Source organism: Curtobacterium sp. L3-7, from assembly GCF_048756585.1.
In the GTDB taxonomy this organism is placed as follows: Bacteria; Actinomycetota; Actinomycetes; order Actinomycetales; family Microbacteriaceae; genus Curtobacterium.
This window is the reverse complement of sequence record NZ_CP151474.1, coordinates 2,312,172-2,538,105: the sequence shown is the minus strand read 5'-3', so window position 1 is coordinate 2,538,105 and position 225,934 is coordinate 2,312,172. Positions and strand designations below refer to the sequence as shown.

Annotated in this window: 216 protein-coding genes, 5 tRNA genes and 1 other RNA gene (2 of these 222 only partly in view); 88 read left to right on the top strand and 134 right to left on the bottom strand. The window is 71.3% G+C overall.

Going from position 1 to position 225,934, the window contains the following annotated elements:
• Window positions 1-165, bottom strand: the start of a protein-coding gene (locus tag AAEP80_RS12375) for an NUDIX domain-containing protein (protein ID WP_420364638.1). The gene continues 300 nt to the left of window position 1, outside the view; only the first 165 of its 465 coding nucleotides appear in the window; the start codon lies at window positions 163-165; the stop codon falls past the left edge of the window.
• 22 nt (window positions 166-187) lie between these two features.
• On the opposite strand from AAEP80_RS12375, the gene AAEP80_RS12370 reads away from it, so the two are divergent.
• Entirely contained in the window at window positions 188-1,054 is an 867-nt protein-coding gene (locus tag AAEP80_RS12370) for an alpha/beta fold hydrolase (protein ID WP_420364637.1), read from the top strand.
• 61 nt (window positions 1,055-1,115) lie between these two features.
• Window positions 1,116-1,976, top strand: coding sequence for a universal stress protein (locus AAEP80_RS12365; protein ID WP_420364636.1), 861 nt, complete (start codon window positions 1,116-1,118; stop codon window positions 1,974-1,976).
• Window positions 1,977-1,980: 4 nt separating this feature from the next.
• Here AAEP80_RS12365 and AAEP80_RS12360 read toward each other — a convergent pair whose 3' ends face one another.
• The 3 genes from AAEP80_RS12360 to AAEP80_RS12350 form a co-directional block, all read right to left on the bottom strand.
• Window positions 1,981-2,982 (bottom strand): SGNH/GDSL hydrolase family protein, encoded by a 1,002-nt coding sequence (locus tag AAEP80_RS12360; RefSeq protein WP_413601942.1) that lies wholly within the window; start codon window positions 2,980-2,982, stop codon window positions 1,981-1,983.
• A gap of 110 nt (window positions 2,983-3,092) precedes the next feature.
• On the bottom strand, window positions 3,093-3,449 hold the full coding sequence (locus AAEP80_RS12355; RefSeq protein ID WP_413601943.1) for a PRC-barrel domain-containing protein: 357 nt from the start codon (window positions 3,447-3,449) through the stop codon (window positions 3,093-3,095).
• 47 nt (window positions 3,450-3,496) lie between these two features.
• On the bottom strand, window positions 3,497-4,477 hold the full coding sequence (locus AAEP80_RS12350; protein WP_420364635.1) for a glycosyltransferase family 9 protein: 981 nt from the start codon (window positions 4,475-4,477) through the stop codon (window positions 3,497-3,499).
• Between the two features lie 99 nt (window positions 4,478-4,576).
• Here AAEP80_RS12350 and AAEP80_RS12345 point away from each other — a divergent pair, with 99 nt between their 5' ends.
• The 7 genes from AAEP80_RS12345 (at window position 4,577) to AAEP80_RS12315 (ending at window position 11,380) form a co-directional block, all read left to right on the top strand.
• Window positions 4,577-5,125: a D-glycero-alpha-D-manno-heptose-1,7-bisphosphate 7-phosphatase gene (locus AAEP80_RS12345; protein WP_420364634.1), complete on the top strand. Its 549-nt coding sequence runs from the start codon at window positions 4,577-4,579 to the stop codon at window positions 5,123-5,125.
• A 23-nt stretch (window positions 5,126-5,148) separates the two neighbouring features.
• A complete protein-coding gene (locus AAEP80_RS12340) occupies window positions 5,149-6,192 on the top strand; it encodes a glycosyltransferase family 9 protein (protein ID WP_420364633.1) in 1,044 nt (347 codons plus the stop codon).
• Between the two features lie 146 nt (window positions 6,193-6,338).
• Window positions 6,339-7,343 (top strand): glycosyltransferase, encoded by a 1,005-nt coding sequence (locus AAEP80_RS12335; RefSeq protein ID WP_420364632.1) that lies wholly within the window; start codon window positions 6,339-6,341, stop codon window positions 7,341-7,343.
• Window positions 7,340-8,632 carry a glycosyltransferase gene (locus tag AAEP80_RS12330; RefSeq protein ID WP_420364631.1) on the top strand — a complete coding sequence of 431 codons (1,293 nt, stop codon included), beginning with the start codon at window positions 7,340-7,342 and terminating at the stop codon, window positions 8,630-8,632. The genes AAEP80_RS12335 and AAEP80_RS12330 overlap by 4 nt, the downstream gene beginning before the upstream one ends.
• Window positions 8,629-9,252: a D-sedoheptulose-7-phosphate isomerase gene (locus AAEP80_RS12325; protein WP_402728709.1), complete on the top strand. Its 624-nt coding sequence runs from the start codon at window positions 8,629-8,631 to the stop codon at window positions 9,250-9,252. Before AAEP80_RS12330 ends, AAEP80_RS12325 begins: the two co-directional genes overlap by 4 nt.
• The gene (locus AAEP80_RS12320) at window positions 9,249-10,655 is read left to right on the top strand and encodes a PfkB family carbohydrate kinase (protein WP_420364630.1); all 1,407 of its coding nucleotides are present in this window, start codon (window positions 9,249-9,251) and stop codon (window positions 10,653-10,655) included. The genes AAEP80_RS12325 and AAEP80_RS12320 overlap by 4 nt, the downstream gene beginning before the upstream one ends.
• Before the next feature lie 20 nt (window positions 10,656-10,675).
• A complete protein-coding gene (locus AAEP80_RS12315) occupies window positions 10,676-11,380 on the top strand; it encodes an SDR family oxidoreductase (RefSeq protein WP_281264528.1) in 705 nt (234 codons plus the stop codon).
• Window positions 11,381-11,398: 18 nt separating this feature from the next.
• Here the strand turns inward: AAEP80_RS12315 and AAEP80_RS12310 are convergent, their stop codons facing one another.
• Window positions 11,399-12,484 (bottom strand): glycosyltransferase family 9 protein, encoded by a 1,086-nt coding sequence (locus tag AAEP80_RS12310; protein WP_420364629.1) that lies wholly within the window; start codon window positions 12,482-12,484, stop codon window positions 11,399-11,401.
• Between the two features lie 150 nt (window positions 12,485-12,634).
• Here AAEP80_RS12310 and AAEP80_RS12305 point away from each other — a divergent pair, with 150 nt between their 5' ends.
• Genes AAEP80_RS12305 through AAEP80_RS12285 form a run of 5 tightly spaced genes read left to right on the top strand, consistent with a single transcriptional unit; the run spans window position 12,635 to window position 18,260 of the window.
• Window positions 12,635-14,110, top strand: a complete 1,476-nt coding sequence (locus AAEP80_RS12305; protein WP_420364628.1) for an aldehyde dehydrogenase family protein — start codon at window positions 12,635-12,637, stop codon at window positions 14,108-14,110.
• Window positions 14,107-15,588 carry a D-glycero-beta-D-manno-heptose 1-phosphate adenylyltransferase gene (gene rfaE2 / locus AAEP80_RS12300; RefSeq protein ID WP_420364627.1) on the top strand — a complete coding sequence of 494 codons (1,482 nt, stop codon included), beginning with the start codon at window positions 14,107-14,109 and terminating at the stop codon, window positions 15,586-15,588. Before AAEP80_RS12305 ends, rfaE2 begins: the two co-directional genes overlap by 4 nt.
• A 34-nt stretch (window positions 15,589-15,622) precedes the next feature.
• Window positions 15,623-16,354 carry a DedA family protein gene (locus AAEP80_RS12295; protein ID WP_420364626.1) on the top strand — a complete coding sequence of 244 codons (732 nt, stop codon included), beginning with the start codon at window positions 15,623-15,625 and terminating at the stop codon, window positions 16,352-16,354.
• Window positions 16,351-17,604, top strand: a complete 1,254-nt coding sequence (locus AAEP80_RS12290; protein ID WP_420364625.1) for a sensor histidine kinase — start codon at window positions 16,351-16,353, stop codon at window positions 17,602-17,604. The genes AAEP80_RS12295 and AAEP80_RS12290 overlap by 4 nt, the downstream gene beginning before the upstream one ends.
• On the top strand, window positions 17,601-18,260 hold the full coding sequence (locus AAEP80_RS12285; protein ID WP_420364624.1) for a response regulator: 660 nt from the start codon (window positions 17,601-17,603) through the stop codon (window positions 18,258-18,260). The genes AAEP80_RS12290 and AAEP80_RS12285 overlap by 4 nt, the downstream gene beginning before the upstream one ends.
• Before the next feature lie 38 nt (window positions 18,261-18,298).
• Here the strand turns inward: AAEP80_RS12285 and phoA are convergent, their stop codons facing one another.
• From phoA to AAEP80_RS12240, 9 genes are all read right to left on the bottom strand, one after another.
• A complete protein-coding gene (gene phoA, locus AAEP80_RS12280; RefSeq protein ID WP_420364623.1) occupies window positions 18,299-19,990 on the bottom strand; it encodes an alkaline phosphatase in 1,692 nt (563 codons plus the stop codon).
• 171 nt (window positions 19,991-20,161) lie between these two features.
• Complete coding sequence (locus AAEP80_RS12275) at window positions 20,162-20,659, bottom strand: Dps family protein (protein WP_281264520.1); 498 nt, start codon at window positions 20,657-20,659, stop codon at window positions 20,162-20,164.
• A 110-nt stretch (window positions 20,660-20,769) separates the two neighbouring features.
• Window positions 20,770-21,192 (bottom strand): SIP domain-containing protein, encoded by a 423-nt coding sequence (locus tag AAEP80_RS12270; RefSeq protein ID WP_420364622.1) that lies wholly within the window; start codon window positions 21,190-21,192, stop codon window positions 20,770-20,772.
• Window positions 21,193-21,214: 22 nt separating this feature from the next.
• Window positions 21,215-21,871: a TetR/AcrR family transcriptional regulator gene (locus tag AAEP80_RS12265; protein ID WP_420364621.1), complete on the bottom strand. Its 657-nt coding sequence runs from the start codon at window positions 21,869-21,871 to the stop codon at window positions 21,215-21,217.
• Window positions 21,868-23,916 (bottom strand): CocE/NonD family hydrolase, encoded by a 2,049-nt coding sequence (locus tag AAEP80_RS12260; RefSeq protein ID WP_420364620.1) that lies wholly within the window; start codon window positions 23,914-23,916, stop codon window positions 21,868-21,870. Before AAEP80_RS12260 ends, AAEP80_RS12265 begins: the two co-directional genes overlap by 4 nt.
• Window positions 23,913-25,694 (bottom strand): dipeptide ABC transporter ATP-binding protein, encoded by a 1,782-nt coding sequence (locus AAEP80_RS12255; RefSeq protein WP_420364619.1) that lies wholly within the window; start codon window positions 25,692-25,694, stop codon window positions 23,913-23,915. Before AAEP80_RS12255 ends, AAEP80_RS12260 begins: the two co-directional genes overlap by 4 nt.
• Window positions 25,691-26,572: an ABC transporter permease gene (locus tag AAEP80_RS12250; RefSeq protein ID WP_413601960.1), complete on the bottom strand. Its 882-nt coding sequence runs from the start codon at window positions 26,570-26,572 to the stop codon at window positions 25,691-25,693. The genes AAEP80_RS12255 and AAEP80_RS12250 overlap by 4 nt, the downstream gene beginning before the upstream one ends.
• Window positions 26,569-27,600 (bottom strand): ABC transporter permease, encoded by a 1,032-nt coding sequence (locus AAEP80_RS12245; RefSeq protein WP_420364618.1) that lies wholly within the window; start codon window positions 27,598-27,600, stop codon window positions 26,569-26,571. Before AAEP80_RS12245 ends, AAEP80_RS12250 begins: the two co-directional genes overlap by 4 nt.
• A complete protein-coding gene (locus AAEP80_RS12240) occupies window positions 27,597-29,210 on the bottom strand; it encodes an ABC transporter substrate-binding protein (protein WP_420364617.1) in 1,614 nt (537 codons plus the stop codon). The genes AAEP80_RS12245 and AAEP80_RS12240 overlap by 4 nt, the downstream gene beginning before the upstream one ends.
• 215 nt (window positions 29,211-29,425) lie before the next feature.
• Between AAEP80_RS12240 and AAEP80_RS12235 the strand changes: the two genes are divergently transcribed.
• The 3 genes from AAEP80_RS12235 to AAEP80_RS12225 are packed head-to-tail and all read left to right on the top strand — an operon-like array spanning window position 29,426 to window position 31,052.
• Window positions 29,426-30,016, top strand: coding sequence for a molybdopterin-dependent oxidoreductase (locus AAEP80_RS12235; RefSeq protein ID WP_281264512.1), 591 nt, complete (start codon window positions 29,426-29,428; stop codon window positions 30,014-30,016).
• Window positions 30,013-30,807, top strand: a complete 795-nt coding sequence (locus tag AAEP80_RS12230; protein WP_420364616.1) for a ferredoxin reductase — start codon at window positions 30,013-30,015, stop codon at window positions 30,805-30,807. Before AAEP80_RS12235 ends, AAEP80_RS12230 begins: the two co-directional genes overlap by 4 nt.
• Window positions 30,804-31,052 (top strand): DUF6510 family protein, encoded by a 249-nt coding sequence (locus tag AAEP80_RS12225; RefSeq protein WP_420364615.1) that lies wholly within the window; start codon window positions 30,804-30,806, stop codon window positions 31,050-31,052. The genes AAEP80_RS12230 and AAEP80_RS12225 overlap by 4 nt, the downstream gene beginning before the upstream one ends.
• 84 nt (window positions 31,053-31,136) lie before the next feature.
• Here the strand turns inward: AAEP80_RS12225 and AAEP80_RS12220 are convergent.
• A tRNA-Gly gene (locus AAEP80_RS12220) sits at window positions 31,137-31,208 on the bottom strand.
• Between the two features lie 100 nt (window positions 31,209-31,308).
• Between AAEP80_RS12220 and AAEP80_RS12215 the strand changes: the two genes are divergently transcribed.
• Window positions 31,309-31,524 (top strand): hypothetical protein, encoded by a 216-nt coding sequence (locus AAEP80_RS12215; RefSeq protein WP_420364614.1) that lies wholly within the window; start codon window positions 31,309-31,311, stop codon window positions 31,522-31,524.
• A gap of 140 nt (window positions 31,525-31,664) precedes the next feature.
• A complete protein-coding gene (locus tag AAEP80_RS12210; protein WP_420364613.1) occupies window positions 31,665-34,217 on the top strand; it encodes a LuxR C-terminal-related transcriptional regulator in 2,553 nt (850 codons plus the stop codon).
• Between the two features lie 53 nt (window positions 34,218-34,270).
• On the opposite strand, the gene AAEP80_RS12205 is transcribed toward AAEP80_RS12210, so the two are convergent.
• The 6 genes from AAEP80_RS12205 to AAEP80_RS12180 all read right to left on the bottom strand — a co-directional run bounded on the left by AAEP80_RS12205 (window position 34,271) and on the right by AAEP80_RS12180 (window position 39,687).
• Window positions 34,271-35,923 carry a SulP family inorganic anion transporter gene (locus AAEP80_RS12205; RefSeq protein ID WP_420364612.1) on the bottom strand — a complete coding sequence of 551 codons (1,653 nt, stop codon included), beginning with the start codon at window positions 35,921-35,923 and terminating at the stop codon, window positions 34,271-34,273.
• Window positions 35,920-37,038 (bottom strand): AI-2E family transporter, encoded by a 1,119-nt coding sequence (locus AAEP80_RS12200; protein ID WP_420364611.1) that lies wholly within the window; start codon window positions 37,036-37,038, stop codon window positions 35,920-35,922. The genes AAEP80_RS12205 and AAEP80_RS12200 overlap by 4 nt, the downstream gene beginning before the upstream one ends.
• A 113-nt stretch (window positions 37,039-37,151) precedes the next feature.
• Complete coding sequence (locus tag AAEP80_RS12195; protein WP_420364610.1) at window positions 37,152-38,528, bottom strand: hypothetical protein; 1,377 nt, start codon at window positions 38,526-38,528, stop codon at window positions 37,152-37,154.
• Entirely contained in the window at window positions 38,525-38,827 is a 303-nt protein-coding gene (locus AAEP80_RS12190) for an SHOCT domain-containing protein (protein WP_420364609.1), read from the bottom strand. Before AAEP80_RS12190 ends, AAEP80_RS12195 begins: the two co-directional genes overlap by 4 nt.
• Before the next feature lie 9 nt (window positions 38,828-38,836).
• A complete protein-coding gene (locus AAEP80_RS12185; protein WP_420364608.1) occupies window positions 38,837-39,262 on the bottom strand; it encodes a DUF6325 family protein in 426 nt (141 codons plus the stop codon).
• Window positions 39,263-39,270: 8 nt separating this feature from the next.
• Window positions 39,271-39,687, bottom strand: coding sequence for an SHOCT domain-containing protein (locus AAEP80_RS12180; RefSeq protein ID WP_420364607.1), 417 nt, complete (start codon window positions 39,685-39,687; stop codon window positions 39,271-39,273).
• Window positions 39,688-39,841: 154 nt separating this feature from the next.
• On the opposite strand from AAEP80_RS12180, the gene AAEP80_RS12175 reads away from it, so the two are divergent.
• The 3 genes from AAEP80_RS12175 (at window position 39,842) to AAEP80_RS12165 (ending at window position 42,557) form a co-directional block, all read left to right on the top strand.
• Window positions 39,842-40,099: a DUF6458 family protein gene (locus AAEP80_RS12175; RefSeq protein ID WP_420364606.1), complete on the top strand. Its 258-nt coding sequence runs from the start codon at window positions 39,842-39,844 to the stop codon at window positions 40,097-40,099.
• 46 nt (window positions 40,100-40,145) lie between these two features.
• Window positions 40,146-40,811: a GAP family protein gene (locus AAEP80_RS12170; RefSeq protein ID WP_420364605.1), complete on the top strand. Its 666-nt coding sequence runs from the start codon at window positions 40,146-40,148 to the stop codon at window positions 40,809-40,811.
• Window positions 40,812-40,919: 108 nt separating this feature from the next.
• Window positions 40,920-42,557, top strand: a complete 1,638-nt coding sequence (locus tag AAEP80_RS12165; RefSeq protein WP_420364604.1) for a SulP family inorganic anion transporter — start codon at window positions 40,920-40,922, stop codon at window positions 42,555-42,557.
• Window positions 42,558-42,789: 232 nt separating this feature from the next.
• Here AAEP80_RS12165 and AAEP80_RS12160 read toward each other — a convergent pair whose 3' ends face one another.
• The 4 genes from AAEP80_RS12160 to AAEP80_RS12145 are packed head-to-tail and all read right to left on the bottom strand — an operon-like array spanning window position 42,790 to window position 46,531.
• A complete protein-coding gene (locus tag AAEP80_RS12160) occupies window positions 42,790-43,587 on the bottom strand; it encodes a LysM peptidoglycan-binding domain-containing protein (protein WP_420364603.1) in 798 nt (265 codons plus the stop codon).
• Window positions 43,584-44,270 carry a hypothetical protein gene (locus tag AAEP80_RS12155; protein ID WP_420364602.1) on the bottom strand — a complete coding sequence of 229 codons (687 nt, stop codon included), beginning with the start codon at window positions 44,268-44,270 and terminating at the stop codon, window positions 43,584-43,586. The genes AAEP80_RS12160 and AAEP80_RS12155 overlap by 4 nt, the downstream gene beginning before the upstream one ends.
• A gap of 51 nt (window positions 44,271-44,321) precedes the next feature.
• Window positions 44,322-45,857, bottom strand: a complete 1,536-nt coding sequence (locus AAEP80_RS12150) for a sensor histidine kinase (RefSeq protein WP_420364601.1) — start codon at window positions 45,855-45,857, stop codon at window positions 44,322-44,324.
• Window positions 45,854-46,531 carry a response regulator gene (locus AAEP80_RS12145; protein ID WP_420364600.1) on the bottom strand — a complete coding sequence of 226 codons (678 nt, stop codon included), beginning with the start codon at window positions 46,529-46,531 and terminating at the stop codon, window positions 45,854-45,856. Before AAEP80_RS12145 ends, AAEP80_RS12150 begins: the two co-directional genes overlap by 4 nt.
• A gap of 152 nt (window positions 46,532-46,683) precedes the next feature.
• Here AAEP80_RS12145 and AAEP80_RS12140 point away from each other — a divergent pair, with 152 nt between their 5' ends.
• Window positions 46,684-47,292, top strand: coding sequence for a hypothetical protein (locus AAEP80_RS12140; protein ID WP_420364599.1), 609 nt, complete (start codon window positions 46,684-46,686; stop codon window positions 47,290-47,292).
• Between the two features lie 61 nt (window positions 47,293-47,353).
• On the opposite strand, the gene AAEP80_RS12135 is transcribed toward AAEP80_RS12140, so the two are convergent.
• The 7 genes from AAEP80_RS12135 to AAEP80_RS12105 form a co-directional block, all read right to left on the bottom strand.
• On the bottom strand, window positions 47,354-48,100 hold the full coding sequence (locus tag AAEP80_RS12135; protein ID WP_420364598.1) for an FAD:protein FMN transferase: 747 nt from the start codon (window positions 48,098-48,100) through the stop codon (window positions 47,354-47,356).
• On the bottom strand, window positions 48,097-48,567 hold the full coding sequence (locus tag AAEP80_RS12130; RefSeq protein ID WP_281264492.1) for an FMN-binding protein: 471 nt from the start codon (window positions 48,565-48,567) through the stop codon (window positions 48,097-48,099). Before AAEP80_RS12130 ends, AAEP80_RS12135 begins: the two co-directional genes overlap by 4 nt.
• Window positions 48,564-50,000 carry a ferric reductase-like transmembrane domain-containing protein gene (locus AAEP80_RS12125; RefSeq protein ID WP_420364597.1) on the bottom strand — a complete coding sequence of 479 codons (1,437 nt, stop codon included), beginning with the start codon at window positions 49,998-50,000 and terminating at the stop codon, window positions 48,564-48,566. The genes AAEP80_RS12130 and AAEP80_RS12125 overlap by 4 nt, the downstream gene beginning before the upstream one ends.
• Window positions 50,001-50,105: 105 nt before the next feature.
• Complete coding sequence (locus AAEP80_RS12120; protein ID WP_420364596.1) at window positions 50,106-51,503, bottom strand: HAMP domain-containing sensor histidine kinase; 1,398 nt, start codon at window positions 51,501-51,503, stop codon at window positions 50,106-50,108.
• Window positions 51,503-52,183, bottom strand: coding sequence for a response regulator transcription factor (locus AAEP80_RS12115; RefSeq protein ID WP_281264489.1), 681 nt, complete (start codon window positions 52,181-52,183; stop codon window positions 51,503-51,505). The genes AAEP80_RS12120 and AAEP80_RS12115 overlap by 1 nt, the downstream gene beginning before the upstream one ends.
• A 164-nt stretch (window positions 52,184-52,347) precedes the next feature.
• Window positions 52,348-53,601 (bottom strand): MFS transporter, encoded by a 1,254-nt coding sequence (locus tag AAEP80_RS12110; protein ID WP_420364595.1) that lies wholly within the window; start codon window positions 53,599-53,601, stop codon window positions 52,348-52,350.
• The gene (locus AAEP80_RS12105; RefSeq protein ID WP_420364594.1) at window positions 53,598-54,167 is read right to left on the bottom strand and encodes a winged helix-turn-helix domain-containing protein; all 570 of its coding nucleotides are present in this window, start codon (window positions 54,165-54,167) and stop codon (window positions 53,598-53,600) included. Before AAEP80_RS12105 ends, AAEP80_RS12110 begins: the two co-directional genes overlap by 4 nt.
• A gap of 160 nt (window positions 54,168-54,327) precedes the next feature.
• On the opposite strand from AAEP80_RS12105, the gene AAEP80_RS12100 reads away from it, so the two are divergent.
• Both AAEP80_RS12100 and AAEP80_RS12095 read left to right on the top strand, forming a co-directional pair.
• Entirely contained in the window at window positions 54,328-54,786 is a 459-nt protein-coding gene (locus AAEP80_RS12100; RefSeq protein ID WP_420364593.1) for an anthrone oxygenase family protein, read from the top strand.
• A gap of 113 nt (window positions 54,787-54,899) precedes the next feature.
• Entirely contained in the window at window positions 54,900-55,313 is a 414-nt protein-coding gene (locus AAEP80_RS12095) for a hypothetical protein (RefSeq protein ID WP_420364592.1), read from the top strand.
• Between the two features lie 41 nt (window positions 55,314-55,354).
• Here the strand turns inward: AAEP80_RS12095 and AAEP80_RS12090 are convergent.
• The 3 genes from AAEP80_RS12090 to AAEP80_RS12080 form a co-directional block, all read right to left on the bottom strand.
• Window positions 55,355-55,429, bottom strand: a tRNA-Val gene (locus AAEP80_RS12090).
• 16 nt (window positions 55,430-55,445) lie between these two features.
• A tRNA-Cys gene (locus AAEP80_RS12085) sits at window positions 55,446-55,519 on the bottom strand.
• An 82-nt stretch (window positions 55,520-55,601) separates the two neighbouring features.
• Window positions 55,602-55,673 (bottom strand) — tRNA-Gly (locus AAEP80_RS12080).
• Between the two features lie 212 nt (window positions 55,674-55,885).
• On the opposite strand from AAEP80_RS12080, the gene AAEP80_RS12075 reads away from it, so the two are divergent.
• From AAEP80_RS12075 to AAEP80_RS12055, 5 genes are all read left to right on the top strand, one after another.
• Window positions 55,886-55,958: transfer RNA gene (locus AAEP80_RS12075), tRNA-Val, on the top strand.
• Between the two features lie 82 nt (window positions 55,959-56,040).
• Window positions 56,041-57,555 carry a DUF3375 family protein gene (locus tag AAEP80_RS12070; RefSeq protein WP_420364591.1) on the top strand — a complete coding sequence of 505 codons (1,515 nt, stop codon included), beginning with the start codon at window positions 56,041-56,043 and terminating at the stop codon, window positions 57,553-57,555.
• A complete protein-coding gene (locus tag AAEP80_RS12065; protein ID WP_420364590.1) occupies window positions 57,552-58,307 on the top strand; it encodes a DUF4194 domain-containing protein in 756 nt (251 codons plus the stop codon). The genes AAEP80_RS12070 and AAEP80_RS12065 overlap by 4 nt, the downstream gene beginning before the upstream one ends.
• Window positions 58,304-61,681 carry an ATP-binding protein gene (locus AAEP80_RS12060; RefSeq protein ID WP_420364589.1) on the top strand — a complete coding sequence of 1,126 codons (3,378 nt, stop codon included), beginning with the start codon at window positions 58,304-58,306 and terminating at the stop codon, window positions 61,679-61,681. Before AAEP80_RS12065 ends, AAEP80_RS12060 begins: the two co-directional genes overlap by 4 nt.
• A gap of 203 nt (window positions 61,682-61,884) precedes the next feature.
• Entirely contained in the window at window positions 61,885-62,202 is a 318-nt protein-coding gene (locus tag AAEP80_RS12055; protein ID WP_420364588.1) for a hypothetical protein, read from the top strand.
• Between the two features lie 162 nt (window positions 62,203-62,364).
• Here AAEP80_RS12055 and AAEP80_RS12050 read toward each other — a convergent pair whose 3' ends face one another.
• A complete protein-coding gene (locus AAEP80_RS12050) occupies window positions 62,365-63,834 on the bottom strand; it encodes a peptide MFS transporter (protein ID WP_420364587.1) in 1,470 nt (489 codons plus the stop codon).
• A 222-nt stretch (window positions 63,835-64,056) separates the two neighbouring features.
• Here AAEP80_RS12050 and AAEP80_RS12045 point away from each other — a divergent pair, with 222 nt between their 5' ends.
• From AAEP80_RS12045 to AAEP80_RS12035, 3 genes are all read left to right on the top strand, one after another.
• Window positions 64,057-66,165 (top strand): acyl-CoA dehydrogenase, encoded by a 2,109-nt coding sequence (locus AAEP80_RS12045; RefSeq protein ID WP_420364586.1) that lies wholly within the window; start codon window positions 64,057-64,059, stop codon window positions 66,163-66,165.
• 61 nt (window positions 66,166-66,226) lie between these two features.
• Window positions 66,227-66,826 carry a DNA-binding protein gene (locus AAEP80_RS12040; protein WP_413601985.1) on the top strand — a complete coding sequence of 200 codons (600 nt, stop codon included), beginning with the start codon at window positions 66,227-66,229 and terminating at the stop codon, window positions 66,824-66,826.
• Entirely contained in the window at window positions 66,823-67,416 is a 594-nt protein-coding gene (locus AAEP80_RS12035) for a hypothetical protein (RefSeq protein WP_420364585.1), read from the top strand. The genes AAEP80_RS12040 and AAEP80_RS12035 overlap by 4 nt, the downstream gene beginning before the upstream one ends.
• A 54-nt stretch (window positions 67,417-67,470) precedes the next feature.
• Here the strand turns inward: AAEP80_RS12035 and csrA are convergent, their stop codons facing one another.
• The 13 genes from csrA to AAEP80_RS11970 form a co-directional block, all read right to left on the bottom strand.
• Window positions 67,471-67,731 carry a carbon storage regulator CsrA gene (gene csrA / locus AAEP80_RS12030; protein ID WP_402728673.1) on the bottom strand — a complete coding sequence of 87 codons (261 nt, stop codon included), beginning with the start codon at window positions 67,729-67,731 and terminating at the stop codon, window positions 67,471-67,473.
• 33 nt (window positions 67,732-67,764) lie between these two features.
• On the bottom strand, window positions 67,765-68,670 hold the full coding sequence (locus AAEP80_RS12025; RefSeq protein ID WP_420364584.1) for a hypothetical protein: 906 nt from the start codon (window positions 68,668-68,670) through the stop codon (window positions 67,765-67,767).
• On the bottom strand, window positions 68,645-70,699 hold the full coding sequence (locus AAEP80_RS12020; RefSeq protein WP_420364583.1) for a flagellar biosynthesis protein FlhA: 2,055 nt from the start codon (window positions 70,697-70,699) through the stop codon (window positions 68,645-68,647). The genes AAEP80_RS12025 and AAEP80_RS12020 overlap by 26 nt, the downstream gene beginning before the upstream one ends.
• Window positions 70,696-71,886, bottom strand: coding sequence for an EscU/YscU/HrcU family type III secretion system export apparatus switch protein (locus tag AAEP80_RS12015; RefSeq protein WP_420364582.1), 1,191 nt, complete (start codon window positions 71,884-71,886; stop codon window positions 70,696-70,698). Before AAEP80_RS12015 ends, AAEP80_RS12020 begins: the two co-directional genes overlap by 4 nt.
• A 2-nt stretch (window positions 71,887-71,888) precedes the next feature.
• Window positions 71,889-72,650, bottom strand: coding sequence for a flagellar biosynthetic protein FliR (locus AAEP80_RS12010; RefSeq protein ID WP_420364581.1), 762 nt, complete (start codon window positions 72,648-72,650; stop codon window positions 71,889-71,891).
• Window positions 72,650-72,925 carry a flagellar biosynthesis protein FliQ gene (fliQ, locus tag AAEP80_RS12005; RefSeq protein WP_402728668.1) on the bottom strand — a complete coding sequence of 92 codons (276 nt, stop codon included), beginning with the start codon at window positions 72,923-72,925 and terminating at the stop codon, window positions 72,650-72,652. The genes AAEP80_RS12010 and fliQ overlap by 1 nt, the downstream gene beginning before the upstream one ends.
• A complete protein-coding gene (gene fliP, locus AAEP80_RS12000) occupies window positions 72,925-73,701 on the bottom strand; it encodes a flagellar type III secretion system pore protein FliP (RefSeq protein ID WP_281267578.1) in 777 nt (258 codons plus the stop codon). Before fliP ends, fliQ begins: the two co-directional genes overlap by 1 nt.
• A 110-nt stretch (window positions 73,702-73,811) precedes the next feature.
• Window positions 73,812-74,348: a FliO/MopB family protein gene (locus AAEP80_RS11995; protein WP_420364580.1), complete on the bottom strand. Its 537-nt coding sequence runs from the start codon at window positions 74,346-74,348 to the stop codon at window positions 73,812-73,814.
• 6 nt (window positions 74,349-74,354) lie between these two features.
• Entirely contained in the window at window positions 74,355-75,065 is a 711-nt protein-coding gene (fliN, locus tag AAEP80_RS11990) for a flagellar motor switch protein FliN (RefSeq protein ID WP_402728666.1), read from the bottom strand.
• Window positions 75,062-75,940 (bottom strand): flagellar motor switch protein FliM, encoded by an 879-nt coding sequence (locus tag AAEP80_RS11985; protein WP_420364579.1) that lies wholly within the window; start codon window positions 75,938-75,940, stop codon window positions 75,062-75,064. Before AAEP80_RS11985 ends, fliN begins: the two co-directional genes overlap by 4 nt.
• 68 nt (window positions 75,941-76,008) lie before the next feature.
• A complete protein-coding gene (locus tag AAEP80_RS11980) occupies window positions 76,009-76,950 on the bottom strand; it encodes an OmpA/MotB family protein (RefSeq protein ID WP_420364578.1) in 942 nt (313 codons plus the stop codon).
• Between the two features lie 2 nt (window positions 76,951-76,952).
• Window positions 76,953-77,780, bottom strand: coding sequence for a motility protein A (locus AAEP80_RS11975; protein WP_420364577.1), 828 nt, complete (start codon window positions 77,778-77,780; stop codon window positions 76,953-76,955).
• 1 nt (window position 77,781) lies between these two features.
• Entirely contained in the window at window positions 77,782-78,063 is a 282-nt protein-coding gene (locus tag AAEP80_RS11970; protein WP_420364576.1) for a flagellar FlbD family protein, read from the bottom strand.
• 235 nt (window positions 78,064-78,298) lie between these two features.
• Here AAEP80_RS11970 and AAEP80_RS11965 point away from each other — a divergent pair, with 235 nt between their 5' ends.
• Window positions 78,299-79,414 carry a DUF475 domain-containing protein gene (locus AAEP80_RS11965; protein WP_420364575.1) on the top strand — a complete coding sequence of 372 codons (1,116 nt, stop codon included), beginning with the start codon at window positions 78,299-78,301 and terminating at the stop codon, window positions 79,412-79,414.
• Window positions 79,411-80,610, top strand: coding sequence for an MFS transporter (locus AAEP80_RS11960; RefSeq protein ID WP_420364574.1), 1,200 nt, complete (start codon window positions 79,411-79,413; stop codon window positions 80,608-80,610). The genes AAEP80_RS11965 and AAEP80_RS11960 overlap by 4 nt, the downstream gene beginning before the upstream one ends.
• A gap of 7 nt (window positions 80,611-80,617) precedes the next feature.
• Here the strand turns inward: AAEP80_RS11960 and AAEP80_RS11955 are convergent, their stop codons facing one another.
• Complete coding sequence (locus AAEP80_RS11955; protein ID WP_420364573.1) at window positions 80,618-82,207, bottom strand: Na+/H+ antiporter; 1,590 nt, start codon at window positions 82,205-82,207, stop codon at window positions 80,618-80,620.
• An 81-nt stretch (window positions 82,208-82,288) separates the two neighbouring features.
• Window positions 82,289-83,038 (bottom strand): ABC transporter permease, encoded by a 750-nt coding sequence (locus AAEP80_RS11950; protein ID WP_420364572.1) that lies wholly within the window; start codon window positions 83,036-83,038, stop codon window positions 82,289-82,291.
• 84 nt (window positions 83,039-83,122) lie between these two features.
• On the opposite strand from AAEP80_RS11950, the gene AAEP80_RS11945 reads away from it, so the two are divergent.
• From AAEP80_RS11945 to AAEP80_RS11935, 3 genes are all read left to right on the top strand, one after another.
• Entirely contained in the window at window positions 83,123-83,785 is a 663-nt protein-coding gene (locus tag AAEP80_RS11945) for a response regulator transcription factor (protein WP_420364571.1), read from the top strand.
• The gene (locus AAEP80_RS11940) at window positions 83,782-84,843 is read left to right on the top strand and encodes a sensor histidine kinase (RefSeq protein ID WP_420364570.1); all 1,062 of its coding nucleotides are present in this window, start codon (window positions 83,782-83,784) and stop codon (window positions 84,841-84,843) included. Before AAEP80_RS11945 ends, AAEP80_RS11940 begins: the two co-directional genes overlap by 4 nt.
• A gap of 111 nt (window positions 84,844-84,954) precedes the next feature.
• Window positions 84,955-85,650: a phosphatase PAP2 family protein gene (locus tag AAEP80_RS11935; RefSeq protein ID WP_420364569.1), complete on the top strand. Its 696-nt coding sequence runs from the start codon at window positions 84,955-84,957 to the stop codon at window positions 85,648-85,650.
• A 103-nt stretch (window positions 85,651-85,753) separates the two neighbouring features.
• On the opposite strand, the gene AAEP80_RS11930 is transcribed toward AAEP80_RS11935, so the two are convergent.
• Window positions 85,754-86,419, bottom strand: a complete 666-nt coding sequence (locus AAEP80_RS11930; protein ID WP_420366861.1) for a DedA family protein — start codon at window positions 86,417-86,419, stop codon at window positions 85,754-85,756.
• Between the two features lie 115 nt (window positions 86,420-86,534).
• On the opposite strand from AAEP80_RS11930, the gene AAEP80_RS11925 reads away from it, so the two are divergent.
• The 3 genes from AAEP80_RS11925 (at window position 86,535) to AAEP80_RS11915 (ending at window position 90,058) form a co-directional block, all read left to right on the top strand.
• Window positions 86,535-87,359 carry a mechanosensitive ion channel family protein gene (locus tag AAEP80_RS11925; RefSeq protein ID WP_420364568.1) on the top strand — a complete coding sequence of 275 codons (825 nt, stop codon included), beginning with the start codon at window positions 86,535-86,537 and terminating at the stop codon, window positions 87,357-87,359.
• Window positions 87,360-87,453: 94 nt separating this feature from the next.
• The gene (locus AAEP80_RS11920) at window positions 87,454-89,796 is read left to right on the top strand and encodes an arylsulfatase (RefSeq protein ID WP_420364567.1); all 2,343 of its coding nucleotides are present in this window, start codon (window positions 87,454-87,456) and stop codon (window positions 89,794-89,796) included.
• A 61-nt stretch (window positions 89,797-89,857) separates the two neighbouring features.
• Window positions 89,858-90,058 (top strand): hypothetical protein, encoded by a 201-nt coding sequence (locus tag AAEP80_RS11915; protein ID WP_420364566.1) that lies wholly within the window; start codon window positions 89,858-89,860, stop codon window positions 90,056-90,058.
• 56 nt (window positions 90,059-90,114) lie between these two features.
• Here the strand turns inward: AAEP80_RS11915 and AAEP80_RS11910 are convergent, their stop codons facing one another.
• The 6 genes from AAEP80_RS11910 to AAEP80_RS11885 are packed head-to-tail and all read right to left on the bottom strand — an operon-like array spanning window position 90,115 to window position 94,198.
• Window positions 90,115-90,792 carry a GAP family protein gene (locus AAEP80_RS11910; RefSeq protein WP_420364565.1) on the bottom strand — a complete coding sequence of 226 codons (678 nt, stop codon included), beginning with the start codon at window positions 90,790-90,792 and terminating at the stop codon, window positions 90,115-90,117.
• 11 nt (window positions 90,793-90,803) lie between these two features.
• Window positions 90,804-91,523, bottom strand: coding sequence for a GAP family protein (locus AAEP80_RS11905; RefSeq protein WP_420364564.1), 720 nt, complete (start codon window positions 91,521-91,523; stop codon window positions 90,804-90,806).
• A 29-nt stretch (window positions 91,524-91,552) separates the two neighbouring features.
• On the bottom strand, window positions 91,553-92,047 hold the full coding sequence (locus AAEP80_RS11900) for a DUF1269 domain-containing protein (RefSeq protein WP_281264455.1): 495 nt from the start codon (window positions 92,045-92,047) through the stop codon (window positions 91,553-91,555).
• 56 nt (window positions 92,048-92,103) lie between these two features.
• Window positions 92,104-92,694 (bottom strand): hypothetical protein, encoded by a 591-nt coding sequence (locus AAEP80_RS11895; protein WP_420364563.1) that lies wholly within the window; start codon window positions 92,692-92,694, stop codon window positions 92,104-92,106.
• Between the two features lie 34 nt (window positions 92,695-92,728).
• On the bottom strand, window positions 92,729-93,391 hold the full coding sequence (locus AAEP80_RS11890) for a dihydrofolate reductase family protein (protein ID WP_420364562.1): 663 nt from the start codon (window positions 93,389-93,391) through the stop codon (window positions 92,729-92,731).
• A 15-nt stretch (window positions 93,392-93,406) separates the two neighbouring features.
• Window positions 93,407-94,198, bottom strand: a complete 792-nt coding sequence (locus AAEP80_RS11885; protein ID WP_420364561.1) for an SDR family NAD(P)-dependent oxidoreductase — start codon at window positions 94,196-94,198, stop codon at window positions 93,407-93,409.
• 75 nt (window positions 94,199-94,273) lie between these two features.
• On the opposite strand from AAEP80_RS11885, the gene AAEP80_RS11880 reads away from it, so the two are divergent.
• On the top strand, window positions 94,274-94,750 hold the full coding sequence (locus tag AAEP80_RS11880) for a MarR family winged helix-turn-helix transcriptional regulator (protein ID WP_420364560.1): 477 nt from the start codon (window positions 94,274-94,276) through the stop codon (window positions 94,748-94,750).
• A gap of 79 nt (window positions 94,751-94,829) precedes the next feature.
• Here the strand turns inward: AAEP80_RS11880 and AAEP80_RS11875 are convergent, their stop codons facing one another.
• Window positions 94,830-95,339 (bottom strand): tetratricopeptide repeat protein, encoded by a 510-nt coding sequence (locus tag AAEP80_RS11875; protein ID WP_420364559.1) that lies wholly within the window; start codon window positions 95,337-95,339, stop codon window positions 94,830-94,832.
• Between the two features lie 9 nt (window positions 95,340-95,348).
• A complete protein-coding gene (locus AAEP80_RS11870) occupies window positions 95,349-96,044 on the bottom strand; it encodes an alpha/beta fold hydrolase (protein ID WP_420364558.1) in 696 nt (231 codons plus the stop codon).
• 45 nt (window positions 96,045-96,089) lie between these two features.
• On the opposite strand from AAEP80_RS11870, the gene AAEP80_RS11865 reads away from it, so the two are divergent.
• Window positions 96,090-96,383: a hypothetical protein gene (locus tag AAEP80_RS11865; RefSeq protein WP_420364557.1), complete on the top strand. Its 294-nt coding sequence runs from the start codon at window positions 96,090-96,092 to the stop codon at window positions 96,381-96,383.
• A gap of 112 nt (window positions 96,384-96,495) precedes the next feature.
• Here the strand turns inward: AAEP80_RS11865 and AAEP80_RS11860 are convergent, their stop codons facing one another.
• The 4 genes from AAEP80_RS11860 to AAEP80_RS11845 all read right to left on the bottom strand — a co-directional run bounded on the left by AAEP80_RS11860 (window position 96,496) and on the right by AAEP80_RS11845 (window position 100,952).
• On the bottom strand, window positions 96,496-97,851 hold the full coding sequence (locus AAEP80_RS11860) for an MFS transporter (protein ID WP_420364556.1): 1,356 nt from the start codon (window positions 97,849-97,851) through the stop codon (window positions 96,496-96,498).
• Window positions 97,852-97,927: 76 nt separating this feature from the next.
• Window positions 97,928-99,724 carry a sulfatase gene (locus AAEP80_RS11855; protein WP_420364555.1) on the bottom strand — a complete coding sequence of 599 codons (1,797 nt, stop codon included), beginning with the start codon at window positions 99,722-99,724 and terminating at the stop codon, window positions 97,928-97,930.
• A gap of 33 nt (window positions 99,725-99,757) precedes the next feature.
• Entirely contained in the window at window positions 99,758-100,369 is a 612-nt protein-coding gene (locus AAEP80_RS11850; RefSeq protein ID WP_420364554.1) for a TetR/AcrR family transcriptional regulator, read from the bottom strand.
• Between the two features lie 55 nt (window positions 100,370-100,424).
• On the bottom strand, window positions 100,425-100,952 hold the full coding sequence (locus AAEP80_RS11845; protein WP_420364553.1) for a hypothetical protein: 528 nt from the start codon (window positions 100,950-100,952) through the stop codon (window positions 100,425-100,427).
• 44 nt (window positions 100,953-100,996) lie between these two features.
• On the opposite strand from AAEP80_RS11845, the gene AAEP80_RS11840 reads away from it, so the two are divergent.
• Window positions 100,997-101,668 carry a DUF402 domain-containing protein gene (locus AAEP80_RS11840; protein ID WP_420364552.1) on the top strand — a complete coding sequence of 224 codons (672 nt, stop codon included), beginning with the start codon at window positions 100,997-100,999 and terminating at the stop codon, window positions 101,666-101,668.
• Complete coding sequence (locus AAEP80_RS11835) at window positions 101,665-102,231, top strand: GrpB family protein (RefSeq protein ID WP_420364551.1); 567 nt, start codon at window positions 101,665-101,667, stop codon at window positions 102,229-102,231. The genes AAEP80_RS11840 and AAEP80_RS11835 overlap by 4 nt, the downstream gene beginning before the upstream one ends.
• Here AAEP80_RS11835 and AAEP80_RS11830 read toward each other — a convergent pair whose 3' ends face one another.
• The 3 genes from AAEP80_RS11830 to AAEP80_RS11820 all read right to left on the bottom strand — a co-directional run bounded on the left by AAEP80_RS11830 (window position 102,232) and on the right by AAEP80_RS11820 (window position 104,842).
• Window positions 102,232-102,873 (bottom strand): hypothetical protein, encoded by a 642-nt coding sequence (locus AAEP80_RS11830; RefSeq protein WP_420364550.1) that lies wholly within the window; start codon window positions 102,871-102,873, stop codon window positions 102,232-102,234.
• A gap of 116 nt (window positions 102,874-102,989) precedes the next feature.
• The gene (locus AAEP80_RS11825) at window positions 102,990-103,928 is read right to left on the bottom strand and encodes a family 16 glycosylhydrolase (RefSeq protein ID WP_420364549.1); all 939 of its coding nucleotides are present in this window, start codon (window positions 103,926-103,928) and stop codon (window positions 102,990-102,992) included.
• 275 nt (window positions 103,929-104,203) lie between these two features.
• Window positions 104,204-104,842 (bottom strand): hypothetical protein, encoded by a 639-nt coding sequence (locus tag AAEP80_RS11820; protein WP_420364548.1) that lies wholly within the window; start codon window positions 104,840-104,842, stop codon window positions 104,204-104,206.
• Between the two features lie 123 nt (window positions 104,843-104,965).
• Between AAEP80_RS11820 and AAEP80_RS11815 the strand changes: the two genes are divergently transcribed.
• Window positions 104,966-105,421, top strand: coding sequence for a hypothetical protein (locus AAEP80_RS11815; protein WP_420364547.1), 456 nt, complete (start codon window positions 104,966-104,968; stop codon window positions 105,419-105,421).
• 95 nt (window positions 105,422-105,516) lie between these two features.
• Window positions 105,517-106,599, top strand: coding sequence for a hypothetical protein (locus tag AAEP80_RS11810; RefSeq protein WP_420364546.1), 1,083 nt, complete (start codon window positions 105,517-105,519; stop codon window positions 106,597-106,599).
• A 147-nt stretch (window positions 106,600-106,746) separates the two neighbouring features.
• On the opposite strand, the gene AAEP80_RS11805 is transcribed toward AAEP80_RS11810, so the two are convergent.
• The 17 genes from AAEP80_RS11805 to AAEP80_RS11725 all read right to left on the bottom strand — a co-directional run bounded on the left by AAEP80_RS11805 (window position 106,747) and on the right by AAEP80_RS11725 (window position 120,872).
• The gene (locus AAEP80_RS11805) at window positions 106,747-107,922 is read right to left on the bottom strand and encodes a flagellar hook protein FlgE (protein ID WP_413602016.1); all 1,176 of its coding nucleotides are present in this window, start codon (window positions 107,920-107,922) and stop codon (window positions 106,747-106,749) included.
• A 48-nt stretch (window positions 107,923-107,970) separates the two neighbouring features.
• The gene (locus AAEP80_RS11800) at window positions 107,971-108,402 is read right to left on the bottom strand and encodes a flagellar hook assembly protein FlgD (RefSeq protein ID WP_402728636.1); all 432 of its coding nucleotides are present in this window, start codon (window positions 108,400-108,402) and stop codon (window positions 107,971-107,973) included.
• A gap of 24 nt (window positions 108,403-108,426) precedes the next feature.
• A complete protein-coding gene (locus tag AAEP80_RS11795) occupies window positions 108,427-109,854 on the bottom strand; it encodes a flagellar hook-length control protein FliK (RefSeq protein WP_420364545.1) in 1,428 nt (475 codons plus the stop codon).
• Window positions 109,851-110,558 carry a C40 family peptidase gene (locus AAEP80_RS11790; protein WP_420364544.1) on the bottom strand — a complete coding sequence of 236 codons (708 nt, stop codon included), beginning with the start codon at window positions 110,556-110,558 and terminating at the stop codon, window positions 109,851-109,853. The genes AAEP80_RS11795 and AAEP80_RS11790 overlap by 4 nt, the downstream gene beginning before the upstream one ends.
• Window positions 110,555-110,995, bottom strand: a complete 441-nt coding sequence (locus AAEP80_RS11785) for a flagellar export protein FliJ (RefSeq protein ID WP_402728633.1) — start codon at window positions 110,993-110,995, stop codon at window positions 110,555-110,557. Before AAEP80_RS11785 ends, AAEP80_RS11790 begins: the two co-directional genes overlap by 4 nt.
• Window positions 110,995-112,323: a FliI/YscN family ATPase gene (locus AAEP80_RS11780; protein WP_420364543.1), complete on the bottom strand. Its 1,329-nt coding sequence runs from the start codon at window positions 112,321-112,323 to the stop codon at window positions 110,995-110,997. Before AAEP80_RS11780 ends, AAEP80_RS11785 begins: the two co-directional genes overlap by 1 nt.
• On the bottom strand, window positions 112,320-112,937 hold the full coding sequence (locus tag AAEP80_RS11775) for a hypothetical protein (protein ID WP_420364542.1): 618 nt from the start codon (window positions 112,935-112,937) through the stop codon (window positions 112,320-112,322). Before AAEP80_RS11775 ends, AAEP80_RS11780 begins: the two co-directional genes overlap by 4 nt.
• A complete protein-coding gene (fliG, locus tag AAEP80_RS11770) occupies window positions 112,930-113,964 on the bottom strand; it encodes a flagellar motor switch protein FliG (protein ID WP_402728630.1) in 1,035 nt (344 codons plus the stop codon). The genes AAEP80_RS11775 and fliG overlap by 8 nt, the downstream gene beginning before the upstream one ends.
• A complete protein-coding gene (fliF, locus tag AAEP80_RS11765; protein ID WP_413602020.1) occupies window positions 113,961-115,631 on the bottom strand; it encodes a flagellar basal-body MS-ring/collar protein FliF in 1,671 nt (556 codons plus the stop codon). The genes fliG and fliF overlap by 4 nt, the downstream gene beginning before the upstream one ends.
• Window positions 115,631-115,960 carry a flagellar hook-basal body complex protein FliE gene (gene fliE, locus AAEP80_RS11760; RefSeq protein ID WP_281264427.1) on the bottom strand — a complete coding sequence of 110 codons (330 nt, stop codon included), beginning with the start codon at window positions 115,958-115,960 and terminating at the stop codon, window positions 115,631-115,633. The genes fliF and fliE overlap by 1 nt, the downstream gene beginning before the upstream one ends.
• The gene (locus tag AAEP80_RS11755; protein WP_194625857.1) at window positions 115,960-116,355 is read right to left on the bottom strand and encodes a flagellar basal body rod protein FlgC; all 396 of its coding nucleotides are present in this window, start codon (window positions 116,353-116,355) and stop codon (window positions 115,960-115,962) included. Before AAEP80_RS11755 ends, fliE begins: the two co-directional genes overlap by 1 nt.
• Window positions 116,352-116,696 carry a flagellar basal body protein gene (locus AAEP80_RS11750; protein ID WP_402728628.1) on the bottom strand — a complete coding sequence of 115 codons (345 nt, stop codon included), beginning with the start codon at window positions 116,694-116,696 and terminating at the stop codon, window positions 116,352-116,354. Before AAEP80_RS11750 ends, AAEP80_RS11755 begins: the two co-directional genes overlap by 4 nt.
• 151 nt (window positions 116,697-116,847) lie before the next feature.
• Window positions 116,848-117,162 (bottom strand): hypothetical protein, encoded by a 315-nt coding sequence (locus AAEP80_RS11745; protein WP_413602022.1) that lies wholly within the window; start codon window positions 117,160-117,162, stop codon window positions 116,848-116,850.
• Window positions 117,152-117,586 (bottom strand): flagellar export chaperone FliS, encoded by a 435-nt coding sequence (fliS, locus tag AAEP80_RS11740; protein ID WP_420364541.1) that lies wholly within the window; start codon window positions 117,584-117,586, stop codon window positions 117,152-117,154. Before fliS ends, AAEP80_RS11745 begins: the two co-directional genes overlap by 11 nt.
• 13 nt (window positions 117,587-117,599) lie before the next feature.
• Window positions 117,600-118,997 (bottom strand): flagellar filament capping protein FliD, encoded by a 1,398-nt coding sequence (gene fliD / locus AAEP80_RS11735; RefSeq protein WP_420364540.1) that lies wholly within the window; start codon window positions 118,995-118,997, stop codon window positions 117,600-117,602.
• 91 nt (window positions 118,998-119,088) lie between these two features.
• Complete coding sequence (locus AAEP80_RS11730) at window positions 119,089-119,928, bottom strand: flagellin (RefSeq protein WP_420364539.1); 840 nt, start codon at window positions 119,926-119,928, stop codon at window positions 119,089-119,091.
• 125 nt (window positions 119,929-120,053) lie between these two features.
• Window positions 120,054-120,872, bottom strand: coding sequence for a sigma-70 family RNA polymerase sigma factor (locus AAEP80_RS11725; protein WP_420364538.1), 819 nt, complete (start codon window positions 120,870-120,872; stop codon window positions 120,054-120,056).
• A gap of 407 nt (window positions 120,873-121,279) precedes the next feature.
• Between AAEP80_RS11725 and AAEP80_RS11720 the strand changes: the two genes are divergently transcribed.
• From AAEP80_RS11720 to AAEP80_RS11700, 5 genes are all read left to right on the top strand, one after another.
• On the top strand, window positions 121,280-121,804 hold the full coding sequence (locus AAEP80_RS11720) for a flagellar protein FlgN (protein ID WP_413602027.1): 525 nt from the start codon (window positions 121,280-121,282) through the stop codon (window positions 121,802-121,804).
• Window positions 121,805-121,807: 3 nt separating this feature from the next.
• Entirely contained in the window at window positions 121,808-123,229 is a 1,422-nt protein-coding gene (gene flgK / locus AAEP80_RS11715; RefSeq protein WP_420364537.1) for a flagellar hook-associated protein FlgK, read from the top strand.
• A gap of 2 nt (window positions 123,230-123,231) precedes the next feature.
• Window positions 123,232-124,113 (top strand): flagellar hook-associated protein FlgL, encoded by an 882-nt coding sequence (flgL, locus tag AAEP80_RS11710; protein WP_413602029.1) that lies wholly within the window; start codon window positions 123,232-123,234, stop codon window positions 124,111-124,113.
• Window positions 124,110-124,502, top strand: a complete 393-nt coding sequence (gene fliW / locus AAEP80_RS11705) for a flagellar assembly protein FliW (protein WP_402728620.1) — start codon at window positions 124,110-124,112, stop codon at window positions 124,500-124,502. Before flgL ends, fliW begins: the two co-directional genes overlap by 4 nt.
• Before the next feature lie 289 nt (window positions 124,503-124,791).
• A complete protein-coding gene (locus AAEP80_RS11700) occupies window positions 124,792-125,721 on the top strand; it encodes a hypothetical protein (protein WP_420364536.1) in 930 nt (309 codons plus the stop codon).
• On the opposite strand, the gene ppsA is transcribed toward AAEP80_RS11700, so the two are convergent.
• Window positions 125,693-128,116 carry a phosphoenolpyruvate synthase gene (gene ppsA / locus AAEP80_RS11695; RefSeq protein WP_420364535.1) on the bottom strand — a complete coding sequence of 808 codons (2,424 nt, stop codon included), beginning with the start codon at window positions 128,114-128,116 and terminating at the stop codon, window positions 125,693-125,695. The two genes, AAEP80_RS11700 and ppsA, sit on opposite strands and share 29 nt — an antisense overlap.
• 156 nt (window positions 128,117-128,272) lie before the next feature.
• Here ppsA and AAEP80_RS11690 point away from each other — a divergent pair, with 156 nt between their 5' ends.
• Together AAEP80_RS11690 and AAEP80_RS11685 are read left to right on the top strand one after the other, a co-directional pair.
• Entirely contained in the window at window positions 128,273-129,715 is a 1,443-nt protein-coding gene (locus AAEP80_RS11690) for a helix-turn-helix domain-containing protein (protein WP_420364534.1), read from the top strand.
• Window positions 129,716-130,133: 418 nt separating this feature from the next.
• Window positions 130,134-131,351, top strand: coding sequence for a hypothetical protein (locus tag AAEP80_RS11685; RefSeq protein ID WP_420364533.1), 1,218 nt, complete (start codon window positions 130,134-130,136; stop codon window positions 131,349-131,351).
• Between the two features lie 76 nt (window positions 131,352-131,427).
• On the opposite strand, the gene AAEP80_RS11680 is transcribed toward AAEP80_RS11685, so the two are convergent.
• The gene (locus AAEP80_RS11680) at window positions 131,428-132,399 is read right to left on the bottom strand and encodes a beta-ketoacyl-ACP synthase III (RefSeq protein ID WP_420364532.1); all 972 of its coding nucleotides are present in this window, start codon (window positions 132,397-132,399) and stop codon (window positions 131,428-131,430) included.
• A 133-nt stretch (window positions 132,400-132,532) separates the two neighbouring features.
• On the opposite strand from AAEP80_RS11680, the gene AAEP80_RS11675 reads away from it, so the two are divergent.
• Window positions 132,533-133,504, top strand: a complete 972-nt coding sequence (locus tag AAEP80_RS11675) for an aldo/keto reductase (protein ID WP_420364531.1) — start codon at window positions 132,533-132,535, stop codon at window positions 133,502-133,504.
• A gap of 67 nt (window positions 133,505-133,571) precedes the next feature.
• On the opposite strand, the gene AAEP80_RS11670 is transcribed toward AAEP80_RS11675, so the two are convergent.
• The 3 genes from AAEP80_RS11670 to zapE all read right to left on the bottom strand — a co-directional run bounded on the left by AAEP80_RS11670 (window position 133,572) and on the right by zapE (window position 137,110).
• Complete coding sequence (locus AAEP80_RS11670; RefSeq protein ID WP_420364530.1) at window positions 133,572-134,222, bottom strand: tyrosine-protein phosphatase; 651 nt, start codon at window positions 134,220-134,222, stop codon at window positions 133,572-133,574.
• Between the two features lie 299 nt (window positions 134,223-134,521).
• Entirely contained in the window at window positions 134,522-135,796 is a 1,275-nt protein-coding gene (locus AAEP80_RS11665; RefSeq protein ID WP_402728611.1) for an ammonium transporter, read from the bottom strand.
• Window positions 135,797-136,102: 306 nt separating this feature from the next.
• Window positions 136,103-137,110 (bottom strand): cell division protein ZapE, encoded by a 1,008-nt coding sequence (gene zapE, locus AAEP80_RS11660; RefSeq protein WP_420364529.1) that lies wholly within the window; start codon window positions 137,108-137,110, stop codon window positions 136,103-136,105.
• Between the two features lie 130 nt (window positions 137,111-137,240).
• On the opposite strand from zapE, the gene AAEP80_RS11655 reads away from it, so the two are divergent.
• Together AAEP80_RS11655 and AAEP80_RS11650 are read left to right on the top strand one after the other, a co-directional pair.
• The gene (locus AAEP80_RS11655; protein ID WP_281264406.1) at window positions 137,241-138,146 is read left to right on the top strand and encodes a sulfurtransferase; all 906 of its coding nucleotides are present in this window, start codon (window positions 137,241-137,243) and stop codon (window positions 138,144-138,146) included.
• Window positions 138,143-138,610, top strand: coding sequence for a SufE family protein (locus tag AAEP80_RS11650; protein ID WP_420364528.1), 468 nt, complete (start codon window positions 138,143-138,145; stop codon window positions 138,608-138,610). Before AAEP80_RS11655 ends, AAEP80_RS11650 begins: the two co-directional genes overlap by 4 nt.
• Before the next feature lie 68 nt (window positions 138,611-138,678).
• Here AAEP80_RS11650 and AAEP80_RS11645 read toward each other — a convergent pair whose 3' ends face one another.
• Window positions 138,679-139,902, bottom strand: coding sequence for an alpha/beta hydrolase family protein (locus AAEP80_RS11645; protein WP_420364527.1), 1,224 nt, complete (start codon window positions 139,900-139,902; stop codon window positions 138,679-138,681).
• A 23-nt stretch (window positions 139,903-139,925) separates the two neighbouring features.
• On the opposite strand from AAEP80_RS11645, the gene AAEP80_RS11640 reads away from it, so the two are divergent.
• The 4 genes from AAEP80_RS11640 (at window position 139,926) to AAEP80_RS11625 (ending at window position 145,251) form a co-directional block, all read left to right on the top strand.
• Entirely contained in the window at window positions 139,926-140,522 is a 597-nt protein-coding gene (locus tag AAEP80_RS11640; protein ID WP_402728606.1) for a DUF3000 domain-containing protein, read from the top strand.
• Window positions 140,519-141,766, top strand: a complete 1,248-nt coding sequence (locus AAEP80_RS11635) for an HRDC domain-containing protein (protein WP_420364526.1) — start codon at window positions 140,519-140,521, stop codon at window positions 141,764-141,766. Before AAEP80_RS11640 ends, AAEP80_RS11635 begins: the two co-directional genes overlap by 4 nt.
• A gap of 108 nt (window positions 141,767-141,874) precedes the next feature.
• The gene (locus AAEP80_RS11630) at window positions 141,875-143,110 is read left to right on the top strand and encodes a thiolase family protein (protein ID WP_402728604.1); all 1,236 of its coding nucleotides are present in this window, start codon (window positions 141,875-141,877) and stop codon (window positions 143,108-143,110) included.
• A complete protein-coding gene (locus AAEP80_RS11625) occupies window positions 143,107-145,251 on the top strand; it encodes a 3-hydroxyacyl-CoA dehydrogenase NAD-binding domain-containing protein (protein ID WP_420364525.1) in 2,145 nt (714 codons plus the stop codon). The genes AAEP80_RS11630 and AAEP80_RS11625 overlap by 4 nt, the downstream gene beginning before the upstream one ends.
• A 140-nt stretch (window positions 145,252-145,391) precedes the next feature.
• On the opposite strand, the gene dxs is transcribed toward AAEP80_RS11625, so the two are convergent.
• From dxs to dut, 5 genes are all read right to left on the bottom strand, one after another.
• The gene (gene dxs, locus AAEP80_RS11620; RefSeq protein ID WP_420364524.1) at window positions 145,392-147,320 is read right to left on the bottom strand and encodes a 1-deoxy-D-xylulose-5-phosphate synthase; all 1,929 of its coding nucleotides are present in this window, start codon (window positions 147,318-147,320) and stop codon (window positions 145,392-145,394) included.
• A 133-nt stretch (window positions 147,321-147,453) separates the two neighbouring features.
• Entirely contained in the window at window positions 147,454-150,270 is a 2,817-nt protein-coding gene (gene acnA, locus AAEP80_RS11615; RefSeq protein WP_420364523.1) for an aconitate hydratase AcnA, read from the bottom strand.
• Between the two features lie 128 nt (window positions 150,271-150,398).
• Entirely contained in the window at window positions 150,399-151,160 is a 762-nt protein-coding gene (locus AAEP80_RS11610) for a DUF3159 domain-containing protein (RefSeq protein WP_413602046.1), read from the bottom strand.
• A 12-nt stretch (window positions 151,161-151,172) separates the two neighbouring features.
• Window positions 151,173-151,895, bottom strand: coding sequence for a DUF3710 domain-containing protein (locus AAEP80_RS11605; protein ID WP_413602047.1), 723 nt, complete (start codon window positions 151,893-151,895; stop codon window positions 151,173-151,175).
• Entirely contained in the window at window positions 151,892-152,356 is a 465-nt protein-coding gene (gene dut, locus AAEP80_RS11600; RefSeq protein WP_420364522.1) for a dUTP diphosphatase, read from the bottom strand. Before dut ends, AAEP80_RS11605 begins: the two co-directional genes overlap by 4 nt.
• Before the next feature lie 65 nt (window positions 152,357-152,421).
• Between dut and AAEP80_RS11595 the strand changes: the two genes are divergently transcribed.
• A complete protein-coding gene (locus tag AAEP80_RS11595) occupies window positions 152,422-152,853 on the top strand; it encodes a DUF3093 domain-containing protein (protein ID WP_420364521.1) in 432 nt (143 codons plus the stop codon).
• A gap of 91 nt (window positions 152,854-152,944) precedes the next feature.
• On the opposite strand, the gene AAEP80_RS11590 is transcribed toward AAEP80_RS11595, so the two are convergent.
• Complete coding sequence (locus AAEP80_RS11590) at window positions 152,945-153,244, bottom strand: DUF4193 domain-containing protein (RefSeq protein WP_031263038.1); 300 nt, start codon at window positions 153,242-153,244, stop codon at window positions 152,945-152,947.
• A gap of 275 nt (window positions 153,245-153,519) precedes the next feature.
• Between AAEP80_RS11590 and sepH the strand changes: the two genes are divergently transcribed.
• Window positions 153,520-154,539 (top strand): septation protein SepH, encoded by a 1,020-nt coding sequence (sepH, locus tag AAEP80_RS11585; RefSeq protein ID WP_420364520.1) that lies wholly within the window; start codon window positions 153,520-153,522, stop codon window positions 154,537-154,539.
• A gap of 18 nt (window positions 154,540-154,557) precedes the next feature.
• Here the strand turns inward: sepH and AAEP80_RS11580 are convergent, their stop codons facing one another.
• Window positions 154,558-155,709 carry an alkaline phosphatase family protein gene (locus AAEP80_RS11580; RefSeq protein ID WP_420364519.1) on the bottom strand — a complete coding sequence of 384 codons (1,152 nt, stop codon included), beginning with the start codon at window positions 155,707-155,709 and terminating at the stop codon, window positions 154,558-154,560.
• 25 nt (window positions 155,710-155,734) lie between these two features.
• Between AAEP80_RS11580 and AAEP80_RS11575 the strand changes: the two genes are divergently transcribed.
• A complete protein-coding gene (locus AAEP80_RS11575; protein ID WP_420364518.1) occupies window positions 155,735-158,221 on the top strand; it encodes a DNA gyrase/topoisomerase IV subunit A in 2,487 nt (828 codons plus the stop codon).
• Between the two features lie 119 nt (window positions 158,222-158,340).
• Here AAEP80_RS11575 and AAEP80_RS11570 read toward each other — a convergent pair whose 3' ends face one another.
• On the bottom strand, window positions 158,341-160,467 hold the full coding sequence (locus tag AAEP80_RS11570) for a DNA gyrase/topoisomerase IV subunit B (RefSeq protein ID WP_413602053.1): 2,127 nt from the start codon (window positions 160,465-160,467) through the stop codon (window positions 158,341-158,343).
• Window positions 160,468-160,636: 169 nt separating this feature from the next.
• On the opposite strand from AAEP80_RS11570, the gene AAEP80_RS11565 reads away from it, so the two are divergent.
• Entirely contained in the window at window positions 160,637-160,861 is a 225-nt protein-coding gene (locus tag AAEP80_RS11565) for a DUF7455 domain-containing protein (protein WP_281264389.1), read from the top strand.
• An 81-nt stretch (window positions 160,862-160,942) separates the two neighbouring features.
• Here the strand turns inward: AAEP80_RS11565 and AAEP80_RS11560 are convergent, their stop codons facing one another.
• The 6 genes from AAEP80_RS11560 to AAEP80_RS11535 form a co-directional block, all read right to left on the bottom strand.
• Window positions 160,943-161,188, bottom strand: a complete 246-nt coding sequence (locus tag AAEP80_RS11560; protein ID WP_420364517.1) for a hypothetical protein — start codon at window positions 161,186-161,188, stop codon at window positions 160,943-160,945.
• Between the two features lie 343 nt (window positions 161,189-161,531).
• A complete protein-coding gene (locus AAEP80_RS11555; RefSeq protein ID WP_420364516.1) occupies window positions 161,532-162,305 on the bottom strand; it encodes a type 1 glutamine amidotransferase in 774 nt (257 codons plus the stop codon).
• Window positions 162,302-163,561 (bottom strand): MurT ligase domain-containing protein, encoded by a 1,260-nt coding sequence (locus AAEP80_RS11550; protein WP_420364515.1) that lies wholly within the window; start codon window positions 163,559-163,561, stop codon window positions 162,302-162,304. The genes AAEP80_RS11555 and AAEP80_RS11550 overlap by 4 nt, the downstream gene beginning before the upstream one ends.
• An 8-nt stretch (window positions 163,562-163,569) precedes the next feature.
• Entirely contained in the window at window positions 163,570-164,844 is a 1,275-nt protein-coding gene (locus AAEP80_RS11545; protein WP_402728590.1) for an RNA polymerase sigma factor, read from the bottom strand.
• 210 nt (window positions 164,845-165,054) lie between these two features.
• Complete coding sequence (locus tag AAEP80_RS11540) at window positions 165,055-166,374, bottom strand: MFS transporter (RefSeq protein ID WP_281264384.1); 1,320 nt, start codon at window positions 166,372-166,374, stop codon at window positions 165,055-165,057.
• Between the two features lie 146 nt (window positions 166,375-166,520).
• The gene (locus AAEP80_RS11535; RefSeq protein WP_281264383.1) at window positions 166,521-167,453 is read right to left on the bottom strand and encodes a proteasome assembly chaperone family protein; all 933 of its coding nucleotides are present in this window, start codon (window positions 167,451-167,453) and stop codon (window positions 166,521-166,523) included.
• Between the two features lie 75 nt (window positions 167,454-167,528).
• Between AAEP80_RS11535 and AAEP80_RS11530 the strand changes: the two genes are divergently transcribed.
• The 3 genes from AAEP80_RS11530 to sucB all read left to right on the top strand — a co-directional run bounded on the left by AAEP80_RS11530 (window position 167,529) and on the right by sucB (window position 172,121).
• Window positions 167,529-169,007, top strand: coding sequence for a leucyl aminopeptidase (locus AAEP80_RS11530; protein ID WP_420364514.1), 1,479 nt, complete (start codon window positions 167,529-167,531; stop codon window positions 169,005-169,007).
• Between the two features lie 173 nt (window positions 169,008-169,180).
• Window positions 169,181-170,554 (top strand): dihydrolipoyl dehydrogenase, encoded by a 1,374-nt coding sequence (gene lpdA, locus AAEP80_RS11525; protein WP_420364513.1) that lies wholly within the window; start codon window positions 169,181-169,183, stop codon window positions 170,552-170,554.
• Between the two features lie 64 nt (window positions 170,555-170,618).
• On the top strand, window positions 170,619-172,121 hold the full coding sequence (sucB, locus tag AAEP80_RS11520; RefSeq protein ID WP_420364512.1) for a 2-oxoglutarate dehydrogenase, E2 component, dihydrolipoamide succinyltransferase: 1,503 nt from the start codon (window positions 170,619-170,621) through the stop codon (window positions 172,119-172,121).
• 92 nt (window positions 172,122-172,213) lie between these two features.
• On the opposite strand, the gene AAEP80_RS11515 is transcribed toward sucB, so the two are convergent.
• Complete coding sequence (locus AAEP80_RS11515; RefSeq protein ID WP_420364511.1) at window positions 172,214-172,996, bottom strand: hypothetical protein; 783 nt, start codon at window positions 172,994-172,996, stop codon at window positions 172,214-172,216.
• Window positions 172,997-173,123: 127 nt separating this feature from the next.
• Between AAEP80_RS11515 and AAEP80_RS11510 the strand changes: the two genes are divergently transcribed.
• Window positions 173,124-173,837 carry a DUF4191 domain-containing protein gene (locus AAEP80_RS11510; RefSeq protein WP_281264379.1) on the top strand — a complete coding sequence of 238 codons (714 nt, stop codon included), beginning with the start codon at window positions 173,124-173,126 and terminating at the stop codon, window positions 173,835-173,837.
• Between the two features lie 411 nt (window positions 173,838-174,248).
• Here the strand turns inward: AAEP80_RS11510 and AAEP80_RS11505 are convergent, their stop codons facing one another.
• Window positions 174,249-174,686 (bottom strand): RDD family protein, encoded by a 438-nt coding sequence (locus AAEP80_RS11505; RefSeq protein WP_420364510.1) that lies wholly within the window; start codon window positions 174,684-174,686, stop codon window positions 174,249-174,251.
• Window positions 174,687-174,826: 140 nt separating this feature from the next.
• Here AAEP80_RS11505 and glnA (AAEP80_RS11500) point away from each other — a divergent pair, with 140 nt between their 5' ends.
• Window positions 174,827-176,251, top strand: a complete 1,425-nt coding sequence (gene glnA, locus AAEP80_RS11500; protein ID WP_413602062.1) for a type I glutamate--ammonia ligase — start codon at window positions 174,827-174,829, stop codon at window positions 176,249-176,251.
• Window positions 176,252-176,660: 409 nt separating this feature from the next.
• Here glnA (AAEP80_RS11500) and AAEP80_RS11495 read toward each other — a convergent pair whose 3' ends face one another.
• The 5 genes from AAEP80_RS11495 to glnA (AAEP80_RS11475) form a co-directional block, all read right to left on the bottom strand.
• Complete coding sequence (locus AAEP80_RS11495) at window positions 176,661-178,079, bottom strand: UDP-glucose dehydrogenase family protein (RefSeq protein ID WP_420364509.1); 1,419 nt, start codon at window positions 178,077-178,079, stop codon at window positions 176,661-176,663.
• Window positions 178,076-179,596 (bottom strand): glycosyl hydrolase, encoded by a 1,521-nt coding sequence (locus AAEP80_RS11490; RefSeq protein ID WP_402728583.1) that lies wholly within the window; start codon window positions 179,594-179,596, stop codon window positions 178,076-178,078. The genes AAEP80_RS11495 and AAEP80_RS11490 overlap by 4 nt, the downstream gene beginning before the upstream one ends.
• Complete coding sequence (locus AAEP80_RS11485; protein WP_420364508.1) at window positions 179,589-181,211, bottom strand: glycosyltransferase family 2 protein; 1,623 nt, start codon at window positions 181,209-181,211, stop codon at window positions 179,589-179,591. The genes AAEP80_RS11490 and AAEP80_RS11485 overlap by 8 nt, the downstream gene beginning before the upstream one ends.
• 506 nt (window positions 181,212-181,717) lie before the next feature.
• A complete protein-coding gene (locus tag AAEP80_RS11480; RefSeq protein ID WP_420364507.1) occupies window positions 181,718-184,669 on the bottom strand; it encodes a bifunctional [glutamine synthetase] adenylyltransferase/[glutamine synthetase]-adenylyl-L-tyrosine phosphorylase in 2,952 nt (983 codons plus the stop codon).
• A 6-nt stretch (window positions 184,670-184,675) separates the two neighbouring features.
• The gene (gene glnA / locus AAEP80_RS11475; RefSeq protein WP_420364506.1) at window positions 184,676-186,013 is read right to left on the bottom strand and encodes a type I glutamate--ammonia ligase; all 1,338 of its coding nucleotides are present in this window, start codon (window positions 186,011-186,013) and stop codon (window positions 184,676-184,678) included.
• Window positions 186,014-186,074: 61 nt separating this feature from the next.
• On the opposite strand from glnA (AAEP80_RS11475), the gene AAEP80_RS11470 reads away from it, so the two are divergent.
• On the top strand, window positions 186,075-187,817 hold the full coding sequence (locus AAEP80_RS11470) for an NAD+ synthase (RefSeq protein ID WP_420364505.1): 1,743 nt from the start codon (window positions 186,075-186,077) through the stop codon (window positions 187,815-187,817).
• Window positions 187,818-187,826: 9 nt separating this feature from the next.
• On the opposite strand, the gene AAEP80_RS11465 is transcribed toward AAEP80_RS11470, so the two are convergent.
• Window positions 187,827-188,006: an SPOR domain-containing protein gene (locus tag AAEP80_RS11465; protein ID WP_281264370.1), complete on the bottom strand. Its 180-nt coding sequence runs from the start codon at window positions 188,004-188,006 to the stop codon at window positions 187,827-187,829.
• A gap of 74 nt (window positions 188,007-188,080) precedes the next feature.
• On the opposite strand from AAEP80_RS11465, the gene map reads away from it, so the two are divergent.
• From map to rnpB, 3 genes are all read left to right on the top strand, one after another.
• Window positions 188,081-188,944 carry a type I methionyl aminopeptidase gene (gene map / locus AAEP80_RS11460; RefSeq protein ID WP_281264369.1) on the top strand — a complete coding sequence of 288 codons (864 nt, stop codon included), beginning with the start codon at window positions 188,081-188,083 and terminating at the stop codon, window positions 188,942-188,944.
• Between the two features lie 16 nt (window positions 188,945-188,960).
• A complete protein-coding gene (gene ppgK / locus AAEP80_RS11455) occupies window positions 188,961-189,710 on the top strand; it encodes a polyphosphate--glucose phosphotransferase (RefSeq protein WP_281264368.1) in 750 nt (249 codons plus the stop codon).
• Window positions 189,711-189,874: 164 nt separating this feature from the next.
• An RNA gene (gene rnpB, locus AAEP80_RS11450) (RNase P RNA component class A) lies at window positions 189,875-190,231 on the top strand.
• A 67-nt stretch (window positions 190,232-190,298) separates the two neighbouring features.
• On the opposite strand, the gene AAEP80_RS11445 is transcribed toward rnpB, so the two are convergent.
• From AAEP80_RS11445 to AAEP80_RS11405, 9 genes are all read right to left on the bottom strand, one after another.
• Complete coding sequence (locus AAEP80_RS11445) at window positions 190,299-191,033, bottom strand: zinc ribbon domain-containing protein (protein ID WP_420364504.1); 735 nt, start codon at window positions 191,031-191,033, stop codon at window positions 190,299-190,301.
• A 2-nt stretch (window positions 191,034-191,035) separates the two neighbouring features.
• Window positions 191,036-191,890, bottom strand: coding sequence for a Nif3-like dinuclear metal center hexameric protein (locus AAEP80_RS11440; RefSeq protein ID WP_420364503.1), 855 nt, complete (start codon window positions 191,888-191,890; stop codon window positions 191,036-191,038).
• 36 nt (window positions 191,891-191,926) lie between these two features.
• On the bottom strand, window positions 191,927-192,949 hold the full coding sequence (locus AAEP80_RS11435; RefSeq protein ID WP_420364502.1) for a hypothetical protein: 1,023 nt from the start codon (window positions 192,947-192,949) through the stop codon (window positions 191,927-191,929).
• Between the two features lie 129 nt (window positions 192,950-193,078).
• Window positions 193,079-193,624 carry an RBBP9/YdeN family alpha/beta hydrolase gene (locus AAEP80_RS11430; RefSeq protein WP_420364501.1) on the bottom strand — a complete coding sequence of 182 codons (546 nt, stop codon included), beginning with the start codon at window positions 193,622-193,624 and terminating at the stop codon, window positions 193,079-193,081.
• Between the two features lie 35 nt (window positions 193,625-193,659).
• Window positions 193,660-194,619 (bottom strand): AraC family transcriptional regulator, encoded by a 960-nt coding sequence (locus tag AAEP80_RS11425; protein ID WP_420364500.1) that lies wholly within the window; start codon window positions 194,617-194,619, stop codon window positions 193,660-193,662.
• 90 nt (window positions 194,620-194,709) lie between these two features.
• A complete protein-coding gene (locus tag AAEP80_RS11420; protein ID WP_420364499.1) occupies window positions 194,710-195,138 on the bottom strand; it encodes an ATP-binding protein in 429 nt (142 codons plus the stop codon).
• Window positions 195,135-195,473 carry an STAS domain-containing protein gene (locus AAEP80_RS11415; RefSeq protein WP_420364498.1) on the bottom strand — a complete coding sequence of 113 codons (339 nt, stop codon included), beginning with the start codon at window positions 195,471-195,473 and terminating at the stop codon, window positions 195,135-195,137. Before AAEP80_RS11415 ends, AAEP80_RS11420 begins: the two co-directional genes overlap by 4 nt.
• A 75-nt stretch (window positions 195,474-195,548) precedes the next feature.
• Window positions 195,549-196,745: a multidrug effflux MFS transporter gene (locus AAEP80_RS11410; RefSeq protein WP_420364497.1), complete on the bottom strand. Its 1,197-nt coding sequence runs from the start codon at window positions 196,743-196,745 to the stop codon at window positions 195,549-195,551.
• A gap of 262 nt (window positions 196,746-197,007) precedes the next feature.
• A complete protein-coding gene (locus tag AAEP80_RS11405; RefSeq protein ID WP_420364496.1) occupies window positions 197,008-199,665 on the bottom strand; it encodes a phosphoenolpyruvate carboxylase in 2,658 nt (885 codons plus the stop codon).
• A 152-nt stretch (window positions 199,666-199,817) separates the two neighbouring features.
• Here AAEP80_RS11405 and AAEP80_RS11400 point away from each other — a divergent pair, with 152 nt between their 5' ends.
• Complete coding sequence (locus AAEP80_RS11400; protein ID WP_420364495.1) at window positions 199,818-201,554, top strand: BCCT family transporter; 1,737 nt, start codon at window positions 199,818-199,820, stop codon at window positions 201,552-201,554.
• Window positions 201,555-201,683: 129 nt separating this feature from the next.
• Here AAEP80_RS11400 and AAEP80_RS11395 read toward each other — a convergent pair whose 3' ends face one another.
• Entirely contained in the window at window positions 201,684-201,989 is a 306-nt protein-coding gene (locus AAEP80_RS11395; protein ID WP_413602077.1) for a DUF2470 domain-containing protein, read from the bottom strand.
• Window positions 201,986-202,651: a heme oxygenase (biliverdin-producing) gene (locus tag AAEP80_RS11390; protein ID WP_420364494.1), complete on the bottom strand. Its 666-nt coding sequence runs from the start codon at window positions 202,649-202,651 to the stop codon at window positions 201,986-201,988. Before AAEP80_RS11390 ends, AAEP80_RS11395 begins: the two co-directional genes overlap by 4 nt.
• An 89-nt stretch (window positions 202,652-202,740) precedes the next feature.
• Between AAEP80_RS11390 and AAEP80_RS11385 the strand changes: the two genes are divergently transcribed.
• Genes AAEP80_RS11385 through AAEP80_RS11375 form a run of 3 tightly spaced genes read left to right on the top strand, consistent with a single transcriptional unit; the run spans window position 202,741 to window position 205,661 of the window.
• Window positions 202,741-203,580: a siderophore-interacting protein gene (locus tag AAEP80_RS11385; protein WP_420364493.1), complete on the top strand. Its 840-nt coding sequence runs from the start codon at window positions 202,741-202,743 to the stop codon at window positions 203,578-203,580.
• Window positions 203,581-203,633: 53 nt separating this feature from the next.
• Window positions 203,634-205,040 carry an MFS transporter gene (locus AAEP80_RS11380; RefSeq protein ID WP_420364492.1) on the top strand — a complete coding sequence of 469 codons (1,407 nt, stop codon included), beginning with the start codon at window positions 203,634-203,636 and terminating at the stop codon, window positions 205,038-205,040.
• A 60-nt stretch (window positions 205,041-205,100) separates the two neighbouring features.
• Entirely contained in the window at window positions 205,101-205,661 is a 561-nt protein-coding gene (locus tag AAEP80_RS11375) for a GIY-YIG nuclease family protein (protein ID WP_420364491.1), read from the top strand.
• Window positions 205,662-205,755: 94 nt separating this feature from the next.
• Here the strand turns inward: AAEP80_RS11375 and AAEP80_RS11370 are convergent, their stop codons facing one another.
• Window positions 205,756-206,745, bottom strand: coding sequence for a hypothetical protein (locus AAEP80_RS11370; protein ID WP_420364490.1), 990 nt, complete (start codon window positions 206,743-206,745; stop codon window positions 205,756-205,758).
• Between the two features lie 114 nt (window positions 206,746-206,859).
• Here AAEP80_RS11370 and AAEP80_RS11365 point away from each other — a divergent pair, with 114 nt between their 5' ends.
• A complete protein-coding gene (locus AAEP80_RS11365) occupies window positions 206,860-207,150 on the top strand; it encodes a metal-sensitive transcriptional regulator (protein WP_281264352.1) in 291 nt (96 codons plus the stop codon).
• Between the two features lie 34 nt (window positions 207,151-207,184).
• Window positions 207,185-208,153, top strand: coding sequence for an acetylxylan esterase (locus tag AAEP80_RS11360; protein WP_420364489.1), 969 nt, complete (start codon window positions 207,185-207,187; stop codon window positions 208,151-208,153).
• Here the strand turns inward: AAEP80_RS11360 and AAEP80_RS11355 are convergent.
• Window positions 208,146-208,394 (bottom strand): DUF4287 domain-containing protein, encoded by a 249-nt coding sequence (locus AAEP80_RS11355; protein WP_281264351.1) that lies wholly within the window; start codon window positions 208,392-208,394, stop codon window positions 208,146-208,148. The two genes, AAEP80_RS11360 and AAEP80_RS11355, sit on opposite strands and share 8 nt — an antisense overlap.
• A 134-nt stretch (window positions 208,395-208,528) precedes the next feature.
• Here AAEP80_RS11355 and AAEP80_RS11350 point away from each other — a divergent pair, with 134 nt between their 5' ends.
• From AAEP80_RS11350 to AAEP80_RS11340, 3 genes are read left to right on the top strand one after another with little or no spacing between them, the layout of a single operon-like run.
• Window positions 208,529-210,040 carry a GNAT family N-acetyltransferase gene (locus tag AAEP80_RS11350; RefSeq protein WP_420364488.1) on the top strand — a complete coding sequence of 504 codons (1,512 nt, stop codon included), beginning with the start codon at window positions 208,529-208,531 and terminating at the stop codon, window positions 210,038-210,040.
• Window positions 210,037-210,801 carry an amino acid ABC transporter ATP-binding protein gene (locus tag AAEP80_RS11345; RefSeq protein ID WP_420364487.1) on the top strand — a complete coding sequence of 255 codons (765 nt, stop codon included), beginning with the start codon at window positions 210,037-210,039 and terminating at the stop codon, window positions 210,799-210,801. Before AAEP80_RS11350 ends, AAEP80_RS11345 begins: the two co-directional genes overlap by 4 nt.
• Before the next feature lie 42 nt (window positions 210,802-210,843).
• Window positions 210,844-211,863 carry an ABC transporter substrate-binding protein gene (locus tag AAEP80_RS11340; protein WP_420364486.1) on the top strand — a complete coding sequence of 340 codons (1,020 nt, stop codon included), beginning with the start codon at window positions 210,844-210,846 and terminating at the stop codon, window positions 211,861-211,863.
• A 970-nt stretch (window positions 211,864-212,833) separates the two neighbouring features.
• Here AAEP80_RS11340 and AAEP80_RS11335 read toward each other — a convergent pair.
• From AAEP80_RS11335 to AAEP80_RS11305, 7 genes are all read right to left on the bottom strand, one after another.
• On the bottom strand, window positions 212,834-213,976 hold the full coding sequence (locus AAEP80_RS11335) for an LLM class flavin-dependent oxidoreductase (protein ID WP_420364485.1): 1,143 nt from the start codon (window positions 213,974-213,976) through the stop codon (window positions 212,834-212,836).
• Entirely contained in the window at window positions 213,973-215,334 is a 1,362-nt protein-coding gene (locus AAEP80_RS11330) for an NtaA/DmoA family FMN-dependent monooxygenase (protein WP_420364484.1), read from the bottom strand. The genes AAEP80_RS11335 and AAEP80_RS11330 overlap by 4 nt, the downstream gene beginning before the upstream one ends.
• Entirely contained in the window at window positions 215,331-216,542 is a 1,212-nt protein-coding gene (locus tag AAEP80_RS11325) for an LLM class flavin-dependent oxidoreductase (protein WP_420364483.1), read from the bottom strand. Before AAEP80_RS11325 ends, AAEP80_RS11330 begins: the two co-directional genes overlap by 4 nt.
• Before the next feature lie 13 nt (window positions 216,543-216,555).
• Entirely contained in the window at window positions 216,556-216,909 is a 354-nt protein-coding gene (locus tag AAEP80_RS11320; RefSeq protein ID WP_420364482.1) for a carboxymuconolactone decarboxylase family protein, read from the bottom strand.
• A 329-nt stretch (window positions 216,910-217,238) separates the two neighbouring features.
• Window positions 217,239-218,513: an NtaA/DmoA family FMN-dependent monooxygenase gene (locus AAEP80_RS11315; protein WP_420364481.1), complete on the bottom strand. Its 1,275-nt coding sequence runs from the start codon at window positions 218,511-218,513 to the stop codon at window positions 217,239-217,241.
• Window positions 218,510-219,220 (bottom strand): LLM class flavin-dependent oxidoreductase, encoded by a 711-nt coding sequence (locus AAEP80_RS11310; protein WP_420364480.1) that lies wholly within the window; start codon window positions 219,218-219,220, stop codon window positions 218,510-218,512. The genes AAEP80_RS11315 and AAEP80_RS11310 overlap by 4 nt, the downstream gene beginning before the upstream one ends.
• Window positions 219,221-219,388: 168 nt before the next feature.
• Window positions 219,389-220,660, bottom strand: a complete 1,272-nt coding sequence (locus AAEP80_RS11305) for an acyl-CoA dehydrogenase family protein (protein ID WP_420364479.1) — start codon at window positions 220,658-220,660, stop codon at window positions 219,389-219,391.
• A 184-nt stretch (window positions 220,661-220,844) separates the two neighbouring features.
• On the opposite strand from AAEP80_RS11305, the gene AAEP80_RS11300 reads away from it, so the two are divergent.
• The 4 genes from AAEP80_RS11300 to AAEP80_RS11285 are packed head-to-tail and all read left to right on the top strand — an operon-like array spanning window position 220,845 to window position 223,743.
• Entirely contained in the window at window positions 220,845-221,072 is a 228-nt protein-coding gene (locus tag AAEP80_RS11300) for a helix-turn-helix domain-containing protein (protein ID WP_420364478.1), read from the top strand.
• A complete protein-coding gene (locus AAEP80_RS11295; RefSeq protein ID WP_420364477.1) occupies window positions 221,065-222,435 on the top strand; it encodes a type II toxin-antitoxin system HipA family toxin in 1,371 nt (456 codons plus the stop codon). Before AAEP80_RS11300 ends, AAEP80_RS11295 begins: the two co-directional genes overlap by 8 nt.
• 10 nt (window positions 222,436-222,445) lie before the next feature.
• Window positions 222,446-223,162: an MgtC/SapB family protein gene (locus tag AAEP80_RS11290; RefSeq protein ID WP_420364476.1), complete on the top strand. Its 717-nt coding sequence runs from the start codon at window positions 222,446-222,448 to the stop codon at window positions 223,160-223,162.
• 20 nt (window positions 223,163-223,182) lie between these two features.
• Window positions 223,183-223,743 carry a histidine phosphatase family protein gene (locus AAEP80_RS11285; protein ID WP_420364475.1) on the top strand — a complete coding sequence of 187 codons (561 nt, stop codon included), beginning with the start codon at window positions 223,183-223,185 and terminating at the stop codon, window positions 223,741-223,743.
• Window positions 223,744-223,917: 174 nt separating this feature from the next.
• Here AAEP80_RS11285 and AAEP80_RS11280 read toward each other — a convergent pair whose 3' ends face one another.
• Both AAEP80_RS11280 and AAEP80_RS11275 read right to left on the bottom strand, forming a co-directional pair.
• Window positions 223,918-224,721 (bottom strand): DUF1684 domain-containing protein, encoded by an 804-nt coding sequence (locus AAEP80_RS11280; RefSeq protein WP_420364474.1) that lies wholly within the window; start codon window positions 224,719-224,721, stop codon window positions 223,918-223,920.
• 54 nt (window positions 224,722-224,775) lie between these two features.
• Window positions 224,776-225,738: an SDR family NAD(P)-dependent oxidoreductase gene (locus tag AAEP80_RS11275; protein WP_420364473.1), complete on the bottom strand. Its 963-nt coding sequence runs from the start codon at window positions 225,736-225,738 to the stop codon at window positions 224,776-224,778.
• 87 nt (window positions 225,739-225,825) lie between these two features.
• Here AAEP80_RS11275 and AAEP80_RS11270 point away from each other — a divergent pair, with 87 nt between their 5' ends.
• Window positions 225,826-225,934, top strand: partial view of an HD domain-containing protein gene (locus tag AAEP80_RS11270; protein WP_420364472.1) — the start only. It continues 908 nt past the right edge of the window; only the first 109 of its 1,017 coding nucleotides appear in the window; it begins with the start codon at window positions 225,826-225,828; its stop codon lies off the right edge, out of view.

The window sequence follows — 225,934 nt, the reverse complement described above, 5'->3', positions numbered from 1 at the left end:
CAGCGCGGCATCGCGCGGCGACTCGTCGTCGCCGTACCCGCCCTTCGGGATCGACCACGCACGCTCGCGACGACGCCAGAACGGGCCGCCCATGTGCGCGATGAACACCTCGAGCGCCCCGGACGCATCCGTCCGGTACAGCAGCAGTCCCGCACTCCGCACCACGGTGTGAGGCTACGCTCGCGCCATGCAGCGAAGCACCCGTCCAGGAGACGACCTGCGTCCCGTGCGACTCGACGACGACCGGACCGTCCTGGTCGACGACACCGCGGACGGCACCGATGCACGCTCGGACGCACCGACGGTCGTCTGGCACCACGAGACGCCGCACACCGGCGCGCACCTCGAACCTGTCCGCCGCGCGGCATCGGACCGCGGCATCCGGCTGGTCGCCGTCACCCGCCCCGGCTTCGGCGGCGCCGACCCGCTGCCGGGCCGGACGGTCGCCGACGGCGCCCGGGATCTCGCGCAGGTGCTCGACGCGCTCGGCATCGACAGCGTCGCGGTCGTCGGCGGTTCCGGCGGCGGCCCGCACGCCCTCGCCGCAGCCGCGCTGCTCACGGACCGCGTCACCGCCGTCGCGACGTTCGCCGCACCAGCCCCCTTCGTCGACGACGCGGCCTGGTGGGACGGCATGGCGGACGACGGCGGTCTGCGCAGCGCGCGGGCCGGACGGGAGGCTCGGCTCGCCTGGGCGGAGACGGCCGGGTTCGACCCCGCGCAGTTCACCGACGCGGACTGGGCGGCCCTGGACGGAGAGTGGGCCGCGCTGGGTCAGGACGCACAGGCGGCGGGTCCCACGAGCCTCCAGGGCGGTGCCGACGACGACGTGGCGTTCGTGACGGACTGGGGCTTCGCCCTCGCCGACGTGCGGGTGCCGGCGCTCGTGGAACAGGGCGTCGACGACCGGGTCATCCCGCTCGCGCACGGACGGATGCTCGCGGCCGGCCTGCCGGACGCGACCCTGCACGAACGGTCGGGCCTCGGGCACGTGTCCGTCCTCACGGCACTCCCGCAGGCGATGGACTGGTTGCTCCGCGCCGGCCGGGAGTAGTTTCAGCGCCAGGAGCGCCGACCGACGCCCCGCGCTGGCCCCGATGAGGAGGTCGATCGGGATGGACGAGCAGTGGACGAGCGTCACCCTCGCGGCGGATGCGGCACATCCGCACGACGAGGCCGTCAGGTGGATCGCGGCGCGAGCAGGGACCGGGATCCGGCACGTCCGGGTCGTCGGTGTCGATCCGGCACTCGAGGGCCGCGTCGGTCCGGACGGCAAGCGGGTCGCGGAGCACGTCGCGGACGAGACCAGGAGCGCGTTGCCCGGCGTCGACGTCGAGGTCGTCCGGCACGCCGGACCGGCTGCCGCTGCGCTCCTCACCGAGTCGGACACGACGGACTTGCTCTTGATCGGCACGTTCCGGAGCCGGCGCGGGTCCACGGTCGGGGGCGAGGCCGCTCGCGTCGCCGGACGCGCGGCGGTGCCGACCGTCGTCGTGCCGGACGGGCCGCACCCGATCGACGGGGACGTCGTCCTCGCGGTGGAGGATCCGCTCGACGAACGCGCGGTCGCGATCGCCGTCGACGAGGCCCGCCGCACGAACCGTCGGCTGACCCTGCTCCGGGCGTGGGAGATGCCCGTGCTCACCAGGACCGGCCTGACCGACTTCGCCGAGGACCCCGACCGCTGGCGGCTGCAGAACAAGGCGTTGCTCGCGCGGGCGTCGACGGAGATCGCGGGGCGGTACCCGGACGTCCGGCTGCGGTCGCTCCTGGTCGAGGGTCGGCCGGGTCGGGCGATCGCCGCGCACACCAGGCACGCGTCACTGGTCGTGCTCGGGCGGGGGCACGTCCGGGTGCTGTCGGGGTCGGTGCTGCGCGACGTGCTGCACGGGACGGTGTCGCCGGTGTGCGTCGTCCCGCCGTCGGCGCACGAGGCCGCAGCGGTGACCGCCGCGGCGGCCGAGGCGATCGGCTGACCGCTCAGCCGAGCAGGTCGCGGATCGCAGCCTCCGCTCGACGCGCCAGGTACGCGACGCCCGCCGTGTTCGGGTGCAGTGCGCCCGGCTCCAGGTCGATCCGCCGGAGCCCGTTGGTCGAGTCGAGCGTGACGCCGGAGACGTACGGCCGCTTCGTGGCGCAGGCCGAGCGCGCCTGCGTCGACGCGAACACGTCGACGAAGCGGACGCCCGCCGCGGCAGCAGCCGACCTGGCGACGTCGTTCAGTTCCTCTTGGACGCCGTGCAGGTAGCGGACGTCGGTGTTCGTGAACGGGTACGAGTTCGTCGGGAAGGACCCGGTGAGCGTCCCGATGTCGAGCGCCGACCGGAAGCACCCCTTCGCCGGGGTGTGATCGGCGTCGGGGAAGATCGCCGGGTACCCGAGGAACACGATCTCCGCGTTCGGCGCCGCGTTCCTGATCGCCGCGAGGGTGTTCGCGATGCCCAGGGACACCCGGGCCTGGATCTTCGTGCCGAGCTGGTCCACGCCGTCGCGGACCAGGGTGCTCCGGCAGGACGGGGCGTCACGGCCGGAGAAGACCGGGCCCTTCGCCGAGAGCGCCAGGCACGACGCCGCGGTGCCGAAGAGATCGGCGTCGTTCCCGCCGATGGTCAGGGTCACGAGCCGCGTGTCCGACGACAGCGCCTCGATCTGCGGCGGCACACCCCGGAACTGGTGCCCGCCGAGGATGTCCGCGCTGGTGGCGCCGCCGCACGTGACGTCGTGCAGCGCGAGGCCGAACCGGGCGGCGATCCGGTGCGGGTAGTCCTGGGCGGACTGCCCGCACGCGGTCGTCGGCAGCCCGGTCGGGTCACCGAGCCCGTAGCCCGCCGAGTACGAGTCGCCCAGCGCGACGTACTCGCTGCCGACCGGCAGGTTCGCGAGGCGCTCCGGCGGCTCGGCCGACGAACGGTACGGCTGCGGCACGGGCCAGAGCGGCGCCGCCGACGCGGAGGGCGCGGCGATCGATCCGGCTGCGAGCACGACGAACACCGCCAGTGCGGCGACCAGCGTCGAACGGACGGAACGGAGCAGGGCGGGTCCCTCGGGTGTGCGCGGGGTCGGACAGAGGGAACCAGGCTAGCCGGGCGTCCTCAGCGTCGGCCGAGCCGCCGTTCGCCGTTGCTGCCCGTGCGGTGCTCGAGTCCGTAGTGCGAGTACAGCTCCGGCTCGGTCGCCGCGTCGAGCTCGCCGTCGGTGGGGATCGACGGCGCGTCCTTGATGAGCTTCTTCGCGAACGTCACGTGCAGGTGCTTCGGGGTGACGGTCGCACCGGTGAGCGGGACGAAGACGAGCTTCTGGAAGCCGACGATACCGGTCTGCACGGCACCGAACGCGGGTTCCGAGGTCGCGGTGTCGTAGTAGATGCTCTCGAGCGTCCCGACGCGGTCGTCGCCCTCGTCGACGACCGGCAGGCCGATCCAGTCCCGGATGTTGGCCGCTTCGAACACGGTGCTCCCTCCGCGGTCGCCGGTCGCTCCGGCACCGCTCCTCGACGCTACCGGTCGGCAGCTGCGTCCGTCCGGCCCTGGACGCCGAGCCCGTCGACCGCTGCGAGCACGTCGGCCGCGTGCACGGCGAGGATCGCCGGATCGGGTTCCTCGGAGAACACCTCGCCGCGACGGACCGACGCGTCCGTCAGCACGACGTGCGGTCCGGATGCCGGCGGCCCCCAGCTCTCGGGCGGTGCCGGTCCGAAGAGCACGACCGAGGGGATGCCGTACGCCGATGCGAGGTGGGCCGCCCCGGTGTCCACCGTGACGACGACGCGTGCCGCGGCGACCACCGCGGCGAACGCACGGAGGTCGAGGACGCCGGCCAGCACCGCCCCCGGTGGCAGGCCGGCCCCCTCCGCGACCGCGGTGGCGCGCTCGACGTCAGCCGGGCCTCCCGTCAGGACGACGTCGTGTCCGCGCTCGCGCAGTCCGCGCACCACCTCGGCGAAGCGGTCGACCGGCCAGTGCCGGGCGCCGTGAAACGCACCGACGTGCACCACGGCCGCCCCGTCGACGACGGGGGGATCGTCCGGGCGGTCGATCGCGACGTCGTCGGCGTCCGCGTCGACGTCGTACGCGCGGAGGAGTGCGGTCCACCGCTCGCGTTCGTTGACGGTGCCGGTGTCCCACGTCGGTCCGCCGGCGCCGTGGTGGATGACCCGGCGCGCACCGAGCGCGGCGACGAGGTCCTCGGACTCCGGACCGGCGCCGTGGAGGTTGACGGCCACGTCGGTCACGCCGGAGGGCACCCCGATCGGGTGGTCGAACCCCTGCTGCGCGAGGTGCACGTCGACGGACGGGATCAGCTCGACGAGCGGCGCGAGCCACGCCGTCGTCGCGAGGCTGATGCGGTGGTCGGGGAACGCGCGGCGCAGAGCGTGGAGGGCCGGGACGGCGACGAGGAGGTCGCCGAGCTTGATCGCGCGGAGCACGACGAGTTCCGGTCGGCCGTCGGACGGGGGCAGGCGATCGAGAGCGGTCACGATCGGGACGGTAGCCGGACGTGGCCGACGGGCTCCCCAGGACGCGCTCTGCGGCCTTCCTGCCCGCGCACCCGGCACCCGGTGCGTAGAACTCAGGGCATGGCCCTCTCCGCGGACCGCCCCGTCGGCGGGATCCTGTTCGACCGGGACGACACCCTCGTCGTCGACGTGCCCTACAACGCCGACCCGCACCGTGTCGTCCCCGTCCCGGGTGCGCGACTCGCCGTGCAGCGCGCCCGAGCGGCAGGTCTCCCCGTCGGCGTCGTGACGAACCAGTCCGTGATCGCCAGGGGCGGGGCCACGCGCGCCGAGGTCGACGCCACGAACGCCCGCGTCGACGAGCTCGTCGGGCCCTTCGCGGTGTGGTGCGTCTGCCCGCACGGCCCCGACGACGACTGCGCGTGTCGGAAGCCCCGCCCGGGGCTGGTCCTGCAGGCGTCCGAGGTCCTCGGGGTCCCCGCCGAGGAGCTGGTCGTCGTCGGTGACATCGGCGCGGACCTCGGCGCCGCTGCCGCCGCCGGTGCGCAGTCGATCCTCGTCCCGACGCGCTCGACCCGCGCGGAGGAGATCGCCGCGGCACCGACCGTGGCCGTCGACCTCGCGGAGGCGGTGGCGCTCGTGCTCGCGCGGGCGGTGGAGCGCCCGTGACGCGCGCGGGTGGTGGGGCGCCCGTGACCCGCGTGCTCGTGGCGCGGCTCGACTCGTTCGGTGACGTGCTCGTCGCAGGACCCGCCGTCCGTGCCGTCGCCGCCGGGGCGTCGCACGTCACGATGCTCTGCGGGCCCCAGGGTGCACCGGCCGCCGAGCTGCTGCCGGAGATCGACGCCGTCAGGGTCTGGGCGGCACCGTGGGTCACCGAGACCCCCGGTGCCCTCGACGACGACGCACTCTCGTCCTTCCGCCGGCTCGTCGACGAGGCCGACGTCGACGAAGCCGTGGTGCTCACCTCGTTCCACCAGTCGCCGCTCCCCCTCGCCGTCCTGCTCCGACTGGCCGGCGTCGCCAGGATCACCGGCGCGTCGGTCGACCACCCCGGCACCCTGCTCGACGTGCGGCTGCGGCCGGGAGAGGACCTGCCAGAGGACCTCCCCGAGCCGGAGCGCGCCCTGCGGATCGCGGCGGCTGCCGGGTTCCGGCTGCCACCGGAGGACGACGGGAGGCTCGCGGTGCGTCACGACGCCGTCGCACCTCCGGACGTGCTCGGCCTGGGCCGGTACGTCGTCGTCCACCCGGGAGCGAGCGTCCCGGCGCGTTCGTGGCCGGTCGGACACCACCGCGCACTCGTCGCCGCCCTCGCGGCACGCGGGACCCCCGTGGTCGTCACCGGATCGCCGGGCGAGCGCGCACTCACCGCGGAGGTCGCCGCCGGTGGGGCCGGGTACGACTCCCCCGTCCTGGACCTCGGCGGACGGACGAGCCCGGGCGAGCTCGCCGCGGTGCTGGCCGGGGCGGAGGTCGTGGTCGTGGGCAACACCGGGCCGGCGCACCTGGCCGCTGCGGTGGGGGTACCGATCGTCAGCCTGTTCTCGCCGGTGGTGCCAGCGGTGAAGTGGGCGCCGGTCGGGCCGCACGTCGAGGTGCTCGGGGACCAGACGGCGGCGTGCCGGCTGAGCCGTGCCCGGGAGTGTCCGGTGCCGGGGCACCCGTGCCTGACCTCGGTGACGGTCTCGGACGTGCTGGCTGCGCACGACCGGCTGCTCGCTGCGCTGGGCTGACGGGCTGCGCTGCACCGCGCTGACGGGCTGCTCGCTGCGCTCTGTGGATGATCCGGGGGCAGTCTGCGAAGCAGACCATGACCCGCTGCGTAGCGTCCTGCTCCTGCTCCACTCATCGCCCCCCCCGACCGCATCGAAGGGATCGCATGCGCATCCTCCTCTGGCACGTGCACGGCGGCTGGATGGACGCCTTCGTCCGTGGCCGACACGAGTACCTCGTGCCGACGACCGACGCCCGCGACGCCTGGGGGCTCGGGACCGGCGGCCGCGACTGGCCGAACGTGACCGAGATCGACCCCGCTGCGCTCCGCGAGACCGACGTCGACGTCGTGGTCCTGCAGCGGACCGAGGAGGCGGCCGCCGTCGCCGAGCTCCTGCCCGGGCGCGACCTGCCGACGGTCTTCGTCGAACACAACGCCCCGAGGGTGGACGTGCCGAACTCGCTGCACCCGTTCCGGGACCGCGACGACCTGACCATCGCCCACGTCACGCACTGGAACGCACTGATGTGGGACTGCGGCAGCACCAGGACGACCGTCGTCGAGCACGGCGTCGTCGACCCGGGTCCGCTGTGGACCGGCCGACTGGAGCGGTTCGGCGCCGTCATCAACGAGCCCGTCCGACGCGGCCGCGTCGTCGGGACCGACCTGCTCGCGACGTTCGGGGCGGTCGCCCCCGTCGACGTCTGGGGCATGGGCACCGGACAGCTCGCGGACCCGGGTGTCGTCGTCTCCGGGCTCGGTGACGTCCCACCGGAGCCGATGCACGCCGCACTGGCGGAACGACGGGCGTACCTGCACCCGAACCGGTGGACGTCGCTCGGGCTCTCGCTGATCGAGGCGATGCACATGGCCATGCCCGTGCTGGTGCTCGCGACGACCGACGCCGCGCGCACGGTCCCGCCGGAGGCCGGTGCGATCTCGACCGACGTGACGGAGCTGACACGCGTCGCCCGGCTGCTCGTCGACGACCCGGACGAGGCGCGGCGGAGGGGGCTCGTCGCCCGCGAGGCCGCGCTCGCACGCCACTCGCTCACCCGGTACCTGCGGGACTGGGACGAGCTGCTCGACGACACCGTCACCCGCCACCGCCGTACTCGTCCCACACCGGCCGGTCTCGCCGGTCACCCCGTCGGAGGGAACGCTCGATGAGGATCGCCATGGTCTCCGAACACGCCAGCCCGCTCGCGGTGCTCGGCGGTGTCGATGCCGGCGGGCAGAACGTGCACGTCGCCGCCCTGTCAGGTGCGCTCGCCGATCGCGGCCACGAGGTCACGGTCTACACCAGGCGGGACGCCCCGACACTGCCCGTGCGGGTCGTGCTGCGCCCGGGGGTCGAGGTCGTGCACGTCGACGCCGGTCCGCCCGAGCACGTCCCGAAGGACGACCTGTTCCCCTGCATGGCGGCGTTCGCCCAGGTGCTCGCCGCCGAGTGGTTCGTCGACCGGCCGGACGTCGTGCACGGGCACTTCTGGATGTCCGGACACGCCGCGCTCGAGGCCGTCACGCAGGTACAGGCCCGCACGGGCGGCGTCCGGATCCCGATCGTGCAGACGTTCCACGCCCTCGGGGTCGTCAAGCGTCGGCACCAGGGCGCCGCGGACACCAGCCCGGCGGAACGGGACTGGATCGAGCCCTCCGTCGGACGCGGCGTCGACCAGGTCGTCGCGACCTGTTCCGACGAGGCGTTCGAGCTCAAGGCGCTCGGCGTCCCCCTCCGCGCGATCTCGGTCGTGCCGTGCGGGGTCGACGTCGACCGGTTCCGACCGACGGGTGTGGTCGAGGAACGGGGACGGACATCCAGGATCCTGACCGCGTCCCGGCTCGTCCGACGGAAGGGCGTCGGGACGACGATCGCCGCGCTGGCCCGGCTCGTCGCAGACGGGCGGGACGTCGAACTCGTCGTCGTCGGCGGAGCCGGCACGGCCGGTGCCGACCTGCCGGACGACCCCGAGTACCAGCGGCTCGACACGCTCGCACGGCAGCTCGGCGTCCGTGACCACGTGCACTTCCGGGGCCAGCTCGGGCAGGACGAGATGCCGTCCGTGTACCGGAGCGCCGACGTCGTCGTGTGCGCGCCGTGGTACGAGCCGTTCGGCATCGTGCCGCTCGAGGCGATGGCGTGCGGCCGACCGGTCGTCGCGTCGCGCGTCGGGGGTCTCATCGACACGGTCGTCGAGGAGTCCACGGGCATGCACGTCCCGCCCCGGGACGAGGACGCCGTCGCCGCAGCGGTCGCCGAGCTGCTCGACGATCCCGGGAAGGCCGACGCGTACGGCGCAGCCGGCCGTGCACGCGTCGAGAACCGGTACTCGTGGACGCGCGTCGCGGCGGACACCGAGCGCGTCTACGAACGGCTGATCGGTCGCACGATCAGCACTCCCGACCACACCACGCGTTCGGCCAGAGCCGCGCGCGACACCGAGAGGACGGCACGATGACCATCGACCGGCACGGCATCGAGACGACCGAGCGGACGAGCGGCAGTGCCCGTGCGGTGCTCGACCACGTCGCCGCCTCCGTTCCCGTCATCGCATCGCTCGTCGAGCACGGCGACCACATCGCGGCCTGGGCGGACGACGTCGCCGCGCGGCTCGTGTCCGGCCGTCGGCTCCTCGCAGCGGGCAACGGCGGATCGGCAGCGGAGGCGCAGCACCTGACGTCGGAGCTCACGGGCCGGTTCGACGGCGACCGCCCCGCGTACTCGGCGATCTCCCTGCACGCGGAGACCTCGGCGGTCACGGCCATCGGGAACGACTACGGGTTCGACGAGGTCTTCGCCCGTCAGGTCCGTGCACATGCCAGGGCGGGCGACGTCGTCGTGCTGCTGAGCACGAGCGGGAGGAGCCCGAACCTCCTGACCGCCGCAGCAGCCGCCAGGGCCGTCGGTGCCCGGTCGCTCGCCCTGACCGGTCCGCGGCCGAACCCGCTCGCGGACGCCGTCGACGACGCGATCTGCATCGACGGTCCGTCCGCCAACGTCCAGGAGGCGCAGCTGGTGCTCGTGCACGCGCTCTGCACCGCGATGGAACCGGCGCTCCGCCGTGGGGGCCGAGCATGACGGGCAGCGTCCGGGGCGCAGCACCGCTCCGGATCGTGGTCGTCGGGGACACCCTGCTCGACGTCGACGTGTCCGGCACGAGCGACCGCCTGAGCCCCGACGCACCGGTCCCCGTCGTCGACGTCCACACCGACGACCGACGCGCGGGCGGTGCCGGCCTCGTCGCGACGATGCTCGCGCGGGACGGGCACGACGTCACGCTCGTCACCGTCCTCGGCGACGACGCCCATGCCGCGGAGATCACCGCGCTGCTGCCCGACGTCCGCGTCGTCGCCGGTCCGTCCGGCGCCCCGACGCCCGTGAAGACCCGCGTGCGGGTCGGTGACCACGCCCTCGTGCGCATCGACGAGGGGTGCGAGACCCCGTCCGTGCCCGAGGCGACCCGGGCGATGACCGATGCACTGCTGGACGCCGACGCCGTCGTCGTCGCCGACTACGGTCGCGGTGTCCCGGCCTCCCCCGCCGTCCGGGACGCGATCGCGGCCGCCGCGCGGTCGACGCCGGTCGTCTGGGACCCGCACCCCAAGGGAGCGACGCCGGTCGCCGGCATCACCGTGGCCACGCCGAACGCGGCCGAGGCCCGACGGTTCACCGGACTGGGTGGCACCGGCATGCCCTTCGCCACCGACGCTGCCGAGGCGTTGCTCGGTGCGTGGGACGTGCAGGCCGTCGCCGTGACGCTCGGCGACCGCGGCGCACTCGTCGGTCGCCTGAGCGGCGACCGGCTCGACAGCCGGTTCGTCCCGGCGCCGTCCGTCACCGCCGGGGACCCGTGCGGTGCCGGTGACCGGCTCGCCGCAGGGGTGGCCGTCGCGCTGGCGTCCGGTGCGGACGTCGCAGACGCCGTCGCCGCCGGGGTCGCGGACGCGTCCGCCTACCTCGCCGCCGGCGGGGTGACGTCGCTCCTCACCGACGTCGGCCGCCCACCGGTGGACGTCCCGGGAACCGACCGCGACGCCGTGCGGGTCGTGCACCGCACCAGGAGCGCCGGCGGCGTCGTCGTCGCGACCGGCGGCTGCTTCGACCTGCTGCACGCCGGACACGCCAGGACCCTCTCCGCAGCGCGCGCCCTCGGCGACTGCCTCGTGGTCTGCCTGAACTCCGACGACTCGGTCCGACAGCTCAAGGGGCCGGAGCGGCCGATCATGAACCAGGACGACCGCGTCGAGCTCCTGCTCGCACTCGACTGCGTCGACGCCGTTGTCGTGTTCGACGAGACCACCCCGGACGAGGCGCTCCGACGCTTCCGTCCCGACGTCTGGGCCAAGGGCGGGGACTACACCGCCGACGCCCTCCCCGAGTCCGACACGCTCGCCGAGTGGGGCGGACGGGTCGTCACCGTCCCGTTCCACCCCGGACGCTCCACCACCCGTCTCGCCGCGGCGCTCGCGCACGTCGGCTGAGGCCCACCGAAAGGAACCACATGCCCGTCCCCACCACCCCCATCGGCCGCGTCCTCGTCACCGGCGGTGCCTCCGGACTCGGAGCGGCCGTCGTCGATGCCGTCCTCGAAGCAGGCGGCACCCCGATCGTCCTCGACCTCCGCGTCGACGGCGTCGCCGACGGGATCGACGCCGTGGCGGTCGACGTCACCGACACGGCGGCGACCGAGCAGGCTGTGCGGGACGCCGCCGAACGGCACGGGGGGCTCGACGCCGTGGTCACCGCCGCCGGCATCGACAAGCCGGCGCCGATCGGCGGGCTCTCCGCAGCGGACTGGGAACGGATCGTCGGCGTGAACCTGCTGGGGACCGCCGCCGTGGTCCGTGCGGCACTCCCCTCGCTCGAGCAGAGTCACGGCCGGGTCGTCACCGTGTCCTCGTCGCTCGCACTGCGCGGCGTCGGCGACGGCACCGCCTACTCCGCGTCGAAGTTCGGCGTCCGCGGGTTCTCGCAGGCGCTCGCCGCAGAAGCAGCAGGCAGCGTCGGCGTGACGAACGTGATCCCGGCCGGCATGCGGACCAACTTCTTCGCGGACCGCACCGAGCAGTACAAGCCGGGGCCGGACGCGCAGCTGATCGAACCGTCGTACGTCGCCAATGCGATCCTGTTCGCACTCGCCCAGCCCGCCGGGTGCGAGATCCGGGAACTCTCGATCATGCCGGCCACGGAGCCGAGCTGGCCCTGACACCCGGCCCGCAGGCCGTCAGCGTGTCCAGAGCAGGTCCTCCACTTCGGTGAGGACCTGCTCGGGCGTGACCTCGTCGACGTAGGACGGGTCGTGCTCGCATCGATCGGCGGTCCAGCCCACCTGGGTCACGTCGACCCCGCAGACCGGGCACCGGGTGACGAACGCCATGAGCACCCGGTGTCGGCCGCGGTCCAACGGCCCGGCGTTGATGACGTTGCCGAACCAGAACACGCCAACCGTCCGCGTGCCGACCGCCACGGCGAGGTGCCGGGGACCGGAGTCGTCGCCCACCATGACGTCGGCAGCAGCCAGCACCGCAGGCAGTTCCCGGAGCGGCAGCGTGCCGACGAGGTCGTGCAGCCGGGATGCACGGTCCGTGCCCACCGCCGCCACGATCGCATCGGCCGCTGCACGGTCGGAGTGGTCCCCGACGAGGACCACGTCGTCGCCGGCGTCGATCCGCGCCGAGGCGACGGCGGCGAACCGGTCGGGGCTCCAGCGGCGCCGCGGGTCCGTCGCGCCTGGGTGCATCGCCACGAGCGTCCCGGCCACCCCCAGCCGCGACCTGACCGCCTGCCGCTCGTCCTCCGACACCGTCAGGCGCGGATCGAGTGTGACCGGTTCGGCCCCGGCGAGTGCGACCACCTCGAGTCCCCTGAGCACCTCGTGCTGGTAGTAGACGTACCGGACCCAGCGCTCGAGGATCTCAGCGTCCTCGGTCGCGGTGCCGACGGTGTGCCGCGCCCCGAGCCGGAGCAGGAACGGGTTCGAGTTGCGGCCGCCACCGTGCAGCTGCACGGCGAGGTCGAACCGGCCGCGGAGCCGGTGGTCGAAGTCCTCGAGGGACGGGGCGTCCACGCCGCGGTCGCGCACGCCCGGGGAGACGGGGAGTTCCTCGAACGCGTGCACCGATGCGGTCCGGCCGACGAGCAGCTCCGCAGCGGCCGGCGTGCCGAGGAGCGTCACACGCGCATCGGGGTAGGCGGCGGCCAGCGCATCGATCGCGGGCATCGCGAACATCAGGTCACCGAGTCCCCCGCCACGGAGCACCGCGATCTCGCGGACCCCACCGAACCGTCGTCCGCCGTCACCGATGCGCACCGAGTGCCTCCCGTTCGTCGATGCCCCTGTCTACCGACGGCACTCCGAGAACACGTCCGGTCAGCCACGGAACGCGTTGCCGTGACCGCGCCCAGGAACCGGGGCGGAGCGTCGGAGACCCGCACCGTCCGCGTCCCTGGAAGGACCCGCATGACGCTCGAAGCCCCCACCACGACCGACCGGATCGTCGTCCTCGACCCCGTGACCGGATCGGTCGCGTCGACGACCACCGCGGCGACCCCCGACGAGGTCCGGGACGCGGTCGCCAGGGCACGCGCGGCGTTCCCGGCCTGGTCGAGGACCGCCCCTGCCGACCGTGGTGCGCTGCTCCGCGATGCCGCCGAGCACCTCCGCGGACACGCCGTCGAGCTCGCCGAACTGAACACCCGCGAGACGGGCAAGGTCCCCGGCGATGCGCTCGGCGGCGTGCAGGCCGGCATCGGCACCCTGCTCCAGTACGCGGAGCTCGGTCCGTTGCACCGCGGCGAGTCCCTGCGGGGACAGCACGGCGCGGCGGACTGGACCGTGCCGCATCCCCGCGGCGTCGTCCTCGCCCTCACCCCGTGGAACGACCCCGTCGCCGTCGCGCTCGGCATCGTCGGCGCCGCGGTCGTCACCGGCAACACGGTCGTGCACAAGGGCAGCGAGCGGTGCCCGGCCACGATCCAGCGTCTGAACGCGCTCCTCGCCGAGGTCCTGCCCGACGGTGTCCTCGTCGGGGTCGACGGCGATGCGACGACCGGCGAGGCGCTGCTCGCCGAGGACGGCATCGCGGTCTACGCGCACGTCGGGTCCACCGCGACCGGGGACCGGCTCACCGCGGTCGCCGCCACCACGCGCGCCCACGTGATCCGCGAGAACGGCGGCAACGACGCGCTCGTGGTCGACGCCGGCGTCGATCCGACGTGGGCCGCCGCGCAGGCAGCGCTCGGGGCGTTCGCGAACACCGGCCAGATCTGCACCAGCGTCGAGCGCATCTACGTCCACCTGGACGTCGCCGAGGCGTTCGTCGCCGCGCTCGTCTCCGAGGCGGACGCCCGCACGGCCGCCCCCGCGTCCGAGTTCGGTCCCCTGGTCGACGAACGACTCCGCGTGCTCGTCCAGCAGCACGTCGACGACGCGGTTCGTCGTGGTGCGACCGTCAGGACCGGCGGCGTGGTGCCGGACGGTGCCGGCTCCTCCTACCCGGCCACCGTGCTGACCGACGTGCCCGACGACGCGCTCGCCATGACCGAGGAGACGTTCGGACCGATCGCGCCGGTGCGCGTCGTCGACAGCTTCGCCGAGGGTCTCCGCCTCGCCGCCGCCGACCGGTACGGCCTCGCGGCGACCGTGCTCACGCCCGACACCGGCAACGCCCTGCTCGCCGCCGCGACCCTCCCCGTCGGGACCGTGAAGATCAACGCGGTCTTCGGCGGAGCACCCGGTGGCAGTGCCGAGCCGCGCGGGGCGTCCGGATCCGGGTTCGGCTACGGTCCGCACCTGCTGGACGAGATGACCACGACGACGGTGGTCCACCTCGAACCTGCCCCGCGCGTCACCCGCGCCGACGAGCGCCCCGCCGATGAACACCTCGCCGACGAGCGGCCCGCCGACACCGCCGCAGCCGAGGGGTACGACCGGTGACCGCCGACGTCCGGCTCATCCGCGACGTCGTCGCCCGGATCGACGACCGCGATCCCCTCGTCGTCGTGATCGGCGACCCGATCCTCGACCGCTGGACGATCGGCGAGGCGGAGCGCGTCTCGCGCGAGGCGCCGGCACCGGTCGTCCGCGTCACCGAGACGATCGCGGTCCCCGGCGGTGCCGCCAACACCGCCGTGAACGCCCGGGCGCTCGGTGCCCGCGTGGTCTTCGTCGGGATCATCGGCGACGACGAGGCCGGCTCGGTCCTCCGCGGGCGCCTCGACGTCGCCGGGGTGGACACGACGCACCTCCTCTCCGTCCCCGGCGCGACCACGACCACGAAGACGCGCGTCGTCGGGGGCGACCGCGTCGTCGTCCGGGTCGACGAACTCGCCGCGGCGCCGACCACCGCCCACCGCGAGCAGCTCGCCACCGCGACCGCACGCGCGTTGCACGGTGCCGACGCCGCGATCGTCTGCGACTACGGTCTCGGGGTCTCTCCCGAGACCGTCCTGCCCGTGCTGGACCGCGATCGCCCCGCTGTCGTCGTCGTGGACGCGCACGACCTCCGGGGCTGGCACGACCTGCACCCGGACCTCGTCACGCCGAACGCGGCGGAGACCGCGGCGCTCCTGGGATCCGACCTCGGCCAGGGGGCCGATCGCGCCGGCTCCGTGACCGCCGCCCGCGCGGACGTGCTCCGGGTGACCGGAGCGCGCGCCGCCGCCGTCACCCTCGACCGCGACGGATCGGTCCTCCTCGCGGCGGGTGACACCACTGGGCACCGCACCCGCGCCACGCCGGCGTCCGAGCAGCAGGCGTCCGGGGCCGGGGACACGTTCTGCGCCGCGGCGAGCGTCGCCCTCGCCGCCGGTTGCGACGCCCGGGCGGCGGTGACGTTCGCGCAGGCCGCTGCGGACGTCGTCGTCCGCGAGGCCGGGACCTCCACCTGTGACACCGCCGCCCTCCTCACTTCTGTCGAGGCGCCAGCGGAGACCGTCGTCGACCACGACGAACTCGCCGCCGCGGTCGGACTCGCCCGCGAGCAGGGAAAGCGGGTCGTGTTCACGAACGGCTGTTTCGACGTCGTCCACCGTGGCCACACGACCTACCTGCGACAGGCGAAGGAACTCGGTGACCTGCTCGTCGTGGCGCTCAACGACGACGACTCGGTGCGGCGGCTGAAGGGCCCGGAGCGGCCGATCAACACCGCTGAGGACCGCGCAGGCGTCCTCGCCGCCCTCGCCTGCGTCGACCTCGTGACCGTCTTCGCGACGGACACCCCGATCCCGCTCCTCGACCGGGTCCGTCCGGACGTCTACGTCAAGGGCGGCGACTACTCGCCGGAGATGCTGCGCGAGACCGAGGTCGTCCGCGGCTACGGCGGCGAGGTCGTGATGGTCGACTACGTCCCGGAGCACTCCACGAGTGCGGTCGTCCGACGGATCCGGGAGACCGCCACGGGCGAGACCGACTGAACCGACCGCGGAAGTCATACCAGGGTAGGGGGCGGTGGGCCCCGCAGTGGGATGGCAGGGCACCGACGGCTCCGTAGCGTCGACACCGTCGGCGAGCGTCGCCGACGGACAGGAGCCCGCCGTGTTCGACCAGCTCACCCCGCTCGTGGTGGACCTCGCCGCCAGCCCGCTCGTGTTCGTCGTGCTGTTCGCCCTGTGCCTGGTGGACGGGTTCTTCCCCCCGGTCCCCAGCGAGGCCGCCCTCGTCGCGATCGCCGCCGTCGCGGCCACGACCGGCAGCCCGCTGCTCGCCGGGGTCCTCGTCGCCGCGGCGCTGGGCGCCGTCGCGGGCGACTCGATCGCCTACTGGATCGGCAGGCGCGTCGGTCTCGCGCGGCTCGCGGACGCACGTCGGCCGAAGGTCGCCTCGGCGTTCGCCTTCGCACAGCGCCAGATGCAGCGGCGCTCCGCCAGCCTGATCCTGGTCGGACGCTACATCCCGGTCGGCCGGGTGGCCGTCAACACGACCGCCGGGGCGACACGCTTGCCCTACCGGCGGTTCCTCGCGATCAGCACGATCGCCGGCTTCGCCTGGTCGGCGACCTCCATCGGCATCGCCCTCGCGACGTCGAGCGTGCTGCACGAACCGCTCGTCGCAGCCGGCGTGTCGATGGCGATCGCCGTGCTGCTCGGTGTCGTCGTCGACCGCGTGATCGGTAGGCTCGGCCGCAGACGCGCGACCCGCGCGACCGCCCACGGCACCACCGGAGAGACCGTCCGCCCGTGACCCCAGCACCCCGATCCACCTGGCAGGTGCTCGCGATGCGCATCGGCCTGGTGGTCGTCGCCGGCTCCCTGTTCGCCGTCGCCGCGCCCGTCACCTCCGTCGTCTACGGCGTCCCCGTCCCGCTGTCGTTGCTCGTGTCCGCGGTCCTCAGCATCACGATCGGCATCGCACCGTGGGCGCCGCGCACTGCCGCCGTCGCGCACCTGGCCGCACTCGGAGCGCTCGGGTTGCTCACCGCCGGGTCGTCAGCCGGCCCGTGGCCCGTTCCCGTCACGGGCATCATCGGCCTGAGCGTGCTGCTCGTCGTCCTGGGCGTGCGCACCAGCTGGCGCCTCACCGCGGTCGTCTGGGCCGCGGCGACCGTCGTCCCGCTCGTCCTCGTCGCCGTCTCCCCCGGCCGATGGGACCAGGCCGACGTCTGGACCGCGAGCTTCGTCGTGTCCGCCGGCGACACGCTCATCCTCTCCGCGGCCGCGGTCGTGATCGGGCAACGGCGGTCGATCCGTGCCGAGCTCGAGGCAGCACGCCGCGACGCCGACACCGAACAGGCCCGCCGTCGCGCGGTCGAGGAGCGCGCACGCATCGCCCGTGAGCTGCACGACGTCGTCGCGCACAGCATGTCCGTCGTGCACATGCAGGCCGAGTCCGCCCCGTACCGGGTCACCGACCTGCCGGACGGCGCACGAGCCGAGTTCGCGGCCATCGCGGAGACGTCGCGCACGGCACTCCGCGAGATGCGTCAGCTGCTCGGCACGCTCCGCGGCGACGAGGATGCAGAACGCGCGCCGCAGCCGCGGCTCGTCGACCTGCCGACGCTCGTCACCGCGACGCGTGCGGCCGGCATCCCGGTGACGCTCGACGTCGGCGACGACAGCGGGGTCGGCCGGCTCACCGAGCTGACCGCGTACCGGGTCGTGCAGGAGGCGCTCGGCAACGTCGCCCGGCACGCGTCCGGCGCGTCCACCGTCGTGACGGTCGGGAGGCACGGCTCGCGTCTCCGGGTCACGGTCACCAACGCCGCTCCCGACGTCCAGGGCGTCCCGCCGGCTCCGCCGGACGATGGCGGCTTCGGCCTCGCCGGCATGCGTGAGCGAGTCACCGCCGTCGGCGGCACGATCGACCACGGTCCCACGACCGACGGCGGGTTCCGGGTCGTCGCGGACCTCCCACTGCACACCGACGACCAGATGCACACCGACGACCAGATGCACAGCGACGACCAGATGCACACCGACGGGGGGACCCGATGATCCGCGTGATGGTGGTCGACGACCAGCAGATGTTCCGGATGGGACTCCGCGCCATCCTGCAGGCCCAGGACGACGTCGAGGTGGTCGCCGAGGCAGGCGACGGCGCAGAAGCGGTCTCGCTCGGCATCCGGTTGCAGCCGGACGTGGTGCTGATGGACGTCCGCATGCCCGAACTCGACGGCATCGAGGCGACCCGCCGCCTGCTGTCGGCCGCGACCGACGCCCCGGTCCGGGTCCTGATGCTCACGACGTTCGACATCGACGACTACGTCTTCGACGCGCTTCGGGCCGGCGCGAGCGGCTTCCTCCTGAAGGACGCCAGCGCCGACGAGCTCGTCGGGGCGGTCCGCACCGTTGCCGCCGGCGACGCACTGCTCGCACCGCGGGTCACCCGGCACCTCGTCGAGGCCTTCGTCGCCGCTCCCCCGCCGTCGACACCTCGTGAGCACGTGCTCGACGTGCTCACGGACCGCGAGCGCGACGTCTTCATGCTCGTCGCCCGCGGCCGGTCGAACACCGAGATCGCCGGCGACCTGTACATCGCCGAGCAGACGGTGAAGACCCACGTGGGCCGGATCCTCGCGAAGCTGCAGCTCCGCGACCGGGTGCACGCGGTGGTCCTGGCGTACGAGTCCGGCCTGGTCGGTCCCGCCTGAGCGGACACCGGCCAGGCCGGACCATGCGCATCGCAGGATCAGCGCACGCGGACCTGCTTCGACGCCTGCTTCCCGGACTGCGCGCCCGTGAACGTCACGGTCGAGGACCCCTTCGTCGCCTTCCAGGCGACCGTTGCGGTCCCGTCGATGACGTCCACCGTGCCCAGGTCGGTCGACCCGACGGTGACCCGCACCTGGCGGTCACCGGCGAACCGGCTGCCCGTCAGCACGACCCGCTGGTTCGGTCGTGGCGCACCGACGGAGAGGTCGATCCGCGCACCGCGGCTCAGCGCCGCCAGGTCGCCGTTCAACCGGAGCCCGTCGGAGATCGTGAAGAACGTGTCCGTCTGGTCGGTGAGTCCGACGACGTTCGCTGCACCGGGACCGAAGGCCGCGATCCGGACCTGCGTGCCGGTGTGCTGCTGCGACGCACCGGCGCCCGCCGTGCCGTAGGAGACCTTCATCGTCGTGCCGTCGGCCGTGACGAGCGCGGTGGACAGCGAGGCCGGCGGGGTGTTGTCGACGATCTGGCTCGAGTGCGCGTGGTCCGCCGTCGCGATGACGAGGGTGTTGCCGTCCTTCTGGGCGAACGCGAGCGCGGCCTGCACCGCCTCGTCGAAGTCGATCGTCTCGCCGATCTGGCCGCACGCGTCGGCGGCGTGGTCCTGCTTGTCGATGCTCGCGCCCTCGACCTGCAGGAAGAAGCCCTCGCCGTTCGACGCGCCGCGGTTCAGCAGCCCGATCGACTTGTTCGTCAGCGACTGCAGCGAGAGGCCGGTGTCGAGGCGAGCCGGGTTCGGCGTGCAGCGCACCGCTGCCCGGTCGGCTCCGCCCACCGTGGCCGTGGTCGGCGCGTACCGGGTCGGGAAGTTGCCCGGCGTGAAGAGGCCGAGCACCGGCTGCTTCTGGTCGGCCTTGCGCACAGCGGCGAGCCCCGCGGCGTCGTCGACGACCTGGTAGCCGCGCGCACCTGCCTGGTCGAAGAGCGTCTTCCCCGCGTACTGCCCGGCCTTGGCGGTCTGGGTGAAGCTCGCCGAGCCACCGCCGAGCGTGACGTCGGGGCGGGCGTTCAGCAGCTGCTCGCTGATCGATCCGAGCCCGCCGTTCTGCAGCGCGTCCGACCCGCACGACGCGGTGTCCGGTCCGTAGCAGCTCCGCGCGCCGACGTGGGCGACCTGCACGGCAGGGGTGGCGTCCTGGATCTCCGCCGTCGACACGTTGCCGGTCCGCAGGCCGTTCGCCTTCGCCAGCTCCAGGAGGGTCTGCTGCGGTGCACCGTCGATGTCGACCGAGATCGCGCCGTCGTAGGTCTTGGTGCCGGTCGCCCACGCGCTCCCGGATGCCGCCGAGTCGGTCACGTAGTCGGGCTTGCCCTTGTCCGCGCCGTCCTTCACGAGCGAGTACGTCGTGTACGAACCGGTCAGCGGGAGCGCGTCGAGCCCGGGCAGACGACCGGCGGCGCCGTACTCGTAGTTGCGCGCGACCGTGATCTCGGAGTCACCCATCCCGTCGCCGATGAGCAGGATGACGTTCTTCGCGTTCGCGTTCTTGATCGCCTGCCGGACGGCCTGCGTCTGGTCGCCTGCTGCCCGTTGCGCGCCGCCGTGCTGGTTGAGTGCCAGTTGGTTGACGGCCTCGGCGGTGCCGGGAAGCGCGATCGCGCCGGCGACGACGACGGCGCCGATCGCGAGTGCCGCGCGCCGACGGCGCTTCGGTGTGTGCTGTTCCATGTCGGTTCCCCTCGTCATGTGCCCCGAACGGGTGCCATCCGAGGATGGCTGTACGGGGGTACAGGCGGGTGAACCGGCGGGGTCCGGTGCGTGAACGGGACGGGGCCACACGCATGACAGGAGGCCCGGTGCCAGCTGGCACCGAGCCTCCTGTCCAGGAGATCGCTGGTCTCAGGCGGCGAGGTGCGCCTGCAGGAACCAGCGGTCCTTGGTCAGTCCGCGCTCGATCTCGATGACGACGTCCTGGCTGTTCAGGTCGACCTCGTCGAGTCCCTCGACCGCGCGACGGACCTGCGCGAGCGCCGCGTCGATGTCGGCGATCACCTCGGTGATGGTGACGTCGGAGTTCTGGAAGCCCTCGGACAGCGCCGGGATCGTGGTGTTCGCGGCGACGGTCGCGATGCGCGAGTCGACCGGCAGGCCGAGGGCGACGATGCGCTCCGCGGCGAGGTCGGCGTACTCCTGCGCGTGGGCGACGATGTCGTCGAGGAGCTCGTGGACACCGACGAAGTTCCGGCCGCGCACGTGCCAGTGCGCCTGCTTGCCGTTGACGACGAGGGCCTCGAGGTCGATGACGACCGGCGCGAGGAACTGTGCGACACCGGCTGCGAGCTCCGGCGTCGTCGAGAACGGGGACGTGGTGTTCGGGGTGGTCGTGCTCGTGGTCATGTGCTGCTTCCTCCTACCTCGTGAGCGCGAACGGAGCTCGCGCTCCGGTCGTGCCGATGGAACAACCCTGCTCCGCTTTCTTGAACGGCGCAAGGAAGCACAGGCTGACCTTACCCGCCGTACTCCACCTGGACCTGCTGGCCAGCGTCGGTCAGTTCGAGCTGCACCGCCGCGCGGGCCTGCTCGACCCACGGACTGTCCGCGCAGCCGATCCAGACCGTCGTCCGCGGCTCGCAGTCGGCGACGCACCACTCGGCCGCCCAGCCGATGACGGCCGCTGCCAGGGCCTCCCCGTGGTCGGCGAAGACGAGCGGGGCGACAGCGGACGCACGGGCGCTCCGGACCAGCCAGGTGACGGTCACGCGCGGGGGCGCCGGGAGGATGCGGACCTGCTCGTCGAGGGCGACCTCGACGAAGACCTGGCCGTACGCGTTCTCGGGGAGGTCGAGCAACAGGCGGTGGATCTCGACGAGGTCGTCGGAGCTCCCCGCGATGAGGATGCGCTCGCTGGGCTGTCGACGGGTCCTGGCCATGGACACAACGGTAAGGGAAGCCTTACCTCAGTACAACCCCGAGGTGCTGTGCGAGGAACTCCCACATCCAGGTCAGTGCCACCGCGTTGGTCAGCCCTGGGGCGTTCTGGGCGATCTGCGTCGCCACGCCGTCGCTGTAGGCGGCGAGCTTGAGCGCGACGACCGAGGGGTCGATGCCGTCCGAGGCCACGTCGAACGTCCCCGTGTCGACCCCGCGGCGGATCACGCGGACCAGGCAGGCCTCCCAGACACGGATGCGCTCCGCGTACTCCTCGGCCACCTCTGGACGACGTGCGACCGCGGTCCAGTAGTCGGACCAGATCCGCCAGTGCTGCCGGACCTCCTCGCTGTCGTCGAACAACGGCTCGACGAGCATCCGCAGCGCCGTCGCCGGATCGGGTTCCGCGTCGACGGCGGCGACGATCGCCCCGTAGAAGCGCTCGGTCTCGAGCACGACGACCTCGTTCAGGATCTCCGCGACGCTCCCGAAGTGGTAGGTCACGGTCCCGACGGAGACACCTGCCTCCGCCGCGATGTCACGGAGCCCGGTCGCGCCGAGACCGTTGCGGACGATGACGCTGCGCGCGGCGAGGACGATCATCGCGCGACGGACCTCGGGTCGCTGGCGCGCCCGTGGCTTCGGCTGCGCCGGGTCCGGTGCCTGCTGCTCGGCGCTCACGCGGACGTCCTCGGCACCTCGTCACGGAACGTGTGCTCGGCGACGAGCTGCTCCTCGGTCCCGGCCGCTCCGTCCCGTGCCCACGCGCGGACGGTGTTGACGAGGTGGAACGACTCGGCGTCCGCGGTCACGTGCGACGTCGTCTCGAGGCGCGCGGCCCAGTCGGTGTGCGTCAGACCGATCACCCAGCGGGAGTCCGCGGTGGCCGACGTCGGGTCGTCCGAACGGATCCGGTAGGTCTCGCGCGCGTCCTCGCTGAACACCAGCCCGTCCGGGTATACCCGGCCGCCGCCGTACCCGGGGTCGACGTCGAGCGTCCACGTCCGGGTCTCCACGTCGTGGGTGACGGTGCGCTGCGGGAGCGGGTCGCTCGGTTCCACCCGGGTGATCGCGAGCGGGGTCGACCGCTCGGGCGCCTCGAAGCGGATGTCGTCGTCGTCCGACCGGGTCCACACCGGGAGGGTCACCGAGCTCTCCGACGGATCGAGCACGAGGGTCGCTGCGGTCCCGTGCGGCCACACCCACGGCCAGTACGACGTCGACACGGCGATCCGGAGTCGGTGTCCGGTGACGAAGCGGTGCCCGGTGGACACCAGTCGGACGGGCAGCACGGTGGGTACCCCCGGCGCGAGCGGGTCGGTCCGGTCCATGCCGTGCCGGCGGGCGGCGTTCAGCACACCACGGGTGACGAGCGTCGAGCTGCCGTCAGGGGCCACATCGCACAGCCGCACGGTGACCGTGGCCCTGGGCTCGTCGCTCGTGACGGCGAGGTCGACGAGGACGTTGCCGAGCAGGTCGAACGACTCGTCGACGAGCAGGTCGAAGCACGCCGAGCGGCCGTCCTCGGCTCGCTGGTCCGGCGGCAGGTCGGTCGCGTTGCCGAACGGGAAGAACCGTCCGGCGTCCGTGCCGGTCTCTTGCGGGGAGGAGACCACGACGTCGCCGTCACGTCCGCCGCGCAGGGTGTCGAGCGTGTGCGACACGGCCTCGGTCGCGGTCGATGGCCACGACGTCGCCCCGACCCACCGCCCGGTGCGCGACGCGTGGTACGTCGCGGGCGGTTCCGGGTCGTTGATCCACGCACGCAGCGCCGGATCGGCCTCGACCCCGGTGTCGACGCCCTTGAGCCACCGGTCCCACCATCGCAGGGTCTCCTGCAGGAACCCGATCGACGGTCCCGGCGCGAGCCCGCGGTCCGGGTACTGGTGCGACCACGGCCCGACGAGCCCCTTGACCGGGGCGTCGACGTGCTCGACCAGGCGCAGGACGGCGTCCCGGTACGGGTCTGCCCAGCCGCCGACGGCGAGGACCGCTGCGCCGATCTTCCCGTAGTCCTCCGCCGCGCTGCCGTGCCGCCAGTAGTCGTCACGGGACTGGTGCGACAGCCACACCGGCGTCATCGGCCGGTTCGCGTCGAGCCGCTCCTTCCAGCGCGCGACCCACGACGACCCGACGACCTCGGGCCGCGGCGGACGGGAGTTGAACGCGAACATCGTCGCGCCCCACGCGGCCATGTCGATCCCGAGCACCGCGCCGCCGACGTAGTGCACGTCGTTGTCGTAGCGGTCGTCCGTCGAGCACACCGTGACGACGGCCTTGAGCGCCGCCGGCGCCCTGGCCGCGAGCTGCAGGGCGTTGAACCCGCCCCACGAGATGCCGAACATCCCGACCGCACCGGTCGACCACTCCTGCGCGGCGAGCCACGCGATCACGGCTTCGCCGTCGCGCAGCTCCTGCTCGCTGTACTCGTCGTCGAAGAACCCGTCCGACGACCCGGTCCCGCGGATGTCGACGCGCACCGAGGCGTACCCGTGCGCCGCGTACCAGGGGTGCCGCTCGGAGTCCCGCGGCGCCGTCCAGTCGTCGAGCCGGTAGGGCAGGTACTCCAGCAGCACCGGCACACGGGCATCGGCGGACGCGCCCGCGGGTGCCCAGATCCTGGTGTGCAGCCGCACGCCGTCCGGCATCGGGATCCACTCGTCGCGGACGGTGACCCCCTCCGGTAGTCCGGTCGGCACCCCGATCGCCGTCAGCCCGTCCGTCATGCGTCCTCCCAGTTCCTGATCCGGTGTCCGTCCCCGTGGTCGGTCCAGCCGTCGACGTGCCGCCAGCGCTGCACACCGTCGTCGACCTCGGGCAGCGTCGTCACGCCCGGCTCGAGCGTGGCCGCGAGCAGCGTGCTCGTGTACGGGTGGTTCGGGCCGGTGAACACCCGTTCGGTCGGGCCGATCTCGACGATGCGGCCGCCGGTCATCACCGCGACGCGGTCGGCGACACCCCGCACGACGGCGAGGTCGTGGCTGATGAACAGGCAGCTCAGGCCGTTCTCGCGCTGCAGGTCGGCCAGCAGCGACAGGATGCCGGCCTGGACCTGCACGTCGAGCGCGGTGGTGATCTCGTCGGCGATCACGAGTCGCGGCCCGGCGGCGAGGGCCCGTGCGATGCCCACGCGCTGCCGCTGGCCGCCGGACAGCTGTGCCGGCAGGCGGTTCGCGAACTCCGGTCCGAGGCCGACCTGCGTGAGGAGCTCGGCGACGCGCTGGCGTGAGGACGAGCCGGTGAAGAGCCGGAGCGGTCTGGCGATCGCGGCACCGACGGTCCGACGCGGGTTGAGCGAGGTGTCGGCGTTCTGGAACACCAGCTGCACGGCGCGGCGGAGCGCGGCGGACCGGGCGGCGACGGGCTCGCGGAGGTCACCCGTCACCGTGTCGTCGGTGTAGTCGAAGCTGCCGGACTCGGCGGGCACCAGCCCGGCCAGTGCGGTTGCGAGCGTCGACTTGCCGCTCCCGGACTCGCCGACGACGGCGAGGGTCTCGTGCGCCGCGATCTCGAAGGAGACGCCGTCGACCGCGGCCGGCAGGCCGCGCCCGTACCTGACCACCAGGTCCTGTGCGGTCACGACGGGACGGACGGGAGGCACGGTGGGCGTGGCAGTGGAGCCGACCGTCCCCGGGACGGTCGCCTCCAGACCGTCTGGACCCGCGCCTCCAGGCAGTGTCCCGGCCGTGCTGCTCCCGGCCGTGATGGTCCCGTTCGGCACCGCGGCCAACAGGGCCCGCGTGTACTCGTGCTGCGGGTCGGCGAAGAGGTCGGCGGTCGCGCGGTGCTCGACGATCTCGCCGTGCCGCATCACGGCGATCTCGTCGGCCATGGCCGACACCACCCCGAGGTCGTGGCTGACGAGGAGGACGGCCATCCCGAGCTCCCGGCCGAGGTCGGCGACGAGGTCGAGGACCGCCGCCTGCGTGACCACGTCGAGCGCGGTGGTCGGCTCGTCGAGGACGAGCACGCGCGGCCTGGCCGCGACGGCCATGGCGATGGCGACGCGCTGCTGCTGGCCGCCCGAGAGCTGGTGCGGGTACCGACGGACGATGGTGTCCGGGTCGGGCAGCCGCACGAGCCGGACCAGTTCGGCGACCCGCTCCGGGCCGTCCGGCTCGCCGTGGGCACGGAGGGCCTCGCGGATCTGCTCCCCGATCCGCATCGACGGGGTCAGCGCCTGGCCCGCGTTCTGCGCGACGACGGACGCGGTGCCGCCGCGGAGCGCCCTGGTCTCGGCGGGCGACAGGGCGAAGACGTCCTGCTCGGCGACCGTGACCGTCCCGCCGACGATGGTCGATCCGGTGCGGAGGTGGGCGAGGAGCGTCCTGGCGACGGTGGACTTGCCGCTGCCGGACTCCCCCACGAGACCGAGCGTCCGGCCGGCGTCGATCGTGAACGAGACGCCCCGGACGACCGGGACCCAGGTACGACCGGCGGCGTAGGAGATGGCGAGGTCGTCGACGCGGACGGCCTGCGTGGTGGTCGTGTCGATGACGGTCATGCGCTCGTCGCTCCCTGCGTTGCGCGGTCGACCCCGAGCGACTTGCTCAGTCCGTCCGCAGCGAGGTTGAGGCCGATCACGAGCGTCGCCAGTGCCACGATCGGCGCCAGCGTGCCGAGCGGCACGACGGTCAGTGCGGTGCGGTTCTCCTGCACCATGAGCCCCCAGTCGGGCGTCGGTGGGTTCGCTCCGAACCCGAGGAAGGACAGCGACGCCACGAGGAGCACGATCCACGACGCCCGCATCGCGTACTCGACGAGCACGACGTCGAGGACGTTCGGCAGGATCTCGCGGAACACGATCGACAGGGGCTTCTCGCCGCGGGCGCGGGCCGCGGTGACGTAGTCCTGCGTGATCACGGTGCGTGCGGCCCCGCGGACCACGCGGGTGACGGCTGGGGCGTAGACGATCGTCACGGCGAGCACGATCACCCAGAGACCGGCGTCGAAGACCGTGACCACGACGAGGAGCGCCAGGATCGACGGCACGCTGAGCAGCGCATCCACGACCCGCATGACGACCTCGTCGAACCAGTTGTCCGCGTACGCGGTGACGGCGCCGAGGAACGTGCCGACGGCGACCGCGATCGTCGTCGCGAGGAACGTGACCAGCAGGGCGTACCTGCCACCGTTCAGCGTGCGGGACAGGATGTCGCGGCCGTACTGGTCGGTGCCGAGCCAGTGCGTCCACTCCGGTCCGGCGAGCACGTTCGTCGAGTCGGTCGCGACGGGGTCGTGCACGCCGATGACGGGTGCCAGCACCGCGAGCACGAGGTGCAGCGCGATCAGCCCGAGGCCGATGGCGAGTGCCGTGGAGCTGCGGAGCGGCGCGACGGCGGCACCGATCACGCTGCGCGAGCGCGGGGCGATGGCGGTCATGCGGTGGCCTTCCGTTCGGTGCGCTCGGTGCCGGTGGACGAGCGGCGCCCGGTCGTCGGCCGGATCCGCGTCCGCCGCTGCCGCGTGCGGAGCTTCGGGTCGAGCGCGAGCGCGACCAGGTCGGCTGCGAGGTTGCAGACGACGTAGATGAGGGCACTGAGGAGCGCGATCGCCTCGATCGTGGGCAGGTCCCGGTTGAACACCGACTCGAGCATGAGCTTGCCCATGCCCGGGTAGTTGAAGACGTTCTCCACGACGACCACCCCGCCGAGGAGCCACGCCACGTTCAGCGCGACGACGTTGAGCGTCGGCAGCAGCGCGCTCGGGACCGCGTGCTTCCACACCACCCGGCGCATCGTCAGGCCCTTGAGCTCGGCGGTCGTGACGAACTCGGACGCCATCACGTCGATCGTCGAGGACCGCGCGGTGCGGACGATGTACGCGGCCATCGCGAGGGTGAGCACGATGATCGGGAGCCAGATCGTCGGCAGCAGCTCGGCCACGGTGGCGTCGCTGCCGCGCAGGACGACGGCCGGGAAGAGCGGGATACCGATCGCGAAGAGCAGCACGAGCACGGTCGCGACCATGAACTCCGGGACGCTCATCACCACGAGGCTGACGATCGAGATGACCCGGTCGGTCGGGCGGCCGCGGCGAACGCCGGCGACGACCCCGAGCGTCAGGGACAGCGTGACCCCGACGAGCATCGCCGGGACCGCGATGAGCATGCTGTTCCGGAACGCCGTCAACAGGGTCGGCGCGACGGGCTCCCCGCTGACGAGCGAGGTGCCGAAGTCGCCGTGCGCGGCGCCGACGAGCCACTGCCCGTAGCGGAGCCACACGTTCTGGTCGAGACCGAGCGACTCGCGGAGCTGCTTGACCGCGTCGGGCGTGGCGTTCTGCCCGAGCAGCTGCTGCGCGACGTCACCCGGGAGCGCCTGCACGGCGAGGAACACGAACAGCGAGGCGAGGACCACCGTGAGGACGGCGATGCCGACCCGGCGGAGGACGGGGAGGAGGACGTTCATCGGCGCAGTCCGATCCGGAGGTAGTCGAACTCGAAGCCGAACTCCGAGTAGTTCACGACGTCGCGGGACAACCCCACCAGGCGGTCGCCGAACATCGGGGTCATGTCGGCACCGTCGGCCACGACGAGTCGCTGGGCGTCCTGGTACAGGGTCTTCCGCTTGGCGTCGTCCATCTCGGCACGCGCCTCGTCGAGGAGCTTGTCGAACGACCCGTTCGACCACGCGCTCTCGTTGTAGGACGAGCCCGATCGGAAGATCTGGTTGAGCAGCTGGTCGATCGGCCGGCCGGTGAACCAGTAGCTCACCATCAGCGGCTTCTGCATCCAGATCTGTGTGTAGTAAGAGTCCGACGAGGCGTTCCGGACCGTCAGGTCGATGCCGGCGTCCTTGACCTGGTCCCGGTACGCGACCGCGAGGGGCGTGAAGACCGACTCGTAGCTGGACGTGTAGATCGACGCGCGCAGTCCCTCCCGGTCGGCCCGCTGCAGCAGGCTCCTGGCCTTCTCGGGGTCGTACTCGCGCGGTTCGTCGAGGAAGGCGGCGAGCTGTGGCGGGACCGGGTTGTCCCAGCCGGGCGAACCGGTGCCCTGCAGCGCCGTCTCGACGATCCGCTTCGGGTCGTAGGCGAGCTTCATCGCCTGGCGCACCGTTGGGTCACGGAACTCGTCGCTCGTCGCGAGCATCGGGATCGTGTACCACTGCGCGTTCACGGAGCGCGCGACCGTCGCCCGGTCCGATGCCGCGACCACCCGGGCGGTGGCGAAGTCGAGGTTCGTCTGCGAGATGAGGTCGATCTGTCCGGCGAGCAGTGCGTTCACCCGGGCCGTGGTGTCCTGGATCGAGAAGAAGTCGATCCCGTCGAGTGCCGGACGACCCGCGAAGTGGTCGTCGAACGCCTCGACACTGCCGGCTCCGGCCGGCGTGAACGAGGACAGCTTGAAGGGCCCGGTCCCGATCCCGGTGCTGCCGATCGTCCCAACGGCCGAGGCCGGGACGATGTAGCACTGGTAGGCGGTCAGGAGCGACGGGAACTCGGCGTTCGGCTTCGTCAGCTCGAAGCGCAGCGTGTACCGGTCGACCGCGCGCATCGAGTTCGCGTCCATCACCTCGCCGAGCACGCCGGCCTGCGGGGACCCGGTCTTCTCGTCGAGGATGTGTCGGATGCTGGCGATCGCGTCGTCCGCGCCGAACCGGGACCCGTCGTGGAACCGGACACCCTGGCGGAGGTGGAACGTCCACACGGTGCCGTCGGCGTTCGCGGACCATTCCCGCGCGAGGTCGGGCACGGTCTCCCCCGACTCGTCGAGCTTCACGAGCCGGTTGTAGAGCGCGCCGAGGTACTCGTACGCGGAGAGGGAGCTCGCGGAGTCGAGGGTCTCGGCGGCGGATGCGGCGGGGCGGGCGATGCGGAGACGGCCGCCGCGCCGGGCGGTGCCGGTCGCGGCCTGCTCGGGGATGCTGCCCGTTCCGGCGCTCGCACCGGAGCTGCATCCGGTCAGGGTGAGCAGACCGAGGCCGGCGAGACCGGCGGCGCCGGTGAGGAGCGCGCGGCGGCTCGGGCGACGGTCCGCCGGGGTGCGGCCGTCTTCGGGTTGGACGATGGGTGGCATTCGGGGTGACCCCTCCTGGTAATCGTTCCGGTGAACGATAGAGGGAATCCGCGGCCCCGCCAACCGCGTGGTGCCGCCGACCGCCGCCTCTGCGACCAGGGTTTCCGCGCAGCGCCGCGGATGCAGCCGGGTCAGGGGAGCAGCCGAACGTTTACGAACCCGTTACACAGCGCCGCCGGATCAGGGCCAGGATCGTCTCGAGACGAGGAGCACCGATGGCGACCTTCACACGCGGGTTCGGCGGACGACGACGTGACGAAGACGATCGGTTGCCACCCGGTCAGACCCTGGTGCGCGACTGGCCCGTCCTGTCCGCCGGGGACACACCAGACGTCTCCCCCACGGACTGGACCTTCTCGATCCGGACCGAGACCGCGCTGCACGAATGGACGTGGGACGAGGTGCACGCGCTCGGGGTCGAGGACGTCACCGTCGACATCCACTGCGTCACGCACTGGTCCAAGCTCGCGATGCCGTGGCGCGGCGTCCCGCTCGACCGGTTGTTCGAGCAGGTCGAGACGTCCCTGGACTTCTGCATGGTGCACAGCGTCGGCGGCTACACGACCAACGTGCCGCTCGACGAGCTCCTCGACGGACAGGCCTGGATCGCCTTCGAGGCGGACGGCGCGCCACTCGAGGCCGAGCACGGCGGGCCGGCGCGGCTGCTCGTCCCGCACCTGTACTTCTGGAAGAGCGCGAAGTGGGTGCGCGGGATCGTCATGCAGGCCGACGACGAGCCCGGGTTCTGGGAGAACGCGGGCTACCACCTGCACGGCGACCCGTGGAAGGAAGAGCGGTACTGGTGAGCGGACTGGAGGCACGGGTCGGCACGGTCGCGCCGCCAGCGAACCGCAGACGGCCGGCCTGGCACGACGCGACGGTCGCGGCCGTCCGAGCGGAGACGCCGACGGCCCGCCGGATCATCCTCGACGTCCCGACCTGGCCGGGCAACGACGCCGGACAGCACCTCGACCTCCGGCTCACCGCCGAGGACGGGTACCAGGCCACCCGCTCGTACTCCATCGCGTCCAGTGGATCAGGCACCCGCGTGACGCTGGCGGTGGATCGTGTCGACGACGGCGAGGTGTCTCCGTTCCTCGTCGACGCCGTCGAGGTCGGTGACGCGCTCGAGGTGCACGGCCCGCTCGGCGGGTGGTTCGTCTGGCGCCCGGGCGCGTCGCCGTCCTCGGCGTCGCGTCCGGTCCAGCTCATCGCGGGCGGATCCGGGATCGTCCCACTCGTCGCGATGGTGTCCGCGCACGCGGAGGCCGCCGATCCCGCCCCGTTCCGGCTGCTCTACGCCGTACGGACCCCCGAGGACGTCTTCTTCCGATCTGAGCTGGCGGATGCGGCGAACGGGCCCGCTCCCCTCGAGGTGACGATCGTGTACAGCCGCCGTGCGCCCGACGGATCCCCGGTGCCGGTCGGTCGTCTCACGCGGGACGCACTCGGCGCAGCGGTCCTCCCACCGGATGGGGGTGCGCTCGTGTACGTCTGCGGATCGACACCCTTCGTGGAACAGGTCCTGCGGTGGCTCGGCGAGCTGGGGCACGACACCGGGGACGTCCGGGCAGAGCGCTTCGGAGGGAACGGATGACGATCCTCGACGGCAACGCCCTCGCCGGTGATCTGGCGGACGTCCTCGGACCGGACCCGACGACCGCAAGGCTCCGGTGTGCAGGGTGCGGTTCCTCCGACGCACTCGGTGTGGCGAGAGCGCACCGGAGTGCGATGGGCTCCGTCGCGCGGTGCAGCGGATGCGGCACGGTGCTGGTGACGGTCGTCCTCGTCGGTTCCCGACGACTGATCGGGCTTCCGGGGGTCCGAGCGGTGACGCTCTGACGGGCGGTGTCGCTCGTCCCGGAACCAGAAAACCCCGACCGAGGTCGGGGTTTCCGGGGGGCCGGGTGGAGCCGGCGATTCCCGAGCGGATGACGAGATTCGAACTCGCGACCCTCACCTTGGCAAGGTGATGCGCTACCACTGCGCCACATCCGCATCGCGCGTCCTGTCGGTCGCGCAGGGTCCACCATACCCGTCTCTGCGTGTTCGGCCCGACTCCCTGCCAGAACCGGGCGTGTCCGTGTTGGCTGGGTGCATGAGCGACTTCGTGAAGGACACCACCGACGGCACGCCTGCCGAACCCGAATCCCACGGCGTCGACCTGGTCGACGGGGACGCCCCCGCGATCCGGATCCTGGTGCGCGGGGACCTGCCGCCGACCCTCGAACACGACGGTCGGACCTGGGCGGCCACCCGCGAGACGCACGACGCCGGCGACGCCCCGGCGATCGCCGTCTACCGTCCGGCTTGAGCGGGCGGGGCTGCGGTCACCTCACCCACATGCGGACACCTCACCCACATGGGGTGACAGCCGCCGTCGATCTGGCCTTCCCCCTGCGCCCGGCTTATGGTTTCCCTAGTTCTGGCCTTTATCAGGGAAAAGGCGGGTCCATGTCATTCACCACGCAAACGAACCCGGTCCGGGGACTCCTGGATCGACGACCATCATCGACGCTCGACCGACGTCGTCTCATCGACCACATCGAGGACTTCCGCGCGTCGGGCGGCCGCCTCATGACCGTCTGGGCACCGGCGGGTGCAGGAAAGACCGCCCTCCTCACCCAGTGGGAGTCGATCCTCGCCGCGCGCGACGTCCCGCACCACGTGGTGGAACCGTGCCGCGACGAGCTCGAGACGCTCATCGACGAGCTGACCGTCCGGCACAGGTCCGCGGCCGCGGGTGAGCGCCGCACGCTGCCGGCCGAACGGTGGGTCCTCGTCGACGACCTGCAGCAGTCGGACCCCACCGGCACCGCGTTCGTGCGACTGCTCGGCGTCGTGCCGGACGGGACCCGGGTCCTCATCGTCGGCCGGTACGAGCCGAGCGAGTTCGGCGCGGTCGTCGAGGCCGCCGGAGGTCGCACCACGCTCCGGACCGCGGAGCTGCGGTTCACGGCCGGCGAGACCCACGAGCTGGCCGCCGCGTTCGGGATCCCACTGACCGTCGCCGATGCGGAGCGGCTCACCGAACGGACCGCCGGGTGGGCTGCGGGGATCGCGCTCGCCATGCCGTACCTGTCGAGCGAGCCGGACCCCGCGGCCGCCATCGTGCAGTTCGACGGCGACCAGCACTCCGTCGCCGACTACCTCGTCGTCCGCGTGCTCGACGAGCTCGACGACCACGACCGGTCCGTGCTCATGCGCGCGGCGGTGACCGAGCACGTGCCGCTCGACCTCGCCGTCACGCTCACCAGGCAGCGCGACGCCGGGGCGGTCCTCGAACGCCTCAGCATCCGGAACACCCTGGTCGACCGCGATCGGGCGTTCGACGGGTTCCGGTTCCACCCGCTCCTCGTCAGCTACATGTGCGCAGAGTCCCGGCGACGTGACGAGATCGGCGCGATCGAGGCCCACGCGACCGCGGCGGCCTGGTACGAGGCCGCCGGTGACCACGAGTCCGCGATGGCGCAGGCACTCCGCTCCCGTGATCGCGGCGTGGTGCGGACGCAGCTGGAGCACTCCGGGCTGGTCCTGCTCATGCAAGGGCGCAGCGCGAGCGTCGCCGTCGCACTCCGCTTCGTGGCACCGGTCACCTCGTCGCTGCCGATCGCCGTGGTCCGGCTCGCGATGGACCTGCCGGACTTCCGTGACCGGATCGGCGCAGCCGAACGACTCGCTGAGGTGCATCGCCTGATGGCTGTTTCGAGCGAGGCGGACATCGCGCTCTGGACGCCCTACGTGCACGCGATCTCCGGGTTCATGGTGCTCGAGAAAGCCGAGGCGGAACGGACGCTCGCGACACTGAGCGCGTACCTGCGTGTCTCGTCTTTGGGGTCGTTGGACATCGCGCTCGGCATCCGGTCCGCGATCGCATGGTGCCTGGTCGTCGCCGGCCGGTACGGCGAAGCCGAGCCGCTCCTGCGGTCGGTCCAGGCCGCTGCCCTCCGTGCCGGGTACGCCTGGGTCTACCTGATGGCCACCGACGGCATCGCGACACTCGCCGCCCGACGCGGGGACTGGCGGGCGGCGACGGTGCAGGAGGGGCGGATGGCGGCGCTGCCGTTCGACGCGACTCCCCCGTACAACCGGGCGACGGCCAGAGCGGTGCTCGTCAACGCGGCGTACGCCTACGAGCGGTGCGAGCCGGTGTCGTTCACGCCGGCCAGGCTCGTCGAGGCGGCGGACCCGACCGGGGACGAACTGGGACAGCTGTTCCAGGCCAAGACGCTCCTGCTGATCGCGGCACTCGACAACGAGCACGCTCCGCGCGAGTCGCTCTCGCGACTGCTGCAACTCGCTCGGACCGAGGGCGACGACCACCCGCGGGCGGTCGCCGCCGCGGCGCCACGCATCCACTTCTGGTCGAACCTGCTGAACGGGGCGTCGGCCGCTGCGGAGGCACGCCGTGTCATCGTGTCGATCCTCGGCGTGCAGTCGCTCGAGGCGCAGACGCTCCGGGTGCTCGCGACGAACCGAGCGGACTACGGGGCGGTCCGGGCACTCGCGGACGCGGTGGACGGTGACCACCTGGCGTGGACCGGCTCCAGCCTCGTCGCCGCACACCTCGCGCTCGCCGCGCACGCCCACGACGGCGGCAGTGCTGCAGAGGCTGCCGACCGGGTCCGCCGTGCGCTCGACCTCAGCGAGGAGTTCGGGTACGCGCGGGAGTTCCTGGCCTGCCGAGGCCTCGGGGCGCGACTCGTCCTCGCGACGCGCGGGTCCTTCGGCGCGCTCGAGCCGTACGCCGCGCACGTGCTCGACCGATGCGCCGCCGAGCGGGTCGACCTCGGAGCCGACTCGGACGAACCGGCCGCGCCGCTCACGCCGAAGGAGCGGGCCCTGCTCGAGGAGTTGCCGGCACACCAGACGCTCGGCGAGATCGCTGCGAAGCACCACCTCAGCGTCAACACCGTGAAGACCCACCTGCGGAGCATCTACGCGAAGCTCGGGGTGACCGGGCGGACCGAGGCGGTGCACGCCGGGCGCAAGCACGGCCTCCTGTGAGTGCCGGACCCGACCACCGGGTCGACGTGACCTGACGGACGGCGACGGCCCGGTCACGTGACCGGGTGGTCCGTCCGCACCGCGTCCACCGCAGCCGCGTTGCTCGGGAACACTTGCGCGTCCCCGACCAAGCCGAAGTGGTCGAGCTCCGCACGGAGCGCCGTGCGGACCCGGCTGAAGGCGACCTCGACGTCCTGCTCCCGGCACCAGTCGAGCGCCTCGGCCGCGACGTCCGCCGCCGTCGTGTCGACCCCGGTGATCGCCTCGCAGTCGAGTACGAGTGTCCGCACGTCGTGATCGGCAGCCGCTGTGACGGCAGCCCGCACGCCGTCGCCGAACCGCTGGGCGTTCCCGAAGAACAGCGGCCCGGCGAACCGGAGCACGACGACCCCGGGGGCCGTCGTCACGCTGTCGTCCCGCACGGCCCGGAAGGCACTCATCGGCTCACCGGACGGCGCGATGACGTCCACCGGTGGTGCGGCCGCCCGACGGACGACGTCGACGAGGGACAGGACGAACGCGATCACGACGCCGATCACCGGTCCGAGGAACAGTGCGCCGAGGAAGCAGACCGCGGCGACCGCGAACTCGAACCGGCGGAGCCGCCAGAGCCTGGCGAAGTCCCGGAAGCCGAGCAGCGGGACCACGGCGACCGCGACGATGGCGCCGATCGCGGGTGAGGGGATGTCCTCGAGCAGCCCGGTACCGAAGCAGACGACCAGCAGCGTCAGCACCGCGGCGACGAGCGCCGGCAGCTGCGTCCGCGAGCCCGCCTGGTCCATCGCGGCGGTCCGGGACGCGGACGAGCCGACCGCGAAGCCACCGGTGATCCCGGCACCGAGGTTCGCCGCCGAGAACGCGAGCAGGTCCCGGTTCGGGTCCTCCGTGTAGCCGTGCCGCTCCGCGTACCGGCGGGCGACGAGGAGCCCCTCTGCGATCGTCACGAGCGTCAGCGCGAACGCGCTCGGCACGACCTGCAACCACTGGTGCCAGCTGATCTGCGGCCAGGTGAACACCGGCGGCCCGGCCGGCACGCTCCCGAGCACGTCGACGCCGGCCTTGTCCAGGTGGAACACGATGAGCACGAGCGTCGACGCGACCAGCACGACGAGTGCCCACGGCACCGCGCGCAACCGGCGGCCGAGGACGAGAACGACGATCGCGCCGACCGCGATCACGACCGACCAGCCGTTCGTGGTGCCGAGCCCGCTGACGAGCTGCCCGACCTTCTCGACGAACTCCCCGCCGCTGTCGATGTGCACCCCGAGCATCTTCGCGATCTGGCTGACGAGGATGTCGAGCGCCAGGCCGCCCACGAACCCGACCAGGATCGGCGCGGACAGGAAGTTCGCCAGGAACCCGAGCTTCAGGACTCCGCACACCGCGAACAACACTCCGCCGATGAGCGCCTGCGCGAGCGCGAGTTGCACGTAGGCACCGCTGTCCGCCGCGACCAGACCCGTGAGCGACGACCCCACGAGCGCCGCAGCCGCAGCGTCCGGGGACGCGACGAGTTGCCGTGTCGACGCCAGCAGCGCGTACAGCGCTGCCGGCACGATGAGCGCGTAGAGCCCGGCAGTCGGTGGCAGCCCGGCGATCTGCGCGTACCCGATGTTCAGGGGGATCGCGATCGCCGCGAGCGTGACGCCGGCGAGGAGCTCGGTTCGGAGGTTGCCGCGGCCGAGCCCGGCGAGTGGGCGGTTCATGCGTGCATCCCCTTCCGCTGCTGCTTCTGCTGCTTCGGCTGCTTCTCCTGCTTCTGCTGCTTCGGTGGCGCCAGCCCCTCGACGTCGCCGAGCGCCGGCCGGATCCACCGCGACTCCGGGTTCGCGTCCACGAGCAGCGCCCGCACCAGGAGCGTCAGCGGCAGCGCGAGGATCGCGCCGAGCGGCCCGAGGACCGCTGACCAGACGACGACCGACAGGAACGCGATGGTCTGGTTGAGGGACACCGCCGATCCGACGACGTGCGGCTGCAGGCCCGACTGGATGACCCCGTTGACGACGGCGTAGATCACGATGACCGCGACGGCGTTCTGCCACCCGTTCGCGAGCAGCGCCAAGAACACCGGCGGGATGATCCCGATCCAGTACCCGATGTTCGGGATGAACCCGGTGATGAACGCGAGCAGGCCCCAGAGGACCGCACCAGGGATCCCGAGCAACCACAGCGCGAGCGTGTCGAGCGCTGCCACCGCCGCACCGAGCAACGCAGTGACGACCATGTACCGCCGGACGCTGACGGTGTACGCGAACAGCGCGTCGACGAGCAGCGGACGGAACGGGTGGAGCCGCGCGGCGATGAGCCGGCCCCACCCGGCGTCGAGGGTCATGAACACGATCAACGACAGCACCAGGAACGTCGAGAACCCGAAGCCGAAGACACTCCCGACCAGTCCGGAGGCGAACGCGACGATCTTGGTCGGATCGAACTCGGCGAACACCGCGCTGACCTGCTGCTGCCCGATCCCGACAGCGCTCAGTGCGTCGCCGACGGAGTGCTCGAGCTCGGTGAACTGCGCCGAGTACTGCGGGAGGAGCGTCGCGAACTGCGCCACGGAGATCACCAGCGCGAACGAGAACCCGATCGCGAACAACAGCACGAGGACGATGACGACCGCTGATGCGAACCCACGGCCCAGTCCGATCCGCTCCAGGAGCACCCGCGCCGGCTGGACGCAGATGGTCACCACGAGCGCGAGCGCCGTCGGTCCGATGATCGACGAGAACCGCGCGCACCCGATCGCGATCACGACGGCGGCCGCGAGCCCCAGGACGAGCCGCAGTCCGCGAGCACCCGCCGCATCCGTGCGGTCCGCCACCTCAGGATCGGGCGCGGACTGGAGGCTCGGTGCGGCACCGCGCGCACGTCGCCTCCGGAACCATCCGAGTCGCATGCCATGCCTCCTGGGTTCGTCGGGGTCGCGGTGCGACGCTATCCGCGGTTCGTGGCGAGCTGGTCGTCCCGTTCGGGTGAGACGCCGTCGGCCGCCGGATCGGTGTGGCCGTCGCCCCGTGCGGGCCGCGCGAGCAGGTCGATGATCCCGACCGCGACGAGCGACGACACGAGCGTCCACACGATCAGCCCGGGTGAGAGTGGTCGGTGCAGCGCGATCACCGCGGCAGCCACCACGGCGACGAGCACCAGGAGCGGTACCCGGAACCGGTCTAGTTCCACGCCCACACGGCCCGTCGTCACGCCCCGCGCCTCGGCAGCACGCCGCGCACCGGCGGTCAGGCGCCCCCACCCGGCGCGCAGTCGCACCGCTGGCCGCGACGACCCGGCGAACCACGCGGTGACGGCGACCGCGAGTGCGAGCACCGTGATCGCGACGGAGGCGCTCAGCACGAACGCGACGACGGTGTCGTAGATCACCCGAGCGGCGTTCCGCGGCATGAGATCGGGGGCGAGCGCACGGACCGTCACGACCCGGCCGAACGCGAGGCCGAGCATGGTGACGGCCATCGCGATCGCCACGCCGATCCCTGCAAGCGAGAGTGCCCGAGCGCGGCGACGCGCCATCACGACGCCGATGCCGATGCAGGCGACGGCGAGCCACGGCAACCACGCGGCGGTCACCTGGACCAGGGCGTATGCGGTCTGCGCTCGGACGGCCGCGTCGGACGTCGCGATGACGACCGTGCGGTCGACCGCGGGGATCCGCGATGCGAAGCCGAGCCCCTGGTCGATCAGTCGCTGCTTCACCTCGGCCACGATCGGGCCGAGCTGGATGCCGATCGACCCGTCGGCGGCGATCGCCACGGCGGCCCGCTGCTCACCGGTGAGTGACCGCACGAGCTGTGCGTGTCCGGTGCGGAGCGCACCGTCCCACAGCGTGGTGAACGCGTCGGACGCCACGAACCGCTGCACGGTCTGGTGGACGAGGTTCTCCACACCGGTGCTCGCCGGCGCTTCGAGCGCCGACAGTGCGCTCGCTGCGCGCGGCGGCAGGTCCAGCTGCCGGAGGCCGTCGAAGACCGTGCCCGTCAGCTGGCGGACGTCGAGGTGCTCGTCGATGACGTCGTTGGTCTCCGCCGTGATGAAGCTCTGCACCGCAGGATCTCGTGCGAGCGGGGAGAACGTCTCGACGAACGCCGCCGTCGACGACGTTTCGCGGCTGGCCCACGTGGTCACGACGACGACGGGTGCAAGGATCGCCCCGACGACGATGAGCGCGGCCGACGGGATCACCCAGCCGAAGCCGCGCCGCCCCTGGTGGTGGCGCCCGGCCACGGTTTCGTCGAGCGCCGCACGCAGGCGCTCGTTCTCCGCCCGCAGCGCCGCGAGTTCGTCGTCGACCGGAACGTTCACGGCGCGAGCAGCCGTTGCTTCGCGGCCGCGAACTCCTGGTTCGTCAGGAGCCCCTGCTGCCGCAGTGCGCCGAGCCGTTCCAGCTCCTCCATCAGGTCACCGGTGCCCGGTGCCGGTACAGGAGGCGCCGCCGGCACCGTCTGCTCCAGCTCGTACGCGTCCGCGTCCGCGCGCTCCTGGGCGGCACGCTGCTGGTGCCCCATGACCGCACCGCTCACGGCCGTTGCCGTCCCGGCCACCACCGCGGTCCTCGCTGCCATGCCGAGCAACCCCGGCCGGCCGAATCGTCTGAACAGCATGATCCGTCCTCACTCGATGTTCGCCGCGACCGCGATCGCGTTGAGTTCCGGCGCGGGGATCCGCACCGTCTCGAGGAGTTGTGCGCCGCTCTCCGCGAACCGTTCCGCGAGGGACTTCGCCCAGAGCTGTTCGATCACCGCGATCGCAGCCGAGGCGCCCGGTGCCAGGTCGTCCGCGATGCGCTCGACGTCCTCGTTCCCGGTGATGCCCCTGGCCTCGAGCTCGAACGCGTCGAACGGGCTGCCGGCCGGGAGGTCGTCGATCTCGATCACCTCGACCGCGCCGCCACCGTCCCGGCTGACGACCAGGATGTCGAGCAGCCGGACGGTGTCGGCGGCGATCAGGTCCGCCAGCGCACCGAGCACGCGCGCATCGGGGAGACGCCCGCGGTATCGGATCACGAAGACCTCGGCCGGACCGAAGTCGAAGGTCACCACGGGGCTCACACCGCCGCATGGGCGGCGGTCGGCGCGGTGCCGAGCACCTTCGCCTTGAGCGCGTCGTACTCCGCCTGGGTGATCGTCCCGGCGTCGAGCAGCGCCCTGGCCTTCGCGATCTCGTCGGACGGCGAGCTGCCGGCGACGTCCCGGATGTACCCCTCCGCCGCCTGCTTCTGCTGCGCTGCCGCCGCTGCGCTCCGATCCGCCATCCCCCGTCCGCGAGCGATCAGGTACACGAACACCGTCAGGAACGGGACGAACACCAGGAAGAACGCCCAGATGGCCTTGTACCAGCCGCTGAGCTCGTGGTCGCGGAAGAGGTCCGCGATGACGGCGAAGAGCGCCATGAGCGCCGCGACGAACGCGAAGCCCAGCAGGCTGTACCAGACGATCGCCCAGAACGTGTACCAGAAGTCCATGATCGTGTTCCCTTCCGAGATGCGGTTGAGACGGGTCTACCGGCGTCAGCGTCCACGCGGCACCACCCGCATCGGGCGATGTGCGCCGGTGCGGCCATCCGCTTCGATCGATCCGTCGGCCGGATCTGGTCGACCCGACGGACCAGGAGCGGACATGAGCATCGGTGGCGGCATCTTCCTCCTCGTGGTGGGCGCGATCATGGCGTTCGCGCTCGACTTCCAGTTGGTGGGTGTGGACATCCAGCTGATCGGCTACATCCTGCTCGGTGCCGGCGTTCTGGTGATCCTCCTCGGGATCATCAGCAGACTCCGGCGCCACCGGGTCGAGTCCATCTACACGGTCGCCGTGGACCCGGCCACCGGGGAGCGCATCGTGCGCCGCCGGACGGAAGAGGGCGGCCCGGAGAACTGAATCGTCGCCGGCGATCCCGACGGGCACCGGGTACCGAGGGGACAGCATGCTGATCGTGATCGGGCAGGTGCTGCCCCTGGCGCTCGCCCTCGCGCTCAGCTCCGTGCCCATCGCGTCGGCCCTGACGCTGCTGCTGCGGAACCCGCGCCGATCGGCTGCCGTGTCCTTCGCCGTCGGGTACACCACTGGGATGGCAGGCCTGGTCGGACTGCTCGCGTCGTTCCTGCCGGTTCCGCTCGGTGGCGACGTGTCCCTGGGGGTGCACGGCCTGCTCGAGATCGCGCTCGGCGTCGCGGTCGTCGTGCTCGGGATCGTCACCGTGCACCGTCCGGCCGGGGGCGGCCGCCTCGGTGCAGGACTGCACCGCCTCACCGGCGCGCTCGGCGGCCTGGGCCCCGTCCTGGCGCTGCTGCTCGGGATCGCGCTCGACCTGCGGCCCAAGTCGGTGCTCGTGGCCGGCACCATCGGCGTCGTCATCGCCGGCGCGACACCGACGGGCGGCGATGTACTGGTCGCGACGACGATCGCCACGGCCCTCGGCGCGAGCACCGTGATCGTGCCGGTCGTCGTCGGCGCCGTCCGCCGCGGGCGTGCGCGAGCCTGGCTCGAGGCCTTCGACCACTGGATCACGAGGAACGGCCGGACCGTCACGGTCGTGGTGCTGTTCGTCATCGGCGCGGTCGTCATCGGGAACGGTCTCGGCTCGCTCTGACCGCCTTTCACCCGGTGCAGGTGATGGCTCGCCGTCCGCCCCGGCGCAGGGTGGTGATCCAGGGCCGTCCTGCTCGCGACGTTCCCGATCGACCTCTGAGGACCGACGATGCCGGCGACACCGCACCGACCGACGTGGCTCGCCCCGACACTCCGCCACTACGACCGCTCCTGGCTCGGCCGCGACGTCCTCGCCGGGCTCGCCGCAGGAGCGGTCGTCATCCCGCAGGCGATGGCGTACGCGACCATCGCCGAGCTCCCGGTGCAGGTCGGTCTCTACACGTGCATGGCGCCGATGCTCGTGTACGCGATGCTCGGCGGGTCGAGGGCGATGAGCGTGTCGACCACGTCGACGATCGCGACCCTGACCGCGACGACGTTCGTCTCCGCCGGCGTCGCCGCCAGCTCCGACGCACCTGAGCGCGCACTCGCCACCCTCGCGCTCCTGGTCGGGATCGTCCTGCTGCTCGCCCGGCTCCTCCGGCTGGGAACCATCGTCGAGAACATCAACCTCGCGACGACGATCGGCGTGCAGATCGGCGTCGGTGCGACGGTGGCCGTCGGGCAGCTCCCGAAGCTCCTCGGCATCGACGACTCCCCGTCGGGCAAGGGCTTCATCCGCTCCCTCATCGCGGTCGCGGAGGCGATCCCGAAGGCGCACCTCACCACCATCGTGCTGTCGGTCGTGTCGGTACTCGCACTCGTGGTGCTGCGTCGGTTCCTCCCCCGGGTCCCTGCGCCGCTCGTCGTCGTCGGGGGCGGGATCATCGCCTCGGCGGTGTTCGGGCTCGCCGCACGAGGCGTCGAGACCATCCAGCCGATCCCGTTCGGGCTGCCGGTCCCGGCCGTCCCCGACGTCACACTGGTGCCGGGGCTCCTGCCCGGCGCGATCGGCATCGCGATGATGGCCTTCCTCGAGTCGGCGGCCGTCTCCCGCGGCATCCGCAAGGTCGACGAGCCCCAGATCGACAGTGACCGCGAGCTCCTCGCGACCGCGGCGGCGAACCTCGCGGCCGGGTTCACGCAGTCGCTGCCCGCTGCCGGCGGGTTCTCGCAGAGCGCCGTCAACCAGCGCGCAGGTGCCCGGACGCAGCTCGCGGGGATCGTCACCGCAGCGCTCGCCGTGCTCGTCGCGCTCGTCCTGGGCCCGGTGCTCGCGCTGATGCCCGCTGCGACCCTCGCTGCCCTCGTGATGGTCGCCGTCATCGGGCTCATCGACATCCGTGCGCTCGCCCGGCTCGCCCGGATCAGTCGGCGGGAGTTCTGGCTCGCCGTGGTGACCGCAGCGGTCGGGCTCACCGCCGGCCTCCTGCCGGCGGTGCTCGTCGGCGTCCTCGGGACCTTCTTCCTGGTGCTGCGCGAACTCCAGCGTGTCCGGATCGTCCCCGGTGTCGCCACGGGGACCTCGCTCGGCGCGCGCATCGAGGGTGCGGTCTACACCGCGAACGTCCTCGAGTACGAACGGACGCTCCTCGAGACCGTCGACGCGGCGACCGACGTGCGCACCTTCGTCCTCGAACTCCCCCGCATGCACGACACGTCCGTGACGGTGCTCGACGGACTCGCGGACCTCGACCGCGAACTGCAGCAGCGCGGCGTGACGCTCGTGCTCGCCGACATGCCGGCGTCCGCGGTGGACATGGCCCGCCGCACGCGCTGGTTCCAGGGGCTCGAGGACGCCGGCCGCGTCCGCGGACGCGCGACACCCGCCACGGCACCGTCCGACCGGCGGCCGACGGATCGTTGACGCCGGACGGGAGCCCGGATCACCGCCGCCCCACCCCCACCGTCCGTCAGGCAGGCGGGAAGACGTGGCCGTTCCGCCACGACGCCGGGGCAGACGTGCGCACTCCTCAGCGGTCGTCGGTGCCGCCGATCGTCGGTCGGCATCCCGAGCCTGACCGTGGACCGACCGCAGCGGATCGCCTCGGTCGGGTGACTCAGTCCGGCGTGATCCGTCCGGTCGGCGCTCCGTCCGGTCAGCGCTCCGTCCGGTCGAGGTTCAGTGTCTCGCCGGCCCGCAGGTCGTACGCCAGACCGAGCGCCTGCCGTGCGCTGAGGTACCGGAGGTCGGCGACGGTCACGCCGAAGCGGCGCCCGATCGCGTGGAGGGTGTCGCCGTCGGCGACGTGGTACCACCTCGGCACGCCGTCGATGCTCTCGACGGAGCCCGTCGCGCCGGCCAGCTGACCGGAGTCGTGCACCGTGAGGCCCGGGTGCCGATCCGGCGTGTGCCAATCCAACCGCGAGACGCCGAGGACCGTCCACGGAGCGGTCTCGGGCCGGTCGACCAACACGACGGTCCGGAGGAAGCTCGGATCGTCCCCCGCTTCCTGCAGGGCGAACTGCCGGTCGGGGACCTGCGCCGTCTCCCCCGGCGCTCCCCAGGCGTCGTAGCCGAAGCTGACCCCGTCGGAGATGGTGTCGCCGACCCGCTCGTCGAACTGGCGGAAGAAGATCGCGAGCGGCTGCCCGAGGGTCGACCGGTACGCCGAGGTCTGCACGACGTAGGCGTCGTTGCCGGTGGCGACCACCTGCAGGTGGATCGACGCGCGACCGTCCGCGGTGGCCAGGTCGGTGTCGAGGACGACGGTCCCTGCTGCCGGTGCCGGGCCGGCCGGGTCCGCAACAGCCGTCGGGGTCGCGGACGCGGTCGGACTCGCCGTGGCCGGTCGTTCGTTCGTCGCGGCGTGGTGCGCCGAGCCCGCGGTCGCGCAGCCCGTCACCGTGAGCACGGCGGCGAGACCGAGTGCCGCGACACCCGTCCGGCGGATCACCGCGTCGTCCCGGGCAACGGCGTCTCCTGGCGCACCCCGGCGGCGACCGCGACCGAGCGCAACTGGGCTTCGAGCGCCTCGCCGTGCAGGTGCTTCGCGAAGCCGATCACGGTGCGGTAGAGCGGCAGGTCGATGGTCGTCCACTGCCCGTTGTCCACGATGACCCGGAGGGCGTCGACGGTGCCGAAGGTGTACCGGCCTGCGGCCTTCGTCTCACCGCTCGAGACCGCGCGCACCTGGTTGCGCGGGATCCCGACGACGAGCCGCGGCGTCGTGCCGCCCACGTAGATGCCGATGCCGTTGTGGTGGGCGACGACCGTCGCGTGTCCACGACGCGGGACGTCCGGACCGGGCTCGGCGCCGAGCATCGCGGCGGTGCGGCGGACGTCGGTCGCGAGGTCCTTCGTGAAGAGCGCCGGAGCGAGGTGCGCACCGGGATGGGCGAGGGCGAGTGCAGCCTCCCGCCGTCGGGTCGACGCGTTCTGCGCCGCCAGGACGATCTCGATGATCGCGAAGATCGCAGCGGCGTAGAGGAACAGCGTCCCGATGACGGTTCCCGTCGACATGCCGGCCTCGTGCTCGCGCCACGCCAGGACGCCGAACCGCAGCACGAGGTACGCCGCCACCACGATGATGCCGATCAGCCCGCCACGACGCCGGCCCGTTCCGTTGCTGTTCCCCACCCGGACACCGTAGCGAGTCCCCACCGTTCGACGGGCAGTCTGGACGATTGCTCAGGTCACGATCCCGCATCCTCCGGTCGGCAAGCTGATCGGCTGCAGACCACTCTGCCCGGTCGGTGTGTGCTGGTCGGTCGTTGCCGGGATCGTGAGCACGAACACGGTGCCGACTCCCGGTGCGCAGACGAGGTCGCCGCCGTGCGCCCGAGCGATGCCCCGTGCGATCGGTAGGCCGAGCCCTGCTCCCCCGCCGCTCGCCGCCCGAGCAGCGTCGAGCCGGACGAGCCGGTCGAACACACGCGCACGGTCGACCGCCGGGATCCCGGGCCCGTCGTCGGCGACGCGCACACGGCCCACGTCGCCCAGCCGGTCGATCTCGACCACGACGTGCCCGGCGCCGTCGGTCGCCCTGGCGGCGTTCTCCAGGAGGTTGGCGAGGACCTGGCCGATCCGGTCGCCGTCCGCGGACACGACGACTGCGCCATCCGTCTCGGAGACCTGGACGGTGAGGCCCGGCGAGCGGAGCCGTGCACGGTCGGCCTCACTCCTCGCGATGGCGCCGAGGTCCACGGACGCTGGCTCGAGCGCGAGGCCGCCGTCCACCCGCGCCATCAGCAACAGGTCGTCCACGAGCCGCGCCGCCCGACCGGCCTGCCGGACCACGTGCACGGCGAGCTCTTCACGCTCCACCACGTCGGGGCGTGCACGCACCAGGGTGTCGGCGGCAGCGGTGATCCCGGCCACCGGCGTCCGCAGCTCGTGTGCGGCGTCCGACAAGAAGGACCGCATCCGGGCCTCCGCCGAGACGGCCTGTCGTTCCGCACCCTCGACGGCGTCGAGCATCTCGTCGAAGGCCACCGCGACTCGACCGATCTCGGTTCCCTGGCGGGCCGGACGGAGGCGCCGCCCGCGGTCACCGTGCGCGATCGAGCGTGCGGCGTTCGTCATCACGTCGAGCGGGCGCATCGTCCGCCGCACCACGATGACCAGGCCGACCGCCGCCACGAGCATGAACCCGACGGACGCGGCGAGCATCACCCATCGGAGTTCGCCGAGGACCTCGTCGACGGGGCCGGTTCCGGCGGTGAGCCGGATCCGCGAGCCGTCGCTCAGGGTCGACACGAGCGTGACGATCCGGTCGCCCTCGGTGAGCCGCGAAGACCTGATCGTCACGTGCGATGCCGCGCCGGTCCCGGTCGTGGAGGGATCCGCCGTGGAGTCGCGCGCGGGAGCGGCCGCCGGCGCGGGGAGGGTCCCGGGGTCCGGTGGACCGTGCCGCAGCTGGTCCGGGCTGGGACCGGCCTCCACGGAACCGCCGTCGGCGGCCGTGATCGTCACCGAGAGGCCCTGCATCGACAGCCGGTCGGCGAGGTCAGCCGCGTCGACCGTCCCGACGAGGGCGGCCGCCGCCGAAGCACGGTCGCGCAACCGGTCCTCGACCTGGGCGCGGAGCCGGTCGCCGAGGGTTGCCTGCACGACGACACCGAGCGCGCCGAGGAGGACCGCCAGCAGGACCAGGACCGCGACGACGGTCCGCATCCGGAGCGAACCGGTGCGGAGGACCGACGCGCTGGGCGCCTCGCCGTTCACGCCGCCACCGCACTCAATCGGTACCCGAGACCGCGCACCGTGTGGACGAGTCGTGGGCCGTGCACTTCCATCTTCCGCCGGAGCGCGCTGAGGTGGACCTCGACGAGGTTCGGGTCGACGCTGTCGTACCCCCACACCTGCGTCAGGATCTGCCCCTTCGACAGGGTCCGGCCGCGGCTCTCCGCGAGGAAGGCGAGCAGTCGGAACTCGGTCGCGGTGAGCTCGAGCACGACACCGGCGCGACGCGCGACCGCGGCGTCGGGGTCGAGGACCAGGTCGCCGACCTGGATCACAGCCGGCACCCGACCACGGCGGCGGAGGACCGCGGTGACCCTGGCGACGAGTTCCGCGATCGCGAACGGCTTCACGACGTAGTCGTCAGCGCCCTCGGCGAACCCCCTGAGCCGGTCCTCGACGTCGTCCCGGGCGGTCAGCATCACGATGGCAGCGTCCGACGAGGTCCGCACGCTGCCGGCGAGCTGGATCCCGCTCGCACCGGGGAGCATCCAGTCCAGGACCACGAGGTCCGGGACGAACGCCGCGAGGTCGCGGTGGAGCCCGGAGCCGTCTGGCGCGTCGAGCACGACGAGGCCCTCGTCGCGGAGGGAGCGTGCGACGGAGACACGGATGGTCTCGTCGTCGTCGATGAGCAGGACGCGGGCTGGACTGGGCACGGCGGACACCGTACGTCCGTGATTCGATCACGAAGCCTGGAACGACCTGGGGAGCACCTGTGCTTCAGTCATGCTTCAGATTCGACTTCGACCGTGGTCCACGTCGGCAGCACAGCCGACCCGGCACCGCCGGACGACGAAGTGGAGACACCATGGAGAACCAGAACCAGAACCAGAACCAGAACCAGAACCAGAACCAGCACGACGAACCGACACGGGAGTACCCGCGAGGCGGCCTCGGCCAGGGCGCGCAGCCGACCGAGCAGTTCGCCGCCGCCGAGGCCCCGGCTCCGGCGTCCGCCACCGACCGACCCCGTCGTCTCGGGCGGCGGATCGGGATCGGCGCGGCGATCGTCGCCGTGCTGATCGGCGGCGTCGGTGTGACCGCGGCGGTGGCCGCCGGTGCCGACGGCGGGAGCACGCCGGTGGCAGCCCCGTCCGGCGCACCCTCGGGCAAGCCGTCGGGCGCTCCATCCGGAGCACCGTCGGGCGCGCCGACGGGCGCACCGACGGGCGCACCGACGCCGGGTGCAGCAGTACCCGGCGCGGCGGGACCCGGTGCTGCGGGTGGACCGGCCGGTACCTGCGCTCCGGGTGCCGGCGGAGGACCGACAGCTGCAGCACCCACCCCGCCGAAGGACGGGCCCGCACCGGACGGGGCCGCTGCCGCTCCGAACCCGACCGATGCCCCGAAGCCGCCGAAGGACGCTCCGGGGCAGTCCACGGATGCGCCGAGCGCATCGCCGACCAGCGGTTCCTGACCGGTCGGCAGCCCCTGCCGGACGACGGTCCGTCGGGGCTGCCGTCGGCTCCGGGGGCCGATCAGGGCACCTGTGCCGCACCGGTGGTGACCCAGGAGGATGCACCGGGCGTGGCCCAGACCCTCCCGTCCGCCCCGAAGGCCAGGACGTCGACGTCGACGTCGCTCGTGAACCCACCGAGGTCCTCCTCGTCGCCGGCGACGATCGCGGTGGCGAGCACGTCGGCGGTGACGACGTCGTCGGCGACCACGGTCGCCTGCACGAACGTCGGAGCCGTGCGTCGCCAGATGTGCTCGCCGCGTTCGGCGGTCCCGGAGGTCGCGACCGCACGACGGGGCGCGTCGAGACGGACGACGCCGACGACCCTGTCTCGGTGCGCCGGGTCGACCACCCCGACGCTCCACGGCTCGACACCGCGGTGCATCCCACGGACGAGCACGTCGCCGCCGGCGCTGATCATCCAGTCGGCACCCGCCTCGTCCAGCACCGCTCCCGCGTCGCGGATGGCGAGTGCCTTCACGACGCCGGAGAGGTCGACCACGCCGTCGGGGCGGTGCGGGGTGAACGCGCCGCCGGTCCGCTCCCGCCAGTCCAGAGCAAGTGCGTACACGTCGCGGACCTGCTCCGGGGTGTCGGCGAGCCGGATCGTGCCGTCGGCCACCCGACTGAGGACCGATGACGGGTCGTAGAGGCTGTACCGGTGGTCGTAGCCCGCGAACACGGCGCGGACCTCGGACGCAGCCGCCGCGGTCGCCCCGCGGAGACTGACGACGGTCCCCATCGTCTCGAAGGTCAGGACGTCGTTCACAGTCCCGCCTTGTCGATCGCGGACTGGAGCGAAGTCGTGTACCCCTCGCTCGTGAAGGTCGCGCCGCTCACGGCCTGGATCGAGGCGGACTGTGCGGCGAGGGCCTCCTGCCGGAGGATCGGTGCCGCTTGCTGGCTGATCTGCACGGATCGACCGTCGTGGTCGGTGAGCTGCAGGGCGGTGACGTCGGTGATCTTGCCACCCGCGACGGTGATCCGGACCTGCACGGGGCCGTACCGGGTCTGGGTGGCATCACCGGTGAACGTGCCTGAGACGGACGCCCCGCCGGTGCCCGACGCCGTGCTGCCGGAGGACCCGCTCCCCGACGATCCGCTCCCCGACGCGGAGCTGCCGGACGTCGTACTCTGCGACGGCGCGGTGACGGCAGGCTGGCCGCCGAGCTGCCAGCCGATGACGAGGACCGCGATCGACGACACGATCCCCCCGACGACGGCGCGCGCCCTCATGACTCGAACCGTTCCTGGTGGATCTGGTGTTCGGGGACCCCTGCGAGCCGGGCCTCGCGGACGACGAGGTCCGACCAGGCGCGGGGCCCGCAGACGTACAGGTCCGACTCGAGCAGCCGCGGGAAGACCGACAGCAGGGTGACGCCGCGACGGAGGTCCTCCTCGGGCATCCAGGTCGCTCGGGACCGAGCACGGTGTCCGACCATCGCGAAGAGCCGGGTGCCCGTCGTCGCCGCCAGGTCGGCGGTCTCCCGCCAGAGGTACTGCTGCTGCGCATCGCTCCCACGCAGGAGCACCGTCGCCTCGCCCGGTCGGAGGTCGGTGTCCTCCAGCAACGCTCGGACGGGCGTGATCCCGATCCCCGAGGCCACGAGCGCCAGGTACGGCGCCGTCCGGGCGCGGCTCGTGAAGAGGCCGTACGGACCCTCGAGCGAGACGAACGCCCCCGGCCGGATCCGACCCAGTCGCGACGACCCCGCGCCGAGGTCCCGGACGGTGATGCGGGCCCGGTCACGTCCGGGCACCGCCGAGAACGACACCGGGTGGGCGTGCCACCAGGTCGTCGCCGTCCAGAACCGCCAGACGCCGTACTGTCCGCCGCGCGCGCCGAGTCGGTTGAGGTCGCGCCCGGCGAGGTGGATCGACACGACACCGGGGGCGATGGGCTCCACGCCGACGACGCGGATCCGGTGCCGGACGGTCACGACGAACGGCACCGCGAACCGGTACACGGCGATGAGGCCGAGCGCGAGGACGTACATCGCGATCCAGTACGCCCGCTGCCACGTCCCTGCCGCGAGCACGCTGCCCGCGCTCAGCATGTGCGGCAGCGCGACGAGCACCGCCGCGTAGCTGAGCAGGTGGATGACGTGCCAGGCCTCGTACGGCAGGCGCCGACGCACGGCGACGAGCGAGGACACCACGACGGCGACGAACAGGCCGAGCCCGAGGTACGCCAGCGGCATGTCCGGCGTCGAGAAGAGCGCGATCGTCTCGGCGATCGGCCCGGTGCCCGCCGACGCGCCGTAACCGAGTGTCAGGAGCGCTCCGTGCGCCAGCAGCAGGTACAGCACCGGCTTGCCGAGCGATCGGTGGACCGCGATCGCCGTGTCCTGCCCGAAGGTGCGGTCGATGAGCGGCACCCGGGCGGCGAGCACCAACATCACGAGGACGAGGTCGGTCGCGATCAGCCCGGCGACGATGCCGGCGTCGGTGAGCCACCCACCGATGCCGACGACCGAGTGCGATCCGGGTGACGCGAGCCAGAGCGCCACGGCGACCGCGGCGGAGATCCAGGCGAGGATCCCGAGCAGGTCGGTGGTCGCACTGCGACGACGTCGGGACCGGTCGCGGCGACGCGCGGCGACGGCGAGGGGTTCGGTGGCCGGGGCCGCTGCGAACGGGTGGGCCGTGGGCCGAGCGGTGTCGATCATCGGCTCGTTCCTCTCCAGCATGTGATCGGGTGACGCTCAGCATCGACACCGGCCCTTGGGAGGAACCCGGAACGGGACGTGGACTTCGTTCGAGACTTCGAGTGATCAGGCTCGCCGTGGATCGGCTTCGGTGCGGGGCAGCACGACCGTCGCGACCGCGCCGCGCTCCTCGCCGTTCCGGAGCGACGCGGTCCCGCCGGCCCGTTCGGCGATCCCACGGACGAGCGCGAGCCCGAGACCGCTCCCGGTACCGTTCCCGCTCGGCGCCGTCCGACGTGAACTGTCGGCTCGGGCGAACCGCTCGAAGGCCTTCGGCAGGAAGCCCTCCGGGATCCCGTGGCCGTCGTCCACCACGCGCAGCACGAGCCGGCGCGTCGCATCCTGTTCGAGCTGCACCCGGACCACGCCGCGGGCGTCCCCCGCGGCGACGGCGTTGGCGACGAGGTTGTCGACGACCCGCGCGAACGCTGCCGGTTCGACCCCGTACCGCTCGTCCGGAGCGTCGACGGCGACCGAGAAGTCGATGTCGCGGTCTCCCGCGCCGTGTGCCGCCCGCGCCCGGTCGATCGAGCCCATGAGCTCGGTGACGAGGTCGGCGGCGGCGGTCGGCGGCGCCGGCTCCGCCTCGTCGAGCCGGCTCAGCTCGAGCATCGTGTTCGCGAGGGCCACCAGCCGCGCGGCGTCGTCCTCAGCGGCCTGCAGCTCCCGGGCGAGCGCGTCCGCGTCGCCTGCCGACCGGTGCGCCAACTCCAGCCGTGCGGTGAGCGCGGCCAGCGGGGTCCGGAGTTCGTGGCTCGCGTCCGAGACCATCCGACGCTCCCGCTCGGCGTTCTCCCGCTGCCGGTCGATGAAGGCGTTCAGCGTCCGCGCGAGCGCCGCGAGTTCGTCGTCGGACGTCCCGACCGGCAGGTGCCCGCTCGTCCTGCCGGCGCTGAGGTCCTCGGCGGTGCGGCGCATCCGCCCGACGGGTCGGAGTGCGAGGGTCGACAGGAGCCACGCGGCCGCGCCGAACGCGAGCAGCGCGAGGACCGTACCGACCGCGAGCGACCGGTCGACGCGCGCGACCGTCTCCTCGCCGGCGCGACCGTCGTGCGCCGCCCAGACCACGAAGGCCCCGTCGTCGTTCACCACCGGGGTGCCCACCACGGTCATCACCCGGTGCCCGGCTTCCGTGCGGAGCGTCACTCCGCCTTCGGGGACGTCCGTGGGCAGCACGGACCGCACCTCAGCGGGGAGCGAGTCGACCACCCACCGTCCCGATGCGGAACGGATGCCGACGAGGACACCCTCGGCGGGCCGGTCCGGTGGCTCGTCCGGGTTGTGGAGGAGGTCCGAGACGAACGGGGCGGCGTCGCCGGACGCGAGCGACGCGTCCGACGCCAGCGACGCGCGCTCGATCTGCACGTGCAGCACCACGGCGACGCCGCACAGTACGACGGCCCCGACGACGAGGCTCCCGAGCGTGATACGGGCGCGGATGGACAGTCGACGGAAGACGTTCATCAGGACGCGACGACCTCGAGCGCGTACCCGACGCCGCGGACCGTGCGGATCGCGACGTCGGCCCCTGCTGCGTGCAGCTTCTTGCGCACGTAGCTGACGTACTGGTCGACGATCGTGGGGTCGAAGTGCTCGGCGCTCCCCCACACCTCCCGCAGCACGTCCGCTCGCGTCCGCGGCGACGGCGACCCCTGGACGAGGAACCGGAGCAGCGAGAACTCCTTGACGCTCAGGGGCATGTCGCGGCCGCGGACCGACGCCCGGACCGCGACGGTGTCCAGCCGGACCGTCCCCGCCTCCACGATCGTCGCGGTCCCGGCAGCGCGCCGCCGGAGGTGGGCGCGGATACGGGCGTTGAGTTCGGCGATCGCGAAGGGCTTCGTCAGGTAGTCGTCGGCACCGGAGTCGAGCCCGAAGACCCGGTCGTCCACGGCGTCACGTGCGGTGACGAGCACCACCGGGAAGTCCTCCCCGAGCTCTCGGAGTCGTCGGCAGACCTCGAACCCGGTCATCTCGGGCAGCATCACGTCGATCGCTGCCGCGTCGAACGACTGTGCGCGCGCGGCGACGAGCGCGGCGATCCCGTCGCCCACGACGGTGACCGTGTGCCCCTCGCCGGTCAGCCCTCGCTCGACGAGCGAACGCATCTCCGGGTCGTCCTCGACCACCAGGATGTTCGCCACGTCACACCCGAGCGTCCCGCTCGACGCCCGTCCCTCCGGTGATCGCCACACGCATACCAGCGATCGTAGGCCCGCATCCGCCCGACGGGAGGCACGGTGCGGGCCGGCACCGAGCCTCCCGTCCGGCGGATGGCCGCGCCGGTCGGCCACCGCGATGCCGGTCGTCAGCCGGGAGGGCTGCGGAACCGCCGTGGGAGCAGGACGAACGCCAGCACCGCGGTGATCGCGTAGGCGGCGGCTTGGACCTCCAGCAGCGGCAGGATGCCGAGCGGTTCCTGGAGGAGACCGGCGACGGTGATCCCGATCGCCTGACCGACCGCTTGCCCGAGCCCGAGCGCAGCGAACGCCGTCCCACGGACTGCGCCGTCGACTGCCTGCTGCAGCAGACTCGTGAGTCCGGCGCCCATGAACACCGCCGGCACACCGATCGTCGCGAAGAGCACGGCGTAGACCGGCACGGCGTGGGTGACGAACGACGCGTTCCACACGAGGACGGTGATCACCGTGAACGTGCTCGCACCGATGAGGGCGAGCCGAAGCGCGTCGATCCTCGCGCCGAGGACCCCCAGTGCGAGGCCGGCGCCGATCGCCCCGATCGCCTGTACTCCGCGCAGCAGGCCGACGTCTGCCGCGTCGCCACGGATGACGTCGGTCACGAAGAAGACGAACAGGACGAGGAAGAGCCCCTGCGCGATCGACGCGACCGTGCTCACCAGGACCAGGTGCCGCGTTGCACGGTCGCCGAGGGCACGGAGGACGCCGCCGGTGTCCGGTCCGATCGGAATGGGGGAAGCAGGCGGAGCCGGATCGACGCGTCGCCCGTGCGGCACGCTGAGGACGAGGGCAGCGGCGACGACGTACGAGGCCACGTCGACGAGCGCCACCGTGCCGATGGACCCGACCGCGAGCAGCACGCCGCCGAGCGGGCCACCGATGATCCGGCCGAGGTCGTTGTTCAGCCCGACGAGAGCATTCGCCGAGTTCGCCCGATCGAGCCCGACGAGCGTCGGGAGGAGCGCGTTCTTGGCCGGCAGGAAGAACGCGCCGAACGACGCCTGCGCGACGATGACGGCGTAGACGAGCGGCAGCTCCGACCGGTCGTGCACGAGGAGCAGCGGCAGGAGGGTGAGGGCCTGACCGAGCATCGCGACGACCATCACGCGCCGGTGTGGCAGCCGGTCGGTGACCCGCGCGACGACCGGGGCGAGCAGCACGGGCGGGGCGAGTTCGAGGAGGAACGCGAACGACGTCCCGACGGCCGATCCGGTGAGCCGGAGGACGACGAGCGGCAACGCGATGAACATCAGCCAGTCGCCGGTGTCCGACACGAGCCCCGCGAGCCAGAGCCGTCGGAACGCCGGTACCGCCATCGCCGAGCCTGCGAAGCCACGGCGCGTGGCGGGCGGCGTGCTCGTCATCGGTCGGGGCCGAACCCGAGCCGCGGGAACGCGCTGAGTGAGAGGTGGACGTGTTCGGCGTCACCGGGGGTGTTCGCCCGCGTCGCCTGGATGTACGGCCGGACGACGGCATCGAGCCGCGCGACGACCTCGGCGAGTTCGGTCGGTGTCAGCGCGAGCCCGTAGCTGGCGTGGACATCCGCTGCCTGCCAAACCCCCGGGACCGCGTCCCGACCGCGGAGGTACTCGCGCAGGAGGTGGTGGTCGAGCTCGATCGACGCCGCCAACATCCGGTCCAGTCCCGCCACGTCCGCCGGATCGACATCGTCGGTGGTGAAGCCGGTGATGCTCGTCCGCCACGGCCTGGACCGGCCGTCGCCCGACGGGTCCGGTTCGACCAGTCCGTGGGACGCGAGCACCCTGAGGTGGTAACTGCAGTTCGACGGCGTGTCGCCCACCGCCCGGGCGCATTGCGACGCCGTCGCAGGGCCCGATGCCGCCAGGTACCCCAGGACGTCGAGCCGTACCGGGTGCGACAGTGCGTCGAGGACGCCGGGATCGGCGAGATTGGGACGGTTCTCCTGCACGGCGACTCCTCGACCTGAAGTGGATTTTCAGATCGTACGTCCGACCGTCGCGATCTGCAAATGTCTTTCAGGTCCAGCGTGGACGATGATCGTTCCTGGACGAAGGGAACATCGTGGACACCATCCCCACCGTCGGCGCCGACCATGCCGAGGACCGCACGTGAACGCCCTGCTCGTGGCCCAGCTGGTCCTCGTCGGGTTGCTCGCCGGCGAGGAGCTGATCGTCCGGTGGGGTGTCCAGCCGGCGATGGCCGCCCTGCCCGACGACGCGCACGTCCGCACGCGCATCGCACTGGTCAAGTCCCTCAAGGTCGTCGTGCCGATCCTGATGGTCCCGGCGGTACTGGCGTCCGTCGCCGTCCTCGTCGTCGGCGGGACAGGCGACGGGCTCGCGTGGCGGATCGCCGCGGTGGCTGCCCTGACGGTGTTCGTCCTGGCGTCGTTCCTCGGGACCGTCCCGATCAACATCGGTGTGAACGACTGGGACCCTGCCGATCCCCCGGCGGACTGGAAACGGATCGTGACGCGCTGGGAACGCATCGACGTCCTGCGTTCGAGCGCGGCGGTGATCGCGTTCGTGCTCTCCGCGATCGCCGTCGTCCAGGCCTCGAGCACGTGACGCCCGCGAACCGCCGTCGTCCCCGCCGCGCGGACGATGGGCGGCGGCCGGTCGCGAGCGGGGTGCCCTGGTGGCGGACCCCGTGGTGGCATCCCCGCCGGTGGGAGGCTCGCATGTGGGTGGTGCTCACCGCCGCTGCGGCTGGTGGAGTCGCCCGTGAGGTCGTGCACCCGTTCTACGAGGACGCTGCCGACGCGCTCGTGCACTGGCTCGGGCTGCTGCCGTTCGCCGTGCTGCTGACGTACGTGCTGGTCGGCCGGTGGAAGAAGGGCATGACGGTGCTGTGGCGGCCGACGTGGCCCGAGGCGCGCCGCGTGCTCGTCGTCGCGCCGCTCGCATTGTTCGCGGTGCGGCTGCTCATCGAGGACGACGCTTCGTGGAGATGGCTCTTCGCCGGCATCGCCACGGTCGTGGTCGCCCTCGCCGTGGCGCGTGGCATCTGCGTGGTGCGCGACCGACGCCGGCGAACCGACGTGTACGGGAACGTGGCCGCGGATCCGTACGCGGCGACGTCGCCGACCCGGTAGCAGGAACGGCGAAACCCCCGGCCGCGGCCGGGGGTTTCAGGTGGTGGGCGATACTGGGATCGAACCAGTGACCTCTTCCGTGTCAGGGAAGCGCGCTACCGCTGCGCCAATCGCCCAGAGAGAGTTGAATTCTGGAGGTGGGGACGGGATTCGAACCCGCGTGGACGGCTTTGCAGGCCGCTGCCTAGCCTCTCGGCCACCCCACCATCGAGGTTCACGTCTCCGTGAGTACCCGAACGGTGGGATACCCTCTGGTGAGAAACCGGATCCCGAGGGAACCAGTACTCGAGCGGATGACGAGATTCGAACTCGCGACCCTCACCTTGGCAAGGTGATGCGCTACCACTGCGCCACATCCGCATGTCTGACCCGCTCTCGCGGCGACTCGTAAACTGTATCCGACTCCGACGCGTTTCTCCAAAATCCTGGGTGTTCACCGGGCGTGTCCCCCGAGTTCATGCGGATCGAGGGGCATCGGGTGCGACACGAAGCACCGCGACGCGCGCGGAGGCACCGTCGTGTTCGGCACATGCCGCGACATCCGCTACTATCGATCCGCACGCAAGTGCAGGGGGCGATTGGCGCAGTTGGTAGCGCGCTTCGTTCACACCGAAGAGGTCATCAGTTCGAGTCTGGTATCGCCCACAACCCCAAGAGCCCGACGCAACCGCGTCGGGCTCTTTTCGTCCCCCAACCGGACACGACCGATCACCAGAGCAAGGGCAGTATGACCGACGTCGACCTCGAGTACGCACGCGTGCGCGCGGTGCTCGACCGCCCGACGCTGCGCCTCATGTCCCGCCCGACGAGTGCCGTCGTGCTCGCGGTGTTCCGCACGGTGTTCGACCGCGACGTGCAGTACGTCCCCGCCGACCGGATGCACCTCCAGGTCGAGGAGCACGTCGCACGGCTGCAGGCGACCGGCGCCAGGGTCCCGGCGAGCGAGAACCCGCAGGACGACGACAAGCGCCCGAACGGCCGAGCGCTCTGCCGTGAATGGGTCGCGGCGCAGTGGCTCGTGCGGTCGAACTCCCCCGACGGTGACGAGCAGTACTCGCTCACGAGCCACGCCCTCGAAGCGCTGAGCCTCGTCGACGCCCTGTCCGCCGACCGGGCCCTGATCAGCGAGAGCCGCCTGGCGATGATCGTCGACGCGGTGCACCGGTGGGCCGCCAGGGCGGAGCCGGACCCGGACGTGCAGATCCGCCGCATCGACGCACAGATCGCCGAACTCCAGGCAGAGCGCGACCGGCTGGCGACGGGTGACGCCCCGACCACCGTCGACGACGACCGGATGCGCGACGGCTACACGAACATCACCGACCTCATCCGCCAGCTCCCGAGCGACTTCAAGCGCGTCGAGGAAGCCGTCGCGTCGATGCACCGCGAGATCGTCGAGGACTTCCGGAACGAGGTCCGTCCGATCGGCGAGATCCTCGACGACTACCTCGCACGCACTGACACGCTCATGGAGGCCACGCCGGAGGGCCGGGCGTTCGAGGGCGCCTTCGAGCTCCTCCGCGACGACGCACTGCTCCTGCGCCTCCGCGACGACATCGCGACGATCCTCGAGCACCCGTTCGCCGAGTCCCTCAACGCCGCGGAGCGCCGGGCCTTCCGCAACACCGTGAGCATCCTCCGGCAGGGCATCGAGGACGTCCTCGCCCAGCGTCGCCTGCTCACCGGGACGCTCCGCGACCAGATCGTCGCGCACGACGTCGTCCGTGACCGCGAGCTCGACGCGGTGCTGCGGAGCGTGAACCGCCGGCTCGCGACGCTGATGGGCGACGGCAGCACCCGCGGCACGCTCCCCCTCGAGCTCCTGCCGCCGGTCGCCGAGATCGGCACCCTGCGCGAGCGCTTCTACGACCCGGACACCGAGGCTGTCCCGCCGCCCATCGAGGAGCCGGACGACGACGTCTTCGACGAGATCGACGTCGACTCCCTCCGACGACACGGCGGGCCACTCCTGACCGAACTCCGCGCGGCACTGCGGTTCAGCATCGCGGCCACCAGCGACGGCGCGTTCCACGAGCTCCCCCCTGAGCAGCGGCGTCCCGTCGAGCTGTTCGGTCTGGCGCACCTGCTGACCGGTCGGGACGACTTCGAGGCCGCGGCCGCAGCCGTCGCGCACGAGACCGTGCGCCCGGACGGCACGGCGGTCGCCTTCACCATGCCGACGGCCGCGTTGACCCCGCGGGATCCGTCCGCAGACGACGACACCACCCTGGAGGCTCGGTGACCGACACGACGTCAGCTCCCGTCGACGAGACGGACGAGTACGACGACCCCACTCCCGTGGAGCAGGACGACGAGCGTGACGAGTCCAGCTTCGCCCTCTTCGAGGGCGACGAGGGCCGGCTCGACGAGCTCCAGCGTCGCGCCTTCGTCGCGCTGCTCCGGCACTCGTACATCAGCGCGCGCACGCACGCGGACGAGTGGCGCGCGGTCCTCGACGCCGAGTACCAGCTCCGGTCCCGGCTGAACGACCTGTTCCTCGAACTGCACGTCGACCGGGACCGCGAGGTCGCGTGGAAGCGTCAGGCCCGTTCGGAGAGCCAGCGCCGCGGGTTCCCGACGCTCCTCCGGGACGTCCCGTACACGCGCGAGGAGACGATCGTCCTCGTCTACCTCCGCATGCGACTCCGCGCCGACGCCCGACCGGGGCCGGACCAGGTCGTCGTCGACCGGTCGGAGATCCTCGGGCACGTCGCCGGGTTCCGGCCCGCCACCGCGACCGACAAGACGCGCGACGAGGGCCGGGTCGCGAAGGCCATCGACCGACTCGTGACCGCGCGGGTGCTCCTCAAGACGAGCGACCCCGACCGCTTCCGCATCGCGAGCGTCGTCGAGGTCCTGCTCCCACTGGAGCGGCTCCTGGAACTCGATCAGTGGCTGGCCAACGTGACCACCGGCGGGGGCTCCGAGCCTGACGAAGCCGAGCCGAGCCTCCAGACCGACACCGACGAAACGGAAGACGAGGACGAGTCGTGACCGACTTCCGGATGGACACCGCCGGCATGCCGGCGCTCTTCGACACCGTCGCGCAGTGGCGCGCCGAGTCCATGCAGGTCGTCAACTGGGGCGGCTTCCACGGCCACCGCCGGGTCGAGCTGTCCGGTGCGGCGACGCTCATCTCCGGCGCATCCGGAACCGGCAAGTCGACCCTCATGGACGCGTACCTCGCCGTGATGATGCCGTCCGACGTGCCGTTCAACGGCGCCTCGAACGACGCGACCACCGGACGGGCGCGGAGTGCGGACCAGCGCAACCTGCTGACGTACCTGCGTGGCAAGGTCGACTCCCGGCGCGACCCGGAGTCCGGGGCGCTCCGCGACGTGAACCTCCGCGGTGACGAGACGGCGACGTGGGGTGCGGTCGCCGTCACGTTCCGGAACGACGACGAGCGGCAGTTCACGGTGCTGCGCGCGTACATCGTGCCGAAGCGCGCCCGTGGTGTCGGCGACATCCAGATGACCATGGCGACCGTGGACGACGACTTCGACCTGCGCCGGCTCGAGGACTTCGTGCCGTCCCGGTTCAGCCACCTCGAGCTCACCGGACGCGTGCCGGGGCTCGTCATCCGCGACACCTACCAGGAGCTCGCGTACACGCTGCAGACGCGGCTCGGGATCGGCGACTCCGGCGGCGGGAACCGGGCGATGCGCCTGCTCGCCCGCATCCAGGCCGGGCAGCACATGCCGACGGTCGACTCGCTGTACAAGTCGCTCGTGCTCGAGACCCCCGGCACGTACGAGGCCGCCGACCGGGCGCTCGCCCACTTCGCCGCGCTCGACGAGGCGTACGAGGCGATGGACACCGAGGAGCGCAAGGTCGCGATCCTCTCCCCCATCACCGAGCTGCACCTGGAGATCGAACGGTCCCGCGCCGCCGCCGAGGCCCTCGACGGCATCGCCACCGGGTCCGAGGTGTCACCGTTCGCGCACTGGACGGCCACCAGGAAGCGTGCGCTGCTCGACGACGAGGTCTCGCGCAACTCGCGCGCCCGGACCGTCGCACGAGCCGAGGTCGAGGCAGCTTCCGCTCGCCACGCCGCGGTCGAGATCGAGCTGCGGGAGGCCGAGGCTCGACTCCGGGACTCCGGGGGCAACGCGCTCGCCCAGCTCGAGGACCGCATCGACCGCGGCACGCGTGATCGCGAGGTCGTGCTCCGTGCACGCGAGGCCTTCGAGTCACGGACGGCACTGCTCGGGGAGGTGCCGACGACCGAGACCGCCTTCGGCACGGCCCAGCGGGACTCGCACGAGTTCCTCGGCACGTTCGGTGCCACCCGCGCCGCGCTCGACGAGCGTCGGGACGCCCTGACGCGAGAGGAGTACCCGCTCCTCGACCGTGAGCGGTCGCTGCGTCAGGAGCGCCAGTCGCTCGAGCACCGGCAGGGCGCGATGCCGCTGCCCATGCACGAGGCACGGGTGGCGATGGCGAACGCCGCCGGCATCGACCCGTCGTCGCTGCCGTTCGTCGCCGAGCTGCTCGACGTCCTCCCGGGTGAGGAACGATGGCGCACGGCGATCGAGTCGGTGCTCGCGCCCGTCGCCCGCACGCTGCTCGTCGACCAGGACCAGCTCGACTCCTTCAGTGCCGCGATCGACTCGCTGCGCATCGGGGTGCGGGTGCAGTTCGAGGGCGTCCCGTCCGGTCCGCACCTGGACCTCGACGGCGACCGGTCCATGGTGTCCGGCAAGCTCGCGATCAAGGACTCCCCCTTCAGCACGTGGGTCCGCTCGCGCATCGAGTCCGACCGGATCGACGCCCGCTGCGTGTCCTCCGCCGCCGAGCTGGGTGATGGCGGCCGCCGTGTGACCGAATCAGGGCAGCTCCGCGACGGCCGACGTGGCGCGCACGGCGACCGCCGCCAGGCGAACGTCATCGGCTTCACGAACGAGGCCCGCGTCGTCGCCGTCGAGACCGAACTCGCCTCCATCGCCGAGGACCTCACCACGCTCGAGGCCCGCCGGACCGACGTCGCGCAGGACATCGCGGCACTCGAGGCCCTCCGCGCCGCCCACCAGCACCGGGTCGACACGACGTGGGAGAGCATCGACGTCGCCGGCGTCGACGCGTCGCTGACGCGCCTGGGCGAGGAACGGGAGGCCGTGCTCGCCGCCGACGACGGGCTGCGGACGCTCCGGGCGTCGGTCGCGAAGCTGCGTGCGGCCCTCGACGAGGCCTCCGACCGTCGATCGGCCGCGCGGCTCACGGTCACACGGCTCGAGGAGCGCCACGCGGTGCTCGTCGACGGGCAGGACGCCGCCGCCGAGATCCTCGAGCGGTTCGAGTCCACGCCGACCGCGGTGCCGGACGAGGAACAGGCACACCTCCTCGAGGAGACGTTCGAGGAGGTCGGCGCACCGGACACCGTCGACGGGTTCGACGACGCGACGAAGCGACTGCGCCGACGACTCGAGGAACGACTCTCGCAGGCCCTCGACGGGGCGGCGTCGGCGTCCAACGCCATGACGCTGACCTTCCAGCGCTACCAGGACGCGTGGCACGACCCGAACCTCGGCACCGGCGTCGCGTCGTACCCCGACTACCGCGCGATCCTCGACCAGATCGTGGCGACAGGGCTGCACGCACGGCGCAGCGAATGGCGTCGCCGCCTGTCGCAGTGGAGTGGCGAGGACCTGGTCCCGCTCGCCGGGGCGTTCGACCGTGCGGTCGTCGAGATCGAGGAGCGGCTGGAGCCGGTCAACGAGATCCTCCGCGACCTGCCGTTCGGTGCGAACCGGGACCGCCTGAAGATCGTCATCCGCCGGGTCACGCGCGAGGACGTCTCGCAGTTCCGTCGCGAGCTCCGTGCGCTGTCGGCCTCGGTCGACGCGGAGCTCACCGACGACGTGCTCGAGACCCGGTTCCGGCGGCTCCGGCGCTTCATGGCGGTCATCCGGGTCGACGCGGATGCGCCGCGAGGACGCACGACCCAGCGCGATGCCGTGCTCGACGTCCGTCGGCACATGGAGATCACGGCCGTGCGGTACGACACCGACGGCAACGACCTCGGCGTGTACTCCTCGCTGGGCGACAAGTCCGGTGGCGAGACGCAGGAGCTCGTCGCGTTCATCGTGGGGGCTGCGCTCCGGTACCAGCTCGGCGACGAGACCCGTCCTCGACCCCGGTTCGCGCCGGTGTTCCTCGACGAGGCGTTCATCAAGGCGGACTCGGAGTTCGCCGGGCGTGCCGTGACGGCGTGGCTCCGGCTCGGGTTCCAGCTCGTGGTCAGTGCCCCGCTCGACAAGGTCACGGCGCTCGAGCCCTCGATGGAGCGGCTGCTGTCGATGCGCAAGCACCCGGAGACCGGCCACTCGTCCATCACGGAGATCGTGCGCGTCCCGTCGGCGTCCTGAGCGCCTTGCGGCCAGGTGCGTCGACCGGTCACGACACCCCGCTCACCGCTGCCGAGCGGTCGCATCCCGTCGGAACGAAGCGTCGCGGGCACCACTTCGTGACCACTCGGCGTACAGCGCGCGGGGTGTTGTGGCCACTCCGGCGGGCGGAGGCAGCGCACTCCTGCAGGTGCCCTCCGGGGGTGGCGCGGTACGGTGACCGCGTGATGTGGAACCGGAAGCGGCGACCGAGCGGCGGCGACTCCGACGGCGCCCGCGGGGCCGGGCTCGGGATCGGGGCACTCGTCCGCGTGGTGGACACGACCGAGGGCGGCGAGCAGTGGGTCGAGGCGGACGGGAGCCCGGAACCGATCGGGCTCATCGTCGCGCCGGGCGGCAACCAGATCGTCGGGTACCCCGGTGTCGGCGAGCCCCTGTCGTGGACCGTCGCGTTCGACGAGCCCGTGTACACGAAGGACGGCCGCGGCCCCTTCGAGCGCGCGACCGTCCTGAGTCGTCAGCTGGTGCCGGTGGAGGCCTAGTACTCCTCGGAACCGCTCTTCATCATGGCGCTGATGGCCATGCACGTGAACACACCACCGACGACGCCGATGCCGATGACGACTGCTCCGACGAGCTCCAGCATGTGATCTCTCCTCGTTCAGGGGGCCGTTGTCCAGCGCGTCGCTGTGGCCACGTCCAGGCTATCGGATCCCGCGCATCAGGCGGAGCACCGGGCGGGCGGACACGAGGAGCAGCACACCGACCACGACGGCGACGAGGCCGAGGATCGCGAAGTACGGCGCCTCGTGCTTCGGGCTGTAGTACTTCGACAGCACACCGGTGACGGCCGTGCCGAGGGACACGGACAGGAAGAACAGCGCGACCATCTGCGTCTGGAACTTCGGGGGTGCGAGCTTCGTCGCGACGGACTGCCCGATCGGCGACAGCAGGAGCTCGGCGATCGTGAAGACGAGCAGGATGCCGACGAGCACGAGCACGGGCGTGCCGTTCCGCCCGGTACCGACGAAGGGCAGGAAGAGGAGGAACGCGATGCCCATGATCCCGGTGCCGAGCGCGAACTTCGTCGGGGTGGACGGCTGGCGGTCGCCGAGCTTGGTCCACATCGCCGCGAAGACGCCGGACAGGACGATGATCATGATCGGGTTGATCGACTGCACCCACGACACCGGCATCTCCCACCCGAAGATGCTCCGGTCGAGGCGCTGGTCGGAGTAGATCGTCACGACGGTGAACTGCTGCTGGTAGAGCGACCAGAACACGGCGCTGCCGATGAACAGCGGGATGAAGGCGAACACGCGGGAGCGCTCGTCCTTCGTCAGCCCGCTCGACAGGATCACGACGAAGTAGACGATCGTGGCGGCGATGACGATCCCGACCACGACGAGCGGCAGGTTGTCGACGTTGAGCAGCCCCGTCAGGACGGCCACGACGACGATCACGAGGCCGACGAGCACGAGCACCCCGACCATCGGGTAGCGGCGCTTCTCGAGTGGGTTCGTGACGTGCCGGACACTGTCGGGCAGCTTGCCGCGGCGGATGCCGTACTGGATCAGGCCGGCTGCCATGCCGACGGCCGCCAGACCGAATCCGAAGTGGAACCCGAGCGACGACTGCAGCAGGCCGGTGAGGATCGGACCGAAGAACGCGCCGATGTTGACGCCGAGGTAGTACAGCGAGAACCCGGCATCGCGACGCGGGTCCTCCTTCGAGTACAGCCCGCCGACGATGGTGGTCGCCGTGGCCTTGAGTCCGCCGGACCCGAGCGCGATGAGCACCAGGCCGACGCCGACGCCGGTGACGCCTGGCAGCACGGCCAGGGCGATGTGTCCGCACATCACGACGATGGCGCTCGCGAACAGCGTCCGGTCCGCTCCGATCAAGCGGTCGGCGATCCACGCCCCGATGATGGTGAAGAGGTACACGGCGCCGCCGTAGGCCCCCATGATCCCGGTCGCGACGTGCTCGTCGATGCCCAGGGCGCCCCGCGAGACGGTGTAGTACATGTAGATGAGGACGATGCCCTGCATCCCGTAGAACGAGAACCGCTCCCAGAGTTCGACCGCGAACGGTGTGGACAGTTCGAAGGGCTGACCGAAGAACGTCCGTTCGCGCTGCTGCGTGTCGTGCCCGGGGGCGGAGGTGCCTGACATGGCGGCCAGTCTGCCCCGCATCCGGGGGACGCGCCCAATCGTCGAGTGGTCCTCAGAGCACGCGGTTGCGACGCGATTGGAGGGTTCCCACCACCCCTCCGCTCCGTCACGCGCGCCGCGTTGTCGGCCGCGCACGGCTCTCGTGCGGCACTCGGCGTGGGTGCCTAGGTTGGAACGGCAACACCGGCAGCACGAGGACAGAGCAGTTCAGGAGAGCGCACGATGGTCGACACCGCACCCGTCACGAACACCGGCAGCACCGGCAGCGCAGGGACCCCGAAGGCCGACGCCGCCGGAGACCCGGCAGCCGGTACCCCGAAGGCCGGGACCGACACGGACGTGCGCATCGACGTCGACCTGCTCTCGGAGCACCTGCTCGGGCGCTGGGCCGAGGACCGCCGCATCTCCCGCCGTCTGGTCCGCGACCCCGCCCTGCACAAGGTCGAGGGGCTCACGATCGCCGAACACCGTGCCCGCGCCTTCGACCAGCTCCGCATCCTGCAGGAGAACGGCGCCATCCAGCGCCCCTACCCGCCGGAGCTCGGCGGCCAGGACAACCACGGCGGCAACCTCGCGGCCTTCGAGGAGCTGACGACCGCGGACCCGTCGCTCCAGATCAAGGCCGGCGTGCAGTGGGGGCTGTTCGGCTCCGCGGTCCACCACCTCGGCACCGAGCGGAACCACCGCGAGTTCCTCCCCGGCATCATCGGGTTCGACGTGCCCGGGTGCTTCGCCATGACGGAGACCGGCCACGGCTCCGACGTGCAGAACATCGCGACGACGGCGACGTACGACGCGGACGCGCAGGAGTTCGTCGTCCACACGCCGTTCCGCGGTGCGTGGAAGGACTACATCGGCAACGCCGCGCTGCACGGCAAGGCAGCCGTCGTGTTCGCGAAGCTCGTCACGCAGGGCGTCGACCACGGCGTGCACGCCTTCTACGTGCCGCTCCGCGACGACGACGGCGCGTTCCTGCCGGGTGTCGGCGGCGAGGACGACGGCGTCAAGGGCGGTCTGAACGGCATCGACAACGGCCGACTGCACTTCGACCACGTCCGGATCCCCCGCACGAACCTGCTGAACCGCTACGGCGACGTCGCCGAGGACGGCACGTACTCGTCGCCGATCGAGTCTCCCGGTCGTCGGTTCTTCACGATGCTCGGCACCCTCGTGCAGGGCCGTGTCTCGCTCGACGGCGCAGCGGTGGTGGCGCAGAAGATCGGCCTGCAGATCGCCCTGACCTACGCGATGCAGCGCCGGCAGTTCCCCACCGGCGGCGGTGAGGAGGGCGTCCTGCTCGACTACGGACGCCACCAGCGCCGGCTCATCCCGCGACTCGCGACGGTGTTCGCGCAGTCGTTCGCGCACGAGAAGCTCCTGCGGACGTTCGACGACGTCTTCAGCGGCCGACTGGACACCCCGGAGCGCCGCGAGGACCTGGAGACCGAGGCGGCCGCGTTCAAGTCGATGTCGACCTGGTACGCGCTCGACACCCTGCAGGAATGCCGCGAGGCGTGCGGCGGTGCCGGATTCCTCGCCGAGAACCGGCTCACGAGCCTCCGCGCCGACCTCGACGTCTACGTGACGTTCGAGGGCGACAACACCGTGCTCCTCCAGCTCGTCGGCAAGCGGCTCCTCACCGAGTTCCGCAAGCAGGCACCCCGCGACGCCGCCTCGACCGCGAAGTTCGTCGCCGCCCAGGTCGGTACGAAGCTCGCCGACGCGAGCGGCATCCGTCGCCTCGGGCAGACCGCGAAGGACCGCGGGTCGCTCGCCGCCAGTGTGGCCGATCTCCATGACCCCGCGACGCAGCGCGACCTGCTCAGCGGTCGCGTGGACACGATGGTCGCCGAGATCGGCATGCGCCTGAACACCGCGGGCAAGGACCGCGCACGGCAGGCCCTGCTCCTCAACCGGTCGCAGCACGAGCTCATCGAGGCGTCCAAGGCGCACGCGGAACTCATGCAGTGGGAGGCGTTCACCGACGCCATCGAGGAGGTGCCGGTCGGCGACACCCGCCGCGCGCTGGTCTGGCTCCGCGACCTGTTCGCGCTCGGGCTGCTCGAACAGCACCTCGAGTGGTACCTGCTGCACGGACGGCTGTCCGCACAGCGTGCCCGTGCGGTGTCGGCGTCCATCGACCGGCTCATCGCCCGGATCCGTCCGCTGGTCCCCCAGCTCATCGAGTCGTTCGGCTACGAGCCGGAGCACGTCCGCGCGCCGATCGCCCTCGGCGCGGAGCAGCGGCGCCAGGACGAGGCCCGTGCGTGGTTCGCCGCAGAGCGCGCCGCGGGACGGCTGCCGGAGCAGGAGAAGAAGCCCCGTCCGTGATCAACCTCAGCGGGTTGATTTCGGCATTATCAACCTTGTATGGTTGATCGCGGAGGTGGCCATGTACGCACTCACCGTCGATCAGGTCGACAGTCGGAACGGCGACGACCGCGTCGAGGGGACCATGCGCGAACTCCTCGGCGCGCTCGACGACGTCGTGCTCGCGCCCGAACGCACCGCAGGTGACGAGTTCCAGCTGCTGACGAGCTCGCCGGAGACCACCCTCGACGCGCTGCTGCGCCTGACCCGGACCGGCGGGTGGAGCATCGGCATCGGCATCGGCGACGTGGACGAGCCACTGCCCGCCTCCACCCGGGCCGCCTCCGGTTCCGCGTTCATCCGCGCCCGCGACGCCGTGGAGCGGGCGAAGCGCAACCCCGAGCACCTCGCGGTCGAGATCGACCCTGATCGGCGGTTGCGGGGGAACGACGTGGAGCCGATCCTCCGACAGACCGTGCGGCTCCGTGCCCGACGATCGCCGGAGGGCTGGCAGCTGGCCGACCTGCTCGCGAAGGGGGTCTCGCGTCCCGATGCCGCCGAGGAGCTCGGCATCACCCCCCAGGCGGTCGCGAAGCGGTTCGCCGCCGCAGACCTGCGCGACGAGGACGTCCTGCACGCGGCCCTGGTCCGGCTGCTCGCGGACGCGGACGAGCGGGCATGATCGGCGTGGAAGCAGCCTGGGTCGGCTTCGTGGTCGTCACCCTCGCGGCCGCCGTGTTCTCCGTGCTCCCCCGGCTCGGCCCCGTGGTCCGCGCGGTACCCGCCGCGGTCATCGTGCTCGGCGCACTCGTCCTCACGGCGTTCGACGTCCGGCCGGAGCCGCCGTCGACCGTGCTCGGCACCCTCGCGGCACTGAGCGTCGCGCTCCTCGGCATCGTCGCGGGCAGCGCCGTCACGAACGCCGCGCTCCGGCTCTCGACGCGGACCACGATCCCCGCTGGGACGCACGGCGGCATCCTCGTGGTCGCGTCGAGCGGTCCCGCCGCGCGCGGTCCCACCGCGACGGGAGCGACGCCCACGACGAAGGAGGTCCTCCGCGGTGGTGCCGCCATCGGGGACCTCGAGCGCTTCGCCGTGATCGGCGCGGCCGCGATCGGTCACCTGGAGCTCATCGCGGCGGTGATCGCGATCAAGGGGCTCGGCAGGTTCTCCGAGCTCGACAGTGCCGAGGCGCGTGAGCGCTTCATCGTCGGCACCCTGACGAGCATGCTCTGGGCCGGCGCGGCAGCGGCAGCGGTCCTGCTCCGCTGACCTTCAGCCCGAGGTGGCCCTCAGCCCGAGGTGGCCCTCAGTCCGAGGTGCCCTTCAGTCCGAGGACGGAGACGACGGACCGGCTCCGCCGCCGAGTGCCTCACGCAGTCGCGCCTCGGCATCGTCGGACGCGGTCCGCGTCGCCTCGACGTTGGCCTCGGCCACGGCACGGACGACCTCTTCACGCTGGATCTTGACACCGCGGGGCGCATCGATCCCGATGCGCACGCCGTCGCCGCGGGAGTCGAGCACCGTGATGACGATGTCGTCCCCGATGAGGATCCGCTCGCCGACCTTCCGCGTGAGTACCAGCACCCGGACAGCCTAGCGACCGCCGGAAGCAATCCGTCAGAGCACGCGGACCGGCAGGCCGAGTTCGTGCACGGAGTCCGGCGTCGCGGTCTCGGACGCCCCGATGGACAGCACACCGGCCACGGTCACCACGGATGCCACCGCCGACACCATGGCGCGGCTGTCCTCGGTCTTCCGCCCGGCATCCACGACGACCCACACCTGGTCGGGCACGAGACCGTCGAGCGTCCGGCGGTCGTCCCACGTCGCGACACCGAGCAGCGCGTACCCCTCGCGGACGCCGTCGGCCCTGGCGAGGATCCCGCCCCGGCGATCGCTGGCATCGGTGGCACGCAGGTCGTGCCGCGCCGCGAACAGCCCGGCGGCGGCGTCGACGTCCCCGGCGCGGCCGACGAGCACGACGAGGTCACCGTCGGCCGACAGCACGGCCGGCACCGACGGCCGCCCCGCGGCCAGGACCCGTCGCGACGCGGCCGCGTCGACGTCGGTGACGGTGGACGGGCCTCCCGGCATCACCGCAGCACCGGACGGGAGGCTCGGATCGCCACCCTCGGGACGACCTGCGCCCGCCGCGGGGCCGGGTGCGATCCCGTCGGCGACGAAGCCGTCGAGTACCGACGCGAACGCGTCGGCACGCGTCGACGACGTCCCGTCGGCGGCGGCGATGCGGGCCTCGGCCTCGTCGGCGTCAGCCAGCAGGGCGGCGATCCCGACGCGCACCGCAGGACCGTCGGCGATCGCGACCCGCGCCGTCGGCACGTCGGTGGTGTCGAGCACCTCGACGGTCGCCTCGACGTGCGCACGGCGGAACAGCCCGCCGATCCCGCCGCTCGTGACCTTCTCGGCCGAGACGATCCTGGCTGCGGGGCCGAACTCGGCGCGGACGGCGTCGCGGACGTCGTCGAGCGTCGCGGCGCTACGCTGCAATCGGGTCGGCGGCACGGACCACTCCAACGGTCTCGATGGTGGATCCCGCTGCCGTGGCCTCCTGGTAGGAGAGCACGGGCAGGCCGTTCGACTGCGCGGACACCATCCGGTGCACGGCCGGACGGAGCTGCGGTGCGCAGACGAGCACGGCGGAGAGGCCCTGCTCCTCGACGTTCCGGACGGCATCGCGCACGGAGCCCAGGACCTGCTCGATGCGGTGCGCGTCGAGGACGATCTGGGTCCCCTGCTCGGACGGCCGGAGCCCCTCGAGCATCGACTGCTCGAGCAGGGGGTCGATCATGATGACGCGGAGCACGCCCTCCTCGAGGTGGCGCGCGGGCAGCGCCGGGCCGAGCGCGGCGCGTGCGGCCTCGACGAGCCCCTCCGGGTCGGTCGAGACCTTCGCGCGGAGGGTCAGCGCCTCGCAGATCCGGCCGAGGTCGTTGATCGGGACACGCTCGACGAGCAGCCCCTGCAGGACGCGCTGGAGCTCGGCCATCGAGAGCATGCCCGGCACGAGTTCCTCGACCGCGGCGGGGTTGACCTGCTTGACGCCCTCCGTGAGGACCTTGACGTCCTCGCGGGTGAGCAGGCGCGCGGCGTTGTCGCCGATGACCGCCTGCAGGTGGGTGACGAGGACGGAGACACGGTCGATCACGGTGGCGCCGGTCATCTCCGCGGCGTGCCGGAGCTCGGCGGGGACCCACTTGCCGGCGAGCCCGAACACCGGCTCGACGGTGGCGTCTCCCGGGAGCCCGTCGAGCTGGTCGCCGAGCGCCAGGACGCTGCGTGCCGGAGCCGTGCCACGACCGGCCTCGACGCCGGCGATCCGGATCGCGTAGGTCGACGGCGGCAGGTCGATGCTGTCCCGGGTGCGGACCGGCGGCACCACGACGCCCATGTCCATCGCGATCTTCCGGCGGAGTGCCCGGACCCGGCCGAGCAGGTCGTCCGACGCGCCGGACACCATGTCGACGAGGTCGGGCGCCAGCAGGATCTCGAGGGCGTGCACGCGCATCTGCTCGACGAGGTCCTCCGGGGAGTCGCCGGTGGGTGCAGCGGCTTCGAGTGCCTGCTGCTGCTCCGCCTGCTGTTCGGCGCGGGCGGCGTTCCGCCCGATGCGCCAGCCCGTGAAGAGGAGCGTCGCGCCGACGAGCAGGAACGGCAGGATCGGCATGCCGGGGATGAACCCCATCGCGATCGCTGCCACACCGGCGATCATGAGCGCGTTCCTGGACTGTCCGAGCTGCGTCGCAGCCGATGAGCCCATCTCGGACTCGGCACCGGATCGGGTCACGATCATGCCGGTCGAGACGGCCATCAGGAGCGCGGGGATCTGTGTGACGAGCCCGTCGCCGATCGTGAGGATGCCGTACTTCGACAGCGCGTCCGTGATCGAGAGGCCGTTCTGCAGCATCCCGATCGCGATGCCGCCGATCAGGTTGATGACGATGATGAGGATGCCTGCGATCGCGTCGCCCTTGACGAACTTCGACGCACCGTCCATCGCGCCGTAGAAGTCGGCCTCGGCGGAGACCGCGGCGCGACGCTCCTTCGCCTGCACGTCGGTGATGAGGCCGGCGTTGAGGTCGGCGTCGATCGCCATCTGCTTGCCGGGCATCGCGTCGAGGGTGAAGCGTGCCCCGACCTCGGCGACGCGCTCTGCACCCTTCGTGACGACGACGAACTGGATGACGACGAGGATCAGGAAGATCACCGCGCCGATGATGATCGAGCCGGAGACCGCCACGTGACCGAACGCCTGGATCACGTCGCCGGCGAACCCCTCGCCGAGCACGAGCCTGGTCGACGCGACGTTGAGCCCGAGCCGGAACAGCGTGGCGACGAGGAGCAGCGACGGGAACACCGAGAAGTCGAGCGGCTTCTTCACGAACAGCGTCGTGAGCAGGATCACCAGCGCCAGCAGGATGTTGCAGATGATCAGGAAGTCCAGCAGGAAGGACGGCACCGGCAGGATCAGCAGCAGGATGATGCCGACGATGAAGACCGGGACGGCGAGCTTCGGCAGGTCCTTGCGGTTCATGCTGGCACCTCTTCGGGAGTCGGGTTCGTGCGTGGCGTGCGGAGCTTGCGGGGGCGGAGGTCCCCGGTCAGGGTCGCCGGGTCGAGGACGGTGGCGACCTCGTCCGGCGTGGTCGGCCGCGGTGGTGCGTGCGTCCCGGCCGCGGCGCCCTTGGCCTTGAGCGCCATCACGAAGGAGAGCACCCGGGCGACCGGCGTGTAGAGGTCGACGGGGACCTCCTGCCCGAGCTCGCACGCCGCGTGCAGGGCACGGGTCAGCGGGACGTCGCGGACGATCGGCACCCGCGCCTCCAGCGCTCGGTCGCGGATGAGCGACGCGACGGGACCCGCGCCCTTCGCGACGACGCGCGGCGCGGACTTGCCAGGCTCGTACCTGAGCGCGACGGCGTAGTGCGTCGGGTTCGTCATCACCACGTCCGCGGTGCCGATGGACTGGATCATCCGGTTCCGGCTCATCGCGAGCTGCCGGGAGCGCCGCTGGCCCTTGACGAGCGGGTCGCCCTCTGCGGTCTTGTTCTCGTCCTTGACCTCGCGCTTGGTCATCATGGTGCGCTTGCGGTTCCGGCGGATCACGACGAACACGTCGAGCGCCGCGAGCACCAGCCCGGCGGCGATGGCGGCGCGCAAGAGGGTCCCCGCACCCTCGCCGGCGGCGGAGAGCACGGCGGACAGGGGCAGCGAGCCGCTCGTCATGAGCACGGGAACGAGCCCCTGGACGGCGAACCAGAGCACGAGGCCGACGACCGCGGTCTTCACGAGGGCCTTCACACCGTTCCAGAGCGCCTGGGTCCCGAACACCCGCTTGATGCCCTGCACGGGGTCGAAGTGCTCCGGCGTCGGGGCCAGGGAACGGAAGTGCACGCCGCCCTGTGCGACGGCCGCCGCTGTGACGCCGACGAGCACCACCAGGAGCATCGGGCCGAGCGTCGCCCCGAGCGAGCCCATCGCCTCGTCGAACACCCCGCGCATCGTGCCGATCGTCGGGTCGGCGATGACGACGCGCACGGCGTCCAGCTGCGCCTGCCCCGCTGCGGCCGCCTTGCCGATGGTCGCCGGCACCATGAGCGCGGCGACGGCGATGCCGATCCACGCGCCGAGGTCCTGGGAACGGCCGAGCTGGCCCTTCTTGTGGACCTCCTTCATCCGCTTGGCGGTGGCCTTCTCGGACTTCTCACCGGAGTCGGACATGCTCACCCCCTCCCTGTGATCGCCTGCACGGCGTCACCGGTCAGCGACGAGACGATCGACGGCAGCGCCATGAAGAGCGCACCGGCGAAGATCACCGTCAGGCCGATCTTGATCGGGAATCCCATCTGGAAGGCGTTGAGCGCCGGTGCCACACGGGTCAGGAGCCCGAGGCCGACGTCGGCGAGGAACAGGACGACCACGAGCGGCCCGGCGATCTGCAGCGTCGCGAGGAACATCTGCGACAGCGCGGTGACGAGCACGGACGCCACCCCGCCGAGCGCGAAGGATCCGTCCACGAGCGGCACCGCGTCGAACGACCGGACGAGTCCGGCGACGATGAGCTGGTACCCGCCCGATGCGAAGAGCAGCGCGAGCGCGGCCATCTGGAACAGCCGGGTGAACTGCGCGCCGTTCACCTGCGACTGCGGGTCGTACGCCTGCGCGAGCGTGAACCCGCCGAACAGGTCGATGAGTGCGCCGGCGGACTGCACGGCCGCGAACACGAGGTACACCAGGAAGCCGAGCACCAGGCCGACGACGAGCTGCGTCACGAGGGCGATGACGAACGCCCCGGTGTCGAGCGACTCGTACCCGGCGGTGACCCGTGGCGCGACGCCGACGGCGAGGCCGAGCGCGAGGATCACCTTGACCGTCGCGGGGAACGCCTTGTACGAGAACGGCGGCGCGATCACGAAGAACGCGATCATCCGCACGCCCGCGAGCATGGTGCCCTCGAGCGAGTCGAAGTCGATGGCCAGTTCCATCAGCCCACCCCGAGGAGCTTCGGGATCTGGTCGAACGCGAAGTGCGTGAACGCGACCATCTCCGAGATCATCCAGTTGCCGCAGACGACGAGCGCGACGGCGACGGCCAGGGCCTTCGGCACGAACGAGAGCGTGACCTCCTGGATCTGGGTGACCGACTGGAACAGCGAGATCGCGAAGCCCACGACGAGCGACGTCACGAGGACGGGTGCGGCGAGCTTGCCCGCGACCATGAGGGCCTGCAGGACGAGATCGATGACGGCTTGCTGGTCCACTAGTGCACCACCTGGTAGCTCTCGATGAGCGACTTGATGATGAGCCCCCACCCGTCGACCAGCACGAAGAGCAGGATCTTGAACGGCAGCGAGATCATCACCGGCGGGAGCATCATCATGCCCATCGACATCAGCGCCGCGGAGACGACGAGGTCGATGACGAGGAACGGGATGAAGATGACGAACCCGATGATGAACGCGCTGCGGAGCTCGGAGATGATGAACGCCGGGATCACCGTGGTCATCGGCACGTCGGCCATCGTCTTCGGGTTGTCCTGACCGGCAGCGCGCGTGATGAGCGCGACGTCCTCCTCGCGCGTCTGGTGCAGCATGAACGTCCGGAGCGGCTTCGTGCCGATGTCGACGGCCTGCTGGAAGTCGATGTGCCCCGCCAGGTAGGGCTGGAGCGCGTCGTCGTTGATGTGCCCGATCACCGGCGCCATCACGAACAGCGACAGGAACAGCGCCAGGCCCGCGAGCACCTGGTTCGGCGGGATCGACTGCAGCGCGAGCGCGTTCCTGGTCATCGCGAGGACGACGAAGATCTTCGTGAACGACGTCATCATCAGCATCAGCGCCGGGGCGACGCTCAGCAGCGTGATCCCGATGAGCGTCACGACGGCAGAGGACGGCTGCCCGTCCGGCCCGTTCACGCTGACGGAGAACCCGCCGGTGGACGGCGACGCCGGCGCGGACGGCGTGGCCGGGGCGGTCGGCTGGACGACCCCGGTCGCGTGCGCGCCGGTCGCGGTGAGCATGAGGAACCCGGCGACCATCGCCAACCCGAGCAGGACCAGCAGGACGAGTCGTCCCACTCGGCTCGGCCGGTCCGCCGCTGGCGCGTCGGCCCGGAACCGGCGAGCGGGGCCCACGGTGCGCGCGGCGGTCACCCGGCCCGCCGGGAACGGAGGGCGGCGGCGGCCTGCCGCCAGGTGTCGGCGGACAGGATCGAACCCTGGAGCTGCGCGGACGTCGGGACGACCGTGCGCTGGGCACGACGGTTGCGTGGGCGCATGGGCAGCGGCTCCGCCGCGTCGGACGGGAGGCTCGTGGTGGCGTCGGTCTGCACAGCCAGTTCCTGACGGAACTGCTCCGCCGACGGGGTCGGACGCACGGGCAGCGCGACCGGACCGGTCACGATCGTCAGTTCCGGTGCGGGTGCCGCACCGCTCGTGAGCAGGCTGACGCCGTGCTCGGTCACGCCGAGCACGAGGCGCTCCCCCTCGACGTCCACGACGACGACGCTCGCCTTGCCGCCGATGCCCTGTCGAGCGACGACCTCCACCGCGGCGGAACGACGTCCCCGCGGCTTCTTCCCCGCGCCGAACTGGCCCTTCGACACGCGGCGGTGCAGCACCCACATCAGGGCGAGCACGACGCCGAGCGAGAGCGCGACGCGGAGGGTGATGACGAGCGTGTCCACGTCGGGTCAGAGGCTTTCGGCGACGTCGAGGATCTTCGTGATGCGCACGGCGTAGTCCTGGTCGACGACGACGACCTCGCCGTGCGCGATGAGCCGACCGTTGAGCAACACGTCGGCCGGGGCACCGGCGGAACGGTCGAGCTCGACGACGGCGCCCGGCTCCATGCCGAGCACGTCGCGGACGGACATCCGGGTGCGACCGATCTCGACGGTCAGCGTCATCTCGACGTTGTTGATCCGGCCGAGGTTCCCGGCGGGGATCGACACGTGCTGCACCGGCGCGGCGCCGACGGTGCCGTTCTCGCGGATGCGGATGCCGAACCAGCCGCCGGGGAGCCCGCCGGCGGTGAGCTCGAACACCACCGTGTCCGGGTCGGCGAACAGCGACGCGGCGGACTCACGACGGGCCTCGCCGAGGACACCGACACCGAGCGCCGACACCGCGGCCTCGAGCGACGGACGGAGCACGTCGGTGACCGCCACGAGGCCGTGGTCGGTTCCGCCGGCGGCGGCGATCTGGTCCAGGTCGGTCAGGACCACCGCGAGGTCAGCGGACAGCCCGCCGACGAAGGACGCGACCACACCGTCGACCGCAGCCTCCAGGACGGAGGCGGTCGAGCCTCCAGGCAGTGCCAGCGCGCGGAGGGGCGCCGCCGTCGGGAGCTGCGCGACGAGTGCCTCGGCGGCACCGGTGTGGAGGGTGGTGGTGGCGGTCATGCGGGGAGCTCCGATGTGGTGGTGACGACGATGCCGGCGAGGCGCGAGCCGTTCGCGCCGACGGCGGCGGTGCCGACGGGCTCGCCGTCGACCGCGATGGTGAGGGGACGGTGCTGCGGGTGCGGCAACGGCAGCAGGTCGCCGACGGCGAGGCGCAGGACCTGCGACGGCAGGACGGCGGCCGGGGCGAAGCGCAGCGAGACGCCGACCGGGACGCTCGCGAGCTGGGCGTCGAGGAGGACGCGGGCGTCGGCGGACGACACCGTCTCCGCGGCCTCGCCGAGCTGCGGGAGCACGGCCTCGGCCGGCAGGGCGAGGGTGCCGGGGGCGATGCGGTCGCCGACGCGGATCTCGAAGGACGCCACGATCATCAGGTCGCCCTTCTGCGCGGCCTGGGCGAACTGGGAGTTGTACTGGAAGCCGCCGACGGCGACGTCGTGCGTGAGGAGTCCGCCGAACGAGTAGCGGAGGTCGTCGAGGGCGTCCTCGATGATCTTGCGGACCAGGGCCTGCTCGATCGGTGTGAAGGTGCGGTCCGGCGCGGGCAACGGCTTCGAGGCGCCGAGCGCGTGCGACACCCACGTCAGGGCGGCGTCGAGCGGGACCTGCAGCACGCCCTTCGGGGTCGTGTCGGCGATCGGCAGCAGCGCCATGCCCGTCAGCGCCGGCAGGGACGCGGCGTACTCGTCGTACGTCATCATCTGGACCTGCTCGCACGTGACCTGGCTGACCACGCGGACCTTGGCGGTCAACTGGGTGCCCCACTGCCTGGCGAAGGTCTCGAAGGCGAGCTCGAGGACCCGTGCGTGCTCGCGGGCGAGCGTCGACGGGCGCGCAAAGTCGTACACCTCGGGCGCTGGCAGGGTCTCGGTCACGGGTGGGTCTATCGGGTGGACCCGTCCCACCCGTCAGTGCTGTGCCCACTTCTGGGGGCCGGAGGGTGTCAGCCGGATCGCGCCCCGTCCTGCGCCTTCGCCAGCGCCGGCATGAGTGCGCTGACGTCCTGGTCGGCGTTCGACAGCACCACGATGTCGACGCGTCGGTTCAGCGCGAGGTCCTGGTCGGTGCTCCCCTTCGCGAGCGGCCGGCTCGACCCGAAGCCGACGCTCTGGATGCGGTCGGCCGGCATCCCACCGCGTTCGACCAGGTCGCGGAGGACCCCGGTGGCGCGGGCGGCGCTGAGCTCCCAGTTCGTCGCGTACGGGGCGGTCGAGTTCCGCTGGTCGGCGTGGCCCTCGACGCTCACGTCGTGGTCCGCCGTCTTCAGGACCGGGGCGATCGCGTCCATGATCGCCTTCGCCTGGTCGGACAGGTCGGCGCTGTTCGTGCCGAAGTACGTCTCACTACCGACCAGCCGCACGGTGAGCCCGCGGGCGTCGACGGTGAACTGCACGTTGGTGGTCTGCCCGGCCTTGTCGAGGTTGGCCTTGATCGCCGCCTCGATCGCCTGCAGGTCGTCGAGCTCCTGCTTCGCGGCGGCGACGTCCTGCTTGGTCGCGCTCGCCGGGACGGCCGGGACGGCACTCGACGCCGGGTCCGTGTTGGTGTCCTTGCTGCCGGACGCCGCGGTGGAGTGGTCGGCCTTCGCGTTGTCGACCGAGTAGCCCTTGCCGTCGGTGACCTCGTTCTTCTTCACGACGGTGCCGCTCGCGGTGTCGATCTTGTCCGTCTTGACCTCGCCGAACCCGGTGGCGAGCGAGGTCTTCAGCGCGATGTACTTCTGCTGGTCCACCGTCGACATCGCGAACAGCACGAGGAACATGCACATCAGGACGGTGATCATGTCCATGTACGACGCCATCCAGCGCTCGTCGGGGTGCTCGGCCTCGTCGTGCCCGCCCTTCTTCGACCGTCCACGACCGCGTCCACGGGGGTTCGCACTCATCGTCAGGCCGCCAGCTGCTGGTCGTCGACGGACTCGCCCTTGCCGGACTTGCCCTTGCCCTTCGCCGCGGCACCGTCGCCCCTGGCAGCCGGCGGAACCATCGCCTTGAGGCGTTCACCGAGCAGCCGCGGCTGGCTGCCGGCCTGCACCGCGAGCAGTCCCTCCATCAGGAGCGTCTGACGGTCGGACTCGAGCTGCGCGAGCTTGCGGAGCTTCCCGCCGATCGGCAGCCAGAGGAAGTTCGCGGTGAGGAGGCCCCAGAGCGTCGCGACGAAGGCGCTCGCGATGAGCGGGCCGAGCTCGTCCGGCTTGCCGAGGTTCGCGAGCACGTGGGTCAGCGACACCACGGTGCCGATGATGCCGACGGTCGGGGCGAAGCCGCCGAGGCCCATGAAGAACGAGCTGGCGCTGCGGACCGGCGCCGCGTTCGACTCGATCTCGTCCTCGAGCAGGATCCGGAGCTCGTCGCCGTCGGTGCCGTCCGCGATGTTCTGCAGGGCCTTCTTCATGAACGGGTCCGAGTGCTTGTCGGCCTCCTGCTCGAGCGCGAGCAGGCCGTTCGAGCGGGCGACCTCGGCGAGGCTCACGACGTCGTCGATGACCGACGCCGGCGGGGTGACCTTGCCGGTGAACGCCTTCGGCACCGACTTGAACGACGCGATGGCGTCCTTCAGCGTGGTGCTCGCGATGCCGCAGCCGATGGTGGCGCCGAAGACGAGCAGCATCGGCGCGGGGAGGAACAGGCCGGCGAGCTCGACGTGCTCCATCTCGACCATGCCGAACAGGGCGCCGAAGGCGAGCAGGATCCCGACGATCGTTGCGATGTCCACGTCAGCGCTCCCCGTGCAGCGGTGCGACCGGCGCGAGGACCGGCTGCGGGCCCGTGGCACCGCGCGGTTCGGAGGCACCGCGCGGCTCGGTGCCGTACGCCATCGTGACGATCCGGGCGCGGTACGCGGCGATCCGGTCGATCACCTCTGCCATGGACTCGCGGACGATGTACTTCGCGCCGTCGACCATGATGAGCGTCGTGTCCGGCGTCTCCTGGATGCGCTCCACGAGATCGGGGTTGACAGCGAACCCGCTGCCGTTGAGTCGTGTGACGACGATCATGGCCCGTCCTTGGTGTGTCTCGTCCCCGCCGCCGTCCGTGGGGCAGGGTGTGCGACCGCCCTTCCGTGGGTGGTCAGCGGTCCCTATCGGCCGCACGGCGGCGCGCGTTAGGCGCGCGGGCGTCCACGCAAGTGGGGACCGGCCGTCACCCGATCTCGGGAACGCACGCCGAGCCTCCAGGCCCTGCCCAGGCCGAGTGCACGACCAGCGCAGGTTCGGAGCGCTCCATGGGGTGATGGCCAGATCCCTGCTGACCGTCCCCCTGCTCACCACGACCGCCGTCGCCGCACTCGCCTGGTTCACACTCGGCCCGGCCGCGGCACTCGCGTTCATCGCGCTCGCCCTCCTCGAGATCGCGATGGCGGCCGACTCGTCGGTCCCGATGGCCGGCATCGCCGGTCGGCTGCACTCCCCGGCGCGACGCCTGTTCCTGTCGCTCGGCATCGTCGCCGGCGTCCTCGCGATGCGACTGCTGCTGCCGCCGGCGGCCGTCGCCGTCGGCGACGCCTCGGACCCGGCGTCGGCCGTGTCCGAGGCGGTGTTCGCACCGGGGACCTTCGCCGCACACCTGCAGGACGTGCGTCCCGCACTCGCCGCCTTCGGAGCGTCGTTCATCTGGCTCGTCTTCGCCGAGTACCTGTTCAACACGGACCGCGCGTCCCGCAGGTCCTGGCTCGGCGGACTGGAGGCCCGGCTCGCCGCCGTCGCACGGCCGCGCGTCTGGTCGCTGGTCACCGCTGGGACCGGTGTGGTGCTGACGTCCGTGCTCGTCGGGTCCGCCTCCTCGTGGGAGCCCGTCGCGGTGGTGCCGGTGGTCCTCGGTGGCATCGCGGGCACCGTCGGGTACCTCGGGTCGAAGGCCGTGGCGAAGTGGGCGCTCCGCTCCCCCGCCGGGACCACGGACACGTCCTCGATCGGGACCGGGCGGGACGCCTGGCGGATCCACGCCTACGCGTCGACCGTCGTGTTCGAGCGCGGGCTCGTCGTGTTCATGCTGTTCGAGATCCTGGACGGGGCGTACTCGCTGTCCGGGTCGGGCCCGCTCGGGTCCGACGGCATCGGTGCGCTCGAACAGGCGGCCGTCGCGGGGGCTGCGATCGCGGTCGGGGCGGTGTTCCTCGCTCGCCTGACCTCGCACCTGGACCGGGCGGCCGGGCTGCAGCGGCTCCGGTACCTCAAGGCCGGGGCCGCGTACGTGCTCGGCGTGCTGTCGGTGCTGCTGTGGACGAGCCTGCTCGTGCCGATCCCCGGTACCGTCGTCGGCTGGTTCGGCTCGGTGGTCATCGGACTGGCGCTCGCGACGTCACTGCCGTGGCGGGCGTGGGTCCGCCGTGCGAGAGTTGGCGCGTGAGCACAGCGACGGCGCCGACACCCACCCGACTCCACCGGCTGGCGCTCTTCGCGGTGTCCACCATGACGGGGTTCGGCATCGCGTCGTGGGTCACGCGCACCCCGGCCGTCCGGTCGGACCTCGGCGCGTCGATCGAGGCGATGGGCATCGTCCTGTTCGGCCTGTCGATCGGGTCGATGATCGGCATCATCGGCGCTGGAGCGCTCGTCCGCAGGCTCGGGACCCGCCCGCTCGTGCTCGTCGGCGCAGCGCTGCCGGTGCTCGGCATGCTGCTCGTCGGGGTCCTGGCACCAGCGCAGTTCGCCGTCGGGGTCTGGGGCGGACTGTTCCTCATCGGCTTCGGCGCGGGCGTCGCCGAGATCGGCCTGAACGTCGAGGCCGCTGCGCAGGAGCGTGCGACCGGCCGCCCGGTCGTCCCGATGCTGCACGCGTGCTTCAGTCTCGGCACCGTCGCGGGCGGAGTCGTCGGGATCGCGATGACCGCCGCGCAGACCCCCGTCGTCGTGCACCTGACCATCGCCACGGCCGTGATGGCCGCGCTCGCGGTCTTCGCCGCGACGAACCTCCGGCCGCTGCCCCGGGCCGAGGTCCCCGCCGCTGACGACACGCGACCCGTTCGTCGCCGAGGCGTCGTCACCGTGCAGCTGCTCCTCATCGCGGTGATCACGCTCGCCATGGCGTTCGCCGAGGGATCGGCGAGCGACTGGCTGCCGCTCCTCATGACGAACGAGCACGACGCTCCGGAGGTCCTCGGCTCCCTCGTGTTCACCGGCTTCGCGCTCGCGATGTTCGTCGGCCGGTCCGCCGGCACATCCCTCGTCACCCGCTTCGGGCGCGGCACCGTCATCCGCGCGTGCGCGACCGTCGGTGCGATCGGGGTGCTCGGTGTCGTCCTGGCGCCGACCCCGCTCCTCACCGCCATCGCGGCGGTGGTCTGGGGCCTCGGCATCGCGCTCGGGTTCCCGCTGGCCGTCTCCGCGGCGGGTGACCACCCCACCGACGGCGACCGCCGCGTGTCCGTCGTCGCCGCAGCTGGCTACATCGCGTTCCTCGTCGGGCCGCCGGCGCTCGGCTTCCTCGGGGAGCACCTCGGGCTGCAGCTCACCATGCTCGTGCCGGCGGCACTCCTCGTCATCGCGGTCGTCATCGCGCCGGCCGCCGGGGTGCAGCGGACCGCGGCGCGCTCGGCCGGGTAGCCGCGGGTCAGTCGCGCTCGCCCTGGCGGAGCAGCCGGGTCTCCTCGGCGTCGTACTCGGCCCGGACCTGCCGCAGCACCAGGTCGTCGATGTCGCCGTCGTCGCGCATCCGGAGCACGGTCGCCGACTTGTGCCGGACGAGCTCGAGTTCGAGCTCCACCGCATCGCCGCGCTTCGCGAGCAACGGGTGGTCGGACTCGTCGCTCTGCTCCGCCCGGACGAGCGCCAGGTGCCCCTCGTAGTCGCCGCGAATGCGCTCGACCACCTCGTCGTCGGCCCCGAGCCGCTTGGCCAGGCGCGGCAGCGCGTCGAGCGCCTCCTCGATCGCGGTCCGTTCGGCGTCCCGACGCTCGTCGGCCACCTCGTCGCGACCGCCGAAGTCCGCCCACCTGACGACCGCGGGGAGGACGAGCGACTGCCCGACGATCGTGACCACGACGACGCCCGCCGTGACGAACACGATGAGGTCGCGGTCCGGGAACGCCGCACCGCTCTCGACCATGCGCGGCACCGCGACGGCCATCGCCAGCGACACCGCCCCACGGAACCCGGTGAATCCGCTGACCACCCGGTCGCGATGTCCCTCTCGTGGCGTGCCCCCGGTGCGGAGCGTGACGAGCTTGACGGCGCCCCACGACGCGTTGAGGAAGGCGAAGCGGAGCACCACGACCGTCACCGAGACCAGTCCGATCAGGCCGAGGCCGAGCCACAGTTCCCGGACGCCGAGCGCGCGGACCGCGATGGTCGCCTCGATGCCGACGAGCACGAACAGCGCGCCGTTGAGCAGGAACGTCGCGAACGACCAGAACGACCGCACCTGCTGGCGGGTCTCGGCACGGTCGAGCTTCGGTGCGACCTGACTGACGACGAGCCCGGCCACGACGACGGCGAGGACGCCGGACGCACCGATCGCTTCAGCGGCCAGGAACGCCACGAACGGGACGAGCAACGTGAGCAGGTTCTCCAGCACGACGGCGTGCACCCGCCGGAGGACCTGCATGCCGAGCCAGGACACCACGAGCCCGGCGGCGATGCCGCCGACGTAGGACAGCAGCAGCATCCAGCTGACGTTCCACGCCGTCAGGGTCTGTGCGCCCGCCGTCACCGCCACCGCGATCCCGTAGACGACGAGCGTCGTCCCGTCGTTCACCAGGCTCTCCGCGCGGAGCACCGTCGTGTTCCGGCGCGGAAGGGACCGGGTCAGCGCGCCGACGGCCGTCGCGTCCGTCGGAGCCACCGCGGCACCGAGCACCCATGCGGGACCCCACGGCATGCCGAGCAGGTGCAGGAGCGTCGCCACCCCGCCCGCGGTGACCACGACGAGGAGCGTGCCCATCAGGACGATGCCCCGCAGGTTCGCGCGGATCTCCCGCAGCGAGATGGTCAGGCTCTCCCAGTACAGGAGCGCGGGCAGGAACAGGAGCAGCACCGCGTCCGCCGGGAGCTCCAGGCCGCCGAACGCCGGGATGAACGCGATCCCGGCGCCGAAGACGAGAAGCAGCACGGGCGGTGCGATCCGGATGCGCCCGGAGACGGCGGTGGCGACCGCGATCGCCGTGGCGAGCACGACGACGAGTTCGGGTGCGATGAGTTCCATGGGCCTCAGAGCATGGCAGGCCGTGCCTGTGCGCGGCTCGCAGCAAGGCTGCCGCAGCTTAACCGTCCATGCCGTCGGCGGTCAGTCGAGTGGCGCCGGCCGGGTCCTGACGGGTGCGAGGAAGGCCGTGAGCACCGTCGCGACGATCGCCCCGGCAGCGATGATCGCCGCGAGCACGACGATCTGGAAGCGGCCGGCATCGAGCGGTGACACCCCACCGAAGATCGCACCGACGAACGCACCGGGCAGCGTGACGAGGCCCGTCGTCCTGGTCTGGTCGGTCGTCGGGACCATCGCGGCGTGGACCGCGCGGCGCACGAGGTCCGCCGTCGACCGCCGTGGGGTCGCCCCGAGCGCGAGCCACCCCTCGACCTCGTCCCACCGGTCGTCGGCGAGTTCGACGAACCGCCGACCGGAGAGCGTCGCGATGGTCATCGCGTTGCCGATCACGATCCCGCCGACCGCGAGCACGTAGCGCGGTGTGAACGCGACCGCGCCGGTGGCGAACACGACACCGAGCGACACGACGACGCCAGCCACCATCGCGAGCGCGACCTGCCCGATGCGCTGCCGGAACGCGCCGAGCCGACGGGCCGACGTCGTCGCCGCGACACTGAACATCACCACCAGGGCGATCGCGATCCAGACCGGGTCGCGGATGACACCGGCGAGGACCAGGCTGATCGCGGCGAGTTGCGCGGTCCCACGGAGCACCGCCAGCGCAGGCGCCCACGGCGAGGGCGCACGGGTGGCGAGCAGGACCGTCGTCGCGACGGCGACGAGGACGAGCACGCCGACCAGCGTCCACACGACGGCGCTCCACTCGATCATGAGTCGACCTTGCCACGTGCCGACAGCACATCGTGATCGGCGCGTGTGGCAACCTGTGGAAGACATCGACCCTCCGGAGGCCACGTGACGACCGCGTCTCGACTGCTGCTCGTCGAGGACGACCCGCGACTCGGACCCATCGTCGCCGACGTCCTCGGTGAGGACTGGGACGTGACGCTCGTCACCACCGGAGAAGACGCGCTCCGTCTGGCGGCGGAGCGGATGTTCGCCGTGATGGTGCTCGACCGTCGCCTGCCGGGGATCGACGGCGCCGAGGTCGTCGCCAGGCTCCGAGCCCGTCGCAATGCGACCCCGGTGCTCATGCTCACCGCGCTCGGCACCCTCGACGACCGGGTGTCGGGTCTCGACGCCGGCGCGAACGACTACCTCGTCAAGCCGTTCGAGTTCGACGAGCTCTCCGCACGGCTCCGGGCACTCACGCGTGACTTCTCGTCCGAGGGTGACCCCGTGCCGATCGGCGAGTGGACGTTCTACCCGGCGACGGCGACCGTGTACTCGCCGTACTCCGGCCGGATCCAGCTGACCGACCGCGAGAACGCCCTGCTCGAGCTGCTCGCCAAGGCACCGACGACGGCGTTCTCCAGGTCACAGATCCTGTCCAGCGTGTTCGGCGCGAGCGAGGTCGAGGGCACGGTCGACACCTACGTGCACTACATCCGCCGGAAGACCGACCGTGAGCTCATCACGACGATCCGCGGCGTCGGCTACCGGATCGGGTCGCCGTGAGCGGGCCGTGGCCACGCCGGACCGGTCCGGACCACGACCCCGACCGCACCGCCGTCCGACGGTCGGCGATCCGGATCGGCTGGCAGGTGGCCGCGGTCTCCGCCGGGCTCGTCGTGCTCATCATCGGGCTGGTGCTGGCCTTCGTCCTCTGGCAGTCGACCCCTCGTGAAGAACTGGAACAGCACGCCGAGAACGCCACGCGGATCGTCGTCGACAGCGACGAACTCGTCGTCGCCCTCGCGGTGATCGGGGCCGGTGCCGTGCTCCTGGCCGGGGTCGCGACGTGGGTCATCGCGCGCCGGGCCGTCGTCCCGATCGGCGAGGCGCTCCGTCTGCAGCGCACGTTCGTCGCGGACGCCAGCCACGAGCTCCGGACCCCGCTCACCGTCATGGACGCCCGAGTCCAGCAACTCAGCCGGAAGACGCCGGCGGACGACCCGAACCGCGACGTCGTCGACGCGCTGCGTGACGACACCCGAGCGCTCGTCGACATCGTGAACGACCTGCTGCAGGCGGCGACCTCCACGGACGACTGGGAGACCAGCTCAACACGCGTCGGTGTCGAACTCGACGCGGCGATCAGCGACCTGCAGGTCCTGGCCGGGGACCACGGCATCCGCATCGAGCACGCACCGACCGACGCGAGCGTGACGGTCCCCGCTGTGCCGCTCCGCCGGTGCATCGTCGCGCTCGTCGACAACGCGGTCGGTCATGCACCGGCGGACAGCGTCGTCCAGGTCGGCGTCCGGGAACGCGGCCGGTGGGTGGACATCAGCGTCACCGACCACGGTGGCGGGATCAGAGGCGTCGACCCGTCGCGCGTGTTCGACCGCTTTGCCCACGGGACGCCGAACGTCGGCGCCGCACCCAAGCCGGCCGCCCGGTCGGCCGGCGCACCGACCAGCACGCCGGGCGGTGCGCCGGTCCGACGGACCGGCTACGGCATCGGCCTGGCGCTCGTGCGGGAGATCGCCGTCCGGCACGGCGGTACCGTCCGGGTGCAGGAGACCGGGCCGGCCGGGACGACGTTCCTGCTCACGCTGCCGTCGGCGCGCTGACGACGACGTCCGTCGCCCGCACACCGGACATCGACACCATGACGGCGGAGAGCGACGAATGCGATCCGGGTTCTTGGAGCCGTCTGGGAAACGCGAGACGACGATCATCGAGTGACCCAGCAACCGACCCGCCCGCGCCGCTCCGAGCGGACGCGTACCGGCATCCTCCGTCCTGCCTCCGTCGCCCGCACCGGCATCGTCGCGGCAGCAGCCGTCATCGCCGTGCTCGTCGCCGGGATGGCGCTCCACGACAACAGTGCCGACCTGCCGGTGGTGATCTGGTTCAACGCGCTGCACACCGGGTTCGTCGGCGTGGTGACGAACACCGTCTACGAACTGTTCAGCCCTGTGCCAGCGATCCTGCTGACCGTCGTCGCGACCGCTGTGATCTGGACCGCCCGTCGCGACGTGCGGCCCGCAGCCGCGTTCGCCGTCGTGATCGCCGGCACCTGGTTGCCGTCAGCGGTCGTGAAGCTCGTCGTCCACCGCGCCCGCCCCGACGCGCTGCACCTTCCCCACCCGTTCTCCCCCGCGCAGGTCGATGCGTCCTACCCGAGCGGACACTCCGTGTTCGTCGTGGCCGCGGCCGTCGCGGTCGTGCTGCTGCTCGCCGACACCCGGGCCGCCGGGGCCGTCCGCGTCGCCGCACCGCTCGTCGTCCTCGTCGTCCTCTGCTCGCTGCTCGTCGACGGGGTCCACTTCCCGACGGACGTCCTGGCGTCGGTCGTCTGGGCCCTCGGCGTCGCGCCGTTCGTCCGGGCGGTGTGGATCCGCGGCATCGCGCCGCGGATCCTGTTCCTGGCCTGAGCGCGGCGGGTCGCGTCCGGAACGCGGCCACGTGCGGACGGGAGGCAGGGCGCCAGCCGGCACCGAGCCTCCCGTCCGCAACAGGGTGACGCAATCGGTCTTGTCACCCGATCACCCGCTGCTCGTCCCGCGACGCGCGCTCCCGCCGCGCCGCAGCGCGACGCTTCTGCCGTGTGCGGAGCGCCCCGATCAGCACGGGGAGGACCGAGACCACGACGATCACGATCGCGAGGACGTCGATGTGGTCGGCGACGAACGAGATGCCGCCGAGGAGCAAGCCGACCATCGTCATGACGACCACCCAGGTCGCCGCACCGACGACGTTCCAGAGCGTGAACCGGCGCCAGTGCAGGTCGGCGGTGCCCGCGGCGAGCGGGACGTACGTGCGCACGACGGGTACGAAACGACCGAGCACCAGGGACAGTGCCCCGTACTTCGTGAAGAAGGCCTCGGCCTCGCGGAGGTGCGACGTCTTGAGCAGCCGCGCGTCGTCCCGGAACAACCGCCGGCCGAACTCCCGACCGAGCCAGTACCCGACCTGGTCCCCGGCGACCGCGGCGAGGATCCCGACCGCGATGATCTGCCACGGCGCGATGCCGAGCGGCGTCGCCAGGATCGCGGCGGTCACGAGCAACGAGTCGCCCGGCAGGAACGGGAACAGCACCCCGGACTCGACGAAGACGACAATGCCGATGCCGAGCAGCACCCACGGCCCGAAGGAGTGGAGCAGCGAGGAGGCGTCGAACAGCGGGATCGCGAGCGGGAGCATCATGCCGGCGACTGTTCCCGACCACTCCCAAGGAACCTCGAAGAATGCGGCACGGCATCGCAGATCACCCCGTCGGGGCGAGCGGGGCCGGTCGACCCTGGCCTACTTTCCGGTCATGCAGGATCTCGTGAACGGTCTGCTGCAGCGCTCGTCGTTCGGTGCGTGGGACGTCGTGCTGGCCGTCATCGTGCTGGTGTGCGGCTGGTTCGTCTCCGTCTGGGCGCGGCGCGGGGTGACCGCGGCGCTGTCGAAGTGGAGCGGGCTCGGCCCGAGCGGCACGAACCTGGTCGCCCGACTGGTGCGGTACGCGATCCTGCTGCTGACGATCGGCATCGTCCTGACGGTCCTCGGCGCGCCCCTCCAGCCGGTGCTCGCCGCCGTCATCATCATCGCCGCGGTCGCGTTCCTGGCACTCCGCGGGATCGCCGCCAACTTCGGCGCCGGGCTGGTCATCCAGGCACGGCGGCCGGTCCGCATCGGCGATGCGATCGAGGTCGGAGATGCCAGCGGGCGAATCGTCGAGCTCACCGGACGCTCGGTCCTGCTGCGGTCGTCGGACGGCCGGATGATCCGGGTCCCCAACACGATGCTCCTCGAGGGCTGCCTCGTGAACGCGACGGAGTCCGGGTCGGTCCGGAGCGAGGTCAGGGCGCGGGTCCACGCCGTCGCCGACCTCGACCGCCTCTGTCCGGCGATCGTGCGGGCCGTCGACGGCACGACCGGGTTGCACGGTGCGTCCCCCGAGGTCTTCCTGCGGACGGTCACGCCGGCGTGGACCGATCTGACCATCCGGTTCTGGTCGACCTACGACGACCGCGAGAACGCCCGCTCGGACGTGGTCCGCGCCGTCGCCGAGGAGATCGGTCACGCCGGACTCACGTGCTCGGTGTCGTCCGACCCGCCGCGGTTCCTCACGGCGCTGACCGACGAGATCGGCTGACCCGACCGGCACCGGCGATCTCACCCGATGTGGGCGTGTGCGGGTCGGCGGCGCGAACGGATCCTGGTGCCGAACGACCGAACAGGAGCAGATCATGACAGAGCGGTTCTCCGGGAAGATCGAACTCGACGTCAGGGACTCGGTCTCGGACTGGGATGCCTTCATCCCGCCCAAGGCGCCGCAGGGCGCACCGAACGTCCTCGTCGTCCTCTACGACGACACCGGGCAGGCGGCGTGGTCGCCGTACGGCGGCCGGATCCAGATGCCGACGATGGAGCGACTCGCGGCGAACGGACTCACGTACTCGCAGTGGCACACGACGGCGCTGTGCTCCCCCACCCGCTCCACGCTGCTCACCGGACGGAACCACCACTCGAACGGCTTCGCGACCATCTCGGAGTCGTCGACCGGCTTCCCCGGGTACAACTCGCACATCCCCCCGGAGAACGCGACGATGGCGAACGTCCTCCGCGACGCCGGGTGGTCGACGTTCTGGGTCGGTAAGAACCACAACGTGCCGATCGACGAGTGGACCGCTGGTGCGTCGAAGAAGAACTGGCCGCTCGCGCAGGGCTACGACCGGTTCTACGGCTTCATCGGGGGCGAGACCAACAACTGGTACCCGTCGCTCGCCGAGGACAACCACTACATCGACCAGCCGTACCTGCCCGAGGACGGCTACCACCTGTCCAAGGACCTGGCGGACCAGGCGCTGAAGATGATCCGCGACACCAAGCAGACGGAGCCGGACAAGCCCTGGTACCTCTGGTTCTGCCCGGGCGCGAACCACGCCCCGCACCACGCGCCGCAGGAGTACATCGACAAGTACAAGGGCGCCTTCGACGACGGGTACGAGGCCTACCGCGAGTGGGTGCTCCCCCGGATGATCGAGCGAGGACTGCTGCCGGAGGGCACGCAGCTCACCGATGAGAACCCGATGCCTCCCGGGACCTTCTCGGAGGCGGACGAGGTCCGGCCTTGGGACACGCTCTCCGACGAGGAGCGGGCGATGTTCTGCCGCATGGCCGAGGTGTTCGCCGGGTTCTCGGAGTACACCGACGCACAGGTCGGCCGCATCGTGGACTACCTCGAGGAATCCGGGCAACTCGACAACACCATCGTGATCTACTGCGCCGACAACGGTGCATCAGGCGAGGGCAGCCCGAACGGCTCGGTCAACGAGGGGAAGGTCTTCGGCGGGTACCCGGACGACCTCGCGCAGAACCTGACGATGGTCGACCAGCTCGGCAGCCCTGACACCTACAATCACTACCCGACCGGCTGGGCGATGGCGTTCTCGACGCCCTACCGGATGTTCAAGCGGTACGTGTACCAGGGCGGGATCTGCGACCCGCTGGTGATCTCGTGGCCGGCGGGCATCGCGTCCCGTGGTGAGGTCAGGAACCAGTACCACCACTCGACCGACATCGTGCCGACGATCCTCGACGCGTGCGGCGTGACGTTCCCGGACACCTACGCGGGCGTGCAGCAGAACCCGCTCGACGGCGTCTCCATGCGGTACAGCTTCGACTCGGCGGATGCCCCGACCGAGAAGCACACGCAGTACTACGAGATGCTCGGCAACCGCGGGATCTGGCACGACGGTTGGAAGGCCGTCACGGAGCACGGTCCGATGGCGGGGACGAGCGGGTTCGAGAACGACCGCTGGCAGCTCTTCCACACCGACGTCGATCGTGCCGAGGTCCACGACCTCGCCGACGAGCACCCGGAGAAGGTCGAGGAGCTCGTCGCGCTGTGGTTCGAGGAGGCGAAGGCGGGCAAGGTCCTGCCCCTCAACGACCTGCAGATCATCGGGAACCCGAAGGACTTCGAGACGTTCGTCAACATGGAGTTCAAGGTCCCGGTGCCGCCGACGGGCCAGTACACGTACTACCCCGGCACGACCGAGGTGCCGGAGCGTTCGGCAGCCAACGTGCACGGCGTCTCGTACAAGATCGTCGCGGACATCGACTTCACCCCGGACACCGAGGGAGTCGTGTTCGCGAACGGATCACGCTTCGGCGGGCATGCCCTGTACGTCAAGGACGGCCAGCTCAGCTACGTCTACAACTTCCTCGGCATCCCACCGGAGGACCTCGTGCAGGCGCCGGCGCCGACGTCCGGCAGACACCTGGTCGGCGTCTCGTTCACGAAGGAGTCGATGGGGCAGTACCGCGAGGGCGTCGGACCGCTGGCGCTCTTCATCGACGACGAGCAGGTCGGTGAGATCCCGATCCGCACCGTCCTCGGGCACTTCTCGCTCTGCGGCGAGGGCCTGTGCATCGGGTACGACAGCGGTGACGCCGTGACCTCGGCCTACGCGGGCGACCGATTCGCGTTCCACGACGGGACGATCCACAAGGTGGTGTTCGACATCGCGGACGACGTGTACGTCGACCTCGAGGCACACCTCGCCGCCGCGATGGCCCGCGACTGAGCAGCGCGGAGACACCGGGATGCGACCGCGACCACGTGAAGGACGAGGAGGAGGGCAGACGATGAGCCGCTACGAGATCCGTCTGCCGTACGCCTGGTCCGACACGTTGGCCGCGGCCTTCCCCGAGTTCGACCTGGTGCAGATCGGCCCGGCGGAGACCCTGCTCTTCGGGGAGCTCCACGACCAGACCGAACTGCACACGCTCCTCGCGCGGATCGCGGACCTCGGCCTGGAGATCGCCGAACTCCGACACGACCGCTGACCGCACGACGACGGCGCGGTCCCTCCCGGAGGAGGGACCGCGCCGTCGTCGTGCGGTCAGAACGCCGCGATGCCCTTGCCGATCGTCGTCACGCCGATCACCAGGAGCAGCACCGTCATGATCGTGGCGTTGTTCGCCGTCAGCCAGTCCCGGAGTGTCCCCAACGCACCGGACACCCGGTCGCCGGCGACCAGGAACCCGAGGACCGGGATCGCGATGCTGAGCGACGCCAAGACCACGAACAGGACGATCGCCCAGGTGCTCGCAGCCGCGCTGGCCCCAGCGGTCCCGACGGTCGTACCGGCCGCCACCGCCATCATGAGGTTCTTCGGGTTGACCGCGGCCAGCAGGAACGCGAGACCGGCCGCCTGCACGGGGCGGAGCCAGTCGATGGCGCCCATCCACTTCGGCGGCGCCGCGGTCGTCCCCGGAGCGGGACGCTTCCGCCACTGACCGACGCCGAGTAGGCCGAGGAGGACACCCAGGACGATCTTCACGACGCCGGCGACCGGCTTCGCCGCGTCCGGGTCCGCCGCCGGGATCGACGAGGCCACCAGCGTGAACACCGTCACCGCGACGGCGATGCCGAGCACCCAACCGACCAGGAACGCACTCGCGACCGAACGCGCTCGTGGTGAGAGCAGGAGGAGGATCGCGGCGATGATCGGGAGCGGACTGATGGCGATCGTCACTGCCTGTGGCAGGAGTTCGCCGACGAGCGGTGCGAAGCCCATGGGGGTTCCCTTCAGTTGATGAGTGCTGACACGGCCTTCTGCAACTGCGGGGCCCCGATCACGAGGACGAGTGCGGCGTTCAGGACGTTGGCGTGCCCGCCGATCCACGCCCGCAGGCGGTTCAGCAGGGGCGCGGCGGCGTCACCCCGGGCGAGCACGAAGCACACCGGCACCGCGATCGGTGCGATCCCCAGGGCGACGAACCCGACGGCGACCACCGCACCGGCGCCGAACGACACCGGAGCGCCCGCGATGTCGAGGCCTGCGATGATCGCGCAGGACGCGTCCACCGGGTTGATCGCGAAGATGCCGAACCCGAGGGCCAGTGACCGCGCCGGGGTGAACTCGCTCACCTTCTGCAGCCAGCCGGGCAGCTGCGGTGCGGCGTCGGCGACCTCCCGCGGCGTCTCCGCCGTCGACATCCTCTCGAGGTCACGGCCCCCGCGCCGGAACACCCACACCGCTGCGAGGATCAGGCCGACGGCGATGACGAGCCGCACGATCGCGGCCCAGGTCGGCGCATCGGTGCGCGGGGAGAAGTCGATCGCGGTGAAGACCGCGACGGACACGCCGGTGATGACGATCAGGGCGAGCGCCCACCCGATCAGGTAGGCGATGCCGTTCGCCCGGAACCGCCGGGAGAGCAGTTCGGCGACGAGCGCCATGATCGCGAGGGGGCTGAGCAGGATGCCGAGCACGGGCGCGATGAGTCCCAGGATCAACGCGCCCATGCTCTCGGCCCTTCCGTGGGTGGTGCCGGTCAGTCCTTGCCGGCCATGTCGTGCGCGAGCTCGTGCTCATCGGCCTCGGACAGCGAGGTCTGCACGACCGTGCCGCCGAAGCGGGACAACGCCTCACCGAACTTGTCCTCGGTGATCTTCGTCGCGTACACGACCACGGCGGACCGCCCGTCGGCGACCGCGCTCTTCACGCGCTCGCGGAACTCCGCGTTGATCCCCGTCTTGTCGAGGCCGGCGAAGAGCGCGCCGAGCGCACCACCGATCACGAGACCGAAGAACGGCACGAAGAAGAGCAGGCCGAGGAGGGTACCGAACAGCGCACCTCCAGCGGCTCCCGCACCGACCTTGCCGGCCGGCCCGGGAGTCTCGACGTGGGTCTTGCCCTTCTCGTCGCGGTGGACGAGGGCGAGTCCGGCGAGTTCGACCACGAGGTCGCTCTGCAGTTGTTGGACTTCCTCGTACGCGGCGACCGCGTCGGCGTCGTCGGTGAACGAGATCACGATGAGATCGGCCATGGTGCGTTCCTTCCGTTGGCGGTCGGGGATTCGGTCACCGACCGTTCGACCAAGGTCTATCCCGGGTCACCGCCCGCGACACCACCCCGATCGGGCGAGTCAGCCGGTGTGCCTGCGATCAGCATCGCGGCAGCGGTGACCAGGCTCAGCTCGACGAAGACGGCTGCGATCACGACGAGCGCCGACTGGTCGACCACGACCGGGCCGGCCCCGAGCACGAGCCCGAACGCCGCCAGCGCGACGGCGAGGACGCCCCAGCTCCAGCGGCTCCCCCGGTCGGCCACGGTCGCGGCGACGACCGCGTACCCGACGGCGGCCGCAGCGAACGCGAGACCGGTGCGGGTCACGAGCGCGTCCGGCGTCGGTGCCGGGGCGACGATCGACCAGATCCCCACGCCGAGCACCACGAACCCGCTCGTCGCCAGGAGCACCCGCCGTGCGAGGGACGCGCCCGAGCGCCGACCCGCGTTGCCGAGGACGACACTCCACGCGCTCATCAGGATCAGGGCGATGCCCACCACCACCGACGGAGCCGTCGCCGACGACCCCGGTGTCGCGAGCGCGCCGAAGCCGACCCCGATCCCCACACCGACCTGCATCCAGGCGCCGATGCGAGCGACCACTCCCGGTCCACGACACGTCTCCATGCGCCGAGGATCCGCCGGCGCACGACGACACGGTTCACCCGGCGGGGGTGATCTCCCGGCGCTCGAAGGTCAGGTGGACGACACCGGACGGCGACGGGGTCGCCTCGATCGTGAACCGGTCCTCGAGTCCCTCGAGACCGTCCCAGAGCCGCTCGCCCCGTCCGAGCACGATCGGGACGATGACGACGTGCATGCGGTCGATGAGGTCCGCTGCGAGGAACGCTCGGACCGTCTCGACGCCGCCCCCGATCCGCACGTCCAGCCCGGGCGCCGCAGCGCGTGCCTGTGCGAGTGCCTCGCCCGGGCTCGCGTCGATGAAGTGGAACGTCGTCCCGCCCGCCATCGACAGCGGTTCCCGGGGGTGGTGCGTCAGCACGAAGACCGGGGTGTGGAACGGCGGGTCCTCGCCCCACCAGCCCGTCCACGACTCGTCCGGCCAGGGCCCACGGACAGGTCCGAACTTGTTCCGGCCCATGATCTCGACCCCGATGCCGTCGCCCCACGTGCGCGCGAACCGGTCGTCGAGGTCGGTGCTCCCGCCCGACGCCCCCTGCATCGCGCGGAACGTCTGCGTCCCGAAGAACCACTGCATGAGCCGTCCGTCGGCATGGCCGAACGGCTGCTCGAGCGACTGGCCGGCACCCGCGCCGTAGCCGTCCAGCGAGATGGCGAAGTTGTGCACCCTGACGATCGACACGCAGCAACCATACGACTAGAGGGTCGTCGTGAGCACCCCACCGTCGACCCGGAGTGCTGCACCGTTCGTCGCCGACGACCGCGGGCTCGCCAGGTAGGTGACCATGTCGGCGATCTCGGACGGCTCGATGAACCGCTCGAGCAGCGTGGTGCGGTTCTGCGCGATGACGGCGGCCTTCACCTCGTCGACCGCGGCCCCTTGCGACGAAGCGATCCCCTCGACCGCGCTCGCGACGCCGTCCGAGTAGGTCGGGCCGCCGAGCACGGTGTTCACGGTCACCCCGGTCCCCCGCGTGGTCTTCGCCAAGCCGTTCGCGAGCGCGATCATCGCTGCCTTCGTGGTGCCGTAGTGGACCATGTCGGCCGGCACGGCGACACCGGACTCGCTGCTGATGAACACGATGCGACCCCGGCCCCGCGCGAGCATGCCGGGGAGCAGGTGCCGGGACAGCCGCACGCCGCTCATCACGTTCACGTCGAAGTACCGCTGCCACTCGTCGTCGTCGATGTCCGGGAACGCCGTGAGCCCGAACAGGCCGACGTTGTTGACGAGGACTTCGACCTCGCCGAGTTCCGCGAGCAGTCGCTGCACCGACGCCGGGTCCCCGAAGTCCGCGACGATCCCGCGAGGCGACGAGTCCGCCCACGCGGCACGCAGGCGGTCGACCGCCGCGTCGACGCGCGTCGCAGACCGTCCGTTCACGATGACCCGGACGCCCTCGGCGCTCAACGCGGACGCCACGGCGAACCCGATCCCGCCCGTCGACCCGCTCACGAAGGCCGTCCTGCCGCGCAGCTGCATGTCCATGTCACTCCCGTCGTTGACTTGCTCAGGCAAGTCAACGTAGCGAGGTTCACTTGCCTGAGCAAGTACTATCGAGTCATGGACCATGACCAGGCCGTGTGGGCCGCGTTCGCCACCGTCCTCGAACGCCTCCCCACCGCGCTCGACGCGCAGCTGCAACGGGACAGCGGGCTCACGCACTTCGAGTACGGCGTGCTGTACGCCCTCGACACCGCCCCCGACCGGACCCTCCGGATGAGCATCCTCGCCGGGTACGCCAGCTGCACGCTGTCACGGCTGTCCCGCGCCGTCACCCGGCTCGAGGGCAAGGGCTGGGTGCACCGGCGACCCGACCCGGGCGACGGCCGGTTCACCCTGGCCGTGCTCGCGGACGACGGGCACGCCGCCGTCGCGCAGGCCACCCCCGGCCACCGCGCGCTCGTCGACGAGGTCGTCTTCGGCGCCCTCACCAGCGCGCAGGTCCGGCAGCTCGGTATGATCAGCCGCCGCATCGCGGCGGCCGTCGGCCCGGAGCCCGTCTGGACCCCACCAGACCAGGGTGACCAACGGCCCTGAACCGGTCGCGATGAAAAGGACTGGAGGCTCCCCACCGGCCCGCACCGAGCCTCCCGTCCGTCGACTAGTGGTCCGTCGACTAGTGGTCCGTCAGGGCCGCCGCGTACGCGCGGACGGACCGGTTGTAGCGCGGGAGCGTCGGCTCGATCGCCTCGATCACGACGCGGAGGGCCTCGTCGTGGCGGCCGGCGCTGTGCAGCGCGAGCGCCAGGAACACCCGCGGTGCCGTGCCGGTCGACTCGTGCTCGGGAGCGTCCCGCAGCATCGCGATGGCGTCGTCGAGCCGGCCGAGGTTGCGGAGGGTCGACGCGTACTGCACGACCATCCGGGCTGCGCGATCCGGGTCGACCTCCGCCAGGCCGGCGTCGGCCGCGGCGGCGTACTGCTCGGCTGCCTCGGCCTCGTGCCCGGAGGAGTCGTAGGCGCCGCCGAGCTCGAACGCGCCGAGCGCGGGGTGCGGTGCGGAGCCGGCGAGCTCGCGCATCAGGGCGACGCGGGACTCGGCATCGACGGCTTCGTCGGCCCAGAGCGCGTCGACCAGGCGCTCCCACTCGACGTCGGCGGGCACGGCATCGGGGATGATCGGCATCGCGCCAGGCTACCGAGGCGAAACCGCTCGCACGAAGTCGAGCACGACCCGCGGGGCGTGCTGGTGATCCTGCGGGCGGTGTCCGTGGCCGGCGAGGACCACGTGCACCGCCCCGTCGACGTGCGCGGCGATCGTCTCGTACTCGTCGTTCCACCCACCGGTGACGACGAGCGTCGGGACACCCGTGTGCTCTGGGGTGTCGAGCGTCCACGGGCCGGGGAGCATGCGCTGCCGTTCGGCCGCGAGCAGACCCACGGACGTGGTCGGCGCAGACGCGTCGGACCGGCCCGACACCGCGTTCCCGAAGGCCACCGCGAAGCTGGCGGCATCGAGCGACCTGGCACGGTCGAGCACGGGCTGCACCCGTCGGATGTGGTCCTCCACCGCGGGGGTCCCACGCGCGAGTGCGTACGCCGCCGGCTCGAACAGCACGAGCGCCCGCACCAGATCGGGACGGCGGGCTGCCGCGCGCATCGCGACCGGCCCACCGAACGAGTGCGCGACGACGACGGCGCCGTCTGGGCAAGCCCGGAGGAGCCGTGACTCCCATGCGTCCTGGTCGAACGGTACGGCCGCGGCCGACTCGGAGTCGTAGCCGGGCATCCGCGCGAACCGCTCGTCCGGCAGCCCGGACGCGACCGGCCACGCCCGGTCGACCGTGCGGTTCGACAAGTGCAGGAACACGAACGCGCCGGTCTCCGCCATGGCACGACCCTAGCGAGACCGCGGATGCGCTGACAGGGTGGGACGATGTCGTCCATCCGGAACATCGCCGTCGGACTCCCGGTTCGTGACGGCCACGTGCTGCTGTCCGAGAACCACGACCGCGTCCGAGACCTCCGGTTCCACCCGGTCCAGTTCCGGCGCGAGTACCCGAGCCGCTGCCGGAACCGCTCCGCCAGCGGGACCACTCGGGGATCGTCGCCGGCCTCGGTCGACCAGTACGCGATCTCCGACCCGACCGGCAACCACCCGACGAGTCGATCGGCGGTCTCCTCGACCCGTCGGCGTGGGAACGCGGCCTGCAGCCGACCGTCCGGGTAGCGGTACCGGAGGAGCGTGACGTCGTCGTCCATGGGACCGCAGCCTACGGACCCGGCGCAGCCAGGAGCCGGACGGGAGGCTCGGTGTCGGCTGGCACCGAGCCTCCGGTCCGCTAGTGGGTCGCCACCGAACCGGTGCGCGCCTGCAGGAGCGCATCGAGCCGGTCCACGTCCCGTGGGTAGGTCCGGTAGAGCAGCGTCACGAACGCCGCGTTCACCAGCATCAAGACCCCGGGGATCCAGAACATGACCGCCTTCAGGCCGATCGCCTCGGCCAGGAACCCCGCCGAGAGGTTGAAGAGCGCGTAGGCGAGCCCCTCGAACACGGAGAGCATGAGCGCGAACGCGGCACCGCGGAGCTCCGGCGGCACGACGGACGCGACGATCGGCCGGTTCACACCGGGGTTCAGGCCCTGCATGAACCCCATCACCGACCACAGGCCGGCGAACACCCAGATCGTGCCCCAGTCGAACTGCGTCGCGATCAGCGAGGCGACCGCGAACCCGAGCTGCGCGAACTGCAGCACGGCGATCCGGCCCGCACGCGGGAACCGCCGTTGGAGGGCGTCCGTCACGATGCCGCCGCCGAACGTCCCGACGAGGTAGCCGAGACCGAACGGCAGGGTGACGACCGCTGCGACGGCCGTGCTGAAGCCGTACGTCTGCACGAGGAAGAGGATGCCGAACGACCCGATCAGCAGATGCCCGGAGATGAGGCGCTGGACGAGCATGAGCGTGAACGTCGGGATCCCGAACATCCGTCGCACCTTCGCCCACGTGATGCGCTCGTTCTCGGCGCGCTGCTCGACGGTCATCATCGCCGTCGTCGGCTCGCTCGCGCCGAGGCCGGGGTCCGTGAAGCAGAACAGGAGCACGAGCGAAGCGACGATGGTCAGGCCGCCCCAGCTGAAGAAGCCGTAGCGCCACCCGTCGTGCACGTTCGCGAGCTGCCCGATGAGCGGACCCGCGATCGAGCCGAGCAACGAGATCGCTCCCCAGGTGTACCCGGAGGCACGGCCGCGGCTCTTCTCGTCGAAGAGGTCGGTCGTGATCTCACTCACGATCGGCAGCGCTGCCGCGATGAACACCGCGGACAGGCCGTAGAACAGGATGATGTGCGCGTAGTTCTGCGCCAGGCCGGTCAGCGCCGTGAGCACACCGGTGATGGCGGTCGTGATGACGAACGTCGCCTTCCGGTTCGTCTTCCGGGCCACGAACGCCCAGAACGGGCCGAAGACGATGCTGATGAACTTCGCGATCGATGTCAGGACGCCGACAGCGGCGAGCGGCAGGGAGATCGCCGCGATGATGACCGGCGCGAGGGTGCTGAGGATGCTGCCCTCGTTGTTGTCGGCCCAGAGCGGGGCGACGACGGCAGCGAGTCGGCGCCACCGTTTCGGGACGATGACGGACGGCGGTGTCGCTGGTGCGTCGGTCGGGGTGGCGGCGTGTGGTGCCTGCTGTGCCATCGGAACTCCTCGTCGAGATACCTGGTGCTGGGGTCGGGTGGTGTCGGGCCGGGGCCCTGGGTGGTTCGGCTGCCGGTCAGGAGATCGCCGCGAGGCGCGCGTCGATGCGCCGGATCGCGGCGGCGCGGAGCGCCGGGGTGAACGGGGCGAGGTCGAGCAGGGTCGACGAGCCGGTCTGGGCGGCGAGCTGGCCGACGACCGGGCCGAGCGCGTCCTCCAGGACGGCACGCGCCTGCGGGACGGACAGGAGGCTCGTGATCGGGGTGCGCACACTCGGCCGGTCCGTCGGGAACTCGCCAGCCGCCGGGATCGGCTCGAGTGCGGCACGGTACCGCTCGAGCTGGGCGCGGGCGAGCAGGTGCGAACCGTCGGCAGGGCCCGCCTGCGGCAGGCCGAGGCGTTCGTACTGCGACGGCGGGGCGTCGTTTGCGCGCATGGCGTCGAGCAGCAACCCGACCATGCGGAGCTCGAGCGCGTCGTCGATGACGGGGTGCTCCTGCTCCGGGTCGGTCGCGAGGTCGAACAGGACGGTCCCGAAGGACGACGGGTCGCCGAACGCCGAGCCGGGGACACGGAGGACCGGCACACCCCGGGTGAAGTCGAACGGCGGGACGAGTTCGGCGTCGCGCAGCTCGGCCGGGGTGAAGCGCGAGTTCATGTGGGTCGGCATGAGGGTGTGTTCGTGGAGCGGAGCGTTCTCGGCGGCGGCGGCACGCATGTAGACGTACCGGCCGTCGGTGATGTTCACGTGGCCGCCGAACGAGCCGAACATCGCGGTGATGCGGACCGAGTCGTCTCGGTCGGCATCCGCGCGGTCTGCGCTCGCGCGGACGATCGGCAGGATGGAGCGGCCCTGCATGCGCTCGGTCCGGTCGACGCCGAAGAGGTCGAGCAGCGTCGGGCCGAGGTCGATCGTCTGGACGAGGGCATCGGTGGCGGTCCCGGCGGCGCGGGACACCGGGTCCCAGAGGAACAACGGCGTGTGGATGTTCTCGTCGTACCAGGGCTGGATGTTCTTGCCCCACCAGCCGTGCTCACCGAGCAGGAAGCCGTGGTCGGTGCACACCATGAGCAAGGTGTCCTCCCAGAGACCTTCCTCGTCGAAGCGGTCGAGCACCCGGCCGAGGGACGCGTCGCACATCGACAACAGCGCCGCATACTCCTCCCGGGTCCGCTCGATCACCTCGGGTGTCTCGTCCGCGCGCTTGTAGTCGGGCCAGTCGACCGTCGCGGAGCCGGGTTCGTCGAGCGAGCCGTAGTGACGGCGGTACTCGCGGTACGAGAAGTACGGCTCGTGCGGGTCGAAGCACTCGATCTGCACCATCCACGAGTCCTCGTCACGGTTCGTCGCCATGAACTCCAGGCCGGCGTCGACGGTGCGTGTCTGGGGATGGTCGGCCTCGTCCTGCAGGTACTGCCGGTTCACCAGGTCCTGCCGCCAGAGCGCGTGACGGACGCGCCGGGTGCTCGCCGGGACCTCGGGCTCGGCGACGTGCCCCTTCCACGCGTCCCCCTCCTGCCCGCGGAAGAACTCGAACGTGTCGAAGCGGTTGTGGTACGTCGCTCCCCCGTCCTCCCAGTAGTGCGGGTGGTCCGTGACGAGGTGCGTGTACACACCGGCGTCGGAGAGCATCGCGGGTACGGAGTCGTCGAACGGCTCCAGCGGCCCCCAGGACCGGTGCAGGAAGTTCGGGCGGCCGGTATGCAACTCGCGCCGGGCGGGCATGCACGGCATGCTGCCCGCGTAGCAGTTGTCGAACCGCACCGTCTGGCGTGCCAGACGCTCGAAGTTGGGTGCGTGCACCCAGTCGGCCCCGTAGGGCGGGAGGAACTTGCGGTTCAGGCTGTCGAACAGCACCATCACGGCTCGCATGCCGTGACTCTAACCTACTAAGTACTTAGTAAGTCAAGCGAGGTCATCCCGTCGGTACTGCTCGAGCATGCCGACGAAGGCGCGCACCGACTCGATCCGGTCGACCGAGCCGGGGTTGAGGAGTTGCTGCAGCCGGAGTCCGTCCGCCAGTCCGACCAGCCACTGACTGACGGTCGTCGCGGTCACACCCTGCGGCAGCTTCGCTGGATCGAGGAGCCGGTCCATCTCGTGCGATGACGTCTCGGCCAGCGCGCGGTAGCGCTCGACGAACCAGTCGTGACCCGGGTGGTCGCGCGTGATGCTCTCCGCGGACAGCAGCGCGAACAGCTGCACGAGCGCCGGGTGGTCCTCGTTCTGTTCGAGCCGGCCGACGAACGTCTCGAGCCAGTCCTTGCCCTCGGCCCGCAGGGACTCGTCCACCTGTCCGTTGCGGGTCTCGCGTTCCTGCAGCACCGCGATGAGCAGGGCGTTCTTCGTCCCGAAGTGGTGTAGGAGCCCGGCCGTCGTGATGCCGACCTCTCCCGCGACGTCGGCGACGCTCACGTCGGTGAAGCCCCGCTCGGCGAACAACCGCAGCGCGACGTCGAGGATCTGACGGCGGCGTTCGTCGCCTCGTGGTCGAGTCGGTCGGCCCTGAGCGTTCACCCGACCACCCTAGCCAGTCGGTACCGGCCCGCTCTCGTGGGCCGGGGCTCCCGGATCAGCGGACTGCGGCCGCGGCGCAGCGAACGACAGCGGCGGACACCCACTCGACCGTCGCGTCCGCCGTCTCGTCGATGCCGTGGAGCGACGTGTCGAAGGTCGCGAACCGGTGCGGCGCCCGTGCCGCGGCGTCGCGGAGCTCGCGATCGACGGCGACGTGCTTCTCGGGGTGCTGCCACGCGCCGCCGTACCCGCGCTCGGCGACACGGTGGCGGATCGTGTCCGGGTCGCACACGAGCGCGAGCATGTCCACGCGGAGCCCGGCGGCGTCGGCGGCGGGGAACACCTGCCCCGGCATCCCGATCCCGCAGATGACGGGGACGAGCCCGTTCCGGAGCACATCAGCGCAGACGCGCATCGTGAAGGCCCAGTACTCGTCGTAGTCCCACGCGCGCCGAGCCGACGAGAGCGTGTCGCCGTCGATGGCGCACGCACCGGGGACCCGTCCGGCGATGGCCACGCACGCTGTGGACTTTCCGGCGCCGGCCGCTCCCGACAGCACCAGGACCTCGGACGTCGTCGTCATCGCGTCAGCGTACCGAGCCCGTCGACATGGCATGCTCGAACGCGATGGACACCGCACGAGCACCCCGCGACGACGCGGGTCGATTCGAACCAGGGACACCGGTCGCCCTCAGGAGCATCAACGAGTACGGGCACCACGGCCGCGCCGTCGGGTTCACCGTCGCCGGAACCGTCGTCGTGGACTCGGACGAGTTCTCAGTCGTCGCCACGACACCCGACTCCGAGGTCCGCAACCGCGCAGGGGTCGGCAGCGGCCCGAACGGACGACTCGTGCTGCCCGACGACTGGGACGGTTCGTACCGGGAAGCGACGTGGTTCGGATCCACCGTGGTCCGGGTGCACCAGCGAGCCATGCCGTGGTCCGTGTGGCGCTGGCACGACGGCGTGCAGTGGGAGCCGGACTGGTACGTGAACCTCGAGACGCCGTGGGTCCGATCGGACGTCGGGTTCGACACGCAGGACTGGACGCTGGACGTCGTCGCGCGGCAGGCGGCCGACGGCTGGCAGGTCTCGTTCAAGGACGTCGACGAACTCGCGTTCCTGGAGTCGTCGGGGTTCTGGTCCGCGGAGCGCGCCACGAGCATCCGGGCGGCGGGCGAGGCTGCCCGCGATGCAGCGTCCACACGGTCGTGGCCGTTCGACGCCGAGTGGGAGGCCTGGTTGCCGAGGGACAGCACCCCGGTCGCCCTCCCGACGGGTTGGGAGCGGGTGGCGTGACCGCCCGACGAGCTCGACGCCGACCGGACGTGACGACCGTCGAGATCGTCGGCGGGCCGGAGGCGATCGAGGTCTCCCTCCACGACGCAGACCCCGCTTGGGCCGACCGCTACCGCGAGCACGAGCGGCGCATCCGACAGGTCCTGCCCGGGCCGGAGAGGGGGATCGAACACATCGGTTCCACTGCGGTGCCAGGCCTCGCGGCGAAGCCCATCATCGACGTGCTGGTCACGGTCGAGGACATCACCGCCGAGGAGGACTACCTCGACCAGCTCCTGGCCGCCGGCTACGAGCTCCGCGTCCGTGAACCCGGGCATCGGCTCGTGCGCACGCCGGCTCGGGATGCCCATGTGCACGTCTACGAGCATGGTGCGCCCGCGGTCGACGAGTACCGGCTCCTGCGCGACCACCTGCGCGACGACGCTGCGGACCGGGCGCTCTACGCCGGGACGAAGCGCGCGCTGCTCGACCGGCAGTGGGACGACATGAACGACTACGCCGATGCCAAGACCGAGGTGATCACCGCGATCAAGGCGCGAGCCCGGGCAGCCCGCGGCCGGTGATCACGCGAACGAGCTGAGCGCTGCCGCGTAGCCGTCAGGATCGCTCCTGGTCTCGGCGGTCACGAGGAGACCGTGTGGTCCCACCCGTCGGGTGAACGTCCCCCGGCACGGGATCTCGACGATCGTCGTCAACCCCGCTCGCCACGCTGGGACGAGCTGCTCGAGACGCTCGCGTTCCGGTGACCGTCGCAAGACCTCCGGCGAAGTGATCTCGTTGAACCGTGCCGATGTCCACTCGTCGTACCGCCCGGTGAACGCGGCATCACCGAACTCGTCCCGCCACGACGGCCCGGACACCAGTTCCAGCAGCGCACCACGCTCGGACTGCGGGATCGACGGATCGTGCAACCGTTCGATCGCTCGCGGATCAGGCTGCGAACCGGCATGGGCGAGGCATGCGCGCCACAGCGCGGGCCACGCCACCGACCACCTCGCGCGATCGGCTCCGGATCCGCCAGTCTCCCGATCCGGCGTGTCGACGAGCACCGGCGGGAGATCCTCACCGACCGGGTCGAGCGCCCACGCCTCTCGGACCCAGAGCAGATCGAGCAGCGTCTGCGCGCCGTTCTCGATCGTGAGGAGCATGTCGCGCGGCCACGGGTTCCCCGGGTCCGGCGTCGTCGAGATCACTGAGTCCCCCATCTGTCCGGTCCAGCGAACCACGGAGCCCCCACCACCGCAACGGCGATCAGACGACGGACGGGAGGCTCGGTGCCAGCTGGCACCGAGCCTCCCGTCCGGCCCGTGTCCGGGCTGCGTCACTCGGTGGTGGAGACCCAGTCGATGAGGAGGTTGCCGTTATCGCCCCAGTTGCCGGTCTGGAACATGAAGCGGTGCGCGGTCGTCGGCACGTCCTCGGTCAGGGTCTGGAGGACCTGGCCGTCGACGCTGTACGTGACCGACTCGCCGGGGACCCAGTCGATCGTGTACGTGTGCCAGTCACGCCACGAGACGCCGCTGCCGATCTGGACGCGCTCGTTCTCCTGCCCGGGGGTCATCGAGTGCTGGAACGCGGACGGGCTCGACTCGAAGTTGCCCTCGGGGAAGTCGATCTCGCCGTCGGACCAGACGTTCGAGCTCGGCCAGAGCATGAACGCCGCACCGTTGCCGTCGCCGCCCGTGGCCTTGGCCCGGACGGAGAACGAGCCGCCGACGTGGTCCCATGCGCCGTCCTCGGACCCGAAGGTGCCGGCAGCGCCCGCACCGCCGAGCTGGACGTCCATCACGCCGTCGTGGACGGAGACCGTCTTGCTCGGCTCGTAGATGCCGGACGTGCCGTCGGGGTAGGGCTGCCACGACTGCGGGTACAGGGACTGGACGAGGCCGGTGACCGCGGACGTGCTGAAGTCCTCGACGAACGACGAGTCGGGTGCGACGGCTGCGTCGTCCGCGACGGGCTCCGGCGCGGCCTGCTCGGGGGTCGCGGAGGGGGCGGGCGTCGGAGCGTCGGTCGACTCAGCCGTCGGGGTCTCCGTCGGGATGTCCGTCGGATCGCCGGACGGCTCGTCGCTCGGTGTGCTCGTCAGCTCGTCGCTCGGTGTGCTCGTCGGCTCGTCCGACGGGGCGGGCGACACGACGGGCGGTGCGTGGTGCCACCGGCCGCCCCAGCCCCACGCGTGTGCGGAGGCAGCGGTCGGGATCCCGACCAACAGGACGGAGGCGGTGGCCGCCGCGAGGACGATGCGCCCGCGCTTCACCGCTGGTGCCGAGCGATGGTGGGCGTACTGGACGTGGGGGTCGTGCCGCGCATGGGCGTGCACGTGCTTCGGGTGTGGATGTCGTGCTCCTCGAGGGCTTCGGGTTGGGGAGTCGTCAGGGGCGGACGCACGTCCCGAGGGGAATCGGTGACGTGTCCGCGAACATCCTGCATCATCCTGTGCCCCGTTTGGGGGTCACCGCGAGATCGTCCCCCGAATTCCCCGCTCGGAGCGCGGAGCGGCCACTCGTGTACCCCGAGGTGCTCGGTCGACGGTCAGCGCCCCATCGCCCCGGTGAGCACGTCGACGAGGGCCATCAGCCCGAGGACGACCACGACCACCGACAGCAGCCAGACGAACCCGAGCGCGTACTCGCCAACGGCACGGAGGAACGTCCCGTCAGCACGACGGCCGGTCAGACGGTCGAGACGTCCACGACCTCCTGACCACAGCGCGGGAACGAGCGCGACGACATGTAGACGCCGATCGATCACCAGCCCACCGTGGACGACGCCCGTCTGATCGAGCAGGCGGAACGGGAGCACGAGGGCGCCGGGCACCAGGATCCGCCGGTCACTGAACACCGTCGGCGCGACGAGTGTGTCCCCGTCCCGCCAGCATGCGTCCGGAGAAGCGGCCAGTCCGCAGACCCACTGCCAGGCGATCCCGACGACGAGCACGAGCAGGAGCGTCGTGTTCGGCACCCAGCTCACCGGGAACCCGTCGGCGTCGTAGCCCTGTGCGGTCCACTCCGCACGCGTCGCCCGGGTGAGGACGACCGCCAGGACGGTGACGACGAGCAGCAGCCGTCCGGCCCAACGCGCCACCGTGAGCCACGGCGTCGGGCGGTGCGCCCCTCTGGCAGGCGGCACCGATTCGTCCCGGTGACGCGGAGGAGTCGTCGTGGTGTCCATGGCAGTCGTCATCATCCCGCAGCCGAGTGCGGATCGCGCGCCCCAGTGGAGGGCACGGTGGCCGTCGCGCGTCCCCCGGTCGTGGACCTTGCGTCGTCCACGCCGTACGGCCACTCTGGCGAGATGCGCATCCGGACCGTCGTCGCGCTCTCGATCCTGGGTGCCTGTGCGCTCACAGGAGGGGGTTTCGCGATCCAGCACGTCCACGACCGCATCGTCGCGCAGCAGGAGGCCCCGGCCGCTGATGCCTCCGTCGAGACGGTGACCCGGGCGTACCTGCGGGCGGCGGAACGGCACGACTGCGCGCTCACCAGCCTGCTGACGACCTCGAACACGTTCTCGTGGTGCGGCGCGGCGCCGGACGCACTCTCGGACGGCTGGCCCGATCTCCGGTCCTTCCGCGACCTCCGCGCGCCGGAACACGTCTCCGCCGAGGTCGGTGGCCGCAGCCAGGAGTGCGTGGCATCGACGATCGACCAGCGTTGGATGACCGGCGCCGAGCCCGGCGAACTGCAGTGGAACTGGTGCTGGGTGCACACCTCGAGCGGCTGGCGGCTCTGGGACCAGGGCCAGGGCTGACCGCACCACGCGGCCTGCTCACGCCGGGGCGGTGCCCTGCAGCAGACGCTCGACGTGTTCGACACGACGGACCCGGGTACGGGCACACTGGTGGAATGCCCGGAACACGATCGTTCGAGGTCCACCCTGTCGACCTCCCGAAGACCGTGAAGGATCCGGAGGCCCGCGACTTCCTCGACTACCTGGCGATCGCGAGCCGGTCGATGTCCGAGCGCACGGGATCGACCGCGCTCTCCGACGACGCGCGGGCGGTCCTCCAGGGACTCCGCGATCGCACGCACCTGCGGTGGACGGTCTTCGTCGCCCACGAGAGCGGAGAGCCCGTCGCCGCCGCACAGCTCGCGGTCCCGGTGGACGCGGCAGACCATGCCGACGTCAGTGTGTTCGTCCCGGCGGCTCCGGGGGCGGCCGACCGTGAACGGCACGTCCTCTCGGCGGTCGAGCGGGAAGCCGTCGCCCAAGGGTGCTCCACGATCCGGGTGGCGAGTCTGCACCGCCGCGACGACGCTCGGGCTTCAGTTGCCTCCGGAAACGGCGTCGGCGCTGTGCCGGCGGATTCTCTGGCGCTGGCGATCGCCGCGGCTGGCTACGCGCTCGGGCAGGTGGTCCGGTACAGCCAGCTGCTCCGCGACAGGACGCTGGACCGACGCATCGCAGAGTTGCGGTCGGAGGCGTCGGCTCACGCCGGATCCGACTACCGCTCGATCTGGTGGTGCGGGCCGACCCCGCCGCAGTGGGTCGATGGTCTCTCCGCAGTGCTCGACCGCATGTCGAGCGACGCACCGCGGGGCGAGCTGGACGCGCGCGACGATCCGTGGGACGCGGAGCGTGTCAACTCCCGGGACGCACACATGGCGCGCATCGGCGGGCTCATCGGCGTCGCCGGGATCGTGCACGAACCCACTGGTCGACTCGTTGCGATCAGCGAGCTCTCGATCGGCGCCGATCGGTCGGCCACGACGCTGACGAAGAACACCCTGGTACTGCCGGAGCACCGTGGCCACAGGCTCGGACTCCTGGCGAAGTGCACTGCCCTCGCTGCATGGGCACGAGCGGTGCCGGACTCACCGGCGGTCCTCACGGCCAACGCCGAGGAGAACACCCACATGCTCGCGGTGAACACGTCGATCGGGTTCGAGCCGGCCTGGTGGTCCGGCGCGTGGCAGAAACACGTCTGACCGATCTCGCGGCATGGAGTCGCGTCCCACCGCACAACCGGAAGCAGTCCGCACCACGGTGAATCGTGGTGCGGACTGCTCCCGGTTGGTCGAACGTCGGCGCCCGACGGCCCGGCGCCGCCGAACGGCCCGGCGCCGCCGAACAGCTCAGCGCTTCAGGTTCGTCAGCTCCTGCAGGACCTCGTCCGAGGTGGTGATGATGCGCGCGTTCGCCTGGAACCCGCGCTGCGCAACGATGAGGTTCGTGAACTCCTGCGACAGGTCGACGTTGGACATCTCGAGCGTGCCGGACGCCAGCGACCCCACACCGGCGGAGCCGGGCGCGCCGACCGTGGCCTGGCCCGAGTTCGCCGTCGCGCGGTAGCCGGACGCACCGGTCTTCTCGAGGCCAGCCGGGTTCGCGAACGTCGCGAGCGCGATGCGGCCGATGGCGAGCGAGGACCCGTTCGAGAACGTGCCGACGACGGTGCCGTCCTTCGAGATCGAGTAGCCCTGCAGCGACCCGGCCTCGTGCCCGTTCTGCGACGAGATCGACGCGGTGTTCAGCGCCGCGAACCCGGAGAGCTGGGTCATGTCGACGGTGATGCCGCCGACCGCGAGCGTGCCACCGGACGCGACGGAACCGTCCGCGGCGAAGGTGATCGCGCCGGTCGCCGATGTTCCCTGCCCGTTCGACGCCGCGACGCTCCACCCGGTCGTGGTCCGTGTGTACGCCAGGGAGAGCGTGTGCTTGCTGCCGTTCTGGTCGAACACGGTGGCGTCGCGGTTGAGTGTCTCACCGACGGCGGTGTCGGACGGCAGGTTGCCGGTGACGGTGGCCGAGGAGGTCGCGGTCGCCGGTGCGGCGGCGTCGAGCGGCAGGACGATGTCGGTGAGCTGCCCGCCGTCGTTGACCACGCCGTTCGTCGCGGAGTACCCCTGGACGATCTTGCCGTCCGCGCTGACGAGTCGGCCGTTCGCGTCGAAGTCGAACGCGCCCGCACGGCTGTAGATCGTGTCGTTGCCGAGCCGCGTGACGAAGAAGCCGTCGCCCGAGATCATCAGGTCTGTTGCCTTGCCGGTGGCCTGCGCCGACCCCTGGGCGAAGTTGGTGGAGACGCCGGCGACCTGCACGCCGAGGCCGATCTGCGCCGGGTTGGTGCCGCCGATGCCGGTCTGCGGCCCGCCGGCGCCCTGGGTCATCTGCGACAGGGTGTCCTGGAAGACCGTCGACGAGGCCTTGAACCCGACGGTGTTGACGTTGGCGATGTTGTTGCCCGTGACGTCGAGCATCTCCTGGTGGGAGCGGAGTCCGGAGATACCGGAGTAGAGCGAGCGGAGCATGGTGTGTTCCTTTCAGAACGAGACGGAGGGAGAAGTGGAGGGAGCGGGTCAGGCGGTCTTGATACCGGAGATCACGTCGAGATCGACCTCCTTCCCGTTCACGGTCACGGTCGGCACGCTGTTCGCGTACGACACGGCGCTCGCGGTCCCGCTGACGGATGCACCGGAGGACGCGTCCGTGTAGGTGACCTGCTTGCCGACGAGGTTCGCCGCGGCGATGCGCATCTGCAACGAGAAGTTCTCGTTCCCCGTCGTGGTCTGGTTGGTGATCTGCTCCATCATCGCGAGCTGCGTCTGCTGGCTGATCATCTGGTTCGTGTCCATCGGCGAGGACGGGTCCTGGTTCTGCAGCTGCGTGACGAGCAGCTTCATGAACACCTCGGAGTCCATCGTCTGTGACTTCTTCGAGGCGGCGTTCGCGGCGAGGGCTGCGGCCTGCGTGGCTTGGTCCACACTGCCGGTGATCGAGTCGATCGGCATGGTTCTTCCTTGTCGTGGAGCGGCTCAGGCGAGGACGTCGAGTCCCGCGGTGCGGACGGTGGAGGGGACGGACCGGAGGGTCCTGGCGGAGGCGGGTCGGGCCTCCAGGTCGTCGCCGACCGGCGGACCGGCGGCCGGCCGCCCGTCGCGACCGGCGGACTCGCCCGCCTGGCGGTCCGGGTGGTTCTGCGACGACAGGTCGAGCGTCGTCGCCACGCCGGTGGCGGCCGCGTCGCGCCGGAGGTCCGGCAGCACCTGCCGCACCGCGTCGCGCCCGGCATCGGATGCGGCGAACAGCTCGACGTGCATCCCCTGCGCTGTGACGTGCGCGCGGACGGTGACCGGGCCGAGCGTGTCCGGCACGACCTGCACCGTCACCACGTGGTCACCGTGGCCGGCCTGCGCGAGCGTGAAGACGGGCCGCGCGAGCTGCTGTGCGAGGGGTGCCGGCTGGACAGCGGGCGCGGTGGTCGGTGCGGTGGTCGTCGGTCCGGTGGCCGTCGGTGCCGTGGCCGTCGGGGCCGGGAGCGCGAAGGTCGCCTCCGGCGTCCGTGCGGTGGGTCCGGCCTGGAGGCTCGACTCGCCCTGGGTGCGGACGATCGCGTCCGCCCCGTGCTGCGGCGCGGTCGTCGGCGCGGCCGCGGGAGTCGGTGCGGCGGGTGCGGTCGGCGGGGTGACCGTGGGCGAGACTCGGGCTCCGCGACCGTTCTCGGTCTGCGCAGCGCGAGGAGTGTCGCTCAGCACGAGACTCGGCGCGCCGGTGGCCGGAGTGGCCGGGAGGCCGCCAGCGACAACCGGAGCCGGGCCGCTCGGCGCCGGGCCGGCCGCACCCGCGCCGACGGCCACACCCGCGCCGCTGGGCGAGACTCGGGCTGCGCGAGCAATCTCGCCGTGCACGGCCCGAGGAGTGTCGCCCTCCACGAGACTCGGCTGCGCGGCGCGCCCGGACACCGGCAGCGCCGCACCCGCCAGCGCCGCGGCCGAGTCTCGGGCCACGCGACCGTTCTCGCGCTCCGGAGCCCGAGAGCCGTCGCCCACCGCGAGACTCGGGGCGGCGGCCGCGAGACTCGGGGCGGCGGCCGACGGCGCCGCGGCGGGCGCGGCGACCGGGAGACCGAGGAGCGCGGCGAGGGCGCCGGCATCCGCGGGTGCGGGTGCGGGTTGCACGGGCTGCGTCGGCACGGTCTGCGACGGTACGGGCTGTCCCGCCGTCGGCTCCGACGTGGTGGCGTCGGCGACAGCACCGGACTCGGCGGTGGTCGTGCTCGCCGTCGGACCTCCGTCCTTGCCCCTCGCCGGACCACGCCCGGCGGCAGGTGCTGCAGCGTCCGCGGCGGTCAGCGCGGCGGCGAACCCGGTGCCCGCTGCGGGGTCGTCCTTCGCGGACGAGCCGGCACGGGCGGGAGCCGCAGCCGCGGGGGCGCCCTGTGCGGTGGGCATCGTCATGGTCATGCGGCGGCGCTCCCGGACTGCAGCAGGGACATCAGGGCAGCGGTCTGCAGGTCGGTCCCGGACGAACCGGCCCCGGCGGCGGAGGCGGCCTTCGTCGCGGCGGCGTCCTGGGCCGACGGCACGATGCGCCGGATGGTCGAGATGTCCGAGTCCTTGTACCAGTTGTCGACGATGCGGACGTCCTTGCCGGGGCGGGGCGCGTGCAGCACCTTGCCGTCGCCGACGTAGATGACGACGTGGCCCTCGCCCTTCGGGATGATCAGGTCGCCCGGCTGTGCCTGCGCGAGCGACGGCACCGCGACGCCCATCTTCGCCTGGTCGGGCACGACGCGCGGCATCGTGACGCCGAGGTCCTTGAAGACGGTCTGCACGAGTCCGGAGCAGTCCATGCCCGAGGTCGTCGTCCCACCGAACACGTACGGCACGCCGAGGTACTTCTTCGCGTCGGCGACCACGTCGTCCCCGGTCGCACCGCTGCCGGTGGCGACGGTCCCCTTGCCCGCGTCGACCGACGTGGCCGGGGCGGTCGTCGGTGCGGCGGTGCCCGAGGCCTCGGCGAGTGCCGATGCGAAGGCGGTCGACGACGCTGTCGAGTCGGCCGAGGACGTCGACGTCGCGGCCGTCGACGTGGCGGTCCCGCTCTGCAGCGTGTCGATCTGGGAGCGGATCTCGGAGATCCGGCTCAGCACGGTGTCGAGGCTCATCGGCCGTCTCCGTTCCCGAGGTCGCGCGGGCTCCGTGCCGCGATCTCGTCGAGGGTGGTCTGTTCGGTGCGCAGGTCCTCCGCCGCGACACGGGAGTCGTGCTGCGTCTCGAGCTTCTCGAGCCCGAGCGCCGCGCGACGGGCGGCGTTGTACGACCCCTGCGCGGCATCGGCGTCGGCACGACGGTGCTGCACCACGGCGTCGAGCTCCTCGAGCATCCCGCGGGTCGCGGCACGGGCTGCGGCGACCGCGCTGAGGGTCGCGGCGTCCTCGATCGGCATCGCGGCCTCCTGGTCGCTCAGGTTCCGGCGCGCGGCGATCCGGGCGTCGGCGGCGTCACGGACGCGTTCGTTCGCGGCGGCGAGGACCGCTGCGGCCTGGTCCTGTTCGGCGTGCCGGAGTCGGAGCAGCCCGGCGAGCGGGAAGCGGCGCGCCATCAGACACCCCCGAGCTGCTGGACGAGTGCGCCGAGGCGATCCCACGACGAGTCCGCGGTCGCACGCTCCTCCATGCCCTGGCGGAGGAACGCGTCGATCGCGTCCTGGTGGTCGACGGCCGCGTCCACGAGCGGGTTCGTCCCACGCTGGTACGCCCCGACGTCGAGCAGGTCCTGCGCGGCCTTCCGTGCGGCCATCACCTTCCGCAGGCCGGTCGCAGCGGCGCGCTGGTGGTCGGTGGTGACCTTCGACGCCACGCGGGAGATCGACCCGAGGGCGTCCACGGACGGGAAGTGCCCCGTCACGGCGAGCTTCCGGTCGAGGACGACGTGCCCGTCGAGGATGCTCCGCGCGGAGTCGGCGATCGGCTCGTTGTGGTCGTCACCATCGACGAGCACCGTGTAGAGCCCGGTGATGCTCCCGATGCGGTCGGTGCCGGCGCGTTCGAGCAGGCCGGCGAGGACCGAGAACGTCGACGGCGGGTAGCCCCTGGTGGCTGGCGGCTCCCCCACCGAGAGCCCGATCTCGCGCTGCGCCATCGCGACACGGGTGAGCGAGTCCATCATCAGCACGACGTCCTGCCCGGCATCGCGAAACGACTCCGCGATACGGGTGGCGACGAACGCGGCGCGCAGACGCATGAGTGCTGGTTCGTCGGACGTGGACACGACGACGATCGAGCGTGCGAGGCCCTCGGCACCGAGGTCGTCCTCCAGGAACTCCCGGACCTCGCGGCCGCGCTCCCCGACCAGTGCGATGACGTTGACGGCCGCGTCACTCCCCCTGGCGATCATCGACAGCAGCGACGACTTGCCCACGCCGGACCCCGCGAACAGGCCCATGCGCTGCCCGCGCCCGACGGTCGTCAGGGTGTCGAGCACCCGGACGCCGAGCTGCATCGGCGTGTCGATGCGCGTGCGCGCCATGGCGTTCGGCGTCGGGTGGTCGAGTTCCACCCAGTCGGCGGCGTCGAGCGGGCCACGGTCGTCGATCGGGCGGCCGAGGCCGTCGAGCACGCGTCCGAACAGGCCGTGTCCGGTCGGCACGAGCACCGGTCGCCCAGTGGGCCGAGCCGGCGTCCCCGCGGTGATCCCGGTGAGTCGTCCGAGCGGCATGCAGCGGACGCCCGTCGCGTCCGTCGCGACGACCTCGACGGCGGTCTGCGGTCCGTCGTCGTGCCCGACGAGGACGATCTCGCCGATGCGCGCGTCGAGTCCGGCGATCGTCAGCCCGAGGCCGACGGCGCTCGTGACGACGCCGACGCGCTGCGGTGCGGCGAGGGCGACGGCGGCGTCGAGGCCGCGCGGACGGAGGAGCGTCGCGGTCATGCGGTCACCCCCAGCGCGTCCTTGGCGCGGGCGAGCGCGACTCGGATGCGGGCATCGAGGATGCCGTCCGGCAGGTCGACGACCGCGTCGCCGTCGGCGAGGGTCGCGTCCGCGCGCACCGGGACCGGCAGGTCCAGTCCGGCGACCGCCGCGGCGTCGGCCGGGCTGAGCCGCACGTCGATCGCGACCGTGTGGTCGACGGACGCGAGCGCACGGCGGACGGTCGCCTCTGCACCGGAGTCGACCCCGGCCTCCAGGACCGGACGGGAGGACCGGATCGCGTACCCGACGGCGGCGTCGGCCAGTTCGACGGCGGCTTCCACGACGGATCGCTCCGCCGACTCCAGCACCGGCACCGTGCGCGCGACGAGCGCGTCGGTCATCGCGCCGAGCACGGCGAGCCGCCTGGCCGTCTCGGCCTCGAGCTGCGCGGCGCGGTGGTCGTGCGCTGCCGCGAGCTCGGCGCGCAGTGCGTCCGTCTCCGCCTGCGCGGCCCTGAGCCCTGCTGCGTACCCGGCGGCGTGCCCGCGGACCTCGGCGCTGGCGACGCGGTCGTGGAGCCCGGCATCGGCGACGACGGGGAACGCGACCCGTTCGAAGGTGGTGTCACTCAACGAGCTCGTCCTCCTCCGCGCGGTGGACGGTGATGACGCCCTGCGCCTCGAGCTCACGGACGGAGCGGACCACCTCGGCACGCGCCTCCTCGACCTGCGAGACGCGGACGGGGCCCATCGCCTGCAGTTCGTCGTCGAGCAGTTCGCGGTTGCGCTCGGAGACGTTGGCGCGGATGGTCTCGACGACCGGTCCGGCAGCGCCCTTCATCGCGGTGGCGAGGATCTTCGAGTCGATGCCGCGAAGCACCTGCTGGATGTCCCGCGCCTCGAGCTTGACGATGTCCTCGAAGGTGAGCATCCGGGAACGGATGTCCTCGGCGAGCTCGGGGTCGCGCGCCTCGAGCCCGTCGAGCACGGCCTTCTCGGTCGCGACGTCCGATCGGTTGATGATGTCCACGAGCGGCTGGATGCCCCCGACGACCTCGATGCTCTCGCGCGGCGACACGACGGCGCCGGCGCGCTGCCGGAGGACGCCCGCGACGATGCCGACCGCCTCGGGGGTCGCCGAGCCCATCGTGGCGAACGCCTGCGCGACGTCCGTGCGGGCACGTTCGTCGACCCCGGCGAGCACGGCGCTCGCCTGGGCGGGCTTGAGGTGTGCCAGCACGAGGGCGATGGTCTGCGGGAGCTCGCCCTCGAGGAGGGTGATGATCTGCCCTGGTTCGGCGTCGTCGAGGAAGTCGAAGGACTGCCCGGCGAGGTTCGAGGCCAGGCGGTCCATGACGCCCGCGGCGCGCTCGGCACCGAAGGACGCCTCGAGGAGCCCGAGCGCGGTCTCCTTGCCGCCTCGACGCTGCGTGCGCCCGGTCAGCGTCATCCGGTGGAACTCGGTCAGCGTCTTGTCGACGACGGTGTCCTCGACCCGGCGCATCCGGACGATCTCGGCGGAGATCTCCTCGGCCTCGAGCTCGGAGAACTGCTTCATCACCTCGGCGGCACGCTCGGTCTCCATCTGCATGAGGATGAGCGCGACCTTCTGCGCACCGGTCAACGCGCGGTCGCCGGACGCTGGGGCGGCGGCGTTCACACCGTGGTCCGGTCGTCGAGGAGCCCGCGGAGGAGCTCGGCCGTGCGCTTCGGGTCGCGCTCGGCGAGGGCGGAGATGTCCTGACGGCGGCGCTCGGCGGTGATCTCGTCGGTCGTGAGGACCTCGGTCGGGGCGTCGTCGTGCGGCAGCGTCGGCAGCGCGACGGTCGGGGCGTCGCCGGCGGACGAGAGCCCGGCGCGCTGCTCGGCTGCGTCGACCGCCAGCGGCAGTTCGAACGCGCTCCCGAAGGCGTCGAGCTCGCCGACGTCGACGCTCTCGCGCTCCTGCCGCCGACCGCGCTTGACCAGCACGATGATCAGCGCGATGAGGGCCAGAGCGATGCCGATGACGATGCCGGCGGTGCGGATCGCCGACCACATCGCCTCCTGCTGGTCGGCCTCCTGCTGTGCCTTGAGCGCCTTCGCGGCCTCGTCGGCGGTGCTCGTGTCGAAGTCCATCATCGCGACCTTCACCTGGTCCCCGCGGGCGGTGTCGGCTCCAGCAGCGGCGGACACGAGGTCGTTGATGCTCTGCAGGTTCGCGTTCTGCACGGACGTCGCCTTGCTGTTCAGCGCGACCGACACGGTCTGGCGCTGCACGCCACCCGACGGGATCTGCGTCGTCTCGGTGGTGTGGTCGACGGCGTTGTTCTTCGTCGCCGACTCGTTCGTGTACCCGCCGTCACCGGTGCCGCTCGTCGCGGTGCCGTTCGGGACGGCGATGTTGTCCGGGCCGAGGACGCCCGTCGCGCCGCTGGACGCTCCGGCGCCGGATCCGTACTGCTCCTTCGTGGACGACTCGTTGAGCGCGACCGGTCCTGACGTCGGCGTCGTGTAGGACTCCGACGTGCGCGTCCCGGTGTTCTGGTTCATCGTCGCGGACACGACGACGCTGGCGTTGCCGGCTCCGAGGGTCGTGTCGAGCAGGTCCTGGATCTTCTTCGACGTCGACGCGTCGTAGTCGGCCGCCTGGTCGGCGCCCGATCCGGTCGCGCCGGTGCCGACGGCGGACAGGGTCTGGCCCTTCGCGTCGACGACGGACACGTCGGTGGGCTGCATGCCCTCGACCGCGGCGCTCGTCAGGTGCACGATCGACTGCACCTGGTCGGTGGTGAGCTGGACACCGTTCTTCGTGGCGATGAACACCGACGCCGTCGGGTCCTTCTCCTCGGACACGAACACGGACTTCTCCGGGATCGCGAGCTGCACGGTGGCGGTCTGCACGCCGTCCATCGCCGAGATCGTCTTCGCGAGCTCGCCCTCGATCGCGCGCTTGTAGGTGACGTCCTGCTGGAACTCGGAGCTCGTCACGCCCATCTTGTCGAGCAGCGAGTAGCCGCCCTCGTTCGACGACGGCAGGCCGTTCGACGCCGCCTTGAGCCGCTCGGTGTACACCGCGGACTGCGGCACGAGGATGGTCGCCCCGCCGTCGGTGAGCTGGAACGGCACGCCGTCGGTGGTGAGCTGGTCCGTGACCGAGCTCGCGTCAGCAGCGGCCAGCCCGGTGAAGAGCGGCGCGTACGACGGCTTGCCGAGCCAGGACGCGAGCGCGATGCCGCCGAGGACGAGCGCCGCGACGCCGAGGATCGCGATGGTGCGCTGGGCGGCGGAGAAGCCCTTGACGTAGGCGCCGAGGCGGCCGAAGACGTTCTGCAGTGCGGCGGGCATCAGGCCTGCATCCTCATGATCTCGTTGAAGGCGTCGACGCCCTTGTTGCGGACGGCCGCGACGAGCTCGAGCGTGACCTGCGCACGGGTGGACGCGATGGTGGCGTCGTGGATGTCGTCGAGGTTGCCGGTGACGGCCTTGAGCGCGAGGGTCTTCGACGTGCTCTGCAGCTCCTGGAGTCCGTCGACGGCGTTGCCGAGACTCGCGGCGAAGGACCCGTCGGTGCCCGTGGTGGGCTCGGCGGTGGTCGCGGGCGTGGTGGCCTGGTTCGTGCCGAACACCCCGGAGAGGGCGTTCGTGGTCACACCGTTCACGGCGTCGATGGGCATCAGTTCTTCCCGATCTGCAGTGCCGCCTCGTAGGCGGTCTTCGCGCGGTCGACCACTGCGGCGTTCGCCTGGTAGCCGCGCTGGGCCATGATGAGGTCCGCCATCTGCGTGCCGAGGTCGATGTCCGGCATGCGGACGTACCCCTCGGCGTTCGCGAGCGGGTTGTCCGGGTCGTAGGTCACCCGGCCTGCGGCGCTGCCGAACGCGGCGCCCTTGACGTAGGCGCCGGAGACGCCGTTGCCCTCCTGCACCTCGACGTACCGGGCCTGGAACGCGGTGTCGTCCATCGACTTGACCGTGTTGACGTTGGCGATGTTGTCGGAGATGGCGTCGAGCCACTTCCGGTGCACGGTGAGGCCGGTGCTCGCGATCCCGATCGCGTCGAAGGTCGTCACGAGTTCGTCCGCATCGCCGCACGGACGCTGGTGAGCTCGGAGTTCATCGCCTGCGTGGCGAACTGGTACCGGAGCACCGTGTCGATGTTGGAGAGCGTCTCCTCGTCGAGGTTGACGTTGTTGCCGTTCGTGTTCGTGGGCTCGAGGCTCCGCGCGATGGTCGGCGTCGTGCTGCCGTTGCCCTCGACGACGGACTTGGCGAGGGCGTCCTCGAACTGCACCTTCTCGGCGTGGTAGTTCGTGGTGTTGATGTTCGCGATGTTGTTCGCGATCACGCGCTGGCGCATCGAGAGCCCGTCGAGCGCGCTCTGCAGCGCCGCCGACGTCACGGAATCGAACACGGAGGGTCCCCTCGTCAAGGTGCCGTCGTCCTGTGCGATGACACCGTGCGGTGGTGGCCGATCCGTGGCCGGGTGGTCGAGCGATCCGTGCTCGTCGGGCGCTATCGGAGCGCGGGTCCCGGGGTGTTAGCGGTTGCCCCGAACGGGGGGCTCAGGCGGAGGCGTCGAGGTACACCGAGCGCTGCGGCTCGCGCGTCGCGTCGACGGCGCGGAGCGCCCCGAGGTGCTCGAGCGTGCTGCGCCGGTCCTGCTCCAGCACCTGCATGCGGTCCCGCTGCGCGGCGAGCAGCCGGGAGGCCCGCCCCACCAGGTCCCGCGGGATCCGGCCCAGCCCGGTCGGCTCGTGCCACGGGGCCGGGTCGTCGGCGGCCGCCGCCTGTTCCAGGGACGTGAGCACGGCCTCCCAAGCGGCCCGCTGCTCGTCTGACCCGGTCTGCTCGTCTGGCGGGGTCTGCTCAGGCGACACCGAGCGCTCCGCCGATCGTGTGCTGCGCCGATGCCGGCGTCGCCGGCAGGGCGGCCGCGGCGTCGTGCCAGGACTGTCGCAGGGGCTCGAGGATCCGGATGCAGTCGCGCGTCGCCTGGACGTCCCGGTGAACGTTCGCCGTGATCAGCGAGGTCGACGCGTAGTTGTAGATCGCCAGGAGACCCTCGCCGCCGTCCCACGCGTCGATGCGGAGCGTCGCGGACAGCTCGCCGACGATCGCCTGGGCGTGCAGGAGCTGCTCGCGCGCGGCGTCCCAGTCGTTCGTGGTCTGCGCGGCCTCCGCACGGTGCAGGTCGAGGAGCAGCCGGTCGTAGAGCATCGTGACGAGCTGTGCCGGCGTCGCGGAGAGGACGGCCTCGCTGGTGTACTGCGCGCGACGGCGGAGCGTGTTCTTGTCGTACATGGTGTCTTCCCGTTCAGCTCGTCGTCGAGGACAGCTGGCTGGAGAGCCAGCTCGACTGCGACTGGAGCTTGCTGAGGTTGGTCTCGAGTGCCGCGTACAGCGTCTGGAGCGCGGCGCGGCGGGAGGTGAGGCGGTCCGTCCAGCTGTCGATCTGGGTGTTCAGGTCCTTCGCGACCGACTGCTGGCCGGTGATCGACGTGGTGATCGAGCCGTCGTACTTGTCGGACGCCGCGGTCGCGGCGGCACCGACGGTGGTCGCGACCCCGGCGAGGATCGCCTGCGTGCCCTGCGGGTCGGTCGCGAGGGCCTTCTGGAACACGTCGGCATCGAAGGTGAAGTCGCCGTCCTTCGTGATCGAGATGCCGATCGACGACGGCGACTTGCCGTTGACGGGCGCCGACATCGTGCTCGTCAGGCGCTGCACGACGTCGCGGGTGGTCGCGTCCCCCATCAGGACGCCGGCGGTCGTCGAGGTGGTGCCCGTCGTCGGGCTGGTCGTGCTCGTGACGGCGGTGTTCGACGAGTAGTAGGCGGTGATCGCGTTCAACGCGTCGACGAGCCCGGACGCGACCGCCTGGGCCTTCGTGGTGTCCTGCGCGACGGTGACCGTCACCGGGGACGTGCTCGGCGCCGACACCGACACGGTGAGTCCTGGGACGAGGTCGGTGAACGTGTTCGTGGAGCTCGTGACCGTCTGCTGGGCAGCGGTGCCGGCCCACAGCGTGACGCTTGCGTCGGCTGCCTGGGCGACGACCGCGGCACCCGTCTGGGTGAGGACGTCGGTGGCCGTGCCCGCGGCGACGTCCGCTGCGGTGCCGCGGTGGACGGAGAACGCCCCTGCAGCACCCGTGGCGGTCGAGGTCAGCTGGAGGCGGTAGAGCTTCGTCCCGTCGGCGTCGGTCCCTGCGGCGACCTTGGTGGCCGTGACGCCGGCGCCGGACTTCGTGATCGCCGACGCGACGTCGTCGAGCGACCCGGACGCCGGGGTGACCGTGGTGGTCGTGCCGTCCGCCTTCGTGATGGTGACCGGCTCGGCGGCCGAGGACCACGTCGCCATCGCCGCAGTGACCCCGATCTGCGCGGAGGCGACGGCGCCGACCGAGAAGGACAGGGAACCGGCCGTGGCGTTCGCTCCGGTGGAGACCGTGACCGCGGGGTTCGAGCTGGTGGCCGCGAACACGTCGAGCGAGTTCGCCTTCGCGGCGTCCTTCGCCTTCGCGGCGAGGCCCTGCACGAGCCCGTTGATCGTCTGCAGTGACGAGATGAACGAGTTCGTGCTGGTGAGCTTGTTCTTCAGCAGGGTCTGCGGGACCGCCTCGACGGACATCAACGAGTTGATCAGGTCCGTCGTCTTGAGGCCGCTGACGAGACCGTCGATCGCGAGGCTCGAGGCCGAGGACACGGAGGACATCGTCGCTGCTCCCTGACGTCGTGGTGGTGGGTGGGGAGGGTGACGCCGTCACCCGGGCACCCGAACGGCCCGGGTGACGGCGTCGAGGGTGCTAGCGGAGCAGCGAGAGGACGCCCTGCGTGCTCTGGTTCGCCTGCGCGAGCATCGACGTGCCGGCCTGGCTGAGGATGTTGTCGCGCGTGTACTTGACCATCTCCTCCGCCATGTCGACGTCGGTGATGCGCGAGGACGCAGCGGTGAGGTTCTCCTTGGCCACGTTCGTCACGTTGATGGCGTGGTCGAAGCGGTTCTGGATGGCACCGATGTTCGAACGAGCCGACGACACGTACTTGATCTGCGTGTCGATGGCGGTGATCGCGGCCTGCGCGTTGTCGGCGCTGTCGAACGTCAGCGTGCCGACGGCCGTGGCCACGTCGCTCACGTTCGCCTTCGAAAGGTCCACGTCGATCTGGCTCGCCGCGTCGCCGTTGGCGCCGACCTGGAACTTCAGGACACCAGCGGTGCCGGCGGAGCCGTCGAGCAGGTTGATGCCGTTGAAGTTGGTCGACTGCGAGATGCGGGTGAGCTCCTTCTGGAGCTCGCCGACCTCGGTGGTGATCGCCGTGCGCGAGTCCGCGTTGTTCGAGTCGTTGCCGGCCTGCACTGCCAGGTCGCGCATGCGCTGGAGGATCGAGTGGGTCTCGGTGAGGCCACCTTCAGCGGTCTGCACGACGGAGATGCCGTCCTGCGCGTTGCGGGCGGCGACCGTGAGGCCACCGACCTGGGACTTCAGCCCCTCGGAGATCGACAGACCGGCCGCGTCGTCGGCAGCACGGTTGATGCGGAGGCCGCTCGAGAGCTTCTCGAGGGACTTCGACAGGTCGTTCTGCGTCGAGTTGAGGTTCCGGTACGTGTTGAGTGCCGAGAGGTTGGTGTTGATGGACATACCCATGGTGGTTTCCTCCGTGAAATCTGGGTCTTCGTCAGCCCGTCCGTGGGCTGACATGGTGTCCTCTCGGCCGGGCGGCCGGAGGCGTTAGGAGAACCGTCGGGATTTCTCCGAGCGGTTCCCACGGCTCAGCTGGCGACCACGTGGTGGCCGGTGGCGGCGTCCTGCACCGCACGGGCGACACCGACCGCGGCGTTCGCGGCGACCTTCGCCAGGTACGCGCTCCTGCGTGCTGCGGTGGTGCGGGACACAGGCTCCGGCGTCTCGTCGCCGTCGCCGTAGTGCGTGGCCAGACCGTCGCGGAGCAGCCGCATCGCCTCGGAGCGCTGCTGCGACACGGCGGAGTGGGTGATGCCGAGCTCGGCGGCGACGTCGGTGACCGAGCGGTCTCCGAAGTAGACGGCCTCGACGACGAAGCGCATCCGCTCGGGCAGCGCCTCGACGGCGGCACGGAGGTAGCGGCGCCGCTCGGCCTCGACGAGGTCCTCGCCGGGGAGCGGCAGGTCGGCGGCGACGGTGTCGTGCACGGTCTCGTCGATCGGCGTCACGACCCGGCCGGCATCGCTCATCGCGTCGGCGGCGGTCTGGCGGTCGACACCCATCGCGTCGGCGATCTCCTGCACGGACACGGTGCGACCGAGTCGGGAGGACAGCGCCTCCTGCGTCGCGAGGGCCTCGCGGATGCGCTTCCTGGTGCCGCGGCTCGCCCAGTCCGCCGAGCGCATGTCGTCGGCGATCGCGCCGGTGATGCGGGTGCGGGCGTACGCGCCGAACGGCACGCCGAGGGTGGGGTCGAAGGCGTCGGCGGCCGCGACGAGCGCGAGCGAACCGACGGCGGCGAGGTCGTCGCGGTCGAGGTGGGTGGCACGTGCGCGGACGTCGGACACGATGTAGCCGACGAGCGGGAGGTGCTCGACGATCATCGCGTTGCGTTCGGTGCGGTCCATGCTGATCCCCTGGTCGTCTCGACTGGTGTGACCCGTCCGTGGGCGCGGCGATCACCGGCCGCGTGGAGGCCGGTCGGTACGCCGAAGACCCGCCCGGGTCCCTCCGAGCGGTGCACCCGCGTCCCTGCGACGCGTTCCGGTTTGTCCCCCGGGGTGCGTTCTGAATGTATCGGCTGGCAAACCCCTGAACACCCCCTCACACGTCCCCAAAGCGGGGGGACACGGGGCGTTTCCCGGTCGGCATTTGGGGGGACCCGAGTGCGGGAACGGTCGTTCCTGTCCCCCGGAGTGGAGGCACCGGGAGGAAACCGTGCCGACTCGTGCCCCGCCACCGCCGGGGTCGCGCTTACGGGGCACCCCGGGCTGCCGATAGTCCCCGCTGTCCGCAGGATGACCGACACCGCAGGATGACCGACACACAGTCGGACCGACACCGGGAGGAGATGATGAGCGTGAACGACCTGTCCGCCGTGCTCTGGCGCGAACGAGAACTGCTCGAACTGCTCACCTTCAAGCTCGAGGAAGAGCAGCTGCTGCTCGCCGCCGGGCGCTCCCGCTGGGTGTCGCACGCCAGCCGCGAGGTCGAGCAGGTGCTCGAACGCCTCCGCGCCACCGGACTCGAACGGAGCGCGGAGAGCGCCGCCGTCGCCGAGGAGTGGGGCGTGGACCCCGACGCTCCCCTGCGCGAGGTCGTCGCCGCGGCGCCCGGTGGCCCGTGGGGCGAGATCCTCGCGTCGCACCTCCACGCGATGGTCGAGCTGACCACGCAGATCGGGGCCCTGCGGGACGAGAACGACCGCTTCCTCCGGACCGCTGCACAGGCCACCGAGGAGACCCTCGCCGGCACGGTCGGCGACACCGCGACGTACGACGCCACCGGGACCTCGGGCCACGCGACGGGCGAGGCCCGACTGTTCGACGGGACCCTGTAGACGATGGTCAGCACATTCGGCTCGCTCGCCACCGCCTACTCCGGCCTCGCCGCAGCGCGTGCCGGCATCGACGTCACCGGGCAGAACATCGCGAACGCGGGCACCGCCGGGTACACCCGCCAGCGCGTCACGCAGACGTCGATCCCCGCGGCGCAGACCGGCTTCATGCGCGGGACGGCGGCCCTCGCCGGACAGGGCGTCTCCGTCGACGGCATCGCACGACTCGGCTCCCTCACGCTCGACGCCGGCGTCCGCGCCGCTGCCGGGTCCTCCGCGTACGCCACGGCCAGGGCAGCCGGACTCGACCAGCTCGAGACCGGGCTGAACGAACCGGGCGACGACGGGCTCTCCGCGAAGCTCGACGACTTCTGGTCCGCGTGGGGCGACGTGTCCACGCACACCGACGACCCGGGTGCCGCCACCGCGCTGCTCGGTGCCGCGAAGACCGTCGCGTCCACCCTGGCCGCCGGGTCGAAGGCCGTCGACGCACAGTGGACCAGCGTCCGCAGCACCGTCGCCGGACAGGTGTCGCAGCTCAACGACGCGGCGAAACAGGTCGCCGACCTCAACGGCCGCATCCGCACCGCACTCGCCGGCGGCGGCAACGCGAACGAGCTCGTCGACCAGCGTGACCAGCTCACCGAGCAGATCGCCTCCCTCGCCGGGGGCACGACCCGCGCGAACGCCGACGGGACCGTCGACGTGCTCATCGGCGGCAACCCGCTGGTGCAGGGCTCGGATGCCCGCTCGGTCGCGCTCGGCGGCGGGACCCGACTCGCGGACGGCGCGCCGGTCACCCTCGCCTGGACCTCGGGTTCCGGTTCGGCCGTCGCCCTCGACGGCGGATCGATCGCCGGCAACGTGTCCCTGCTGGCACCGGCGAACGCGAACGGCACCGGCGGTGCGCTCGCGCAGGCGTCCGCCGCGTACGACACGATCGCGACGACGATCGCCGCACAGGTGAACGCCGTGCACGCCACCGGTACGACGGCGAACGGGACCACCGGTGCCGCCTTCTTCGCGCTCACCGCCGGCGTCCCGGCAGCGCAGGGCCTCACCGTCGTCCCCACCGACGCCGGCGGCATCGCGACGCGGAACGCGGCCGGCGAGTACGACGGCTCCGTGGCCGATGCCCTCGGCGAGCTGGGGAAGGCCGCGGACGCACCCGACAAGGCGTGGGCGACGTTCGTTGCGGGCGTGGGCACGGCCTCCCGTTCGGCGACGTCGGAGGCGACGCTCACCGGCCTCGCCCTCACCAACGCGCGCACCCAGCAGCAGTCGGGCGCCGGCGTCGACCTCGACGAGGAGAACGTCAACCTGCTCAGCTACCAGCACGCCTACCAGGGCGCGGCACGCGTCCTGACGGCCGTCGACGAGATGCTCGACACCCTCATCAACCGCGTCGGCCTCGTCGGGAGGGGATGACCGTGATCACCCGTGTGACCACCCAGATGTCCATGGCAGCGGCCACGGGCCGGCTGCAGGCCGGTGCCGCCAAGCTCGCACAGCTCACCGAGCAGGCCACGACCCTGAAGAACATCGGGAAGCCGTCGGACGACCCGGTCGGTACCGCATCGTCGATGCAGGTCCGCAAGGAGCAGGCCGCGAACGCGCAGTACACCAGGAACGCGAACGACGCGGTCGGGTGGCTGGCGAACACCGACAGCGCGCTCGGCGACGTCTACTCGGTCCTCTCGAAGGTGCGGGACCTCGCCGTGCAGGCGGCGAACTCCGGCACCATGAGTGACACCGACCGTGACGCGTTCGTCACCCAGTTCCAGGCGCTCAAGGGCGACCTCGCTGCGAGCGCGAACGCCACGTACGGTGCCCGGTCCGTCTTCGCCGGGTCCTCGACCTCGTCGACGGCGTACGACCCCGCCACCGGGTGGGCGCCGTCCACCGCGACCGTCGACCGGCGCATCGGCGACGGGACCACGGTGCGGGTCGACACCTCAGGGGCTGCCGTGTTCGGCTCCGGGTCGACCTCCGTGTTCTCGATGATCGACTCGATCGTCGGGGACCTGCAGAACGGCGTGAACGTGAACCCCCGCATCAACGACGTGGACGCGCACCTCCAGACCGTGCGCGGTGTGCAGGCGGACGTCGGTGTCCGGCACGCGGCCGCCATCGCCGCGCAGGACTCCCTGAAGTCGTCGTCGACGACGCTCGAGGGACGCCGCTCGTCGATCGAGGACAAGGACCTCGCGAAGGCCGTCCTCGATCTGCAGGTGCAGCAGACCAACTACCAGGCAGCCCTCGCCGTCACCGCGAAGGTCCTGCAGCCGACCCTGATGGACTACCTCCGATGAACATCGACCTCACCTTCGCCGTCGCACCGTTCGGTCTCGAGCCCCTCGTCGCGTTCACGCTGACGCCGGTCTCGGGTGCCGACGGGCTCTTCACGCTCGTCGGGGCGGGGACCACGGCGTCCGGGGTGTCCGCGCCGAAGATGTTCCTGCTCGACGCTGCGGTGCACCTGCCCGACTACGCGCCGGCGCTGTCCGACGAGCAGGCGGCGACGATCGGGCTGACCGCGCCGTCGGACGCGATGCTCCTCGTCGTGGCGACCCCGGGTGACGCCGGCACGACGGTGAACCTGCTCGCGCCGGTCGTGGTGAACGCGCGGACGTCGGTCGGCGCACAGTTCATCCTCGAGGACCAGGACCTGCCGTTGCGCGCGGAGCTCGCCCGGCGGTAGGGGGCGGGCTGGTCCCGGCTCCCGGCGCCCGGCTCCCCTACCAGGGTTCCGACTCGGAACGACAGGATCGCTGTCGTACGACATCGATCCTGTCGTTGGGCGGCGTGCGCAACCGTTGCACACGCGTGGTTGCGACAGAGTCGATGTCGTACGACATCGACGTTGTCGCAGGTTGCGCACGCACGAACCCTCCACAGCCAGGAGGCTCGGCTCGTCGTCCACAGATCGACTCGACTCCGCCCCGTGGGCAGGTCACGAGCGGGATCGTTTCCGCATGCACGATCACGTCATGCAGACACCACTGATCCGCACCGCAGACCACGACAGCGCCGAGCGACGCGCGCTCCAGCGTCGTGCTCGCCGTGGCGAACTCGTCGCGGTGCGCCCGGGGGTCCTCGTCGAACCCGACGCCCTCGACGCCCTCAGACCGGAAGCGCGGCACCTGCTGCTCCTCCGCGCCACCGCCTCGATGATCCGCCCACCGCGGGCGATCTCGCACGCGTCCGCGGCGGCGGTCCACGATCTGCCCTTCGTCTCCCCACCTCCGGCAAAGGTGCAGGTCACGGATCCGCGACGGACCCACGCCGACGCGACACGGTTGACCAGCGTGCACGTCGAAGCCGATCGGACCGGCCCGGTTCCCCGGTACGCCGGCAGCCCATCGACGATGCCGACGGAGTTCTGCGGCGCGCACGTGACGGCGCTCGTCCGGACGCTCGTCGACGTCGCTGCGACCGAACCTGCATTCGTGTCGGTCCCCATGCTCGACGCGGCACTGGCTGGTCGTCACGTGTTCCCGGAGATGCTCCTCGACGAACTCGCGGCGGCGCCGCCGAACGCCGTGCACCGTGCCCGCGTGGCCATCGAGATGGCGTCGTCATTGTCGGACTCCCCCGCGGAATCCATCGCACGGGTCCGGTTCCGGCAGCTCGGGACACCGGAACCGGTCCAGCAGCACGTCTTCGCACGACCAGGTGTTCGGCGCGCCGTCGTCGACTTCTGGTTCCCGGCGCAGGGCGTCGTCGTCGAGGTGGACGGGCGTGCCAAGTACGGGGACGGAGCTGCCGCCGCCGAAGCGCACTGGGACGAGAAGCGTCGAGAAGACTTCGTGCGCTCCTTCCCAGAAGTTCGAACGGTCATCCGGTTCAGCTGGGCCGATCTCATGGACCCGGAGGTGATCCGTGCCGCGCTCATCCGTGCTGGCGTTCCACTCCGGTAGCCAGACGCTGCCACGTCTCGACGACGCTGTCGGGGTTGAGCGACATCGAGCTGATGCCGCGCGCCATGAGGTGCTCGGCGAGGTCAGGGTGGTCGCTCGGCCCCTGCCCGCAGATGCCGACGTAGGCGCCGCGAGCACGGCAGGCATCGATCGCCATGTCGATCAGGCGCAGCACGGCCGGGTTCCGCTCGTCGAACGACTCCGCGACGATGCCGGAGTCCCGGTCGACGCCGAGGGTCAGCTGTGTCAGGTCGTTCGACCCGATCGAGAAGCCGTCGACGTGGTCCAGGAACCGGTCTGCGTCGAGTGCGTTCGAGGGGATCTCGCACATCATCACGACCTGCAGCCCGTTGCGTCCACGGACCAGTCCGTTCGACGCCATGCGCTCGACGACGCCGGACGCTTCCTCGACCGTCCGGACGAACGGGATCATCACCCGCACGTTCGTGAACCCCATCACGTCCCGAACCGTCCGGATCGCCTCGCACTCCAGCGCGAACGCCTCGGCGAAGTCGTCCGACAGGTACCGGGCGGCGCCGCGGAACCCGATCATCGGGTTCTCCTCGTCCGGCTCGTACGCCGCGCCACCGAGCAGGTGCGCGTACTCGTTCGACTTGAAGTCCGACAGCCGCACGATCACCGGCTTCGGGTCGAACGCCGCCGCGAGCGTGCTGATGCCCTCGGCGAGTCGGCGGACGAAGTAGTCCCGCGGCGCCCCGTACGCCGCGATGCGGTCCTCGATCTGCTCGCGCAACTCGGTCGGCTGATCGGCCAGGTGCAGCAACGCCTTCGGGTGCACACCGATCTGCCGGTTGACGACGAACTCCATCCGCGCGAGCCCGACGCCGGCGTTCGGCAGCGCCTGGAACCCGAACGCCTGCTCCGGCGACCCGACGTTGAGCATCAGGTCGACGCCGAGGTCCGGCAGGGCATCGACCTCGACCCGCTCGGTGACGACGTCGAGCATCCCGGGGAACACCCGCCCGGTCTCGCCCTCCGCGCAGGACACCGTGACGGCGCCCCCGTCGGTGAGCACGGACGTCGCGGAGCCGGTCCCGACGACGGCGGGGATGCCGAGCTCACGGGCGATGATGGCGGCGTGGCAGGTCCGCCCACCGCGGTTCGTCACGATCGCGGACGCTCGCTTCATCACCGGCTCCCAATCCGGATCGGTCATGTCGGCGACCAGTACCTCGCCCTCCTCGAAGTCGTGCATCTCGTGCGGGGATGCGAGCACTCGCACCGGGCCGGCACCGATCCGCGCGCCGATCGCCCGGCCCTCCAGCAACGGTGCCTCCGTCGGCGCCGCGGCGAGGCGGTGCCGCTCGACGACACCGGCGAGGGATCGGGACGCCACCGTCTCCGGCCGGGCCTGCAGCACGTAGAGCTGTCCGTCGAGTCCGTCCTTGCCCCACTCGATGTCCATCGGGCGGCCGTAGTGTCGCTCGATCGCCACGGCCGTCCGCGCGAGTTCGGTGACCTCGGCGTCGGTGAGCGAGAACCGTCGACGGTCGAGCGGGTCGGTGTCGACGAACGCGGTGGTCCGTCCGACGGCGGTGTCCTCGGTGAACACCATCCGTGTCGCCTTCGCGCCGACGAGCCGGGAGAGCACGGCCGGCCGGCCCGCCGCGAGCGCCGTCTTCGACACCGTGAACTCGTCCGGGTTCACCGCGCCCTGGACCACGCCCTCACCGAGTCCGAACGCGCTCGTGACGAAGACGGCCCGGTCGAAGCCGGTCTCGGTGTCGAGCGTGAACATCACCCCGGATGCGGCCAGGTCGGACCGCACCATGCGCTGCACACCGACGGAGATCGCGACCTCGTCGTGCACGAACCCGCGGTGCACGCGGTAGGCGATGGCCCGATCGGTGTACAGCGACGCGAACACCTGCCGGATCGCTTCGAGCACCGACTCGACACCGCGGACGTTGAGGAACGTCTCCTGCTGCCCGGCGAACGACGAGTCGGGCAGGTCCTCGGCGGTCGCGCTCGACCTCACCGCGAAGCTGACGCCGTCCGGCATTCCTCGAGTCAGGCGTTCGAAGGCCGCGCGGACGGACAGCTCGAACGCGATGCCGAGATCGGTCGTTGCGATCCGTTCCCGGACGGCCCGACCGACACGCGCGAGCGCTCGGGTGTCCTCGACGTCCAGGCCCTCCAGCTGCCGTGCGATCCAGTGCTCGAGCCCGGACGTCGCCAGGTGGCGGCGGAACGCAGCGGCTGTCGTCGCGAAGCCGTCGGGGACGCGGATGCCGGCGGAGGAGAGCGAGCGGATGAGCTCGCCGAGCGACGCGTTCTTGCCGCCGACCGCCGCCAGGTCCTCGAGACCGACTGCGTCGAACGACACGACGTCCACGGTCGTGGTGTTGGTTCGGGGTGCTTCGGTGATGGTCATCGGTGGCGCCTTTCGTCAGGTCGTCGTTGCACCGCCCGGTCGTCAAGACCGCGCTGTGGAAGCAGTCTCGAGGCCGGACAGCACCCGCGAGACTCGATAACGCCGTCAAGATCGGCACTTCTTGCCGGAACGTGGAGCCACGCGTACCGTGTGCCCATGGACGACGACCTGGACCACGCCGGCCTCCTCGGCGCCCGGATCCGCCACTACCGGACGACGGCGGGTCTGACGCTCGATGCACTCGGCGCCGTGCTCGGCATGAGTGCGAGCCGCCTCTCCCTGATCGAGAACGCACGGCGCGAACCCCGTGTGTCCGAGCTCCAGGCGTTCGCGGATGCCCTCGGCGTCGGCGTGACCGACCTGCTCCGTGACGAACCGCCGAACGACCGTGCTGCCCTGGAACTGGAACTTCGTCGGGCGCAGGCCGCTCCCGTTTACGCGGCCACCGGCCTCCCGACCGTCCGACCGGGGCGGAGCCTCGGCGACGACGCCTTGCGGGCGCTGGTCGGCCTCCATCGCGAGCTCGAACGGCGCGCGTCCGAGGCCATCGCGACACCGGAGGCAGCACGGCGCGGGAACACCGAGCAGCGTGCCCGGATGCGTGAACGCGACAACCACATCGCGGAGATCGAGGCCATCGCCGAGGAGTGCGTGCGCTCCGTCGGCCACTCGTCCGGTGCCCTGACCCACCGGGAGGTGAGCCGGATGGCAGAGACCATGGGGTTCGACCTGTTCTTCGTGGACGACCTCCCCCGATCGGCCAGGAGCGTCACGGACATCGCGAACGGCCGCATCTACCTACCGCCGTCGTCGATCCCCGGCGGACACGGCCTCCGCTCGATGGCGCTGCAGGCGATGGCGCACCGGATCCTCGGGCACCGGCCGCCGCACTCCTACGCCGATTTCCTGCAACAGCGGCTCGAGATCAACTACTTCGCGGCCTGCTGTCTGATGCCCGAAGCGCAAGCGGTGGCGTTCCTCGGGCAGGCGAAGCGCGCGAAGGACCTGGCGGTGGAGGACTTCCGCGACGCGTTCGGTGTCACGCACGAAGCCGCGGCGCTGCGGATGACGAACCTCATGACGCGGCACTTCGACATGCGCGTGCACTTCCTCCGCGTCGGTGACGACGGCGCGGTCTACAAGGCGTACGAGAACGACGGACTCCCTCTGCCCGTCGACGTCACCGGTGCCGTCGAGGGCCAGGTCGTCTGTCGTCGCTGGGGTGCACGTCGCGCGGGCGACCGGGCGAACCGGACGACCGAGTTCCACCAGTACACGGACACCCCGACCGGCACGTTCTGGTGCTCGACGCAGACCGGATCGACACCGGAGGGTGGGTTCTCGATCACGTTCGGCGTGCCGTTCGACGACGCGAAGTGGTTCCGCGGGCGGGAGACGACGCATCGGGAGACCTCGCGCTGCCCGGACGAGCAGTGCTGCCGGCGGCCGTCACGAGCGCTCGAGGACCGGTGGGCCGGCTCGGCGTGGCCGAGCGCGCGGCTGCACGCGCAGATCCTCGCGCCGCTACCGTCCGGCCGCTTCCCCGGGGTCGACGACGGGGAGGTCTACGCGTTCCTCGACCGGCACGCCGCATCGTGAGACACGGCGATGTCACCAGCCGCAGCGGCGCCCGCGTCAGCAGCCGCACCCGCACCCGCGTCAGCAGCCGCGCCCGCACCCGCGTCGCCAGCCGCACCCGGGTGGTACGCCCGCTGCCGCTCCACCACCCACGGCCCCGCCCGACCGCCACGACCTCGCCGACCGCCAGCCGCGCACCGTGCACCCGGCCGGCACCCTTCACCACGGCACCCCGACGGTCCGGATCGGGCTCCGCGTGCGTCCCGCCCCCGTCGAGCACGACGTCCCGCACCGCCACCGAACCGAGCACCTGCGCGCCGTCACCGATCCGTGCCGGTCCCTCCACCTGCGCACCGCCGAGGACGCGGCCCCCGGCCCCCACCACCACGTCGGCACCCTCCGAAGCGGTGATCGTCACGGCACCCGGCCCGATCTGCGCATGCGCACCGATGCGCACCGCGCCGCCGTCCGCGACGACACCGACCGCGCCGGGTCCGAGCCGGGCTCCTGCCCCGACCTCGACACACCCAGACCCGCGGGTCTCGAGCACCACGCCGGGGTACAGCACGACGTCGTCGGCGAGCACCACGCCGCGGCCGACGAGCACCGACCCGGGATCGAGGACCGCGACGCGGGGCGCGAGCGCAGCGGTCTCCTGCACGGTGAGGAACCCTGCGGCACGACGGACCTCGTCGAGCGCGTGTTCCGGAGACGAGGCATGCACGGGGTGGTCCACCCAGCGAGCCTCCCACATGCCCGGCGTAGCGTGGCTGCCATGGCCCCGAAGCAGAACCACCAGTCGGACCAGGCGATCGTCCCGCTCCCCCAGGCCCCGGTCGACCGGACGACGAGCGCGGAGGTCTCCACGACGACGAGCGCGAAACTCCCCACCACCGCGAAGGGCTGGGAGCGCTGGCTCGACCGCCTCCTCGACGTGCAGCGCCCCGTCGTCGTCGCCCATGTCAACGGTGTCCGACGCCGCCACCCCGACGCCTCTCCCGCAGAGGTCATCCAGATCCTCGAGCGGCACTACCTCACCGCCGTGACCTCCGGTGGCGCTGCCGTCGGTGCGAGCGCGGTGATCCCGGGCATCGGCGTCGCCGCGAGCTTCGGCCTGACCGGCGTGGAGACGATGGGCTTCCTGGAGACGACGGCACTCTTCGCACAGTCGGTCACCGAGGTGCACGGCATCGCCCTCGACGACCCCGAGCGCTCACGCACCCTGGTGATGGCGATGATCCTCGGCACGCCGGGCACGCAGCTCATCAAGCAGCTCGCCGGACAGGCCGCCGGTGGCCAGGCACGCACGGCGTTCTGGGGCGAGATGGTCACCTCGTCGATGCCCAAGCAGGTCGTGAGCGGGATCGGCGGCCAGGTCCGGGACATGTTCATCAAGCGGTTCGCCGCTCGACAGGGCACGTCGATGCTCGGTCGGGCGCTGCCGTTCGGCATCGGCGCTGCCGTCGGTGGGCTCGGCAACCACGCGCTCGGCCGTCGGGTCATCCAGGCCTCGCGGACCGGCTTCGGTCTGCCGCCGGCGCACTTCCCGATCGTCCTGCAGCAGCAGGAGCCGAAGCAGCGTCAGCTGCCGTGGCGCCGCCGTGGCGGGAGCTCGGACGCGCCGCAGGAGAGCAAGCGGACCGACACCGCGCTCTGAACGCGACCGGACGGCGGACGGGAGGCTCGTGGCGACCCCGCCACGAGCCTCCCGTCCGCCGTCTGCACCGTCCCGGTCAGCGCGCGCGGACCGGCGTCATCACGACCTGCCCGGCGTGGGCGAACCCGCCGCCGAAGCCGAACAGCAGCGCCGGGACGCCCTCGGGGAGGTCCCCACGCGCCCACGCCTTCGACAGCCCGAGCGGCACGCTCGCGGCCGAGGTGTTCCCCGACTCGACGACGTCCCGGATCACGAACTTCGATTCGCCACCGAGCGCTGCGACGAGCGGCTCGATGATGCGCAGGTTCGCCTGGTGGAACGCGAACACCTGGATGTCGTCCATCGTCAGCCCGGCCTGCTCGACGACACGGCGGGCGTGCCCCTCGGCCTCGGTGATGGCCCAGCGGTAGATGGAGCGGCCTTCCTGCGAGAAGCGCTCCGGCGTCCCGGACACGAGCACGGCCTGCTCCAGGTGCGGCACGCTGCCCCAGGACACGGGCCCGATCGACGGCGTGTCGGAGACACCGACGACCGCCGCACCGGCTCCGTCGCCGACGAGCACGCAGGTCGACCGGTCGGTCCAGTCGACGATCCCGGACAGCAGCTCCGACCCGATCACGAGCACGGTGTCGGCCGAGCCGGTGCGGATCGCCTGGTCGGCGAGGGCCATGGCGTACTCGAAGCCGCTGCACGCGGTGTTGATGTCGATCGGCGCGGGTCCGTTCGACATGCCCAGCGCCGCGGCGACCCGACCGGCCGTGTACGGCGCACGGTCGCGGTGCGTGGTCGACGCGACGATGACGAGGTCGACGTCGGTGGGCTCGACCCCGGCGTCGGCGAGGGCGGCACGACCGGCCTCGGTCGCCATCGACGTGACGGTGTCGTCGGGCCCGGCGATGTGTCGCGTGCGGATCCCGGTCCGGGTCACGATCCACTCGTCGTTCGTGTCGACCATCGTCGAGAGTTCGTCGTTGGTGAGGACGCGCGAGGGCTGGTGGTGGCCGAACCCGAGGATCCGGCTGCCGCGCAGCGGTGCAGGGGTGATCATCTCCCGCACGTTACCCCTCGCCGCGACCCCCGCATTCCCCCGCAGGAATACACGTGGAGAACTCGGGACGGGGTCCGTGACCGGTACTCGCAGGGCCTCTCACGGTCCGGCCGTGGCGGCGTAGACACGATCCATGGACTACACACACCTCGGACGGACAGGGTTGTCGGTGTCGCGAGCAGTGCTCGGCACGATGAACTTCGGACCGGAGACCAGCGAGGACGACTCGCACGCCATCATGGACCGGGCGCACGAGCTCGGCGTCAACTTCTTCGACACGGCCAACGGCTACGGCGGCTCGGTGGGCAAGGGTGCCACCGAGGAGATCATCGGCCGCTGGTTCGCGAAGGGCGGCGGCCGACGCGAGAAGACCGTCCTCGCAACGAAGGTCTACGGCGACATGATCGACTGGCCGAACGGCGGGAAGCTGTCGGCGTACAACATCCGGCAGGCTCTCGACGCGTCGCTGCGACGTCTGCAGACCGACCACATCGACCTCTACCAGATGCACCACGTCGACCGTGACACCCCCTGGGACGAGATCTGGCAGGCGATGGAGATCGCGGTCGCGCAGGGCAAGGTGCTCTACGTCGGCTCGTCGAACTTCGCCGGGTGGCACATCGCCCAGGCGCAGGAGGCCGCGAAGCACCGCAACTTCCTCGGACTCGTCAGCGAGCAGTCGATCTACAACCTCGTCGTCCGCGACGTCGAGCGCGAGGTCCTGCCGGCCGCCCGTCACTACGGCCTCGGCGTGATCCCGTGGTCGCCGCTGCAGGGCGGTCTCCTCGGCGGCATCATCGAGAAGACCGAGCAGGGCTCCCGGCGGCTGAGTGGCCGGAGCGCCGAGTACGTCGAGGGGCACCGCGACCAGCTGACGGCGTACGAAGCGCTCGCGAAGGAACTCGGCCACACCCCCGGCGAGCTCGCACTCGCCTGGCTGCTGCACCAGCCGGGCATCACGGCGCCGATCACGGGACCGCGCACGATGGAGCAGTGGGAGTCGGCCGTCAACGCCGTCGACATCCGTCTCGACGAGTCGGCGCTGGCGCGCCTCGACGAGATCTTCCCGGGGCACAAGACCTCGCCGGAGGACTACGCCTGGTGAGCTGAACCACGGACGGGAGGCTCGGTGCGCGTCGGACGCGCACCGAGCCTCCCGTAGGTGGTCGCGTTCAGAGCGCGCGGATCTCGTCGTCCGTCAGCCCGATCCACCGCAGGTAGTCCTCGACGCTGCCCCAGCGCCGCTCCAGGTGCCCGATGACCGTCGTCATGACCTCCGGAACACAGCGCTGCGCCACGGCAGTCGCCTCGGGGTCGGTGCTCACCGCTCGTTCGGCGGCGAACCGCACCGCGAGGCCGTCCGCGCTCGCTGCGTAGTCCTCGCCGACGCGGTCCACGGACGCTCCCCACAGCCGGGCCAGCAGCGCGCTGATGACCCCGGTGCGGTCCTTCCCCGCTGAACAGCAGACCAGCACGTCCCCGTCGGTGTCGGCGATCGCCCGGAGTGCGTCTGCGATCCCCGTGCTGTGCCGGGTCAGCCAGTCGACGTACTGCTCCTCGAGCTGCACGGCGTCCGCCCCTGACTCGACGGTGGACGGGTCGAAGAGCGGCACGCCCCGGTATCCGGGGTCGCTCGCGAGGGGATGCGGGACCCGCGCGATCTCGTCGTCCCGTCGCAGGTCCACCACGGCGACCCCGGTCGGGTACACGCTCGTGGGGAGGTCCGGCTCGGTGTTCGCGCGGTACACCCGGCGCGTGCGGCCGTCCTGGAACCCAGCTCCCCCGACCTCGCGGAGGTTGGTCAGCATCGACGTCGTCGTCATGCTGCCACCCTCCCACAGCACGCGCTGGCGCCCGTCCGCACCGCGCGCCGACCGACTCGGAACGACAGAGTCGCTGTCGTACGACGACGCTCGTGTCGCTCCTTGCGCACGCCGACATCCGCGGGTGTGAACCGACGACAACGCCGCTGTCGTACGACAGCGACGATGTCGTTCCGAGTCGACAAACACCCGCACCCACCCCCACGCACCCCCGCACCCGCACCCCACCCCACCCGCACCCCCCACGCACGACGACGGCCCCCGCGCGGACGCGGGGGCCGTCGTTCGAGAGGGTCGAGCTAGCGCACGGAGACCGGGGTCTCGTCGCGCTCCTCGTAGAGGACGTAGCCCTCTTCGCCGTGGACGGCCGTGTCGATGCCGGCGACCTCGTCCTCGGTCTTCACGCGGAAGCCCATCGTCTTCTCGATGATCCAACCGATGATGAAGGCCAGGACGAAGGAGTACGCACCGACCGCTCCGGCGGCAGCGGCCTGCTTGCCGAGCTGCGCGAACGAGCCCGAGTAGATGAGGCCGGTGTCGTTGGCGAAGAAGCCGAGGTACAGCGTGCCGACGATGCCGCCGACCAGGTGCACACCGACGACGTCGAGCGAGTCGTCGAAGCCGAGACGGTACTTCCAGTCGATCGCGAAGCAGCAGATGATGCCGGCGATGAAGCCGAGCAGGATGCCCCAGCCGGGGGTCAGCGCTGCACATGCCGGGGTGATCGCGACGAGACCGGTGACGGCGCCCGATGCGGCACCGATCGACGTGGCCTTGCCGTCCTTGAGCTTCTCGACGAGGAGCCAACCGAGGATGGCGGCGGCCGGGGCGGCGAGGGTGTTCACCCAGGCGATCGCGGCGATGCCGTCAGCAGCACCCTCGGACCCGGCGTTGAAGCCGAACCAGCCGAACCAGAGGATCGCGGCACCGAGGAGGACGAAGGGCGGGTTGTGCGGCTTGTGCGCGCCCTTGGCGAACCCGACGCGCTTGCCGAGGACGATCGCCAGCGCGAGACCCGCCGCTCCGGCGTTGATGTGCACCGCGGTCCCACCGGCGAAGTCGATGACGCCCCACGTGGCGGCCCAACCGGAGGTGAGGTTGAAGACCCACGAGGCGACGGGGAAGTAGACGACCGTGACCCAGACGCCGGCGAAGACCATCCACGCGCCGAACTTGGCACGGTCGGCGATCGCGCCGGAGATGAGGGCGACGGTGATGATCGCGAACGTGGCCTGGAAGCCGACGAACGCCATCGAGGGGTACGCGGCGTGGATCGTCGAGGCCTTGGCCTCCTCGAACGCCTGCCCGAGGCCGATCTGGTTCCAGTCGATGCTGAAGAAGCCGACGACGCCGGAGACCGCGGTACCGTCACCGTGGTTGGCGAAGGCGATCGCGTAGCCGTAGACGACCCAGAGGACGCTCACCAGTGCGATCGCCCCGAAGGACATCATCATCATGCTGATGACGGACTTGGCCTTCACCAGTCCGCCGTAGAAGAACGCCAGGCCGGGTGTCATGAACAACACCAGCGCTGCCATCACCAACACGAAGGTCGTGTTGCCTTGATCAAGCATGTCTCACCTCTCGATTGCAGTGCGGTCACCACGTCGGCGGTGCTTGCTGTGCATCGGGGCACCGACGTGTCCGCCTCGGGTAGGACAGAGTCTGGCGAGGTGACGTTTCGCGAGGGAGCACGATGTGTTTCGCGGGTGTAACGCGACGGGTTGCTTTGTAAACGTCGTGTTACCGGGGCCTCTCGACCCCCTGGACGGGGGCCAGGAGTTCGCGCAGTCCGTCCGGACGGTGCCCGACAGGCGTCGCGCAACCCGCCCTGGAGGCCCGGCGCGGCCCCGGTAGGGCCGTTCTGGTCAGCGGGTGGCTCAGTCCACGGCGCGGGTCAGGGCCACCACGCGGCTCGCGGCACGCAGGTACTTCTTGCGGTACCCGCCGTCGAGCATCGACGAGGGGTACACGGCGTCGAGCGGCGTCCCCGACGCGACGATCCGCACCTGGGCGTCGTACAGCCGGTCGACGAGCGCGACCCACCGGAGCGCGTCGGTCTGGTCGGTGAACGCCGCGACGTCGGTGAGGCCGACCGCGTCGAGCCCGTCCACGAGCGCGACGTACTTCGACGGGTGCACGGACGCCAGGTGCGCCACGACCGAACGGAAGTCGTCGAGCGTCACCGATCCGGAGGACGGCAACGACGCCGACACGTCGGACACGACCGCGGCGGACTCGTCGACCGCGCGTCGGCGGTAGTCGAGGCCGTCGATCCGCATCGTCTCGAAGCGGTCCGACATCGCCTGGATCTCGCGGAGGAAGTCCTGTGCGGCGAAGCGCCCCTCGCCGAGGGCCCCTGGTGGCGTGTTCGACGTGGCGGCGAACCGCGTGCCGGACTCGGTCAGCTCCTTGATGAGCCGCGTCATGACCATGGTGTCACCAGGGTCGTCGAGCTCGAACTCGTCGATGCACACCAGCGAGGTCCCACGGAGCAGGTCGACCGTGCCCTGGAACCCGAGCGCACCCACCAGCGCGGTGTACTCGATGAACGTGCCGAACGTCTTCCGGCCGGGCTCCGCGTGGTAGGCGGCGGCGAGCAGGTGGGTCTTGCCGACACCGAACCCGCCGTCGAGGTACACGCCCGACTTCGGCGCGGTGTCCGTCGCCGCAGCGCGTCGGCGTCCGAACAGGCCACGCTTCGCCGGCTCCGGTCGGGTCGCGACGAAGGACTCGACGGCGTCGCGGACCGCTGCCTGCGACGGGTAGTCCGGGTCGGGGCGGTACGACGCGAACGACGCGTCCGTGAACTGGGGAGGGGGCACCAGCGCCGCGGCCATCTGCTGTGGGGAGACCGATGGGTCGCGGTCGACCAGGTGCTGGGGCATGCAGTGCCTTCCGGGAAGCGTGTCGTGCGGTGTCACGTTGCATCGGGGACGAGGTACGTCCGCGTACCGTTGCTCTCGACGCCGAGCACCGATCCTAGTCCGGCGCCACCGCACCCAGGAGGTAACCACGATGACCGCACCGGTCGACCCGTCCGCCGAGTTCCGCGCCTACGCCCACCCCGAACGACTCGTGTCGACGGCATGGCTGCAGGAACAGCTCGACGCCGGTACGCAGGACCTCGTGGTCGTCGAGTCCGACGAGGACGTGCTGCTCTACGAGACGGGGCACATCCCCGGCGCGGTGAAGATCGACTGGCACACCGACCTCAACGACCCGGTGCAGCGCGACTACATCGACGGCGAGGCGTTCGCCAGGCTCGTCGGCGGCAAGGGCATCGGCCGCGACACCACCGTCGTGGTCTACGGCGACAAGAACAACTGGTGGGCCGCGTACGCCCTCTGGGTCTTCGAGCTGTTCGGCCACGAGGACGTCCGCCTCCTCGACGGCGGCCGCGCGAAGTGGATCGCCGAGGACCGTGCACTCACGACCGACCGCACCGAGGCCGCACCGGTCGAGTACCCGGTCGTCGAGCGCGACGACACCGTGGTCCGCGCCTTCAAGGAGGACGTCCTCGACCACCTCGGCAAGCCGCTCGTCGACGTCCGCAGCGCACCGGAGTACAGCGGCGAGCGGACGACCGCACCCGACTACCCGGAGGAGGGCGCCCTGCGCGGCGGGCACATCCCGACCGCGGTGAACATCCCGTGGGCGACCGCCGCGGCTCCGGACGGCACGTTCAAGCGCCGTGACGACCTCGACGCCGTGTACCGCGACGGCGCCGGCATCGGCGCCGACGACGAGGTGATCGCCTACTGCCGCATCGGCGAGCGGTCGAGCCACACCTGGTTCGTGCTGCGGTACCTGCTCGGACACGAGAACGTCCGCAACTACGACGGCTCCTGGACGGAGTGGGGCAGCGCGGTGCGCGTGCCCATCGTCCAGGGCGCGGAGCCGGGTACCCTTCCGAACCGATGAGCACCGAACTCCCGGAACCCACACTCCCCCGCGCCCTCGCCGAGATCCGCGACGACTTCCTCGAACTGTCCCAGGCCGACCGGCTGCAGCTGCTCCTCGAGTTCTCGAACGAGCTCCCGGCGCTGCCCGAGCGACTCCGAGGACACGAGGACGAGCTCGAGCGCGTCGAGGAGTGCCAATCCCCCGTCTTCATCACGGTCACCGTGGGCGAGGACGGCGACGCACCCGACGTCGTCCGCATGCACGCGACCGCACCGCGCGAGGCCCCGACGACCCGCGGGTTCGCCTCGATCCTCGCGCAGGGCCTGTCCGGCCTGACGGCCGCGCAGGTGCTCGCGGTGCCGTCCGACTACCCGCTGACGCTGGGCCTGTCCGAAGCGGTCAGCCCGCTGCGGATCCGCGGCATGGTCGGCATGCTCGGCCGGGTGCAGCGCCAGGTGCGCGCGCTGGTGGCGGTGCGCTGAACGCGAGCGAGCGCGGTCAGGAGGCCCGGTGCCAGCTGGCACCGGGCCTCCCGTCCGTCTCGGGCCGACTACCGGGCGGTGGTCGCGTTCTGCGGCCGGACCACCTCGGTGAGCCACGCGAGGATGCGGGCGTCGAACCAGTCGGCGTCGTGGTTCCAGAGCTTGGTGTGCCGCGCGACGTGCGCGACCTCGAGTCGGACCAGGTCCGGCCGCGCCTGCGCGAGTGCGTGCGAGGCGGACGACGGGACGAAGCCGTCGTCGTCGCTGTGCAGCAGCAGGATCGGGACGGTGAGCTCGTCCGCCCGCGCGACCATGTCGAGCTCCCGGATGTCGACCGGGTGCCGCAGGCCGGCGAGCCGGTGCAGGACCGGCGTCCGGAGCACGCGCTGGGCGACCTTCCGAACGACCCGCGGCAGCCGCATCGCCTGGCTCTGCGACTTGAGGACCGCGTGCCAGTCGACCACGGCCGACTCGAGCACGACGCCGTCGACGAGCCGCGCGAACGACGACCGCAGCAGTGTCTGCAGGACGACCGCACCACCCATCGACCAGCCCATCAGCACGACGCTCGTCGCGCCCTGGCCGTCGACCCAGCGGAGCGCGGCGTCGATGTCCTCCCACTCGGTGGACCCGAGACCGTAGCGACCGTCGTCGCTCTTCGGGGCGACGCCGTCGTTCCGCCACGAGGCGAGGAGGACCGAGTAGCCGGCGGCGCGGAACACCGGGACGGCACGGATGGTCTCGGCGCGGGTGACGCCGCGACCGTGCACGAGGACCGCCCACGGCGCAGCGGGGTCGTCGGCACGGACGACCCACGCAGGCGCCGGACCGTTCGGTGTCGGGACGTCGATGTCCTCCACCGGGACGTCGAGCTCGCCGGGGGTGAGGTAGAACCAGCCGCCCCATCGGCCACGACGGGCACTCGTGGGGTCGCCGGCGTCGACGGCGATGATGCTGCGGGTGACCGTGGTCGGGGTGGTCCCGAGGACGTCGCCGACGCGCATGTGCCCGGTGCCGCCGCCGAACCAGAGGCTGTAGCGCCCCTGCAGCTCGGTGTCGGGCGTCCGCTCCAGCGTCACGGTCTTCCGGATCGGGTCGACGGCCACGATGGGCACCCGTTCGGTGCGCTTGCGGTCGGGGGTGACGACCATCCGGGCGATCGCGGCGACGAAGCCACCGACCACCGCGGTCCCGACGGCGGCGGCCGCGATGCCGGCTCCGAGGGCGAGGAGTCCGGCCGACCTGGCGGTGTCCTGGACCGGCTCATCGGCGGGTCGCGCGGAACGGGACATGGTCCGGAGCCTAGTCTGCATTCGTGTCCGAAACCCGAGAGCCCGAGGCCTTCGCGCAGCTCCGCGCGTTCGTGTCATCGGGCGGGACCCGCACCGAGACGACGGTCACCGAGATCCCGTCCCCCAGCCGCATGGCCCCGTTCTCGATCGCCCTCGCGGCGGACGTCTCCGGGGCAGCACACGGGGTCGACTCCGACCTCGGCACCGGGCGGTTCATCGCGCTGTACGACCCCGCAGAACCGGAGGGCTGGCACGGGCCGTTCCGCATCGTGACGTTCGCGCAGGCCCCGCTCGAACCGGAGATCGGCGTCGACGAGTTCGTCGCCGACGTCACCTGGAGCTGGCTCGTCGACGCACTCGAGGCGCACGGCGCGGCGTACGACCACGCTTCGGGCACCGCTACCAAGATCATCTCCCGCGGCTACGGCGAACTCGCGGCCCAGGGCGACGGCGCACAGCTGGAGCTCCGGGCATCGTGGACCCCGCACGTCACGGACGTCGACGGCACCGACCTCGTCGCGCACGTCGAGGCGTGGGAGGAGATCGTCGCCATGCTCGCAGGACTGCCCCCGTCGTCCGACGGCGTGACGCTGCTCGGCCCCAGGAGGCTCGCGAAGTGACTGACCCCGTACCGAACCCCGTCGTCCCCTCGTTCGAGGAGGGACACGACGCGGTCAAGGTCATCGAGTCGCGTGCGGACTACCTCGACGCGGTCGCCGCGATCGCGTCCGGTCACGGCCCGGTCGCCGTCGACGCCGAGCGCGCCAGCGGCTACAAGTACTCGCAGCGCGCCTACCTGATCCAGGTCTTCCGCCGGGGCGCCGGCGCGTTCCTCTTCGACCCCATCGCGATCGGCTCCTTCCCGGAACTGCAGGACGCGATCGTCGACGAGGAGTGGCTCTTCCACGCCGCGTCGCAGGACCTGCCGTGCCTCCGCGAGGTCGGACTCGACCCGTCGCGCATCTTCGACACCGAGCTCGGTGCCCGCATCGCCGGGTTCCCCCGCGTCGGCCTCGGCGCCGTCGTGGAGCAGCTCCTCGGCATCACGCTCGCGAAGGCCCACTCCGCGGCCGACTGGTCCACCCGACCGCTCCCGCAGTCCTGGCTCGTCTACGCCGCGCTCGACGTCGAACTGCTCCCCGACCTCCGCGACGCCCTCGCCGCGAAGCTCGAGGAGTCCGGCAAGACCGAGATCGCCCGGCAAGAATTCGACGCGGTCCTGTACCGGGCGCCGAAGCCCCCGCGTGCCGAGCCGTGGCGCCGCCTGTCCGGCATGCACGCCCTCCGTGGACAGCGCACCCTGGCGATCGCCCGCTCGCTGTGGGAAGCCCGTGACGCCTTCGCGCAGGAGACCGACGTCTCGCCGGGTCGCACGATCCCGGACTCCGCGATCGTCGCCGCTGCCGCGGCCGCTCCGGAGACCCGCAAGGACCTCGCCGCGCTGAAGGCGTTCACCGGCCGCGCCAGCCGCTCCGAGCTCGACCGCTGGTGGGCCGCGGTCGACGCCGGGCGAACGACCGACGACCTCCCGCGACTCCGGGGCAAGGGGGAACCGACCCTCCCGCCGCCGCGTGCGTGGGCCGATCGCAACCCGGAGGCCGACCGCCGGTACAAGGCGGCCCGCGCCGCGATGACCGCCCGCGCCGAGGAACTCGACCTGCCGCTCGAGAACCTGCTCACGCCGGACACCCTCCGCTCCATCGCGTGGGAGCCGCCCACACCGGCCACTGCCGAGGCGGTCGCGGCGGCGCTCGTCGCGCTCGACGCACGGCCCTGGCAGGTCGAGGAGTCCGCGTCGCGGATCGCCGACGCCTTTGTCGCAGCCGGACAGGAGTCGTCCACCGAGGATCCTGCCTCGTCGTAGGAACCGACCAACCGAGGTGCGTCTCCCCAGCCGTGGGGCATAGCGTCGGTTGCGTCGTCGGGGTGCGCCCCGACCAGGGCGGGACGACCCGATCGTCCGGCTCGATCGATGTTGATCTTCTGGAGGCCAGCTTTGCCAAAGGCATCAGACGTCGTCTTCGTTGACGGCGTGCGGACACCGTTCGGACGTGCCGGGGAGAAGGGGGTGTTCTGGCGGACCCGCGCCGACGACCTTGCGGTGCACGCGATGCGGGGTTTGCTCGATCGGAACGCGTCACTCGACCACGCGGCCGTCGACGACGTGGCGGTCGCTGCGACGACGCAGCAGGGCGACCAGGGCCTGACCCTCGGACGCACCGTCGGCATGCTCGCCGGCCTGCCGAAGTCCGTGCCCGGCTACGCCATCGACCGCATGTGCGCCGGCGCGATGACGAGCGTCACGACCCTCGCCGGCGCGATCGCGTTCGGCGCGGCCGACATCGCCATCGCCGGCGGTGTCGAGCACATGGGACGCCACCCGATGGGCTTCAACTCCGACCCGAACCCGCGGTTCATCGCCGAGCGCATGGTGAACGCCGACGCGCTGGTGATGGGCAAGACTGCCGAGCGGCTGCACGACCGGTTCCCGGCGATCACGAAGGACCGCACCGACGCCTACGCCGTGCAGTCCCAGCAGCGGTACGCCGCCGCGTGGGCCGCCGGCAAGCTGCAGCCCGACCTGGTGCCCGTCGAGGTGAACACCGGCGAGGGCTGGGACATCGTCTCCAGCGACGAGCCGCCCCGCCCGGGGACGACGCTCGAGGCACTCGCGGCGCTGAAGACCCCGTTCCGACCGCACGGCCGGGTCACCGCAGGGAACGCCGCGGGTCTCAACGACGGCGCGACGATGAGCCTCCTGGCCTCCGACGCCGGCGCGAAGCAGTTCGGGCTGGAGCCGAAGATGCGCATGGTGTCGTTCGCCTTCGCGGGCGTCGACCCCGAGGTGATGGGCGTGGGTCCTGTCCCCGCGACGGACAAGGCACTCGCCAAGGCCGGGCTGTCGATCGACGACATCGGCCTGTTCGAGATCAACGAGGCGTTCGCCGTGCAGGTGCTCGCCTTCCTCGACAACTACGGCATCGCGCAGGACGCCACGAACGTGAACGCCTGGGGCGGCGCGATCGCCGTCGGGCACCCGCTCGCATCGAGCGGCGTCCGCCTGATGACCCAGCTCGCGGCGCAGTTCGCCGAGCGGCCCGACGTCAAGTACGGCATCACGACGATGTGCATCGGGCTCGGCCAGGGCGGAACCGTCATCTGGGAGAACCCGCACTTCAGCAAGTCAGCGGCACGGAAGGCGGCATGACCATGACCCTCGTCGACAACGACCGACTGCTCGCCCTCTCCGAGGACGAGGTCGTCACGCACTCGTACCTGAAGCACGTCGCGCTGCCGTCCGGCGGCACGCTCGGGCTCATCACGCTCGACAACGGCAAGGACTACAAGCGTCCGTCGACGCTCGGGCCGCGCACCCTCCACGAGCTCTCGGGTGTCCTCGACACGCTCAAGACCGAGGCGGCCGCCGGCACCGTGCAGGCCGTCGCCGTCACGGGCAAGGAGTACTGCTTCGCCGCAGGGGCGGACCTCTCCCAGGCGGCGTCCGTGCCGTCGCGGGACGTCGCCCACGACCTCGCAGCGCTCGGGCACGCCACGCTCCGGAAGTTCGGCGACCTCGGCGTCCCGTCCTTCGCCCTGATCAACGGCATCGCGCTCGGCGGCGGTCTCGAGATCGGACTGCACTGCACCTACCGCGCGTTCTCCTCGGCGGCGCAGGGCATCGGCCTGCCCGAGGTGTTCCTCGGCATCATCCCCGGCTGGGGCGGCGCGACGCTGCTCCCCCGCCTGATCGGTCCGGAGAAGGCGCTCCGCGTCATCGTCGAGAACCCGTTGAAGAACAACCGGCTGATGGACGGCCCCGCCGCGGTGGAGCTCGGCATCGGCGACGCGCTCATCCCGTCGGTGACGTTCCTGCCGTCCGCCGTGGCGTGGATCGACGGCGTCGTGTCCGGCACCACGAAGGTCGTCAGGAAGAACGAGCCCGGCGTGCTCGAGAAGGCCGCGTGGGGCACGGTCGTCAAGGTCGCCCGCTCGCAGGTGGCGTCGAAGATCGGCACGGTGCCGAGGTCGCCGTTCCGTGCGCTCGACCTGGTCGCTGCGGCGAAGTCCGGCTCGCTCGACGAGCGGTTCGCCGGCGAGGACGACGCCCTCGCCGACCTCATCTCGGGCGACCAGTTCGCGGCGTCGATGTACGCGTTCGACCTCGTGCAGAAGCGAGCGAAGAAGCCCGTCGGCGCACCGACCGACGTCGAACCGAAGAAGATCACGAAGGTCGGCGTCCTCGGCGCCGGGCTCATGGCGTCGCAGTTCGCGCTGCTCTTCGCCCGCCGTCTCGGCGTCCCCGTGGTCATCACCGATGTCTCGCAGGAGCGCGTGGACGCCGGCGTCGCACGTATCCGCTCCTCCGTCGACGAGCTGCTGGCGAAGGGCCGGGTCTCGCAGGACGACGCCAACCGGATCAGCGCGCTCGTCAGCGGTTCGGTGTCGTACGACGCGTTCGCGGACGCCGACTGGGTGATCGAGGCCGTGTTCGAGGAGATGTCCGTCAAGCAGGAGGTGCTCGCCGCCATCGAGAAGGTGGTCGCCCCCGATGCGATCCTCGCCACGAACACGTCGTCGTTGTCCGTCGGGTCCATGGCGAGCGTGCTCGAGCACCCGGAGCGCCTGGTCGGGTTCCACTTCTTCAACCCGGTGGCCGTGATGCCCCTGGTCGAGGTCGTCCGCGCGTCGCAGACCTCGGACGAGGCCGTCGCCACGGCGCTGGCCGTCGCGAAGACGCTCAAGAAGACGGCGATCGTCACGGCCGACCAACCGGGCTTCGTCGTGAACCGAGTCCTCGCCCGCGTCCTCGGCGAGGCCATGCGCGGCGTCGAGGAGGGCACGCCGTTCGAGGTCGTCGCCGAGGGTGCTGCACCGCTCGGGCTGCCGATGTCCCCGTTCGAGCTGCTCGAGCTCGTCGGCCTGCCGGTCGGTGCGCACGTGCTCGACTCGCACCACGCTGCGTGGCCGGAGCGCTTCTACCCCGGCGACGGACTGAAGCGGATCGCCGAGTTCGGACACATCCTGACGCGGGACAAGAAGGGCAACGCGACGGGCTACGACCCCGCTGCCGTGAAGCTCGTCGCACCGGAAAAGAAGGACGCGAACGCCGTGGACGCAGGCACGATGCAGCAGCGCTTCGAGGACGCCCTCGCCGACGAGCTGCACCGCATGCTGTCCGACGGTGTGGTCGAGCACGTCGAGGAGATCGACCTCGGGCTGATCCTCGGCGCTGGGTACCCGTTCCAGGCCGGTGGGATCAGCCCGTACCTCGACCGCTCCGGTGCGTCCGAGCGCGTCTTCGGCGGCACGTTCCACGACCCGCTGATCGTGGGCCCGGCGTCCCGCTGACCCCGCCCGCGCCGCCCGCGCCGCCCGCGGGGCCACGCGGTTCGCACAACCAAAAGCACGTCGCACCACGCGATTCCGTGGTGCGACGTGCTTTTGGTCGTGCGGCGGCCAGGCGGCCGGCTGACGGGGGCCCGAAGCCGTCAGCGCTCGGCGGACTCCCGCGACCGCGCCGGCTTCGCCTGGGGCAGCTTCGTCCCGACGACCTGGTCGATGACGTCGCGGGCGATCGCCTGCGCCGTGAGCCCGGCGTCGTTGAGGATCTGCGTGCGGGTGGCGTGGTCGATGAACTCGTCCGGCAGCCCGAGCTCGTTCACCCCGGTGTCGACACCAGCCGCGCGGAGGTCCTGCCGCAGGCGCGTCCCGACACCGCCGACTCGGACGCCGTCCTCGATCGTGATGACGAGCCGGTGGTCGCGCGAGAGGTCGATGAGGGACGCCGGGATCGGCACGACCCACCGGGGATCGACCACGGTGACGCCGATGCCCTGCGCCTCGAGCAACGCGGCGGCTTCGAGCGCGACGGGCACCATCGACCCGACGGCCACGATCAGCACGTCGTCCGACGCAGCAGCGGCGTGCAGCACGTCGACGCCGTCCGACAGCCGTGACACCGCGGGGATGTCCGGCCCGACCTGCCCCTTCGACCAGCGGAGCACCGTCGGCGCGTCGTCGATCGCCACCGCCTCGCGGAGCTCCTCGCGCAGGGTCGCCGCGTCCCGCGGTGCCGCGATCCGGATCCCCGGGACGACCTGCAGCAGTGCGAGGTCCCACATCCCGTGGTGCGACGGCCCGTCCGGACCGGTGACTCCGGCGCGGTCGAGCACGAACGTCACTCCGGCGCGGTGCAGCGCCACGTCCATCAGGACCTGGTCGAACGCGCGGTTGAGGAAGGTGGCGTAGAGCGCGACCACGGGGTGCAGTCCGCCGTACGCGAGCCCCGCGGCACTGGTGACGGCGTGCTGCTCGGCGATCCCGACGTCGATCACCCGCGAGGGGTGCCGCTGCTGGAACAGGTGCAACCCGGTCGGCCGGAGCATGGCCGCCGTGATCGCCACGATGCGCGGGTCCTCGTCGCCGAGGTCGGCGAGCGACGACGCGAACACCGAGGTCCACGACGGACCCGATGCGGTGTCGAGCGACTCCCCCGTCTCCGGGTCGATGTGCCCGACGGCGTGGAACTGGTCCGCCTGGTCACGGAGCGCCGGCTCGAAGCCGTGGCCTTTCTCGGTGATCGCGTGCACGATGACCGGGGCGCCGTACTCCTTGGCCTGCCGGAGTGCGCTCTCCATGGCCTGCTGGTCGTGTCCGTTGACCGGGCCGATGTACTTGATGTCGAGGTTCGAGTAGAGGGCCTCGTTGTTCGTCAGCCGCGACAGGAAGCCGTGCAGACCACCGCGCATCCCGCGGTACACCGCACGCCCCGGAGCACCGAAGCGAGCCGCAGCCGCCTGGGTCTTCTCGTACAGGGCGCGGTACTCGCGACGGGTTCGCACGGAGTTCAGGTAGCGCGCCATGCCCCCGATCGTCGGGGCGTACGACCGGCCGTTGTCGTTGACCACGATCACCAGGCGGCGGTCGTTGTCGTCCGAGATGTTGTTGAGCGCCTCCCACGTCATCCCGCCGGTGAGCGCACCGTCACCGACCACGGCGACGACGGTCCGGTCGTGCTGCCCGGTCTGCCGGAAGGCCCGGGAGATCCCGTCGGCCCAGGAGAGCGACGACGACGCGTGCGAGGACTCCACGATGTCGTGCTCCGACTCGCTCCGCTGCGGGTAGCCGGCGATGCCGCCGCGCTCCCGGAGGTGCGAGAAGTCCTGCCGCCCGGTGACGATCTTGTGCACGTACGACTGGTGGCCGGTGTCGAACACGAACGGGTCGTTCGGCGAGTCGAAGACCCGGTGCATCGCGAGCGTCAGTTCGACGACGCCGAGGTTCGGCCCGAGGTGCCCACCGGTCTTCGCGACCTCGGCGACGAGGAACCGCCGGATCTCGGCGGACAGTTCCGTCATCTGTGCGTCGGAGAGACGCTTCAGGTCGCGCGGCGACGTGATGCTGGCGAGCAGACTCACGGGCGCTCCTTTCGTGCGGCGAAGGCCCCATGCTATTCGCGCAACCAGCAGACGGACTGGAGGCTCGGTGCGGGTCGCGCACCGAGCCTCCAGTCCGTCGTGTGGTCGCGTCAGCGACCTGTGGTCACCTCGCTCAGACGAGCGAGCGGAGCACGTACTGCAGGATGCCGCCGTTGCGGTAGTAGTCGGCTTCACCGGGGGTGTCGATGCGGACGACCGCGTCGAACTCCACGGTCTCCTTGCCGGCGGGCGAGTGCTCGCTCGGCGTCGCGACGACGTGGACCGTCTTCGGCGTGCGGCCCTCGTTCAGCTCCGTGAGGCCCGAGATCGAGACGACCTCGGTGCCGTCGAGCCCGAGGGACTCGATCGACTCGCCGACCGGGAACTGCAGCGGCACGACGCCCATGCCGATGAGGTTCGAGCGGTGGATGCGCTCGAAGCTCTCGGTGATGACGGCCTTGACGCCGAGGAGGTTCGTGCCTTTCGCCGCCCAGTCGCGCGACGAGCCGGAGCCGTACTCCTTGCCGCCGAACACGACGAGCGGGATGCCCTGCTCCTGGTAGTGCTGCGACGCGTCGTAGATGAACGACTGCTCGCCGTCGGGCGTGGTGAAGTCACGGGTGTAGCCGCCCTCCACGCCGTCGAGGAGCTGGTTGCGCAGACGGATGTTCGCGAACGTGCCGCGGATCATGACCTCGTGGTTGCCGCGGCGCGAGCCGTACGAGTTGAAGTCCTTGCGGTCGACACCGTGCTCGGCGAGGTACTTGCCGGCCGGGCTGTCGGCCTTGATCGAGCCGGCTGGCGAGATGTGGTCGGTCGTGACCGAGTCGCCGAGCTTCGCGAGGACGCGGGCGCCGGAGATGTCCGAGACGGCGTCCGGCGTCATCGTCATGCCCTCGAAGTACGGGGGCTTCCGGACGTAGGTCGACTCGGTGTCCCACTCGAAGGTGTCACCCGTCGGGGTCGGCAGGTTCTTCCAGCGGTCGTCGCCCTCGAACACGGAGCCGTACTCGTGGGTGAACATCTCGGTGTCGATCGACGCGTCGATGACCTGCTGGACCTCGGCCGTGTCGGGCCAGATGTCCGCCAGGTAGACGTCGTTGCCGTCCTGGTCCTGCCCGAGCGCGTCCTTGTCGAAGTCGAAGTGCATCGACCCGGCGAGGGCGTACGCGATGACCAGCGGCGGGGACGCCAGGTAGTTCATCTTGACGTCGGGGTTGATCCGGCCCTCGAAGTTGCGGTTGCCCGAGAGCACCGCGGTCACGGCGAGGTCGTTGTCCTGCACGGCCTGCGAGATCTCCTCGGGCAGCGGGCCCGAGTTGCCGATGCAGGTGGTGCAGCCGTAGCCGACCGTGTAGAAGCCGAGCTGCTCGAGGTAGGTCGTGAGACCGGCCTTCTCGTAGTAGTCGGTGACGACCTTCGACCCGGGCGCGAGGGTGGTCTTGACCCAGGGCTTCGCGGTGAGGCCCTTGTTCGCGGCGTTCCGGGCGAGGATGCCTGCCGCCATCATGACCGACGGGTTCGACGTGTTCGTGCACGAGGTGATCGCGGCGATCGCGACGGCGCCGTGGTCGATCGTGAACGGGTCGGCGCCGTCCATCGCGACCTTGGTCGGCTGCGACGCCGTGGACGGGGCGCTCGAGACGTAGACGTGCTCGTGCGTCGTCGTGTCCTCGGTCGTCGATCCGGCGGCGATCGGGTCGGACGCCGGGAAGGTCTCCTCGACCGCGTCGTCCAGGTCGGTCTGCACGGCCGGGTCGGTGTAGGTGGCGAGGTCGACCTCGAACTGGTCCTTCGCCTTCGACAGCTCGATGCGGTCCTGCGGGCGCTTCGGGCCGGAGATCGAGGGGACGACGGTCGAGAGGTCGAGTTCCATGTACTCGGAGTAGTTCGGCTCGACCGAGGCGTCGTGCCAGAGACCCTGCGCCTTCGAGTACGCCTCGACGAGGGCGATCTGCGCCTCGTCGCGGCCGGTCAGACGGAGGTAGTCGAGCGTGACGTCGTCGACCGGGAAGATCGCCGCCGTGGAGCCGAACTCCGGCGACATGTTGCCGATCGTGGCGCGGTTCGCGAGCGGCACGGCGCTGACGCCCTCGCCGTAGAACTCGACGAACTTGCCGACGACACCGTGCTTGCGGAGCTCCTGCGTGATGGTCAGCACCACGTCGGTCGCGGTCACGCCCGCGGGGATCTCACCCGAGAGCTTGAAGCCGACGACCTTCGGGATGAGCATCGACACGGGCTGGCCGAGCATCGCTGCTTCCGCCTCGATCCCGCCGACGCCCCAGCCGAGCACACCCAGGCCGTTGACCATCGTGGTGTGCGAGTCGGTACCGACGAGTGTGTCGGGGTAGGCGTAGGTCTCGCCGTCGAAGTCACGCGTGTAGGTGACCTTCGCCAGGTACTCGATGTTGACCTGGTGGACGATGCCGGTTCCCGGCGGGACGACCTTGAAGTCCTCGAACGCGGTCTGACCCCAGCGGAGGAACTGGTAGCGCTCGCCGTTCCGCTCGTACTCGAGGTCGGTGTTGCGCTGGAGTGCGTCCTCGCGGCCGAAGAGGTCGGCGATGACGGAGTGGTCGATGACCATCTCGGCCGGGGACAGCGGGTTGATCTTGTTCGGGTCGCCGCCGATCGTGGCCATCGCCTCGCGCATCGTGGCGAGGTCGACGATGCACGGCACGCCCGTGAAGTCCTGCATGACGACGCGCGCCGGCGAGAACTGGATCTCGGTGTCCGGGTCGGCCTCCGGGCGCCAGTTGCCGAGCGAGCGGATCTGGTCCGCCGTGACGTTCTTGCCGTCCTCGGTGCGGAGGAGGTTCTCGAGCAGCACCTTCAGGCTGTACGGGAGCTTCTCGTGACCGGGGACCGAGTCGATCCGGTGGATCGCGTAGTCGACACCCCCAACCGACAGTGTGTCCTTCGAGCCGAAGCTATTGACTGCAGCCACCGTGCCGCCTCCCTACTGATCGGTTTGCCCTCATCCTCGCGGGCCGTGGACCGTCCCACCAGCAAGGCAAACCTAAACCCCCGACGCTGCGGTGCCCCGGGGGAAACTATCTCGATGTCGAGATAACTCTACACCGTGGCCGCGTCGTCGTCGTGCTGGTCGTGCCGGAAGACCGTCCGGACGAGCAGCCAGGTCACCCAGAGCAGTGCGGCGTAGAGCGGGACACCGGTGATGAGCTTGATCGCCGCGAGGAGTTCCACCTGAGCGGCGAGGTAGAGCGGGATCTCGACGACCAGTCGGAGCGCGAAGAGCCCCACCCACATCCACGTGGCGACGGTGAGCACCCGGCGCTTGGCGGGGTCGGCACGCCAGTCCATCGGACCACCGTCCTCGCCCTGCGCGAGCAGCCCGACGATCAGCCCGATGAGCGGACGACGGATCGCCAGCGTCACGAGGAGCACCAGCAGGCAGACCAGGTTGATGATGATGCCGGGGATGAAGTTGCTCTCGGCCTTGCCCGTGATGAGCGCGAGGCCGGCGGAGACGGCGACGCCGAGGATGCCGGCGAACGACATCGCGAGGGACTGCCGCTGCAGCAGTCGGAGGACGACGAACACGAGCCCGACGACCACCGGGATCACGACGCTCGGGACGAGTTCCTTCGTGATCGCGTACACGACGAGGAACGCGAACCCGGGCAGCACCGATTCCGCGAGCCCCCTGGCACCGCCGACGGCGCCGATCAGTGCCCTGCCGGACGGTGCCTCACCGGGAGCCACCTTCGCGATGCCGGCGTTCCGAACGGCGTCGCGGAGCTGGGCGTTCAGCGACAGGGGTTGCTCGCGCTCGTCAGCGAAGCGGTCGTCACGGTCGTCGTGCTGCTCGGGCAACGGTGCTCCGGATCAGATGGCCGACTGCGTCGACTTCGGCATGTGCAGCGGGATCAGGTCGCGCGGCGGCATCGGCGTGGTGCCACGGACCACCACGACGCTGCGGAACAGGTCCTCGATCTCCTCGGCGTCGTCCGGCTGCTCGGCGGCCTTGCCCGCGATCACGCCGCGGAGGAACCAGCGGGGGCCGTCGACGCCGATGAACCGCGCAGGACGAGCGCCGGCGGCACCGCCGTCACCGTCCACCACGACGGGCACCGATGCGCGCAGCTCGGGGCCGAACGGCCCGTCGACCTCGGTCACGGAGCCGCCCTGGCGCTCGATCTGCTCGGCGATCTGCGCGCGGATCTCGTGCCAGAGACCGGTCGACCGCGGCGCGGCGAACGGCTGGACCTGGAGCGTGGACTCGTCGTAGTCGAGCCCGACGGCGACGACGCGCTGCGAGCCCTCCTCGACCTCGAGCCGGAGGTGCAGGCCCTCGCGCGGCAGGATCTTCACGCCGCCGAGGTCCACGTACGGCCGGACCGGGTTCGCCTCGGTCTCGTCGAGCGGACCCGCTTCCTCGCGGTCGTCGGGAGCGGACTTGCCCGTCGGGGCGAACTCCACGACCTCGTCGAGTCCAGAGTCCGCCTCGTCGGCGAGCTCGACCTCGGGTGTCGTCTCAGCGACCTCGACGTCGGCGGCGACCTCTGCGGCCACCTCGACCTCGTCGCGCTTGCGTCGGCCGATCCTCATGCTCGCGTTCCTTCCTGCTGGTTCGTGACACCGTAGCCCGACGAGCCGAAGCCGCCCTGGCCACGGACGCTGTCCGGGAGCTCGTCCACCCGCGAGAACGTCACGCGCGGCACGGGCATCACGATCATCTGGGCGATGCGGTCGCCGACGTGCACCTCGTAGGGCTCGGCGACGTCGGTGTTGAGCAGTGAGACCTTGATCTCGCCGCGGTAGCCCGAGTCGACGGTCCCCGGTGAGTTCACGATCGTGATGCCGTGCTTCGCCGCGAGACCACTGCGCGGGACGACGAACGCCGCGTACCCCTCGGGCAGTGCGATCGAGAGCCCCGTCGGCACGAGGCGTCGCTCGCCCGGCGCGAGCACGAACGCCTCGGTCGAGACGAGGTCGGCACCGGCATCACCGGGGTGGGCGTAGCCGGGAGTGTTCTCCCCGGTCCAGAGCACGTCGACTGGTTCGGTCACGTGTCGAGGGTAGTGCAGACCGTGACCGTTCCGTGACCTGCCCCGAGTCGTGATCGAATGGGGTCGTGACCCTGTACCGCGAGCGCCTCTGGGCGCCACCGACCCTGTACCTGGCGACGGCGCTCGTCATCCCGGCGAGCCTGCTCGTCTTCCTGCCGATCAACATCGCGACGGGCATCATCGTCGCCGCGTGCATGGAGATCGCCGTCCTGGTGCTCCTGTGGGTCCTCGCACCCGTGATCGAGGTGACGGAGACCGAGTTCCGTGCAGGACGCGCCCACCTGCCCCGCACGCTCGTCGGCGAGGTCGCCGGCTACACCGGTGCCGAGGCGACGACGCAGCGCGGCCCGAAGCTCGACGCGCGCGCCTGGACGCTCTTCCGCGGCTACGTGAAGGGCGTCGTCAAGGTCGAGGTCATGGACGACGCCGACCCCACGCCGTACTGGCTCGTCAGCGTGCGGAACCCGCAGAAGGTCGCCGCCGCACTGCGGTCTTGAGACGCGCCCGCCCACCACAGACGTCGAACGGCGCAGACGTCGGACGGCCCGCATCCCCGAGGGGATGCGGGCCGTCCTCATCTGCGTGTGCCTAGAGCGCCGCGCACTCCGCACAGACCGGGCCGAGCTTCGACTCGTGGTCGAGCTGCGAGCGGTGCTTCACGAGGAAGCACTCCACGCACGTGAACTCGTCGACCTGCGGGGGGAGCACGACGACGTCGAGGTCGACGTCGCTGAGGTCCTGACCGGCCAGCTCGAAGCTGCCCGGGTTGTCGGAATCATCATCGACGACCCCCGACATCTTGTCGGGCACGCGCTCCTTGAGGGCCTCGATCGACTCCGAGTCGGAGTTGTCGTCGGTCTTCCGGGGGGCGTCGTAATCGGTGGCCATGCCCATCCATTTCTCGTATCGAGAGGTCGTCGCCGGAGATCGGCGGCGACAGTATCCAACACGCGCCGCCCTGATGCAAACTGAACGTCGGGTGGCTCGTCGTGCCCGTGCAACCAGGCGTTGGCCCGATCCATTCCCGTCGGCCACGAAACGCTCGGCGACATCCACGATCCGATGACGGCGCGCGGCGCGCGCCTCCCCGGAATCCGGTCCGACGCGCTGCATACTTCCCGGGTACGAGGCACGACCGTACGCGACGCTGGGAAGGCGGAACCATGCAAGACGTGAGAGTCATCGGGGTGGAATCCGGGGCACTCCTGCTCGCGACCGACGGCGGCAGCGAGTTCCGGTTGCCCGTCACCTCGTCGTTGGCGGGACAGGTCCGGCAGGCGAACCCGGACGGCACGCCGCAGAAGCGCGTGTCCCCGAAGGACGTCCAGGCCCGCATCCGCGGTGGTGCCGACGCAGCAGAGGTCGCCGCAGCGCTCGACGTCGACGTCGAGTACGTCCGCCGCTTCGAGGGCCCCGTCCTCGCGGAGCGCGCGTTCATCCTCGACGCCGCGCACCGCGTCCCGGTCACGCCCGTCGACGACACGACCCCGGACACCTTCGGCGAGGCGATCTCCGCCAGGCTCGAGTCGGGCGACGCCGCCGGGGTCGCGTGGTCGAGCTGGAAGCACGCCGAGAACGGCTGGCAGGTGCAGGTCCGCTACACCGCTGCCGAGGTCGAGCACGACGCCCAGTGGCACTTCGACCCGAAGACCTCCGTGCTGACGCCGGACAACGGCGACGCGCACCGGCTGTCGCACACCGAGGACGAGGGACTCGCACCGCGGCTCCGCGCCGTCGAGTTCGACCAGCAGGACACCGACGACACCCGGTTCGACTCCGGTGCGTTCCGCGTCGACGAGCCGGACGAGGACGTCACGAACCCGGAGGTCGCCGAGCGCGCCCCGCTCCGCGCGCCGCTCCCCCGCATCGGTGCGGCCCAGATCGAGGAACGCGCGCCTGGCAACGAGACCGCCGACCTGCTCGAGGCGCTCCGCCGTCGCCGCGGGGAGCGCGAGTCGGTGTCGCTCGCCGACCAGCAGCAGGACGAGTCGCGCGGGTCCATCAGCGTCGTCGACATCCCGCTGCAGGGCTTCGAGGACCAGTCGGACACCGCACCGCAGGCGGACCAGCGTCCGTCCTCGGCACCGGAGTCGGAGGGACGGCAGGAGCGCAAGAAGCGCAACCGCCGATCGATGCCCAGCTGGGACGAGATCGTGTTCGGCACCCGCCCGGAAGAGGACTAGCCTCCCTCCCCCAGCGGACTATCCGGCGAAGGCCCCTGCGAGGCGCAGGGGCACGCCGACCTCGTCATCGGTGAGCGCGCCGTGCTGGCCGATCATCCGCTTTGGGTCCTTCCGCGGGTCGAGCTCGCGGTCGTCGTTGAACGCCCACGAGCCGCGCGCGACGACGACCACGTCGCCGATCCGCGGACGGACCTCGTCGGCGACGGCGCCGAACCAGTTCGCCGCGATCGCCTCGTCCTTGCTGGCGACGTACGCCCGCTTGCCGTACTTCGTGCGCCAGGCCTCGACGAGGGCCGACACGTCGGTTCCTGGCGCCAGGGTGAGCTGCCGGCAGCGGGGGTCCCCTGCGACGCCGATGACGTCCACGAGCAGGTCGGGGTCGATCGCGATGTTCGACTCCTCCGGCACGTCGAGGATGCCGTGGTCCGCGGTGACGACGATGCCGACGTCTGCCGCGACGCGTGCGTCCAGTCGTGCGAGTTCCCCGTCGAGTGCCTCGAGCGACGCGGTCCATCGATCGGACTGCCACCCGTGCTTGTGGGCGATGGAGTCGAGCTCCGGGACGTAGAGGTACACGAGCGACCGGCCGACGAGGGTCTCCTCGATCGCGGCGTCGACGCGCTGGGCGATCGTGTCGGCGGGGACGTAGCGCGCGCCGCCGAGCACGTTCGCCGTCATCCCGGACGACCGGTAGCGCGCCGGGCCGACGACGACGGGGTCCACGCCGACCTCGGACGCCGCGGTGAACAGGGTCGACGACCGGAGCCAGCCGGCCGGGACCTCGTCGTCCCACCCGCCGAGCATGTTCATGACCACCTCGGCGTCGGGGTTCCACCCGCTGTACCCGACGACGCCGTGCGTGCCGGGAGACCGACCGGTCGTCAGGGTCGACAGCGCGGCTGCGGTCGTCGTGGGGAACCCGCTCCGCAGGCGCTTCCGGGAGGCCGCCAGGAACCGGGCGTGCCCGGCACGCGCGCCGAGCGCACCGGCGCCCAGACCGTCCACCAGGACGACGACCGCGGAACGGGCGGGGCGGAGGGTGATCCGGGCCTCCAGTCCGTGCTCACGCACCCATGCGTCGTCGACCGCACCGAGCGCCACCAGGCAACTCGGGAGCACGTCGGCGAGGTTCGCGGTGTCGTCGGGGGCCGTCGGTAGGCTTTGGGGCACCCCCCGATCCTCCCAGAAAGGTCCCATGGCACGCACGGACGCAGTCGGTCTGCCCGACGGTGAGCGCATCGAGGACGTCGACGTCTCCGAGGAGATGCAGGGCTCCTTCCTCGAGTACGCGTACTCCGTCATCTACTCGCGCGCGCTCCCGGACGCCCGCGACGGACTGAAGCCGGTGCAGCGCCGGATCCTGTACCAGATGGCCGAGATGGGCCTCCGGCCGGACCGCGGCCACGTGAAGAGCGCCCGCGTCACCGGCGAGGTGATGGGCAAGCTGCACCCGCACGGCGACGGCGCCATCTACGACGCCCTGGTGCGGATGGCGCAGCCGTTCACGATGCGTGTGCCGCTGGTGGACGGACACGGCAACTTCGGGTCGCTCGACGACGGCCCGGCCGCTGCCCGGTACACCGAGGCGCGCCTGGCGGAGCCGTCGATGGCGATGACCGAGGGCCTCGGGGAAGACGTCGTCGACTTCGTCCCGAACTACGACAACCAGATCATGCAGCCGGGCGTGCTCCCGGCCGCGTTCCCGAACCTGCTCGTGAACGGCGCATCGGGCATCGCGGTCGGCATGGCCACCAACATGGCGCCGCACAACCTGGGCGAGGTGGTCGAGGCCGCCAAGCACCTGCTCATGAACCCGCAGGCCACGCTCGAAGAGCTGATGGAGTTCGTGCCGGGGCCGGATCTCCCCTCCGGCGGCACGATCGTGGGGCTCACCGGCGTGCGCGATGCCTACGCCACGGGGCGCGGGACGTTCCGGACGCGCGCCAAGGTCGCCGTCGAGAACCTCACCCCGAGGAAGACCGGCCTCGTCGTCACCGAGCTGCCGTACCTCGTCGGCCCGGAACGCGTGATCGAGAAGATCAAGGACGGCGTCCAGTCGAAGAAGCTCGTCGGCATCTCCGACGTCAACGACCTCACCGACCGCAACCACGGGCTCCGGCTCGTCATCGGCATCAAGTCCGGGTTCAACGCCGCCGCCGTGCTCGAGCAGCTGTACAAGCACACGCCGCTCGAAGAGGGCTTCGGCATCAACAACGTCGCGCTCGTCGGCGGGTCGCCGCGCACGCTCGGGCTGCGCGAGCTCCTCGACGTGTACGTGCAGCACCGGCTGGCGGTCGTCACGCGGCGCTCGGAGTACCGACTCGCGCGTCGACGGGAGCGACTGCACCTCGTCGAGGGCCTCCTCGTCGCGATCCTCGACATCGACGAGGTGATCGAGGTCATCCGGTCCTCGGACGACTCCGAAGCCGCGCGCTCCCGCCTGCAGGACGTCTTCGACCTGTCCGAGGTGCAGGCCGAGTACATCCTCGAGCTCCGCCTCCGCCGCCTGACGAAGTTCTCGCGCCTCGAGCTCGAGGGCGAGCGCGACCAGCTGCTCAGCGAGATCGCCGCGCTCGAGGAACTGCTCGCATCCGACGAACGACTCCGCGGCCAGGTCGCGCTCGAGCTCACCGAGGTGTCGGACAAGTTCGCGACGCCGCGGCGGACGCTCCTGACCGAAGCGGACGCTCCGGTCCGCGGTGGCAAGAAGGCGGTGGTGAACCCCGAGGACCTGCAAGTCGCGGACTCCCCGTGCCGCGTGCTGCTGTCCACGACCGGCCGGCTCATCCGGGTCGACATCCCGACGTCGGAGCTCGGCATCGTGCGGGTCCCGAAGCGGTCCAAGCACGACGCCGTCCTCGCCACCGTGGTCAGCACGGTGCGCGGACAGGTCGGCGCACTGACCTCGACCGGACGCATCGTGCGGTTCTCCCCCGTCGACGTCCCGGCCGTCCCCCCGGCAGCGGTACGACTCGACGCGGGTGTCCGGGTGAACGACTACCTCGGCATCCCCCGGTCCGAGGCCGTGGTCGCGATCGTCGACCTCTCCGGCGCCACGGAGCACTCGCTCGCGATCGGGACCGCGCAGGGCGTCGTGAAGCGTGTCGTCCCGGGAGCCTGGCCGGACAAGCCCGAGTTCGTCGCCATCGGCCTGAAACCAGGGGACGCCGTGGTCGGTGCTGCCCAGTCGCCTGAGTCCGACGACCTGGTCTTCATCACCTCGAACGCCCAGCTGCTGCGCTTCGGTGCGTCCGTCGTCCGTGCGCAGGGGCTCCCAGCGGGCGGTGTCGCGGGGGTCTCCCTCGCCGCCGACGCCCGGGTCATCTGGTTCGGCGCCGTCGCCCCGTCAGAGGACGCCGTCGTCGCCACGGTGTCCACGTCGTCGTCGGCGCTGCCCGGCACCGACACCGGGCGCGCCAAGGTGTCGTCGCTGTCGGAGTTCCCATCCAAGGGCCGCGCGACCCAGGGCGTCCGGGCACACGCGTTCCTGAAGGGCGAGGACGGGCTCAGCGTCGCCTGGGCGGGCATCGCTCCCCCGCACGCCGTGGGGTCGGACGGCGCTGCGCGGACCCTGCCGGACTGGCTGTCGAAGCGGGACGGGTCCGGGAGCCCGCTCGAGGCCGTCATCGGCTCCATCGGCGGCAGCGCGGCGACGCTCGACGGTACGCGCGGCGAGGCGTAGGCGCCCAGGCGGCGCGCGGCCGGCCTCGTCGGCGCCGCTGCCGAGTCTCGGGCACAGCGACAGTTCTCACGCCTCAGAGCCCGAGAACTGTCGCCCAGCCCGAGACTCGCCCCGCGCCGCTACGCGTCGATGCGGTCGTGGTCGAGGCCCTCGCCCGCCAGGATGAACTCCTTGCGCGGGGCCACGTCGTTGCCCATCAGCAGCTCGAAGACCTTCGCGGCTCCCTCGGCATCGGACACGTTCACGCGTCGAAGCGTCCGGTGCGCGCGGTCCATCGTCGTCTCCGCCAGCTGGTCTGCGTCCATCTCGCCGAGTCCCTTGTAGCGCTGGATCGGCTCCTGGTACTTCTTGCCCGACTTCTCCAGCTTCTTCAGGACCGACTGGAGTTCCTGCTCGGAGTAGGTGTACAGCGTGTCGTTCGGCTTGCCACGGTTCACCACGACGACCCGGTGCAGCGGCGGGACGGCGGCGAAGACGCGCCCCTGCTCGATCATCGGTCGCATGTAGCGGAAGAAGAGCGTGAGCAGCAGCGTGCGGATGTGCGCGCCGTCGACATCGGCGTCGGACATGATGATGACCTTGCCGTACCGGGCCTGGTCGAGCTCGAACGTCCGGCCGGAGCCGGCGCCGATCACCTGGATGATCGACGCGCACTCGGCGTTCGAGAGCATGTCGGAGACGGACGCCTTCTGGACGTTGAGGATCTTGCCGCGGATCGGCAGCAGCGCCTGGTACTCGCTGTTGCGCGCGAGCTTGGCGGTACCGAGCGCGGAGTCGCCCTCCACGATGAAGAGCTCGGTACCGGCGACGTCGTTCGAGCGGCAGTCGGCGAGCTTCGTCGGCAGCGACGAGTTCTCGAGCGCGTTCTTCCGGCGCTGGGTCTCCTTGTGGGCGCGAGCGGAGATGCGGGACTTCATCTCCGAGACGACCTTCTCGAGCAGCGTCGCCGCCTGGGCCTTCTCGGTGCGCTGTGTCGACGTGAGGATCTCCGTCATGCGCTTCGACACCACTTGGTCGACGATCTTGCGGACCGCCGGGGTACCGAGGACTTCCTTCGTCTGTCCTTCGAACTGCGGTTCCGGCAGCCGGACGGTGAGCACCGCGGTCATGCCGGCGAGCACGTCGTCCTTGTCGAGCTTGTCCTGGCCGACCTTGAGCTTGCGGGCGTTCGCCTCGACCTGGGCCCGGACGGCCTTCATCACGCCGCTCTCGAAGCCGGCCTGGTGGGTGCCGCCCTTCGGGGTCGCGATGATGTTGACGAAGCTGCGGAACACCGTCTCGTAGCCGCCGCCCCAGCGGAGTGCGAGGTCGACCTCGCACGAGCGTTCGACGTCCGTGGAGACCATGTGGCCCTTGTCGTCGAGCATCGGGACAGTCTCGGTGAAGGTGCCGGTGCCCTGCACGCGCCAGACGTCGGTGATCGCGGAGTCCGGCGCGAGGTGCTCGACGAACTCGCTGATCCCGCCCTCGTACCGGAAGCGCTCGACCACGGGACCGGCCGTTACCTCGACACCGGTGGCCGACGCACGCGCCGCTGCCGCCTCGATCGCGGCTGGGCGTTCGTCGGTGATCGTCAGCCCGAGCCCGGGGACCAGGAACGCCGTCTGGCGCGCTCGGTTCACCAGGTCGGACATGCTGAACGCGGCGTCCTTGGTGAAGATCTGCCGGTCGGCCCAGTAGCGGATCCGCGACCCGGTCACGTTCTTCTTGACCTTGCCGACGACCTTCAGCTCACTGCCGGAGGTGAACGGGGTGAACGGCGCGTCCGGTCCGATCCCGGCGGCGTCGTCGAACACGCCGGGCTCACCACGGTGGAACGACATCGCGTAGGTCTTCCCGTCGCGGTCGACCTCGACGTCGAGGCGCTCCGACAGCGCGTTCACCACCGAGGCACCGACGCCGTGCAGCCCGCCGGAGGCCGCGTACGACCCCGAACCGAACTTGCCGCCGGCGTGCAGCTTGGTGAAGACGACCTCGACACCCGTCAGGCCGGTCTTCGGTTCGACGTCGACCGGGATGCCACGAGCGGTGTCCGAAACCTGCACGGATCCGTCCGGGAACAGCCGGACACCGATCTCGTCACCGTGCCCGGCGAGGGCTTCGTCGACGGAGTTGTCGATGATCTCCCACAGGCAGTGCATCAGCCCGCGGGAGTCGGTCGACCCGATGTACATGCCGGGACGCTTCCGTACTGCCTCGAGCCCTTCGAGGACGGAGAGATGGCGTGCGGAGTAGTCGGAGCTCACCTCCTGAGCCTACCGAGCACCTCGGACAACGCCGCCCGGACACTCGGACTGGGGACAGTCGATCCGCGCTGAGCGAAATGGGGGGTCCGCAATGCGACGTATCCAGGCAGCACGTGTTGAAATGGGTGGACCATCAAGGCACCACCTGCGATCCGTGAGGAGCACAGCAATGACCCAGACCGTGCAGGACCCCTCCATCGACGAACTCAGCAGCCACCAGCTCACGGCTGCCGACCGCTGCGACAGCTGCGGGGCGCAGGCCTACATCCGAGCCACCATGGCCAGCGGTGAACTGTTCTTCTGCGCCCACCACGGCGCCGAGTTCAAGGACAAGCTCGCCGCGACCGCGATCGAGTGGCACGACGAGAGCAGCCGACTCTACGAGTCGAAGTAGGTCGCGTCCGACGCGACCGCACAGCGAACGGGAGGCCCGGTACCAGTTGGTACCGGGCCTCCCGTTCGTCGCATGGCCGTCTCAGAACGCGCGGTTCAGCGCCCAGGCAGCGCCGCGGTAGCTGTTCGGGCCCCAGATGCCGTCGACCGGACCACTGTACTGGCCGTGCGCAGCCGCCCACCGCTGGAGCGCAGCGATGGTCAGGGGATGCTCGGATCCGTAGAACGAGCCCGATTGGTAGTAGCCGCCGACCGCCAGGCGCTTCGCGACGAAGAACCAGGCGTCGGACCGCATCTTGCCATCGATCTCTCCTGCGTAGCCCGCCATGCTGCCGAGACACTGCAGGCGCTTGGAGAAGATCGTGCCCGGGACGCCGTCGAACTCGGTCGTCGTCGTCGGGACCGATCTGCAGGCGTCGGCGATCCGGGTCGTCGCGCTTCGGCGGGCGCTGGCTGGATGACTGCCCCCGCGGTGGTCAGGGACACGACGAGTGCGCCGACCAGGACGAGGGCGTGCTTGGTGTGGTGCATGGAAACCTCCTTGTTCGGCTTCCAACATGTCACATCCTGTGGATCAGCAGATGGGTTGCCAACCGTTGCCATCGAGAACGACGGAAGGCCGAGCCCGATCGGCCCGGCCTTCCGTCGTCACCTTCGATGACGCACCATCGTCACGCGATGCGCTTGAACGCCTTGTCGACGTAGCGGTCGACGGTCGCGCGCGCTTCGCGCGCGTAGCGGTCGATCGTCGCGGTGCGTTCCGTGTCGGGGGCGTACTCCCGCCCGACACGTGCGGTCGCCGCGGCGAGGACGGCATCCGTCAGGTCCGGGTTGAGCGGCAGGAGCGGTCCCTGCGTGTGCGTCCCGAACGACGTTCCGGCGATCGCGCCCTCCACCGCGGAACCAGCCTGGTTGCCACCGCCGGAGACGACGTCGGCGAACGGAGTGACACCGGCGCCGAGCTCGATCCGGGTGGCGTGGTCCTCGAACCCGGCGAGCCGCTTCGCGGCACCGGGCAGGAGCGGGTAGCGCGTCTCGAGCACGAAGTAGTTGACCCGACGCTCGGCACCACGGACCGCCCGGGCGTCGAACACGCCGAAGCCCGCGAGCGGCGAGCCGTCGGTCGGGACGATCTCGTTCGTCGCCAGGTCGAACCCGCCGCCGACGGCCACGACCGGCACACCGGCAGCCGCGAACTCGCGGAGCGGGGCGCCGATGCGCGCCACGTCGTCGCCGAGGGAGCGCATCGCGCTGAGCGGACCGTTGCCGATCACCACGACGTCGGCCGCGGTCGGCAGGGCGTCACCCGGTGCGTACTCGAGCACCTCGGTGGGGATGTCAGCGGCGTCCGCACGGCGGGTCAGGGCCACGACGTTGCCGCGGTCCCCCGACACCCCCATCTGGCGCGGGTAGACGTGCAGGATGGTCAGGCGATCGGCCGTCATGCGGTCTTCTCCATGTCCGGGTGGCCGAGGGCCTTCCGGGCGATCATCATGATCTCGTAGTTGACGATGAAGTTCTTCGTGCCGCTGGTCGTCGCACCGAGGCCCTGCATGAGCGCGATGGCCGCTTCGACGTCGGGCTCGACGGTACCGATGCGGACACCGGCGTGCTCGAGCGCGATGGCGATCTGCCACGCCTTGTCACCGGAGACGACGTCCACGTGGTCGAGCTTCGAGAAGTCGATGTCGTAGATCCAGGAGATGTCCGGCGTGCCCTCGTCGATCGCCATGAGCACCTGCTCGGGGTGGTCCGGCAGCGCGTCGAGGTTCAGCTGGAGACTGGCCGCGTTCTTGAACATGGTGAACTCGGCCGACTCGCCGGCGATGGGGAGTCGTTCGCCGCGGCCGTACGCCGGCTTCATCGTCGTGAAGGCCTTCGTGACGGCGTCCGCGCGGAACTGCGTCCCGAGCGCGGCGCTGGCCGTCGCGGTGGCGGCAGCGGCGTCGACCGCGTAGTGCAGGCCGCGTGCCGGGAGCCGGACCGGGATCGTCGCCCCCTCGAACGCGATGGTCGCCGCGTCGCCGCGGTTCTCGACCACCTCGGCGTCGGCCGAGGTCGCCGCACGGTCGGCCGACGCGAAGTCGTCGGCGTTCTGCAGGCCGTTCGGCGCAGCCGCGACGACCTCGGCGCTCGCGCCGAAGCGGAGCACACGCTGGCCGTCGACACCCGTGTAGGCGTCGAGGAACTGGTCGTCGTGGTTCGTGATGACGTTCGCGGAGGACAGCGCCGCGGTGTCGAGCATCATCGTCGCGACGCGCTCGGTCTCGAAGAACCGGTACAGCTGGTCGACCTGGACGTTGAGCATCGTGACGGTCGACGGCGACAGGATCCCGGCGAGCTCGACGGCGAAGGCCTCGTCGACCTCGAGGATGCCGATGTCCGCCTTGAGCCGGCCGGTCAGCGACACCTCGGACAACAGCGCCGACGCGATCCCCTGCGGCAGGTTCGCGCCGGAGGGGTTCGTGAAGACGCGCAGGCCGTGGGCGCGCACGATCTCGGAGATCATGTGCGTCGTCGTCGACTTGCCGTTCGACCCGAGCACGAAGACGACCCCGTTCGGGAACTGCTTCGTGACGTGCTGCAGGAAGTCCGGGACGAGCTTCAGGACGATGAACCCGGGGTACGCGGATCCCCCGCCCCGCGCACGAGCGAGGGCACGGAGGATCCGCCCGATGAGGATCGGGATGAAGAAACGCACCGGACGGCCTACTCGAGGTAGTCGCGCAGCGACTGCGACCGCGACGGGTGGCGGAGCTTCGCCATCGTCTTGGACTCGATCTGGCGGATGCGCTCACGCGTCACGCCGAACGTGTCACCGATCTGGTCGAGCGTCTTCGGCTGGCCGTCACCGAGACCGAAGCGCATCCGGATGACACCGGCTTCGCGCTCTGACAGGGAGTCGAGGAGGCTCTCGAGCTGCTTCTGCAGCATCGTGAAGCCCACCGCGTCGGCCGGGACGACCGCCTCGGTGTCCTCGATGAGGTCACCGAACTCCGAGTCGCCGTCTTCACCCAGCGGGGTGTGCAGCGAGATCGGCTCGCGGCCGTACTTCTGGACCTCGACGACCTTCTCCGGGGTCATGTCGAGCTCGCGGGCGAGTTCTTCCGGAGTGGGTTCGCGACCCAGGTCCTGCAGCATCTGCCGCTGGACGCGCGCGAGCTTGTTGATGACCTCGACCATGTGCACCGGGATGCGGATGGTGCGGGCCTGGTCGGCCATGGCGCGGGTGATCGCCTGGCGGATCCACCACGTCGCGTAGGTCGAGAACTTGAAGCCCTTGGTGTAGTCGAACTTCTCGACCGCACGGATGAGGCCGAGGTTGCCTTCCTGGATCAGGTCGAGGAACTGCATGCCACGACCGGTGTAGCGCTTGGCGAGGGAGACGACGAGACGCAGGTTCGCGCCGAGCAGGTGCGACTTCGCGCGCTGACCGTCACGAGCGACCCAGCGGAGCTCGCGCTCTTCCGGCTTCGACAGGCCCGTCGAGTGCTGCAGCTTGTCCTCGGCGAACAGGCCGGCCTCGATGCGCATCGCGAGCTCGACCTCCTGCTCCGCGTTGAGGAGCGCGACCTTGCCGATCTGCTTCAGGTAGTCCTTGACCGGGTCGGCGGTCGCACCCGTGATCGTGGTCGAGTAGACCGGCGCTTCGTCGTCGTCGGACTGCGAGATGACGAGCGCCCCGGCTGCGACCGCGTTGGCGGCTTCGGCCGCGGCGGTCGCCGGCTTCTCCTCGGCGTCGTCCTCGGTCTCGTCCACGTCGACCGGTTCGACGGTCTCCTCGTCCTCGACGTCGTCGTCAGCGGCCTTCTTGGTCGCCGGCTTCTTGGCCGCCGCCTTCTTCGCGGGCGCCTTCTTGGCGGGGGCCTTCTTCGCCGCAGCCTTCTTGGGCGCAGCGGTTCCGTCGGTGTCCTCGGCCGCAGCCTGGTCCACCGTGTCGGCGTTGTCCTTCGTGGGATCGATCGTCGTGCTCCGGGCAGCCATGCGATCACCTCTCTCCTCGTGCCACGTTCCTGGGGTCGTGGCGCCCCTCGCCGCTCAGGGCTTGCGCCGCAGTCCCCCGCGTCGCCGGCTCAGTCGTTCCTGGCGGCACTGCCTCTCCGGGCAGCACTAGGACCCATGTCAAGTCCCCCAGCGAATCCGGCGCTCCGGAAGAGCACCTGTACACGGGGGACCCGAACGGGTCCGGGTTCATTATTGCACGGTCCGCTTCCGCAGGCGTGCAACCAGTGCAACCCACAGCGGGGCCACCCGTATTCCGTCCTCGGCGTGCATCACCGCGCGGGTCCGTCGACGGGCGTGCAACAGCATCCCCACGCCGATCCCGACCACGACGTACTGCACGGTGAGGGCGATCCTGAAGTTCGACCACGCGAAGACCGTGTCGCCCGTGACCCGCGAGACGGCGTCGAGCAGGGTGCCGATCAGGAACATCATCACGAAGGCCGCCAGGAAGCCGCCGACGTTCACGACGCCGTTCGCCGAACCCAGTGAGCCCATCGGGTTGAACGACCGCGCGAAGTCGAAGCCGATCAGGGACCCTGGCCCACCGATGCCCATCGCCACGACGAGCAGGACGAGCAGCCACGTCGGCGGGTGGTCGGGCCAGAGCAGCACCGCGGTCCACACCACACCGAGCACGACGACCACGCCGAGCACCAGGTTCGACCTGCGGAACGGGAACCGGGCGCACAGCACGCCGAGGATCGGACCGACGACGAACCCCACGACGACGATGACGGTCAGGAACGCAGCTGCCTCGGTCGCGGAGTAGCCGAGTCCCCGGAGCATCGGGACGCCCCAGAGCAGGCTGAAGACGGTGCCGGAGGACTGCGTGACGTAGTGCGACCAGAAGCCGAGCTGCGTACCCGGTCGACGGAGCGCGTGCCCGAACGTCCGGAACGCGCCGCCCCACGAGTGCGGCAGCGGGATCGTGTCGGTGCGCACCGGCACGGGTCCGTTCCGGACGAAGACGAACGCCAGGACCAGCCCGACTGCGCTGGCGGCCGCGGCGACACCGAACGCGATCGACCACCCGGCGGTGTGCAGGAGCAGGGCGAACGGGAACGCGGAGGCGATCTGCCCGACCTGCCCGAGGTTGCCCGTCCACTGCGAGATCTGCGGCAGGATGCGCCCGCTGAACCACATCGGGAGCAGTCGGATCACCGAGATGAAGGTCATCGCGTCCCCCGCACCGACGAACACCCTGCCGACGATCGCCGGCCCGATCGTCGGTGAGACCGCCACGATCGCCTGCCCCACGACGAGGAGCAGCGCCCCGAGCAGGACGAGTCGGCGCGGGCCGATGCGGTCGAGCGCGATCCCGACCGGGATCTGCAGCCCCGCGTAGACGGCGATCTGGACGACCGCGAGCGTGGAGAGGACCGCGGCGGAGACCGCGAAGCGGTCCTGCGCGTCGACGCCGGACACGCCCAGCGAGGACCGCTGGACGACCGCCAGGACGTACGCGAGCACCGCGACGCCCCAGACGACGAAGGCACGGCGGGAGTTCACCCGACCAGGCTATCGGCGCGGCCCCGCCGCCAGGACGGGCTGTGGAGAACGCGCGATGCGCGCCCGACGGGCGCACAGCCTCCAGGCCGGACGGGAGGACCGGTGCACGATTGCGACGTCCGTCGCGGACCGCATCTGGTCCGGTCTCAGTCCTCGCTCGCGTCGCCGTCGACGCGACGGTCCGCCAGGAAGCGTTCGAGCTCTGCCGCGATCGAGTCCGCCGTCGGCACCTCGCCGTCGACGTTGGTCAGCGGCGACGAGACGGAGTTGCCCTCCATGTAGGTGTCGTGACGCTCCTCGAGCGCACTGACCAGGCGCTGCAACTCGGCGTTGCCCGCCACCTGCTCGTCCACCCGCGCGATGAACTCGCGCCCTTCCTCGCGGAGGGCGTCCGTCGGGAAGATCAGCCCCGTCGACGCGGAGATGCCGGACAGCGCCGCGACGGCCGCGTCCGGGAACTCGGTGTCGGACAGGTAGTGCGGGACGAGGAGGACGAGGCCGGTGACCTGCTGGTCGAGCTCGGTCAGCCGGTGCTCGACGAGGTGCAGCACGTTCGCCGGCGCCTGCGTCTGCGGCTTCCAGACGCTCATCGACTCGATGAGGTCCGCCCGCGTGCCGGACACCGTCAGGCTGATCGGCCGGGTGTGCGGCACCGGCATCGGGATCGACTGCACCCACGTGGTGTCGACGACCCGGAGCTCGGCGGCGAGTTCGGTGACCGCGCGCACGAACCGGTTCCACTGGAAGTCCGGCTCGTACCCGGAGAGGAAGAGGAAGGGCTGGCCGAGCTCGTCACGCACGAGGTGCAGGGCGAGGCGCGGCGGTTCCACGTCGCTGATGTGGTCGTGTTCGAAGGTGATGACCGGCCGACGCGCGCGCCAGTCGAGCAGGACGTCTGGGTCGAACTCCGCGACCAGGCGGGTGTCCAGCCGCTCGAGGATCGACGTCGTCACCTGGGCGACGGCCGAACCGGCGTCCGCGAACCCGGTGAGCCCGGCGACGAGGTGCAGGCCTGCCGGCACCGTCGGGGCGGACTCGTCGAACGTGTAGAGGTCCTCGGGGTGGTTCACCGTCCCCATGCTAGGCGGGCGGTTCGTCCACACCTGCCGTGCAACCCACGCCGACAGCGAACACCGCGTGGATAGGGTTGGAGCATGGTCCGACCGACGCTCTCCACCGACAGTTCATCCCCCTCCTCGATCGCCGCCGACGTGCTCGTCGTCGGCGTCCGTCCGGGCACCGACGGCGCTCCTGCGACCGTCGTGTCGCCCACCACGGGTGCGGTCGCCGCACTCGACGGGCTCGACCTCGCCGCGATCGGCGCGACGGGTTCCAAGGACCAGCTCGTCCGCATCCCCGCGACCGGTGTCGAGGCGTCGAGCATCGCGCTCGTCGGTCTCGGTTCCGGCACCGACGCCGCGGCCGTCCGCGCCGCAGCGGGCAGCGCCGTCCGCCAGCTCCCCCATGCGTCGTCGATCGTGCTCGCGCTGCCGACCGACACCGACGAGCTCGTCGCCGCCGCGTTGGAGGGCGCTGCGCTCGGCGCGTACTCCTTCACCCGGCACAAGGGCACGGGGACGACCGGACCGCAGCGTGGCGACCAGTCGATCACCGTGCTGGCCACGGCGGCACCGGCCGATGCCGCCGTCCGTCCGGCGATCGTCGCCGACGCGGCCGCGCTGGTCCGCGACCTCGTCAACACCACGGCGGGCGATCTCGGCCCGTCCGAGGTGGCAGACGTCGCTGCGTCGTTCGCCGAGGACCTGCCGCTCACCGTCGAGGTCCTCGACGAGACCGCGCTGGCCGAGCAGGGCTTCGGCGGCATCCTCGGCGTCGGCGCGGGGTCCGTCCGTCCGCCGCGACTCGTCGTCGTCCGGTACGCGCCGTCGACCGCGTCGAAGCACCTCGCGCTCGTCGGCAAGGGCATCACGTTCGACTCCGGCGGCCTCTCCCTGAAGCCCGCAGCCTCGATGCTCGGCATGAAGACCGACATGACCGGTGCAGCCACCGTGCTCGCCACCACCGTCGCGGCCGCGCGCCTGGGCCTCGACGTCAAGGTGACGGCCTGGCTCTGCCTCGCCGAGAACATGCCGTCCGGTTCGGCCACCCGCCCCGGTGACGTGCTCACGCTCAAGAACGGCAAGACGGTCGAGGTGACCAACACCGACGCCGAGGGCCGCCTCGTCCTCGGTGACGGTCTCGTCGCCGCCACGCTCGAGCAGCCGGACGCCGTCGTCGACATCGCCACGCTCACCGGCGCGCAGGTCGTCGCACTCGGCGACCGGACCACCGGCCTGATGGGCACCGACGCGCTCGTCGCGCAGCTGCAGGCGGTCGCGGCGTCCGTCGCGGAGCCGATCTGGCCGATGCCGCTCCCCGAGGAACTCGACGCGCGACTCGCCAGCGAGGTCGCCGACATGGTGAACGCCACGGTCGGCAACCCGGCGGGCGGCATGCTCCTCGCCGGCAAGTTCCTCGAGCGGTTCGTCGAGGGGGACGTGCCGTGGGCGCACCTCGACATCGCCGGCCCGTCCGAGAACAAGGGCGGCGGCTACGGGTGGCTCGGCAAGGGCGCCACCGGCGTCATGGTCCGGACACTCATCGCACTCGCAGAAGAGCTCCAGTCCAAGTAGTAGGTTTGGTTCCGGCGGGGCGGGCGTGTTCTGCGCGTCCCCCGTCGGAACGGACGGGACGGGACCGGAACCATGCGGTCCGACCGTCGGGCACCGCCGCCGCGGTGTCCATGCACGGGCTCGAACCCACCAGAACCGGGCCCGGGCTCACACGCACGAGGGAGTTGCACCAGGTGACGGAACAGACTTACGACGTCGTGGTCCTCGGTGGCGGCAGCGGCGGGTACGCCGCAGCGCTGCGGTCGGCCGAGCTCGGCATGAGCGTCGCGCTCATCGAGGGGGACAAGCTCGGAGGGACGTGCCTGCACCGCGGCTGCATCCCGACGAAGGCCCTCCTGCACGCGGCCGAGATCGCCGACGGCACCCGTGAGGCCGAGAAGTACGGCGTCATCGCCGAGTTCGCCGGTGTCGAGGTCCCGAAGGTCATCGAGTACCAGCAGGGCGTCATCAACTCGAAGTACAAGGGTCTGCAGGGCCTCATCAAGGCCCGCGGCATCACCGTGGTCGAGGGCTGGGGCAAGCTCACCTCGCAGAACACCGTGCAGGTCGGCGACCACACCATCACGGGCAAGAACGTCGTCCTCGCGACCGGCTCCTACTCGAAGTCCCTCCCCGGGCTCGAGATCGGCGGCCGCGTGATCACCTCCGAGACCGCGCTCCGCATGGACTACGTCCCGAACAAGGTCGTCATCCTCGGCGGCGGCGTGATCGGCGTCGAGTTCGCGAGCGTCTGGAAGTCCTTCGGCGCCGAGGTCACCATCGTCGAGGCGCTCCCCCACCTCATCCCGGCCGAGGACGAGTCGATGTCGAAGCAGCTCGAGCGGGCCTTCCGCAAGCGCGGCATCGAGTTCTCGCTCGGTGTCCGCTTCCAGGGTGTCGAGCAGCACGAGAACGGTGTCGTCGTCACCCTCGAGGACGGCAAGACCTTCGACGGTGACGTGCTCCTGGTCGCCGTCGGCCGTGGCCCCGTCACGCAGAACGTCGGCTTCGACGAGGTCGGCGTCACGATGGACCGTGGCTTCGTCACCACGAACGAGCGCCTCGCGACCAACCTGCCGAACGTCTACGCCGTGGGCGACATCGTCCCCGGCCTGCAGCTCGCCCACCGCGGGTTCCAGCAGGGCATCTTCGTCGCCGAGGAGATCGCCGGCCTGAACCCGGTCATCATCGAGGACAAGAACATCCCGAAGATCACGTACTCCGACCCCGAGGTCGCGTCCGTCGGACTCTCGCAGGCCAAGGCCGAGGCCGAGTACGGCGCCGACAAGGTGGACTCGTACGAGTACAACCTCGCGGGCAACGGCAAGAGCCACATCATCGGCACCTCCGGCTCGATCAAGGTCGTCCGCGTCGTCGACGGCCCCGTCGTCGGCGTCAGCATGATCGGCGCCCGAGTCGGCGAGCTCATCGGTGAGGCACAGCTCGCCGTGAACTGGGAGGCGCACCCCGAGGACGTCGCCCCGCTCATCCACGCGCACCCGACGCAGAACGAAGCGCTCGGCGAGGCGTTCCTGCACCTCGCGGGCAAGCCGCTCCACGCACTGTGAGCGCGCGCACCGTGACAACGACACCAACCACCACGAACCACCCCTGCGAAGAGGAGTCCCACCGATGAGCGAATCCGTCAACCTCCCGGCGCTCGGCGAGAGCGTCACCGAGGGCACGGTGACCCGATGGCTGAAGAACGTCGGTGACCGGGTCGAGGTCGACGAGCCGCTGCTCGAGGTCTCGACCGACAAGGTCGACACCGAGATCCCGTCGCCGATCGCCGGCGTCGTCGAGGAGATCCTCGTCCAGGAAGACGAGACCGTCGAGGTCGGCACCGCGCTGGTCAAGATCGGCGACGGCTCGTCCGACGGTGGCGCGTCCGACGCCGGCTCGTCCGACGCCGGCTCGTCCGAGTCGAACGAGGAAGCTGCCGAGGAGGCCGAGCCCGAGGCCGCCCCGAGTACCGAGCAGGAGTCCGAGACGCCCGCTCCGCAGCCGACCGAGCCCGAGCCGGCCCCCGCCGGTCAGACGCAGCCCGCCGCTCCGGCGGCCCCGGCAGCGCCGCCCGCAGCAGCCCCGGTCCCCCAGGCCGCTCCGGTCCCGCCGCCCGCGGCAGCTCCGGCCCCGCCTGCAGCCGTCCCGGCTCCGGCCGCCGCGGTCGCCAGCGCGCCCACCGCCTCCGCTGCGGTCCCCAACCCGACGCAGACGGGTGCCGCCTCCGGCTACGTCACGCCGCTCGTCCGCAAGCTCGCGAACGAGCAGGGCGTCGACCTGTCCACCGTCACCGGCACCGGTGTCGGCGGTCGCATCCGCAAGGAGGACGTGCTCGCCGCCGTCTCGGCCGCTCCGGCAGCCGGTGGCTCGGGAGCACCCGCTGCCGCGTCCGGCCCGTTCGTCGCAGAGGTCTCGCCGCTGCGTGGCACCCGGGAGAAGATGACCCGCCTCCGCAAGGTCGTCGCCGAGCGCGCCGTGCAGTCGATGACCTCGACCGCGCAGCTCACCAGCGTCGTCGAGGTGGACGTCACGAAGGTGGCCCAGTTCCGGGACGCCAACAAGGCGCAGTTCCTCGAGAAGACGGGTTCGAAGCTCTCCTTCATGCCGTTCTTCGCCCTGGCGGCGTCCGAGGCGCTGAAGGCGCACCCGAAGATCAACTCCACGGTGGAGGGCGAGGAGATCGTCTACCCGGAGACCGAGAACGTGTCGATCGCGGTCGACACCGAGCGCGGACTGCTCACCCCCGTGATCAAGGACGCCGCGTCGCTGAACCTGGCGCAGTTCTCGCAGTCGATCGCGGACCTCGCCGAGCGCACGCGGAACAACCAGCTCAAGCCCGACGAGCTCGCTGGCGGCACGTTCACGCTGACCAACACCGGTTCGCGCGGCGCGCTGTTCGACACCCCGGTCGTGTTCCTCCCGCAGTCGGCCATCCTCGGCACCGGCATCGTCACGAAGCGCCCGGCGGTCGTGAAGGTCGACGGGCAAGAGGCCATCGCGATCCGTTCGTTCGTGTACCTGGCGCTGTCGTACGACCACCGGATCATCGACGGTGCGGACGCCTCGCGGTACCTCGTCGCGGTGAAGAACCGTCTCGAAGAGGGCAACTTCGGTCCGAACCTCGGGTACTGACCCGCGGCTCCGGCCCGAACGACGGCCCCGTCTCCCCTCGTGGGAGCCGGGGCCGTCGGCGTTCGTGTGCGGTCGCCTCGCGCGCTGTCCGCTCACGGGCTCGAGACCGCGAACACACCGGCCACGGCGAGACCGGTCGCGACCACGAGTCCGACGACCACCCGCCGCACCGGGAGCTTCCCGCCGCCTGGTACCGGGACGCCGTCGACGATCCACCCGCGGAGACGCGCGACCACGTCGTCACCCGGCGGCGGGGTGGGCTCGACGAAGTCGAAGTCGTCACGGGGCGGGTCCCATCGCACCGGTCGGGGCGCCGCCGCGCTCCTGACGACGCGCAACAGCTCCCGGGCTTCTGCGACACCCCCGCCGATCGCCTCCGCCATCGCGGCGTCGAGGACCGCACGACAGGGTGCGCGTGGGTCGACCCGCTCCCAGACCGCACGCGCCGCGTGCAGGAGCGCGGTCGCGCCCGCGGTCTCCGATGTCCGGACGATCCCACTGCCGATCAGGTCCACGGCGTCCGGCGGATGGTCGACGAGCACGGTGGCACCGGCGTCGTCCACGAGGACGTCGTCCGCGCGCGCGACCCCGAGCACGATGGCCCCGGAGACGGCGTCCACGACGAGGTCGAGCAACGGCACCGTGAGCGTCACCGCGACGCCCACGGTCGGCTGCCCGATCCGATCCAGCGCATCGGGCAGCGGAGCCCCGCGGACGGGCCCGGTGTGCACGACGAGCCGCCCGTCGGCGCCGCGACCGACCTCGGTGACGCGGACACAGTGGACCGGGTTGGCCGCGGAGCGGTCGGCGACCCACGTCGCGAAGGGACCGGAGTCGGGTCCGGTCCACCAGTGTTCCAGCGTGATCGCGTCCATGGTGACCAGCGTCGCGGAGGCGGGACGGGCCTCCAGGCCGGTTCCGGGCGTCTGTGGAGAACCCCGTTCGCCCACAGCCTGATCACGGGCGGTCCACGGGAAGCCCGTCAGGCCGTATCCTGGGAGCATGGCACGCAGCAGTTCGACGGACACGAAGGCGAAGGAGCCGGGGCGTCTCAAGCAGATGTTCCAGGTCTTCCAGATGACGCGTCGGGCAGACCCGACGTCGATCTGGTGGTTCGCAGCGGCGTTCGTCGTGCCCGTCGTGCTCGGTGTGCTGCTCGCACTCCTGTTGCCTGGGCAGAACTGGCTCGCGGTCGTCCTGTGGATCGTCGCCGGGGTGCTCCTCGGTGTGCTGCTGTTCCTCATCGTCCTCGGGCGTCTGGCGGAACGCGCCGCGTACTCGCAGATCGACGGGCAGCCGGGTGCTGTCGGCGCCGTGCTCTCGAACTCCCTCCGTCGCCAGTGGCGCTCCAGCGAGATGCCCGTCGCGGTCCACGGTCGTTCGCAGGCCGCCGTCTACCGTGCCGTCGGTACCCCTGGCGTCGTGCTCATCACCGAGGGCCAGCTCGGCAACCTGACGCGCCAGGTCGACGAAGAGCGTCGCAAGGTCCAGCGCATCGTGCCGAACGTCCCGATCCACGTCGTCCACGTCGGCGACGGCAAGGACGCCGTGACCCTGCACAAGCTCCCCCGCGCGATGAACAAGTTCAAGAAGTCGCTCAACCGCAACGAGGTCCTCGCGGTCGCGAACCGTCTCGACTCGCTCACGCAGAACCCGGCGTCCGCGATCCCGAAGGGCATCGACCCGACTCGGGTCCGCGCCGGTCGCCCGCGCTGAGTCGCACCACGAACGCCCCCGGCCGCAGCGGCCGGGGGCGTTCTGCGTGTGGAGGCGTGCAGCGCGATCACGGACCGCCCTTCGTCAGCGAGGTGTCGCCCACCAACCCTCCTCGGCGCGGTGCCACACGCGCACCGGCACCGGCACCCGGCAGCCGCACCCGCGCCCGCGTCGGCACCCGGCACCCGCTCCGGCACCCGGCGATCGGTCAAAACACCCCGCTCACGTTCGTCGATCGGTCGCAAGTGGTTGGTCGCGCGTACCCGGCCCGACGGCTTGTGACCGATCGACGTCGAACCGGCGGCATGTCGTGACCCATCGACCACGGCAGGACGCGACGGGGCAGACCGGAGCGCGGCGCACCGCAGCGTGACGCGGCACGGCGCACCGCAGCGCTCCGGTCAGCGCGAGTCAGCGTCGGACGAGCACCGTGCCGGCCGCGGCGTCGTGCAGGGGTCGACCGTCCTTCGCGTGGATGAGGACCGGGATCACGACGCACAGCAGCACCGTGCGGACCACCGGGCGCCAGACCCCGACGTAGCCCCCACGGATCGGGACGACCCGGAGCCCGACGCACACGTGCCCGAACGAGCCGGACAGCAGCGCGATGAACAGCACCTGCAGCACCGCGAAGATCCCGAGGGTCACGAAGTTGCCCGCCGCGCCGTACGTCCCGATCGCGAGCGAGATGACCGATGCGAGCGCCCAGTCGATCGCGAGCCCACCGAGCCGCCGACCGAACCCGCCCATCGAGCGGGGCCCGGATTCCGGCAGCCCCAGGACCTTGCCCGGCCAGTCCCCCGCACCGTTTGCGGCGGCGGCTGACGAGGACGGAGTGGAACGGGCCATGCTCCAAGGGTAGGCGACAGCAGGCGCGTAACACGCCGGAAACAACGCAGTCACGTCCGGGAAACCCCGTGTCAATAGCCTCGTCGGAGAGTGCACCCGCTGCACCTCCACATCACTCAAACCCCAGGAGATCGACACACATGTTCAGCGATTCCTCCGAGGTCCTGGCCTTCATCAAGGACACGGACGTCAAGTTCCTCGACATCCGATTCACCGACCTGCCCGGCGTGCAGCAGCACTTCAACATCCCGGCTTCCACGGTCGACGAGGACTTCTTCTCGGTCGGTCAGCTCTTCGACGGCTCCTCGATCCGCGGCTTCGCGTCGATCCACGAGTCCGACATGCAGCTCATCCCTGATGTGACGACGGCGTACATCGACCAGTTCCGCGCCGAGCGCACGCTGATCATGATCTTCGACATCTACAACCCGCGGAACGGCGAGATCTACGGCCGCGACCCGCGCCAGGTCGCCAAGAAGGCGGAGAAGTACCTCGCGTCGACGGGCATCGCGGACACCGCGTTCTTCGCCCCCGAGGCAGAGTTCTACATCTTCGACGACGTCCGCTACTCGGTCACGCAGAACAAGTCCTTCTACTCGGTCGACTCCGAAGAGGGCGCCTGGAACACCGGCCGCGAGGAAGAAGGCGGCAACCTCGCCAACAAGACCCCGTACAAGGGCGGCTACTTCCCGGTGTCCCCGGTCGACAAGACCGCTGACCTCCGCGACGACATCACCCTCAAGCTGATCGAGGCGGGCTTCGAGCTCGAGCGCTCGCACCACGAGGTGGGCACCGGCGGCCAGCAGGAGATCAACTACAAGTTCGACACGATGGTCCACGCCGCGGACGACATCCTGAAGTTCAAGTACATCGTCAAGAACACGGCCGACCAGTGGGGCAAGGTCGCCACGTTCATGCCGAAGCCGCTCTTCGGTGACAACGGGTCCGGCATGCACACCCACCAGTCGCTCTGGAACGACGGCAAGCCGCTGTTCTACGACGAGAACGGCTACGGCGGTCTCTCCGACGTGGCGCGCTGGTACATCGGCGGCATCCTGAAGCACGCCTCGGCGCTGCTCGCGTTCACGAACCCGTCGATCAACTCCTACCACCGTCTGGTGAAGGGCTTCGAGGCGCCGGTCAACCTGGTCTACTCGGCCGGCAACCGCTCGGCGGCGATCCGCATCCCGATCACGGGCACCAACCCGAAGGCCAAGCGCATCGAGTTCCGCGCGCCCGACGCCTCCGGCAACCCGTACCTCGCCTTCGCGGCGCAGCTCATGGCGGGCCTCGACGGCATCCAGAACCGCATCGAGCCGCACGAGCCGGTCGACAAGGACCTCTACGAGCTCCCCCCGGAGGAGGCCAAGGGCATCCCCCAGGTCCCCGGCTCGCTCGACGAGGCGCTCGACGCACTCGAGGCCGACCACGAGTTCCTCACGAAGGGCAACGTCTTCACCGAGGACCTCATCCAGACCTGGATCGACTACAAGCGCGAGAACGAGATCCTCCCGCTCGCGCAGCGTCCGCACCCGTTCGAGTACGAGCTGTACTTCGGCGTCTGAGTTCTGCTCGTCAGGCACTCGCGCTGTGCGCACGGGCGTCTGAGTTCTGCTCGTCAGGCACTCGCGCTGTGCGCACGGGCGTCTGAGTTCTGCTCGTCAGGCACTCGCGCTGTGCGCACGTGCGTCTGACCTGCCACACAAGGGCCCCGCACCGTCAGGTGCGGGGCCCTTCCGCGTGGCGTCCGAGCCTCGCAGGCGCCGTGGACGCATCCAGCCTGGAGGCCCGGTGCCAGCCCGCCGGACCGGCACCGGGCCTCCAGGCTGTCGCGTTTCCACCCATGGCGGCCGCACTGGAAAGCGGAAACGCGCGTAGGTGGCCCGGAGTTCTGGCCTCCTACGCACGTTTCGACCTCCTACGCGCGAAACGGGGCCCGTGCCGCCCCGGCACGGACCCCGTCTGCTGCGGCGACTACCGGCTCGTGGCCAACGTGTCGTTCGTCCCCGCGGCGACGCTCACGGGTGCACCCGCGATCGGAGTGGGCCGTCCCAGGGAACGGACGGTCCAGCCCGCCTTGACCCAGTTCTCGACCGGGAGGCAGTTGCGCGCATCGATGACGACCTTGCGTCCGACGAGCTCGCCGAGCGCCCCGGGGTCTGCACCGATGATGTCGTCCCACTCGGTGAGCACGAGCACGATGTCAGCACCCTCGAGTGCCTCGGGCATCGACGCGGTGTAGCTGAGCGTCGGGAACGACCGCTTGGCCGTGTCCATCGCCTCGGGGTCCCACAGCGTGACCTGAGCGCCACGGAGGTGCAGCGCGGCGGCGACGTTGAGCGCCGGCGAGTCCCGCACGTCGTCGGTGAGGGGCTTGAACGCCGCGCCGATGACCGCGATGCGACGGTTCAGGACCGAGCCGCCGGCGGAGTCGATCGCCATGTCGATGACCCGCTGACGCTGGCCCATGTTGATCTCGTCGACCTGCTGCATGAGGCCGACGACCTGCCCGGCACCGATCTCGTTCGCGCGGTACATGAGCGCACGGATGTCCTTCGGCAGGCAGCCGCCCCCGAAGCCGAGCCCGGCGTTCAGGAACTTGCGACCGATGCGGGCGTCGTGCCCGAGGGCGTCCGCGAGCGTCGTGACGTCGGCACCGGTGATGGCGCACATCTCGGAGATCGCGTTGATGAACGAGATCTTCGTGGCCAGGAACGCGTTCGCGCTGACCTTGACGAGCTCGGCGGTGGCGAGGTCCGTCGTGATGACCGGGGTGCCCTCGCTGATCGGTGCGGCGTAGACCTCGCGGATGACGGCGTCGGCCGCAGCGGACGCGCCACCCCAGACCAGTCGGTCCGGGTGGAGCGTGTCCTCGACGGCCTTGCCCTCGCGGAGGAACTCCGGGTTCCAGATGAGTTCGGCGGTGATCCCGCTCGGCGTGAACTCGCGGACGATGCCACGGAGCCGCGCTGCGGTGCCGACGGGGACGGTCGACTTGCCGACGATCAGGCCGGGGTGGGTGAGGTTCTCCGCGACGCCACGCGTGGCGCTCTCGACGTAGGCGAGGTTCGCGGCGTGCGAGCCGGCCTTCTGCGGGGTGCCGACGCACACGAAGTGGACGTCGGCAGCTGCCACGGCCTCGGCGATGTCCGCCGTGAACCGGAGCTTGCCGCTCGCGACGTGCTTCGTGATGAGCTCGGGCAGCCCGGGCTCGTAGAACGGGACCTCGCCGGCGGACAGCGCCGCGAGCTTGGCGGGGTCGACGTCCACGCCGATGGTCTCGAAGCCCATCTCGGCCATGGCGGCCGCGTGGGTGGCACCGAGGTAGCCGGTGCCGATGACGCTGATGACGGGGGCCGGGCGGCTGTCCGCGTTCTTCTTGGGAGCACTCACTGGGTTACCTCCTGCAGGTCGAAGTCGATGTCGGTGCGCTTGATGCCGTCCACGAAGGCCTGGAGGCTGTCGGAGCGCGAGTTGAGTCGCCAGTCGTTGGTCGAGCGGACACCGTCGACGACGGTGGTGGCGGTCTCGCTGAAGTACGAGAAGCCGATGATGTCGTCGTTCGCGGGATCGGCCAGCGCGTCGAACAGGGACGTGATCCACTTCGACTTCTGCCCGTTGGACACGGTCGTGCCGGTCTCGGTGGCGCCGATCTCACTGAGGAGGATCTTCTTCCCGGGTGCCACCTGACGGAGCTGCCCGACGGTCGCACCGAAGGTGTTCGCGAAGGACGGGGTCTCCGAGGCGGTGCGGTAGTAGCCGGACATGCCCACCCAGTCGACGTAGTCAGCGCCCGGGTAGTAGTTCTTCATGTAGTCGAGCGTCTGGTACTTGGCGTTGCCGAGCTTGTCGATGCGGCTCGGCGCCCAGTTCCACACCACGTAGTCGTTCGCGCCGTTGGCCTGGAACACGTCGTGCACGTGCTGCCACATCTTCACGTAGGAACCGGCGGCGTTCTGCTGGGCATCGCCCTCGGACCAGTTGTACCAAGAGCCGTTCATCTCGTGGTCGAGACGGATGACCATCGGTTGCCCGTTCGCCTTGAGCGCCTGGGCGTACTTGGTCAGGTAGGCGTCGAACTTGCCGGAGATGATGTCCTGGTTGGTGTAGCCGGCGACGTACTTCTCGTCGTTGCCGGTCTGCGCGGGGGCAGACTCCCACGTCATCATCGGCAGGCGACCGTTGGCCCACGAACGCTGGACGGCGTTGGCGTTGAAGTCCTGGTCGAAGCCCTGGAAGAACCCGACCATGTTCGTGGCCTTGCCGACCTGCTGGGACACCTGGTCGTACTCGGACCAGTTGAAGGGCGACTGCGCGGTGTAGAGGCCGTACCAGCGCGTGGGCTGGTTCAGGATGTCTGCCTTGGACGGGACCGCGACCGGGGTCGTCGGGTTCGGGTCCTTCGAGGGGCCGGTGTTCGGGTTCGTGACGCCGTGGCCGGTCGAGGCGTTGTGGGTGCCGGACCCGGAGGAGCCCGAGGAGCCGGAACCGGACGAGCCGGACCCGGTCGACCCGGAACCGGACTTCGACCCGGCTGCCGCCTGTGCCTTCGCAGACCCGAGCTCGGACTGCAGCGAGGCGATCTGCGCCTTGAGCTGCGCGACCTGGTCACCGCGGGAGCCGGACTGGGCGGTCGAGGACTTGAGCTGCCCCTCGAGCTTCCAGATCTGCTTCTGCGCCGCGGTCAGCTTGGCCTGCAGCGCCTCGGCGTCGACGGCCTTCTCCTGGGAGGTCTTGACGCCGAGGGCATGGTGCACGGCGGTCGAGACCGGGCTGGACGGTGAGATCCACACGGACCACGTGATGAGGCCGAGCGCCACCACGATCGCGGTCGTCCCGACGGCCGTGCGCTTGGCGTGCTTGCTCGATGGAGCCCACCACGAACTGGTGGAACGGAAGAGGTCAGACAATGGTGAGAGCCTCCAGGGCGAAGATCGCGATCCCGATGCAGTACGGGATCGCCGCGTAGGGGTTGTACCGACGGACCTTGGTGGGCTTCGCCGCTGCGGCCGGAGCCGTCGGCGCTGCCGCGGCAGCCGCCGAACGCCGGGTCGCCAGGACCGTCGAGGTCGAGTTGGTGGTGACGTCGAGCCCGTCGAGCCCACGTGCGTTCGGCCCGAAGAGGTCGTCGAACGCCCGGTCCGCCGCCAGCTGGTCGTCGGTCAGCGCGACATGCGCCCCGGCGTCCGCGGTCGTGTACCCGGCGGCACGGTCGATCGGGCTGACCGGCGTCTGGGTGGCGACGGCCTGCGGCTGCGCCGGGTCGGTCTCCATCGGACCACCGGCGTAGGCACCGGCACGGGTCCCCCAGCCGCTGGCGTGGGCGAGCCGGAAGAAGCCGATGAGGCGGATCGGCATGAGGAAGAACGTCGACACGATGATGAACATCGGCAGCCGGAAGAAGTCGCTCGGCTTCTCGGCGAGGTGCCGCATCTGCCGGATCGCCATGCTCAGGACGCTGGACACGACCATGAGTGCCGCGACGTAGATGAAGCCAGTCGAGAACCCGTACTGGTGCAGGATCCCCTGGTAGAGGTTCTCTCCCTGACCGGTGAGCGCGCGGTAGATCCAGCCGGCGATCACGCCGAAGAGCATGAACGGCAGGATGATGTCGGTGATGAAGAACAGCGCCAGCACGGGTGCGTGACCGAGCATCCACGGCATCATGCGCAGCGTGTTGTACTGCGAGCCACGGGCCCAGCGGAGCTGCTGCTTGAAGAGCTTCTTCACCTGCAGCGGAGCGTCCGTGTACACGAGCGACGTGTACTGGTAGACGGTCCGGTAGCCCTCCTTGAGGGTGAGGTTCGTCAGCGTGCGGTCGTCCGAGACCTCGAGGAAGACGCCCATGAACTTCTCGTGCATGAAGCGGTCCATGACGCGCATCAGGATGTTCCGGCGGAACGCGATCGTGCGGCCTGGCAGGCAGCCGATCTGTCCGAGGACACTCTGTGCGGGCATCGAGTAGAGCGCACGCGAGTTCTCGAGCCAGTCCGCCCAACGGGTGATCCACGAGCGCTCGGGCTCGAGGATGCGCTGCCGGGTGGTGACACCGCCCACGGACTCGTCGGCGAACGGCCTGAGGAGCTCCTCGAGCGTGCCTGGGGTCCACACCGTGTCCGAGTCGACGAGGACGGTGATGTCCCCGTTCGACATCTCGGTGCCGACCTTTACGGCGTTGCGCTTGCCGGGGATCGGCGTGTGGGTCCAGCGGACGAGTGGGGCGAACTCGTCGCAGACCTCCTCGAGCGCTTCGTTCCTCTTGCCGTTGATCACGACGATGATCTCGCCGGGGCGCTGCTCGACCATGCGGCCGATGACGTCCCGGAAGAGGTCGAGTGGCTCGTCCACGACGGGGACGACGACGCTCGTCGTCCCGACGTAGGTGCCGGTGAAGGGGCGGTAACGGGCGGACAGGACGACCTTGAGCAACCAGAGCAACCAGATCACCGCGGAGTACACGGCGAAGAGGTAGAACTCGGGGTGTCCGTCGACCATCTGCCTGATCTGCAGAATGAAGGTGAACATCGATCCCTGCTTCAACGTTCGGGGTGGTGATTCCGCGCCATCGGGAAATCGGGGGTCGGTTCGGGTGAGACCCATTGACGCATCTCCGAGGCGACCGTTGCAACGTGACCCCCGTCCGGGGGCGTTACGAGCACGTTACGGGGTACACCGAAGTCCCCCACCGGGCGCACTCCTCCTGTCCCCTCGGTTGCTGTCAGCACATGTGCGGACTGCTTTCACCCCACCGGTCACCCCGACCGGGTGGACGAGCAGACGGGAGGCCCGGATCGCGTCCCCGCGAAAGCCCAGTTCAGAGCATGGTCACCGGGCGGCTCACGAGCCGACCCCGCACGGCGCGCTGCGGTCTTCCGAACGCTTCGTCACAGCTCGGTAACGGCGCGACATCGGTTGCTGAGCGGGGTACGGGACGTCCGATTTCGGGGGACGACCTGCGACACGAGGAATTAACCTCCGACGACATGTCACCTTCACGACGAGATCGACATCCCGGGCGTGTCGGGCGAAGGTCAGGCGCCGTAGAACTCGCGCTCGAACACCTGTCGGGCACGTCGGGTGACGCCGAGGTAGTCCTCTTCGAGCTGCGTCGCCGACCCCGGCGGGTACTCCATCAACCGCGCGACACCCTCGAGCTGGATGCGGTCGACCGGGAGCACGTCAGTGGTCTTGCCCGACCACAGCACGAGCGCGCTGCGGGTCCTCGACGCGAACCGCCACGCTGCGGCGAGACGTTCCCCGTCCTCCGCCGCGACGAGTCCCTCGGCGACGGCTCCGTCCAGGGCGTCGAGCGTCGACGTCGTGCGGAGCGCCGGCACGGAGAGGGCGTACTGGAGCTGCAGGAGCTGGACGAACCACTCCACGTCGCTGAGCGACCCGCGACCGAGCTTCAGGTGGCGCGCGGGATCCGCACCGCGGGGCAGCCGCTCGGACTCCACGCGGGCCTTGATGCGACGGACCTCGCGGACCTCGCGCTCCTCGATGTGCTCGGGGTACCTGGTGCGGTCGGCGAGGTGCTCGAAGTCGCGGAGGAGCTGCTCGTCCCCGACGGCACCCCTGGCACGGAGGAGCGCCTGTGCCTCCCACGTGAGCGACCAGCGGGCGTAGTAGGCGCCGTAGGACTCGAGGGTGCGCACCACCGGGCCGTTCTTGCCCTCCGGACGCAGGTCGATGTCGAGGTCGAACGGGTAGATGGCGTCGTCGGTGAGGCGGTTGAGCTCGCGGACGATCACCTGTGCCGCACGGGAGGCGGTCTCACCCGTGCCCTCGGGCGCGCGGTAGACGTACAGGACGTCGGCGTCCGACCCGAACCCGAGCTCGCGCCCGCCGTAGCGTCCCATCGCGATGATGCCGAACTCCAGGTCGTCCGGAGCGTCGCGTCGTGCCAGGTCGAGCGCGCCGGTCAGCGTCGCTTCCGTGATGTCGCTGAGGGCGGGCCCGAGCTGGTCGACGTCGAGCCTGCCGAGCGCGGCCGCCATCCCGAGCCGCAGCGTCTCGCGCCGGCGGATCGACCGGATCAGGGACGACGCCGCTGCCACGTCGTCGCCGTGCCGCGCCGTGGTCGCGCGCACCTCGGACAGCAGGGACGCGATCGGTCGCGGCTGCAGGAGCGACTCGGGTTCGTCGAGCCAGGCCACCGCCTCGGGGAAGCGTTCGAGGAGCCCGGACAGGAACGCGGACTCGGACAGGACGGTCGTCAGGCTGTGCGCGGCGCCCGACGAGTCGCGGAGCATGCGCAGGAACCAGCTGGACTCCCCCAGGGTGTCGCTCAACCGGCGGAACGCCAGGAGCGCGCGATCGGGTGCCGGGCCCTCCGCCATCCACCGGAGCAGCACCGGCAACAGGTTCCGCTGGATGGTCGCACGACGCGACGTACCAGGCGTGAGCGCTCGGATGTGCGCCAACGCACCGTCCGGGTCGACGAAGCCGATCGCGCCGAGGCGGTCCCGCGCCTGGTCGTTGGTCAGGACGATGTCGCCGTCGGACGCGGCCACGGCGGAGAGCAGCGGGCGGTAGAACAGCCGCTCGTGCAGGCCGCGGACCTCGAGCTTGACGGCGCGCCAGCGGGTCTCCAGCGCGCTCGCGGACGTCGCGACGCCGCTCGAGCGCGCGAGGACCCGGAGCTCGTCCTCGTCCGCGGGCATCATGTGCGTCCGCTGCAGCCGCCGCAGCTGGATCCGGTGCTCGAGGACCCGCAGCAGGGCGTAGTCGGGACCGAACCGTGCGGCTTCCGGTCGTCCGACGTACCCGGCCGCGGTGAGCGCGTCCATGGCCTCGAGTGTCGAGCGCACGCGGACGCTCTCGTCGTCGCGGCCGTGCACCAGCTGCAGGAGCTGCACGGTGAACTCGACGTCGCGCAAGCCCCCGGGTCCGAGCTTGAGCTGCCGGTCGACCTCGGCGTCCGGGATGTTGTCGGTCACGCGCTCGCGCATGCGCTGCACGGACTCGACGAACCCGGGACGCTTCGACGAGTTCCACACGAACGGGGCGACCGCCGCGACGTAGCGCTCCCCGAGGTCCGTCGTGCCCGCGATCGCGCGGGCCTTCAGCAGCGCCTGGAACTCCCACTCCCTGGCCCAGCGCTCGTAGTACGCCACGTGCGAGTCGAGGGTGCGGACGAGCGCGCCGTCCTTGCCCTCTGGCCGCAGGTTGGCGTCGACCTCCCACAGCGCTGGCTCGACGGCGAGGTCGGTGATCACGTGCGTCGCGGCGATCGCGATGCGGGTGGAGATCCGGACGGCCTTGTCGGTGTCGACAGTGTCCGTCGCCTCGGTCACGAAGATGACGTCGACGTCGCTGACGTAGTTGAGCTCGCGCGCACCGGCCTTGCCCATCGCGATGACGGCGAGCGGGGTGGCGGCGACGTCGGCCTCGGGGAAAGGGACCTCTCGCCTGGCGACGTCCACGGCGACGTCGAGCGCAGCGCCCGCGAGGTCGGCGAGCCCGGCGGCGACGGCGGGGAACGCGCTCGTCGGGGACGGGTGCAGGACGTCGAACAGGGCGATCTGCGCCAGGTGCCGTCGGTAGCGCACCCGGAGCCGCAGCCGGGCGTCCTCACCCGTGCCGCCGTCGACCGCCTCGGTCAGGGACGCCGTGTACTCCTGCTGCGACCATGGTGCGGTGACCGGGTCGAGCAGCAGTCCGAGCTCGGCGGGTCGGCGCTGGAAGAAGTCCCCCAGACCGACCGAGGCACCGAGCAGGCGGACGAACAGCTCGGTGGCGTCGTCGTCCGCCAGGACGGCCCTGACCTCGTCCGGGTGGGTCTCCATGAGGCGTTCGATGCGCCGGAGCGCGCCGTCGGGATCGGCCGTGGACTCCCAGAGCCCCGGCCGCTCGCTGACCGGCAGCCGCATGTCGGAGCCGAACCGGGCCTCCAGGTCGGCCAGACGCTCGAGCGTCTCGGAGAGCTCCGCGAAGCCCAGCCGGGCCAACTCCGAACGCGACGTCTTCGTCCTGCCGGTCATCTCCTGCTAGAGCATCCCCAGGTTGGTGTCGAGCTCGAACGGCGTGACCTGGTCGCGGTACCGCTTCCACTCCTGCCGCTTGTTGAGGAGCACGTAGTTGAACACCTGCTCGCCCAGCGTCTCGGCGACGAGCTCGGAGTCCTCCATCAGCGACAGCGCATGATCGAGGCTCGCCGGGAGCTGCGCGTACCCGAGGGCCTTGCGCTCGGAGTCGCTGAGGCTCCAGACGTTGTCCTCCGCCTCCGCCGGGAGCTCGTAGCCCTCTTCGATGCCCTTGAGTCCGGCGGCGAGGATGAGCGAGTACGCCAGGTACGGGTTCGCCGCCGAGTCGATGCCGCGGTACTCGACCCGCGACGACTGGCCCTTGTTCGGCTTGTACAGCGGGACGCGGACCAGGGCCGATCGGTTGTTGTGGCCCCACGTGACGAACGAGGGGGCCTCGTCGCCGCCCCAGAGCCGCTTGTACGAGTTCACGAACTGGTTCGTGACCGCCGTGATCTCCGGCGCGTGCCTGAGCAGGCCCGCGATGAACTGCTTCGCCGTCGGGGACAGCTGGTACTCGCCGCCGGGCTCGTAGAACGCGTTCTGGTCGCCCTCGAACAGCGACACGTGCGTGTGCATGCCCGAGCCGGGCTGCCCGGAGATCGGCTTCGGCATGAACGTCGCGTAGACGCCCTGCTCGATCGCGACTTCCTTCACCACGGTGCGGAACGTCATGATGTTGTCCGCCATCGTCAGCGCGTCGGCGTAGCGGAGGTCGATCTCGTTCTGGCCGGGGCCCGCTTCGTGGTGGCTGAACTCCACCGAGATGCCGAGGTCCTCGAGCATGCGGACGGCGCGGCGACGGAAGTCGTGGGCGCTGCCGCCGGGGACGTTGTCGAAGTAGCCGGCCTGGTCGACCGGCTTCGGGCCGCCGTCCTTCCAGTCACGGTCCTTCAGCAGGTAGAACTCGATCTCGGGGTGCGTGTAGAACGTGAACCCGCGCTCGCTCGCCCGCGCCAGCGTGCGCTTGAGGACGTTGCGGGGATCGGCGACGGCTGGCTGGCCGTCCGGCGTCGCGATGTCGCAGAACATCCGCGCGGTCGGGTCGATCTCCCCGCGCCACGGCAGGATCTGGAACGTCGAGGGGTCAGGGTGTGCGAGCACGTCGGCTTCGTAGGAGCGGCTGAGGCCCTCGATCGCGGAGCCGTCGAAACCGATCCCTTCGGCGAACGCACCCTCGACCTCCGCCGGGGCGATCGCCACCGACTTGAGGGTCCCGATGACGTCCGTGAACCAGAGTCGGATGAACTTGATGCCCCGCTCCTCGATGGTGCGGAGCACGAAGTCCGTCTGCTTGTCCATGCACGCCCTTTCCGCGTTCCACCACGGCCGTACGACGGCCGTGGTCAATAGGCTAGTGGTCATGCCCCGTCTCCGCTTGGCACTCGCCCAGACGAATCCGGTGGTGGGTGCGTTCGCCAGGAACACCGCCGGGATCGTCGACGCCGTCCGCTCCGCAGCCGCGCGGGGCGCCGACTTCGTCGCGGTCGGTGAGATGGCGATCTCCGGCTACCCGATCGAGGACCTCGCGTCCCGTCCGTCGTTCCTGCGGGCCGCGCGTGCCGCGGTGGTCACGCTCGCCGCACGGCTCGCCGACGAGGGGCTCGGTGACGTCGCCGTCGTCGTCGGGCACCCGGACGGGCCGTTCGAGCCGCGGGCCGTCGACGTCAGCACTGCCCCGACCGCGATCGCGAAGAACTGCGCGAGCGTCCTGCAGCACGGACGCGTCGTCGCCACCACCGCGAAGTACCACCTGCCGAACTACTCGGTGTTCGACGAGTACCGGGTGTTCATCCCCGGTGACGACCTGCTCGTGGCCAGGATCGCGGACGTCGACGTGGCGATCATCATCTGCGAGGACCTCTGGCGCGACGGCGGCCCGGTCGCGCGGGTGCTCGACGCCGACGCCGGGCTGCTGCTCGTCGTGAACGCGTCGCCGTGGGTCGCGGACAAGGACGAGGTCCGGCTGCCGCTCGTGACCCGTCGTGCGACCGAGTCCGACACGATCGTCGCGTACGTGAACATCGTCGGCGGCCAGGACGACCTGGTCTTCGACGGCGACTCCGTCGTGGTGGACGAGCAGGGCACGATCCTCGCCAGGGCCCCGCAGTTCGAGCAGCACCTGCTCGTCGTCGACGTCGACCCGGCACCCGCCACGGACCCCGTCGAGACCGACCACGTCCAGCGCATCGTCCTGGACACGCCGAACACGACGCCCGGCGAGTTCCCCGGGCGCCCGGCGCTGCCCCCGGACATCGCGGCACCGCTGGACGACACCGCCGCGATCTGGGACGCGCTCGTGCTCGGCACCCGGGACTACGTGCAGAAGAACGGATTCCGCTCGGTGGTCCTCGGGCTCTCCGGCGGCATCGACTCGGCGGTGTGCGCGGCCATCGCCGTGGACGCCATCGGCCCGTCGAACGTGTTCGGCGTCTCGATGCCGTCGCGGTGGTCTTCGGACCACTCGCGGTCGGACGCGGACGACGTCGCCGCCCGGCTCGGCCTGCAGTACCGCACCGAGCCGATCGCCGACCTCGTCGCTCCCTTCGACGAGCAGCTCGCACTCACCGGGCTCGCGGCGGAGAACATCCAGGCCCGGGTCCGTGCGCTCATCCTGATGGGACTGTCGAACCTCGACGGGCACCTCGTGCTGACGACGGGCAACAAGACCGAGCTCGCCGTCGGCTACTCCACCATCTACGGCGACTCGGTCGGCGGGTTCGCCCCGATCAAGGACGTCCCGAAGACGATGGTGTGGGAGCTCGCCCGGTGGCGGAACGCGGTCGCCGCATCACGTGGCGAGACCGGACCGATCCCGGAGAACTCGATCACGAAGCCGCCGTCGGCCGAACTCCGCGACGGGCAAGAGGACCAGGACTCCCTGCCGCCGTACGAGGTCCTGGACGCGATCCTCGACCTCTACGTCACGCAGGCGCAGGGCGCGGCGGACATCGTGGCGCGTGGGTTCGACGCGGCCACCGTGGCCGAGGTCACCCGCCTGGTCGACCGGTCCGAATGGAAGCGCCGGCAGGGCGCCATCGGTCCGAAGATCTCCGGCATGGCGTTCGGTCGTGACCGGCGGCTGCCGATCACGTACCGCCCCTGACGGATCGCGTCACGCGTCCTCGTCGTCCCACTTCTCGTTGTTGGCCTTGATGCGCTCCAGCGCGTGTTCGGCCGCTTCGCGGGTCTCGAACGGGCCGATCCGGTCGCGCTGCGGCGACTGCGGTCCCTGCTCGACCGCGTGGGTCTTGTCGTTGAACCACCACTGGGACTCGATGCGCTCGTCGCTCATGCCGCCAAACGTACCCTCGCCGTCCGCGGCACGGGCGGCACGGGTCGTCGTCCGCCGCGGCTAGAGTGGTCCGCATGCCCCGGGACGAACACGGACACCTGACCGCCGGCCGCATCTCCCCCCAGCGGCCCGTCCCGAAGGACATCGAACGCCCCGAGTACGTCGGCAGGGTCGAGCCCCACGAGCACGGGCTCGGCGACACGTACTCCGCGTCCGAGATCGAGCTGATCCGCACCGCCGGGCGCATCGCGTCCCGGGCGATCGACGCGGTGGCCGCCGCGATCCGACCCGGTGTCACCACCGACGAGCTCGACCGCATCGGGCACGAGTACGTCGTCGCGCACGGCGCCTACCCCTCGACGCTCGGCTACCGGGGCTACCCGAAGTCGCTGTGCTCGTCGGTCAACGAGGTCATCTGCCACGGCATCCCGGACGACACGGTCCTGCAGGACGGCGACATCGTGAACATCGACATCACCGCGTACAAGGACGGCATGCACGGCGACACGAACCGCACGTTCGTCGTCGGGCAGGCCGCGCCAGAGGTCGCAGACCTGGTCGAACGCACGCGGATCGCGATGGAACGCGGCATCAAGGCCGTCGCCCCTGGTCGGCAGGTGAACGTCATCGGCCGCGCCATCGAGTCCTACGCGAAGCGCTTCGGCTACGGCGTCGTCCGCGACTACACCGGGCACGGAGTCGGCCGGGCGTTCCACTCCGGCCTGATCATCCCCCACTACGACGCACCCCAGTACGACACCGTCATCGAGACCGGCATGGTGTTCACCATCGAGCCGATGCTCACGCTCGGCGGCATCGAAGCGGACATCTGGGCCGACGACTGGACCGTCAGCACCCGCGACAAGTCCTGGACCGCGCAGTTCGAACAGACCCTCGTCGTCACAGAACGTGGCGCCGAGCTCCTCACCGTCTCCTGAAAGGCAACCGCTCCTCATGACCTCACTCGCAGTCGGCGTCGACATCGGCGGTACGGGCATCAAGGGCGCGATCGTCGACACGACGACCGGTGAACTGACGACCGACCGGATCAAGAAGGCCACCCCGGAGGGCGGGAAGCCCCACGACATCGTGTCCGTCGTCGTCGAGATCCTCGACGAGCTCGGCCCGGACCAGGACGTCCCCGTGGGTGTGTGCTTCCCCGCGATCGTCCGCGACGGCAAGACCATGTCGGCGGCGAACGTGTCGAAGAAGTGGATCGGCTTCGAGGCGGAGGCGCTCTTCGAGAAGGAACTCGGTCGCTCCATCCACTTCGTCAACGACGCCGACGCCGCCGGGTTCGCCGAGCAGCAGTTCGGCGCCGCCAAGGGTCGGGACGGCCTCGTCATCATGACGACGCTCGGCACGGGCATCGGCACCGCGCTCATCAACGACGGCGTGCTCATCGTGAACGCGGAGCTCGGCCACCTGGAGATCGACGGGGTCGACTACGAGACGAAGGCCTCGTTCGCGGCGAAGGAGCGGGACGACCTCTCCTGGAAGCACTGGGCGAAGCGTCTGCAGAAGTACTACTCGCGGCTCGAGGCCCTGCTCTCGCCAGAGCTCTTCGTGGTCGGCGGCGGCGTGTCGAAGCAGTACGACGAGTTCCTGCCGCTCCTCGACCTGCAGGCGGACATCATCCCCGCGACGCTCCGCAACAACGCGGGCATCATCGGTGCCGCGACCCTGGCGTTCAACTCGAAGTAGCCCGGCGCGAGTGTGCCGCCGAGCGGTCGCAACACGCCGTTGACGCTTCGCCGAGTGGTCACGAACCGTCGTCCGGCGGGTCTGGGAGCGACAGTTCGTGACCGCTCGGCGCTCGCACGCGGCGTGTCACGACCACTCGGCACCGGTAGACTCGGCATTGCGAACGGGTCGGTGAGACGGTCGCGTCGCTCCCCCGGGAGCGCCGAGGAACGTCCGGGCTCCACAGAGCAGGGCGGTGGGTAACACCCACCCGGAGCAATCCGCGAGACAGTGCCACAGAAAGCAGACCGCCGGCGGCGACGTCGGTAAGGGTGAAACGGTGGTGTAAGAGACCACCAGGGGTCCGGGTGACCGGACTCGCTCGGTAAACCTCGCCCGGAGCAAGGTCAGACAGAGGACGTCGAGGCTGCTCGCCGAGTCCTCGGGTAGACCGCTGGAGGCCGACGGCAACGTCGGTCCGAGAGAGATGGCCGTCACCGCTGCAAGGCGGGACAGAACCCGGCGTACGGCCGGCCCGTTCGCACCACGTGACGGACGGGAGGCCCGGTGCCAGCTGGCACCGGGCCTCCCGTCCGGTTCGGCGTGCGTCTACAGGCCGGACTCGGCCGTCCGGACCAGGATCGCCTCGCTGTCGGGGCAGAGCACGACGTCGTCGGGCGCGGCCGCACGGACCGCCTGCAGGTCGGCTCCGGTGAGCGTCACGCCGGACGCCGTCGACACACCGCCCTGCAGGAGCGACGCCCCGAACCCGTACCGCGCACGCTGGCGCTCGTACAGCGCGAGGAGGTCGTCCGGGACCTTCGCCGCGACGTCGGCGCGGCTCTGGGTCGCGGAGACCCGGTCGCCCTCGAGCCGCTCGATCTCGGTGTCCCGCTCCGCGACGAGGGCGGTGCGCTGCGCCTCGACGTCGGCGAGCTTCGCCTCGACGTCGCCGACCCGCGCACGGAGGACGTCGAGCGTCTCCATGATCTCCAGCTCGGACGTCTCGAGGTCCCCGATGCGGCGCTGCAACGAGTCGAGTTCGCTCTGGAGCCCGGCGGCGTCCTTGGCGCTCGACACGTTCTGCAGCATGGTCGTGTCGCGCTCGATCCTGGCCTGGGCCGTCGCGGTGTCGGACTCGAGTCGGGCGAGGTCGCGCTCAGCGTCCTCGACCTTGCCGGTCGCGTCGACGAGTTCGCTCCTGAGCCCCGCCGCCGTCGTGCCGAGCTCGGTCAGCTTGGCGCCCTTCTGCAGCGAGCTGATGCGGTGTGCGATGCGGGTGATGCCGTTGTCCAGACGCTGGACGTCGAGGAGGATGGCCTGGTCCTCGGGTGCTGCCTTCATGATCAGGCTCCTTCGTTGTGGTGCTCGGTGGTGGGGGCGGAGGCGTTCGGCAGGACCGCGAAGTCCCACGGGTCGGTCCGGAGGTCGCTCACCGTCACGCGGACACCGGCGGCGCGACGGAGTTCTTCGGCGGCGACGTCGAGCCAGAGCCACTCGCTGGCCCAGTGCGACGTGTCGATGAGTGCCGGGCCGCCGGCGAGCATCGCCTGCTCGCGGAACTCGGATGCCGGGTGGTGACGGAGGTCGCTCGTGACGTACACGTCGGCGGCCTGCACGAGCGGGTTGCCCAGCAGGGAGTCCCCGGCGCCGGCGCAGAGTGCGACGGTCCGGACGGGTTGGTCGTACGCGCCGGACACGCGGACCCCAGACGCGGTGGCGGGCAGCACGTCGACGATGCGCCGTGCGAGCGCCCCGAGCGTGACGGACTCCGGCAGCACGCCGACCCGGCCGATCCCGGTGTCCGCTGCCGAACCGGACTCGATCGGACGCAGGTCGGTGAGCCCGATCCGGTCGGCGAGCACGGCCGAGGTGCCGGAGCGCACGACGTCGGCGTTGGTGTGTGCGGCCACGAGCGCGCAACCACCGCGGACGAGCGTGGCCAGCACGGACCCCTTGGAGGTCGACTCCGCGATCGTCGTCACGCCGCGGAGCAGCAGCGGGTGGTGCGTGAGGAGCAGGTCGGCACCGACCGCGACGGCTTCACGCGCCGTGTCCGGCACGGCGTCGACGGCGAGGTGCACGTGCTCGACGACCGCGTCCGGGTCCCCGGAGACGAGGCCGACGGCGTCCCAGGACTCCGCGCCGTCGACCGGCCAGAGGGACTCGATCACGGCCTGGAGATCGCGGAGCGTCGGCATCCGGTCAGTCTACCGAGGAGCGGCAGGCCACCGGGTTCAGCGGCGGACGAGCCGGAGCACCGCGGCGACGACCCGGGACCACCAACCGGACTGCGCCGGTGTCTCGGTGGTCGCCACGGGCTGCGGCTCCGGTGACGGTGCGACCGCCGGGAGCTCGGCCGCGTGCTCGGCGGCGAACACGACCGGCGTGCCGGCCGTCTCCACACGGTGCGCACGGAGGACGGCGGCGAAGGCGTCGCGGTCCACGACCGTCGGACCGGTCGCGGGCTGGACGAGCGGGGTCGGGCGGGTGTTCGCGGACACCGGCGACACGGCCGGGAGGCGCAGCACGGGTCGCGCGGGCTCGTCACGCTCCGTGGACTCGACGTCCAGGTCGTCGACCCGGTCCGCGGTGACGGGCGCCGCTGCAGGCTCGACGAGGGCCGGCGCCGCGGTCGGCGTCGTCACCCCGGCGACCGAGCCTGCGGTCACGACCGCGACCGCCCCGGTGGCCGCTGCACGGCGGGCGGCCGCACGGTCCCGGCGGTCGTTCTCGTCGGCGGCGTCGGCGAGCAGGTCGGCGAAGACCGAGCGCGCGTACGCACGAGCGGCGTCGACCTCGGGGTCCGCGAGGTCGGCGACGACGGCTTCCCAGGCGGACAGGCGGGCGAGGTCCTCGTCGCGACGGCGGACCTCGTCCTCGAGGATCACGATGCGCTCGATCACCGGGCGGCCGCTCTGCGCGGACACCTCGACCTCGAGCTCGTCGATGCGGAGCGCGAGCCGCTCCGGGGGTTCGGGGAAGGACGGCGCGCAGACCGAGGCGTGTCGCCCACGGTCGCGGGGGCGACGGAACGCCGTGTCGTCCGAGGGTGCCGACGATGGCTCCTCGGTGGCCTGGTCGCGTTCGGGTGCGGCGTCCGTGGTGGCGTCCGGTCGCTGCACCGGGCCCGTGACGGGTGGGACCACGAGGTCCGACACGTACGGTGACCGGGTCGCCGGTGCGTCACGGAGCCACTCCTCGAGCTCGCGACCGAAGGGGTCGACGAGGGGGGTGCGTGCACCGGACTGCGTTTCCATGAGGGAAGTATGAATATCGCGCGCTCGATCCCGTCGGACATCCGCGGAGTGTCGCGGCATCGCGTGCCATATCGCCCCGAACGTGAACGGCGTGTCGTCCGGGCGGGCACCGCTCGGCTGCGATCAGGCCTACAGCGCCGCGGCGAAGTCCTCGAGCAGGGTGCGCCCGGCGTCCCAGTCCCCCACGCCGCTCGCCACGTTGACGTGCCCGAAGGCGCCGATCCGCTGCACCCCCGCGCCGAGCGTCGAAGCGATCCCGAGCGCACGATCAGCGGTGCAGTACGGGTCGTCGTCGCTCACCACGAGGACGGTGGGCGTCCGCACGCCCTGCGTCGGCGCCGTGAAGCCGGCCGCGGCGGCGGGGAACCCGGGGGCGTCCGGGTCCGGCGGCGCCACGAGGAACGCACCGGCGACGCGGCCGTCGTCGTGCTCCGCGAGCCACGCCGCCACCGCCAGCACGCCGAGGCTGTGCGCGACGAGCACGGGCGGTTCGTCACAGGCCGCCACCGCACGGTCGATCGCGGCCGACCAGTCGTCGGGATCCGGCTCGGACCAGGACGTCGGCGCGATCCGCACGGCGTCCGCCCCGCGGGACTCCTGCCAGTGCGACTGCCAGTGCTCGGCGTCGGAGTTCCAGATGCCGGGGACGATCACCCAGGGTCGAGGTCGGCTCACTCCTGCAGCGTACGGGGATCGTCCGCCGCGGTCGATCAGGCCTGCAGCGTGTCCCGCGGGTACTCGCCGAAGCGCGAGGCGTACGCGGCCGAGAACCGCCCGAGGTGTGCGAAGCCCCACTTCACCGCCACCGACGCGACCGTCAGCTCCCCCGGTGATCCCCGGCGGAGCTCCTCCCGGATGCGGTCCAGTCGGATCCCGCGGAGCATGGCGTTCGGGGCCGTGCCGACCTGCCGCTGGAAGGCCTGCTGCAGACCGCGGACGCTCAGGCCGACGTGTTCCGCGACGTCGGTCGTGGAGATCGGCGTGTGTGCGAAGGCGTGCATGTACTCCACCGCCCCGCGGACCCTGCCGGTCGCGCCCTGCGGCAGCGGGACATCAGGCGTGAGGAGCCGGTGCGGGAAGGTGCGGAGCAGCGTCGTCGCGGTCTCGCGGGCGGTCTCGGCCAGCACGAGCGGCGAGACCGGTGCGCTGCCGAGCACCGTCGCGGCGGCGGCCTGGACCTGCCGGTTCCACACACGCACGTCATCGGCTTCGAGGGCGGCGGCGTGGTCGAACACGAGCGGCCCCGGCTGCGCGCCGTGGAACTCGGCCGCGACGCCCTCCAGGTAGCTGCGCTCGAACTGCACCAGGCTCTGGCGGATGTCGGCGAGGTCGAAGACGTACGGGCGTCCGGTCGGGAACATCATCGGCGTCCCCGGGACGAGTGTCACCTCGTCGCGGCCGACGTCGACCAGACCGCCGCCCTCGGCCGTCCACATCACGACGTACTCGTCACGGACCTCGACCTCACCGGACACCCGGGCGTCGAACCGACTCGACCGGAAGGACATCGTGTCGTCACCGACCACGCGGAACCGGTACGAGAAGTCGCGCTCCGTGTACCGCGCGACGAAATCGGTGCCCTCGTACGCGTCCTCGTACATGCGGAGCGCCGCGCCGAGGTCGTCACCAGACGTCTCGAAGCTCATCCTGGGGTCGGACTCGACTGTCATCGACCGGATCGTGACACGCGCCGGTGACCCCGACGGAATCGCCGTCGGAGCCTTGCGGGTTCCGGCTCACCCAGTGCGCGTTCTGGACAGTCAGGCGGTGCTGGAGGACCGGCCGCGGCGTACTGTCCAGCGGTTGTGGTCGCCCTCGCGTTCGTACCGCAGCTCGTCCACGACCATGCCGACCAGCGCCAGACCGCGACCGCTCTCCGCGGACCCGTCCGGCAGCACGGCCGCCGCGGGGTCGACGGACGCAGGCCGACCGTCGTCGGTGAGCCGTGCCTCCAGGCCGTCACCGGTGACCGCGAGGGCCAGCGAGCACGCGACCCGGTGGCCGCCACCCGCGTGCTCCACGACGTTGGACGCGAGTTCGACGAGCGCCAGCTCGAAGGCCATGCGGTCTTCGGCACCGACCGACGGCTCGGTGCCCCACACACCCGCGAGGAAGTCGTGGACCGCGTTCACGTCGTCCGGCGGGGACGCGAACTCCAGGCGGTGCTCGCCCACGGCGGACCCGCTCATCCCCAGTTGGACACCGCGGCGTCCCCGTCCGGGTACGTCCGCAGGATCTTGTCGATGTTCGAGAGCTTCAGCACCATCGAGACCTGGTCGGACGGCGCCGCGATCCGCAGGTCGCCGCCCGCCTGCCGCGCGGTCTTCAGGCATCCGACCAGGGCGCCGAGTCCGGACGAGTCCATGAAGTCCACGGCGGAGAGCTCGACCACCACACGGTGCCGACCGTCCCCGACGACCTTGGCGACGGTCTCCCGGAACGCGGGGGCCGAGACCATGTTGAGTCGCCCCTTGCACTCCAGGACCGCCGCGTCCGTCTGCGCCTCGTGTACGACGATCTCCATGCCGGTGGTCCTCCTCAGGTCGGTGCGCGTGCTCCACGGACCCTATCGGTTCGGATCCGCCCATCGTCGGTACGGTCAGCGAGTTCTCCGTGTCGCCACCGTCTGCACGACCACCGCCGCTGCCATCAGCACGACCATGACCGCACCCATCGCGAGCGCGGTCCCGCCGAGCACCCCCGCGAGTGGCGTGCCGAGGCCACCGAGCCCGAACGACAGTCCGCCCTGGAGCGCCGCGGCGGTCCCCGGGTGCGCGGCGCCGACGTGCTGCGTGCGGGTCATCGCGGCCGGCAGGACGAACCCCCACGCGCCCGTCACCACGGCGAGCGAACACCAGACCGGGACGGGACCGAGGCCGAGCAGCGCCGAGACCAGCACCCCGGCCCCACCGATCGTCCCGACGACGAGCCCGAACGTGAGCAGGCCGTCCTCGGAGAAGCGCCCGACGACCCGCCGGAACACGAGCGTCGTGATGATCATCATCGTCGCGTTCGTGGCGAACACGATCGTGTACAGCCCCTCCGAGAACCCGAACTGCGTCTGGAACACGAACGAACTCGTCGCGATGTACGCGAAGAAGCCGATCGTCGAGAGCACCCCGGAGAGCAGGTAGGCGCGGAACCGCGGGATCGCCAGGAGCTCGCGCATCCGGTGCCAGTTCGCGCCGAGTCCGATGCCGCCGCGTGCCTCCGCGCGGAGGGTCTCGGGGAACCGGGCCACCACCATGGCGAAGAACACCGCGCCGAGGACCGCGAGCACGACGAACATCACGCGCCATGTCCCGACCGTCAGGACCGCTCCCCCGACGAGCGGCGCCACGACCGGCCCGATCGCGTTGATCGCCGCGAGGGTGCCGAACACCTTCGCCATGACCGCCCCGTCGGTCACGTCGGACACCATCGCCCGCCCGGCCACAGCAGCGGCGGCTCCGGCGAGGCCCTCCACGACCCGGGCGACGACCAGCGTGACGACGTCGGGCGCGAGGGCGCACCCGAGCGAGGCGACGGCGAAGAGCGCGGTGCCCCAGAGGAGCATCGGCCGGCGACCGATGCCGTCGCTCACCGGGCCGGCGAGCAGCTGTCCGACCGCGAACGCGACGAGGAACGCGGTCAGGGAGAGCTGCACGGCGCTCGGCGTCGTCCCGAGGTCGCGGGCGATCGCCGGCAGCGCGGGGATGTACATGTCCGTCGCGAACGGCGAGACACCGACGATGAGGGCCAGCGGGACGATCGGCGGCAGGCTCGTCGAGATGGTCCGCATGCGCTCCGTCGTCACGTCCGCCACGCTACCGCGGACCGAATCGATTCGACAGTGCGGACTGGCTGGTCACGAAACCCCGCTCGCGTTCGCCGAGTGGTCGCGGGACGTCGGGTGTCTTTCGGCCGGACGACCATCCGTGGCCGGTCGGCGTCGGGCTGGCGGGGTGTCGCGACCACTCGAGGAGGGTCACCGGCCGGTGACGGGTCGCGCCACGCGATCGACGGGAGGCGCGGTGCCAGCCAGCACCGCGCCTCCCGTCCGCCGGTGCGTTCGGGGGTCAGCCCGTGTTCTGCAGGCCGGCGGCGATCCCGTTGACCGTCAGGAGCAGCAGCCGGTGGTCGGCATCGGAAGGATCGGTGCTGCCGGTGCTGCGGATCGCACGCAGCGCGCGGAGCTGCAGGTGCGACAGGGCGTCGACGTACGGGCTGCGGAGTCGCACGGCGCGGGCGAGCACCGGACGGTCCTCGAGCACGTCGGCACCACCGGAGACCCGGAGCACCCACTCCCGCGTGCGGAGCATCTCGTCGAGCACCTTCGCCGCGAGGTCGTCGCGGTCGGCCAGCTCGAGGTACCGGCGGGCGATGTGCTCGTCCGTCTTCGCGAGCGACATCTCGACGTTCTTGATCATCGCGCCGAAGAGCGGCCACTCGGCGTAGGCGGTGCGGAGGAGTTCCTCGTTGCCCACCGCCTGGAGCGCGGACCCGAGGCCGTACCAGCCGGCGAGGTTGATCCGGGCCTGGGTCCACGAGAAGACCCACGGGATGGCGCGGAGGTCCTCGAGCGACTCGACCGACAGCCCACGGCGCGCCGGACGGGATCCGAGCGGCAGCAGCCCGATCTCCTCCATCGGGGTCACCGTGGCGAACCACGGCGCGAACCCGTCGGCCTTCACGAGGTCGTAGAAGGCGTCGCGGGAGACGTCGTCGAGCTGCTGGGCGAGGTCGGCGAACCGATCGGCAGCGGCCTCGGTGAGCGCCTCGTTCGACGGCGACGACGCGAACAGCGTCGCGGAGGCCATCTGCTCGAGGTGCCGGGCGGCGATGTCCTGGTCGCCGTACTGGGCGAAGATGACCTCACCCTGTTCGGTGAGCTTCAGCCTGCCGTCGATGGACCCTGGTGGCTGAGCGAGCACGGCCTCGTTCGCGGGACCGCCACCGCGGCCGAGCGACCCGCCGCGTCCGTGGAACAGGGTGAGCTCGACGTCGTTCTGCCTGGCCCACTCGGCGATCTGCGCCTGCGCGTCGTAGAGCGCCAGGTTCGCCGACACCGGGCCGACGTCCTTCGAGGAGTCCGAGTACCCGAGCATGACCTCGAGCTTGCGACCGGTCGCGGCGAGGCGCCGCTGGAACGCCTCGGTCCGGACGGCCTCGTCGAGGATGCCGACGCTCGCGTGCAGGTCGGCGAACGTCTCGAACAGCGGGATGACGTCGAGCACCGGCGCTGCCTCGGCGGACCCGAGCGCGGCGGCGGCGAGTTCGTGGACGTTCGCCAGGTCCTCCGCCGACTGCGTGAACGACACGATGTACCGGTTGGAAGCCCGCACGCCGTACCGACGCTGCAGGTCCGCGATGGTCCGGAAGACCGCGAGGACCTCTTCGGTCGTCTCGCTGAGGTCGCCACCTGCACGGATCTCCGCGAGGGCGTTCCGGTGCACCTGCGAGTGCTGCCGGACCTCGAGCTCGGCGAGGTGGAACCCGAAGGTCTCGACCTGCCAGATGAGGTTCTGCAGCTCGCCGTACGCGGGACGCGCCGCGCCGGCCGCGACGAGCGATGCCTGGATGGTTCGGAGGTCCGCGAGGAACGCCTCTGGTCCGTCGTACGCGAGCGCGGCGTCGCCGCGACGGGTCGCGTCGATCCGAGCAGCGGTGAAGAGCAGTGCACGGCGGTGCGTCTCGTTCGGCGCGCGGATCCCGATGCGCTCGGCGATGCCGGGATCGAGGCTCTCCTGCGCCACCACGAGCGCGGTCAGTCCGGCGTCCGCCGGGGTCTCGCTGCTGTCGAGGGTCAGGGTGCTGCCGATGCGGGTCGCCGCGCGCATCAGGCCGAGCAGGATGTGCTCCGCCGCGATCTCGGCCGCCTGCCGGGTCACGTCGGCCGTGACGTGCGGGTTGCCGTCGCGGTCGCCGCCGATCCACGTGCCGAACCGGACGAACGCCGGGGCCTTGGCCGGAGCGCTGCCAGCGGCGTCACCCTGGAGCCGGTCGTCGAGCAGACGGTAGACCTGCGGGACGATCTCGAACAGCGTCTGGTCGAACACGCTCATCGCCGTGCGGACCTCGTCGAGCGGGGTCGGTCGGGTGGTGCGGAGCGGGGACGTACGGAGGAGGTTCGTGATCTCCTCGAGCAGCCGCCGTTCGTTCTCCACGAGCGCCGTCGAGTTCTTCGCCCGGTCGCGCTCGTCGATGAGGTCCGTGATGCGGCGGACGGCCGTGGTCACCGCGCGACGGCGGGCCTCGGTCGGGTGCGCGGTCAGGACCGGGTGGAAGCGGAGCGCGTCGAGTCGCGTGGCCGCCTGCTCGGCGCCGACCTCGTCGACGAGCTGGGCGTACGTCGCCGGGAACGAGTCCCCCGCGACACCGCCGTCGTCCCCGCGCAGCCGGAGCACGCGCACACGGTGGTGCTCCTCGGCCAGGTTCGTCAGGTGGAAGTAGGTGGTGAAGGCACGTGCGACCTCTTCGGCGCGTTCCGCCGAGAGTCCGGACACGACCGCCTCGGCACGTGCCGCGCCGTCCGCGTCGGAGCCCTCGTACGCCTCGATCACCGCGGCACGCAAGGCCTCGACGTCGCGCAGCAGGTCGTCGCCGCCGCTCTCGCGCAGCACGCGCCCGAGCAACTTGCCGAGGTAGCGGACATCCGAACGCAGGTCGCTGTCGACCGCTCCGCTCACATCGTCGCGCGCGCTCCCGAAGCGCGTCGATCCGTCGATCGCCGTCATCTCGTCCTTTCGGGTCGGCCCGGTATACCGCCTCCGGGTCCAGAGCAGCGTATCGGCAGCCGGGCTTCGGTGACGACGACCGTCCGGACGGGCGGCGTGGATTCGCATCGCATCCGGACGGGCTTCCGGGTCCGTTCGTAGAATCCGGGGGTGTGAGCGACACTGCGGAACCGGCCGAGGGCGCCGAAGCGGCCATCGACGAGACGGGGGCCGCCCAGGTGGCGCATGACGAGCCTCCTGTCCTGGAGGGCGCCGACGGACGGGAGCCGCCGGTCAAGCGCTGGGTGTTCTGGCCGGCAGCCGGCCTGGTGCTGGCGTTCGTCGTCGTCGCACTCATCGCGCCGAAGCAGACCGAGGCCGTCTTCGCCACGGTGCAGGACGCGATCGTCCGCGACTTCGGCTGGTACTACGTCATCGTCGCCGCGGGGTTCGTCCTGTTCGCGATCTGGATCGGGTTCAGCCGGTTCGGCGACATCGTGCTCGGCAAGGACGACGAAGCGCCCGAGTTCTCCACGATGTCCTGGCTCGCGCTGCTGTTCGCCGCCGGGATGGGCATCGGCCTCGTCTTCTACGGCGTCGCCGAGCCGCTCAGCCACTACGCCTCCCCCAGGCCAGGCGTCACCGGCAGCGACGAGCAACTCGCCCAGCGCGCGATGTCCCAGACGTTCCTGCACTGGGGCCTGCACGCGTGGGCGATCTACGTCGTCGTCGGGCTCGCACTCGCCTACGCGATCCACCGCCGCGGTCGCCCGGTGTCCATCCGCTGGGCGCTCGAACCGCTCCTCGGCAAGCGGGTCACGGGCGGCTGGGGGAACCTCATCGACGTCGTCGCACTCGTCGGGACGCTGTTCGGCGTCGCGACGTCCCTCGGCCTCGGTGTCCTGCAGATCGGTGCAGGACTCGACTACACGGACATCGCGGCGAACACCCGCGGCCTGCAGATCGGGCTGATCGTCGTCGTCACGCTGATCGCCATCGGGTCGCTCCTGAGCGGCGTCGGCAAGGGCATGAAGATCCTGTCGAACATCAACCTGCTGCTCGCCGCGGCGCTGCTCCTCGTCGTGCTCGTCTTCGGGCCGACCCAGTTCCTGCTCGGCGAGTTCGTGCAGTCGATCGGGCAGTACCTGCAGGGCTTCGTCGGGCTCGCGTTCGACACGAGTGCCTTCGCGGGCAAGGCCGGGCAGGAGTGGCAGGGCGCTTGGACGACGTTCTACTGGGGCTGGTGGATGTCGTGGGCCCCGTTCGTGGGGATCTTCATCGCCAGGATCTCCCGCGGTCGGACCGTGCGCCAGTTCGTCCTCGGCGTGCTCTTCGTCCCGACCCTGCTGACCTTCCTCTGGTTCTCGATCATGGGCGGGACCGCGCTGTGGGACCAGCTCAACGGGAACGGGGACCTCCTCGGCGCCGGCGGGACCGTGAACGTCGAGCAGGTGCTCTTCCAGATGCTCGGCGACCTGCCGGCCGGGTCGGTGCTCGTCATCGGCGCGATCGTCCTGATCGGGGTGTTCTTCGTGACCTCTGCGGACTCGGGGGCACTCGTGATGGGCATGATCGCGACCGGCGGGCAGATCGAGCCGAAGAACTGGATCCGGGTGTTCTTCGCCGGGGTCACGGCGCTCGTCGCCATCGCGTTGCTGCTCGCCGGCGGGTTGAACGCGCTGAAGACGGCCGCGATCACCACGGCGCTCCCGTTCAGCGTCGTGATGGTGCTGATGTGCTGGTCGACCGTCGTCGCTTTCACCCGGGAGCGTCGGGCGTACCTGCGCGCGGAGCGGCGGGCGATGATGGTCGACTTCGCGGACTTCTACCAGCAGGAGGTCGAGGACCCGTCCGAGCGCGCACCCCGGACCGGCCCGATCCAGAAGCTGGCGCGGCGCATCCGACGCTAGGCGCGGCGGCGGATGCCGCGGCGCGTGCCGCCGGGCGGGAGGTGTCGCCGGGAAGGCGGACGGGCAGCGGGAGCACCCCTGCTGTGGCCGACCGTCCGCGATCCCGGCGGGTCTGTGGAGCCCTGGCGGCTAGCTCGGCTCGGAGAGCTGCGCCTGCGCGGCGGTGTGCACCTCGACGATCTGCACACGGGCGGACCGTCGGTCGGTGAGCGGCGTCGTCCACGGCACGATGACCCGTTCCACGTCGCCGTCGTCGAGCTGGGCGATCCACACCCCGGCGATCGCGTCGATCTCGGTCATCGTGGCGGCGACGGCGGTGGCGGCACCGTTCGCCCGGACGATCACCAGGTTGTCGCCGGCGTGGTCGCCGTTCATGTGGTGCAGGATCGCCGCTCGGGCATCGTCGTCGAAGGGCTCGGAGGCGCCGGCGCTCACGCGGTCACCGCCACGTCCGGACGACGACCGGCATCGAGCTCCGCGAGGAGCCCGTTGTTCAGCTCGTACGCGAGCTCGACCTCGGCGATCACCCGCTCGCGCTCGTCGTCGTCCCACGGCGCGGCGTCGAGCTGGCCGCGGTAGGTGTCCCTGAACGCGGCGGGGTCGGCGACCTGGTCGAAGATGTAGAACAGCACGCCGTTCGTGTCGAACCCGAACTGCTCGGAGAGCATCCGGCCGATCATCTGCCCGCCGGACAGGTCGCCGAGGTACCGCGTGTAGTGGTGCGCGACGAACCCACCCGGCCACTGGGCGGCGACCTCGTTGAGCCGTCGCACGTAGGCGGTCGTCGCCGGCAGCGGACAGACCAGCTCGGACCAGTCCGATCCGATGAGGTACTCGAGGTCCGATCGGATCGCGGGCATCCGGGTCAGCTGCGCGGTGACGAACGGACTCGCGACGGGGTGGTCGGCCATGCGCGCGGCGGCACGTTCGAGAGCGTCGTAGACGAACGAGTACTGTCCGAGCAGCGCGGCGTAGTCGGCGACGTCGCACTTCCCGCCGAGCAGGTCGTCCATGAAACCGTTCCCCGCCGAGGAGCCGTGCGAGCGACGGGTGCGCTTCCGCAGCAGCTCGGAGAACGGGATGGCGGGACTGTCCATGAGGTAAGGCTAACCTTACTGAGTCGGACGTCAAGCACTCCGTCGAACTTCCAGGCGATTGCGATCCCCCGAGAGGAAGCTCCACCACGATGAGCAAACCGAACCGCCCCCAGCACGTCTTCGTCGTCGAGCGCACCGAGCGCCTCTCGCCGCACATGGTCCGGGTCCACCTCGGCGGCCCCGCGTTCGAGGACTTCGTCCACGCGGCCGACCCCGAACGCCTCGAGACCACGGACAAGTACGTGAAGCTGCTGCTCGCGAAGCCGTCACTCGGGCTGCAGCCGCCGTACGACCTCGAGGCACTGCGCGAGACCCTCCCGAAGCAGGACCGTCCGGCACGCCGGACCTACACGGTCCGGGCGATCGACCACGATGCCCGCACGATCGCGATCGACTTCGTGGTGCACGGCGACGAGGGACTCGCCGGTCCGTGGGCAGCCACGGCCGAACCGGGCGACACGCTCGCACTGTCCGGCCCGGGCGGCGGCTACGCACCGAGCAGCGATCCGGCCGTCGCGCACGTGCTGCTCGGTGACGACAGCGCGCTGCCCGCGATCGCATCGGCACTGGAGGCGATGGACGACTCCGCCACCGGTGTCGCCCTGGTCGAGATCGCCGGCCCCGACGACGAGCAGGACATCCCACACCCTGCGGGGATCGCGCTCCGCTGGCTGTACCGCGACGCCGCCGGCGCCGAGCCGGGCACGCTCCTGCTGGAGGAGGCCAGGAAGCTGCCACGAGCCTCCCGTCCGGTCCAGGTCTTCGCGCACGGCGAGCGGACCGCGATGAAGGCGATCCGTCGACTCCTGCAGGACGAGTGGGAACTCGAGAAGTCGGACATGTCCCTGTCGGCGTACTGGGCGCTGGGTCGCGCAGAGGACCGCTTCCAGGAGGAGAAGCGCGAGCCGATCGGCGTGATCTTCGACTGACCCTGTTGTACAGCATGGTTGTACAACAGCGCTGAGGAGCGTACGGTGGCGGCATGTCCGCCAGCACTGCCGCGCGCACCGACCGGTTCGACCGCCGGCTGCTCGCACCGATGATGCTCGGGTCGATCCTCAACCCGATCAACTCCTCGATCATCGCCGTCGCCCTCGTGCCCATCGCGTCGGCGTTCGGCGCTCCCCCGTCGCAGACGGCGTGGCTCGTGTCGGCGCTCTACCTCGCGACGAGCATCGGGCAGCCGCTCGTCGGACGGCTCGTGGACACCTTCGGGCCGCGACGGCTGTTCCTGATCGGAGCCGCACTCACCGGCATCGCGGGCGTGCTGGGCGTGTTCGCGCCGAACCTCGGGGTCCTCATCGCCGCGCGCGTCGTGCTGGGGTTCGGCACCTGCGCCGGCTACCCGGCGTCGATGTACCTGATCCGCTCGGAGGCGGACCGCACCGGGATCGCCTCCCCCGCCGGTGTGCTCACGGCGCTGTCCGTCGCGACGCAGACCATCGCGGTCATCGGGCCGACACTCGGCGGGCTCCTCATCGGGCTCGGTGGGTGGCGTGCGACGTTCGCGGTGAACGTCCCGCTCGCGGTCGCGTGCCTGGTGCTCGGGGCGCTGGTCCTGCCGCGCACGGTGCCCGCGGCCCCTGGTGCCGGCAGGCTCCGGATCGACCTGCTCGGCATCGTGCTGTTCGCCGGCACGCTCGTCTCGCTCCTGCTCTTCCTCATGTCGATCGGCGTCGAGACGCTCTGGCTGCTCGGGCTCGCCGTGCTGTTCGGCGCCGCCTTCGCGTGGCGCTCCCTGCGCGCGCCCGACTCGTTCATCGACGTGCGGGTCTTCGCCGGCAACGTGCCGTTGCTCGTCACCTACGCCCGCGGCGTGCTGGCGGCCACGGTGTCGTACTGCTTCCTCTACGGGTTCACGCAGTGGCTCGAAGGCGGTCGCGGGCTCTCCCCGTCGCAGGCGGGACTCGTCCTGCTGCCGACGTTCGCGACGGGGATCCTGGTCGCGACGCTCACCGGCCGACGTCCGGAGATCCGCGGCAAGCTCGTGGTCGGTGCGGCGGCCCAGGTGGTCGGGTGCGTCGTCGTCCTGTTCGCGGGGTCCGGCTCGCCGATCGCCCTGCTGCTCGTCGTCGCGATCGTGCTCGGCATCCCGCAGGGGCTCGTGAACCTGGCCGTGCAGAACACGCTCTACCACCAGGCGGACCCCGCGCGCGTGGGCGCCTCCGCAGGGCTCCTCCGGACGTTCATGTACCTCGGCGCGATGATCGCGTCGTCGGCCAGCGGGGCGTTCTTCCACCACGGGACGACGGACGCGGGACTCCACGACCTCGCGTGGTTCATGGCGGGGACGGCGGCACTCTTCCTCGTCATCACCCTGGTGGACCGGTCGCTCGTGCGGGTGGACCGCGCGGCACGGGGATCGTCCGAGCCGGTCGCGGCGTCCTGACCGCGGGGCACCAGACGGGAGGCCCGGGGAGCGTCGGACGTCGCCGGTAGCGTTCGGCGCATGGTCCAGTCCTGCTGCGTCCCGGGCTGCGCGGGCCCGGTCGCGTCCGGCGCGCCGGTGCCGCTGTGCGAGTCGCACGTGGGGCTCGTGGCTGACTTCGCCGCCTCCGCCCGTGGGACCGAGGACGTCCTGCCCGGCCCGTGTCTCGTCTGCGGATCGCGGCTCGGCGTGCGGTGGCCGTCGGGATCGGTGTGCGCCGTGTGCGAGTGGCCGTTCGGGGACGTGCCCGACGGCGACCTCGCTCCCCCGCGGGTCGACGTCGTGTACTACCTGCGGCAGCGGGACGACGTCGGCGACCGGATCAAGATCGGCACGACGGCGAACCCGCGGCAGCGGCTGGGGCGGATCAGCCATCAGGACCTGATGGCGTTCGAGCGGGGCGACCGGGTGCTCGAACGGCGTCGGCACGGGCAGTTCGCAGCGACGCGGTACCCGGGGACGGAGTGGTTCCGCACGACGCCGGCGTTGCTGGCGCACGTCGAGGTCGTCGCCGCCGGCGTGTCGGATCCGTGGGCGGTGCACGCGCGGTGGACGAGCGAGGCCCTGGCGCTCCGCGGGTGACGGATGCGGCGGGCGGGCGCGTCGGCGGGCGCGGGCGTGCGCGTCGGCGGGCGCGGGCGTGCGCGTCGGCGGGCGCGGGCGTCCGGGCGTGGGGTCAGCGCGCGTAGGCGTCGACGAAGAGCGCGCCGCGGACGTCACGGAGCGTGTCGACCAGGCTCGCGATGGTGCGGCCGGAGATCCCCGACACCTGCAGGTCGTGAGGGCCGAGAGCAGGAAGCCGACCGGTCCGGATCCGGATCACCTCCCACCCGACACCGCGGATCGCCCGGTCCTTGCGGCGGTCGGACGCTTCGCGGGGCCCCACGTGCTCGAGGCCGTGCCGTCCGGTGGAGTCGTACTCGATCGCGACGCGGAGCTCGGGCAGGATGATGTCCGGCCACGCCTCGACGTGGTCGTGGAACGGGCGGTCGAGGCGGATCGCGTTGCGGTCGAACGTGAAGTCGAAGCGGTCGGCCAGCGCCTGGCGGAGTTCGGCTTCCACCGCGGAGGCCGTCGCGGGCGCACACACGCTGACGAAGGCGTCGCCGGAGGGCAGTCGCGGGGTCTTCTGGCAGATGCGACGAGGAGCCGCCGAGCGAGAGCCGGACGACCGGACCGCACCGGGCCGACGGACACGCTCGGACGCCACCGCGCCGGTCGGCATGCCCGACGGCGTCCCGGAAGCGCCGATCCCACGGCCGGGCGCGGCCGGCAGGGTCTGGCGACCGGTCACCCGCACCGCACGTTGGGGTGCGGGAACGGCTTCGGGCCACTCGTCGGGCAGGGTCGGCCAGCGTTGCGGCTTCGCCATCAGCGCGCACTCGGGGCACCAGACGGAACGACGACGCTCTCGGCCGGGACGCCCGCGCTGTTCCGCAGGGGTCGCGACGAACACGTGGCCGACGTCGCACTCCCAGGTCAGGAGCACGTCGGCCGCCGGTGGGATCTGGGTGAGGACGATGCCGGCGTTCCACTCCGGGTGGTACTGCCGGACGAGCACCGGGTAGGACGCCCAGGCGGCACGGAACTCCCCGACGGCGTACGGCATCGGCACACCGCGCGACCACTGCCGGCGGCGCCACCACGCGTCGACGGGTTCCACCACGACGGTCACGGTAGGGCGCACCACCGACAGTCGAGCGTTGACGGACCCGCAGCCGTGCGGGCCGTTCCGGCCGCATGGCATACCCTGGTGGGGTACCACTCGACAGGAGGCGCCATGACCGAGCACCACCACGGTTACATCTCGTCCAAGGACGCGTACCTGAAGCGTCTCCGACGCATCGAGGGACAGGCGCGCGGCCTGCAGCGCATGGTCGAGGACGAGCAGTACTGCATCGACATCCTCACCCAGGTGTCCGCGATGACGAAGGCCCTGCAGTCGGTCGCACTGGGCCTCGTCGAGGACCACCTCAGCCACTGCGTCGCCGATGCGATGGCGGACGGCGGTGACCCCGAGGCGAAGATCAAGGAAGCGTCCGAGGCGATCGCACGACTCGTCCGCTCCTAGCCAGACCCGGCGCCGCCGTGCCAGGGTCGGTGTCGTGTACACGGACATGACCGGGCCCGAGCTCCACGGCTACCGCGGGAGCGTCGTCGAGCCCGATGACTTCGACCACTTCTGGACCACCACCCTCGCGGACGCCCGGCAGCACCCGATCGACGTCGCTGTCGACCGGGTCGCGACGGGCCTCACGACGCTCGACACCTACGACGTGACCTTCGCCGGCTGGGCCGGGCAGCGGATCCACGCGTGGCTGACCGTCCCCGCCGGCACGAGCCCGGACGCGCCGCTCCCCGCGGTGGTGGAGTACATCGGCTACGGCGGCGGCCGGGGCCTCCCGACCGAGCAGCTGCTGTGGGCGTCTGCCGGGTACGCGCACCTGCTCATGGACACCCGCGGGCAGGGGTCCGGCTGGTCAGTCGGCGACACCCCGGATCCGGACGGCACCGGCCCGGCGGTCCCCGGGGTCATGACGCGCGGGATCGAGTCACCGGAGACCTACTACTACCGTCGGCTCACGACCGACGCCGTGCGTGCCGTCGACGCCGCGCGGGCGATCGACCTCGTCGACCCCGCCCGCGTCGCCGTGCTCGGCGTCAGTCAGGGCGGCGGCATGGCGATCGCGGTGTCCGGCCTGGTCGAGGGACTCGCCGGTGTGTTCCCCCGCGTGCCGTTCCTCTGCGACTTCCCGCGGGGCACGACGATCACCGACGCGTACCCCTACCGCGAGATCGCGCAGTACCTCACGGTGCACCGGACCGGGCGCGACCAGGTCTTCGGCACGCTGGCGTACTTCGACGGGGTCCTGCACGCCGCCCGCGCGACGGCTCCGGCCTGGTACTCGACCGCGCTGATGGACCCGACGTGCCCGCCGTCGACCGTCTACGCCGCGTACAACGCGCACGCGGGCCCGAAGGAGATGACGGTGTGGGAGTTCAACGGCCACGAGGGCGGTGGCGCGCACGAGGACGTCGAGACGCTCCCGCGGCTGCGGTCCGTCCTCAGCTGAGGGCGTTCTTCACGTACCCCACGAGCGCGTTCGCGTGGCCGTGCCCGAGTCCGTGCTCGGACTTCAACCACGCGACGACCTCCATGTGCCGGTCGGTGTCGAGCCGGTCGGCGACGAGGTCGAGCCACTCCTGCACGGGGCGGCCGTAGGTCTTCTCGATGCTCGGGAAGTACGACGCGGGCCCCTTGGGCTTGCTGCCGTCGGCTGGGGGCTCTGGTGCGGTGACGCGATGGGCGCTCATGGGCTCACGATAGCGAGCGGCCTCCGCGTCACGGAAGGTCATCCGCCGTGCTGACGTGACGCCGGGTTCCGTTCCGTGCCGCTGTGTTGCGCATGGCGTTGTCGGGCGGCACGGACCCCTCGTACGGTCACGCCATGACCGACACGGCACACGCGACGGAGCACCGGCACGGCGCCCTCGCGTTCCGCACCGTCCGCCCCGACGACCCGGCAGCGGCACCGATGCTCGCGGATCTCGAGCGCGAGTACGACGCCCGCTACGGCGACCACTTCGGCGAGCCGGCCTCCACCGAGATCAACCGGTACCCCGTCGAGCACTTCACCGCGCCGCTCGGCACGTTCGTGCTCCTGTACGAGGACGACCGCCTGGTGGCCGGCGGCGCGTTCAAGCCGTACGACGACGACACGATCGAGCTGAAGCGGATCTGGACGGCCCCCGAGGCGCGCGGCCGTGGCCTCGCCGGGGTCGTCGTCGAGGAGCTCGAGGCCGAGGCCGGACGGCGTGGCTTCGGGCGCGTGTACCTGACGACCGGGCCGCGTCAACCCGAGGCGGTCCGGCTGTACACCCGGCTCGGCTACACCCCGCTGTACGACGTGACCAAGTCGTCGGAGGAGGTCGGGATTCACCCGTTCGAGAAGACCATCAGGACCGACGGGGCGGAGCCGACCCGGGCCTCCAGTCCGACCGACCGCCCCGTCATCCCGCTCCGCCACCCGCTGCGGTGGATCGCTGCGGCCGTCGTGCTCGTGCTGCTCGCGAACCTCGTCGAGACGCTCTTCACGAACCCGTCCTGGGAGTGGCCGCGGGTCGGGAAGTGGCTGTTCAGCCCGGCGATCCTGACCGGCCTGCAGCTCACGCTCGTCGCGACGGCGCTCAGCGCCGTGATCAGCTTCGCCGGCGGCATCGTCGTCGCGATCGCCCGCCTGTCGCGCAACCCGGTGCTGTCGAGCCTGGCGTGGGGGTACGTCTGGCTGTTCCGGTCCGTGCCGCTGATCCTGGTGCTCGTCTTCCTGTACAACCTCGGCAACCTCTACCCGACGATCGGGATCGGCGTCCCGTTCGGCCCGCACGTCGAGGTGCCGACCGCGAACGTGCTCGGTGACCTGGCGATCGGCGTGATCGGGCTGAGCCTCAGCGAGATCGCCTACGCATCGGAGATCGTCCGCGCCGGGGTCCTCGCCGTGGACCACGGGCAGCACGAGGCCGCACAGGCACTCGGGCTCCCCCGGCACCGGCAGTTCCTCCGCATCGTGCTGCCGCAGGCGATGCGCTCGATCGTCCCAGCGTTCGTGAACCAGATCGTGGGGCTGCTCAAGGCGAGCTCGCTGCTGTTCTACGTGTCGCTCCTGGACTTGTTCGGGGTCGTCCAGAACCTGTCGAGCACCTACCCGACGGACATCATCCCGCTGCTCGTCGTCGCGACGCTCTGGTACCTCGCGCTGACCAGTGCCGTCTCCATCGTCCAGTACTACGTCGAGCGGTGGACGTCCCGCGGCTCGGTGCGCACGCTGCCGCTGACGCCGTTCCAGCGGGTGCGCGCCGCCTGGCGGCGGATCCGGACAGGAGGCTCGGCTCCGGTCCGGTCGTCGGCGCCTGCTGGCCGTCTGGTCACCGCAGACAACAACGACGGAAGGGTCATCTCGTGAGCGCGACGATCAGCATCCGCGGGGCCGTCAAGGCCTTCGGTGACAACCGGGTCGTCGACGGGATCGACCTCGACCTGGCGGCCGGGAGCGTGACCGCCGTCCTCGGGCCGTCCGGGTCGGGCAAGTCCACGCTGCTCCGGGCGATCAACCACCTCGAGCCGCTGGACCGTGGCGTCGTCACGATCGGCGACGAGACGATCGGCGTGCGGCTGGTGCCGGCGAGCGGTCGGTACAAGGAACTCCCCGAGCGAGCGATCCTCCGGCAGCGCGCCCGGATCGGGTTCGTGTTCCAGCACTTCAACCTGTTCCCGCACCTGACCGCGCTCGAGAACGTCATCGAGGGACTCGTCGCCGCCGGTGTCCGTGTAGCTTCCGCCCGGGTCCGCGGCATCGCCCTGCTCGAGCAGGTCGGACTGGGCGACCGCGTCGACGCCCGTCCGAGGCAGCTCTCGGGCGGCCAGCAGCAGCGCGTCGCGATCGCCCGTGCGCTGGCCCTCGAACCAGAGGTGCTGCTGCTCGACGAGCCCACCTCGGCGCTCGACCCGGAGCTCGTCGGCGAGGTGCTCGGCGTCATCCGGTCCCTCGCCGCCTCCGGCACGACCCTCGTGATCGTCACCCACGAGGTCGCCTTCGCCCGCGAGGTCGCCGACCACGTCGTGTTCCTCGACCACGGCCGGATCGTCGAGCAGGGTCCGCCGTCGCAGGTCCTCGAGGCGCCCCGCCACGACCGGACCCGCGCGTTCCTCAGCCGCCTGCGCTGACCCCGACTCCCCACCCCCACAGCACCCGACCCCAGGAGAACCATGCCCATCACCACCCTGTCCCGCTGGCGCAGCACCGGCGCCCTCGTCATCGCCGCAGGCGTCGTCGTCGCCCTGGCCGGCTGCGCCGCGGGAGCGAACGCCGGCACCGGCTCCGGCTCCTCCGCCGACGGCACGGTCACCATCGGCGCCGCCTCGAACGGCGCAGCGAAGGAGACGACGCTCACCGTCGCCGAGGACACGAAGCTCCACGACGCGCTACCGGCCGACGTCAAGAAGTCGGGCGAGCTCGTCATCGGCATCGGCGCACTGCCCTCCGGGTTCCCGCCGCTGGCCTACACCGGCGACGACCAGAAGACCCTCACGGGTGCCGAGCCCGACCTCGGACGGCTCGTCGCCGCGAAGCTCGGGCTCGACGCGCAGGTGAAGAACTCGACGTGGGACAACCTGTTCGTCGGCATCGACAGCGGCTCGGTCGACGTCGGGTTCTCGAACGTGACGGACACCGAGCAGCGCAAGGAGAAGTACGACTTCGCCTCGTACCGCGAGGACAACCTGGCCTTCCAGGTCCTGAAGTCGAGCGACTGGACGTTCGACGGCGACCCCTCGGTGCTCGCGGGCAAGACCGTCGCCGTCGGGTCCGGGACGAACCAGGAGAAGATCCTGCTCGAGTGGAAGGACCAGCTCGAGGCCGCCGGCAAGACCCTGACGGTCAAGTACTACCCGGACACGAACTCGACGAAGCTCGCGCTCGACTCCGGCAAGATCGACGCGTCCTTCGGCCCGAACCCGAGCATCGCGTACCAGAACACGCAGAGCGCGGGCAGCGCGAACCCGACCAAGACCGCGGGGACGTACTCCGGTGCGGGTGGGTCGTTGCAGGGGCTCATCGCCGCGACGACGAAGAAGGACAACGGACTCGTGGAGCCGGTCCAGAAGGCGATCAACGAGCTCATCGAGGACGGCACGTACGCCAAGTGGCTGCAGGCGTACAACCTGTCGAACGAGGCCGTGCAGCAGTCCGAGATCAACCCGCCGGGGCTGCCGCTCGACAACAGCTGACCCGGGTCGGTCGGCTCGCCGGGCCGGTCGGCTCCGCGGGCCGGTCGGCTCCGCGGGCCGGTCGGCTCGCCGGGCCGACTCGGAACGACACCCTCGACGTCGTACGACGTCGAGGGTGTCGTTCATTGCGGACGCAACACTTGCACGCGCGGCGCAGCGACAGGGTCGCTGTCGTACGACAGCGACCCTGTCGCTCCTTGCGGACGCAACCATCGGCGGCGGGCTCAGCACGCATCGGACGGGAGGCTCGTGGCCATGCCGCCACGAGCCTCCCGTCCGGCGTGCGGCCGGCCCACCGCACCACGCGACGAGTGCGCAGGGGCGGTGCGCGATCCGGCCCGGCCCGCCTGCGGACGCGACGAGTGCGCAGAAAGGCCGGTTCCCGGGTCGGGTGCGACGCCACGTCCGCGCACTCGACGCCGGACGGGAGGCTCGGGTCCGGCCGGCCGAGTGCGCAGAAGGTGCGATCCGAGACGCGGGTCAGCCACCACGTCCGCGCACTCGACGCCGGACCGGAGGCTTGTGACCGGACCGTCACGAGCCTCCCGTCCTGCATGTGGCCGTGCCGGGCATCATGCGACGAGTGCGCACAAAGGCCGATTCCCGGGGCGGGTACGACACCGCATCCGCGCACTCGGCCGGGCGGTCGGCCGGTCGGCCGGCCGAGTGCGCAGAAGGTGCGATCCGGGACGCGGACCAGCCACCACTTCCGCGCACTCGACGCCGTACGGGAGGCTCGTGACCGGACCGTCACGAGCCTCCCGTCCTGCATGTGGCCGGGCCGGGCATCACGCGACGAGTGCGCACACAGGCCGATTCCCGGGGCGGGTACGACACCGCGTCCGCGCACTCGGCCGGGCGGTCGGCCGGTCGGCCGGCCGAGTGCGCAGAAGGTGCGATCCGAGACGCGGACCAGCCATCACTTCCGCACACTCGATGCAGCCGACGCCCGGCGCCGAGCGCGGCGAGCTCAGCGCGCGGCGACCGCCTCGTGGGCGGACTCGTGCGCTGCCCACGCCTCGGCGAGGAGCTCGTACGAGCGCACGCGGTCGGCGTGCTCGTGCGTGATCGTCGTGACGAGCAGCTCGTCCGCTCCCGTCACGCGGCGGAGCGTCTCGAGCCGCGAGATCACCTCCGACGGCGCGCCGACGAACCGGGTCGCCAGCCGGTCACCGACCGAGGAGGCGACCTCGGCGTCGAGCACCGCCCCGTCGGCCGGCGACGGGTACGCGATCGCTCCGACGCCCGAGCGGATCGAGTGCACCCACGCCGCGTAGCCCGAACCGAGGCGCACGGCCTCGGCGTCGGTGTCCGCGACGACGACGTCCGCCGACACGACGACGTGCGGCGCCGGCAGGACCCCCGGCCGGAACGCCGAACGGTAGGCCTCCACCGACGCCAGGACCGTGCCCGGCGACGTGTGGTAGTTCGCGCCGTAGGGCAACCCGAGCGCGCCGGCGATCCGCGCGCTCTCCCCGCCGGTCGACCCGTGCACCCAGAGCTCGACGTCGGCGCCGGCCGCCGGGGTGGCATCGACGACCGACCCGCCGTGCGCGCCGCCGGGCTCGTACGTGCCCGCGAGGAAGGCCCTGAGGAGCGACACCTCACCCTCGAACGCATCGACGTCGCCGGGGACCCGCCCGAGCAACGTCCCCTGCAGGGCGAACCGGCTGTTCGGCGCGATCCGGAAGTCGAACGGCGCGGGGACGAGCAGCCCGTCCACGACCTCGTCGGACCGCGGGGCGAGCGACGGCGGCTTCGCGGTCCCTGGTGCCGGAGCACCCGACCGGCCGAGCCCGAGGTCGAAGCGCGGGCCGTACAGCCCCGTGAGCGTGCCGAACGTCTCGGCGATCTGCAACGCGCGCTGGTTCCCGACGAGGGTGGCGGCGCTGCCGACGCGGATCGTGGACGTCGCCGCGGCGATCGCTCCGATCACGACGTTCGGCGCGCTGCCGGCGACCCCGGGGTTGAGGTGGTGCTCCGCGAGCCAGTACCTGGCGTACCCGGCACGTTCGGCGCGCTGGGCGAGGTCGACGGTGTTGCGGAGCGCCTCGGCGGGGGTCGAACCCGCGCTGACCGGGACGAGGTCGAGGACGGCGAGTGGAGTGGTCACGCGAGGACCTCCCGCCCCGTCCGGACACCGGGGAGTCCGAGGGTCTCCCGCAGGGTCGCTCCGTCGTCGTACGACGAGCGGTACACCCCACGCTCCTGCAGCAACGGGACGACACGGTCGACGAAGTCGTCGAGCCCGTACGGGTTCGTGTGCGGCACGACGACGAACCCGTCCGTGGCGCGCTCCTGGACGTACCGGTCGATCTCCGCCGCGATGTGCGACGGCGTTCCGACGAACCCGCCGCGGGTCGAGACCTCGATGACGAGGTCCCGGATGGACAGGCGCTCGGCCTCGGCACGGTCGCGCCAGCCCTGCACGAGCGCGGGGACGTCCCGGGTGTGGCGTGCACGACCACGGGTGATCGCGGCGCCGTCGAGGTCCGGCTCGACGTCGGGCAGCGGGCCGTCGACGTCGTAGGAGGACAGGTCGCGGTTCCACACCTGCTCGAGGAACGCGATCGCCGTGGCCGGGCTGACCTGCGCCCGCCGGATCGCCCTGGCTCGTTCCTCGGCGTCCGCCGCGGTGTCGCCGAGCACGAAGGTCGCGCCGGGCAGGATGAGCAGCTCGTCCTCCGAGCGGCCGACGCGTTCGAGCCGAGCGGCGACGTCGCGGTAGAAGCCCTGCGCGTCGGCGAACTCGGTGTGCAGCGAGAAGATCACGTCGGCCCGGCTCGCGGCGAGGTCCCGGCCCTCGTCGGAGTCACCGGCCTGCACGACCACGGGATGCCCCTGCGGGCTCCGCGGGACCGGGAACGTGCCACTGACGTCGAACTGCGGGCCGTGGTGGTCGACGTCGCGGATCCGCGACCGGTCGGCGAACCCTCCGGCAGCGCGGTCCGCCACGACCGCGTCGGCGCGCCACGAGTCCCAGAGCTCGCGGGCGACGTCGACGAACTCGGCGGCCCGCGTGTACCGGTCAGCCGGGTCGAGGAAGCCGCCGCGACGGAAGTTCGCGCCGTGGAAGGCATCGGAGCTCGTGACGACGTTCCAGCCGGCGCGGCCCCCGGTCAGGTGGTCGAGGGTCGCGAGCTGCTTCGCCAGTTCGACGGGTTCGTTGAACGTGGTCTGCAGCGTGCCGACGAGCCCGATGTGGTCGGTCACCCCGGCCAGCGCGGCGAGGATCGCGAGCGTGTTCGGTCGACCGACGACGTCGAGGTCGTGGATGCGGCCCTTCTGCTCGCGGAGCCGGAGCCCCTCGGCGAGGAACAGGTAGTCGAAGAACCCGCGCTCGGCGTTCTTCGCGAAGTGCTCGAACGACGAGAAGGCGATCTGGCTCTCGGCCCGGTCGTCGCTCCACACGGTCGTGTTGTTGACGCCGGGGAAGTGCGCGGCGAGGTGGACCTGACGCTTCGTGGTCATGCGGAGACCCCTTCGGTGCTGAGCGTGCGGGACGTGCGGACCGTGCTGTGTCGGCTGACGGCCGGGGCGATCCCGAGCCGGGTGCGCAGGTCGACCGCCGGTCGGGAGGCGACGTCGGCCCGGAGTCCGGCCGTGACGAGCGCCGGGACGAGCTGCCGGGCGATCGCGGTGCTGTCCGTCGGGATGCGCAACGGGCGGAGCCGCACCCCGGCGTAGCCGAGTTCGCGCAGCCCGGCGATCCGCGAGACCAGGTCCGGGACGGTGGTCGCCAGCACCGACGTGTCCGAGACGTACGGCGTCCCGGCCAGGTCGTCGAGGGCGGCGAGTTCGTCGGCGGCGGCAGCCGACGACGAGCCGATGAGCACCGCGAGGTCCGCGAGGACCGGGCGCGGGGCGGTGGACCCGGCCACCTGTTCGAGGTGACGGACCTCGGCGAGCAGTTCCCGGTCCTCCCGTCCGTCGAAGCCGGGCGTGACCAGCACGACGTCCGCGACGTCCACGGCCAGCGCGGCCGCGTCGGACCGGTGGGCCAGCGAGAAGACCGGCGGCCGGCCCTGCGGCGACCGCGGGACGATCGACGCCCCGTGCACCGAGACGTGCTCCCCCACGAACTCCGCGTTGTGGATCCGGTCCCGGTCGATGAACCGCCCGGTCGTCACGTCGCGGATGATGGCGTCGTCGTCCCAGCTGTCCCAGAGGCGGTCGACGACCTCGGCCACCTCGCGCGCCTCGGCGAAGAGCTCCGCGACGGTGGCGTCGTCCGGCGTGGCCGGCAGGGTCCTGCGCCCGAAGAGTGCGGCCTCCCGCGCCGTCGGGCTCACCTGGAGCCGCCAGCCGGCACGTCCGAGCGACACGTGGTCGAGCGTCTGCAAGCTGGTCGCGACGTGGAACGGCTCGGTGTGCGTGACGCTCACGGTCGGTACCAGGCCGATCTGCCGGGTGGCGGGAGCGACCGCGGCGGCGATCAGCAGGGCGTCCAGGCGGCCGATGACGGTGGTCGTGTCCAGGTCGCCATCCCGCTCGGGCCCTGCGGTGAACGAGTCCTCGATGGTCACGGCGTCCACGCCGAGCCGGTCCTGCTCGACGACGATGTCGCGCCAGTGCCGCAGCGAGGTGAGCCGCTCCGCGTCGGAGTCGGCGGCACGCCAGGCGGCAGGGTGCCACCCGGCACCCTGCAGCGCGGTGACGAGGGTGATGCGATCGGGCACGATGGGCTCCGTCTCAGTGGGTGTGTGCGGGGGACGCTTCGGATCCGAACTTGAAGCCGAGGCGGCCGTGGGCGAAACCGCCGCCGGCGCGGATCGCGGTCGCGACCCACGCGGCCTCGGCGAGTTCGGCCTCGGTCGCGCCGGCCTGCACGGCGCGCTGCGAGTGCGCGTCGATGCAGTAGACGCACTGCGTGGTGATGCCGACGGCGACGGCGATGAGCTCGCGGAACTTGAGCGGGATCGCCCGGTCCGCTGCCTGGAACACGGCACCGTCGAACTGCGCGAACGCGGCGAGGATGTCGGGCGTCTCACGCTTGTAGACGGCGGTGTAGGTCTTGTCGTGCTCGCGGTCGAGGAAGTCGGTCATGGCTGCGACGCTATGGCGGCTCGCGCCGTTCAGCGACGGGTGTTGCGGTCCGTGACCGGGGGTTTCGTCACGTGACGTCGGCCGGCTGGGCGCGCGTCACGTGGCGTCACGCGGCGCTGGGCGGGGCGGGCGGCGGGCCCGACTCGGAACGACAGCGTCGCTGTCGTACGACATCGGACTTGTCGCTCCTGCGCGCCTGCAACTGTTGCACACGCGGCCAAGCGACAGGGTCGCTGTCGTACGACAGCGATCCTGTCGCCGGTTGCAGACGCAACGACAGGCGGACGGGAGGCACGGTGCGGGCTCGACCCGCGCCTCCCGCCCGGCGGTCACGCGGCGTGACGGCGCGCGGCCAGCCGGCCGCGCAAGGTCACGTCCTCGTACTCGCGGTGGAACACGCCGCGACGCTGCAGGATCGGCACGAGTTCGTCCACGACGGTCTCGAGTCCCCGGGGGAACTCGTCGATCATCAGGTTGACGCCGTCGGCGGCACCGGTGCGGTACCAGTCCTCGATCGTGTCCGCCGCCTGCTCCGGTGTGCCGACGACGATCCGTGCGCCGTACCCGCCGAAGCCCCGCAGGACGTCGCGGAGGCTCGTGTTGTTCGCGCGGACCCAGCGGACGACGGTCTCGTGGTAGCCGAGCGACGGGCCGTACGTGACCGGGTCGACCTCTCGGTCGAGGATCGACGACGGGATGGGGGCTGCCGGGTCGAGACCGCCGAGGTCGGCGTCGAGGTGCGTGCCGAGCGCCCGGAGTGCGTACCCGTCCGGCGCCAGGGACTCGAGATGGTCGAAGCGGGCGTGCGCCTCGGCCTCGGTGCTGCCGAGGACGAGCGAGAGCCCGGGGACGACCGTGACGTCGGAGGACCGCCGCCCGTACGTCGCGGCGGCGCGCTTCACGGCGCGGAGGTGCTCCCGGGCCGGCTCCGGGGTGAGCTCGACGGCGAAGACGCCCTCGGCGACCCGGGCGGCGAGGTCGCGGCCGTGCGGCGATCCACCTGCTTGGAAGACGACCGGGTGCCCCTGCGCCGACGGTGGGACCCGGAGCACACCGTCGTGCGTGAGGAACTCGCCGCGGTGGTGCACGGTCGCCCCGGTGGCGGCGGAGGCCCACAACGCCCGGACGAGGTCGACGAACTCGCCCGCGCGGGCGTAGCGCTCCGGCCGATCGGGGTTCCGTGCGACGCCGAAGTTCGCGGACACCGAGGGGTCGTACGTCGTCACCGCGTTCCAGCCGACCCGCCCGCCCGAGACGGTGTCGAGCGACAGGGTCCGCTCGGCGAGTTCCACCGGGTCGTTGTACGTCGTCGACGCGGTGCCGACGAGCCCGAGGTGCGTCGTCGCGCCGGCGATCACCCCGAGGGCGACGAACGGCTCGAGCAGCCCGTACGCCCGGACGTTCGGGTCGCTCCAGGCGGGGTGGTCGGCGAGGAACACCATGTCGAGGAGGCCTCGCTCGGCGGTGCGCCCGAGGTCCTCCCAGAACGCCACGGTGAGGAGGTCCGTGGCGGCGACGTCCTGGGTCCGCCACGCGGCCGGTCGCTGCCCGAAGCCCTGCAGGTTCACGCCGAGGACCAGGCCGGCGTCGGCGTCGCGGGTCATGCGGCGGTCGCCGGGCCGCGCTGCGCAGCGTCGGCCGGCAGGACGGGGGTCGCGGCGGAGAGGCGCAGGTCGGCGTCCGGCAGGTCCACGTCGTCCCAGACCGCGAGCACGGGTGAGCCACCGGGACGTGACGGCGTGGTCAACGGGCCACGCACGCGGTATCCGCCGGGGCCGCCGTCGTGGTCGAGCGGCCGGATGCGGTCGGTGTCCGCGAACACCCCGGTCGAGCGGTCCCCCACGATGCTGTCGAACGGCCACGTCGCCCAGAGACCGCGGACGACCCGTGCGAACTCGGCGGGGTCGTGCGAGCGTTCGTCGTCAGCAGCGGGATCGTGCGCAGCGGGATCGTGGGCACCGAGGTCGTGGGCACCGACGAGCAGCCCCGCGCGACCGCCGAGCACGTGGTCGAGGGAGAGCACCCGACGGGCGACGTTGTACGGGTGGTCCCGTGTCGGGGCGACGGCGATCAGGAACCGGTGCGCCGGCAGCGCACGGCCAAGGGCGAGCGCCGCCGACGTCGGGTCGACCCGTGGTCCGTGGGCCTGCTCCTGGACGAAGCGGTCCGCACCGAGGACGACCGTGTCCGCGTCGGTGCGCCGGATCCGGTCCGCGAGTCCGGCGATGCCTCCGGGCTCGTGGACCGCGGTCGCGAGGTCGGGGTCTGACACGCGGATCGGCGATGCGATGCGTGTGCTGGTGTCCGTCATCTGTCCTCCGGGATCGGGAGCGGCCCGCCACCGTCGCCTCCCCAGCGCCGGGTGGCGGGCCGTTGCGGACGACCGTACGGGTCGCGACGAGCCCGCTGCTCGTGGGCGTCACCGCGTTGCGCGGGATGACGGGGCGTTACGCCTCGGCGGTCGCAGCGCGACCGGGCGTCACGCGGACGTGGCGCCAGCGGTCGACCGGGCGGCGGCTGCCGTCGGGTCCCGGCGGTCGAGCGGGCTCGCGCCGTTCACCAGGTGGTCGCCGACGATCCGCCGCTTGTGCACGCGCGGGTTGTGCGACGACAGGGTGCGCGCGTTCCGCCAGTGCCGGTCCAGGCCGATCGATCGGAAGGTCCCCGACGACCCGAGGGCGTCGAACACCACGGTCGTCGCGTCCAGCACCGAATCGGTCACGACGGTTTGCGCCTGGGCCACCGTGATCCAGCTCCGCTCCAGCAGCCCCGTCAGCGTCTCGTCCCCCGCCGGGTCCGCTCCGGCTGCGCGTAGTTCGGCGTGGCGGTCGACGGTGTCGTCGATCGACCGGAGGCTTGCGACGAACGCCGAATCGGCCGCGTACACCCGCGCGGCGACGGTCCCGACGACACCGAGGAGCTCCGGGTCGTGTGTCGGGCGAGCCTCAGTTCCGTTGTGGTGTCCCCGGGCACGAGCACGCAGCGCGGCGACGCCGTCACGCAGTGCCGCACGCCCGATGCCGACGAGGATCGCGTGCATGAAGGTCTGGTAGTACTGCTCCTGGTACGGGTACCGGGTGGCGAACGGGTGCACGCGCTCGTCCGGGACGTGCACGTCGGTGTACCGCACGCTGCCGCTGCCGGTGATGCGCTGTCCGAAGCCGTCCCAGTCGTCACCGACCACCACGTCGGGGTCCTCGGCGTCGACGAGCGCCACGATCTGCTCCCCCGCCTCGTCGATCGCCATCACCGTGATCCACCTGGCGTAGACGCTGCCCGTCGAGTAGAATTTCGCGCCGCTGATGCGCCAGCCGCCGTCCGGGTCCCGGCGTGCGGTCGTGGTGATGCGCTCCCCGGTGGCGTTCGGCGTCTCGCTCCACCCACCCCCGACGACCTCGCCGCCACCGAGCCGCGCGACGAGCTCCCGGTCCGCGGTGCCGCCGTCCGCGTGCACGCGGTCCTCGACGAACGAGAAGTGGTTCCGCCACACGTGCGCCAGGTTCGGGTCCACCTCGGCGATCTCGGCGACGGCGCGGAACAGGTCGGACAGCCGAGCCCCGACGCCGCCCCAGTCCTCCGGGGTCCGCCACCGCGCGAACCCGGCCTCGACGAGCCACCCGAGCTGCTCCGTCGCGAGGCGCTCGTCACGCTCCCGCTCGAAGGCGTCGAGTCCGATCCGCTCGATCACGGGCCGGAGCGGCGCGATGAGCTCGTCGTACCGTTCGTCTGCTGGGATCTCACTCGGGCACATGCGGCGCACGCTACCGACCGCGCGCACGGCCGGACACCGCTGCCGCAACCTCGTGCAACGCGGCGAAACCGGGCGTCACACCGGAGCGGTACGTCGTCTGTGTCAGCGTTGACGGACACGACGACCAATGTTACGTTCGACGGACACGCCGCCCCATGTCACCCTTGACGGACACGGAGACATCATGATCGCAGATCGCGTCATCGACTGGGCGAACATCGTCCGGGAACGACGGACCGTGCTCGGCGCGACCCAGGCGGACGTCGCAGCCGAGTTGGGGACGAGCCGGCAGTGGGTGTCGAACTTCGAGAACGGTCGATCCACCTCGGTCGCCGAGCTCGCCACCGTCTTGCGACTCCTCGCGGTCCTCGACCTGACCGCTTTGCTCACCTCGGAGCCGGCCGATGCCTGACATCCACCTCGGCGTGTACCTGGGGGGACGACGCATCGGGTCCGTCGCCGAGTCCGACGGTGCACACCGACTGACCTTCGACGACGAGTGGAGACGGTCCTCTGGCCGACTCGAGTTGAGCGCAGGACTCGTGAAGTCACAGCGCGTGCACGAAGGTCCGCGGGTGTCGGCGTACCTGCAGGGGCTCCTCCCCGACGACGCGCGGGTCCGCAGCCGCTGGGCAGCCCGGTTCCAGACGGCGAACACGCCGCTCGGCCTGCTCAGGCACATCGGCCTGGACTGCGCGGGCGCCGTGCAGTTCTCGACCACGACGAGCGACGACCTCGATCTCCTCGGCGGTCTCGAACCCGTCGACGACGCCGACGTCACCGAGCATCTCGCGGCCCTGCGCGGTGATCCGTCGGCCTGGGCGATGCCAGCGGACCACGGCGGCTACTTCTCGCTCGCCGGGATGCAGTCGAAGTTCGCCTTGCGACGCACGGATGACGGGTGGGCCGTCCCGTGGGGCAGCGAGCCGTCGACGCACATCCTGAAGCCCGGGATCTTCGGCCTTCCACACCAGGGGGTCGTCGAGCACCTCACGCAACGGGCAGCGCGTGCCGTCGGGATCGACGCTGCGGCGACCACGATCGAGCGCTTCGGCGACGAGGTCGTGCTCGCCGTGGAGCGGTACGACCGGGTGCGTCGCCCCGACGGCACGGTCGAACGTGTCCATCAGGAGGACCTCGTCCAGGCGCTCGGCATCGACCCGGAGACGAAGTACGAGTCCGACGGCGGGCCGGGCATCCGGAGCTGCGCAGGCCTCCTCCACGACGCCCTGCGCGGCCGGGCAGCCACCGAGGGCATCAGGCGGTTCGTGGAAGGCGTGGTCTTCCACTGGGTCGCCGTCAGTACGGACGCGCACGCCAAGAACTCCTCGCTCCTCCACACCGCGCGGGGAAGCGACCTGGCACCGATGTACGACGCGGCGTCGGCCCTCGCGTACGAACGTGTCGACGGCATGCACCCGAAGCAGGTCAAGCTCGCGATGAAACTCGGTTCCGACTACCGGGTCGACTCAACACAGGCGCGGCACGTCGCCCGGACGGCGGCAGAAGTCGGCGTGGACCCGCAGTGGGTCGTCGAGCGCGCCCGTTCGATCGCGTCGGCGTTCCCCGACGCGATCTCCGACGGGTTGCGCGCGCTCGCGGGCGCCCAGGTCGGCGTCGACGACTCGTTCCGCACCGCCTTCCTCGACGCGGCAGCACGCCGCTCGGCTGCGGTCATCCGATCGATCGATCAAATGGGGTCGCTTCCCGCTGCGGGGACGCAAGCCGCGGCCCGAACCGCTTCCGGGCGGTTCGCCGCGAAACGGGGAGAGTAGCGTCGACGCGATGACCATCCACGACCTGACCGCGCCGTTCGCCGGACAGGGGCTGGTGCAGATCGGCGAGGTAATGCTCGCGTTCGCCCTCGCGTCGCTCATCGGGCTCGAACGGCAGCTCCGGTCGAAGAGCGCGGGCATCCGCACGCAGACCATCGTCGGCACGGCCTCTGCCCTGATGCTGCTGGTCAGCAAGTACGGCTTCAGCGACGTCCTGCTCGCCGGCCACGTCGTCCTCGACCCGTCGCGCGTCGCGGCCCAGATCGTCTCAGGCGTCGGGTTCCTCGGCGCCGGGCTGATCCTGACGCGCCGTGGAGCCGTCCGCGGGCTCACCACCGCGGCGTCCGTGTGGGAGACCGCGGCGATCGGCATGGCCGCCGGCGCCGGACTCTGGCTGCTCGCCGTCGTCGTCACCGCCCTGCACTTCGTGGTGGTGTTCGGCTACACGGCACTCATCCGCGCGCTCCACCGTTCAGCGGAGTCGTCGTTGACGCTCGACGTGCTGTACGACTCGGGCCGAGGCGTGCTGCCGAAGGTCCTGACGCTCGTCACCGCCAGCGGCTGGCACGTCGGCCGGCTCGTCCAGCAGGAGAGCGACCGTGACGAGACGACCTCGGTTCGACTGGAGGTCACCGGACCGCGGGACTCCGGCATGCTGCTGGCACAGCTCGGCGAGGTCGACGGCGTCCGCGCGGTCGACCCCACCGCGGCCGACGACCTGGAGTGACCCACTGCCATGATCGACGGATGCCGTCGTTCTTCCTGACCCATGCCGAGGTCGTCGTGGACCCCGCCGCGCCCATCGAGTCGTGGCACCTGTCCGACACCGGCCGGGCCCGCGCTGCTGCTGCACACCGACACGCGTGGCGTCCCGGCACGGCACGGATCGTCTCGAGCGGGGAGCGCAAGGCCCTCGAGACCGCCGACCTCCTCGCCCGGACCGTCGGCCTGGCCACGACGGTCGACCCACTCCTCGGCGAGATCAACCGGAGCGCGACCGGCTACCTGCCGCCGTCGGAGTTCGAACCGGTCGTCGACGCCTTCTTCGCCCGCCCCGCCGAGTCGGTCCGGGGATGGGAGCGCGCAGTCGACGCGCAAGCCCGCATCGTCGATGCCGTCCGCGGGCACACCGCGGACGGGGCCGACGTCACGATCGTCTCGCACGGCGCGGTCGGCGCGCTCCTCCTCGCGGACCTCATGGGGGCGGCGATCTCCAGGGACCTCGACCAGCCGGGCATGGGCAGCCTCTTCACGTTCGATCCGCGCGCGTGGCGCGCGACGTCCGGCTGGACGCGCGTGACGCCCTGATCGTGCCCACCCACCGGACTGGAGGCTCCCCCACGGCCCGCCCCGCGCCTCCAGTCCGACCGGTGGTCGGTTCCCCCCGTGCCCACGTCGCGAGCCTACGGTCGCGGCCCCGCCCGCAGCGTCCTGGTCCGCGCGGATGTGTCCGGAGACCCACTCGGGTGTCCGCCGACCCGCTCAGGCCGGGAGCTGCTCGCCCGCCTCGACCGCGACGTCGAGCCGGTTCTCGGCCGGTGGCAGCGGGCAGGTGGCGTGCGCCGTGTAGGCGCACGGCAGGTTCGTCGCACGGTTGAAGTCGATGCGGGTGCGGCCCTCGGCATCGGGGGCGTCGATGTCGAGGCTCCGGTTCGCCGCGGACGTCGTGACGCCGCTCGTCCGGTCGGTGAACAGCACGTGCAGCCCGTCGCCGTGCCCGTTGAACGCCAGGAGCGTCCGCGGCCCGTCGAGGTCGAACGACAGGGTCCCCGGTGCGGCGTACACGTGCTGGAGTCCGTCGACGACGGAACCGACCGTGACCTCGCGCGGCTCGTCGAACGGGGTGAACCGGGCGTCGACGACGAAGCGCTCGTCCGGTGCGTACGCCGGTGTGCCGCGGTACCCGGTGCGGATCGGGCTCGACGGGTGCCTCGGGCGGACGATGTCGCTGCCGCCACGGCGGGCCACCTCGACGACGGTCGTCTCGTCGTCGGTGCGCCACACCAGGGTGGTGGACGAGCGCTCCGCGAGCGGCCCGAACCGGTGCGTGCCCGTGACGACGGCGCCGTCGATCTCGAGCGACTCCCCGTCCGCGAGCACCACGACGGGGCCGTCGTCACTCGTCGACCACTCGCCGGGCGCGTCGTCGAAGCGCTCGGGCGTCCACGTCAGCCAGCGGATGCTCGTGACGGCGAGGAAGCCGTGCTCGTCGGCGCGAGCGGCCTCGTGCGCGTCGTGCCACGCACGCCAGTCGACTGCGAACGCGGTCTCGGTCGTCGTGGTCATGCTCCAGACGCTACGTCGTCCCGGGCCGCACGGCGACCCGTCCGACATCCGGCGTCACCGGCGGCGGCCGCCAGCGGCCAGGGCCAGCACCGCCCCGACCGCGCCGACGACGAGGAGCGGGCGCGTGACGCGCCGTCGCTTCGCGACCCACCCGCCGTCGGTGGCGTTGCCGGACTCGGCCGGCTGCCACAGGTTGCCGTCGGTGGGCTCGCCCTTCCCGCGCAGCGCGAAGGTCTCCACCATCGGTCCCGTGATCGCGTGGAACAGGCCGGGGAACACGTACTGCAGCGGCACGAGCGACGCCTGGATCCGTCCGACGAACCGGTACCGCTTCGGATGGGCCGCCGCACGCAGCACGGCTCGCCCTGCCCGCTCGACGGACACCGTCGGCGGCAGCGGGTGGGACCGCTTGCCCGTGTAGTTGGCGCCGTTCTGGTAGATGGGCGTGTCGATCGTCGAGGGCATCAGCGTGGTGAACTCGATGCCGGTGTGGGCGAACTCGTCGCCGAGCACGTCGACCAGGCCGAGCGCCGCGTGCTTGCTCGTGACGTACGCCGACTGGTACGGCGCGGACAACAGGGACTGGATGCTCCCGACGAAGACGTAGGTCCCGCGGCCGCGCTGCTTCCAGTGCGGCAGGAGGTGCGTGATCGCGTTGACGTGCCCGTACAGGTTGGTGTCGACGACCCGCTTGAACGACTCGGTGGGGGTCTGCTCGAACAGGCCGTAGACGAACAGGCCGGCGTTCCCGACGAAGACGTCGATCCGTCCGAACCGGCTCGTGACGGCGCCCACGAGGTCCGCCACCTGCTGCTCGTCCGCGACGTCCGTCGTGATCGCGAGCGCCTCGGCACCCAACCGTCGGCACTCCTCCGCGGCGGCCTCGAGACTCTCGTGGCTGCGCGCAGCGAGGACCACCGTCGCGCCCGCTCGTGCGAACTCGTGTGCCGCCGCTCGTCCGATGCCGCTCGAGGCTCCGGTGACGACGACGACCTGACCGCGGAATCGATGTGCCATGTGCCCGTTCGTACGCGCACGGCGCTGTCCATCGACCGTGCGGGCCGTCCCCCGGTAGCGTGAGGTCGGCAGGGTCGAGGAGGTCACGTGCACGGCGACGCAGTGGACACACTGGGCATCGACAGTGTGTGGTTCGACCCGCTCTGGCGCATCGAGGTCCGGCTGACGCCCCTCGAACGGACGCTCCTCACGACGT

Excerpts from the sequence above, each read along its gene's own strand:
- AAEP80_RS11530 (WP_420364514.1), top strand. The coding sequence starts at position 167,529 with ATGGTCCGACCGACGCTCTCCACCGACAGTTCATCCCCCTCCTCGATC.
- AAEP80_RS11365 (WP_281264352.1), top strand. The coding sequence starts at position 206,860 with ATGACCGAGCACCACCACGGTTACATCTCGTCCAAGGACGCGTACCTG.
- AAEP80_RS11650 (WP_420364528.1), top strand. The coding sequence starts at position 138,143 with ATGAGCACCGAACTCCCGGAACCCACACTCCCCCGCGCCCTCGCCGAG.
- ppgK (WP_281264368.1), top strand. The coding sequence starts at position 188,961 with ATGACCTCACTCGCAGTCGGCGTCGACATCGGCGGTACGGGCATCAAG.
- AAEP80_RS11830 (WP_420364550.1), bottom strand. The coding sequence starts at position 102,873 with ATGGGGGACTCAGTGATCTCGACGACGCCGGACCCGGGGAACCCGTGG.
- AAEP80_RS11515 (WP_420364511.1), bottom strand. The coding sequence starts at position 172,996 with ATGGACGCGATCACGCTGGAACACTGGTGGACCGGACCCGACTCCGGT.
- AAEP80_RS11315 (WP_420364481.1), bottom strand. The coding sequence starts at position 218,513 with ATGACCCGCGACGCCGACGCCGGCCTGGTCCTCGGCGTGAACCTGCAG.
- AAEP80_RS12205 (WP_420364612.1), bottom strand. The coding sequence starts at position 35,923 with ATGAACCGCCCACTCGCCGGGCTCGGCCGCGGCAACCTCCGAACCGAG.
- AAEP80_RS12315 (WP_281264528.1), top strand. The coding sequence starts at position 10,676 with ATGCCCGTCCCCACCACCCCCATCGGCCGCGTCCTCGTCACCGGCGGT.
- AAEP80_RS12335 (WP_420364632.1), top strand. The coding sequence starts at position 6,339 with ATGCGCATCCTCCTCTGGCACGTGCACGGCGGCTGGATGGACGCCTTC.
- AAEP80_RS12270 (WP_420364622.1), bottom strand. The coding sequence starts at position 21,192 with ATGGCCAGGACCCGTCGACAGCCCAGCGAGCGCATCCTCATCGCGGGG.
- AAEP80_RS11870 (WP_420364558.1), bottom strand. The coding sequence starts at position 96,044 with ATGGCGGAGACCGGCGCGTTCGTGTTCCTGCACTTGTCGAACCGCACG.
- AAEP80_RS12370 (WP_420364637.1), top strand. The coding sequence starts at position 188 with ATGCAGCGAAGCACCCGTCCAGGAGACGACCTGCGTCCCGTGCGACTC.
- AAEP80_RS11780 (WP_420364543.1), bottom strand. The coding sequence starts at position 112,323 with ATGACCGCGACGCTCCTCCGTCCGCGCGGCCTCGACGCCGCCGTCGCC.
- AAEP80_RS12260 (WP_420364620.1), bottom strand. The coding sequence starts at position 23,916 with ATGACGGACGGGCTGACGGCGATCGGGGTGCCGACCGGACTACCGGAG.
- fliS (WP_420364541.1), bottom strand. The coding sequence starts at position 117,586 with ATGTACGACAAGAACACGCTCCGCCGTCGCGCGCAGTACACCAGCGAG.
- AAEP80_RS12180 (WP_420364607.1), bottom strand. The coding sequence starts at position 39,687 with ATGGACTTCTGGTACACGTTCTGGGCGATCGTCTGGTACAGCCTGCTG.
- AAEP80_RS12250 (WP_413601960.1), bottom strand. The coding sequence starts at position 26,572 with ATGACCGCCATCGCCCCGCGCTCGCGCAGCGTGATCGGTGCCGCCGTC.
- AAEP80_RS11290 (WP_420364476.1), top strand. The coding sequence starts at position 222,446 with ATGACCATCCACGACCTGACCGCGCCGTTCGCCGGACAGGGGCTGGTG.
- AAEP80_RS11545 (WP_402728590.1), bottom strand. The coding sequence starts at position 164,844 with ATGGCTGCCCGGAGCACGACGATCGATCCCACGAAGGACAACGCCGAC.
- AAEP80_RS11425 (WP_420364500.1), bottom strand. The coding sequence starts at position 194,619 with ATGACAGTCGAGTCCGACCCCAGGATGAGCTTCGAGACGTCTGGTGAC.
- AAEP80_RS12190 (WP_420364609.1), bottom strand. The coding sequence starts at position 38,827 with ATGCTGTTCAGACGATTCGGCCGGCCGGGGTTGCTCGGCATGGCAGCG.
- AAEP80_RS11305 (WP_420364479.1), bottom strand. The coding sequence starts at position 220,660 with ATGTGCCCGAGTGAGATCCCAGCAGACGAACGGTACGACGAGCTCATC.
- map (WP_281264369.1), top strand. The coding sequence starts at position 188,081 with ATGCCCCGGGACGAACACGGACACCTGACCGCCGGCCGCATCTCCCCC.
- glnA (WP_413602062.1), top strand. The coding sequence starts at position 174,827 with ATGTTCAGCGATTCCTCCGAGGTCCTGGCCTTCATCAAGGACACGGAC.
- AAEP80_RS12140 (WP_420364599.1), top strand. The coding sequence starts at position 46,684 with ATGGAGAACCAGAACCAGAACCAGAACCAGAACCAGAACCAGAACCAG.
- AAEP80_RS12170 (WP_420364605.1), top strand. The coding sequence starts at position 40,146 with ATGCTGATCGTGATCGGGCAGGTGCTGCCCCTGGCGCTCGCCCTCGCG.
- ppsA (WP_420364535.1), bottom strand. The coding sequence starts at position 128,116 with ATGACCATCACCGAAGCACCCCGAACCAACACCACGACCGTGGACGTC.
- AAEP80_RS12040 (WP_413601985.1), top strand. The coding sequence starts at position 66,227 with ATGTACGCACTCACCGTCGATCAGGTCGACAGTCGGAACGGCGACGAC.
- AAEP80_RS11565 (WP_281264389.1), top strand. The coding sequence starts at position 160,637 with ATGACCCAGACCGTGCAGGACCCCTCCATCGACGAACTCAGCAGCCAC.
- AAEP80_RS11295 (WP_420364477.1), top strand. The coding sequence starts at position 221,065 with ATGCCTGACATCCACCTCGGCGTGTACCTGGGGGGACGACGCATCGGG.
- AAEP80_RS11970 (WP_420364576.1), bottom strand. The coding sequence starts at position 78,063 with ATGATCGTCGTCACACGACTCAACGGCAGCGGGTTCGCTGTCAACCCC.
- AAEP80_RS11860 (WP_420364556.1), bottom strand. The coding sequence starts at position 97,851 with ATGGCACAGCAGGCACCACACGCCGCCACCCCGACCGACGCACCAGCG.
- AAEP80_RS12095 (WP_420364592.1), top strand. The coding sequence starts at position 54,900 with ATGTGGGTGGTGCTCACCGCCGCTGCGGCTGGTGGAGTCGCCCGTGAG.
- AAEP80_RS11275 (WP_420364473.1), bottom strand. The coding sequence starts at position 225,738 with ATGGCACATCGATTCCGCGGTCAGGTCGTCGTCGTCACCGGAGCCTCG.
- AAEP80_RS11855 (WP_420364555.1), bottom strand. The coding sequence starts at position 99,724 with ATGCGAGCCGTGATGGTGCTGTTCGACAGCCTGAACCGCAAGTTCCTC.
- AAEP80_RS12285 (WP_420364624.1), top strand. The coding sequence starts at position 17,601 with ATGATCCGCGTGATGGTGGTCGACGACCAGCAGATGTTCCGGATGGGA.
- AAEP80_RS11655 (WP_281264406.1), top strand. The coding sequence starts at position 137,241 with ATGACCGCACCGGTCGACCCGTCCGCCGAGTTCCGCGCCTACGCCCAC.
- AAEP80_RS11470 (WP_420364505.1), top strand. The coding sequence starts at position 186,075 with ATGCCCCGTCTCCGCTTGGCACTCGCCCAGACGAATCCGGTGGTGGGT.
- AAEP80_RS12330 (WP_420364631.1), top strand. The coding sequence starts at position 7,340 with ATGAGGATCGCCATGGTCTCCGAACACGCCAGCCCGCTCGCGGTGCTC.
- AAEP80_RS11375 (WP_420364491.1), top strand. The coding sequence starts at position 205,101 with ATGGTCCAGTCCTGCTGCGTCCCGGGCTGCGCGGGCCCGGTCGCGTCC.
- AAEP80_RS12325 (WP_402728709.1), top strand. The coding sequence starts at position 8,629 with ATGACCATCGACCGGCACGGCATCGAGACGACCGAGCGGACGAGCGGC.
- AAEP80_RS12245 (WP_420364618.1), bottom strand. The coding sequence starts at position 27,600 with ATGAACGTCCTCCTCCCCGTCCTCCGCCGGGTCGGCATCGCCGTCCTC.
- AAEP80_RS12050 (WP_420364587.1), bottom strand. The coding sequence starts at position 63,834 with ATGTCAGGCACCTCCGCCCCCGGGCACGACACGCAGCAGCGCGAACGG.
- AAEP80_RS11445 (WP_420364504.1), bottom strand. The coding sequence starts at position 191,033 with ATGAAGGCAGCACCCGAGGACCAGGCCATCCTCCTCGACGTCCAGCGT.
- AAEP80_RS11685 (WP_420364533.1), top strand. The coding sequence starts at position 130,134 with ATGCGCACCGATGCGCACCGCGCCGCCGTCCGCGACGACACCGACCGC.
- AAEP80_RS11380 (WP_420364492.1), top strand. The coding sequence starts at position 203,634 with ATGTCCGCCAGCACTGCCGCGCGCACCGACCGGTTCGACCGCCGGCTG.
- AAEP80_RS11920 (WP_420364567.1), top strand. The coding sequence starts at position 87,454 with ATGACAGAGCGGTTCTCCGGGAAGATCGAACTCGACGTCAGGGACTCG.
- AAEP80_RS11385 (WP_420364493.1), top strand. The coding sequence starts at position 202,741 with ATGAGCAAACCGAACCGCCCCCAGCACGTCTTCGTCGTCGAGCGCACC.
- AAEP80_RS11675 (WP_420364531.1), top strand. The coding sequence starts at position 132,533 with ATGGACTACACACACCTCGGACGGACAGGGTTGTCGGTGTCGCGAGCA.
- AAEP80_RS12305 (WP_420364628.1), top strand. The coding sequence starts at position 12,635 with ATGACGCTCGAAGCCCCCACCACGACCGACCGGATCGTCGTCCTCGAC.
- AAEP80_RS11800 (WP_402728636.1), bottom strand. The coding sequence starts at position 108,402 with ATGCCGATCGACTCGATCACCGGCAGTGTGGACCAAGCCACGCAGGCC.
- AAEP80_RS11440 (WP_420364503.1), bottom strand. The coding sequence starts at position 191,890 with ATGCCGACGCTCCGCGATCTCCAGGCCGTGATCGAGTCCCTCTGGCCG.
- AAEP80_RS11905 (WP_420364564.1), bottom strand. The coding sequence starts at position 91,523 with ATGGGCGCGTTGATCCTGGGACTCATCGCGCCCGTGCTCGGCATCCTG.
- fliD (WP_420364540.1), bottom strand. The coding sequence starts at position 118,997 with ATGTCCTCCGTGTCCTCGGCCTCGAGCCTCGCGATCGACGGTCTCGTC.
- AAEP80_RS11310 (WP_420364480.1), bottom strand. The coding sequence starts at position 219,220 with ATGACGGACACCAGCACACGCATCGCATCGCCGATCCGCGTGTCAGAC.
- AAEP80_RS11420 (WP_420364499.1), bottom strand. The coding sequence starts at position 195,138 with ATGAGCGGGTCCGCCGTGGGCGAGCACCGCCTGGAGTTCGCGTCCCCG.
- glnA (WP_420364506.1), bottom strand. The coding sequence starts at position 186,013 with ATGGACAAGCAGACGGACTTCGTGCTCCGCACCATCGAGGAGCGGGGC.
- AAEP80_RS11510 (WP_281264379.1), top strand. The coding sequence starts at position 173,124 with ATGGCACGCAGCAGTTCGACGGACACGAAGGCGAAGGAGCCGGGGCGT.
- AAEP80_RS11625 (WP_420364525.1), top strand. The coding sequence starts at position 143,107 with ATGACCATGACCCTCGTCGACAACGACCGACTGCTCGCCCTCTCCGAG.
- zapE (WP_420364529.1), bottom strand. The coding sequence starts at position 137,110 with ATGCCCCAGCACCTGGTCGACCGCGACCCATCGGTCTCCCCACAGCAG.
- AAEP80_RS11285 (WP_420364475.1), top strand. The coding sequence starts at position 223,183 with ATGCCGTCGTTCTTCCTGACCCATGCCGAGGTCGTCGTGGACCCCGCC.
- AAEP80_RS12240 (WP_420364617.1), bottom strand. The coding sequence starts at position 29,210 with ATGCCACCCATCGTCCAACCCGAAGACGGCCGCACCCCGGCGGACCGT.
- AAEP80_RS12235 (WP_281264512.1), top strand. The coding sequence starts at position 29,426 with ATGGCGACCTTCACACGCGGGTTCGGCGGACGACGACGTGACGAAGAC.
- AAEP80_RS11840 (WP_420364552.1), top strand. The coding sequence starts at position 100,997 with ATGGACACCGCACGAGCACCCCGCGACGACGCGGGTCGATTCGAACCA.
- AAEP80_RS11790 (WP_420364544.1), bottom strand. The coding sequence starts at position 110,558 with ATGAGCCTCGACACCGTGCTGAGCCGGATCTCCGAGATCCGCTCCCAG.
- AAEP80_RS11730 (WP_420364539.1), bottom strand. The coding sequence starts at position 119,928 with ATGGGTATGTCCATCAACACCAACCTCTCGGCACTCAACACGTACCGG.
- AAEP80_RS11435 (WP_420364502.1), bottom strand. The coding sequence starts at position 192,949 with ATGGAAACGCAGTCCGGTGCACGCACCCCCCTCGTCGACCCCTTCGGT.
- AAEP80_RS12210 (WP_420364613.1), top strand. The coding sequence starts at position 31,665 with ATGTCATTCACCACGCAAACGAACCCGGTCCGGGGACTCCTGGATCGA.
- AAEP80_RS11670 (WP_420364530.1), bottom strand. The coding sequence starts at position 134,222 with ATGACGACGACGTCGATGCTGACCAACCTCCGCGAGGTCGGGGGAGCT.
- AAEP80_RS11665 (WP_402728611.1), bottom strand. The coding sequence starts at position 135,796 with ATGCTTGATCAAGGCAACACGACCTTCGTGTTGGTGATGGCAGCGCTG.
- AAEP80_RS12275 (WP_281264520.1), bottom strand. The coding sequence starts at position 20,659 with ATGACCACGAGCACGACCACCCCGAACACCACGTCCCCGTTCTCGACG.
- fliF (WP_413602020.1), bottom strand. The coding sequence starts at position 115,631 with ATGCCCGCCGCACTGCAGAACGTCTTCGGCCGCCTCGGCGCCTACGTC.
- AAEP80_RS11845 (WP_420364553.1), bottom strand. The coding sequence starts at position 100,952 with ATGACGACGACGTCCGAGGTCCTGGTGCTGTCGGGAGCGGCCGGCGCC.
- AAEP80_RS11980 (WP_420364578.1), bottom strand. The coding sequence starts at position 76,950 with ATGAGTGCGAACCCCCGTGGACGCGGTCGTGGACGGTCGAAGAAGGGC.
- AAEP80_RS11785 (WP_402728633.1), bottom strand. The coding sequence starts at position 110,995 with ATGGCGCGCCGCTTCCCGCTCGCCGGGCTGCTCCGACTCCGGCACGCC.
- AAEP80_RS11795 (WP_420364545.1), bottom strand. The coding sequence starts at position 109,854 with ATGACCATGACGATGCCCACCGCACAGGGCGCCCCCGCGGCTGCGGCT.
- AAEP80_RS12225 (WP_420364615.1), top strand. The coding sequence starts at position 30,804 with ATGACGATCCTCGACGGCAACGCCCTCGCCGGTGATCTGGCGGACGTC.
- AAEP80_RS11485 (WP_420364508.1), bottom strand. The coding sequence starts at position 181,211 with ATGTTCACCTTCATTCTGCAGATCAGGCAGATGGTCGACGGACACCCC.
- AAEP80_RS11720 (WP_413602027.1), top strand. The coding sequence starts at position 121,280 with ATGACCGACACACAGTCGGACCGACACCGGGAGGAGATGATGAGCGTG.
- AAEP80_RS11810 (WP_420364546.1), top strand. The coding sequence starts at position 105,517 with ATGCCCGGAACACGATCGTTCGAGGTCCACCCTGTCGACCTCCCGAAG.
- AAEP80_RS11505 (WP_420364510.1), bottom strand. The coding sequence starts at position 174,686 with ATGGCCCGTTCCACTCCGTCCTCGTCAGCCGCCGCCGCAAACGGTGCG.
- AAEP80_RS11880 (WP_420364560.1), top strand. The coding sequence starts at position 94,274 with ATGGACCATGACCAGGCCGTGTGGGCCGCGTTCGCCACCGTCCTCGAA.
- AAEP80_RS11915 (WP_420364566.1), top strand. The coding sequence starts at position 89,858 with ATGAGCCGCTACGAGATCCGTCTGCCGTACGCCTGGTCCGACACGTTG.
- AAEP80_RS11280 (WP_420364474.1), bottom strand. The coding sequence starts at position 224,721 with ATGACCACGACGACCGAGACCGCGTTCGCAGTCGACTGGCGTGCGTGG.
- AAEP80_RS11895 (WP_420364563.1), bottom strand. The coding sequence starts at position 92,694 with ATGGAGACGTGTCGTGGACCGGGAGTGGTCGCTCGCATCGGCGCCTGG.
- AAEP80_RS11480 (WP_420364507.1), bottom strand. The coding sequence starts at position 184,669 with ATGACCGGCAGGACGAAGACGTCGCGTTCGGAGTTGGCCCGGCTGGGC.
- AAEP80_RS12165 (WP_420364604.1), top strand. The coding sequence starts at position 40,920 with ATGCCGGCGACACCGCACCGACCGACGTGGCTCGCCCCGACACTCCGC.
- AAEP80_RS12255 (WP_420364619.1), bottom strand. The coding sequence starts at position 25,694 with ATGACCGTCATCGACACGACCACCACGCAGGCCGTCCGCGTCGACGAC.
- AAEP80_RS11465 (WP_281264370.1), bottom strand. The coding sequence starts at position 188,006 with ATGAGCGACGAGCGCATCGAGTCCCAGTGGTGGTTCAACGACAAGACC.
- AAEP80_RS11955 (WP_420364573.1), bottom strand. The coding sequence starts at position 82,207 with ATGGAACTCATCGCACCCGAACTCGTCGTCGTGCTCGCCACGGCGATC.
- sepH (WP_420364520.1), top strand. The coding sequence starts at position 153,520 with ATGCAAGACGTGAGAGTCATCGGGGTGGAATCCGGGGCACTCCTGCTC.
- AAEP80_RS11300 (WP_420364478.1), top strand. The coding sequence starts at position 220,845 with ATGATCGCAGATCGCGTCATCGACTGGGCGAACATCGTCCGGGAACGA.
- AAEP80_RS11875 (WP_420364559.1), bottom strand. The coding sequence starts at position 95,339 with ATGCCGATCATCCCCGATGCCGTGCCCGCCGACGTCGAGTGGGAGCGC.
- AAEP80_RS11700 (WP_420364536.1), top strand. The coding sequence starts at position 124,792 with ATGCAGACACCACTGATCCGCACCGCAGACCACGACAGCGCCGAGCGA.
- AAEP80_RS12365 (WP_420364636.1), top strand. The coding sequence starts at position 1,116 with ATGGACGAGCAGTGGACGAGCGTCACCCTCGCGGCGGATGCGGCACAT.
- AAEP80_RS11680 (WP_420364532.1), bottom strand. The coding sequence starts at position 132,399 with ATGATCACCCCTGCACCGCTGCGCGGCAGCCGGATCCTCGGGTTCGGC.
- AAEP80_RS12130 (WP_281264492.1), bottom strand. The coding sequence starts at position 48,567 with ATGAGGGCGCGCGCCGTCGTCGGGGGGATCGTGTCGTCGATCGCGGTC.
- AAEP80_RS11415 (WP_420364498.1), bottom strand. The coding sequence starts at position 195,473 with ATGGAGATCGTCGTACACGAGGCGCAGACGGACGCGGCGGTCCTGGAG.
- AAEP80_RS12320 (WP_420364630.1), top strand. The coding sequence starts at position 9,249 with ATGACGGGCAGCGTCCGGGGCGCAGCACCGCTCCGGATCGTGGTCGTC.
- AAEP80_RS11805 (WP_413602016.1), bottom strand. The coding sequence starts at position 107,922 with ATGCTCCGCTCGCTCTACTCCGGTATCTCCGGACTCCGCTCCCACCAG.
- AAEP80_RS12175 (WP_420364606.1), top strand. The coding sequence starts at position 39,842 with ATGAGCATCGGTGGCGGCATCTTCCTCCTCGTGGTGGGCGCGATCATG.
- AAEP80_RS12070 (WP_420364591.1), top strand. The coding sequence starts at position 56,041 with ATGACCGACGTCGACCTCGAGTACGCACGCGTGCGCGCGGTGCTCGAC.
- AAEP80_RS12045 (WP_420364586.1), top strand. The coding sequence starts at position 64,057 with ATGGTCGACACCGCACCCGTCACGAACACCGGCAGCACCGGCAGCGCA.
- AAEP80_RS11910 (WP_420364565.1), bottom strand. The coding sequence starts at position 90,792 with ATGGGCTTCGCACCGCTCGTCGGCGAACTCCTGCCACAGGCAGTGACG.
- AAEP80_RS12345 (WP_420364634.1), top strand. The coding sequence starts at position 4,577 with ATGGCCCTCTCCGCGGACCGCCCCGTCGGCGGGATCCTGTTCGACCGG.
- AAEP80_RS12020 (WP_420364583.1), bottom strand. The coding sequence starts at position 70,699 with ATGAACCGCAAGGACCTGCCGAAGCTCGCCGTCCCGGTCTTCATCGTC.
- AAEP80_RS11555 (WP_420364516.1), bottom strand. The coding sequence starts at position 162,305 with ATGACGGCCGATCGCCTGACCATCCTGCACGTCTACCCGCGCCAGATG.
- AAEP80_RS11575 (WP_420364518.1), top strand. The coding sequence starts at position 155,735 with ATGGCACGCACGGACGCAGTCGGTCTGCCCGACGGTGAGCGCATCGAG.
- AAEP80_RS11340 (WP_420364486.1), top strand. The coding sequence starts at position 210,844 with ATGCCCATCACCACCCTGTCCCGCTGGCGCAGCACCGGCGCCCTCGTC.
- fliW (WP_402728620.1), top strand. The coding sequence starts at position 124,110 with ATGAACATCGACCTCACCTTCGCCGTCGCACCGTTCGGTCTCGAGCCC.
- AAEP80_RS11320 (WP_420364482.1), bottom strand. The coding sequence starts at position 216,909 with ATGACCGACTTCCTCGACCGCGAGCACGACAAGACCTACACCGCCGTC.
- AAEP80_RS11815 (WP_420364547.1), top strand. The coding sequence starts at position 104,966 with ATGCGCATCCGGACCGTCGTCGCGCTCTCGATCCTGGGTGCCTGTGCG.
- AAEP80_RS11925 (WP_420364568.1), top strand. The coding sequence starts at position 86,535 with ATGCAGGATCTCGTGAACGGTCTGCTGCAGCGCTCGTCGTTCGGTGCG.
- AAEP80_RS12035 (WP_420364585.1), top strand. The coding sequence starts at position 66,823 with ATGATCGGCGTGGAAGCAGCCTGGGTCGGCTTCGTGGTCGTCACCCTC.
- AAEP80_RS11590 (WP_031263038.1), bottom strand. The coding sequence starts at position 153,244 with ATGGCCACCGATTACGACGCCCCCCGGAAGACCGACGACAACTCCGAC.
- AAEP80_RS11645 (WP_420364527.1), bottom strand. The coding sequence starts at position 139,902 with ATGTCCCGTTCCGCGCGACCCGCCGATGAGCCGGTCCAGGACACCGCC.
- AAEP80_RS11690 (WP_420364534.1), top strand. The coding sequence starts at position 128,273 with ATGGACGACGACCTGGACCACGCCGGCCTCCTCGGCGCCCGGATCCGC.
- AAEP80_RS12110 (WP_420364595.1), bottom strand. The coding sequence starts at position 53,601 with ATGACGAGCACGCCGCCCGCCACGCGCCGTGGCTTCGCAGGCTCGGCG.
- AAEP80_RS11405 (WP_420364496.1), bottom strand. The coding sequence starts at position 199,665 with ATGACGGCGATCGACGGATCGACGCGCTTCGGGAGCGCGCGCGACGAT.
- AAEP80_RS11330 (WP_420364484.1), bottom strand. The coding sequence starts at position 215,334 with ATGACCACGAAGCGTCAGGTCCACCTCGCCGCGCACTTCCCCGGCGTC.
- AAEP80_RS11900 (WP_281264455.1), bottom strand. The coding sequence starts at position 92,047 with ATGGCCGATCTCATCGTGATCTCGTTCACCGACGACGCCGACGCGGTC.
- AAEP80_RS11560 (WP_420364517.1), bottom strand. The coding sequence starts at position 161,188 with ATGGCGGGCTACGCAGGAGAGATCGATGGCAAGATGCGGTCCGACGCC.
- AAEP80_RS12215 (WP_420364614.1), top strand. The coding sequence starts at position 31,309 with ATGAGCGACTTCGTGAAGGACACCACCGACGGCACGCCTGCCGAACCC.
- fliE (WP_281264427.1), bottom strand. The coding sequence starts at position 115,960 with ATGCCCATCGACGCCGTGAACGGTGTGACCACGAACGCCCTCTCCGGG.
- AAEP80_RS11725 (WP_420364538.1), bottom strand. The coding sequence starts at position 120,872 with ATGGACCGCACCGAACGCAACGCGATGATCGTCGAGCACCTCCCGCTC.
- AAEP80_RS11390 (WP_420364494.1), bottom strand. The coding sequence starts at position 202,651 with ATGGACAGTCCCGCCATCCCGTTCTCCGAGCTGCTGCGGAAGCGCACC.
- AAEP80_RS11605 (WP_413602047.1), bottom strand. The coding sequence starts at position 151,895 with ATGAGGATCGGCCGACGCAAGCGCGACGAGGTCGAGGTGGCCGCAGAG.
- AAEP80_RS11820 (WP_420364548.1), bottom strand. The coding sequence starts at position 104,842 with ATGGACACCACGACGACTCCTCCGCGTCACCGGGACGAATCGGTGCCG.
- AAEP80_RS11965 (WP_420364575.1), top strand. The coding sequence starts at position 78,299 with ATGGCCAGATCCCTGCTGACCGTCCCCCTGCTCACCACGACCGCCGTC.
- AAEP80_RS11950 (WP_420364572.1), bottom strand. The coding sequence starts at position 83,038 with ATGATCGAGTGGAGCGCCGTCGTGTGGACGCTGGTCGGCGTGCTCGTC.
- AAEP80_RS12010 (WP_420364581.1), bottom strand. The coding sequence starts at position 72,650 with ATGGAACTGGCCATCGACTTCGACTCGCTCGAGGGCACCATGCTCGCG.
- fliN (WP_402728666.1), bottom strand. The coding sequence starts at position 75,065 with ATGACCGCCACCACCACCCTCCACACCGGTGCCGCCGAGGCACTCGTC.
- AAEP80_RS11630 (WP_402728604.1), top strand. The coding sequence starts at position 141,875 with ATGTTGATCTTCTGGAGGCCAGCTTTGCCAAAGGCATCAGACGTCGTC.
- AAEP80_RS11350 (WP_420364488.1), top strand. The coding sequence starts at position 208,529 with ATGACCGACACGGCACACGCGACGGAGCACCGGCACGGCGCCCTCGCG.
- AAEP80_RS11535 (WP_281264383.1), bottom strand. The coding sequence starts at position 167,453 with ATGGGGACGGTGAACCACCCCGAGGACCTCTACACGTTCGACGAGTCC.
- flgK (WP_420364537.1), top strand. The coding sequence starts at position 121,808 with ATGGTCAGCACATTCGGCTCGCTCGCCACCGCCTACTCCGGCCTCGCC.
- phoA (WP_420364623.1), bottom strand. The coding sequence starts at position 19,990 with ATGGAACAGCACACACCGAAGCGCCGTCGGCGCGCGGCACTCGCGATC.
- AAEP80_RS12120 (WP_420364596.1), bottom strand. The coding sequence starts at position 51,503 with ATGAACGTCTTCCGTCGACTGTCCATCCGCGCCCGTATCACGCTCGGG.
- fliP (WP_281267578.1), bottom strand. The coding sequence starts at position 73,701 with ATGGTCGCCGGGTTCCTCATGCTCACCGCGACCGGCGCGCACGCGACC.
- AAEP80_RS12125 (WP_420364597.1), bottom strand. The coding sequence starts at position 50,000 with ATGATCGACACCGCTCGGCCCACGGCCCACCCGTTCGCAGCGGCCCCG.
- AAEP80_RS11865 (WP_420364557.1), top strand. The coding sequence starts at position 96,090 with ATGTCGTCCATCCGGAACATCGCCGTCGGACTCCCGGTTCGTGACGGC.
- AAEP80_RS11885 (WP_420364561.1), bottom strand. The coding sequence starts at position 94,198 with ATGGACATGCAGCTGCGCGGCAGGACGGCCTTCGTGAGCGGGTCGACG.
- AAEP80_RS11355 (WP_281264351.1), bottom strand. The coding sequence starts at position 208,394 with ATGAGCGCCCATCGCGTCACCGCACCAGAGCCCCCAGCCGACGGCAGC.
- AAEP80_RS11930 (WP_420366861.1), bottom strand. The coding sequence starts at position 86,419 with ATGCTCCCGCTCGCGATCCCGCTGTTCGACGCCTCCTCGCTGCTCCAC.
- sucB (WP_420364512.1), top strand. The coding sequence starts at position 170,619 with ATGAGCGAATCCGTCAACCTCCCGGCGCTCGGCGAGAGCGTCACCGAG.
- AAEP80_RS12015 (WP_420364582.1), bottom strand. The coding sequence starts at position 71,886 with ATGTCCGACTCCGGTGAGAAGTCCGAGAAGGCCACCGCCAAGCGGATG.